Source organism: Polyangiaceae bacterium, from assembly GCA_015075635.1.
In the GTDB taxonomy this organism is placed as follows: Bacteria; Myxococcota_A; Polyangia; order Polyangiales; family Polyangiaceae; genus JADJKB01.
The window spans coordinates 626,522-857,207 of record JABTUA010000003.1; the positions used below are offsets into that span (position 1 = coordinate 626,522).

Here is a 230,686-nt window from a genome sequence, read left to right on the forward strand (position 1 = left end):
TTCCTGAAGGTGACGCGCACCACGCTCTTGCTCGGCGCGCTGGCCACGGCGGTGATCTGGGTGCTGACGCCGCTGTTCGTTGCGCATGTGATCGGCGACAAGTGGCAGAGCATCGTCCCGCTGGTGCGCGTCCTGGTCTGGGCGGGACTGGTGCGCTGCTTCGCGGCGCTGGCGGGCCCCGTGTTCCAGGGGCTCGGCCGCCCGGATCTGGATCTGAAGATGAACCTGCCGCGCTTGATCGTGACCGTCGCGCTGATCTGGCCGGCCTGCGCGCGCTTCGGCCTGGAAGGCGCGGCCTGGGTGGTGCTCGTCGCCATCTGCACCACGTTGCCCACCTGGTTCTGGGGGATCCGTGCGCTGACCGGCGTGGGTCCCCTCAGGGTCCTCCGGGAGGTGGCGCTCGCGGCCGCAGCGGGCGGCGCGTTCGGCGGGGCGCTCTGGCTCTCCGTTCGTTGACGGACGCGGGAATGTGTATCAAGAACTGCCCACCATGCGCGTCGTCGTGCTCTTTGCGTTCTTGACCTCCGCCTCCTTGCTCGGCTGCGAGGCCGCCGACGCGGCGCCCTCCGGCGGCTCGGCGGCTGCCCCGGCGCCGACCCTGGGCGGGCGCGTGGACGGCGCGCGGGCCAAGCAGCTCGTCGCGGAGGGCGCGACCTTGCTCGACGTGCGCAGCCCCGGGGAGTTCGCGGAGGGGCACGCGCCCGGCGCGAAGAACGTCCCGGTCGGCGAGGTCGGCGCGCGGCTCGCCGAGCTCGACAAGTCGAGGCCGGTGGTCACCTACTGCGCGGTCGGCGCGCGCTCGCGCCAGGCGGCGGCGGTGCTCCGGGAGAGCGGCTTCACCGTCTGGGACATGGGCTCGCTCGGCGCTTGGCCGAGGTGAGCGTCCGCTACCGGCACGCGTCGATCTGCGGGCCGCACTCCCGGACGTAGCAGGTCTTGCAGGTCTCGTTTCTGGCGAAGGGGCCGACGCAGTCCGACTCGCACCTCGTGAACGAGCACGAGTTGTGGACCACCAGCTTGCCCGCCTCGGCGGGTGACACCTCGTGGCTCTCCCGGCACACGCACTCCTGGTCGTTGACCCGACACTTGCTCTGGAGATCCGCGACGTCCCGGCAGCTGCGGCTGCCGGCGGGTCTCTTGCCGCAGTAGCCCTGGATGAAGCAGCTGCCGATGGCGGTGCAATCGGCGCCCTTGACGCACTCACGGGTGGGCGGCGAGGCCTCGCACCAGGCAGTGCACTTGTCCACGTCGTACACGGCGCCGCAGGCGTTGATGCGCTTGCACGCGGAAGCGCAGGCGCCCAGCTCGGCCGCGGCGCCAGAGGCGTCGCTCTGAAGCGCCCTCGAGAGCCAGAACGCCAGCCCTGCGGCGATCGGCACGACGACGAGCAGCGCCAGGCCTCCGGCGGCGAGGAGCGCGGCTTTGCCGGCAGCTGGAGGGGCCGGGGTGCCCGTCGCCGTCGCCGTCGAGGTGACCGTGACGGCGGGGCCGGCGGTCATGGTCGGCGGAACCGGGTGGTAGGGCGCGGAGTCCTGGCTGACGACGCCGGTGTGATAGCGCAGCACCAGCGGCGGAATGCTGGCGATCGCGGCGGCCATCTCGCCCGCCGAGGTGAAGCGGGCGTTCGGGTCCGCCGCCAGCGCGCAGGCCAGGCACGCGGCGAGCGCCGGCGGCACCTCCGCCAGTCGCTCCTCGAGCGGGCGCGGCGGCGACGACAGCGTGAGCAAGAGCATGTCCCCCGGCGACTCGGCGAAGTAGGGCAGCTGCCCCGTCACCATCTGGTAGAAGATCACGCCGACCGCCCAGAGATCCGTGCGGTGATCGACGCGCTTGGCGTTGCGGAGCTGCTCCGGCGACATGTAGTGGAGCGTGCCCATGCTCGTCCCGGTCGCCGTCTGGCTCTGGCTCTCGAGCTCACCCAGCGACTTGGCGATGCCGAAATCGAGCAGCTTCACCTGGCCGGACGGGGCGGTGAGGAAGACGTTCTCCGGCTTCAAATCGCGGTGGATGAACCCCGCGGCGTGGGCCGCACCGAGCGCGCCGAGGATCTCGAGGCAGATGCGCCGGATGTGCTCGAAGGGCATGGGCCCGCGCCGCATCGCTGCTGCGAGCGGCTCCCCCTCGAGCAGCTCCATGGCGAAATACGGCTCCCCGTTCTGGGCCGTGCCCGCGTCGAGCACCCGCACGATGCCCGGGTGTCCGATGGCCGCGGGTGCGCGGGCTTCGGCCAGGAACCGCGTCGCGAGATCCCGGCGGAGCGCGAGGTGGGTGTGCAACATCTTCAGCGCGACGCGCTCGCCGGTGAAGCGGTGGCGCGCGCGCATCACGACGCCCATTCCGCCCTCGCCGAGCAGATCCTCGACCTCGTAGCGGTCCCCGACGATGACACCCGGGCGGAGCCAGGTCATTGCCGGTCGAGACTACGCGAAAAACCGCGTGCGTGGCTCCGTCAGTTCACCGTCTGCGAGCCCGAGATGCTCAGGTCGCCGCTGCCCTTCTCGTTGCCGCCCGAGTCCAGGATCGTGATGGGCCCCTTCAGGTCGAGCGCGACGATCCAGGCGCCCTCTGGCGTGAGGTCGATGTTGCCCTTGAGCTTCGCCCGCAGCCGGATGCTGCCGAGCTTCTGCGTGAAGGTCAGCGAGGAGTCGAACGACGCGCGCTCGCCGGTGGCCGACTTCAGGATGAACTCGACGCCGTCGATGGTGATGTTGCCGTCGTCCTTGACCCCCAGCATCTTGATGACGGAGTCCGACGCGGGCACGAGCTTCTCGCCCAGCTTGATCGGGCGATCGGGCAGGAACTCCGAGTCGGCGTTCTTCTCGAACACTTGCCCGAACTCCTCCTTCAGCAGCTTCATCTGCGAGCTGGCGACCTTGGAGCCGTTCGAATCGAGGGCCGAGAGACTGCCGTCGTCCGCGCGGGTCACCACGTACTTCGACCCTGCCAAGGGGCTCACCGTCTTCTTCTCCGCGGCCGTTCCCTCTTGTTCGGTTGCGTAGAGCTCGGTCACGTCGACCTCGGCCTTCCAGATCCGGAACTGATCCGAGCCCTGGACAGCGACGCTCGCGGTGGCGGCCGCCTCGCTTCGATGCACCTTGCCGCTCAGCGTGAACTTCGCGGAGGAGCGGCGCGTGTACTTCATCTTCGCTCCCACCTTGGGGACGAGCTTGCGGAACGTGACGTCGCTCGACGTCGGGGCCACGGGAGCGACGGTCGGGAGGCCTCCTCCCTGTTGCTCCGTCGACTCGCTCTTGCCGGCGCCCTTGCAGGCGAGGAGAGCCGCGAGACAAACGACGAACGGTGCGGTCCGGTGCGCGATGAGCATGGCGCATGATACACACCACGGCGGGCATTCCCAGATCGGAAGGAACACCTGCGGCCTGGCCGCACCCGGCCGCAGGCGCGTTGGCGAGCCACCCATGGCGCGCAACCTCACCCCTTGATCACCCCCAGCGGTACCAGCTTCGCCACCTTCCGCGACACGCCCGCGCCGTCGATCACGTCGACCACGTCCTCGACGTCTTTGTAGGCCTCGCTCATCTCCTCGCCGAGCGTGCGATAACCGCGGGCCATCACCTCGATGCCCCGGGCCGAGAGCTCCTTCTCGATGCGGCGGCCGCGCGCCTTCTTCAGCGCGGCGGTGCGGGAGAGCAGGCGCCCCGCGCCGTGACAGCTCGAGCCGAAGGTGGCCGTCATGGCGCCGGCGTTGCCGGCCAGCACGAACGAGTAGCGCCCCATGTCCCCGGGGATCAGCACCGGCTGCCCGACCTCGCGGTAGGCCTCCGGCACCCGCGGGTCGCCGGGACCGAAGGCCCGCGTCGCGCCCTTGCGGTGTACGAGCACGCGTCGCGCGTCGCCTTCGACCAGGTGCTCCTCGAACTTCGCGATGTTGTGGCAGACGTCGTAGAGCAAGCGCGCGCCGAGCGAGTCCGGGGCGACGTGCAGCGCGTCCGCCACGGCCCGGAGCGCGAGGCCGGTCATCACCTGGCGGTTCGCCCAGGCGAAGTTCGCGGCGGCCTGCATCGCGCCGAGGTAGCGGCGGCCGACGTCCGAGTCGATGGGCGCGCAGGCGAGCTGGCGATCCGGCAGGGCGGCGTAGTCGGCGCCGTATTGGGCGTAGCTCCGGGACAGCTCGTGCAGGGTCTCGTCGCAGGTCTGGTGGCCGAGCCCGCGGGAGCCGGAGTGGATCATCAGCGTGATCTCGCCCTTGCGAAGCTCGAACGCCGCTGCCGCTTCGGCATCGTAGATCTCGTCCACCCGCTGCACCTCCAGGAAGTGGTTGCCGCTGCCCAGCGTGCCGACCTGATCGGCGCCGCGTGCCAGGGCGCGCGCGCTCACGGCGTCCGGAGCCGCGCCGCGCAAGCACCCGCCCTCCTCGGTGTGGGCGGCGTCGTCGCTGCCGGCGCGGTAGCCGTGGGAAATCGCCCAGCCCGCGCCCTTGGCCATCAGCTCGCGCAGCTCGTGCTCGGAGAGCGTCGGGATGGCGTGGCTCGAGCCGACGCCGGTGGGAATGGCGGCGAACAGCTTGGTCACGATGGCGTGGATGTGGGGGGTGACGTCGTCCGCGTGCAGGTGCGTAGTGATCACGCGACAGCCGCAGTTGATGTCGTAGCCCACGCCGCCGGGGCTGACCGCGCCGTGCTTCGCGTCCACCGCCGCCACACCGCCGATGGGGAAGCCGTAGCCCCAGTGGATGTCCGGCATGGCGAGGCTCCAGCCGACGATGCCCGGCAGGTGCGCGACGTTGACCACCTGCTCGAGCGCCTTGTCGGCGCGCACGTGCTCGAGCTGGCTCGGCGCCAGGTAGACCCGCCCCGGCACCTTCATGCGTCCCTCCCGGGGGATCTCCCAGAGGAACGGGCTCACCTGTCGCAGCTTGACGCTCATCGTCGTCCTCACACGTCGAACACCACCTCGGCGAGCCAGCCGCCGGCCTCCGCTTCGAAGCGCGCGGCGTGGAGCGTCACGGCCTTCAGCGCGAGGCCCTCGGCGTGGGCCTCCGGATCGTAGCGGCCGGCGCCGACGCGGACCCGCGCGCCGAGCTCTGGATCGAAGCACTCGACCTCGCAGCTCTCGGGCACGAGCCCCTCGGTGTCGAAGCGGTAGAGCAGCTCGCGCAGCACGTCGACCGCCATCGCCGCGTGGTCTCCCGCCTCGACGGTGATGGTCAGCTCGGAGCTCGCCGCCGCGGGCTCGCCGCCGGTCACCAGGTCGGCGTAGGCCAGGACCAGGCGCGCGAGCGCCTCTTCCTTGTTCTTGCCACGCACCGCCACCCCCGCGTCCGCGGTGTGGTCCAGCTCCTGGTAGGGGACCGGGCGGACAAAGCGCTCGGGCATGACGCGGCAGATCATACGCTTGGCAGGGCCGCGGTCCCCTGTTAACCGTCCGAGCCGCGTGGCGAAGAGCAACCTCACCGTACGCATCCTGACGGCCGTCGTGTTCGTGCCGTTCTTGCTGGCGCTGCTCTTCGTGGGCCCGGCCTGGGGATTCTACGCCCTGGTCGCGTTCGCCAGCGCGGTGGGAGCGAGCGAGCTCTTCGCGATGACGCACCCGGGAGACCGGGTCGCGCAGGGCATCGGGGTGGTGCTCACCCTGGCGGTGAGCGCCGCAGTCTATTTCTACACGAAGGACGCTCGAGTCTTGCTCGCGGTGTTCTTCGCGGTCCCCATCATCGGCGTGCTCCTGCCGCTCTGGCGCCTCGGTCAGATCGAGAGCGCGGGTCTGCGCGTGATGGCGAACGTCGCCGCGCCGTTCTACATCGGCGCGCTGTTCTGCACCATCGGCCTCTTGCGCCGCGATCTGGGCGACGAGGGCCCGCGCTGGGTGGTGATGACCCTGACCTTCGCCTGGCTCGCCGACACCGGCGGCTATTTTGCCGGACGGTTCTTCGGCAAGACCAAGCTCTACGAGAAGGTCAGCCCCAAGAAGACGCGGGAGGGCTTTTACGGCTCCCTGGGCGGGGCGTGTCTGGGGGCCACGGTCGCCAGCCTTTGGTACCTCCCGAGCATCCCGCTCCAACACTCCATACCGCTGGCGCTCTTCGCCGGGGCCCTGGGGCAGATGGGCGACCTCGTCGAGTCGCTGCTCAAGCGCTCCACCGGCATCAAGGACAGCGGCTGGATCGTTCCCGGCCACGGCGGCCTGCTCGATCGCGTGGACGCGCTCTTGATCGTCAGCCCCATCGTCTACCTCTACACGGTCTTCCGCGGCTGACGCAGCCTTTGCGCAGGGCCTGACGGTCGCCGTTGCTAACGCGCCGCGTTGTGGAAAAAAGGCTGACCGCGCCTCGCGGCCGTGCGCAAAATTCCGCGGCCTAGAGGAGCTTCTTCAAACATGAGCGCCACGCCATCTCAGCCTGCCATCAAAGACGCCGCACCTTCCTCCCGCCGTTTCGAGGACGAGACCTTGTCTTCGCCGTCGAACCTGCCACCCGGCCAGCAGCGCTACGAGTTCTTCCACGTCGTCCAGCGCTATCTGGACAAGGCCGCGAAGCTCATCAACCTACCGGATTACATCCACCAGATCCTGAGCCAGCCCAAGAACGAGATCATCTGCCACTTCCCGGTGAAGATGGACAACGGGCAAGTGCGGCTCTTCAAGGGCTACCGCATCCAGCACTCGAACATCCTCGGACCGTACAAGGGTGGCATGCGCTTTCACGAGAGCGCGAGCCTCGACGACTTCAAGGCGCTGGCCACCATCATGACCTGGAAGTGCTCGCTCATGGGCCTGCCCTTCGGCGGGGGCAAGGGCGGCATCAAGTTCAACCCGCGCACCGTGAGCCGCAACGAGCTGCAGCGCATCACTCGCCGCTTCTTCCACGCGCTCGGCAGCAACATCGGCCCGGACTACGACATCCCGGCGCCGGACATGGGGACCGGCGCGCAGACCATGGCCTGGGCCATGGACACGTACATGAACACGGTCGGCATGGTGCAGAAGCAAGCCGTGCTCGGCGTGGTCACCGGCAAGCCCATCCACAGCGGCGGCACCGTGGGCCGGGAGAAGGCCACGGGGCAGGGCGTCGTCTACACCATCGTGGATTGGGCGCGGCGCAACCAGTTCGAGCTCGAGGGCAAGAAGCTGATCGTGCAGGGCTTCGGTAACGTGGGCTCGCACACCGCCGTGATCCTGAGCCACCTGGGCGTCTCCCTGGCCGCCGTCGGCGACCACACCGGGTACCTGTACAACCCGGAGGGCTTCAACGCGCACCGGCTCCAGAAGTACGTCGAGGAGAAGGGTAGCATCGCCGGTTACCCGAACGGCAAGCAGATCACCCGCGAGGAGTTCTTCTCGCTCCAGGCCGACATCTTCGTGCCCGCGGCGCTGGAGAACCAGATCGGCGTCGCCGAGGCCGAGGCGCTCAACGTCCGGCTGATCGCCGAGGGCGCGAACGGACCCTGCAACCCGGACGGCGAAGCAGTGCTCCTGAAGCGCGGCATCGACATCTTGCCGGATGTGCTCGCGAACGCCGGCGGCGTGACCGTCAGCTACTACGAGTGGGTGCAGAACCGCCGCAGCGAGTCCTGGGATCTGGCGGAGGTCGATCGCCGGCTGAAGGAGGCGATGGAGCAGGCATACAGCCGCATGATCCACGCCGCGCGCCAGTACCAGACGGATTACCGCACGGCCTGCTACTGCGTCGCGCTCGAGCGCCTGCAGCGCGTGTACGAGGAGCGCGAGCTCTTCCCGTAGGCTTCGCCGCCCCCCTCGCGGGGATCGCAACCTGGTCGTCGAGGCCCTGTGGGGCGGGGAGCTGGTCTGACACCCGGAACAGGTCACACTCCCGGGGCGTTCGCCGAGGCCCCGAAGTGACTCGCGCCTTCCTGCTTCTATCCATCGTCCTCTCGGCCTGCGCGTCCGAGCCCCCGGCTCCCGCGGAGCGTCCACCGCCAAGAAAGGTGGCGAAAATGGCCGCGCCCCGCGGGGTCGTCCCGCCAGCGGCGCCCAGCGCCGCGGCGCCTCCTCCGGCGGCGCCGAGCTACGACCTGGCGGACGACCTCGAGGCCAAGCGCGCCATCGCCCGCGAGGAGCTCGGTCCGAAGACCGAGAGCGAGCTGGTCGAAGGCGTCTTCCTGGTCGCCGCGCCCACGGGCAAGAAGGCCCTGGCGGGTGCCATCGACGTCACCCGGCGCGCGCTCGCAGCCTACTTCAACGGTCGCTTCCAAAAACGTCCCGAGCGCGCCATCAGCGTGTACCTGTTCCCCGACGCGGCGCGCTACGACGCGTTCTGCAAGAAGCGCTGGGGCGCGAAGTGCGACTCGCCCTACGGCTTCTACCTGGCGAGCGAGCGCAAGATCGTCATGAACGTGGGCCCGGGCATCGGGACCCTGACCCACGAGCTGGTCCACCCGCTGGTCGAGGCCGACTTCCCCGGCGCGCCGGACTGGATCAACGAGGGTATCGCGTCGCTCTTCGAGCAGTTCCACCTGCCCAAGCCCGGCGAGATCCGCGGCAGCAAGAACTGGCGCCACCCGCGCCTGATGGCCGCGCTGGGCTCGCCGAGAGAGCGCGAGCACGCCAGCCTGCCAGCCCTGTTCGCGATGAGCGACGAAGAGTTCCGCGGAAAGCGCGAGGATCTGAACTACGCCACGGCGCGCTATCTGTGCCAGTGGCTCGACGAGCGCGGTTTGCTCTGGAGGTTCTACCAGCGCTGGCGCGACGGATTCGCCAGCGATCCGACCGGCGAGAAGGCGTTCGTCGAGGTCACCGGTGAGACGCCGGCGGCGGCGAACGCCAAGTGGGCGCGCTGGGTGCGCGGGCTGTGACTCGACCTTTGCCGTCTCGCAGTCGACTCCGAGCCAGAGCGGCGATCCGCGGGTGAAGCTGCTATGTTTCGTGCATGTTGCCCGCCCCGCCGCCCGACTTCCGCCTGGTCGGTGTCGAGCCGGGACCCAGCATCGGTCGCGCGCGGGGCATCAAGCTGGGCGTCGGGCTCTCCGTGTTCGTGGTCGGGGTGCTCGCCGCGTGGCGACTCGACTGGGTGACCGTCGCCTTCTCGCTGCTGATCTCCGCCTCGGCGGTGCTGATCGCGCACCGGTCCTTGGGGCCCGTGCTCGAGAGTGACAGGCTGAGCGAGGCCCGCATGTCCATCGTGCCTTGGGGCGTGCTGGTGCACGCCGAGCCCGAGCCACGCGTGCTGCGCTGGGCCGCGGTGCGCGAGCTCCACGTGGACTGCATTCACGAGATGGACAACGCCACACCCTCGACGCGCTGGAGCGTGGTGAAGATCCGCACCGAGCGCGAGACCCTGGGCGGGCGCGCGCCGGGTGACGTCGCGCTGGAGCGGCTGGAGGCGAACGTCGAGCGCTACGCCGAGGAGGCGGCGCGTCCGGTGGCGCTCGACCTCGATGGCGCGACCGGGGCCGAGGAGCTGTTCGAGCCGGTCTTCGAGCGGCTGCTGTCGGAAGCCCGCTGGCTGCTCAGCACCGGTGAGCTGGAGGAGCGCCTCGCGCTCGCCCCGAGGAGCTACCGTCACGCCGGCAGCGAGCCTTGCCCCGAGACGCGGGGCGCGCTGGCCGAGGTGCTCGAACGCGGCCTGGATAGCCCTGCGGATCCCCGCCCGCTCGCCGCGTTGCTCGCGGCGGAGCTCGGGGAGCGATCGCTGCTCGGTCTGGTCTTGCCCCTCACGGCGTCGCCGCACCCGGTGGTCGCGGCGGTGGCGCGCGCCGCGGCGCTCAGGCTCGGTGGCGACATCAAGCGCATCGGCGCCTTGGACGAGCTCAGCGACTTCGTTTCCGCCGCGGACCTCGGGCAGCTGCGGCTCTGGGCGGGCGGGCAGCGCGCGCCGCTCGCCGCTGCGAGTTGACACCGGTCAATTTGCTCGACGATGCTCGGGGCTCGCTCCCCCATGAGACTCCGTCGCGCGAGCCTGTTCGTTTCGACCGCGCTGACGCTGCCGCTCGTGAGCGAGCACGCGCTCGGCTACGAGGCGGAGGTCGCCGCCACGACGGACGCGCAGTTCTACACCCTGCGCTCTCCCTGGGGTGAGCCGGTGGTCCGGCGCCGCCGCTACACTCAGTCGCTGGCGCTCCACGTCTACGACCTCCAAGGCGACTTCGTTCCGTTCGGACCCCAGCTCACCTTCAAGGCACGCCTGCGCCTGGACGCCGACTTCGCCAAGGAGGACTACGAGCGCGATCCCAACCAGCCGGGCACGTTCGTGCCGGGGCTGGAGCAAGCGCCGGTGGACGTGATGTACGCCTACCTCGAGGGGCGGAATTACCTGGGCGGCTGGGTGGGCTTCCGCGCGGGGCGCCAGTACGTGACCGACTCGCTCGGCTGGTGGTCGTTCGACGGCGGGCTCGTGCGCCTGACCACGCCGGCCTACTTCCAGGTGGAGGTGTACGCCGGCTTCGAACAGCGCGGAGGGCTTCCGGTGATGCTCGGCACCGAGCGTTACTCGGGCGACGGCGTCTACCGCGGCAACCGCGACGAGCTCGATCTGAACCAGAACCCGTATTTCCTCCGCGAGTCCCAGCTCGCTCCCGCCTACGGCGTAGCCGTGGAGTCGAGCGGCGTTCATTGGGCGCACGGGCGACTCTCGTACCGCAAGGTGATCAACCGCGATCGCGTGGTGGTCTCACCGTTCGCCGACACGGGGCAGGGCTTTCGGCGCGTGGGCGGCGACCGCGTCTCCAGCGAGCGCGTCGGCTACTCGCTGCGTCTGAGCGACCCGGGGCTGGGCGCGGTCCGCGGCAGCATCGTCTACGACCTGTACAGTCAGGTGACGAGCGAGCGAGCGCTCGCCCTGGACTGGTACACCACGCCCGAATTCACGCTCGGCGCCGACTACGACTACTACTACCCGACCTTCGACGGCGACTCGATCTGGAACTGGTTCACCCACAGCGGGATGACCACGCTGCTCGGCCGCACGGAGTGGCGCCCGTCGCGCCGCTTCGACGTCGCGCTGAGCGGCGGCGCGAAGATGTTCGAGACCGAAGGTGACAGCGGCAGCTACGGGACCGTCGAGCAGACCGGCGCCGATCCGGATCGCAGCGAGACCGGGCGGCTCACCGACGCGCTCGCGAACGTCGCGGGGCGCTATCGCTGGTCGGACGGCAGCGTGGGGCTGCGCGGCATGACGGAGACGGGGCGCCGCGGCCACCGCCTGGGCGGCGACGTGACCGGGACCCAGGACTTCGAGCACGGCCTCTACGACACGCTCGCCATCGTCTCGCTCTACGACTGGGAAGACGACCTCAGGCCCTCGCGCTCCGCGACCAGCTTCTCCTACGTGCTCGGCGGTGGTGTCAGGCCCTTCGACGAGACGCGCTTCGGTGTGGAGTGGGAGCACAGTGTGAACCGCCTGGTCGGGCAGCGATATCGCGTGCTCGCCACCCTCGACCTCTCGGTGCTGAAATGAGAGCGCCGCTCTTGCTCCTCTTGGTGGTGTGCGCGCTGGCCCTCGGGCTCGGGCTCCGCGCGGATCGTGCCTGGGCGGACGCGAAGACCACGGCAACCGTGGCCGCGGCGAGCAAGGCCGGGCCGGTGGTGCACGGCCTGGCGCCCCTGCCGGGGGACGCGCCGGTCCCGCTCGCGGATCGCCCGCCCGGCGCCTACGCCGGCGATGGCGGTCCGAGCCCGGTGATCTTCCCGCCGCAGCAGCTGACCATCCGTTTCAACCACAAGAAGCACGTCAAGGAGCTCGGGCTCAGCTGCACCACCTGCCACGACAAGGCCAAGACGAGCAAGGAGAGCCGCGACTCGCTCCTGCCCAAGCCCACGCGCTGCGACGCCTGCCACGGCAGCGACCATCGAGACCTGTCCGCGGTGACGACCGACGACGACGCGTTGATCAGCCAGTGCGGCTTCTGCCACGTCGGCTACAAGGCGACGGACGGCAACCGCGTGGCGCGGATGGTGATGCCGCGCCCCAATCTGCGGATGAACCACGCCGTGCACGCCAGCCGCAACATCGCCTGCGCGCAGTGTCACGGCGCGGTCGAGAACATCGAGCTCGCCACCCGAGACCAGCTGCCGCGCATGAAGGGCTGCTTCGCGTGCCACCAGATGCCGGGTCCGGCGCGCGGGCAGGCCAAAGGCGACTGCGTAAACTGCCACCTGACCGAGCGGGGCGGGATGATGAAGACCAAGTTCGCCTCGGGGATCTTGAAGCCACCGCAGTGGTTGCACGACTCGGGTCACGGCGCCGACTGGATCGAGCGGCACAAGCAGGTGGCGGGCAACGACAGCCAGACGTGCGCGACCTGCCACTCGGAGCGCTTCTGCACCGACTGCCACGACGGCCGGGTGCGCCCGCGAAAGGTGCACCCGAACGACTGGATCAGCATGCACCCCACGGCGGCGCGCCAGAACAACCCGAGCTGCACGAGCTGCCACCGCCAGCAGACCTTCTGCGTCGGCTGCCACCAGCGGGCGGGGGTCACGATGAGCGGGCCCTTCGCGAACTTCGCAGGGCGCGGCCGCTTCCACCCGCCGGCCGCGGTCTGGTCCGATCCCCCGCGCTCCTCCCGGCACCACTCCTGGGAGGCGCAGCGCAACATCAACGCCTGCGTCAGCTGCCACACCGAGCGGGACTGCGCGACCTGCCACGCCACGAGCGCGATGGGCGGGCGCGGCTGGGGCCCGGGCAAGGCGGGCGTCGGCGACAGCGGCTTCGGCGGCCAGGGGGTCAACCCGCACCCCAGGAACTTCCGCGATCGCTGCGCGGGGGCGCTGCGCCGGAACGCGCGACCTTGTTTGGTCTGCCACGATCCGGCCGACCAGAAGCTCATGGAGTGCCGCTGATGTCCCGGATCCGCACGCCAGAGCCGCGAAATTTCGCAGACCGGCCCTCAATCCGCTTGCCGGACCTCGACCGTGGGGGGTATAGCGAGACTCCGCCGGCGCCCCGGGTGCTGGCCCCCCTTTCGCAGGAGGCCCCGAGTGAAGGAGCTCGTCCGCTATCTCTTGGAAAACATGTACTTGGACTTTCAGGGGGACATCTCCGTCGAGAAGGTCCGGGAGTTCCTGCGCGAGGACGACAGCCGCGAGTCGCGGGCCCTGCTCTCCAAGATCATCGAGGAGAAGGGCATCGACGACCTGCTCATCACCCTGGCCGACTGCCTGAAGGAGCACATCCGGACTGGCGTCAGCGAGTCCACGGTGCGCGAGCAGCTTCAGATGTACTCCGACAGCTGAGCCGAGCGGCCGCCCTGGCCCTCGCCGCCGCGGGTTGCGATCAGGGCAGCCCGGAGCAGGACCCGTCGGCGGGGCCGCCGCTGCACGTGGTCGCGACCCACCCGTCGCCCGGGGCGGGCACCGAGTGCGGCCTGAACAGCCCGGACGACTGCGGCGTGCCGCGGGACACCACCCTCGAGCTGCGCTTCGACCGCTACCTCTTGCCGGTGACGGCGGTGCGCCAGTCGATCACCGTCTACAGCGGCAACGAAGAGCTCAGCCTGTTCGCGCAGCCCGAGTACGACCTGGTGGAGCGCGTGCTGGTCTTCAAGCTGCCGACGCTCGAGCCGGGGGCGCGATACACGGTGGAGCTCCTGGTCCCGAAGACCGAGGTCGACCTCGGCTTCCGTGCCTTCGACCAAGCGCCGCTCGAAGAGGCGGACATCCCGCTGAGCTTCGACTTCCGCACGCAGAAGCTCGAGCCGCCGCCGCCGGATCCGAACGCCCCGCCGCCGTACATTCCGCCGTACAACACCACCTGCAAGCTCCTCGACGCGCTCTACTACGGCGACGACCCGAAGAAGTACGCGGGCTGCGCCACCGTCGGCTGCCACAGCGGCACGACCGCACGCATGGGTCTGCGGTTCGACACCGCTACCGGGCTCGTGCAGACCGCCTTGGGCCGCGTGGCGCACCAGACCGAGAGCGGAGCCAAGACCGGCGTACCGCTCGAGCACCCGCCGCGCCTGGGCGTGAACATGCCCATCATCGATCGCGGGCGCCCCGAGAACAGCTACCTGATGTACAAGCTCCTGCGAAATCCCCGCAATTTCTCGGGCGAACCTGGGGTTGGCTGCACGACCATCCACAAGGTCCCGCTGCCCGCCGGCGTGTGCCCGGAGCCGAGCGCTGCCGAGTCGGCGCGCCTCCACGACTACTTCGTGCGCGGTCTGCCCATGCCCTACAACGAGTCATCGGCGGATCTGCGCGGGATCCAGGCCTGGATCCGTGACACGACCATCGCGGCGGAGTGCGCGACCGAGTGACCCGGAGCTTGGTGTAGGCTTCGCGACCATGACGGACGCGGCGGCCCCGTTGGCAGCCCGGCCGACGGTGCTGACGCCCGCCGCCCGCGAGCGCCGCCGCATGCCGCGGCTCGCGCTCTGGGTGTGGCTCGGCGCCATCGCCGTGAGCATCCCCAACCCGAAGAGCAGCGGCACGATCGACGGCCTGTGCAAGCTCGCGGCGATCATCGCCGCCTGCGGGCTCGCGGCTTGGCTCGAGGAGCGCCTCTTCACGCGCTTCGTCGGCCGCTCGGCGGTCTGGCGCGTGAGCGTCGCGCTGCTCGCGCCGCTGCTCTTTCTCGGCTGCGCCCCACTGTTCGGGGTCCTGCTCGGCCTCCTGAGCTTCGTCGGTGACGACGGAACCACCGGCCTCTCGGCGACGCTCGCCTGCCTGTGGGCCGCGAGCGCCGCCACCGGCACGCTGGTCGTCGTGCTGATCGACGTGGTGGTCAGCGCGCTGGTGCAGAGCCTGCGCGGCAGGATCCAGCTGGCGGTGCTCTCGCTGGTCGGCGTCGCGGCGGCGGGGGCCGCGGGGCTGGCGTTGGTCGTGGGCAACACGGGCGAGGCCATCCGCTTCTTGAGCCAGCGCACCAACCTGGCGTTGGATCTGGGCGAGGAAGGCAAGTTCAGCGGTGAGAGCCTGGCCCAGGTGATGAACAAGCCGGAGGTGGTCCAGCTCGTCTCCATCCTGCTCGTGACGGCCTTCGCGCTGATGGCGTTCCCCGCGGTGCTCTCCGCCTGCGGCAAGCTCGCCGACGCGGTGATGGAGCGCCTGCACCCGCTGAGCCAGGCCTTCGGCTACCTGGGTCGCGGCGATCTGTCGGTGCGCGTGGAGGAGGGCGGCAGCCGGGACTTCCGCGCGCTCTCCCAGTCGTTCAACCAGATGGTCGGCGAGCTCGCGCTGTCGCGCAGCATGGAGCGCGCGTTCGGCCAATACGTTAGCGGCCAGGTGCTCGGCCGCATCCGGGAGCAATACGGCGAGGCGACTCTGCCGGCCGAGCTGCGCGAGGCCAGCGTGTTCTTCGCCGACGTGCGCGGCTTCACCAGCATGAGCGAGCGGCTCGAGCCGAGCCAGGTGCTGGGCGTCCTGAACCGCTACTTCGAGCGCGTCGTCGCCGTGATCGACGCCCACGAGGGCTACCTGGACAAGTTCATCGGCGACGCCGTCGTCGTCGTGTTCAACGGCCCCATCGACCAGCCGGACCACGCGGAGCGCGCCGCCCGCTGCGCCATCGCCGTGCAAGAAGAGGTCGCGCGCCTGAACGCCGAAGGCGCGTTCCCCGAGGTCGGCTCGCTCGCCGTCGGCGTCGGCGTCAGCACCGGACCCCTCGTGGCCGGCAACCTCGGCAGCAAGCAGCACATGGAGTACACGGTGATCGGCGACACCGTGAACCTGGCCGCGCGCCTCACGGGTCAGGCGCCGGCGGGTGAAGTCTGGGTCAACGCGCGGAACGCCGAGTTGCTCCCGCCCGAGCTGCCGAGGCAGGTGCTGGCGCCCTTCAGCGTGAAGGGCAAGACCCAGCCGGTCACGGCGTATCGCGTCTGGCCGCCCCCTGGAGCGAGCCTGCCGCCGCCGGCGGCGGAGTGAGGCTCACTGATCGGGCGGGATACCGTAAGGAGGTGCGATGTTGCCGGCGATGCCGCCGGTGTTCTGTCCGGCGCTCCCGCCGGAGCCGGCGCCGCCATCGGTACCGCCGGCGCCCGCGCTGCCGCCACCGCTACTCGATCCGCCGCTGCTCTGCCCACCGGCGCCACCGCTGCCGCCGCCGTCGTCATCGCTGCCGCAACCGACCCCGGTCACGCCCGCGGCCAACGCGGCGCCGAACGCCAGGATCGCGGCGCGGCTCAGGCGCCGCGACGGCAAGGCCGGGCTCGGCGTCGCGGAAAGGTCGAGCGCGGCGGAGCAGAACGGACACTCGGTTTCGGCGATGCGGACGTGGCGCGCGCACGCCGGGCAAGGAGCTAGCTGAGACACTGGGCGATGCTATCAGAGATCCGTCGTGACTCAATCGGCGCCGCCGAGTTGCTCGGTCAGCGCCTGATCCAGCTGCTCGAGCGTGTATGGTTTACGAAGCGCCGCGCAGAAGCCGTGCGAGCGGAACGAGCTGATGGCAGCGTCTTCCGAGTAGCCGCTCGAGACGATGGCCTTCACCGCCGGGTCCAGTGCCCGCATCCGCGCGACGGCCTCGACGCCGCCCATGCCGCCCCGCACCGTGAGATCGAGAATCACCACGTCGAAGGGTCGTCCCTCCGCGCGGGCGATGCGGTGGCGCTCCACCGCTTGGGCACCATCGGCGACTGCGTCCACCGAGAGACCGCGCCGCTCCAGCAGCGCCACCGTGACGTTGCGCACCATCGGATCGTCGTCCATCACCAAGACGCGTCCGGTGCGCGACGGCTGGAACGACTGCGTCGCCGCGGGAGCGTCGAGCTCGACCGTGCTCGCTGGCAGGAAGATCGTGAAGACGCTGCCTCGTCCGACCTCCGAGCGCACGCTGATGGCGCCGCCGTGGTTTCTCACCACCGAGTACGCAGTCGCCAGACCCAGCCCACTGCCCCGCTGCTTGGTCGTGAAGTACGGGTCGAAGATGCGCGGCAAGAGCGCGTCGGGAATGCCGATGCCCGTGTCGCTGACCTCGAGCGCCACGTAGCTCCCCGCCGGCAGGTCGGGTGAGCCTGCGGCCGGCAGCTGCGCCAGCCGCGCCGAAACGCGGATGGTGCCGCCCTCCGGCATGGATTGCGCGGCGTTGATGACGATGTTCTGCACCACCTGCTCGAGCTGTCCTTCGTCGGCCTCGACGGCGGGCAGCTCCGGCGGAAAATCGAAGCGACAGGCCACCGGGGAGCCGGCCAGGGCGAACTTCGAAGCGCGCTCCGCCATGGGCAGAACCGCGACGACCCTCTTCATCGGTCTACCCCCGCGGGAGAACGTGAGCAGTTGACTGGTGAGCCGCGTCGCCATCTTCAGCGCCTGCTCGGAGTCGTCGAGCGCGGCGCGGGCCTCGGCGAGATCGCGGGCGGTCCTGGCGCTGGCGATGAAGCCGAAAATGCCCTGCAGAAGGTTGTTGAAGTCGTGTGCGATGCCGCCAGCGAGGGCGCCCAGCGCCTCGAGTTTCTGCGCCTTGAGCCGCTCGGCTTCGGTGAGCCTGCGCTCGGTCAGGTCCGTGAACAAGGCCAGCACGCACGGGCGCCCGTCGAGCTCGATGCCCGCGCCGCGCAGGTAGACCTCGACCACCGAGCCGTCCTTGCGGAGCATGGGGAAGGTCGCTTCGGTCTTCGTGCCGGACGCCTGGCGCGCGAAGGCGGCGGCGACATCAGCCCTCGCCTCCGCAGGGTGCAGGTCGGGGACTCGCAGGGTCAGCAGCTCCTCCGGAGAGTAGCCCAGTAGCCGGCAGCTCTCTGGGTTTGCATAACGCACCTGCTGCGTCTCGACGTCTCCCACCAAGATGCCTTCCAGCGCGCGCTCGACGATGGTTCGGAAGCGCTCCTCGGACACTTTCAGGGCCTGCTCCGACCGTCGGCGCTCGGAGATGTCGACCGCGATGCAGAGGAAGAGCTGCTCCTCCGGTGGTCCACACGGAGTGAAGCGCACCTCCATCAGGAACGGTTCCCCGTTCTTCCTTCGGGACTGCCACTCGAACGTGTGGCTGCCATGCTTCAGCGCCTGCACGATGTTTTGCTGCACCAGCTCCAGCGACGGGGTGCCGCAGGGCTGGAGCTCGGGCGCGAAGTCCAGCGGGGTCTTGCCCAGCATTTCCTCGCGTCGCTCCACGCCGAACAGCTTCAGCGTCGCGGGGTTGCAGTCGATGCAGGCGGGGCCGCGCATGAGCAACACGGCGGGTCCCATGGTCTCGAACAGCGCGCGGTAGCGAGCCTCCGCGGCGTCTCGAGCGCTGCCTTCGATCGTGCTCATGCCGTCTCGGACCCGCCGCCTTCTAACCCCTGGCACCGGGACGCGCCAGCGCCCCAGCGCCGCGCAGGGAAGACTCCGGTCCGGGTGGCGTATCGCGTGTGTCGGACCCGCCGCCTGAGGCGCGCGCACCCCAGCGGGAAGTGGGGTTGAGGCATCCGCGCCACAGGCGAAACGTAGGAAATTCTCGGATCTTCGCGCACTCGGGGCTGGCATGTCGGTTGCTGTGGGCGCCGGCACGACCATGCAGACTCAGACCGTATCGAGCCCTTCCTTCCGCGCCCCCAAGAAGCCCGCCTTGGCCGCCGAGCTGAACCAAGAGGCCGCCTTCGTGGCGCGCCTGGTCGCCGACGACGCCGGCGCCTGGCGCGAGTTCAACGTCGTCTACGCGGCGTCCCTGCACCGCGCCATCGGGAGGATCCTCTCGCGCTTCAGCGCGGTGACGGGATCGGACGACGTGCGGGAGGTGTACGCCAAGCTCTGCCTCGCGCTCATCGCCCGCGACAAGCAGAAGCTCCGGAGCTTCGACCCGACGCGCGGCGCGCGGCTCGGGAGCTGGCTGACCCGTATGGCGATGCAGGCCACCTACGATCACCTGCGCCGCATCAAGCGCAGCCCCGTGGACGTGCGCGTCGAGCCCTTCGAGACGGTGTGCGAGCGCCCCGACCCGCACCAGGAGCTGTGGGAGCGCGAGCGCGCGAGCATCGTCGCCAGCGTGGTGAGCGCCCTCTCGGCTCGCGAGCGCGAGTTCTTCGCGCTCTACTTCGGCCAAGATCTGGCGCCGGAGGTCATCGCGGAGCGCATGGGCATCAGCGTCGCCACCGTCTACACCAAGAAGCACAAGCTGGAGCGGCGGCTCGCCGAGCTGGTGGAGCAGCGGGCGATCGCGGCGGCGTGAGTCAGAGCAAGGATTTCTGCTTGGCCACGGCCGCCTTCACCGCGGCGGCCACGACCTTCGCGAGCATCGCCTGCTCGGTCGCGTCCACGGTGTGGATGTACGGCATGTGGACGAAACCGGAGACACGGGGCTGGCCCGCCGACTCGGTCATGATGCGGTAGAAGAGGTTGTTGCAGACGAAGCGCCCGGGATCGTCGGAGTAGCCCACGCCGATGCCGGCCTGCTCGAGCGCCGCGTGGATTTCCTCCTTGGGCAAGCCGGTGCCGAGCTCCGCGGGGCCGCCGGCCTCGATGGGCTCGCCGCCGGGGATGTGGCCGCGGTTGTCCGGGAAGCCGCCGGCGAGCTCGGCGGAGTCCTTGCTGTTATAGGCGGTGGTCTCCAGATCCACCTCGGAGCGGCCCTGCCCGAAGCCGATCACGACGTCCGGCTTGCAGCGCTCGATGGCGCTCTTCACGATGCCCGGCGCGGTGTCGAACTCCACGGGCAAGGTCAGCTTCATCACGGAGATCCCCGGCACGCCGGCCGGGTCGAAGCCCGAGACGCCGCGCTCGGAGCTGTTGTCGTGGGTCGCCGTCGCGGGGAAGGGCTCGAAGCCCGTGAGCAGCACCCGCGTGGTGCCGGGCGTGAAGGTGCAGGGCGGCTCCTCGGCGTAGAGGCTGATGCGCGCCGCCGCCTTCTTCCAGTTGCCGTCGAGCAGCGCGAAGCCGAGGCGGCTCGGCAGCGGGCAGGCCTCGACCAGCGCGTCCGCCGCGAAGCGGAAGACGCTGCGGAACTCGGTGTCCTCGCGCGTCGCTGCTTGGACGGCGCCGGCCATCTCGACGCCGTTGCAGGACGCGGTCAGCTCGAAGCCCGACGGTGGGTCGAGCGCTTCGACCTCGATCTGCGAGCCGGGGCTGAAGACGCCGGAAGGGGTGACCAGCAGGTTCTGGGTCGAGCGGAACAGCTCGACGTAGTCCACCCGCGCGCTGACCGCGCCGCTCCAGCTGACCTCGAAGTCCACCGGACCGCTCTCGGCGTGGGAGAAGCGCAATGGGACGTTGGTGTAGGTCAGCTTGGTGGAAAACGCCGCCCAAGGGATGGTCTTCTCCTGCAGCGTGGTCCCGTCGGGGCGCTTGGCCCTGAGCGTGAGCACGGGCGTCGTGCAGTCGGCGCCGGCGCAGGTCTCGTAGGCCAGAGCGCGCACGTTGAGCGTGAAGCCCCCCAGGCCGATGGTCTTCGAACTGCCGCTGCACACCTTGCCCGCCGCGTGACTGCCCGCCAGAAAGCCTTGCCCCTCCGCCTCCAGCGCGCCGGTGGCGGGCTTGCACTCGTCCTCCGCCTGCCAGACCTGCGCGTCGAGCGGATGGCCGAGCCCGTCGTACTTGCCGTCCATGAAGTCGCGGAACAGCCCGTCCGGCAGCGAGTCGCGGGGCACCGCGGCCGCCGGAGGCTCGGAGTCCGAGCCCGGGTCGTCGCTGCTGCAGCCCGCCGCTCCGGACAGGAGCGCGGCGGCGAGGAAGAGCTTCGGGCTCCGGGCCAGCATCGGAAGACATTGTCGCGGAGCCGGTCCCATCGCACAATCCCGCGATGCAGGATGCTCCCGATCGGCCCACGCGCCGCTTGATCTTGAAGGGCGGCTTCGCAGGCCTCGCCGCGCTGATGCTCGAGCCCCTGACCGGGTGCAGCTCCGAGGACTCGGCCGGCGGTTCCGGCGGCGGCGGCGGCAGCGGCGGGGGCCCGCCCCTCGGCTCGAACATCGCCCAGATCGGCCCGCTCGGAGACCCCGACGCTCTCGGCTTGCGCCTGCCGGCGGGGTTCTCGGCGCGGGTCGTGGCCCAGAGCGCAGAGGAGCCGATCTCCGGCAGCGGCTACCAGTGGCACAGCGCGCCGGACGGTGGCGCCACCTTCGCCATGCCCGACGGAGGCTGGGTCTACGTCTCGAACTCGGAGCTGCCGTTCGCGGGTGGCGTGGGAGCGCTGCGCTTCGACAAGAACGGCAAGCTCGTGGACGCCTACGCGATTCTGAAGAACACCAACGTCAACTGCTCGGGCGGCAAGACACCCTGGGGCACATGGCTCTCGTGCGAGGAGGTGCCGAAAGGGCGCGTCTTCGAGTGCGACCCGACCGGCAAGACCGAAGGCAAGGAGCTCCCCGCGCTCGGCGTGTTCAAGCACGAGGCCGCGGCCTACGAGCCCGAAAACCACCACATCTACCTGACCGAGGACGAGAAGGACGGCTGCTTCTATCGCTTCGTGCCGGACAAGCTGGTGAGCGGTCGCGCGGATCTCTCGGCGGGCAAGCTCGAGGTGGCGACGGTCGCGACGGACGGCGGCGTCACCTGGAGCGCGCTGCCGGATCCCACCTACGCCGGCGCGACGCCCACGCGGCAGCAGGTCGCGGGCGCGACGCTGTTCGACGGGGGTGAGGGCATCGTCCACTTCGAGGGCGTGATCTACTTCTCGACCAAGGGCGACGACCGCGTCTGGGCGTACCACGTCGCCACGGCGAAGCTCGACGTGTTCTACGACGCGGCGAAGATCACCGATCCCATATTGAAGGGCGTGGACGCGCTCACCGTCACGTGCTGCGGCGACATTCTGGTGGCGGAGGACGGCGACGACATGCAGGTCGTCGCCATCCTGCCGGACGGGAGCACCAAGCCGCTCGTGCAGGTGATGGGACACGACGGCTCGGAGGTCACGGGCCTGGCCTTCGATCCGAGCGGGAAGCGCCTCTACTTCAGCTCGCAGCGCGGGCCGGCGGGCGGCGTCACCTACGAGGTGACCGGCCCGTTCCATGTGTGAGGCGGGCCTGGCCTTCCGGGCACGCGGCGAAGCAGGTCACTCGGCTGCGCGTTCGAGCTTGGCGCGCGCGCGTTGCTTCTCGATGGCCCAGAACACGGCCTCCGGCGTGGCGGGCGAGGCGAGCTCCACGACGCCCGGACGGCCGTCGCCGAACGACGCGACGGCCTGGCGCAGCGCCTCGCGCACGCTGAGCGCGAGCATGAACGGCGGCTCGCCGACGGCCTTGCTGCCGTAGACGACGCTGGGCTCGGCGGCCCGCTCCAGCAGCTTCACCTCGAACACGGGCGGGCACTCGCCCAGGCCGGGGAGCTTGTAGGTCGAGGCGTTGGGCGTGGCCAGGCGTCCGTCAGGCGTCCAGCGGAGCTCCTCCAGCGTGAGCCAGCCCAGCCCCTGCATGAAACCGCCCTCGACCTGCCCTCGATCCACCAGCGGTGAGAGCGACTCGCCGACGTCGTGCAGGATGTCCACCCGCGCGATGGAGTACATGCCGGTGAAGCCATCGATCTCGACCTCGGTGACGGCGGCGCCGTAGGCGAAGTAGTGGAACGGCTTGCCGGTGCCGGTCGCCTTGTCGAAGCTGATGTCCGGCGTCCGGTAGTAGCCGGTGGTGAAGAGCGGCACCCGCGCCAGGTAGGCCTGGTGGGTGACGTGGCCGAAGGAGAGCGCGCGCTCCGGCGCGTGCTTCGCGAACACCTTGCCTTCGTCGAACACGACCTCCGCGGCGCTCACTCCGAGCTCGGCGGCGGCGACCTCGGCCAAGCGCTCGCGCAAGGTCTCGCAGGCTGCTTTGATGGCCGCGCCGTTCAGATCCGAGCCGCTCGACGCGGCGGTGGCGGACGTGTTCGGAACCTTGTCGGTCTGGGTCGGCATCAGGCGCACGCTCTCGATGGGAACGCCCAGCGTGTGCGCGGCGACCTGAAGCATCTTGGTGTGCAGGCCCTGACCCATCTCCGTGCCACCGTGGTTCACCTGCACGCTGCCGTCGGCGTAGATCAGCACCAGCGCGCCGCCCTGGTTGAAGAAGGCCGTCGTGAACGAGATGCCGAACTTCACCGGGGTGATTGCCAGACCGCGCTTCAGGTGCGGCGACTTGGCGTTGTGCTCGGCGACCTGGCGCCAGCGCTCCGAGAAGCCGCTCGACTCCGAGAGCTCCCGCCAGATCCGGGGCATCCGCTCGGGATCCTTGACCAGCTGCGCGTAGGGGGTGCGGTCTCCTTCTTGGTAGAAGTTCCGCTGTCGCACCAGGTGCGGCGGAAGGCCCAGCGTGCGCGCGATGCGATCGAGGATCTCCTCGATCATGATCATGCCCTGCGGCCCACCGAAGCCGCGGAAGGCCGTCATGCTGGTCTTGTTGGTGCGCACGGCGCGCCCCACGAGCTCGACGTCGGGGATGCGGTAGGCGTTGTCCGAGTGGAACAGCGCCCGGTAGAGGATGGGCTCCGAGAGATCGAGGCTCCAGCCGCCGTCGGCGAAGAGCTGCATGCGGAGCGCGAGCAGCTTGCCGCTGTCGTCGAAGCCGACCTCGAAGCGCCCCAGGAAGGGGTGGCGCTTGCCGGTCATGCTGGTGTCCTGCGCGCGGTTCAGCCGCACCCGCACAGGGCGCCCGGTGAGCTTGGCGCCCAGCGCAGCGACGGCGGCCCAGGTGTTGGCCTGCACCTCCTTGCCGCCGAAGGCGCCGCCCATGCGTAGGCTCTGCACCGTGACGTCGTTCTTGTGGACGCCGAGCACGCGCGCGACGATCTCCTGCGTTTCCGACGGATGCTGCGTGGAGGAGTGGACGAACACCCGCGCCTGCTCGTCGAGGTGCGCGAGGGCGCACTGGGTCTCCAGGTAGAAGTGCTCCTGCCCGCCGACGAAGAGCTCGCCCTCGAGCCGGCGCGGGGCACGGGCGAGCGCGCTCTTCGCGTCGCCCTGGGCGAGCCGGAGCTCGCCGGTCAAGAAGTCCCCGGCGCGGATGCCGTCCTCGATGCTCAGGATCGCGGGCAAGGGCTCGTAGCTCGGCTGGAGCGCTGCCGCCCCGAGCCGCGCCGCTTCCTCGCTCTCCCCGAGCACCCAGGCCACGGCCTGGCCGTGGAACATCACCTCGCTCGGGAAGAGCGGCTCGTCCGGTCGCGCAGCCCCGACCTGGTTTTCCCCGAGCACGTCCGCTGCCGTGAGCACCCGCACCACGCCGGGGACGCCCAGCGCCGGAGCCGTCTCGAGCGCAGTCACCCGCGCGTGGGCGTGCGGCGCGGTCACCGGCCAGGCGTGCAGCGCCGCCGGGAAGCGCCCGAGCAGATCGTCGGTGTACAGGGCCGCGCCGGTCACGTGACCGTGCGCGCTCTCGTGCGGGAGGGGTTTCCCGAGGGAGGTCACGGCGTGCTCCTCTCTGTGTCGAACCAGAGCTTCTCCAGCAGGCGCACCACCATGGTGGCGCGGTAGTCGGCGCTGCCGCGGTGGTCGCCGATGGGCTGGAACGCCTTGGCGAGCAGCGGTTGCACCTTGCTCACCAGGCCGAGGTCCCAGGTCTGACCGAGCATCGCCGCCTCGGCGTCCCGGGCCCGCGCCGGGGTCGCGGCGACGCCGCCGTAAGCCAGGCGCGCCGCGCTGATCTTTCGCGCGGCGTCGAGCCGCAACGAGAACCCGGCGGCCACCGTGCTGATGTCGTCGACCACGCGCTTGCTCACCTTGTAGAAGCGCTGCACCTCCGGCAAGGGTAGGGGGATGAGCACGGCGGTCAGGATCTCGTCGGGCCTGGCCAGGGTCTTGCGGTAGCCCGTGAAGAAGTCCGCCAGCGCCAAGCGTCGCGTCCCGCCCAGGCCCGCGAGCTCGACCTCGGCGTCGAGCGCCAAGAGGGCCGGAGCGCCGTCCCCGATGGGCGAGGCCGTCATCAGGTTCCCACCCAAGGTCGCGCGGTTCCGGATCAGGCGCGACGAGAACAGCGGGAAGAGCTGCTCGAGCATCGGCACCCGGCCGGCCACGTGGTGCTCCACCTCGCTGAGCGACAGCGCTGCGCCGATGCGGAGGTGGTCGCCGGCCTCCGCGAACCTGCGGAGCTCCGCGACGTTCTCCAGCGACAGCCACTTCTGCCAGCGCTTGTGGCGCTGGTTGACCTCGACCACGACGTCGGTGCCGCCGGCCACCAGCGTCGCGTCCGGGTGCTTCTCCTTCAGGCGCAGCGCCGCCTGCAAGCTGTCCGGGCGCAGGAAGGCGCCTTGCTCGAGCGAGCTCAGGGTGGGCGGGGCGAGCGCGAGCCGGCGCTTGAAGGCGTCGGCGTCGTCCGGGCGCCCCAGGTTCTCCGCGACCTCGCGGATCGGGCGGTAGCCGGTGCAACGGCACAGGTTGCCGCCGATCGCCTCGGGATCGTAGCCCGCGCGATCCGGCCGGTAGTACTCGGCGAACAGGCTGATCACGAAGCCCGGCGTGCAGTAGCCGCACTGGGAGCCGCCGCGCTCGACCAGCGCCTCTTGCACCGGGTGAAGCGCGTCGCCAGCTGCGACGCCTTCGACGCTGACGATCTCCTGATCGGCGCAGGAGCCGAGCAAGAGCAGACAGCCGTTCACCGGCTCGTAGCGCAGCTTGCCCGCTGCGTCGCGCCGCACCAGCGCCACGGCGCAGGCGCCGCACTCGCCCTCCGCGCAGCCTTCCTTGGTACCGGTGAGCCCGCGCTGCCGGAGGAAGGCGAGCAGCGTGGTGTTCGGATCGAGCTCGGAGACCTCGACGGGCTCTCCGTTCAGCGTGAAGCGAATCGCCATGGCGCTGTCGCCGAGGCTAGCATGGAGACGTCATCCGCAGACCAGCACCGCGCCCCGGAGCTCGACGCTCTTGTCGGCGGCGGCGAGGTGAACGGCGAGCACTTTTCCAGAGCGCAAAACCAGCGCGCCCGGCGCGTCTTGGACGGCGGCGCCCTGGGCCAGCTCGAGCGGCACTCCCTGCGGGCGGAGCTTTTCGTCCAGCGTGCGGACCATCACCCGGCGCGCTCCTGCGGGACCCTCCAGCCATTGCAGCAGGAACCCGCCGCTCGGCAGCGCCACGATGACCGGCGCGATGGCCTCCGCGCCCCCGCTCTGAAGCGGCGCGAGCTCGCGCGACAGGTTCGGGACTTTGCCGCGCGGCGCGACGGCAACGCGGATGTGCCAGGGCTCGCCCGGACCTCGGGCGGCGAACGCGACCACCACGCTCTTGTCCCCGGCAGCCATGCTCGGCGCGCCGACCTCGCGGGCGCCCGCGTCGACGCGCACGAGGTCGCCGTCGGCAGTGCCGGAGGGCGTGAGCCAACCCGCCAGCACGTCACCGCTGCCTCGGCCGCTGCGGAAAGCGATTCCGTGACCGTCTCGTTCGGTGACGGCGAAGGCGGGCTCGCTGATGCCCTCGAATCGCGCGCCGGGCCAGATGACCGTGGGGCTGGTGGCCTCGTTGAGGCGCACGAAACCGAAGTAGCTCGTGCCCACCCGGAGCGGCGGGCTCGAGGGGAGCGTGCGTAGGTTCTGGATCCGGGGGTCGTCGCGGTCCACCGCGAAGGTGACCGGAGCGCGGTCCGTCAGCGGCGTCACGCGGAACACCGGACCGGTGAGCTCCTCGGAGTAACGCGGCTCGACCGAGAGATCGTCGAGGTTCACGATGATGCCGTCGGCGTGGTTCCTCCCGGAAGCGTAGCCGAGCGCGACGCGGCTCGGCCCCGGAGCGGACGCGGCCATGGGCACGACGTTCGGCATCGCGGGACCGGCGATGCGCCGCGGCACCGTGACCAGCCGGCAGGCTCCGAGCGGGGGCGGGGGCGGAGCTGGCGCCTGCGTCGTAGCCGGCGCGACCGGGGTCGTGGCCGGGAGCGCTGTGACGCGCGGGCTGGTGGTGAGCGGCCGCGCGGCGACCACGGGACCGCTGGGCGCCGGCGTTTCGTTCGGATCGTCGCGAAGCGTGGCAGCGACCATGATCACCAGCATGCCGACCACCAGCGCGGCGAAGACGCCGATGGCGGCGGAGAGCGCCTTCGAGTTGGTCAGGTGGAGGTAGGTCGCGGCGATCTCCAGCATCGACGGCACCCGATCGACGCGCGGCGGCGCGCTCGGGAGCGCGGGCGGCGGCTCCGAGTAGACCGGTGCGCGAGGCATCGACCGCTCGGCGACCAGAGGAGGAGGCGGCGGCGTGGACGCCGTGAGCGGCGGCGGCGTGTGCGAAGGAGACGGCTCGGGTTGCGGCGTGCGGTACTGCTCCTGTCGCGGGGCCTGGAGCGGGAACGGGCGCGTGGCGTCGCTCTTGGCCGGCACGGCCGGCTCTGGTGGCCGGGGGCGGGCCTTCTTCTTCTTGCGCTGCGGGGCGGGGGTCGGGGCCTCGCTGAACGACGCTGGTACCTCGGGTGACGACGGCATGCGCGGCGGCGGCGGCAGCGAAGCCGGCCTGGGCGGTGGCGCCGGCGGAGGGAGCGATGCGGGTCGCGGCGGCGCTGCCGGCGGCGTGAGCGACGGAGGTCGCGGCGCCGCGGCCGGTGGCGGCAGTGGAGGTGGAAGCGAGGGCGTTCGCGCGGGTCGTTGCGGTGGCGGGAGCGGAGGCGGAACCGACGGCAGTCGCGGAGCCGGCGGCGGCGGAGGTCCCGGCGCGGGCAGAGCGCGGACCGGCTTGGGCGGCGGTGTCACCCACGACCGAAGCGATGGACGAGCCGGCTTGGGCGGCGGCTCGACGCGGCTGGGCACCGCCACCGGGGGCGGCTGGTTCATCGGCACGGTGACTGGCTCCGGCACCGACAGGAAGTCCCGCGGCAGCGTGATGGTGCCGGTCATCTCGAAGCGAGGCAGCTTCTGCTCGAAGAGCCCCGGTGGCAGGCGCCGCTCCACCGTCTCGATGCGGTCATCGACGTCGTCGATGTCGTCGTCGGTGAGGATGTCGTCGACGAGGGTGCGCTCCTCCGTCGGCAGATCGTCGTCCGTCAGCTCCTCCGGGGGCGAGCTGTCGTAGAGGGGCCGATCGCTCATTCCTTGGCTTCCTGCACGAGTGCCGCGGCCTCCGGGGAGATGTCTCCGGACAACACCCGGGCGAGGCGCGGGTCGTCCACGGCTCGCATGTGAGCGGGGGCCTTGCCGTGCCTCAGCGCGACCAGCTCCGCCACGATGCTGACGGCGATTTCTTCCGGGGACACGGCGCCGATGTCGAGGCCCACCGGCGCGTAGACCCGCTCCAACGGGGGCAGCGGGCCGCGTTCGGCGATGCGCTGCAAGATCCGGAACACCTTGCGCCGGCTGCCGATGAGGCCGAGGTAGCGATGTGGCAGGCGCGCGAAGGTGTCCAGCGCTTCCTCGTCCAAGCGGTGGTCGTAGGTGACGACCAGGAGCCAGTCCTCCGCGCGAGGTGCGAGGCGCGCCGCAGCCTCGCTGGGCTCCGCCAGGACCAAGGTGCAGCCGGGGAAGCGCTCCTCGGTGGCGAGCTCCTCGCGGTCGTCCACCACGGTCACGTCGAAGCCGACCTGGCGTGCCAGCTGGGCGGTCGGCTTGGCGACGTGTCCCGCGCCGAAGACGATCAAGCGTTGTGTGGCCTCGACTGGTTCCACGAAGATCTCCATGCGACCGCCGCAGCACATGCCGAGATCGCGAGCGAGATCGTAGACCACCAGCTCGGGACGACCGTGCGCTCGACACTGCTCGAGCGCCTCGAGCACCGCGCGCTCGACGGCGCCACCTCCCACGGTGCCGGTGGTCGTGCCGTCGGGAGCGAGCAGCAGCCGGGCTCCCGGTTCTTGGGGCACCGATCCGGAGACCCGGACCACGGTCGCGAGCGCGCCGCGTTTTCCGCTCGTCAGGACGTTGAGCAGCTCTCGAGTGACGTCTCGCATCGGGTTCGGCGGCCGGCCCCGCGGCAGAGCGGGAGCGTGCTTTAGGGTACGATTTGCGGCAAAGGCCCGTCACGCGCCGCTGCGTTCGGGGCCAGGAGCGCTCGTCGCGACCACCCCTGGACCGTGCCTAGAGTTGGCGGTACCCTCCGAGCCTAGGCGATTTTAAGGGATTAGCGTGCCGGGTCGGGTGTCATCGAAGTTGGCGATCGCGGGCTTCCCCTACGTGCTGGAGGGCCCGCTGGGACAGGGGGCCACCAGTCAGGTGTGGGCGGCCCGCGACTCCGCTGGCCGGGCGGTCGCCGTCAAGGTCGGCGTCAGCGCAGCAGCCACCGAGCTCTGGTCGGAGGCCGAGCGGCTCAGCTTCGCGTCCTCGCGGGCGCTCACCGGAGTCCTGGACGCAGGCCGGGTACCGGCAGGGATCCCCGAGCTCGCGGCGCGGGTCGGGCACCCTTGGATCGCGCTCGAGCGCGCCCGGGGTGGCGCCCTGGAACCCAAGGCGCTGCGACCGAACGAGCGTCACGCGCTGGCGCTCGCGGTGGCGCGGGACATCGGCGAAGCGCTCTCGGACCTGCACCAGTCGGGGTTCGCGCACGGTGACGTGAAGCCTGCGAACATCGTCGTCGAAGAGACGCGTGGTCGCGCGTCGGCGCGCCTGATCGATCTGGGTCTCGCCGCTGCCACCGACGAGGTCGTCCCTCGAGGAGCCACGCTGCGCTACCTGGCGCCCGAGGTCCTGGAGCAGCAGCGCGCGGGTGACGCGCGAGCCAGGGATCTGTTCGCGCTCGGCGTGGTGTTGGCGGAGATCGCGAGCGTGAAGCTCGCGGCGTCCAAAGACCCGGCGCGGGAGCTGTCCTCGGTGAAGCTGGCGCCCGCGCTGGCCTCGCTGATCGGCCCGCTCGTCGAGCGTTCGCCGGGCGCGCGGCCCAGCGCGCATTGGGCGCGGCAACGAGCGCTCGCGGCGCTCGGCGAGGAGGAGCCCAGCTCGGTCCGCGAGGAACGCGGGCGCCGCGCCGTGGAACGCGCGTACCTGGCGGTACGCCGGCGCGAGATCGCGCAGCTCGGGTCGCGTCGCGACGTGCGCTTCGAGCTCGAAGGGCCTCCGGCAGAGTGGATGGCGCGGGCGGTGGAGCTCGCCCGAAAGCTCGCCAAGGGCCGGGGCGCGCTCGCCGAGGGCGCGCCGGCGGTCGTCGGCGAGCTGGACGCCTTCGGTCGCGCGCGCTGGCTGGTGCTGCTCATCGGCGCCGGGGCCTCGCGCTGGCCCGACCCCGCTCGGGCCGGTGACGCCGGGTTGGCCGAGCGCCTGCTCGAGCTCTGCGCCGGTTCGGAGCCCGAGGCCTTCACCCTGGGCGGCATCGAGACCGGAGTGAGCGCGAGCGGCGAGCTGCCCACCGACGCGGTGGGCCTCGCGCTGGCGCTCGGCGCCGGAGTCACCGATCCACGCCTGCTCGACGCAGCCGAGCGCACGCTCACTCGGGAGCCGAACGCCGCGCTGGGCGTGGCGCTCGGGCATGCGCTGTCGCTCCGGGGCGAGCTCGGCCGAGCGCTCAGCGTGCTGGGCGGCATCGAAACGCCCGAGGCGAGGGTCGAGGAGGCCGAGGTGCTGCGCAGGTCCGGTGACCCGGAGGCTGCCCGAGCTCGCGTCGAGCGCGAGCAGGGACTGCGCGCGCGGGCCATCCTGGCGCGCATCGCCTTCGATCGCGGTGAGCCCGAGCAGAGCCGTGCTCTGCTGTCCGAGGCCGGCGAGAGCGCCGCCGTGCTGGAGGTGTCGGCGCTCGCTGCACTCGCGGGCGGGCAGCGCGCCGAGGCATCGAGGCTCGTCGAGCGCGGGCTCGGGATCGCGGCGGGCGCCGAGGAGCGAGCGCGCCTGGAGGCGGTGCGAGGTGGGATCTTCCACTCCGCTGGGGAGGCGGAGCGCGCGCTCTCGAGCTTCCGCAGCGCGGTGGATCACGCGGTGCGCTCGGGAGCGGTCCTGGAGGAGGCCACGTATTCGACCGGGTTGGCCGCCGCGGCGACGGACCTCGGCCGACTCGCCGAGGCGCTCGAGGCGGCACGGCGAGCGGTGCTCCTGTTCGAGCACCTGGGCCGCCCGCGGGACGCGGCGCGCGCCGCGCTGGCGCGCACCGCGGCCTACGCTTTGGCCGGCGCGGTCGCCGAGGCGGTGGACGCCGCAGAGGACGCGCTCGGGCGCGCCCGGGCCGCCGACGATCGGCGCTGCAGCGCGTACGTTCACCTGGCGCTGGCGGATGTCCTGCCAGCCTCCGAGCTGGACGGCGCCGAGCACGCGGATCGCGCGGCGGCATTGCTCGGCGACGGCGCGCGAGACGACCGGCTGCGAGTCGAGGCGCGCCGCCTGGCCCGGGGTCGCAGCGTGGAAGTGGCGCTGCTCGACGCCCTCGGCCGTGAGCCGGAGGCCGCGCTCGACGCGCGCATCGAGTGGTGGGGCGCGCGCGCCTGGCACGAAGCTCGAAGCGAGCACCCGGCGCGCGCCGACGCGATCTTGGCGGAGCTCTCGGCGCTCTCCCACTCCCGCGCGCCGACCGGCGTGCGCGGGCCGGCGTTCGCCGCGGCGGCACGCCTGGCCGAGCGGCTGGGCGACGGTGAGCGTGCCCGGCGCTTCGGCGCCGTGGCGCGGGCTGCCGCTGCCGAGTTGCTCGAGCACGCGCCTCGGGAGCTCGGGCAAGCGGTCCGCGCGTTGCCCTGGGTCGGCGCGCTGGCGTTGCCTTCCGAGCAGTCCGTCTCGTCCGAGCAGGTTGCGGACGTCGAGTCGCTCGTCTACGCGCTCGGGCGTCGCGACCGACTGCGCCCGCTCCTCGATCAGGTGCTGGACGCGCTGATCACCTGGACCGGCGTCGAGCGAGGGCTCCTGCTCCTGCGCGCGCCGGTCGGGAGGCTCGTGCCGCGCGCTGCGCGCAACCTCGCCAAGAGCGATCTCACAGGGGACCAGCTGGCGCTGTCGAGCACGCTGGCCGAGCGAGCGCTGGCGCTCTCGGAGCCGGTGGTCGCGGTGGACGCCACGGGGGAGCTGCCGGAGCTGTGCGCCTCCGTGCACGCGCTGAAGCTGCGCAGCGTGCTGGCCGTGCCGCTGATCGCGCGCGGCGAGGCGCTGGGCGTGGTCTACCTCGACGATCGCATGCGCCGCGGCGCGTTCGGACCGGCCGAGCTCGCGTGGGTGCGGCTGCTCGGTGCGCTCGCGGCGGTGGCCATCGCCGACGCTCGCGACCAGGTCCTCTTGCGGCGCGCGGCCCGGCGCGCTCGGCGCGCGGAGGATCGCCTGGCGGGCGAGCTCGCGCGGCGCGAGGCGGCGCTCGACGTTGCCGAGCACGAGCTGGCCAAGAGCCGCGCCCGCGACACGCGCTTCAGCTACGAGCAGATCGTCGGTGAGAGTGACGTCTTGAGGTCGCTGCTCCGGACCCTCGATCGCGTGAGCATCGCGGACGTCCCGGTGCTGATCGTGGGCGAGAGCGGCAGCGGCAAGGAGCTGGTGGCGCGGGCCATCCACCAGCACAGCCCCCGCGCCGCCGCGCGCTTCGTCAGCGAGAACTGCGGCGCCATCCCCGAGCCGCTGCTCGAGTCCACGCTCTTCGGCCACGTGCGCGGCGCGTTCACTGGCGCGGCGCGGGCGCGGGCCGGGCTGTTCGAGATCGCCGACGGGGGCACGCTCTTTCTGGATGAGATCGCGGAAATGAGCTTGGGCATGCAGACCAAGCTCCTGCGTGTCTTGGAGGACGGCGAGGTCCACGCCCTGGGCTCGGAGCGCTCGCGGCGAGTGGACGTGCGGGTCATCGGCGCGACGCACCGCGATCTCGACGAGCGGGTGAGCGCGGGGCTCTTCCGTCAGGATCTCCTGTATCGGCTCAACGTGATTCGTCTGGTGGTGCCTCCGCTGCGCGAGCGACGCGGCGACATCCCGGTCCTGGTGCGGCACTTCCTGGCGAAGCACTCACCACAGAGACCGGTTCGGATGAGCCGGGAGGCCCTGGACCGGCTGGTCGCGTTCCCCTGGCCGGGCAACATCCGGCAGCTGGAGAACGAGATCCGCCGAGCGTTGGTGTTGTGCGACGAGGGCATCGAGCTCAGCCACCTCTCTCCGGAGGTCGCCTCCGGCAGCTCGGGGGTCGCTCGTCCCGAGAACGAGCTCGACCTTCGGGCACGCGTCGACGAGCTCGAGGCGACGCTGCTCGAGAAGGCGCTCGCCAAGACCGGCGGCAACCAGACCCGGGCAGCGGAGCTGCTCGGGCTGTCCCGCTTCGGGCTCCAGAAGATGATGAAGCGCCTCGGCGTCGGCCAGCCGCCAAGACCTGGACGCCGGCCGGTGGTGGCGCTAGTCAGGCAGCGATGACGCTCGGCGCTCCGGCCCGTCCGGTGCTCAAGTGGGCCGGCGGCAAGACCCAGCTCTTGCCGAAGATCCTGGCTCGCCTGCCGGAGCGCATCGACACGTACTTCGAGCCCTTCGTGGGCGGCGCGGCCGTGTTCTTCGCGCTGGCCGCGCGCGGGAGCTTTCGCCGCGCCGTGCTCGCCGACCGAAACCCGGACCTCGTCGCAGTCTATCGCGCGCTTCAGCAGGACGTGGAGGGCGTGATTCGCGCGCTCGGGCGCATGAGTCACTCGGAGTCGGAGTACTACCGGGTGCGCGCGCTCTCGCCGCGCGGGCTCGTGCAGCGCGCAGCCCGGATCATCTACCTCAACAAGACCGGGTACAACGGCCTGTACCGCGTGAACCGCTCGGGTCAGTTCAACGTGCCTTTCGGCAAGTACAAGAACCCGAACTTCTGCGACGCGGAGAACCTGCGCGCGGCGGCCGCTGCGCTCCAAGGCGTGGAGATCGCCGAGGCGGACTTCGAGGCGGTGTGCGCGCGGGCCCGGCCCGGCGACGCCGTCTACCTGGACCCGCCGTACGTCCCGCTGTCGAAGACGTCCTACTTCACCGCCTACGACCGCCACCCCTTCGGGCAGCTCGAGCACGAGCGCCTGGCGCGGGTCTTCGCCGAGCTCGAGGGGCGCGGCGTGGATGCCGTGCTCTCGAACTCGAACACGCCGGAGACCCGGGCGCTCTACCGCGGCTTCCGCGCGGAGAAGGTCAAGGTGGCCCGCAACATCAACTCGCGGGCGAGCGCGCGAGGCCCCATCGACGAGCTCTTGGTGGTCGCGGAGCCGGCGCCCCGCAGGGTCAAGCGGCCACGCTCTCGAGCTTCGTGAACAACGGGCCCAGCTCCGGGCGGGTGCGCAGCGGCGAGCAGAAGCGGGTGGCCAGCTCGAGCAGCTCGGTCTCCAGCGTGTCGGCGCGGTCTCCCAGCTCTCGGAGCTGGCGGTTGCAGTCCGAGAGCTCCTTCTCGATGGCCTCTTCCTTGGTGGCCATGGCGCTGCGCAGCGTCTGGATCTGGAACTCGAGATCGCTGACCTCGGCGCGCTTCGCCTCCGCCGTCTGAGTGGCGGCCTTGAGCTGGGTCTTCGCGGCGAGCCAGGTGTCCATGATCTCCGCGAGGCGGCGGTAGGCCTTCGCGAGCTGGGCGTAGGGCTCCATGAAACCGGAGCGACCTTCCCAGTAGACGGTGTCCTTGTGCGCGGCGAGGAAGTCCTCCGCGAAGCGCGAGACCTCGCCGGTCTGGGCGGCGATGATCGAATCGGCGGCCTTGGCCTCCTCACGCGCGCGGCTGGCGTCCACGCCGAGCGCGTGGACCGCGTGGCCCAGGCGCTGTCGCCCCTCGCGGCCCTTGGCTTCGACGGCCTCGAGCTGGAGCTGAACCTCGCTGGAGGCGGTGCCGACCTCGCTGAGCTCGCCCAGCTTGGTGCGCACTTGCGTCAAGATCTGCTCGAGCTCCGCAGGGCGGTTGGTCGGCGGATAGGCCCGCTTGAGCATCAGCTCGAAGACCTCCAGCCGGCGGTTCCAGCGATCGACCGCCGTCCGCTCGGAGGTCGAGGGAACGTGGGAGCTGACGGCCTCGTCCGCGGGCTCAATCGGCGCATGGATCCCCAGCGAATCGGAGATCGCCACCAGATCGTTGTGGACCTTGTGGGCGTCCACGGGGCGATCCGTGGGGTCCTTGGCCAACAGCTCGAGCACGAGCTCGTCGAGCTCGGCCGAGAGCGCCGGGTCGATCTGCCGCATCGACGGCGGCGCTTCCTTCATGTGCTTGAGGAACCAGCTCGCGACGTCGTTGGCCTCGAAGGGCAGCCGACCCGTGAACATCTCGAAGGCCATCACCCCGAGCGCATAGAGGTCCGCGGCCGGCCCCGCCTCCGTGGACGTGATGCGCTCCGGCGCCATGTACTGCGGCGTGCCGAAGACCTCGCCGGAGCCGGTGAGGCGCACGTCCTGCATCGAGCGCGCGATGCCGAAGTCCAGGAGCTTGACCACCTCCCCGCCGTCCGGCGTCCGGGCCAGGAAGATGTTCTCGGGCTTCAGATCCCGGTGGATCACCTCGAGGTCGTGGGCGCGGGCCAGCGCTCTGGAGATCTGGATCAAGATCGGGAGGGTCCGCTCCATCGGGACCTTGCCGCGCTCCACGACGTCGGCGAGGGTCTCGCCCTCGAGCAGCTCCATCACCAGGTACAGGCTGCCGTCGCCGGTCTCGCCCTGATCGAGGATCTCGATGATGTTCGGGTGCGCGATCTTCTGCGCTGCCTTGGCCTCGCGCCGGAACCGCTCCTGGATGACCGGGTTCCGGGCCAGCTCCTGGTTCATGATCTTGATGGCGACGTGCCGATCACTGAGCCGGTGCTTGGCTCGGTACACCGTCGCCATGCCGCCTTCGCCGATCACGTCCTCGACGACGTATCGGCCCGCGATCGTCGTCCCGATGCGCGGGTCCTGGATCTCGAGCAGCTGAACCCCGTCGACGAAACACGTGGTCTTGTCGGGCGGGTACTTCAGCTTGCACTGCGGGCAGGCTTTCATGACGGGCCGGGCAGACGGCTATCCTCTGCCAGGCCCGGGCCTCTTGGAAGAGGCCTCGGCGAAAGGCCGCCGGATCCGGCCCATCCGCGCATTTTTCCGTCCGGCGCGTCGCGTGCTAAGGGGTGTTCGGCGCGCGGGCCGAGGGCCCGGGCGTGACCCGATGACCAAAGACCGAGGTGGCCTCAGCGTGCGCATCCCCAAGGCGGGGGAGGACCAGCCGCACGTCGTGCGGGTCGCGGTGATTACGGTCGTCGGCTTCGTCATCGGCGTGGGCTGGCCCCGGCTGGCCGGGGTCAAGCTGGTCCCCAGCGCTCCGGTGGAGGCGGAGGCTGCCGCGAGCGCTGAGGACCCCAAGGGCGTAGCGCCCTCCACCGCGGCGGCGGTCCCGCCGGCGGCCAAGGGCGTCCCGGCCCCGACCGAGGCGCCGCCGAGCCCCGAGCCGACGGATCGCCTCAAGCTCTCCGAGGCCAAGGTCACGAGCTGTCGCGACGGCAAGGGCGCCAAGAAGGAGAGCTGCGATCCGATCGACGTGGACGGGTTGGCTCGCCCGAAGATCATGGCGCTCGTCGGCTGCCCGGCGGCGGCGAGCCTGCAGGGCAAGCTCTCCCTGGGCATCGAGCTCGACTTCGACAGCGGCAAGGTCACGGACGTGCTCAAGGGGAAGAGCACGAACCTGCCGGACGCGAGCGCGGACGCGCTGATCGCCTGCGCCAAGAAGGAGTTCTCCACGCTGTCGCTGTCCGACGTGAAGCACCAGCACGCCAAGTACACGGTGTTCTTCCTGGCCGAGCTCCTGCCGCCCGGCGAGAAGGCGGTCGATCCCGCAGACGCCGGCAAAGAGGTGACCAGCGCCAGCGGGCGGGCCACCGTGGCCTGGGAGGTCGCCATCGTCCGCGATCAACCCAAGGACGGCGAGATCGTCGCGCGTCTGATGCGGGGCACGCGCGTGGTCGTGAGCGGACGCGACGGCGACTGGTATCGCATCAAGTACGACGCGAAGGGCGCCGAGGGGTGGGTATTCCGCACCGCCATCGGCATGTAGCCCGGCGCGCGGGCCTCTTGGCGCTCTGGGTCATCGGGAGCGCCAGCGCCCAAGGGGTGCCTCCCGCAAAGGTCGAGCTCACCGTTGCAGCAGGCGCGCCGGACGCCGAGCAGAAGCGCGCGCTCTCCCACGGCCAAGGCGACGAGCGCGATGACGAGCCGAGCGATGCCGAGATGGAGGAAGCTCGCCGCACGGGCAAGAGCTCCGCGGGGGCCGGGCTCTCGGGCACCGTCGGGCGAGTGTTCACCGAGCACGCGCCGGATGGATGGTTCGGTCGGCTGGAGCTCGAAGGCGTGGTCGCGAGCCGCTTCGAGGGCGCCGGCGCCGTGGGGGGCGTCACCCTCGGCGGGGAGCTGTGGCTCGCGGGCGAGTCCGGAGGTGGGGGTCTGCCGGTGAGCTTCTGGCTCGGCTACCGCACGCCGGCGCTGATCGGCAGCCTGGGCCTCGGCGCGCTGATGTTCGAGGTCGACGAGGTGGACGGTGACCGTGGCTTTGGCATCTACGCGCCGTTCGCCACCGCGGCGCTGGGCGTCGAGCTCGGCGGGACCCGGCTCCTGGCCGACGCCCGCGCGCTGTATCGCTGGCAGTGGGGCGCGCCCGATCGCGCGCAGCTCCAGCTCGGTCTCAGAATGGTGCACTTCATCGAACGGCCTACGCGACCGGCGAAGCAGCGACGTCGCGGCATGCTACGCTGAGCCCCGTTGACCGACGAAGCCGACACCGACGCTGCGCCATCCGAAGACGTGGTCGTGCTCGGCTCCGAGTCGCCCGACGGCAAGAGCGTGGGCGTAGTGCGCCTGCGCGAGGGACAGGTCGAGATCGGCAAGGTCCAACCGTTGGAGGAGGGCAAGCCCATCGTCGGCGAGGTCGTGAAGCTCACGCCTCGTGCCGAGGCGCCGCGGATCTGCGACGTCGAGGTGCAGTACAAACCCACGCCGGTGGCCAAGGCGTCGCCGCAGCGAACGGACGCAGCGCCGCCCCGCACGCGCGGTGGCCCACCCCAGGTGGCCAGCGACGAATACCGCCGGAACTGGGAAGCCATCTGGGCGCCGGGCAAGAAGCCGAACTGAGGATGCAGCGCGAAGTCCCCCTGAAGTGCAGCTGCGGCGCCGTGCGAGGCGTCGCCCACTCCGTGTCTCTGCGCCGGGGAACGCGGGTGGTCTGCATGTGCATCGACTGCCAGACCTACGCGCACTTCCTCGGTCGCGCCGCCGACATCCTGGACGCGCACGGTGGGACTGACGTCTTCCAGCTCGCCCCCGGCCAGCTCGAGCTCGGGCAGGGCGCCGACCAGCTGCGTTGCGTGCGCCTGAGCCCGAAGGGCGCGATGCGCTGGTACACCGAGTGCTGCAAGACGCCGGTCGGCAACACCGCACCCTCCCCCAGCGTCCCGTTCGTCGGAGTGCCGCACTTGTTCATGGACCACGGGGGCTCGCCGGGAGGGAGAGAACGAGACCTCGGCCCCGTGCGCTTCTGGGTGCAAGGACAAGACGGCCACGGGCAGCTGCCGCCGCGTACTCACCCCCGGTTCCCGCCCCGCTTGCTGCTCAGGACGGCCTACCTGCTCTTGCGGGCGAAGCTCACCGGGCTCTCGCGGCCGACTCCGTTCTGGGACGCGAAAGGCAAGCCGACCGTGGAGCCCCTCGTCCTCTCGAGGGAGGAGCGCGCGCGTCTCCGGGAGCTGTGCAAGCGTTGACTCCGAGCAGCGTGGCCGCTAGTCCCGCGTCCATGAAGCTCTCCCCGCTGCTGCTGCTCCTGCTCGCCGCCTGCGGCGCGTCAAGCGAACCGCCGAAGACGCCTGAGCCCCCGAGCGCCCGAGCGCCGCGCCGCCCGTCGCCGCGCCCGAGCCCTCGGCCGAGAAGGAGGAGGTGCCGCCCGCGCCGAGCGCCGCTCCGGAGGAGACGGCTCCCGCCACCAGCCTCACCAAGGCCCAGCTGCAGGAGGCCGGCAAGATCGTCGGGGATGGCTACCCCGGGCCCTTCGAGAAGACCTACCCGAAGGTGGTCGCGAAGATCGGCGAGCCGAAAAGGAAGAGCGACAACATGTACGAGTGGTACGCCTCGGACGGCGGGAAGTGCTTCCTGTTCTTCATGACCCGTGACAACCAGAAGGGGCACGCCGCGTCCGGCATCTCCGAGACCGACGCGAGCCTGTGCAAGTAGAGGCCTGGACCAGCGCGCCGCCCAGGTATATACTTTCCGTATCATGCCCACGGCCAAGGTCTTCAAGCATGGGAACAGCCAAGCAGTGCGCCTTCCCAAGGACTTCCGTGTGGAAGGTGACGAGGTCGAAGTCTCACGAGTTGGCCGGGTGATCATCCTCCGCCCGAAGCGGATCAGCTACGAGGACGCGCTGGCCGCTGTGGCACGATTCAAGGGAAGACTCGAACGCAGCCAGGACCGCGACCAGGAGCGGCGCCAGCAGTGATCTGGCTGCTCGATACGAACATCTTGATCTATTTCGCCAACAGGCAGCCAGGGTTCGAGCGAATCGCCCGGCGCCTGTCCGGGCGATCACCCGGCGAAGCTCGCATGTCGTCCATCACGCTCTCGGAGCTCGAGTACGGCGTCGAGAACAGTCGGGCGCGCGACCAAAACCGCGCGGCTCTCGATGACCTCACCGCGCTCGTTCAGGTGGACAGCTACCCCCAGCAAGCTGCGAGACACTACGCGGAGATCAAGGCCGCTCTCAGGTCGAAGGGTCGGCCCACGAAGCCGTACGACCTGCTCATCGGCGCGCACGCTCGAGCGCTGGACGCAACACTCGTCACCAATGACATGGACGATTTCCGGCACATGCCCGGCGTGCGGCTGGTGAATTGGCTGCAGCAGCGTGCCGCGCGCTGATGCGAGCCGGCTTCTACGCCGCACCCGCGCAGCCACATGGCGTTTCACCGACGCGAGCGGTCAGAATGCGTCGATCAGCACACGCGCCTTGGTCTTCGCGATGACGTAGGTCGCGTCCACGCCTTCGGCGCGGGCGTAGTGGATGCTCTGCCCGCGCCAGGCGTCGCCGGCGCCGATGCGGAAGCTCTTCGGTCCGTCGTCCGTGCGTTCGACGCGCACCACGACCTCCGGCGCTTCGAGCCCTCGCCCGGGCTTCTGCGGGCCGAGCTCCAGGGCCGCTTCGGCCCGGAGCGCGATCAAGGTCTCGGAGATCTCCGCCACACGCGCCGGGGCGAGCTCGATGCCCGAGGCGCGCACGAAGCCATCGGCGCGCCTCTCGAGCACGAGCTTCTTGCCGTTGCGCTCCAGCTCGACCTTCGTCGCCACGTCCGGCGTGACGACGAAGACCGAACGATCGAGGAACCAGGTGTCGAGCGCTTCGCGCGCGCGGCGCGGCATCACGAACACGCCCGGTTCGGAGTCGAGCCTCGCGTAAGCGCCGCCGCTGGTGGACGCGCCGATCGTCAGCACGCGCTCCCGGAGGCCCGCGTCACCGGCGGCGTAGGCGAGCTTCACCGTCAGCTCGGGCGTGGCCAGGCCGAAGCTCGGATCGTCGCGCTCGCTCACCCAGCGGTCCGCGGTGAGCCCCCCCAGCTCGTCCACGGCGTTGGTGGTCAGCGCGACGTCGGCGCGCTTGCCCTTCGGCAGGTCCATCAGGATTTGTCCCGAAGCCTCCCGGTGGATCTTCTGCTCGATGCCGCGGCCCCGGACCTCGAGGGAGCGGAAGTCGGCGCTGGGGAAGTCCAGCAGCTTCAGGCTGCGCACCAGCGTCGAGTCGGCCTCGAGGGCCCGGGCTGCGTCCGCGTCCACTCGCAGCACGGCGCCGTCCGCCAGGCGACGCACGGGCAGCTTGCCGTCCTTGTCCGGCTTGCCGAGCTCCACGACCTCTTCGATCACCTTGTCGTCGCTCTCCGCGGAGGAACGCAGGGTCACCTTGCCCTGCGCCGGCTCGAGCCCGAGCTCGGCGAGCTTCGCGTCCGGGAGGAGCTCACCCTGGGCGCGCACGATGGAGTCGATGCGGCGATTGCCCGTCTCGAGCTCGACGTCACCCTGCACCGGGGAGCGCAGGACGAAGCCGCTCTCCTTTCGCTCCAGATCGAGCTTCCTGTCGCCGCGCACCACGCGCAACGACTCGACCTCGTCTTTGCGCAGGGCGAACAGGCCCCTGTCCACCAGCGCCGAGACCTCCGTGTCCAGGCCCGGGAGCACGGAGCTCGGCACGCACGCCGCCAGCGCATCGGGCTCGCGGCGCAGCGCGACCACGTCGTTGTCGCTCTTGGGGCACCTGCCGCCGACCTCGATCACGGCCTTGGGGCGCCCCGCCTCCTTGGGCGTGAGCGTGAGCTTCACGTTCTTGCCGCCCGCGAGCGCGGCTTCGGCGTCATTCACCTCAAGGAAGTGGTCCGCCTTCGTGCGGGCGAACTGGATCAAGACCTGGTCGAATACGTCGCGGTTGACGCGCACGTCGCCCTCCATGCCGTCGAAGCGCCAGCGATCGCGGCCGGCGCTCTTCAACGAGCGCCGGACGCCGTCGCTCCCCACGAGCTCGACGTGCGAGAGCTGGTTCGAGGTGTAGGGCAGCATCTGCCGTCCGCGCAACGTGCCGGCGTCCACGTCCAGCTCCTTGACCAGCTCTCGGCTCACGATGAACACGCCGCTCTCCGGGCCACCCTCAGCGCGGAGCTCCAGGTAGCGCGAGCCCGGGGGCGACGCGGCCTCCTTGCCCATGCCGAGCCGGAAGCGGACCTTGCCCATCTCGACCTCCAGCTGGAGGCTCGGGGCGTCCAGGCCGAACTCGCCGCGGTTCACCTCCTCCGGCTTGATGCGCCGCACGAAGCGCGCGAACTCGAGGGAGCCCAAGAGCTTGTCCACCGCGTAGGCGTCGGCCTCCTCCCGGAAGGGCTCCTCGATGTTCCAGGTGGTGTCGCCGGCGTCGCCGCTCACGACGCGTGCGACGACCAGGCGCTTGCCGTCCCGCGTGAAGGTGAGCCGCGTGATGTCGTCCTCGCGGAACGCGGAGAGCAGGTTGAACGAGCGCGCGTCCTTCTCCCCGGTGGTCACCGTGCCCTGGGTCCACAGCACCACCCCGAGCAGCACCAGCGCCGCCACCACCAGGCCCAGGTTCACCAGCTGCCGCTTCAGGCCCTTCTGCATCAGCCCTCGTCCTCGGGCTCGTCACGCTTGCCCTCGGCCGCGCGCTCGCCGCCCGCCCGCGAGCGCTTCTCCTTGCCGCGCCGCCGGAGCATCACGAAGACGCCGAGCGCCGCCGCCGAGAGCGGCATGTAGACGAGCACGTAGCGCAGGACCTCACCCAGGGACTCCTCGGTCAGCGCCAGCCCGACGTCGTGGCCCTGCTTCTCGGGCACGCTGACCAGGGCGGGGCGCGCGGAGAGCCACGACAGCGCGCTCTCGACGAACAGGCGGTTGCCCATCAGGGTGGGCTCGCGCCAGTTGCGGCCCCAGGCCAGGTTGGCGCTGCCGGCGAACACCGCGCGCGGACCGTGGGCAGCGCTCGACCCGGCGGGCTTGGGCAGCTCCACCGCGTACGCCACGGTGAACGGACCGCCGGCGTCGCTCGGCGCCTTCTCCACCGGCTTGCCCTGCTCGACGAACGGGCGCACGTCCTTCAGCGCGAAGGCCTCGGCGCTGGTGACGAGCAGCGGCAGCGCCGCCGAGCCGTCCGCTGCCCGGAGGCTCTGCGCGGCGCTGAGCAGCACCTTGAAGCGCGCCTTGTCTCCCTTCAGGAGACCGCCGGTGATGCCGTGGGCCTTGGGGAGCGAGAAGAAGGTCTCGCCCAGCCCTTGAGGCAGCCGCGCCTCCTCGCTCCGCTCGACGATGAAGTCGTTGCCGAGCTCGACGCCGGCGACGCGGCCCAGCGGCTCGAGGCCCGTGCTCTGGATGCGGTTGTCCTCGTCTAGCACCGGGTTCGCCAGCACCAGCACGTTGCCGCCGTCGCGCAGGTAACCGGCGAGATCGTTCGCCACCTTCTCCGGGATGCGCACCTCCGGTCCCACGACCGCCACGACCTGGCAGTCCGCGAGCTTCTCGCCTGGCTTCGGCGACGAGAGGTCGAGCAGCACGCTCTCGTAGTTGTTCTTCTGGAGGCGGAAGCGCAGCTCCGCCAGGCCCTGCGGGCCGCCGTCGTCGATGGAGATCTCCTGGTGCCCAGCGGTGAAGCAGATCTTCGTGCTCTGCTTCTCCAGCACGTTGCGGATGCCCTCGGTCAGCGCCTGCTCGAGCTTGGGCTTGCTGCGCCCGTCCTCCTCGTCGTACGCGACCATGTCGTCCGTGGTCACGAACCAGTGGCGCTCGCCGCGAGCGATCACCAGGCTGGCGTCGGTGACCACGCGGCCGTCCTCGGTCTTGCCGGCGACGATGCCGTACTTCTGCTGGAGCGCCAGGAACTCGGCGGGGCTCCGATCCGGATCGACGTAGCGGGTCTGGAGCTTCGTCGTCTCCGCGCCGTAGGCCGTGAGCATGTGGCGCACGCTGACGGCGAGCGGGTCGCTGGCGCTCAAAAAGACGATCACCTCGATGGGCTCGCCCAGGCCACGCAGGGTCTCGACGGTCGCCGGCGAGAGCGTGTAGAGGCCGCTCTGGGTGAAGTCCCAGCGCTTGTAGAAGCGCGCGACGAGCACGTTGCACAGGACGGCGATCACCGCGGCGGCCACGACACCGGCGGCGGCCAGCACCTTGAAGGCCGGCGTCACCGCCGTCGGAGGCGCGGGCTTCTGGGTGGGCTTCTTGGCCATCAGCCCCACCTCCAGGAGTCCACCACGCGCACGGTGACGAAGAGCGGCAGCGCGACCAGCGTGCCGTCGAAGACCAGGCGGCGGAGATCGACGATGCCCTTGGACATCTCGTCCATCTGCGAGAGCACCGAGACGTGCGTCGAGACGTCGCGCAGGAGCCCGGCGTCGAACACGTATTCGCCGATGCCCAGGATGAACAGGCCGAAGATCACCAGCATGGTGAGCACGAAGGCGGTGAGCTGGCTCCGGGTCATCGCGCTCATCAGCGTGCCCACCGCCAGGTAGCCGGCACCGACGCCGAACACCCCGAGGTAGCTCGACCCGACCACGCGCCAGTCCACCTGGCCGGTGTTGCGCAGGATCAGGATGAAGAGCAGGGTCGGCAGCCACATCGCCACGTAGGTGGCGAGCGTCGCCAGGTACTTGCCCAAGACCACGCCGGCCGGCGTGACCGGCGCCGTGAGCAACGCCTCGATGGTGCCGCTGCGGCGCTCCTCGGCGAACACGCGCATGGTCAGCGCCGGACACACCAACAGCAAGGAGACCAGGAGGAAAATCGACTGCCCGAAGTAGGCCTGCACCGGACCGCTGTCGATCGACGCGCTGGTCATGCTCGAGACGTGCACGACGATGGAGTAGAAGCTCAGCCCCTGGATCAGCAGGAACACGACCAGGAGCACCCAGGCCAGCGGCGTGACCCAGAGCGAGAGCATCTCGCGGCGGAAGATCGGCAGCGTGCCGCTCATTCCTCGGTCTCCTGCTCGGCCGCGGCGTCGGCCTCGTCCCGGGTCAGCTCCGCGAACACGTCCTCGAGGGTCGCCCGGGAGGGCCCAGCTTCGCGCACCCCGAGCCCGGCAGCGCACAGCGCCCCCACCGCGGCCTCGAGCACGGCACCGACGTTGCTCTCGCCCTTGGCCAGCGTGAGGGTCACCCGCGACAGCTCCGCGTCGTCGCCCTTCCGCGCCTTGACCCGGCGCACCCCCGGGAGCGCTTCCAGCAGCGACACCGCCCGGGCGCGATCGCCGCGCACCGTGACCACGGCGCCGTCGGCGCGCCGGCGCGCGCGCAGCTCGTCGATGCTGCCCTCGGCGACCAAGCGGCCGCGCGCGATCACGATGGCGCGATCGCAGGTGCTCTCCACCTCGCTCAGGATGTGGGTCGAGAGCAGGATGGTGTGGCTCTCGCCCAGCTCGCGGATCAAGCGCCGCACCTCGCGGATCTGGTTGGGATCGAGCCCGGCGGTGGGCTCGTCCAGGATCAGGAGCGGCGGGTTCGCGACCAGCGCGTCGGCCAGGCCCACCCGTTGCCGGTAGCCCTTCGACAGGTGGCCGATGACGGTGTCCGCCATCTCGGTGACCACCGCCAGGCTCATGGCGCGCTCCACCGCGCGCTTGCGCTCGGCCCGCGCCACCTTCTTCACCGCGGCCCTGAAGGCCAGGTACTCGCGCACGCGCATCTCCGGGTACAAGGGCGCGGACTCCGGCATGTAACCGATGGCGCGGCGGGCCTCCTGGCTGTCCTCGACGATGTCGTGCCCGGCGACGCGCACGCGGCCGCTGGTCGCACCCAGGAAGCCGACCAGGATGCGCATGGTCGTGCTCTTGCCGGCGCCGTTCGGGCCCAGGAAGCCCACGATCTCTCCCTTGCCCACCGAGAACGACACGTCGCGGACGGCCACGACGGTGCCGTAGTCCTTCGTCAGGCGCTCGACCTCGATCATCGACGGGGCGGAGATAGCATGGTTTCTCGGGGCAGGGAGAGCCTAACCCCCCAGAACCCGGGCAATCGCGCGGCGCACCCAGGACAGCGGGTTGCACACGTCGGAGACCGCGGGCGTCCCCGTCAGCTGCTCGTAGCAGAGGCGAGGCGCCGGCCACGCCAGCACGGCGACGATCAGCAGGATGATCAACACGCTCACCAGCACGCCGAGCGCGGGCGACTGCGTCTTGGGCTCACTCACTGTCGTCCGGCCGGCACTCTAGCCTCCGCAGCAAAACGCCGCTACCCGCCCGAGGGCGCGCGTGCCACCTTTCGCGCGTGAACGAGGCCGGTTCGAAGAGCCACCCGCGCGCGGCCTTCGCCCACCGGGACTTCCGCCTGTACATGGCGGCCCGCTTCATGACCGTGGTCGGCGGCCAGATGCAGTCGGTGGCGGTGGGCTGGCAGATCTACACCTTCACGAACGACCCGCTGCACCTCGGCTGGGTCGGGCTCGCGCAGTTCCTGCCCATGATGTTGTTTGCGCTGCCGAGCGGGCACGTCGCGGACCGTTTCGCGCGCCGGAACGTGCTCCTCGGCTGCTTTCTGGCTGCAGGCCTCGCGTCGGCGGCGCTCTCACTGACCTCCGTTGGAGCTCCCAACCTGCTGGTGCTGTACTCGCTCCTGGTCGTGCTCGGGACGACGCGCGCGTTCTACGGCCCGGCGGCCAGCGCGTTCTTGCCGTCGCTCGTGCCCAAGCAAGACTTCCCGAACGCCGTGGCGTGGAGCGCGACGAACTGGCAGGTCGCGACCATCGGGGGGCCCGCGCTGGGCGGCATCGTGTACGGCGCCTTCGGGCCGTCGGTGGTGTACGCGGCGACCGCGTTGTGCTCGTTCGGAGCGTTGCTCTTGGTGGCGGGCATCGGCGCCCGCTCGGCTCCGTCGGCGGAGCAGGCGCCGAGCCTCTCGACGCTCTTGGCCGGGCTCGCCTACGTGTGGCGCCAGAAGATCCTGCTCGGCGCCATCACGCTCGATCTGTTCGCGGTGCTCCTGGGCGGGGCGGTGGCGCTGCTCCCGGCGCTGGCCAAGGACGTGCTGCACGTGGGCCCCGGGGGGCTCGGCCTCTTGCGCGGAGCGCCGGCCGTCGGCGCGGCCTTGATGGCCGTTTCCCTGGCGTATCGTCCGCTCAGGCGGCGGGCAGGGGCGACCATGCTCGTTTCGGTCGTCGTCTTCGGTCTGGCCACCGTGGTGCTCGGGCTCTCCAAGAGCTTCGCGCTCTCGCTCGCCGCGCTGGTCGTGCTGGGCGCGTCCGACATGGTCAGCGTGTTCGTGCGCCAGAACCTAGTGCAGCTCGGCACCCCGGACGCGATGCGCGGGCGCGTGAGCGCGGTGAACCTGGTGTTCATCGGGGCGTCGAACGAGCTCGGCGAGGCCGAGTCCGGCGTCACGGCCGCCTGGCTCGGGATCGTCCCTGCGGTGGTCGCCGGGGGCATCGGCACCGTCCTGGTGGTGGGGCTGTGCGCGCTCGCGTTCCCGGCGCTGAGGAAGGTCGATAGGTTGCAGGACCTGCGTGCAGCCTGACCCGGGTTCTGCGTAGCATCCGCTGCCGATGCCTCTCCGTCTCCTGACCCTGCTGCTCGCGTTCGTCGCGGTCCTCCTCACGGGCTGCCGGCGCGACGACGAGCGGCTCGGGGCTCCGGGCGCGCCGCTCGTCGTCCTGCTCTCGGAGTCGCATGGCGCCGACGCGGCCCGCGTACGCGAGCTCGAACAGCTGCTCGCCAAGGCCTCGGGGCTCCGCATCGAGCTCCGCGTCGCGCCCAGCAGCGAGGACGCGGTGCGCATGGCGGGCAGCCCCAACGTGGACGCGGCGTTGCTCAGCGTCTTCGAGTACCTGTTCTGCCGGCAGCTGCACGGCGTCAGCGCTGGCCTCCGAGTGGTGCGGGTGGGCGGCGCCAAGGCGCACCACGGGGAAATCGTCGCCAAGAGCTCGGGCCCCGTGAAGTCCCTGTCCGACCTCCAGGGCAAGAAGGTGGCCTTCGTCGATCGCTACTCGAGCACCGGCTACCTGTTGCCCTCGAAGCTGCTCGCCGACGCGAAGGTGAGCGTCACGCCGCTCTTCACTGGATCGCACGCGGCGGCCTTGGCCGCGCTGAAAGAGGGGCGCGCCGACGCCGCCGCGACCTACGAGGACAGCGTGAAAGGGGACCCGGAGCTGACGGTGCTGGGCAAGACGCCGGAGCTCCCCAACGAGCCGCTGTTCTTCCGCGCTGGGCTGCCGGCGGACAAGCGCCAGAAGCTGATGGACGCCTTCCTGAGCGTCGCGGCGACGAGCGAGGGCAAGCAGGCGCTCGCTGGCATCGCCCACGTCGAGGGCTTCGAGCCGGCGACGGACACCGAGTACAAGGGCGCCGCTGTCCTGATCAGCAGCATCGGCAAATCCGTGAAGGACGTGGTGCCGCAGGGCTGGATCTTGACCCACGAGGCAGAGAGCCGGCCGGGGGATCTGGCGCCGTGAGCTCAGCCCCCGAACTCGCGGATGTTCGCCTCGAGCGTGTCACGAATGTGCTGGATGCTGTCGCGGCGGAGCGCGCGCTTGCTGGCGGAGTAGGCCAGGTTGGACAGCCCGGACAGGCGGCGCGCCTCGGTGAGAGCCCGCGGTACGACCTCTTCCGGTTGGGCGACCTCGTCCAGGTAGCCGGCGGCGAGCGCGGCTTCAGGCGCGTACTGGCGCGCTAGGAGCGTTGCCTCCGTCAGCTTGCGCGGATCGAGGCGATCGCGGGCCATCTCGATGGCCAAGATCGGCAGCGGCATGCCGATGGCGACCTCGTTCAGCCCGAGCTTGAAGTCGCCGGCGGCGCCGATGCGCACGTCGCCGGTCAGGACGACCAGCGCGCCACCCGCGAGCGCGTGGCCGGTGCAGGCGACGACCAGGGGCTGCGGGTGCGAATAGGCACGCATCAGCACCTCCGCGCCGCGCGTCACCAGGGCGCGGGCGCTGTCCGGGCCCGCCATCATGTGCCGGAGATCGAAGCCGGCGCAGAAGCGCCCGGGCCGGCCGGCGAGCACCACCGCCTTCGCTTCCTTCTCCGCGCGCTCGAGGGCGGCGTCGAGCGCGTCGAGCATCTCGGGGCTGAGCGCGTTGGCCTTGCCGTCGTCCATACGGAGCAGGGCGACGTCGTCGGAAAGCTCGAAACTGACCAGGGAGGAGCTCATGCGTTTCGCCATTGGCTAGCAGAGCTCGGGGGCGCTTGGAACCCGCGGCGCGGTGGACTAGGCTTCGAGCCGGGGCCATGACGGACAGCCAGCAGCCTTCACGCGAGCTCCGCCTGCGAGTGGTGGTGATGGGGGGCGCCAGCGACGTGTTCGTGGGCGCGCTGGGCCTGACCGACGGCGAGATGCCGCTCGGCGTGGTGCACGGCTTCGACGCGAGCGTGCTCTTCGAGACCTTCCCGGTGGATCCTTGGAGCGGTGACGGCAGCGCGGGGGTCGCGCTGGAGCGAGCGGCGCACGCGCTCGACGCGCTGGTCCTGACCGACGCGCTGACGGCGGGCACGCACTACTCGAGCTCCGCCGTGGAGCGGCTGTGTCGCGCGCTCCAGCCGACCCGCGTCGTGGTGCCCACGGTCATCTACGGCGGCCCGGCGCTTGCCATGGAGTGGCAGACGCTGAGCGGCGTCGCCCCGGTGATGGTCTGCGAGCCGACGCCGGAGAACGCGCTGCCCGCCGCGCGCGCCATCGCCAAGGCCGCGTTGCGCGCGCTCAAGCGCAGCGAGCCGCCGCCCTCGGTGCGCTGAGGCGTCACGTTCGGTTGGTGCGTCGCGTGTCCATCTCCGTGGGCCCGGTCGGATCCGGAGGGCCCTTGAGGTGGCTGACCAGGCCGGTGTCGAGGGGCGAGTCGTCCTCCAGGCCGAACAGCTCGCTCTCGACGACCTCGCGGAAGACGCGCAGCTTGGGCTCGTCGTAGAGCACGAAGCGCACCTCTTCCAGCCGTGAGCCGCCCAGCGACAGGTGCCAGCGCAGCGCCGCAGCCTGGGCCTGCGCGGCGGCCTCCAGGGTGACGCGCGCCGCGCCGGTGCCCAGCGCTAGGATGGCGAGGCGCCGGAGGCCGAGGCGCTCGGCCAGGAGCAACGCTCGCTGCATCGCCCGGCCCACGCAGGACGCCTCCTCCCACGCGCTGACCGCGTGCAGCACCCGGCGGCAAGTGAGCTGCCCCGGGGAGGTGGCGATGCACGCACCGAGCGGCTGCTGGCCGTTCCGCATCGCCTCCTCTTCGATTTCGTCGCCTCCTACGCGCCGGAGGCTCTCCGCGACGCCGGTGCGCATGGTGAGCTGCCAGTTCGCAGAGCTGATGATGCCGTCCACCTCGGCGCGGGCGATGTCCGCCGCCTCCGTCACCACTTGAAGCTGCCCGAGCGCGAGGCTCTGTTCGTTCAGCCGGGCCGCGCGAGTCGGCCGCTGCGTGGCTTGCCCCAGCGCGGCGAGCGCGCGCCGCGGCTCGCCCAGATCGGCGAAGCGATGTCGGCGATCCTTGGCGATCATGCGCGCGACCACGTGCTGGAAATAGGCCTCCTCGGCGCTGCGAGGTGGAGGGAATCGGGCCTCTTCCGGGCTCTCGAGCAGCTCGGGCAGCGTCGCGAAGGGCGGGCTGCCGTAGCGCAGATCGTAGATGGTGGCGCCGAGCCCGTAGACGTCTGCGCGGCGATCGAGGGGCTCCTGCCGCAGCGCCTCGGGCGACATGAAGCGCAAGGTCCCGGCGCTCGAGGCCAGGTTCTTCTCGCAGATCTGCGTGGGCATCGCGATGCCGAAGTCGCCGAGCTTGACGCTGCCGTCAGCCGAGCCGAACAGGTTCGACGGCTTCAGATCCCGGTGGAGCACGCCTTGCTGGTGCGCGGCGTGCAGGCCGTGGGCGATCTTGGCGGCGGCGTCGCACACGAACCAGAGCGGGAGCCCCAGGCCCAGGCAGTCCCGCCGGGCGTGGTCGAGCTCATTCAGGTCGATGCCGTCCACGTACTCCTGCACCACGTACGGGATGTCGTCGTGGCTGCCGACGTCGAGGGCGCGCACCACGTTCGGGCTGGTGATGCGAGCCATCAGGCGGGCCTCGGTCACCACCCGCTGCATGCGCTCCTGGAGCGAGCCGCCGAGCTCCGGCTTCAGGGTCTTGATGATGACGGGCGTGGCCAGGACGACGTGCCGGCCGAGCCAGACGTCGCCCATGCCGCCGCCGCCCAGGCGTCCCCAGACCTCGTAGTCGTGGATGCGTGCGCCGGGTCCCAGCATCGTCCCGAGGATACTCCCGCTGGGGCTCAAGGGGGCGCGGGCCGTGTCCGGCGGTAGAGCCACCAGGTGTTCTGGTGCGCCACCAGCTGGATGCTGGGGTCGGCGGCGAAGATCCCGGCCGGATCGGCGTAGCGCCGCACCAGGAACCAGTCGAACCATGTCCCGTGGCGGCGCACGTCGAACCAAGTCGGCCGCCACTCCCAGTGCTCCGGCACCGGCGGCGGGACGTGGGGGCTGCCTTCCCGGTAGGCCACCGGGTTCTGGTTCCAGCCGATGAAGTGGAACGACAGCGCGCCGCCCTTCTCGGCCTGCACCCAGGCGGGCAGGTGGATGAAGGGCGTGATGGTGCGCGTCGAGCCCTCGTGGTTGAAGATCAGGTAGGCCAGACGCGGCGCCTTGGGGATCTGCGCGACGACCGCCTGGAAGTCGGCCGTGCTCTTGTCGAACGCGTGGTACTGCACCGCCACGTGGTAGCCCATGCGCCCCGCGAACAGCGCGAGTGAGAGGGAGAGCGCGAAGCGAGGCAGGCCCGCGCGCGGCATGTCCGGCACCACGGCGAACAGGATGAAGAGCGCGGGCGTGATCTCTCGGGGGTAGACGTACCACCAGAGCCCGATGCGCATCGGCAGCATCAAAAACGCGAACAGGAAGCCCGCGGCGAAGAGCAAAGGCAGCAGCGTCACCGAGGCGCCCCACCACCATTCGCGGAAGCTCCGGTGCTTCGTCCTGCCCTGGACCACGAACCAGAACGCGCAGCTGATACCGAGCACCAAGGCCAGGTCGAGGAAGCGGTTGAAGTGAAGCTTCTCCTCGACGCCGGCCGCGCCCCCGAAGCCGTCCACCAGGTACGCGCCAATCTCGCGCACCCGGTCGGGGGACCACGCCAGGTGCTTGCCCAGGTCCATCTTGCCGCCTTGCTTGGGCATGAAGTGCCAGGCGGCGAACAGCGCGACGCTCGGCAGCGTGGGCCAGAGGGCGGGCCACAGCCGGCGCGTCGCGGGCCAGACCAAGACGACCGCGCCCCATACCGCCAGGATGGCGAACGGGTAGCGGAAGTGGTGGGTGAAGAACACGGCGATCAAGCTCAGCGCGAGGCCGAGCTGTCGCCAGCGCGTCGGCCGATCCGCGACCAGGAGCGCGTAGCCGACGCTCATCGCGAACAGGCCGATGGCGCCGACGAAGTTCAGAAAGCCCCAGTGGGTGAGGTGCATCCAGACGGCGCCGAGGCCGAGCAGGCCCCAGAGCGGGCTCTTCTTCATGCCGTGGAACAGGAGCGCGAGCCCCGCCGGCAGGAGGGCGAGCATCACCACGGCGGCGCCCTTCACGGCGACGTGCATCGGCAGCACCAGCGCCAGGAGCGCGCCGATCGCGTACATGGACATGTACGGGACCTCGAACGGGTGCAGCGTGAACTGCTCGCGGAAGCCGAAGGAGGAGTCCCAGTAGTGCCGGAAGATGGAGATGTCGCTGGCATGGAACGGCAGATCCGTCATCGGCGGATAGCGCACCACCGCGAAGGGGTAGGCGATCACGTACACGCAAGCAGCGACGGCCACGAGCCCCGCGGCCCAGTCGAAGGGCCGCGCGCGGACGCTCCCCCAGAGCTTTCGCCCGAGCTTCGCGGAGCGGCGCTTGGTCTCGGCCATCCTTGGGGGCGCCGACACTAGTCTCGACTCGGGCAGTCTTGCCATGATCAGATCACGACCATCGGGAGCAGCGAAAACCCACGGAAACTGTCGGCGGAGCCGGTGGATGCCGCTCCCGCTGCGGGCTCTTCACGGCGGAAAGCGGCCCGTCGAGAGTAGCGCGGCCGTGCGCGTCGAGGCGGGGAGCCTTGCGTGGAGCGTGCCCGCTGCGCGATCCTGCGCCGACATGACCCCCCCACAGCGACGCTCCCCGGCCAGCTGGGCGCTGCTCCTCGGCCTCGTCGCTTGCGACCGGAAGGCGGCCCCCAGCGATCCGGTCGCACCGTCGCCGAGCGCGTCGGTCACGACGGCCGCGCCGAGCGCTCCAGCCGCGGTGCCCTCGCCGGAGAGCATGGCTTCAGCGGCCCCGGCGCCCCCGCCGGAAGACACGGCCTCCGCGGCGCCAGCGCCCTCTGCCGCGAAGAGCACCAACTGCTACCCCGCCGCGAAGTCACGGGACTACGGGAGCGTCTCGGCGGCCGAGCCGCCGTTCGCCGACTGCGCCAAGCACCTCAAGGTCCACTGCGGCGGCAAGGACGGAGAACGCGGCCACCTGACCGGCCTAGCGCTGGACGTGAAGGCGACGACGGCGGCCCGCAAGCGACAGCCGGACGCGTGCTGTTACAACTCGTGCGATTGAGGGTACCCGCAATGTCCAACCCACACTCCCTCGCTGGTGCGACCGTGGTCGTCACCGGAGGCTGCGGCTTCATCGGCTCGCACCTGGTGCGCGCCCTCGGTGCCCGCGGCGCGGCGCGCATCGTGGTGATCGACAGCCTGCGCTACGGCAAGCCGGAGAACCTGCCGGCGGAGGTGCCGGTCGAGATCGTGAAGCACGATCTGGGCTTCGGTGACACCGCCGAGCTCGACCGGGCTCTCGCCGGCGCCGACTACCTCTTCCACCTGGCGGCCGAGAAGCACAACCAGTCGAAGGACGACCCCACGCGCGTGCTTCGCTCGAACGTGGAGGGGACCGCAGCGCTGTTCCAAGCGGCCGGTCGAGCCGAGCTGAAGAAGGTCCTGTTCACGTCGTCGCTCTACGCCTACGGCCGCCTGGCTGGGCCGCCCATGGTGGAGACGGAGCTCCCGCTCCCGTCCACCGTGTACGGCATCAGCAAGCTCACCGGCGAGCACCTGCTGGCGTTCTTCGCGAAGCAATACGGCATGGACTTCGCTACGCTCCGCTACTTCTTCGTGTACGGCCCGAGGCAGTTCGCGGGCACCGGCTACAAAAGCGTGATCGTGAAGAGCTTCGAGCGCCTGCGCGAGGGTGCGTCTCCGGTCGTCTTCGGCGACGGACGACAGTCCCTCGACTACGTGTACGTGGACGACGCGGTGGAGGCGACGTGCCGCGCCCTCGAGTCGCCGCTGTCCGGAGAGCTCTTCAACGTCGGCTCGGGCGTCGCGACCAGCGTGCGCGAGCTGATCGAGCTGATGGTGCGCGTGTCCGGGCGACAGGTCGCCGTCGAGACCGGTCCGGCGGACTGGACCGCGGGCACGAGCCGCGCCGGAAACGTCGAGAAAATCGCCAAGCTCCTCGGCTGGCGCGCCACGACCAGCCTGGAGCAGGGCCTCGGGGCCACGCTCGCGTGGCTCGGGCAGAGCTAGCCGCCTTCTTGGCACCCGGCGCCGAGCTCCGCTAGACGAGGGCCGTGAGACTCTGGCCCCTGGGACTCGCGCTCTTCGCATTCGCGGCCTGCAACGGCGCCTCGCAAGCGCATCCGCCCGCGGCCAAGGCCGAGCGCGCCGAGCCGGCGGCGAAGAGGCCCGTCCAGGTGAAGGTCGCCAAGCCGAAGGCCAAGCCCGCTCCGTCTGCAAGCGCCCCGCCGCCGCCCGTCGAGGTCGCGAAGCCCGCCGAGCCGCCGCCGCCCGACATGCTGCCGGTCCCGGCGGGCACGTTCAGCATGGGCTCCGACGATCAGGGCGAGCAGGACGAGCGCCCCGCTCACCAGGTGACGCTGAAGGCCTTCCTGCTCGACAAGTACGAGGTCACCAACGGCCAGTACCTCGAGTGCGTGAGCGCGAAGATCTGCAAGCCATGGAAGGCAGACGCCGCCAAGGCGATGAAGTACGGCTCCGAGAAGGAGTTTCGCGGAGCGAAGAAGCCGGTGGTCGGCGTCTCTTGGGAAGACGCGAAGACCTACTGCGAGTGGCGCGGCAAGCGCTTGCCCACCGAGGCCGAGTGGGAGCGTGCCGCGCGCGGCGACGACGGGCGCACGTATCCCTGGGGCAACGCCTTCCCCGATCCCAAGAAGCACGGCTGCTTCCAGGGTTGCCAGGGCGGCGCCACCGCCGAGGTCGGCTCGTACCCGGACGACGCCGGCCCCTACGGCCACCACGATCTGGCGGGCAACGTCTGGGAGTGGATCGCCGACTCCTACGATCCCTACGCGTACAAGCGTCCGACGGCGGACCGCGGCGTGCCCGGCACCTGCGAGCAGATCCTGGAAGCGCAGGACGAGCTCAGGAAGAAGAAGCTCGAGGGCTACACCGGCACGAACCCCATCCCAACGGAGTGCGAGCGCGTGCTCCGGGGCGGCGCTTTCAACTACCACGCCAAGGGGCTGCGCTCGTCGAACCGCGTCCACCACCCGGGGAGCTGGCGGCTGCTGGTGGCGGGCTTTCGCTGCGCGAAAGACGCTTCCTGAGTCGGGATATACTGCCCGCTGGCAGTGAAGGTCGACGACGTCCTGGCGGATCGCTTCGAGGTCGAACGCTTTGCCGGTGCCGGGGGCATGGGACAAGTGTTTCGGGCCAAGGACCGCCTCACGGGTCGGCCCGTCGCCGTCAAGGTCCTGGTCGAGGACGGCGCGGACCATCGCTTCTCACGCGAGGCGAAGCTGCTCGCGGAGCTCGACCACCCGGGCATCGTGCGCCACGTCGCCCACGGCACGACGGCGGAAGGCCAGGCCTTCATCGCGATGGAGTGGCTGGAGGGCGAGACGCTCGGCGCGCGGCTCAAGCGCTCCCGGCTCGGCGACGCCGAGGCCATCGAGGTGGTGTCGCGCATGGCCGAAGCGCTGTCCGCCGCGCATGCGCGCGGCATCGTGCACCGCGACGTCAAGCCGGGGAACGTCATCCTGGTGGACGGCCGGGTCGATCGGGTCAAGCTCCTGGACTTCGGCATCGCGCACCTGTCCGACGCCTCGGCGGTGATGACGCGCACCGGCGCGGTGCTGGGGACGGTCGGGTACATGGCGCCGGAGCAGGCGCGCGGCGTGAGCGGCATCGACGCGCGCGCCGACGTGTTCGCGCTGGGCGCGGTGCTGTTCCACTGCCTCACGGGCCGCCCGCCGTTCGCTGGCGGCGGTGCAGTGGCCATCCTCGCCAAGCTCGTGCTGGAGGAAGCACCTCGGCTCTCCAAGCTGCGACCCGAGCTGCCGCGCGAGCTCGACGCCCTGGTCGCGAGCCTGCTCGCCAAGGAACCCGCGGGGCGCCCGCGCGACGCGAGCGCGGTGCTGCCTTTGCTGGCGAAGATCCAGCTCGGACCCGACGCGCCGACGTCGCTGCCGCCGACCGGCGAAGAGGCGCTCACCGGCGCCGAGCAGCGCCTGGTGGCCGTGCTCATCGCCAGCGCGGTCGGCGACGAGAGCGCCTCCGAGTGGGGCTCGACGGCCTTCGAGTCGGTCGGGGCGGTGAGCAGCGAGGCCTCCGAGCACCCGACCCGCAGCGACGGCCGCGCGTCCGGGCAGGTCGTGCGCGAAGCCCGCAAGGTGATCGCGCGCTTCGGCGGCAGGCTCGAGCCCCTGCGCAGCGGCTCGCTGGCGGTCTTGCTCACCGGCGCCGGGGGCTCGGCGACGGATCTGGGGACGCGAGCCGCGCGCTGCGCGCTGGACCTCCGGTTGCTACTGCCGAACGCGCCGATGGCGCTGGCGACCGGGCGCGGCGTCGTGGCCGGCGCGTTTCCGGTGGGAGACGCCATCGATCGAGCAGCGGAGCTCTTGCCGACGGCGCCGAAGGCGTACGAAGGCATCGCTCTGGACGCGGTGACGCGCGGCTTGCTCGACGCGCGCTTCGAGGTCGCCGGCGACTCGGGTCGCGCGGTGCTGCTCGGCGAGCGCGCGCTCGACGCCTCCCGCCGGCTCCTGGGCCGGCCCACCACCACAGTCGGTCGCGAGCGCGATCTGAAGTTCCTGGAGAGCCTGCTGGACGAGTGCCTCTCCGAGCCGGTGGCGCGCGCGGCGCTGGTGCAGGGGCCCGCGGGGATCGGCAAGTCCCGCGTGCGCTACGACTTCGCGCGCCGCGTCGCCGAGCGGGACGAGGCGATCACGACCTGGATGGCCCGCGGCGATCCGATGAGCGCGGGCTCGCCCTTCGGCCTCGTAGCCCAGGCGCTGCGTCGCACCTGGGGCGTGCAGGACGGCGAGCCCGCAGCCGAGAGTCGAGCCCGACTGACGGGCTGGATCGCCGAGCGCTTCGGGGAGCCTGACCGCGCACGGCTCGGAACTTTTCTCGGGGAGCTCGCTCGCGTCCCCTCCGGCAGCGAAGACGACGAGCAGCTCGCCGCTGCGCGCCGCGACCCCGTGCTCCTGGGTGACCAGCTCAAGCGGGCGTTCGAGGACGCCGTCCTGGCCGAGTGCCGGCGCGCGCCGCTGCTGCTCATCCTCGAAGACCTGCACTGGGGCGATCTGCCGAGCGTGAACCTGGTGGACTCGGCGCTGCGGGTGGCGAAGGAGCAGCCGTTCATGGTGCTCGCGCTCGGGCGCCCGGAGGTGCGCGACGCCTTCCCGTCGCTCTTCGAGCAGCGCGACCTGGTCGAGGTGCGCCTCGGCGCGCTGACACGCAAGGCGTCCGAGAGGCTGGTGACGGAGGTACTCGGCGATCGGGCCGAGCCCGAGCTCGTGGCGCGCGTCGTCGAGCGCGCGGACGGCAACGCCTTCTACCTGGAAGAGCTGATCCGTGCCGTCGCCGAGGGCGAGTCCGAGAAGCTGCCCGAGACGGTGCTGGCGATGGTGCAGTCCCGCCTCGAGGCGCTGCCGGAGGCGGCGCGGCGCGTGCTCCGGGCAGCCAGCGTGTTCGGCGGCGTGTTCTGGGACGGCGGAGTCGCCGCGCTGATCGGCGGCGAGCAGGACCCGACCGAGGTGGGCGACTGGCTGACCATGCTCGCGGAGCGAGAGCTGGTCACGGCCCGTGCCCAGAGCCGTTTCCCCGGCGTGCGCGAGCACGTGTTCCGCCACGCGCTGGTGCGAGAGGCGGCGTACTCCATGCTGACCCGGGAGGACGCCGAGCGCGGCCACCGCATCGCCGGCAACTGGCTCGAGGAGAACGGCGAGCCGGACGCGCTGGTGCTCGCCCAGCACTTCGATCGCGGCAACGAGCGCGAGCGCGCGCTGACCTGGTCGCGCACCGCCGCGGAGGAGGCGTTCGCCGGCAACGACCTCGGCGCGGCCGCCAAGGCCGCGGCGCGTGCGCTGGAGATCGCCCGTGCGCTGCCCGTCGAGCCGCGGATCTTGGGCGAGCTCGTGCTGCTCGAAGGAGAGATCATCTACTGGCTCGGCAGGCACGCCGAGGCGCACACCCGGGGCGAGGAGGCCTTCGGGTTGCTCGTCCCGGGGAGCGACAGCTGGTACTCCGCGGCGTCGCTGCTCACGGTCTCGAGCCATCGCTCCGGCAACGTCGAGGCCGAGCGGGCGCTGGCCCGGCGCTTGTGTGACGAGGGCTGGTGCGACTGCCCGGGCGTAGCGGCCTTGATGTCCACCTGTCGCGTCGCGACGGCGATCCTCCAGATCGGCGACTACGAGCTGGCCGACCTGCTCTTTTCCCACATCGACGCCTGGGCGCCGACCCTGCCGAACGCGCCGGGCGCGCTCGCCCGCTGGCAGGCTAGCCGCGCGGCCCGCGCGCTGTTCAAGGGCTTCACCTGGGAATACCGCGAGCTCTCGGAGCAGGCGGCGGCGGCCTGCGAGGAAGCCGGCGATCTCCGGACGACGACCATCCACCGCCACAACGCCGGCCACGCCTGTCTCGAGCTCGGTCAGTTCGAGCAGGCGGAGGCCCGACTGCGCGACACCGTGCGGCTCGGCCAGCGCCTGGGTATCAAGAACGTGACCGCCTCGGCCAAGAACAACCTGGGCGCCGCGCTCACCGCGCTCGGGCGCTTCGACGAAGCGAGAGCGCTCCTCTCCGAGGCGATCTCGGAGCTGATGACGCAGGGTGATCGCCGCATGGAGGGTGGCGCGCACAACCACCTGGCGGAGCTCCTGATCCTCCAAGGGGACGCCGAGGGCGCCGTGGCGGAGGCCGAGCGCGCCGTAGCGATGCTCGCGCACGTTCCGCCGACCCGCATTCACGCCATGGCGGTGCTGGCCGTCGCGCTCCGCGCCGCGGGTCGCCTCGAGGACAGCCTGGAGATGGCGCGGAGCGCCAACGCCGCGCTGAACGAGGTTGGCAGCATCGCAGACGGCGAGGCGCTGGTGCGGCTCGCGCTGGCCGACGCGCTGATCGCGACCGGAGACGAGGACGCCGCGCGGGACGTCGCCCGGCGCGCGGTCGCGAGACTCCGGGAGCGCGCCGCCGCGATCGGTGACCCCGCGGTGCGAGCGAGCTTTCTCGAAAGCGTGACGGCTCACCGCCGCCTCGCTGAGCTAGTTGGCTGAGCCGGCGGCGCTGTCGGTCAGAAGCTCTGCCCCGCGTTCGGCTGTCCTGGCGTGGCAGCGACCGGACCGGTCCAGGTGAAGTCCGAGTACTTCTTGCCAGTGCCGGTGAGCTGGAGCGACTGGCCATCGGGCGTCGTGCTGAGCTCGCTCTTGCCGATGTCCACCGAGGCCGTGCCGCTGGCGGGGCCGTCGGTCGGAGTGAATTTGCCCTCGTAGGACAAGAACTGCACGACCTTGCCGGCCTTGTCGACGAGCGCGACGCCATCGGGCTCCGGGGCGCCGTCGGCACCTCCGTTCTGGATGTTGGTGGCGGCGGTCCACACCGTGCCGAATCCGTTCTTCTGGTTTGGGATGGTGCCCGACAGCGTCTTCGACATGTACTGCTTCAGCTGGCCGGGCGCGCCGTTGTAGAAGACGAGCGTCCAACCGGTGAGATCGGCGCCGGCGCTGCCCGCCACCTCCACGCCTTCGCCGGCGTCGGTGCTGGCGTCGTCGTAGTGCAGCTCGTTGATCCAGACCACTGCGGTCGGCGGCGGCGTGGAGCCGCAAGTGCCGCAGCCGAGGCTCGAAATCTTCGACGCGCAGCTCGCGCTCCAGGTGCCGTAGCAGGCGGAGTCCGTGTCTCCGACGCACTCCACGACCGCGTCGCTGTTGCACTTGGTGCCCGCGCAGCAGTCTGCGGGTGTCGGGCAGGTGCCGCACTTGAGGAGCAAGGTCTCGCCGGCGCAGGTCGCATCCCACTCGACCTGGCAGCAGTACGGATCCTGCGCGCACACGCAGGCCTGCACCGTGGTGTTCGTGCAGCCGGCCGCGAAGGGGGTACCGGTGCAGCAGTCGCTCTTCGGTGCAGCGCCGCCGCTGCCGCCGCTGCTCGCGCCGCCGCTGGAAGTGGAGCCCCCGCTGCTCGCGCCGCCGCTGCTCGCGCCGCCGCTGGAAGTGGAGCCCCCGCTGCTCGCGCCACCGCTGGAGGTGGAGCCGCCGCCCGCAGTCGAGCCCCCGCTGGCCCCATTCCCCAAGCCACCGCTGCCGGGCGCGCCGCCGTCGCTGCTGCCACCCGCTGCGCCCGCTAGACCGGCGCTGCCGCCGCTCGACGTCGAGCCGGCCGCGCCGCTCTCGCCGCCGGAGAAGCCGCCGCTCCCGGAGGAGCTGCCGCCGCTGCCGCTGCCGCCGATGCTCGTGAAGGCGCCGGCGCCGGCGCCGCCGCCGACGTCCTGCGCCTGTGCACATGCGCCGAGCGTGACGAACCCCAAGCAGACGAACCCGTGGATCGCGTGCCGCATGCGATCGAACTTACCGAAGCGCGCGCTCTTTACAAGCACGCGTCGAGTCGTTTCACAGTGTCGCGGAGTTGAGTCGCGTTGGACGCACGTGGGTCCAACGCGGGACCGCTGGGCGCACCATGATCACGCTCGCGGCTGCTCCTCGTCTTCGTCTTCTTCTTCGAGCGCGGCGCCGTGGCACTTCTTGAACTTCTGGCCGCTGCCGCACGGGCACAGATCGTTGCGCCCGATCTTCGGCGCCGCGATCTGAGGCTGCGGGCGCGGCGGCGGCACGGACTGCGGCCGCCCGCCTTCGGCGAGCGCGTCGGCGATCGGCTCGGGTGAAGCGTTGACGTGACGCGCCACCGCTTGCTCGAGCAGGCCTTGGTGCTCGGCGGCGGCCTCGGCCTCGATGGCCTCGATGTCCTCGCGCTTCTGGATCTGCGCCTCGAAGAAGCGCTGGAGCACCGCGCCGCTGACCTTCGCCATCATGTTCAAGAAGAGGTTGTAGCCCTCCTTCTTGTACTCGTTCTTCGGGTCCTTCTGCCCGTACCCGCGCAGGCCGATGCCGTCGCGCAGGTGCTCCATGTTCGTCAGGTGATCGACCCAAGCCTGGTCGATGGCCTCGAGGTAGATGTAGCGGAACACGCGCATCGCGTTGTCCACGCCGAGCTCCTTCTCGCGAGCCAGGTACTGCTCCTCCGCGCGCCCGTACAGGTCGCGCACCAGGAGATCCGGATCGCCGAAGTTTTCCAGCTCGCGGCCGATCTTGAGCTTGAAGTGCTCGTTCATGCCGTCCCGGATGCCGGCCCAGTCCCAGTCCTCCGGCGGCTTGTTCTCCGGGCAGCTCTCCTCGACGATGGCGGCGATCACCCGATCGATGAGGTCCAGGGTGCGCTCGCGTTGCTCCGAGAGCCCCTGTGCCACCAGCTCGACCAGCTCTTCGTACATCTCCGCCGGCGTCCACTTCTTGGAGCGGTCCTCGACGTCGATGCGCACGCCCCAGAGCTGGTAGACCTCGCGCTGCAGCGCCTCGAGCTCGACCAGCTTTTCGGCGGCCTCGAAGTCCTTGCGCTTGGGCGCGCGCGGGCCCTTGTCGCCGGCGTCCTCGTCGTCGTCGCCACCCGCGTCTGCCGAGAGCGTGAGCGGCGGATCGACGAAGTAGGTGAGCAGCTTGCCGACCAAGGGGCGCACCTGCTTCTTGACCGCCTTGTCCATCGCGATGGCGCGGGTCTTGCCCGTGGGCTTGCCGACCTCGTCCAGCTCCTCCGGCTCGTAGCGGCCCAGGAGCAGCTGCTGGCGGAGCGTGTACACGGTCTTGCGCTGCGCGTTCATCACGTCGTCGTACTCGAGCAGGTTCTTGCGGATGTCGAAATTGCGCTCCTCGACCTTCTTCTGCGCGTTCTCGATGCTGCGCGTGACCCAGGGGTGCTCGATGGGCTCGTCGTCCGGCAGACCCATGCGGTCCATCAGGTTCTTGACGCGGTCACCCGCGAAGATGCGCATCAGGTCGTCCTCGAGGGACAGGTAGAAGCGGCTCGAACCGGGGTCACCCTGTCGGCCCGCGCGCCCGCGCAGCTGGTTGTCGATGCGGCGGGACTCGTGGCGCTCCGTGCCGACGATGTGCAGGCCCCCGAGCTCGACGACCTCGTCGTGCTCTTCCCTGCACAGCTTGTCGTATTTCTGGGTGAGCTTCTCGTACTCCTCGGGGTCGAGGTCGATGTCTTTACCGTTCTGCTTGAGCTCCCACTTCGCGAGCATCTCGGGATTGCCGCCGAGCAGAATGTCGGTGCCGCGACCGGCCATGTTGGTGCTGACCGTGATGGCACCCTTGCGGCCGGCCTGCGCCACGACGAACGCCTCGTTCTCGTGGTGCTTGGCGTTCAACACGTGGTGCGCCACGCCCTTCTTGGTGAGGATCTTGCTGATGGCCGCGCTCTTCTCGACGCTGGTGGTGCCCACCAGGATGGGTCGCCCGGCCTCGTTCTCCGCCAGGATTTCCTTGATGACCGCCGTGAACTTCTCGCGCTCCGTCTTGTAGACGATGTCGTGCTCGTCGAGCCGGATCATGTCCTTGTTGGTCGGGATCGCGACGCAGTCGAGCTTGTAGGTGGTGTGGAACTCGCTGGCCTCGGTCTCGGCGGTGCCGGTCATGCCGCCGAGCTTCTTGTACATGCGGAAGAGGTTCTGGAAGGTGATGGTCGCGATGGTGCGACTCTCCTCCTGGATGCGGACGTTCTCCTTGGCCTCGACGGCCTGGTGCAGACCGTCGCTCCAGCGGCGCCCGGCAAGGACGCGCCCGGTGAACTCGTCGATGATCAGCACCTTGCCGTCCGGGCTCACCATGTAGTGCTGGTCGCGTTTGTAGAGCGCGTGGGCCTTGAGCAGCTGATACAGGATGTGCAACGTCTGCATGTTGGCCGGGTCGTAGAGGTTGCCGATCCCGACCAGCTTCTGCACGAACTCGACGCCGTCGTCCGTCAGCGTGGCGCTGAAGGCCTTCTCGTCCACGTTGTAGTGCTCGTCTTTGTGCAGCTTCGCCACGACCTCGTTCAGCGAGCGGTATTTCTCGCTGGCCGCGTCGGCAGGGCCGCTGATGATGAGCGGCGTGCGCGCCTCGTCGATCAAGATCGAGTCGACCTCGTCCACGATGGCGAAGTTCAGCGCGCGCTGGGCGTAGTCCAGGGCCGAGAACTTCAGGTTGTCGCGCAGGTAGTCGAAGCCGAACTCGTTGTTCTGCCCGTAGGTGATGTCGCACTTGTAGGCGCGCTTCTTGTCGGTGTCGTTCTGCTGCGGGATGACCACGCCGATGGAGAGTCCCAGGAAGTTGTACAGGCGCCCCATCCACTCGGCGTCGCGCTTGGCCAAGTAGTCGTTCACCGTGATCAGGTGCACGCCCTTGCCCTCCAGGGCGTTCAAGTAGATGGGCAGCGTGGCGACCAGGGTCTTGCCCTCGCCCGTGCGCATCTCCGCGATCTTGCCCTGGTGCAGCACCATCCCACCCATCAGCTGCACGTCGTAGTGGCGCATCTTCAGCGCGCGCTTGCCGCCCTCGCGGCAGACGGCGAAGGCGTCGATCAGGATGTCGTCGAGCGTGGCGCCGTTGTCGAGCTGCTCCTTGAACTCTGCGGTCTTGGCCCGGAGCTCGTCGTCCGACAGCTTGGAGACGGATTTCTCCAGGTCGGAGATGGCCGCCACGATGGGCCTCATGCGCTTCACCGCGCGTTCGTTGGAGGTGCCGAACAGCTTCTTCGCTACCCAGGTGAGCATTCAGACTCTCTTTGGCGAGTCGAGCCGGCACCACTCTGGCAACCGGAGACCGCGAAAAGTCGGTGGAAACTAATGCCTCGTGGGGGAGCACGCTAGGAGGAATGGGAATTCCCGCGTCCGGACAGCCACGGCCGGCATGGAAGGCACGTATTCCGAGGACTTAGCCGGAGCGCGGGGCAGGAGCTCCTGGCCGCGTCATGGATTCGGCACCACCGAGCGGGCTCAGGCTGAGTACTATTGCGGGCTCCCCGAGGATGCAGTCCGACGACGAGCTTCTTACGCGCTGCGAGCGCCGGGTGGGCGCGGTCATCGACGGCACCTGGCAGCTGCGCCGGCTACTCGGGCTCGGCGGCATGGCGGCGGTCTACGCCGCGGTGGACGGGACGGGGCGCAAGGCCGCGATCAAGCTGATCCACTCCCACCTGGCCAAGAACCCGGCGGTGCGTGCGCGGTTCCAACGCGAGGCGTACATCGCCAACAAGGTCGATCACCCCGGAGTGGTCGCCATCCAGGGCGACGGCACCAGCCACGACGGCGAGCCCTACATCGTCATGGAGCTGCTCCGCGGGCAGTCGGTGGACCTGTTGCTCGACTCGCACCGCGGTCGCCTGACCATCCGGGACGCGCTGCACATCGCCGAGGGCGTGCTGGCGGTGCTGGTGAAGGCCCATCCGCTCGGCATCGTCCACCGAGATCTGAAGCCCGAGAACGTGTTCTTGACGTCCAAGGGCGAGGTCAAGGTCCTCGACTTCGGCATCGCGCGCATGCTGGATCAGGAGAAGGATCGCGGCCAGACCCGCACCGGCGTGATCATGGGGACGCCGTCGTTCATGGCGCCGGAGCAGGCGTTGGGGCGGTGGTCGGAGGTGGACGCGCGCACGGACCTGTGGGCGGTCGGTGCGCTGATCTTCCTGCTCGTCAGCGGACGCCTGGTCCACGGTTCGGGGACCGGCAGCGACATGCTGATCCGGGCCGCCACCCGCCCGGCTCCGTCGCTGGCCCGCGTGGCCAAGGCTCCGCTCTCCTTGGTGCGGCTGGTCGATCGTGCGCTGGCGTTCGACCCTCGCCGCCGCTTCCCAGACGCGGCGACCATGCTGGCGGAGCTGCGCGCGGTGCAGCAGGAGGTCGGCCACGGCGGCGTGGTCGAGCGCACCGACACGGGCTCGAAGCCGCCGCCGTCGCCCTACGAGGAGCCGACCATGGTCGGCACGCAGCCGGGGGCCTCGAGCCCCGAGGCGGCCCTCGCATCGGACGTGGAGGTCGAGCTCGGCGAAGAGATCGAGATCGACTCCGCCGAGATCCTGGAGCTCGAGCCCGTACCGCTGCCGCGCGCCGCCAACGGCCCGCCTTCGGCGCCGGAGATCGACTACCCGTCTCCCACCAGCAAGCCGATGTCGCGGCGCGTGAACGCCGAGTCGATCGTGGACGAACGCTTCGCCGAGTCGGTGGCGAAGGCCTATCGGCGCGCGCTGCCAAGAGGGACGACCGAGGACGTCACCGAGCCCATCCGCACGGGGCTCCGCCGCCTGGCGACCCGCGCTCCGGACGCGGCGCTGCGCCTCTTGCTCGCGCTCTGCAGCGCGATCGACGATCCCAAGCAGTCGGACAACGAGCAAGTGCGCGGCGCCTTCGCCAGCGCCATCGTCTCCACGCGCGCGCTGGGCGCGCTGATCGCCAGCTCCGCCAACCCCGGCGTCGACCGCGCGGTCGGCGCGGCGGCCATCGGCAAGCTCCTCGATTTCCTGGGCGACGCCCACGCCGGCGTGGTGCTCGAGAACCTGACCGCCGTTCCAGACGGCGAGCTGAAGGACCTCTTGCGCCGCTATCTGGCCCGCAGCAGCGCCGGCTACGAAGACCAGATCGGCGCGTTGTTCGCCCACGCGCCGGTGGAGCTCGGCGTGGAGCTGGTGCGCGTCCTGCGCAAGATGAACACCGACGGCGCGCGGGCTGCCCTCGGGCTGGCGCTCGACAGCGAGCACCTGGAGGTGCGCAAGGCGGCGGCGGCGACCCTGGGCGTGCGCACCCACTGAATTCGTCGTCCCACACGCACGATTGGTGCGAACATCGGCGCATGCGGGATCGAATCAAGCGTGCGCTCGAAGGCTTCTACGCGTTCGTGGACGAGCCTTTGTACTTGGGATCGCGGCCGCTGCTCTTGCTCTTGCTGGTGCCGCTCGTCTTGGGGCTGATGCAGCCGCTCTGGCACATCGAGATGACGGCCCCGCAGTACCCGAAGGGCTTGTCGCTGCAGATCTTCGCCCACACCTTGGTCGGCGGGCACGACGGCGCCGACATCAAGGAGATCAACATCCTGAACCACTACATCGGCATGCAGAAGCTGGACCGAGCCCTGTTCACCGAGCTCGACTGGTTGCCGTTCGGCTTCGGTGCGCTGGCGCTGCTCCTGGTGCGGGTCGCGGCGCTCGGCAACGTGCGTGCGCTCATCGACCTGTCCGTGCTCGTGACCTACTTCGGCGGATTCTCGGTCTTCCGCTTCGTGCACAAGATGCATGCGTACGGCCACGACCTGTCGCCGGACGCCCCGTTCAAGGTGGAGCCGTTCATGCCCGCGCTCTGGGGCGAGAAACAGGTCGGAAACTTCATGACGCACGCTTACCCGGGGACCGGGACGTATCTCCTGGCGGTGTTCGCGACGGGGGTGGTGGCCGTCACGCTCTACCACCTGATCGTGGGCCGAGCGCGCGCGCAGCGCGAGAGCGCTGCTCGGTCGAGCACCCCCGTGGAGGACTGAATGCGGGTGACGAAGTGGACCCTGCTCCTGGCGGTGCTCTCGGGCTGTCGCGGCTGCGCGGCGGAGCCCGCTCGAGAGAGCGCCGACGCCGCCGACGCAGCGGCGGCAGAGTGCGAGCCGCGCACCACCGAGAAGCTGGGGATCCCGTTCTCGAAGCTCTGCCCCCAGGACCTTCCGCTGGGCGGAGCGCGGTTCGAGCCGTTCTGGATCGCGGCACAGCCCCTCGGGTGCTCGGCGGGTGAGCACGAGACGCTGCGCTGCCCCAGGGTCACACCGCTCCACCACCCGGCCCCCGGCGAGGCGCGCGCGCCAGGTCCCGTCCCGTCGAGCCTGGCAGCGGTGCTCGACGCCAACACGGCGCAGGGCTGGTGCTACATGCGATTCGCGGGCCGCCTGCCCACCCGCGAGGAGCGCGCCCGCGCCGAGGTGACCCTGGGACTGGCCGCGGTGATCGTGGCGAGGTCTGCGGGTGAGCCGCTCCACTTCGAGCTCTCACGCCAGGCAGAGTGGGTGACCGAGACGCCCTGCGAGACACCGAACGTGGCCAACTGCTCCGTCGGCATGTTCCCGAGCGGCGCTCCACGCCCCATCCCCTGGGATGCGATGGTCGCGTGCAGCGGGACGCCGTTCACGGGCGACGCCGGCCGGCCGCTGCTGAGCATCGGGGAGAGCTGTCCCGCGGCGGGCTTCGACTGGGACGCGAGCGGAGGCCTGCTCCCGTGCGCGGTGAGGGGGCCCGTGGAGCGCGGTCCGGTGCTCGGCTTCGCGCTCTCCTGCAAGCCGCCCGCTCCGCCGGAGCGGCACCCGGAGGACGACCCGGCGGCGACCGCCGCGGTGCGCTGCGTGATGCCGGGAACGCTGCGCTAGCGGGTGCGAACGCGGCGCAGTGGGCCGACCTCGGCCGCGAGCTTCGCTTCGCGGGCGACCACCAAACCGCGACGCTTGAGCAGGCGGTAGAGCGTCACCGTGTTGACCCCGGCCCGCGCCGCCGCCTCGCGCACGTTGCCTCCGCACTGGTTCAAGAGGTCGAGCAAGTAGCGCCGCTCGAGCGGCGCCAGCCACTCGTCCCGGAGCTCGAGCAGCGTCTTCTCGCGCTCGCCACCGCGTCTGCTCCGAGCGACCTGCTGCCGGAGCGGGCCCGGCAGATCTTCCGCCGTGATCTCGTCTCCGGCTGCCATCGCCGCGGCGTGCTCCATGCAGTTCCTGAGCTCGCGCAGGTTGCCCGGGAAGTCGTGGGCTTCGAGCGCGGCCAGCGCGTTGGCGGACAGGCGCAGGTCGGGGCGCCCGAGATCCTGCGCAGCCCGGCGGAGGAACGTCTCCGCGATCACCTCCAGGTTGTTCTTGTAAGAGCGCAGCGGAGGCAGCTCCAGCGTGACGACGCCGACGCGGTAGTAGAGGTCCTCGCGGAAGGTTCCGTCTCGGACCATCCCCGGCAGGTGCTTGTGGGTCGCGCAGATCAGGCGCACGTCGATGTGCTTGGGGGCGGCGTTGCTGCCGACCGGCAGGATCTCCCGCGCCTCCAGCACGCGCAGCATCTTCGCCTGGAGCGCCGGAGCCAGGTCACCCACCTCGTCCAGGAACAGCGTGCCCCCGTTGGCCTTCTCCAGCTCGCCGACCTTGTTGAAGGTCGCGCCGGTGAACGCTCCCTTCACGTGCCCGAAGAGCATGCTCTCGAGCAGCTGCTCGGGTATGGCCGCGCAGTTCACCGAGACGAACGGCGCCTCGCTCCGCTTGCTGTTGAAGTGGATGGAGTGCGCCACCAGCTCCTTGCCGGTGCCGCTCTCGCCCTGGATCAGCACCGGGATGTCCGTCCCGGCGACCTGCTCGAGCTGATGCTCCAGCCAGAGCCACTCGGGAGACAGCCCCTTGAGCAAGAAGGGGCGGCGCTTGGCCTTGGCGCCGGCTCGGTACATGTGCGCGCGGCGCAGGAACTTCGCCGCGCTCTTAGCCACCGTGCCGAGCTCGCCCTCCGTCGTCTCGGGGAAGGCGTGCGCCTGTGCGCTCGACACGCTGAGCACGCCGATGGACCGGCGCTGGTACAGAATGGGCACCGCGACGATGGAGCGCACGTCGACCAGGTACTTGGCGTAGTGAGGATCGCGTGACGTGTCGTCCGAGCGGTAGGGCCGGTGATGACGAAACACCCAGAGCGCGATTCCGTCGGGGCGGCCATCGGCCCGGTGCCGGAGCAACAAGCCAGGCACGGTCATCACCACGCCGTCGACGACGTGGAAGTCGAGGCGCAGGGCCTTCTCGGAGTCGTCCCAGACGAACAGCGCGCCGTAGCGGGCGCCGGTGCGTTCCATCGCGGCTTCGAGCACCACGCCCTCGATCTGCTCCTCCGCGGCGGCGTGGAAGCGCTCCTCGAGTGAGTTGCCTAAAGACATATATGAATCGCAATTAGAGCAGTATCAGTTGCACTAAAGCAACATGCCCCTCAGGCTTTCTGCGATTTCTTGGCCATTTCCGTCCGAGGAAGCTTTGGCACGGAGTCTGCGTATGGGGCGGCGTCGTTAGGAGACACCCGATGATCCGCACCCGCTCCCTCAGCCTGTTTTCCCTGCCCTTCGTGCTTTCCCTGGCGGCATGTGCCGCCGAGACGCGCGCTCCCGAGAGCGAGTCGGCGGAGCAGCAGGCCATGTCCGCCGGCGGCCTGGTGGTGAACGAGTGCTCGACCGGGAGCGGCGGCTTCATCGAGCTCTACAACGCGGGCACGGCGACCCTCGATCTGACGAACGATCCGACGAGCTGCTGGTTCGTCGACGACGTCGAGGGCGGCGGCGCCCCGAAGAAGATCACCGACAGCCTGGTGAGCCACGCGGCGTCGTCCACGACCTGCGCGGCGGCGGGACGCGCGGCGACCTGCGCGCTGGTCGCGCCCGGTGAGGTGGTCTGGGTCCCGTACTCCTACGTCAACTCGACCACCGCCGACGCCTGCCGGCTGATCAGCTCCGCGAAGTCCGGTACGACCTGCTCCACGAGCTATGTCGCCGAAGACTCGGGCCCCACGGCGTCGAGCTCGGCCGGGCAGTGCTTCGGTCGGACCGCGGACGGCGGCAACTGGTCGTCCGCCGCGATCACCTGCAGCAAGGGTGCTTCGAACGGCCCCGCGTGCACCGCGGGCGCGGCTTGCGACGACGGGGACGCTTGCACCACCGGCGAGACGCTGTCGGCGAGCTGCGTGTGCACCGGCGGGAGCGCGCTGTCCTGCGACGACGACAACCCCTGCACCGCGGACAGCTGCGACGCAGCCGCCGGCTGCGGCCACGCGCCCGTCGCGGACGGCACCAGCTGCGGCACGGCCATGAGCTGCTCCGCCGGTAGCTGCGTGCCCGATGCGCCTCCGCCCAGCGGCGACGCCCAGATCGTCCAGCAAGGCGCGGCCGACAAGATCCTGCTCCGGGGCACCGTGGTCACCGAGGCCGGCTTCTTCACCGGCGAGGTGCTGGTCGAGGGCGACACCATCACCTGCGTGGACGTGAGCTGCGACGGTGCCGTGCAGCAGATGAGCCCCGGGCCGACGATCGTGGCCACGAACGGCATCATCATGCCGGGCCTGATCGACACCCACAACCACATCCTGTTCGACATCTTCGACGAGTCGGATTGGTCGCCGCCCAAGGTCTACACCAACCACGACCAGTGGCCGAACGACGCCCGCTACAAGGCGATGGTGGACGCCAAGCAGTGGCTGAACGCCGAGTACGGCTCACCGGTCAACGTCAACTGCGAGCTCAACAAGTACGGGGAGCTCAAGGGCCTGATCGCCGGCACCACCAGCATCGCCGGCGCGGCGAACCCCGCCAACAAGGCCTGCTACGGCTCGCTGGCGCGCACCATCGATCAGAGCTCGAACGACCTGGGCTACGACAAGGTCCAGGCCTCGACGCTGTTCCCGAACACCTCGAGCGCCGACGCCATTTGCAAGAACATCGCCACCGACAAGACGGACGCCTTCTTGATCCACATCGGCGAGGGCGTGGACCAGACGGCTCTGAACGAGTTCAACAAGCTCTGGACGGCGCCGACCACCGACGGCTGCCTGCACGCCCCCGAGACCTCCATCGTGCACGGCACGGCCTTCGGCGAGACCGAGTTCGACAAGATGGCCCAGCACGGCATGGGCCTGGTCTGGTCGCCGCGCTCCAACGTGTTCCTGTACGGCTCGGGCACCGACCTCGAGAAGACCACCAACATCCCGCTGGCCCTCTCCAAGGGCATCAACGTGAGCCTGGCGCCCGACTGGTCCATCGGCGGCAGCCAGAACCTGCTCGACGAGCTGCGCTTCGCCAACCAGGTGGACGACGGGGCCTTCGGCGACATCCTGACGGCGAAGAAGCTGTTCGAGATGGTGACGATCAACCCGGCCAAGAACCTCGGCCTGTCCAACGTCATCGGCTCGATCGCCGTGGGCAAGAAGGCCGACCTGCTGGTGATCGGCGGCGACGCCGCCGCCCCCTACGACGCGCTGCTCCAGGCCGAGCCCAGCACGGTCCGCCTGGTGATGGTCGGCGGGCGCACGCTGTACGGCGACTCGGCGCTGGGCGCCCTGGCGCCGGTCGGCCCTGCCTGCGAGGCCCTGCCGGTGTGCGGCGCGAACAAGTTCGTGTGCGTCGCCGAGAACGGCGGCACCGCCAGCAACAAGCTCGGCCAGAGCCTCGCCGACATCGTCAGCGTCCTCTCCACGGAGCTCCAGAGCTACGACGACCAGAACCTGACCTCGTGGGACTTCTCGCCCATCGCTCCGCTGGTCAAGTGCGCTCCTTCCGGCGCGTGAGCCCGCGAAGAGTTTGCGCGAATCCTTCGGCCCGGCGCGCGGCTCACACCGCGTGCCATGGAAATCACGCTCAGGTTCGCAGGAAACAAGCGGGTAGACGCGATCTTCGGTGATCGAGTGGTTCACACCGACCAGGGCCCCGAGCACGGCGGGGAAGGCAGCGCGCCCGAGCCGTTTCAGCTCTTCCTGGCGTCCCTCGCGACCTGCGCTGGAGTCTACGTGCTCGGCTTCTGCCAGGCGCGCGACCTCCCGACCGACGGCATCCAGCTGGTCCAGCGCCACGACTTCTCCGAAGAAGGACGCCTTCGGCGCGTGACCATGCAGATCAGCGTGCCCGCCGACTTCCCGAGCAAGTACGTCCCGGCTCTCGAGCGTGTCGCCGCGAAGTGCACGGTCAAGCGCGTGATCCAGGAGGCGCCGGAGTTCGTGATCGAGGCGAAGGCCAGAGGCAGCGAGACCGCGCTCGACAGAGCGGCGCTCTAGCCTGACTTCTTCTTGCGCTGCGCCAAGCGATTGGCCTGGCGATCGCGCGCGCCTTCCCAGCGGCGGCGGTCCTCGTCGGTTTCGAGCAGGAGCGGTGGGACAGCGCAGGGCTTCCCCGCGTCGTCGATGGCCACGTAGACCAGGTACGCCGAGTTGGTGTGCGTGACCTCGCCGGTGATGGGGTTCTCCGCGTGGACGTGCACGCCGACCTCGACGGAGCTCTTGCCCACGTAGTTCACGCTGGCCTTGCAGCAGAGCAGCTCGCCGACGTGGACGGGTGACACGAACGACATCTCGTCCATGGCGACGGTGACGCAGGGGCGCTGCGCGTGGCGCATGGCCGCGATGCCACCCGTCTCGTCCACCATCTTCATGATCAGCCCGCCGTGGACGTTGCCGTAGGCGTTGGCGTGCTCGGGGAGCATCAGCTGGCAGAGCTCGACCCGTGACGCGCTGACGGGCTTTTGGGGCTTCTCGCTCATGCCGCGCAGCCTAGCCGAAATCAGGGGAGTTTTCGCGACATCACCGCCAGCCCCCGCGCCCAGTTTGGCGTCGAGCCGCGGCATCGGCTAGAGCCGGGGCTTCGAGTGCGGCCCGGGCGATGGACCTCCTCTACTTCGTCATCCTGATCAGCTCGCTGATCTTCGTGCACGAGCTCGGGCACTTCGCTCTGGCCAAGGCCTTCGGCGTGAAGGTGCTCACCTTCAGCCTGGGCTTCGGGCCGAAGATCCTGAAGCTCAGGGGCCGCGAGACGGAGTATTGCATCAGCCTTCTCCCGCTCGGCGGCTACGTGAAGATGCTCGAGGCCTCGAAGAGCGACATCGTGCTCCCCGAGGACCGGCATCGAACCTTCGAGTCGCTGCCCGTCTACAAGCGCATCCTGGTCGTGCTGGCGGGGCCGGTGATGAACCTGGTGTTCCCGATCCTGCTCTACTTCTCCGTCTTCGTGACGGACGGACCGTTCCTGCCGCCGACGGTGGGCGTGGTGCTGCCGGGACACCCGGCGGCCGGCAAGCTCTTGCCGGGCGACCGCATCATGAGCGTGAACGGAGAGGACGTCGGCACCTTCGACGAGCTCAAGCGCATCATCGCCAAGAGCCCGGCACAGCCGCTGCGCTTCCGGGTGTTCCGCGACAACAAACACGTCGAGGTCGAGGTCACCGCGGAGGAGACCATCGAGCGGCGCGAGCTCGACCTCATCGAGCGGGTCGGGACCATCGGCATCCAGCCGAGCGCGCCGGCCGCGGTGATCGGCATCCCGAGCACCGAGTCGCCGGCCTATCGAGCGGGGCTCCGCACCTTCGACGTGGTGACCCACGTGGCGGGGCAACCGGTGCGTCGCTTCCGGGATCTCGACGCGGCCTTCGCCGAAAATCGCGGGGAAACGCTGCCGGTGACCTACCTCCGGCCCGTCACGCTCCCCGGCGCCCTCGGCGGCCTGGCCGAGATGGCCATCTACGAGGCCGGCGTGGTCGCGCTCACACCCGACCCAGCGGGCTCGGATCTGATGAGCCTGACGGGCATCGAGCTGGCAGACCTGTATGCGGCCATCGTCCCCGAAGACAACTACCTGGCGAAGGCGGGGCTCCGGCCCGGTGACAAGATCCTGAAGCTGGACGACGAGGTGCTGCCCGCCTGGTCCACCTTCCGGGAGCGGCTGGTGGCCGCGCCGGATCGCCCGCATCGCATCGACTACCTGTCGGCGAAGGACGGCCGCGAGAAGAGCGGCACCTTCCAGATGCGGCGGGAGGACATCGTGGACGAGCACGGGCAGGCCTTCGCGCGCTACGTGCTCCAAGTGAAGAACTGGCTGCCGCTCGCGCCGGAGGACTTCGTCGCGCACCCGTCCCCGTTCCGCTATGCGCTGTCGAAGGCCGTCGAAGAGACGATCGACGTGACGCGCTTCACTTTGGTCAGCATCGTGCGCCTGATCCAGGGACGCATGAGCCTGAAGACGCTGTCCGGCCCCATCACCATCTACGAGGTGGCGGGCGAGGAAGGCAGGAAGGGCCCCGACTTCTTCGTCTGGGTGATGGCGCTGATCAGCATCAACCTGGGGCTGTTGAACCTGCTGCCGATCCCCGTGCTCGACGGCGGGCACCTGATGTTCTTCACCATAGAAGGCGTGATGCGGCGACCCTTGCCGCTCAGAGTCCGGGAAATCGCCCACATCGTCGGCATGGCGATCCTGTTCGGGCTGATGCTCTTGGCATTCAAGAACGACGTGGAGAAGCGCTGGGACGTGATCGTGGGGCAGATCCGCGACCTGGCGGGATGAGCGCCCCGAGCGGGCGCGCCATCGCCGGCCGCGTGCTCCTGCGCGTGGACAAGGACCGGGCCTACGCGGCAGCCGCGCTGAACGCCGAGCTGGCCCGGCACCCGCAGCTCGACCCGCGGGAGCGCGGGCTGGCCACGGAGCTGACCTACGGCACACTGCGCACGCAGAAGGTGCTCTCGGAGCGGCTTGGGGCGCTCGTTCCGCGGGGCATCGACAAGACCGACCGCACGGTCCGCGCGCACCTCTTGGTGGCCGCCTATCAGATCTTGATGCTCGATCGGGTGCCGCCCTTCGCCGCCGTGGACGCCGCGGTGAACCTGGTCCGCGCCGATCGCGGTGACAAGCTCGCCGGCTTCGCCAACGCGGTGCTGCGCAAGCTCGCCGCCGGCGGACCCCACCTCGACAAGGCTGCGGCGATCCTCGCCAGCGCCCCGGCGTGGCTCCGCGAGCGGCTCGCGCGCGACGTGGGTGAGGACGAGATGCGAGCGCTGCTCGGCGCCGCCGGGGACGAGCCGGCGGTGTGCGTGCGGATCCGCCCCGGGCGCTCGCTGCCAGACTGGCTCGAGCAGGCGGAGCGCGGCCAGGTCTCGCCGCTCGCTCGGCTCACGCGCGGCGAGGGTGATCCGCGCCGCCGCGCCGGCGGCTCCACGGGCTTCGTCGTGCAAGAGGAGGGCGCACAAGTGGTGGCGCTCGCGCTGGGCGCACGGCCCGGCGAGCGCGTGCTCGACGCCTGCGCCGGGCGCGGGCAGAAGACCACGCTTTTCGCCGAGCAGCTCGCCGGCACCGGCGAGCTCTGGGCGAGCGACCTCCACCCAGCGAAGCTCGCCGAGCTCGCCGCCGAGCACCGCCGCCTCGGTCTGCCCGCGCCGAGCACGCGCGCCGCGGACCTGTCGGTGGGCGTGGGTGACCTGCCCTCGGACTTCGACCGCGTCCTGGTGGACGCGCCGTGCAGCGGCAGCGGCACGCTGCGCCGGCGGCCCGAGATCGCGCTGCGGCTCGGTCCCGACGACCCGGAGCGGCTCGGCCAGCTTCAGACCCGCATCCTGCGCCACGCGGCGTCGCTCGCGCGCCCCGGCGGCCGCGTCGTCTACGCCGTGTGCAGCGTGTTTCGCGAGGAGGCCGAGGAGGTGGTCGCGCGCGTCGCCGACCTGCTCGCACCGGTGCCGTTCGACGCACGCGAGCTGGTCGCGCTCGCCGGCAGCGAGGCGACCAGCCTGCGCCTGACGCCGCTCCGGCACGGCACCGACGGCTACTTCGTGGCGTCGCTAGCGCGACGGTGATCAGTCCGTCGTCGCGTCCGTCGTCGCGTCGGTCGCCGCGTCGGTCGTCGCGTCGCTGCCGGCATCGCTCTGTCCGGCGTCGCCGCACTTGCTCGACGAAGGATCGACGTCCACGCCGACCTTGTGCGCCTCGCACTCGTTGCAGTAGCTCTTGCCGTCGCAGCCGCACACGCCGGGGCAGGAGGTGTCGCAGGTGGTCGGTTTGGCGGTGCAGTAGCCGGTCTTGGTCACGCCGCAGACGTCCGAGAAGTCGCAGAACTCGTTCGACTTGCAGAGCACCATCGACTCCAGGCTGCACCAGTTCTTCTGGCCGCCGTCGGTGCAGGCCTTGGGATCGGGGGGCACGGTGGTGGTCTTCCAGACGCCGCCGATGCAGGTGACGATGTCGCAGCCGACGCAGGCGTCGGCACACGTGCCGCAGCTCTGCCCGGCCACGCTGCAGCTCTGCCCTGCAGCCGACAGGGGATCCGCCGGGCAGTTCCCGCTGCCGCCCCCGCCGGTGCCGGCTCCCCCCGAGCCTCCCGCGCCGCCGGCGCCGCCGGTGCTGCTGCTGCCTCCGCCGTCGTCCGAGCCGCACGCGGCGACCAGTAGAAACGCTACCCCCAAGACTCCCCAGAGCTTCATCGATCCCTCCAAACCCGAGTCCGCATACTACAGGACGCCCCGAGCTTCCACGGCTTGCGTCCGGCCCGCCCCGCGCGAATAGTGCCCGCCATGGCAGCGATCACCCTCTCCGGCGCGTTCACCGCCGTCGTGACCCCCTTCAACGACGACCTCTCCGAGATCGACTGGGCCGCCTTCGACGGCCTGATCCAGGCGCAGCTCGCGGGCGGCATCTCCGGCATCGTGCCCTGCGGCACCACCGGCGAGGCGCCGACGCTGAGCGACAGCGAGCAGCGCGAGCTGGTGAAGCGGACCGCGAGCCTGGCCAAGGGCAAGGTCCCCATCTTCGCCGGCACCGGCTCCAACAACACCAAGAAGAGCATCGACGCCTCCAAGGCCGCGCTCGAGGCCGGCGCCGACGGCGTGATGATCGTGATGCCGTACTACAACAAGCCGTCGCAAGAGGGCATGGTGCGCCACGTCCAGGCCATCGCCAAGGAGGTCGGTGGCGCGCCCATCATCCTCTACAACATCCCGGGTCGGACCGGCATCGAGCTCACCGTGGAGAGCACGCTCAAGCTGCTCGACTCGAGCCCGAACGTGGTCGGCATCAAGGACGCCACCGGCAACGTGATGTGGTGCCAGGAGCTGTTGCGCCGGGCGGCGAGTCGCGTGACGCTGCTCTCCGGCGACGACCCGCTGACCTTGCCCATGATGGTGGTGGGTGCGAAGGGCGTGATCAGCGTCACCTCGAACCTGTTGCCGCGGGAGGTCTCGGACGTGTGCGCCGACGCCCTGGCCGGCCGCTGGGAGGAAGCGAAGAAGAAGCACCTGGCGCTCTTGCCGGTTCACCGCGCCATGTTCGTCGAGCCGAATCCGCAGCCGGTGAAGGCCGCGCTGGCGCTCGAGGGCCGCATGAAGCCGGGCGTGCGCTTGCCGCTGGTCGAGGCCAGCGCCGGCTGTCGCGAGGCCGTGTCCCGCGCCCTCGAGGAGTACCGGAAGAAGTGAAGCTCGCTCTCTTCGGCGCCACCGGGCGCATGGGGCTCACGGTGGCGCGCCTGGCGCACGCCGCCGGCGATCAGCTCGTGGGCGCCGTCGCGGCGGCGGACGACCCGAACCTGGGTCGCGACATCGGTGAGCTCGCTGGGCTCGGCACGCTCGGCGTCGCGGTCGGCGCGGACGCGGCGTCGGGCCTGCTCGGCGCCGAGGTGGTCATCGATTTCTCCACGGCCCGAGCCGTCTCGGGCCTGCTTGGCGTCGCGGCGCGGCAGAAGGTGGCGGTGGTCAGCGGGACCACCAACATCGACGCCACGGCCAAGGCGCAGCTCGAGAAGGCCGCGGAGAGCGTTCCGGTGCTCTGGGCGCCGAACATGAGCCTGGGCGTGCAGGTCCTGGCGGAGCTGGTGACGCAGGCGGTGCGCCGCCTGGGCGCCGACTACGACGTCGAGATCGTGGAGATCCACCACAAGAAGAAGGTGGACTCGCCGAGCGGCACGGCCAAGCGCCTGGCGGAGGCCGCCAAGCAGGCGCGCGGGGGCCTGAACGAGATCCACGGCCGCGACGGCGACGTGGGCGCGCGCCCCGCCGACGAGATCGGCGTGTTCGGCGTGCGTGGCGGCGACGTGGTCGGCGATCACACTGTGTACCTGCTCGGGCCCGGCGAGCGCATCGAGCTGTCGCACCGGGCATCGAGCCGCGAGCTGTTCGCGCACGGCGCGCTGCGCGCGGCGCGTTTCCTCGCCGGAAAGCCCGCGAAGCTCTACACCGTGGCGGACGTGCTGGGGTGAACGCGGCGAGGGCGCTCCTCGTCTTCGTCGCCCTCGGGGGCTGCACACCGCCTGCGACCCGCAGCGAGCCCGTCCACGTCGCACCGCCCCCTCCGCGCACGCCGACAGCGCCGCCGGATCCGGCGCTCGCCAGCTTCCGCGACAACCTGGAGCACGCCAAGAGCGACGCCGAGCGCGCCGGCTGGGTGGTCCGCGAGGTCGTCGAGATCCCCGACCACCACGCCGCGCTCGTGATCTACGACCCCTCGCCCGCCAAGGCCCCCGCGTACAAGCTCGCACGCATCGACGCCGTCGGAGCCGGCGCCTATCAGGTGGTCTCCAGCGAGAGCGGCATCGTGGACGTGATGAAGACGCGCTCGGGCTCGCTGCTCTGGGATCTGCGCGGCGACGGCTCGCGGTCCGTGATCATCCACCTGACTCCCTGCGGGGCCAACTGCGGGGTCGCGAAGCCCTTGGTCCTCGAGCTGGACGGCAACGCATTCAAGGCCGCCGCCGTCGCGCCGGAGTGCCCGACCTGCCTGCGCGACGACGACAAAGACGGCGTGCCCGAGCTCGAGCTGCGCCTCGCGTCGCTCACCATCGCTCCCTGCTCGCGCGCCTCCTGCGGTCCGTCGAGCGCCCTCCTGGTCGAGGTGCGGGGGGTCGAGCGATGGAACGGCGCTCGCTACGCCAAGGATCTTGCCGTGCTCGCGCCGCTCTACGCCGAGCGCCGGAAGGCCGCGCAGAAGGACGCCGCTACCGTCAAGAGGACCGGCAACAGGTCCAGGATCTGCCCGCTCAATGCGCTCTCCGTCGCCGCGCGCCTCTACGTGTACAGTCGCCTCACCGGCGAGAGTCGCGGCGACGCCCTCGTCCGCGCCGACGAGGTGATGCGCGGCTGGGACACCAAGGCCTGCTCCACGGAGTACGACCTGCTCGCACCGCCCAAACGCTGGGAGGAGCTCAAGAAGGAGCTCGAGGCTCTCCCGCTTCCCACCCTGGAAGCGAAGTAAGGCGCACCGCGGAACCCGGCGCGCGGTGCGTCGAGGCGCGACGGAGCGCCCGCGGGGTGCGGCGCGGCGCGGCGCTCAGCCGCGCATGCGCTCGCGGAACCGAGCTCGGCCGACCGCGTTCCGGTCACGCGGGCAGGAACAGCCGACCTGTTCGGGGGCGGACGACCGCGTTCCGGTCACGCGGGCAGGAACAGCCGACCTGTCCGGGGGCGGACGACCGGGTTCCGGTCACGCCGACAGGAACAGCCGACCGCGTTCCGGCCACGCCGACACCCGCCGCCCACATCCGCTGCCGAGCTACTTCTTCTTCTCGTCGTCGTCGTCGTCGTCGTCGTCGTCGTCGTCGTCGTCGTCGTCGTCGTCGTCGTCGCCCGCCTTCTTGGGCTCGGCCTTCTTGGGCTCGGCCTTCTTGGGCTCGGCCTTCTTGGGCTCGGCCTTCTTGGGCTCGGCCTTCTTCGCTGGCGGCGGCGCGGGAGACTCGTCGTCGTCGTCGTCGTCATCGTCGTCGTCGTCGTCGTCGTCCGCCTTCTTGGGCGCGGGCTTTTTGGGCTCGGCCTTCTTGGGCTCGGCCTTCTTGGCCGCGCCCTTCTTCGCTGGCGGCGGCGCCGGGGACTCGTCCTCGTCCTCGTCCAGGTCTTCGTCCTCGTCCTCGTCCAGGTCTTCGTCCTCGTCCTCGTCCTCGTCTTCGTCGTCGTACTCGGGCGTGACCCAGCCGGCGGGGTAACGGGTCTTGAACGCCCACCAGATCCCGTAGAAGCCGAGCAACGCACCGGGGATGCTGAGCCACTGGCCCATGGTCAGAAACGGCGTGGGTTCGTGGGTCTGGTGCTCCTTGAAGTACTCGACCACGAAGCGCCCCGGGAAGTAGAGCGCGAAGAACATGGAGATCATCGCGCCGCGGGGGCGCTTCTCCTCGCCCAGCTTCTTGTCCCACACGTAGAGGGCGCCGAGCACGAACAGGCCGAGGGCCACCTCGTAGAGCTGGCTCGGGTGCCGGAGCGGCGGATCCGGCACGCGATCGAAGCGCGGCAAGCGCACACCCCAGGTTCCATCCGTGGGCTTGCCGACGATCTCGGAGTTGAACCAGTTGCCGACGCGTACCAGCGTGGCGCCGAGCGCCGCGGAGTACGAGAAGCGATCCGAGCCTTCCAGGAACGGAATGCCGCGACGCTTGCAGAACAGGTACATCGCGAAGATGAGCCCGAGCACCGCGCCGTGGCTGGCGAGCCCGCCCTCCCAGATCTTGAGCACCCAGAGCGGGTCTCGGAGGGCCTTGTCGAAGTCGTAGAACAGGACGTGCCCGAGCCGGGAGCCGACCAGCACGCCGAGCACGCCGTAGACGATGAAGTCGCCCGCGTCCTCCTCGTCGCCGTCGCCGCGCTTCACCTGCCACTTGAGCAGCCAGAAGCCGCCCAAGAACACCATGACGAAGAGCAAGCTGTACCAGCGCAGCGAAATGGGTCCGAGGCGCGCGAGGATCGGATCGACGTCCCAAGTGAAAGTCGGCACGGGGGCGCGTTTTACCCCGAATCGAGCGCTCGAGATAGGGCGAGATTTCGGCCCAGACTGGGCTCCGCGAGACGGCGAAGCCCGAGTCAGTACCTCACCTTGCGGCTGACCAGCGTCTCGTCCCCGGCCTGAGACGGCTCGGCCCAAGCCGGTCGCGCGACAGCTAGCGGCGCGGCGCTCGGCGGCAGGCCCGGGCTGTGGTCCGAGAGCAGCGCGCTGCCGCTGCCGCTCAGCTCGAGCAGGGCGCCCTCGGGACCCACGCCGAGCAAGGTCAGCGAGCGGAAGCGCGCGCCCGGGCGCAAGGGAGCCGGCAGCCCGTGAAAGCCGACGACGGGAAGTCCCGACTCGGGCTCGAAGCGCAGGGTCAGCGTGCTCGCGCCCCGCTCGGAGCGCACGCGCACGCGCTGGCCTTCGCGCTCCCACGCGGGCGCCGGTAGCTCGACGGTTGGCGCGGCCGCTTCCAGCGCCTCCGCCCGCCAGCCGATGAAGCTCGGCGCGGAGTCGATCACCTTGGGTGCGAAGCGACCTGCCTCGACGAGCGCCCGCGGTACCGGACCCGACGAGGCATCGACGAGGTAGCGAGCGCGACCCGTGTCCGCGTCCAGGTGCAGCGCGAGGCTCAGCCGTTGCGGGCTCTCGGCGGAGAACACCGGCACGTTGGCAGCGACGACCGCCGAGAGCAGCGCCACCGAAGCCGAGAACCCGAGCAGGAAGCGCCGCGGGCGTGCCCCGAGCTGGGTGAGCGCCGGAGCGAGCCCGCCCGCGGCGAGCCAGGCGCAGGCCGCAAACAGCGCGGGGGCGGTCAGGCCGAGGGCATCGTGCGCGAGCAGCAACACCGGGAGCCACAAGAGCAGCGCGACCACGGCGGGCAGCAGCACGACGAGCCCGAGCCGACGGGGATCGCCCCGCGTGACCAGTCCGCCGAGCGCCGCAGCGAGCCAGGGCACGAGGAAGAGGAAGCTCGCCTCGGGCAGCACGGCGAGCGCGCCCCATCCGGCGAAACCGACGCAAGTCCAACCGGCGAGCCATAGCTCCTGCCCGCCCGTCTCGACCAGCGTCAGCGCGAGCAGGCAGAGCGCGACGATGATCGCGGCCAGGCAGAGGAAGAACGGCTGGGGATGCGCCGGGAAGCCGGAGCCCAGCGCTCCTACCGCGGACAGGCTCGCGCCGAGCCCGTAGCCCAGGAGCGTGAGGACGCCGATGATGAGCGGCCAGAGCCCGAAGCTCTTCAGGAAGCGAGTCGCCCGCGCGCCTCGCCGGAAGGCGAGCCCGAGCGCGACCAACCAGAGCACCGTCGCGCCCGCGTGCAGCCAGACCGCGGACGACAGCGGGGCGCGCACCACGCCGAGGCCCAGGACGTCGAAGAAGAGCGCGGGCTGGGCGTCGGAAGACCGCGGGCCGAGCTCGGCAGCGAGCCCGAGCGCGGCGTCCCCGTGGTGCTGGAGCGTCCGGAGCGAGAGGTGATCCAGGTCGTCCTTCGGCGTGTGGTAGCGCCCGAAGCCGCCGATGTTGGCGAGGTTCACGCCAGGCACGCCGGCGCGTTTGAACACGCTGAGGTCGGTGTCGTTGGGCAGCCGCTCGTACACCGCCGGGAACAGCGAGCTCGTCACGGGGCGCCCGCTGGCTCGCGCGAACGCCCCCACCAGCCAGTCGTTCGGCCCGCTGGTCTCGAACAGCAGCGCGGCACCGGACGTGCCGCGGGCCTCGACGTTGACCAACGCCGCGATCTCCTGGCGCGGCAGCTCGTCCCGCACGAAGGCCTCGGCGCCCAACAGGCCGGCCTCCTCGCCGTCGCTGAAGAGCAACATCACCGGCAGGCGCGTCGGCCGGTGCCCGAGAGCGCGGGCGACCTCGAGTAGCGCGGCGATGCCGATGCCGTCGTCCGAGGCGCCGGGGCCCGCCGGCACCGAGTCGTAGTGCGCGGCGAGCAGAACGCGCGGGCCGGGCGGCGCCGGGCGCTCCGCCAGGATGTTCTCGACGAAACCGCAGGCGCCGTAGCGACTGCAAACCGGCGCGCGCTGCACCCGGACGCTCCAGCCGAGCTCCGCGAGGCGCGCCTCGATGCGTTCGAGTACCCGCCGTTGGGCGGCGCTGCCCATCGGGTGTGGGGTCCTCTCGGCCAAGACGCGCTCGAGCACGGCGAAGGCCCGCTCCGCGCTGAACTCTCCGGGCGGAGCGCTGGCGGGCTTCGCTGCCGGTGGCGAGAGTCGCCACTGAACGAGCACGAGGCAGGCGAGGAGCGCCGCGAGCGCTGCACCGGGGAGCCAGCGGAGCGGCGTCACACGCGCACACCGAGCGCCGAGAGCTCCTGGCAGACTGCCGCGGCCCAGCCGCGATTCGCCCGCGGGCTGGCCGGGCTCGGGTGCAGGATGGTCGCGACGCTGACGCCCGCGCCCGCGAGGGCACGAGCGGCTCGCTCTCTGGCGAACGCCCCGACGCCGATCACGAGCTCGGGCTCCAGCGCTCGGACCAGCTCCACCAGCGCCGCATCGCACGCCGCGTAGAGCGGAGCTCGCTCGCGCTCCGGGAGCTTGTCCGGCGTGCGGTTCTTCCCGCTCTCTTCCATGAAGGCCAACGGACAGTAGTTCGCCACGAAGTGCTCTCGGAAGAAGCGCTCCGGTGTGGCGAATTTGTCGCGGAAGAAGCCCCAGAGCCGCGCCCCGCTCACCTCCGAGCGCGGGCACGCGAACCCCTCGACCGGACGCTTCTCGTGCTCGCGCTTCGGCTTCTTCACGCTCGCCTCGATGCCGAGCCAGTCCTTGACCAGCGACACTTCGCCGAACGGCACGCCCGTCTGCGCCATGCCGAAGGGACCCGGGTTCATGCCCAGGAAGACCACGCGCTTCTTCCCGCTGCCGTAGCGCTCCAGGTACTGCTCGTGGGGCAGGCGCGCGTAGGCGAGAGGGTTGTAGACGTGGGTGACCGGAGCCGCGAAGGTGAGCCGGTCCACCCGGCGGCACAAGGTGCGACTGATCTCGAGCAGGCTCACGGCGGCGGAGTCTCTCACACTTCAGGGGCAGCCGAGCTGCGAGAGGCGAGTCGCCGCGAACTTCTCCCTGTCGGCGGACCCGTTGTCGCGGGCCATGTCGCGGGCCTGCGCGAAGAGCGAGCAAGCCCGCGGAGCGTCGCCGGAGCGCTCGGCGCAGGTCGCCAGGTTGAGCAGCGTGCCCAGCGCGGGGTCGAAGCGCATGCTCTCGGCGAACGCCTCGCAGGCTTCGGCGTACTTGCCCTGACCCATCAGCGCGCGGCCTTGCCGGAAGAGCTCTTCGGCGCGCGCGGCGTCGCTGGGGCTCGCTGGGGCAGGCTGCGCCTGGCGGCGCGGTGGCGCCTCGGGTGAAGGTGACGGGTCTGGGGACACCTCCGGCAAGACCACGGTGCTCGGCGCCGACCGGGCAGGATCGCTCGCACAAGCGAGGCCGAGCAGCGCTAGAACGAAGGCGCTGGCAAGTCTAGACTGAGTGCTCATGTCCGCGCGCCCCGGCGACGTCACCATCGTGACCGAGAGCCCGACGGTAGTCGAGTCGGGCCCGCGCTCGGCGCCGCGCCCGGACGAGCGGCTCTTCGCGGATGGAGACCGCATCGTCGGACGCTATCGAGTGGAGGCGCTGCTCGGCCAGGGCGGGTTCGGACAGGTCTACCGGGTGCAAGACGAGCTCGGGGACGGCCGCCCCCTGGCCCTGAAGCTGGCCCGCTTGCACGACGCCGGCTCCCGCGCCGTGGAGATCCTGAAGAGCGAGTTCGCGCTGCTCGCGAGCCTCAAGCACCCCAACCTGGCCGAGGTGCACGACTTCGGTCACGTCCGCCAGGACGTCGCCTACTTCACGCAGCAGCTCGCGCCCGGCGTGCCGCTCAACCAGACCGGGCTCCGCCCCGACGACCCGGAGGCCGTGCCGATCTGGGCGCAGCTGTGCCGCGCGCTCGAGTACCTCCACGGCCGCGGGATCCTGCACCGCGACGTCAAGCCGTCCAACATCCTGGTCGACCAGAGGGCCCGCCAGCTCACGCTGCTCGACTTCGGCATCTCCCGCGCCCTGGGCACGGGGGAAGAGCGGCTCTTGGTCGGCACCTTCGCCTACATGCCGCCGGAGGCCATCTCCGGTGGACCGCTCGACGCCCGCTCGGATCTGTACTCGCTCGGCATCACGCTCTACCGCCAGCTCGCTGGGCGCGTGCCGTTCGAGGGGACGCACTCACAGATCTTGAGCGCGCACATGGCGCGAGTACCCGAGCTGCCGTCGCCCGAGACGGTGAACCCGCAGGTGGCGGCGGTCGTGGAGCGCTTGCTCGCCAAGGAGCCCGGAGCCCGCTACGCCAGCGCGGCCGAGGTGGCGCGGGCCCTCGCCTCGGCCAACGGCAAGGAGCTCGAGGCGGAAGGTGCGGAGTCGCTGGCGAGCTACGTGCTCTCCGGGCGCTTCGTGGGTCACGCCGCGCTGCACGCGCGGCTGCTCGAGCTCGGCTTCGACCTGGAGCCGAGCGCGCACGTGCTCGTGCTCAGCGGCGAGGCGGGCAGCGGGAAATCGCGGCTCTTGCGCGAGGTGCGCCAGCGCGTGCAGCTCGCCTGGCGCACCTTCGTCGAGGTCGAAGTGCGTCGGACCTGGCTGTCCAAGGGCGTGCTCCCCGCCATCGCCCGGGCCGTGATCAACGACGACGTGGCCGCGCGGTTGGACGACGACGATCGACGCGAGCTGGCGCGAGCGCTCCCGGAGCTGCGCAAGCGCGGCGAGCGCATCACCGTCGCCGTCGATCCCGACCGCGCGCGCCAGGCCCGGATAGACGGCCTGGGACGCGCCATCGCGCTGCGCTTCGAGCGAGCGCCGGGTCTCTTGGTGGTCGAAGATCTGCACTGGGCCGACGCCGACGCGCTGGGCCTCATCGCGCAGCTGATCGGCGCGGCTCGACGCAGCAAGGCGCGCACGGCGTTCGTGCTCGCGACCCGGCCGGGCAAGGCCGCCGACGAGCTCTCGAGCCTGCTCGGCGCGGAGCTCCTGACCTGCGACGCCCTCGAGCCAGGGACCAGCGTGCGCCTGATCGAGTCGATGTTCGGGCAGAGCGACCTGCTCGCGGGAACCGAGCTCGGCAAGAGCCTGGCGCGGGCCTCGCACACGGCACAAGAGGTACAGGAGTCGCTGCGCCTCGCCCTCGACGCCGGAGCCATCGTGCGACACGAGGGGAAATGGCAGGTGGTCCGGCCAATCCCGGCGCTCCCGCTCGGAGAGGTCCTGGGGCAGCGGGTGAGCGGTCTGGACGAGGACTGTCGAGCGCTGGCGCTGGGCGTGGCCGTGTTGGGTGGCGAGGCCGTCGCGAGCGCGGCAGGCGCGGTGGCCGAGCTCGACGCGAGCCTGGCCGGCGCCGCCCTTCGGCGGCTGGTGCGCGCCGGCGTGCTCGAAGAGCGCTACGACCGTGAGGGGCGCGCCGCCTACGCCATGCACGACCGGTTCCGGGACGTGGTGCTGGCGGGCGCTCCGGAGCGCGAGCGTGCGCGCGCCTACCTGGCTGCGGGCCGGCACTTGCGCGGCACCGCCGAGGGTGACTTCCGCGTGTTGTTCGAGGCCGCCGACCACTTCGCCCGCGCGCGCGAGCTGAGATTGGCCATCCGTACGGCTGCCGAGGCCGCCAAGCTCGCCGAGAAGAGCGGGCGACCCGACCAGGCCGCGACGGCCGTGGCGCTCGAGATCGGCTGGCAGCGGAGCCTGGGGGAGGTCCCGGCCTCGACCTGGCTGAGGCGCTTCGACCTGTGCCTGCTCGCCGGCATCAAGGAGGGCGCGGACGAAGCCCTGAACGCGCTGCTCGCGCGCCTCGGCGCGCTCGACGCCGCCGAGCGAGTCGCGACGCTGGTCCGCAAGGCTCGGCTCGCGCTCGACCGCGGAGAGGCCGAGGCGGCCCGGCGCGAGGCCGAGCAGGTTCTTGAAGAGGCCACGGCCCTCGGCGACGCCCGCCTGCTGTCCGAGCTGACCTGGGTCCTGGCTCGCGCGGACGAGGTCTACGGTCATCTCGATCGAGCCATCCTGTCCTTCGAGTCCGCGGCGGGTTTCGCTGAGCAGGCGGCCGACGCGCGGCTGGAGGCGCGGGCCTGGCTCGGAGCGTCGCTCTCGGCCATCTTCCTGGGCAAGGCGGGCCAGGCCGGAGGCTACGCGGAGCGCGCGCTGCGCGCGGCGCGCGCGGCACAGGACCCGGTGGCGATGAGCGAGTCCCTGCGCTGCATCGGCAACTCCGCGCGGGAGACCGGCGACATCCCGCGCGCGCTTCGCGTCTACCGCCGCGCGGTGCGCGCTGCGCGCGACGGCGGCAGCCCGGAGAGCGAGGCCAAGGCCTTGAACAACCTGGGCACCGTCTGCCACTGGGCCGGCCTGATCCCCGAGGCGGTGAGCGCGCTCCAGCGCTCGCTCACGCTGAAGGAGCGCCTGGGGCTCAGCGCTTCGGTGCTCCTCACCCGCAACAATCTGGGGGGTATCTACCTCTCGCTCGGGCGCTTCGACGAAGCGCAGCGCGAGCTCTCGGCGGTGATGCAGGTGGCCGGTCAGAACGAGCCGATGGTGGTGGCGCTCGCCCACTCGAATTCGGCGGATCTGCACGCCCTCCGCGGTGAGCTCGACTCGGCCGTGGAGCTGTACCGCTCCGCCCACCGCATGAACCGCTCTCGGTCCAACGCCATGGCGGACTCCCACGCGATGCCTGGCCTGGTGCGCGCGCTGGCGATGCGCGGCGGCCCCGGCGATCTGGAAGAAGCGGGGCGTGTGGCGAACGAGCTCGAGGCGCTCCACGCGGCGAGCGATCTGGCCGAGACTCGCACGCGGTATTTCACCTCTTCTGCCATGCTCCTGGATCGCGTCGGCGATCCCGAAGCGGCGCTCGCCCAGGCGCGGCGCGCGCTCGACGTCGGCGAAGAGCGCCGCCAGCAATTCTCTGACCCGTTCGGCACCGTGCTGGAGGCGCAGTGGATGGAAGCCATCCTGCTCGCACGCCTGGGCCGCACCAGCGCCGCGAAGCGAGCCGCGCAGCGCGCGCGCCAGGAGCTGCTCAAGACCTCGAAGCACGCGGGGGACAAGGCCAGCGTCGCGATTTACCTGGAGGCCAACCCCTTGCACCGCGCCATCGTCGGCGGGCGGCTGGACACGCCGCTGGGGTACACGTGGTTTCCGAGCGAGGTCCCATGACGCGTGGGACTCTGCGAGTTGCAGTCTTCGTGCTCGGCGGCTTGCCCAGCAGTCTGGGGTGCGGTAGCGAGGACTGCAGCGGTGTCCTCATCATGGACACCGTCCATCTCGAGGTCGGAACCCCATTCGTCGCAGCGAGCAAGTGGGAGGTGACCGTTTGTCAGAACTCCAGCTGCGCGACCGCCGAGCTCACCGCCTCGAACCCGCACCACTTCGCCAACGGATTGACGCTCTCGTACGAGCAGGGAACCAGCGGCTGGCGGCTTGGCGTCACGAGGACCGCGGAGTCTCCGAAGGACGGTGACGTCTGGTCTCTCCGGATCGTCGATCAGGCCGGTGGCGTGATCTTCGAGGGTAGCCGCGCCGTGACCTACGAGACGCTGGGTGACGAATGCCAGTACTACAAGAGCGCGAGAGTGATCTTCTGACTCGACTTTCGCTGTCTTGGCACGAGCAGATCGCGATCCGCCACTGAGACCAAGACCCACAAGAATACCGGCGAGGCCGGCGCACTCCCCCGTCAAGTGGGAATTTTCGCCTGGCGCTCCCCGAGTGCGTCTCGACAACAACCTCGACCGAGGTAGGGCGCGGCAGCAAACACGGGGCGCGAATAGAGCGAAACCCGAGGCTGAAGCTGCGATCTCGGGGACCTCACTGTGACGGCGCCTGCCCCAACCCCTTCAGCACCTCGCAGCTCGACGCGTGCCCCCCGCTGCACGCCTTCTCCAGCAGCGGTCGCGCCAGCGTGTCCTTGCCGGCGGCGACGTAGTGCGCGCCCAGCACGCCGCAGGCGTCGGCCCGCCCGGCGTCGCAGGCGCGCGAGAGCAGCGACGTGCCGCGGGCGTCGTCGCGAGGGATGCCGCGCCCCATGAGCAGCAGCGCTCCCAGCCCCGAGCACGCCAGGGCGTCGCCGCCGTCGCACGAGCGCTCGTAGGCCTTGGCCGCGCCCGGCTCGTCCCGGGGCACGCCCTTGCCTCCTGCCAGGATGGTGCCGAGCAGCGTGCAGCTCTCGAGCAGGTTCTTGGCGCAGCTCTGGCGCAGGAGCTCGACCGCGCGGGGCACGTCGCGGGGCACGCCGCTGCCTTCGTACAGGAGCGTGGCGAGGTACGCGCAGGCTGGGGTCTGCCCGCCGGAGCAGCCCTGCTCGAGGAGCTTCGCGCCCTCCGCGGGGTCGGCCTTCGCCAGCATCACCCCGAGCCCCGTGCAGGCGATGGCCACCCCTCCGTCGCAGGCCTTGCGGAACACTCGCGCGGCCCGCTCCGGATCTCCGGCGATGCCTTCGTCCCCGCCGAGCAGCGTCCCGAGCAGGCCGCAGCCGACGGCGTCGCCTTGGTCGCAGGCCTTCTGGTACAGCGCCGCTGCTCGTCCGGGGTTCTTCGCCTCGCCCTCGCCGTGGCGCGCCATGTTGCCGAGCTCGGTGCAGCTCGCGCCGTTGCCGCGATCGCAGCCGCGCGTGAGCAGGGCGCGCGCCCGGGCGGGATCCCGACTGGTGCCGCGGCCATTGCAAAGCATCTCGCCGGCCACCGCGCAGTCCGCGTCGCGGCCGAGCTCGCAGGCGCGGGTGAAAGCGGCCAGCGCCGCGCTCCGGTTGCGCTCGATGCCGAGCCCCTCGAGCAGCGCGGCGCCGAGCAGCCGGCAGCCGTTGGCGTCCTTCGCTTCACAGCTCTCGGTCAGGCGCTCGTGCCCCTTCTTGGCGCTCTCCGGGCCAGCCTCCCCCCGCGAGTACAGGTAGAGGAGCGCGTAGCAGGCCGCGGGCTCCTCGACCCGGCAGGCGGCCTCGCACTCCTGCTCCGACCGACAGAGCCCCGCCTTGCCAGCGCCGGGGCCGGGGCTCGCGGGCCCGCACCCAATTGCCAGCAGGCAGAGCGCGGCGGCGAAGCTTCGGAACATGAGAAAAACTTAGAGCGGCCCGGGCAGGGACGACAAGTCAGCGCTCGGAAACTGAGCTATCGTTCGCGATCCATGGTCAAGGCTGGCGACGAGCTGGACGGCCGCTACCGGCTGATCTCGGAGATCGGCTCGGGCGCCTACGGCGTGGTTTACCGCAGCCGGGATCTCGAGACCCGGGCGGAGGTGGCCATCAAGGTCATGAAGCAGACCCCGGACCCGGAGCTCGCTCGCCGCTACGAGCGCGAGGCTCAGGCGCTGGCGCGCCTCAGGGGGACGGCCGCCATCTTCGTCCACGCCTTCGGGCGCACCCCCACCGGCGCTCCGTACATCGTGATGGAGCTTCTGACGGGTCAGGAGCTCGAGACCTTCTTGGCCGACGCCGAGGCCCGCGGCGGCCAGCTGAAACCGAGCAAGATGCTGGAGATCCTGCGGCCCGTCGCGGCGACGCTGACCGCCGCGCACCTTCAGGGCATCATCCACCGCGATCTCAAGCCCAGCAACGTGTTCATCGTGGACCCGCGCGCGGGAGGCGGAGTGCGCCTGCTCGACTTCGGCCTGGCCAAGATGCTCGGCATCGAGACCTTGACCGCGACCGGCATGGTCGCCGGAACCCCCAGCTACATCGCGCCGGAGGCCTGGCGCGGCAACAAGGACCTCGATCAGCGCATCGACGTCTACTCGCTCGGGGTGCTGGTCTTCCGCTGTCTCTCGGGCGACGTCCCGTTCCCGACCAAGAGCATGCTGGAGCTCTGTCGCTGGGCCACCACCGGCGAGCGGCCGAGCCTCAGGGCCCTCAGAAAGAGCTTGCCGCCGAGCATCGACGTCTGGGTCCAGAAGGCCCTGGCCGTCGATCCGGACGATCGCTTCCAGTCGATCCAGGCCATGTGGAGCTCGCTGGAGTCCATCCTCGCCGAGAGCACGTCGTCGCCGTATTAGAACGACCGGCGCGACGACGGCAAGGGGAACGTGAGCTGCGTGGAACGAGAGCCGCGCGCGTTCTACCGCTGCGTCAAGCCGGACGCCTCGTGACGGTCACTGACACTCGCCGCCGCCCAGGGCGGCCGCGCACGCGGCGGGTGTCTCGCTGGCGCGCGCGGCGTTGATGGCGCGGCAGCGCACGGTGTCGCCCGTCGTCGCCGTCTTGTTCCAGGTGTCGGCGTTCGCCCCCGGCAGCTTGCCGCACTCGGCCAGGCACTTGGTCGAGTCGCCGAAGGTCGCGTCGAACTCGGTCTTGCAGGTCTTCGACACCAGCTGGCAGTAGCCCTCGCAGTTGTCCTTGCCGCAGTGCCCGTCGCCTGCCGGGCCGGCATGCGGGCAGTGCTGGGCGGGGGCGGCGATGGAGTTGTACGAGTGGTACTTCCGGCAGCCGACGGTGTCCTCCACCTGATCGGCGTTCGTGCCCTTGTCGAGGACCGCGCACACCGCCAGGCACTGAGCCTTGCTCTCGTAGACCTGGTTTCCGCCGGTGCAGGCCACGCCGACCAGCTCGCAGAAGTCCTCGCAGTCGGGCGCGTCGCCGGCCGGATCCGCGCAAGCGCTGCTCTTGAAGGCGGCCGCGGCGCAGTGCCCGGTCGGATCCTTGGCGGCGAGGGAGGCGTAGGCGATGCGGCACTCCAGGCTGTCCCCGCTCTTCAGCGTCCCGAGGTCGAAGACCGCGTCCGATCGGAGCCCCGCGCACGCGGCGGCGCAGTCGCTGATGCCCGTGAGCTTGTCCGGACACGCCGCGGAGAGGAGCGTGCAGTACGCTTGGCAGGAGGAGCCGCAGATCTCGGCGCCGAAGGGCCCGGCGGCCTTGCAGTGCGACGCCGGCTCGCCGCTCGAGCCGGCGAGCACGGCCTGCTCGGTGCGGCACTCCAACGAGTTGTCCGCCTTGGTCTCGCCGCTGGGCAGCTTGGCGCAGGTGGCGATGCAGGTCGGGCGATCGGGGTAGGCGGCGATCTTCCCGGTGCAGCTCTGCATCACCTCGTCGCAGTAGACCTTGCACTCCGCGCTCGCCTGCTCGGGCTCTTCGAAGCGGCGCTCCTCGATGCCGGCGATGCTCTGGCAGCCGAGCGCCAGGGCGGAGGCAACGAGCAACCGGCGCATCAGAAGTTGCCTCCGAGCCAGAGCCCGCCGGCGTTCTTGCCGACGCGAGGCGCGACGTGGATCGCGCTCCTTCCGCCGGAGGGGGCCGTCAGGTAGAGCACCGTCCCGCCGACCAGTGCCGCCAAGCCGACGCCGAAGGTGATGTTCGAGAGCGTGGCGGCGTCGCGGGCCTCGTCGGTGAAGGTCACGCCGCGGCGGTCGTTGCAGACGGCGCCGTCGCACAGCTCCTTCGCGTCGGAGTTCTTCGAGATGGCGCGGAGCCCGAAGTACGTCCCGAAGCCGACGCCCACGAGGCCCACACCGCCGACCACGAGCCCGATGGTCCGCTGCGTCTCGCCGGCGGGCTCCTCGTCGGGGGCAGGCGAGGTGGGTGAGGGTGCCGGCGTCACCACCGGCTGAACCGGCGGCTGCTCCGTCGCCGGGGGCGGGACCGCCTCGGACTCCGCCTCGAGCGCGGGGATCTCCACGCTGACGGCGTCGCGCTCCGGACGGACCGTGACCTTCTTCGACCAGCTCCTGGCCCCGGGCGCGCTGGCTTCGATGGCCCACTCGCCGCCGTCCACCGGGACGGAGACGCTCCAGAGATCCTTGGGTACGGGGTTGCCAGCGCGGCGCAGCACGAAGCCTTCGCGCGCGGCGTTCTCTGGCGCGACGCGCAGCTCCAGGCGCGAGAGCCGGTCCTCGAGCGCCGCGGCGCGCTGCTCCCCGGAGGTCGCGCGGTCCGCCTGCCCGGCGGCGCGGGCCTGCGAGGCGCCCTCGCGGAAGGTGGCCCAGGCGCTGGCGAAGCGTCCCGCCTTCTCGTAGCAGTCCGCCAGGTAGAGCAGGGTGCCGATGCCGGGATCGAGCCGCTGGCTCTGCTCGAACTTCGCGCAGGCCGCGCCGTATTTGCCGTCGCTCACGAGCTTGCGCGCCTCGTCGAACAGCGCCTCGGCGGCGACTTTGTTGTCGGCGCTCTGCGCGCGCGCGACGCCGGCGAGCGCGAGCGCGGCGACGGCGAGCGAGCGACGCACCGAGCGGATCATGCCGCGCTCAGCGACGGCCGCCGAACGGGGCGGAAGTGGGCTGCGTGGTCGGCTTGCTCGGGCGCTCGGAGGGGACGACTGCATGGGTGGGAGCACGTCTTGGAGTAGGGGGCGAGGGAGCTGCCACCGCCGCGTCGGCCGCGCTGTCGGCGGGCGCCGGGGCGACGGGTGCCGGCTCGACGGCAGGCGAGGGGTCTCGAGTCGCTGCCGCTGCGGGCTCGGCGACGCGCGGCGGCTCGCCGGCGGGCGCTGCGCTGGGCGTCGCGGTGGCGGTGGTCCGACTGACGCCCCAGGCCACGAGCCCGAGCGCGACGACGGCGCCGGCGGCGAGCGCGGCGATCGGGCGCGAGCGCCGCTCCGGCGGGCTGCTGCTGGAAGCGCCGGTCTTGCCCCAGGAATCCAGGGTCTTCTCCGCGGCTGGCTTGGTCGAGCTGGCCTCGGTCGGCTGGTTCTCGATGGACGACTCGCTCGACACGGCCACCGAGACGTCGCTCGGCACAGGCGGGTTGGTGCGCTCGGTCGCCGTCGGCAGGGACGTCCCGAGCTGCGTGGCGAGCACGCGCCCCGCGCGATCGGCGTGGAGCTTGGAGCCCGGCGCGAAGGGCACCAGGGCGACGCAGAAGTCGGCGACGTTCTGCCACCGGACCCCCCGGTCCTTCGCCAGCGCCTTCGAGATCGCTTCCTGGAGCCCCGCGGGGACGTCATCGCGGAAGTCCGATAGGGGAGGGGGCGTGTCATTGAGCAGCGCGCTGCACAGCGAAGGAATGGACTCCGCCACGTACGGCGGGCGGTTCGCCAGGAGCTGATACAGGATCGCGCCCAGGGACCAGATGTCGGTGCGGGTGTCCACGCTCTTCGCGGAGTGCATCTGCTCCGGCGACATGTAGAGCGGCGAGCCGATCAAGGCGGAGGTCGCGGTCAGCGACAGGTCCGCTGCGGACCCACCCGAGACCGACTTCGAGATCCCGAAGTCCAGCACCTTGACCAGGCGCGTGCCGTCGGCGCGCCGCGCCAGGAACAAGTTCGCGGGCTTCAGGTCACGGTGCACGATGCCGGCGGCGTGGGCCTCGGCCACCGCCTCGCAGGCCTCGAGCAGGTAGCGCACCGCTTCCTCGATGGGGAGCTGGCCGCGCTCACGCAGCTCGTCGCCGAGGTCGTGCCCCTCGAGGTACTCCATCACCATGTAGGGCACGCCGTCTTCGTTGCTGCCCACGTCGAGGACGCGCGCCACGTGCTCGCTCTTGATCTTCACCGCCGCGCGGGCTTCGCGCCGGAAGCGCTCGGCGGCGTCGTTGCGCTTGGCGATCTCCGGCAGCAGGAACTTCACCGCCACGCGCTGATCCAGCTCGAGGTGGCGGGCAGCGACGACGACCCCCATACCGCCCTCGCCGAGCACGCGCTCGACCTCGAACTTGCCGGCGAGCACGTCGCCTGCGCGGACCGGGGCGTTGTCCATGAGCCAGAGTACTTTACGCGAAGGTGCGCGGCCAGGGAACAACCCGACCCGGTCAACCGCCGAGAGGTGTCCGAAATTGGGTCACTGGCAGCATTCGCCCGGTTCCGAAGGACTTTTCGCTGAGCTTGAGCACGATGCCCGCCTGCCAGCGCTTGTGCTCGGCCGCGCGGAGCTGGCTCGCCAGGTGAGTCGCCTCTTCCGGCAGCGTGCCGGGCGGCAGGGGCGATCCCGTGACCAGCGCCTCCAAGATGGGAGAGACGCGGGCGTAGTCGAAGGGGTCGACCTGGTCCGGACGGAGCTCTGCGCTGGGCGCCCGCTCGAAGACGAAGGCCGGGATCACGCCGCGGCCCCCGTCGTAGTGGCGGGCCAGCCGATACACGTCCGGCTTGGTCACGTCGCCGATCACCGCCAGCGTCCCCGCCATGTCGCCGTACAGCGTGCCGTAGCCCAGCGCGAGCTCGGTCTTGTTGCTGGTGTTCAGGAGCAGGCCGCCGCGGCGGTTCACGTGAGCCATCAGGATCATGGCGCGCAAGCGGGCCTGGAGGTTCTCGGCGACCAGCGAGTCGCGCTCTCCCATCACGGCGCCGAGGTCGTGCTCGAGCGCGCCGTGCAGCGACTCGATCGGGTGTGCCACGAGCTCGATGCCCAAGGCAGACGCGAGCTGCTCGGCGCATTGGGTGGAGCGGGGATCGCTGTAACGCGACGGCATCGCGATTGCCGTGACGCGCTCGGCGCCCAGGGCCTCCTTGGCGATGCAAGCGACGAGGCTCGAGTCGATGCCGCCGGAGAGCCCCAGGAACGCCCGTCCGAGGCCGTTCTTCCGCGCGAAACCTCGGACTCCGGAGACCAGCGCCTGGAACATCTCGTGCTCGACCGGTTGGGTCTCGACTTCCTCGGGCGGAGCGCCAGTGTCCACGACGGTGACGCTCTCCGCGAAGCGCGGCAGGCGCGTGAGCAGCTGGCCGTCGCGGGTGACGAAGCTCCCGCCGTCGAAGATCAGCTCGTCGTTGGCGCCGCAGGCGTTGACGTACACCACCGGTACCCGCCGCCGGCGCGTTTGCCCGAGCCTCTGCTCGAAGACCCCGACCCGATACGGGGACGCCGAGATGCACACGAGCAGCTCCGCGCCCGCTGCCTCCAGCTCGGCGCCGGGCGACAGCGGATAGCCCTCGTCCCACAGATCCTCGCAGACCAAGAGCCCGAGCTTCCGGCCGCCGACCTCGACGGGCTCGCAGGGGGGACCAGGCACGAACCAGCGTGGCTCGTGGAAGACGTCGAAGGCCGGCAGCAGGCGCTTGGCGACCCGGTGCCGGACCCGGCCCCCCTCGAGCAGCAACGCCGCGTCGTGGAGACCGGGATGCCCCGGGGTCGCCTCGCCCGAGGCCAGCACGGAGCCGAGCACCAGCGGGACGAGCGCGCGGGTCGCCTCGGCCACCTCGGCGACTGCCGCCGCCGCCGCGTCCACGAACGCCGGATCGCAGAGCAGATCTCGCGGCGGATAGCCGGTGACCGACAGCTCCGGGAACACGCACAGCTCGGCGCCGGCTTCGCCGGCGATCTGAGACGCGCGCACGATGCGACGGACGTTGCCTCCGAAGTCGCCGATGCGCGTGTCGATCTGGGCGATGCCGACGCGCATCACACCTCGGCCGCGATGGCGCCCAGCAGGTTCAGGGCCGCCAGCACCGAGTCGCGGCGCAGGCATACTTCGTCGCCCAGCATGAAGGTTCGGTAGCCGAGCCCGAGCAAGAACGCGACGTCGCTGACGTCGCTGGAGTCCGGCACGGTCCGGCGGGCCAGCGAGCCCAGGATGCGGGAGGCGACGATGGCGTCCGGGTCTGCTTCGGCGATCTGGCGCAGCGCGCCGAGCACCAAGTGCGGTCGCGGCACCTCCACGTAGAGGTCGCCGCGGGCCGCCATCAGCCGACCGTGGCGCTTGCCCTCCCTGGCGACGTAGTCGAGTCCTCGCTGCGACTCGATCTTGCAGACCAGCTCCGCGTCCGGCAGCAACGAGCGGACTTCCTCCGGATCCGAGGGCCGCTCCACGAACGACAGCATCACGCGCTGGAGGCCCACGCGCGCCATTGCGTCGAGGTAAGCGTGGTCGGCGGCGGTGAGCGTGCCCTCGATCTCGAGGGACGGGTCCACGATGTTGACGCTCTCGCCCGGGCCCACGTAGCGCCGGGGCGAGTCGGCCAAGATCAGCCGCTCGCCGTCCACCTCGAGCAGTCGTGCGTGCTCGCGACCGTCGTCGAAGTAGGCGTCGCAGGGGACGTTCACCTTCAGGCGATGGCTGACCCGCACTTCGGTGAACGGCGGCACGGCGCCGCCCACCACGCGCAGCTGCCGGCCCTTGAGATCGACCCAGAGCGGAGGGCCGAGGTCGGCGAGCCGAGCCAGTACGGGCTCGAGCGCCGGCGAAGTGTCGAGCGTTCCGTCGAAGCCGCGGATGGGCATCACGGTGTTCAAGCGGAGCCCGCCGACCAGCGGATGCCGCGCGACCTCGGCGGCGAAGTCGGCGTAGGGCGGGAGGGTGACGATGACGGAGAGCCCCGTCACAGGTCGAGCGTCGCCTTGCAGTACTCGCACACCCAGCGGCCGAACGCCGTGGGCGGCAGGCTGGCCATGCAGTTCGGGCAGTGCAGGACCTTGGGCTTCACCTCTTCGACGATGCGCTTCGCGAGCTCGTCCACCTTCTCCTTGGCGTGGCGGGCGGCCATGTTCTTCTTGAAGTCCTCGAAGCGGCCCCAGGAGCGCGCGACGATGCCCAGCGCGTAGTCGATGGCGCGCTGCTCGTCGTGCACGCGGGCCACCTGCTGGGGGCCCAGGGCCTCGAACCACTGCTGATCCACCTCGTCGCCGGCGCTGCCGGTGGGGCGTCGCAAGAACCAGGTGTTGTACTTCTTGGCCAAGGCTCGCCAGAGCTCGATGGCGTTCTGATCCTGGCTCGCGACGCCGCAGACCTTCTCGATCTCCTTGCCGTGAACGGTCTCGTGCATCGGCGCGTCGCCATACACGATCAAGAAGGGCGGCTCGGCGGCGTTGGGGATGGAGACACGGTTCAACATGTACCAGGCGAACAGGCCATAACCCTCCGGCCCGTCACCACCACCACCCTCGCCGTACAGGGCCTTGAGCTGCTGCTCCAGGTCGTAGCCCTTGGCGAAGCCCGTGACCTGGAGCGGGTAGCGGTCGTAGCGCGCGTCGCCGATGGCCGCGAAGCAGATCTCCAGATCCGGCCGGTACTGGTGCAGCGTCATGTAAAGGAGCGGCAGCCGGTCGAAGATCTCGAACGGCCACCGCGCCATCGAGCCGGTCACGTCCACTGCGACGACGATCGGCGTCTTGCTCTTGCACTCGATGGCGCGCTTGGGATCGACCAGCGCCTCGAGCGGATTCTTCTTGTCCTCGTAGGTGCGGGGCCCGGCGGCCCCGGCGCGGGCCGCCTCGCGTTCGCGATCGGCCTTGTGCGCCGGGTCGAAGTCGTACTTGTCCGAGCCGTACCAGTCCGAGGTGTCCCCGCTCCAGGAGTACATGGGGAGCGAGGATAGCCCTCACATCTTCTGAGTTCCACCCACCGGGACGCCCGCACCGCCAGCCGGGGCGGGGCCCCCGAGCTTCTGGTTCAGCTTCTTCAGCGCGGAGCAGGACCAGACGTTCTTGACCTTCTCTTTGTCGTCCTTGTACCAGCGGCCGTAGTTGTTGCAGCCGTCGCGCAGCTTGGTGAGGCCCAGGGCGGTGTCCTTCTTGTAGTCGGCCGACCCGCGATAGATGAAGTACCCCATGTTGTAGCAGGCCTGGTAGTTGCCGAAGTTACAGGCGCGCTGGAAGAACTCGGCGGTCTTCTTGCCGTCCTGCTTCACCCCGTCGCCCTTCTCGTACATCAGCGCCAGCTCGTAGCAGTCGTTGTTGGAGCGCAGGTAGCAGGCCTTCTCGTGCAGCGTGGCCGCCGTCGCCGGGTCCTTCTTCTCCACGCCGACGCCCTCCTTGTACATCTTGGCCAGGCTGCGGCAACTCATGGTGTTGCCTCGCTCGCAGCTGCCCTTGCGGATGCGCGCGGCCTCTGCCGGGTTCGGCGAGACTCCTTGCCCGGTGGCGTACATGTCGGCCATCGCGTCGCAGGCGGACTCGAGCCGGCCGTTGCAGGCCCGATTGTAGTACTTGAACGCCTCTGCGTCGTTGCGCGCCATGCCGCTGTACCCGCTGCGGTACATCCCGGCGAGGTCGGAGCACGACAGGTAGTGCATCTTGTCGCAGCCCTTGCGGTAGAACTGCACGGCCTTCATCGCGTCCTTCTGGGTGAACGTGCCGTAGCGGTACCACGAGGCCAGCTTGCCACAGACGGTTGCGTCCCCCTTCTCGCACGACTGCGCGAACAGCTCGAGGGCGCGCTCCTTCGGCGAGCTCTTGCAGACCTCCTCCTGGATCAGCTTGCCCAGGTTGTCACAGGCCTTCGAGCTGCCCTGCTCGCAGCCGACCTCGTACAGCCCACACGCCTTCTGCTTGTCCTCCTTCACGCCCTGACCCTGAGCGTAGAGCGCGCCGGTGTCGTTGCAGGAGTCCGCGTAGCCGCCGGAGCACGAGTGCTGGAAGTGGGAGAACGCCTTGGCGTGATCCGTCTTCACTCCCTTGCCCCAGTAGAAGTCCTGTCCGACCTCGTAGCAGGTCCGCGGGTGGCCGGTGCGGCAGCCTCGCTCGAAGTACTGATGAGCCCGGGCGTCGTCCCGGGCCACTCCCTCGCCGTTGCGGTAGAGCTGCCCGATCAAGCGGCAGCCTTCGCCTTCGAACAGGTTGCAGGCCTGCTCGAAGAACTCGAACGCCTTCACCGCGTCGCGCGCCCGGTAGACACCGGACTGGTAGATCTTCCCGAGCTCGACGCAGGCGTACCCGCTCCCTTCCTTGCAGCCCTTCTCGATCTTCACGACGGCGTTGTAGGTGTCCTTCTTGACGCCATAGCCGTAGAGCATCAGGTACCCGAGCCGCGCGCAGCCCTCGGCGCCACCCCACAGATTGCAGGCCTTCTCGTAGAGCTTGGCGGCCTGCTCGTCGTTCTCCTTCTGCTTCTCGCGCTCCATTCCCGCGCCGCGGAAATAGGTGTTGCCGAGCTCCGTGCAGCCGAGCGCGCTGTTCTTCTCGCAGGCGCTCTTGAAGTACTCCATGGCCTTGACACGGTCGAGCCCGGCACCGCGCCCGTCGGCCGAATACAGGATGCCGAGGTGCGCGCAGCCGTCCGGGTTGTCGGCCTTGCAGGCGCGCTGGTAGAGGTTGAACGCCTTCTTGTAGTCCCGGGGCGTGGCCACCCCCTGCTCGTGCATCACGCCGAGCTCGACGCAGCCCTGCGAGAAGCCGCCGTCGCAGGCGCGCTTGAACTGGGCGAAGGCCGTGTCCACGCTCGCCTCGGGCGCCGTGCCCGAGCGGTGCATGCGACCCAGGTGCGAGCAGCCCAGAGCGTCGCCGGCCTTGCACGCCTTCTGGAAGGTCTCGAACGCCTTGAAGCGGTCGGCGGAGACGCCGATGCCGCTCAGGAGGTGTGAGCCGTACTCCGCGCAGGCCGACTCGTCGCCCAGGCCGCACGCCTTCTTGAAGAAGGCGACGGCCTGCATCTGGTCCTTGCCGGCGTTCCGGTAGATGACCGCGAGCTGGGCGCAGCTCTTGGGGTTGTTCTTGTCGCACTGGCCGCGGCACTCGCCCTCGTTCTTGCCCGAGCAAGCAAAGGCCTTGACCGTGGACTGCTTCGCGCACTTCGCGCCGTCCCAGACGAAGCCCGCGCTGCACTCCGGGATCTCGTCGGTCTTCGCGGCCACGCCTTGGGCGTCTTTGGCGGCCTTCTTGGGGGCGCCGAGCGGTCGGAGCTCGAGGCGCAGGAGCGAGCCGCAGCCCTCCGGTGCCTTCTGGGCCTCGGTGCTGGCGGTCTCGCACTTCTCGATGGACCCGTCCTTGTTGGAGACCGAGCGGCTACTCGAGGTCTTGGCTTCGACGCCGGCGCCGAACAAGCCGGCCACCGTGCCCATCTTCGAGCGTTCGCCGGTCTTCACCGCAAAGGCGCCGATGGTCGCCCCGCGCACGAAGTGAGTGGCGCCGTCGCATTCACCCTTGAGCTCGGCGGTGTCCGCATGGGTACGCACCGCCGTGCGCTTGCCGACGATGACCAGACCGATGTCGAGGGTGGTGCCCTTCTGCATGTCGGCGCCCAGCTTCGCGCCGCCCATCGCGAAGATGCCCGGCAGGTTCGCCGCGACCTCGTCCAGAGAGTCGTAGCGAATCAGCTGCTCCTTCTTGTTCACGCCGACGTAGCCGTAGCTGCCCTCGATCGAGCAGTCCTTCAGCATCTTGATGGCGTTCTTCTGGTAGCGGACGACGGCGATGCGGTCGCGGGTCAGGACCTCCAGGTCCGTGCGGTGATCCGGCTCCCAGTCGACGATGAGCGGTTCGGCGTAGGTCGAGACGACGTCTGCTGACTGCCGTCCGGGGATACCGGTGCCGTTGCCGTTCGGGCCCGGCTTGATCCCGCCGCCACCGCAGCCATTCGCACCGACCATCGAGAGTGAGACAGCGGCTGTTGCCGCGAGAAGAACGAACCTCGACATTTGAGCTCCCTTGCCGAAAATAGCCCCTCAACATAAACCGGCCGCGGTCCGGGCAACAAGAGCGTCGGCTGACCGGCGTCACCCGCGATGTGTGTGCTTTGGTCACCCGGGCATGACGGCCAAGGTCTTCAAGCCGAACTCGCGCACGAACCGCTCTCGAAGCCCCCGCTCTTCCAGGTAGTCCGCGACTCGATCTGGGACGAGGCTGCGCCAGTCGCTCCCGCGGGCCATGGCGAGCCGGACCATGGTGCCGGACACGCGCACCTGCTCGCCCGGTTCGAGGAGGCTGACCGGGTGGACTACTCCGTAGTCCTCCGCCATGAGCCCCTTCACCCAGGCATTCGCGGTCACGAAGGCGTCGAGCGGACCCAGGAGCTCCCGCACCATCAGCCGCCAGCGCGGCGGATCGCCGAGGTCCGGGATGTCCACGATGGTCGCCCGGTCCGCGGAGCCCTCGAGCACCAGCTCGAGCATTTCCCGGGTCTCGGCGGCGCTGAACGGGTTGTGGACGTCGAGCTTGTTCGAGCTGCCGATCCCCAGGACGACCTGGTCGGCCGAGCGCAGGAGCGCCCGGATTACCGCGGCGTGCCCCAGGTGCACCGGCTTCCAACGGGCAACCATCGCGATTTTCGCCCAGCGGCGGCGTTCCACGGCCGAGAGCTTGGCACGACTGGCGGCCGCTCGGTTTCTCGGTTACGAGCTTCGGCGTCGCTCGGGGCGCGGCCCCCCACCTCGGTGGAGGGCAGCTGAGACGGACCCGCAAGACCTGATCTGGTTCGGACCAGCGGAGGAATGCGACGACCGGCGGCCCCGGCGTCCCTTCCACCACGAGCGACAGGAAGGACCGCTTCGAAATGCCCGCTTGGACCCTGCCGCTCCGTGGCGCCCAGAACCCCTCGACGCTTCGCGAGGGCACCACGCCTGGCTCCTTCGCCAACCCCGACGACGTCGGCGGACCGCTCGCGTTCTCGTCGCCCGACACGCCCGGCATGCCGGCGCCCAGCGACAAGACCGCGTGGGACTTCCTGCCGGAGGGCTGGAGCCGTGGAGCCGATGGGTTCGCCGTCGCGCCCGCGGGGTTCGTGCCGGTCACCCAGCTCGAGCACGCGCGGCTGGGAGTGGTCACGCCGGAGATGCGCCGAGTCGCCGAGCGGGAGAAGCACCTGAGCCCCGAGCAGGTGCGGAACGAGGTCGCCGCCGGCCGCATGATCATCCCTGCCAACCGCGTGCACCTGGGCTTCGGGCTCGACGCGATGTGCATCGGTCGGGCCAGCCGGACCAAGGTCAACGCGAACCTCGGCGCGTCGCCGGTGTCCAGCGGCACCGACGAGGAGGTCGAGAAGATGCGCTGGAGCGTGCGCTGGGGCGCCGACACGGTGATGGATCTCTCCACCGGCGGCGATCTGGACGCCTGCCGTGACGCCATCATCCGCGCCTCCCGCGTGCCCATCGGCACGGTGCCGATCTACTCGATGATCATCGGGCGCAAGATCGAAGAGCTGAGCGAGGACGTCATCCTCGAGACCCTGCGCCACCAGGCTCGGCAAGGCGTGGACTATTTCACCATCCACGCCGGCGTGCTGCGCGAGCACCTGCCGTTCGTGCAGAAGCGCGTGATCGGCATCGTCAGCCGCGGCGGCTCGCTCTTGGCGAAGTGGATGCTGGTCCACGGCAAGCAGAACCCCATGTACTCGCTGTTCGAGCGCATCTGCGACGTGATGCGCGAGTACGACGTGTCGTTCTCGCTGGGCGACGGCCTCAGGCCCGGCGGGCTCGCCGACGCCAGCGACGAGGCTCAGCTCCGCGAGCTCGAGACCCTGGGGGAGCTGACCGAGCGCGCCTGGCGGAAGGGCGTTCAGGTCATGATCGAGGGGCCGGGGCACGTGCCCTTCGATCAGATCGAGTACAACATGAAGCTAGAGCGGCGCCTCTGCCACGGCGCGCCGTTCTACGTGCTCGGCCCCATCGTCACCGACGTCTTCCCCGGCTACGACCACATCACCAGCTGCATCGGCGCGACCGCCGCGGCGTACCACGGGGCGTCGATGCTCTGCTACGTGACGCCGAAGGAGCACGTGGGCCTGCCCAAGAAGGACGACGTGAAGCAGGGCTGCATCGCCTACAAGATCGCCGCCCACTCCGCCGACGTCGCCCTCGGCATCCCGGGGACCCGCGACTGGGACGACGACCTGACCAAGGCGCGCGCGGCGCTGAACTGGGAGAAACACTTCGAGCTGGCTTTCGACGGCGACTATGCGCGGGCGCTGCACGACGAGGACCTGGACGTGGACACAGATTTTTGCGCGATGTGCGGCCACGACTGGTGCTCGGTGCGCATCTCGAAGGAGATCGTGGAGTTCGCCAGCGGCAAGGCCGAGGGCTTCGAGCGCGAGCGAGTGCTCAAGAGCCCGGCGCTGTCCCCCGAGCAGCGCGCCATGCTGGAGAAGCGCGGCGTGCTGCCGCCGGAGGAGCTCCACCGCCTGGCCAGCAAGACAAAGCAGGCGGTGGCAGCCGAGAGCGGCAAGGCGAGCTGCCACAGCGACTACGTGGACCCGGAAGCCGCTCAGCGCATTCAGCAGGAGAAACTGATCACGTTGCGCAAGAAGGCTCAGCCCGCCGCGCCCTGAAGGGAGCGCCGACCCCTTCGTTCCCCGCGTTTGCTGCTGCGCCCTGCCTCGTGCGGGGTTTCTGTCGAGACCCGCCCAGCGGCGCCAGGCGACGACTCCCACCTGATGGTGGGGGCGCTCCGGCCTCGCCGGCGTTCTCGTGGGTCCCGGTCTCAGTGGCAGCCCGCGATCTGCTCATGCCAAGACAGTGAGAGTCGAGTCAGTCCGCCGCCGCGTCGGCAGGGCAGCTCGCCGCGGTGGCTTCGCAGCCGTCCAGCACGTTCTTGTTGCAGTCGGCGAAGCCGGGCTGGCACTCGTTGGTGCACGTCCCCGCCTGGCAGACCGTGCCCGGGCAGGCGTTCGTGCAGCTCCCGCAGTGCGCCGGATCGGCGTTCTTGTCGGTGCAGACCTCGTCGCAGCAGATGAACCCGCTCGGGCAATTCGCGCACGGCGCGTCCGACTGCACGTCCGAGAGGCCGGAGTCCGTCCCGCCGTCGCCGGCCGGGACGCACTGGTTCTGCGCGTTGCACTCGTAGCCGTCGGCGCACTTGCCACTTGGACTGCAATCGCCGTGCGACAGCGAGCCGCCGAGCTCGTCCTCCGCGCAGCCCGTTGCCAGCGCGACCGCGAGCGCGACCGCCAAACGCCGCTCAGCCACAGCTCCCGTTCGGCATGCAACGCCTCCCCGGCGGGCACTCGGTAGAGCCGCAGACGCAGTAGCCGCCGTCCAGGTTGCAGCTGCCCGGGCTGCCATAGTTGCAGTCGGCAGAGTTGTCGCACTTGCAGACCCCAGCGGAGCAGACGAAGCCGTCCGGACACACCCGACCGCAGGCACCGCAGTTCTGCGGATCGGTGGAGAGCGCGCGGCAGCCCGACGTGCAACACGTGGCGCCGAGCTGACACTTGTCGCCGCCGTTGCAGCTGCAGTTGCCGCTCTTGCAGGTCTCGCCGACCTGGCACTTGGTGGCGTTGCACTCGCAGCTGCGGGGGCCGGAAGCGGCGAGTGGGCACTTGCCGCCGGTCCCGCACTCGGCGTCCGCCGTGCAGCCGCACAGGCCCGTCACGCACGCCTTCAAGTTCGAGGCGGTGCAAGCGTTGGAGCAGGTCCCGCAGTTGTCGGGGTCCGTGGAGGTCGGCTTCTCGCAGCCGTCGTCCGTGACGGGTGGAGGCGGCTGCGAGCAGTCGTCGAAGCCGGACGAGCAGTACGGCGTGCAGAGGCCGTTGGTGCAGTCCAGGGAGAGCACCTTGGCGGTGCTGCAAGTCCGACCGCACAGGCCGCAGTTCATCGGATCCAGGTTGACGTTGGCCTCGCAGCCGTCCGTCTTGCTGCCGTTGCAGTCCCCGTACCCGGAGCTACAGGTGAAGCCGCAGGCGCCTCCGATGCAGGTGGGGACGGAGTTCTCGAAGACCGGGCAGCCGATGTTGCACCCGCTGCAGTGCTGCGGGCTCGTCTGGGTGTTCACGCACTGGCCGCCGCAGTTCACCAGCGGGGGGGTGCAGCTCAGGACGCACTGTCCGGCCTGGCACACCTTGCCGCCGGTGCAGACGGTGCCGCAGGCGCCGCAGTTGGAGTTGTCGGTCTGAGTGTTGACGCATGCGCTGCCGCACTTGGTGAAGCCGGAGTTGCACGCAAAGCTGCAGCTGCTCGACGTGCAGATGGGATACCCGTTCGCCGGCGCCGGGGTGCAGGCGTTGCCGCAGCCACCACAGTTCGGCAGCTGGGTCGGGTTCACGCAAGAAGCGCCGCACTTGAGCAAGCCCGCGTTGCAGGTGAACCCGCAGGCGCCGGCCGAACAGGTCGCCGTGGCGCCGCTGGGCGCAGCGCAGGCGTTGCCGCAGGCGCCGCAGTTCAGCACGTCGGAGCCCGTTGCCACGCATTGCCCGCTGCAGTTGGTGGTGCCGGTCGGGCAGCTCAGCGTGCACACGCCGTTCGAGCAGACCTTCCCCGACCCGCAGGCGGTGCCACACGCCCCGCAGTTGTTGTTGTCGGTCTGCTTGTTCACGCAGGCGTTGCCGCACAGGGAGAGGCCCGAGCCGCAGCTCGCCAGGCAGGTGCCCAGAATGCACGCCATGCTGCCGCCGACCGGAGCAGCCGGACATGCCTTGCCGCAGGCGCTGCAGTTCTCCTTGTCGTTCGAGGTGTTCACGCAGGCACCGTTGCACTTCGCGTAGCCCGTGCTGCACGAGAGGTCGCAAGCGCCGGCAGTACAAGTGGGCATGCCGTTCGCCACACCGGGGCAAGCCGTGCCGCAGCCACCGCAGTTGCTGGGATCGGTCTTCACGTCCACGCACTGGGCGCCGCACTGCGTGGTGCCGGTCGGGCAGATCGACACGCAGGCTCCAGCGGCGCAGAGATCGCCGCCCTTGCAAGCGTTGCCGCAGGCGCCGCAGTTGGTGGGGTCCACCTTGACGTCCACGCACTTGTCTCCGCACTTGGAGAAGCCGGTGTCACAGACGAAGCCGCAGGCGCTGCCGGAGCAAGTCGCCGTGGCGTTGGTTGGCGCAGTGCAAGTCGTGCCGCAGGCGCCGCAGTTTTGTGGGTCGGCCTTGGTGTCGGTGCAGCTCGCGCCGCACTGGGCGAAGCCGGCGTCGCAGGTCACGCCGCACTTGCCGGCGGCGCAGCTCGGCTTGCCGTTCGGCGGGTCGGGACAGGCGTTGCCGCAGCCTCCGCAGTTTTCGACGTCGGTCTGCGGCTCCACGCAGGAAGCGCCGCACTGCGCGAGGCTGCCGCAGCTCGTCGAGCAAGCGCCTGCGTTGCAGACCTCGCCGGTGGCGCAGATCTTCCCGCAGCTGCCGCAGTTGCTCGGGTCGGTCTTGGTGTTCACGCAGCCGGACTCGCCGCACGCGGTGAACCCCGAGTCGCAACTCGCCGAGCACTTGCCGGCGTCGCAGGCGCGCGCGCCGTTGCTCACGGGCGGGCAGGCCTGGGCGCAGGCGCCGCAGTTCTCGGGGTCGCCGCTGGTGTTGACGCAGGTGACGTCACACAGTGTGGCGCTGGCGCCGCAGTCGAGCTTGCAAGCGCCGGCCTCGCAGCCCGCCTGTCCACCCACGGGCGCGCTGCACTCGGTCTTGCAGGCGCCGCAGTTCTTCGGATCTTGGGCGGCGTTCACTTCGCAGCCGTTGACCACGTTGTTGTCGCAGTCCAGAAACCCCAGCGCGCACTGGTTCGTGCACTTCCCGTTCGTGCAAGTGGTGCCCGGACACGCCGCTCCACACGAGCCGCAGTTGAGGTCGCTGGTCTTCAGGTCCACGCACGCGCCGTCGCAGCACGTCTCGTCGGAGGCGCACGCGGCGCAAGGGTCGGCGTCGGTGCCCGCGTCCGTGCCGCCCACGCCGCCGGTGCCCGGCTTCTCTTGCAGCTCGTCGATGGAGACGAAGCAGCTCGCCAGAGCGAGAGCCACGAGCACAGAGAGCACATGGCGCAGAGGTGCGCGCCGCCCGATCACAGCGTTTCAGCGTACCACGTCGAGGGAGCGCGGCTCAATCGCGACGCCTACCGGCAAACGTTGCCGGGGAAGCAGCGCGCACCTTCTGGGCAGTAGGTCGAGCCGCACTGACAGACGTTCGTGGGCCCCTGCTTGGCGCATGCGACGGTCGAGCCACCCATCTGGCAGTCCGCCACTTGCGCGCACATGCACTTGCCATTCTCGCAGGTGAAGCCCGGCGGACACAGGCGACCGCAGGCACCGCAGTTCAGCGGGTCCTGTGCGAGATCGCGACAGCCGACGGACGGGCAACACGTCGTCGCGAAGCTACCGGCCCCGCAGGGCGGGCCGCCGTTGCAGGAGCAGGCGTAGGAAACTTCGTTCCCTGCGTCCGCCGCCTGGGTGCCACCGGTCCCGGACGTGCCTCCACCGCCGGTTGTGCCCCCGACGCTGGTGCCACCACCGCCGACCGTGCCGCCTCCACCGGTGGTTCCCCCGCCGCCGGTGGTTCCTCCGCCGCCGGTGGTGCCACCCGTGCCGCCGGTTCCGCTCGTGCCGCCGGTTCCGCCTCCGCTGCCCACGGCTTTGCACACCTCACCGGGATTGCACAGGTTGCCACCGCACTGGCACACGCTGCCCACGCAGTCCTCTTCGGCGGTCTTCTCTGGAGCACACTGGTAGGCGCTCGCGCAACCGCACGCCTTGAGCGGCAGAGACTGCGGGTCGCAGACCAGGCCGGACGTGGAGTAGGCCTGCAGCGCGCAGTTCGCGCCACAGCCGCCGCAGGTGTTGTCCCCCAAGGCGGTCTCGCAGCCGTTGTCCGTGAAGCCCGTCGGTGGGAAGTTGCAGTTGCTGTAGCCGAGGTCGCAGGTCGAGTTGCAGCTGCCGTTCGAGCACGCGATCGACATCACGTGGTTGTCCTGGCAAGCACGCCCGCACGCGCCGCAGTGCAGCGGGTTGGTCTGGAAGTTTATCTCGCAGCCGTCCGTCAGGACGCCGTTGCAGTTCTGCCACGGGTACTGGCAGCTGATCCCGCAGGTGCCGCCGACGCATGTCGGCGTGCTGTTGGGCCGGTTCGGGCAGACGTTGCCGCAGGCGCCGCAGTTCTGCGGGCTCGTCTGGGTGTTCACGCACTGGCCGCTGCAGTTCACGAGCGGAGGGGTACAGCTCACCACGCACTGGCCGCTCTGACAGACCTTGCCGCTCCCACAGGCGTTGCCACAAGCGCCACAATTGGCGTTGTCCGTCTGCGTGTTCACGCACGCGTTGCCGCACTTGGTGAAGCCGGAGTTGCAGGCGAAGCTGCAAGCGCTGGAGGCGCAGACCGGGTAGCCGTTCGCAGGCGCAGGCGCGCAGTCGTTGCCGCAGCCCCCGCAGTTTGGAAGCTTGGTGGGGTCCACGCAGGCGTTGCCGCACTTGATCAGGGTGCCGGTGCAGTTGAAGCCGCACTGCCCGCCCGAGCAGAACGCCTGCCCGCCGGTCGGAGCCGTGCAGGCGTTGCCGCAGGCGCCGCAGTTGAACACGTCGGAGCCGGTGGAGACGCACTGCCCGCCGCAGTTCGTCGTGCCCCCGGGGCAATTCAGCGTGCACACGCCGTTGGAACAGACCTGGCCGGAGCCGCAAGCATTGCCGCAGGCGCCGCAGTTGGCGTTGTCGGTCTGCTTGTTCACACACGCGCTGCCGCATAGCGAGAGCCCGGTGCCGCAGCTCGGCGTGCACGTCCCGCTGGCGCACGCCATGCTGCCGCCGGTGGGCGCGGCGGGGCAGGCGTTGCCGCAGGCGCCGCAGTTGCTCTTGTCGGTGGCGGTGTTGACGCAGGCGCCGTTGCACTTGGTGTAGCCGTTGCTGCAGGTGAAATCGCAGGCGCCGTTCACGCAGGCGGGGGCGCCGTTCGACACGCCCGGGCACGCCGTGCCGCAGCCGCCGCAGTTGCTGGCGTCGGTCTTGGTGTCCACGCACTGGGTTCCGCACTGGGTCGTGCCGGTGGGGCAGTTCGACACGCACGCCCCGTTGGCGCAGAGCTGGCCGGTGCTGCAAGCCGTCCCGCAGCCGCCGCAGTTGGCGATGTCCGTCTTGGTGTCCACGCACTTGTCACCGCACTTGGCGAAGCCCGTGTCGCAGACGAAGCCACAGGCGCTGGCCGAGCAGGTCGCCGTCGCGTTGGCCGGCGCCGTGCAGCCGTTGCCACAGCTGCCGCAGTTCTGCGCGTCGGTCTTGGTGTCCGTGCACGCGGTGCCGCACTTGGCGAAGCCGGCGTCGCAGGTCACCCCGCAGGCGCCGGCGGCGCAGCTCGCCTTGCCGTTCTGCGGCGCGGGGCAGGCATTGCCGCAACTTCCGCAGTTGCCCACGTCGGTCTGAGGGTTCACGCAGGAAGCTCCGCACTGGGTCATGCTGCCGCAGCTCGTGGAGCAGGCGCCGGCGTTGCACACCTGCCCGGTGGCGCAGATCTTGTCGCAGCCGCCGCAGTGCGCCGGCTCCGTCTGCGTGTTGACGCAGCCGTCCTCGCCGCAGCCCGTGAACCCGGTGTCACAGGAGACGCCGCACGACCCTCCGGAACAAGTGCGCGCGCCGTTGTCGGCCGCGGGGCACGCTTTGGCGCAACCCCCGCAGTTCTCCGGGTCGCCGCTGGTGTCGGTGCAGGTGACGTCGCAGAGCGTCGCTCCAGTCGCGCACTCCAGCGTGCACGCCCCTTTGGTGCATCCCGCTTGTCCACCCACCGGCGCGCTGCACTCGGTCTTGCAGGCGCCGCAGTTCTTCGGGTCGCTGGCGGCGTTCACCTCGCAGCCGTTCACCACGTTGTTGTCGCAGTCCAAGAACCCCAGCGCGCAGGTGTTCGTGCAGGCGGAGCTCACGCAGGTCGTGCCGGGGCACGGGGAGTCGCACGCGCCGCAGTGCTGCGGGCTCGTCTTCAAGCTCACGCACTCGCCGCTGCAGCAGGTCTCGCCCGCGGCGCAGTTGGCGCACGGGTCGGCGTCGCCGGCGTCGTTTCCGCCGCCGCTGCCGCCGGAGCCGAGCTTCACGCACTTGCCGCTATTGCACTCGAACCCCGGCGCGCACTCGCCGTTGTCGTCGCAAGCACCTCCCGCCAGGTACTCGGACAGGTCGTCGGCGGCGCAGCCGGTCTGGGCCAGGGCGTTCCAGAGCACGAACGCCGACAGCGCCGCCAGGAAACGCACGGTCGAGGTTTTGGTCTTGCTCATGCCGTTCTCCTCACCCGCATCCCCCGTTCAGGACGCAGCGTTTCCCAGGGCCACAGAGCACGCCGGCGCAGCGGCACTTGCCCACCTCGCAGGTGCCGCCCGGCCCGCAGTCGGTGTTGCTGTCGCAGATGCAGAGGGAGTCCTGGCAGTCGAAGCCGATGGGGCAGGCCCGCCCGCAGCCGCCGCAGTGCGCGGGGTCGTGAGTCACCACCACGCAGCCAGCGCCGGGACAGCAGGCCGGGATCCCCTGGAAGATGTTGGTGTCGCAGGCGGGGCCACCGTTGCAGGAGCAGCTCTGCGTGATCGCCGTCGGGCTCGACCAGGCCAGGCCGCCGGTGACCCCCGACTTGCACACCTCGCCCGCCGCACAGAACAGGCCACCGCACTTGCACACGCCGCTCGAGTCGCAGCCGTTCACCAGCGCCGTCGGGCTGTCCGTGCAGGCGCTGTCCTGTTTGCAGCCGCAGGTGATGGGCGCCGGGCTGGCCGGGCTGCAGACCAGCGAGGTGCCACTGGTCGCTGCGCAGCCGGCCCCGCAACCCGCGCAGTTGGCGTTGCTCGTGTCGGCCTCGCAGCCGTTGTCCGGCATCGGCGACGGCAGGTTGCCCGCCGCCGGCATCGTGCAGTTCACCTTCCCGAGCTGGCACGTCGAGGTGCAGACGCCGTTGTTGCACTCGAGGGACATGACGCCGTTGTTCGAGCACTGTCGGTTGCAGCGACCGCAGTGGAGCACGTTGGTGTCCACCCGGGTCTCGCAGCCGGCGGCGTTGGGGTTGCAGTCGTCCCAGCCGCTCTCGCACTTGAACCCGCACACTCCGGCGGAGCAGCTCGGAATCGTGTGCGGAGGAGTGGGGCACTGGTTGTTGCAGGTCCCGCAGTGGTTCGGATCGTTCTGCGGGTTCACGCACTGGCCGCCGCAGCTGACCAGCGGGGCGGTGCAGGTCGTGACGCACTGGCCGGCCTGGCACACCTTGCCGCCCGAGCAGGCGTTGCCGCAGGCGCCGCAGTTGTTGTTGTCGATCTGGGTGTTGACGCAGGCCGTGCCGCACTTGGTGTAGCCGCCGTTGCAGCCGAACGTGCACGAGCTCGAAGCGCAGACCGGGTACCCGTTGGCCGGGGCCGGCACGCAGGTGACCCCGCAGCCCCCGCAGTTCGGGAGCTGGGTCGGATTCACGCAGGTGTTGCCGCACTTGATCAGGCCGGAGTTGCAGGTGAAGCCGCAGGTCCCTCCCGTGCAGGAAGCCTGCCCGCCCGTCGGGGCCGAGCAGACGTTGCCGCAGGCGCCGCAGTTCTGCGGGTCGGAGCCGGTGGCCACGCACTGACCGCTGCAATTGGTGGTCCCGGTCGGGCAGCTCACGGTGCAGGCGCCGTTCGAGCAGACCTTGCCGCTCCCGCAGGCGGTGCCGCAGGCGCCGCAGTTCATGTTGTCCGTCTGCGCGTTCACGCATGCGTTGCCGCACAGGGTGAGGCCGGCCGGGCAGGCCTTTACGCAGCTCCCGGTCACGCACGTGACGGAGCCGCCGCTCGGCGGCGTGCAGGCGCTGCCGCAGGCGCCGCAGTTCTGGGCATCGCTCGAGGTGTTGACGCAGGCGCCGTTGCACTTCGTGAAGTTGGTCGCGCAGGTCACGTCGCAGGCGCCGTTCGTACACGCCGGCTGACCGTTCGGGGTGCCGGGACACGCCGTGCCGCAGGCGCCGCAGTTGGCCGGGTCGCTCTTGGTGTCGGTGCAGGCCGCCCCGCACTGGGTCGTCCCGCTGGGGCAGCTCGCCACGCACTTACCCGTCGCGCAGAGCTCGCCGGCGGCGCAGACGTTTCCGCACGCCCCGCAGTTCGTGACGTCGGAGGCAGTGTCCACGCACTTGTTGCCGCACTGCGCGTAGCCGGTGTTGCAGACGAAGCCGCAGCTCTTCGCGGAGCAGATCGCCTGCGCGTTGGCCGGCGCCGTGCACCAGAGCCCGCAGCCTCCGCAGTTGTTCGGGTCGGTGCTGATGTCCACGCACAGGGCGCCGCAGGCCACGAATCCGGCGTCGCAGCTCCCGCCGCACTTGCCGGCGGCGCAGGTCGCCTTGCCGTTCTTCGGGGCGGGGCAGGCGTTGCCGCAGGCGCCGCAATGGTCCACGTCCGCCTGCGGGTCCACGCAAGATGCGCCGCACTGCGTGAGCGACCCGCAGCTCGTGTCGCACTTGCCCACGTTGCACACCTCGCCGGTCGGGCAGAGCGTGCCGCAGGTTCCGCAGTTCGCCGGGTCGGTCTTGGTGTTCACGCAGCCGTCGCTGCCGCAGCTCGTGAAACCTTGGTCGCAGCCGGCCCCGCACTGGCCCGAGGCGCAGGTCCTGAGCCCGTTGGCCACGGCGGGGCACTCGGTGGCGCAGTCCCCGCAGTTGTCGGGATCGCTGGCGACGTCCAGGCAGGAGACGTCGCAGAGCTTCGCCGGAGCGCTGCACTCGAGCGTGCAGACGCCGACCTTGCAGGCGCCGCTGCCGCCGACCGGCGCGCTGCACGCCGCCTTGCAAGCGCCGCAGTTCTTCGGATCCGCCGCCGCGTCCACCTCGCAGCCGTTGGTGACGTTCTGATCGCAGTCCAGGCTCCCGAGCTTGCAGACGTTGGTGCAGGCGCCGCCCTGGCAGGTGGTGCCCGGGCAGGGCTTGCCGCAACCGCCGCAGTGCTCGGAGCTGGTGTTGACGTCCACGCAGGCGCCGTCGCAGCACTTCTCGCCGGCGGCACAGCTCGCGCACGGATCGGCGTCTGCACCGGCGTCGGTCCCATCGGGGAGGCACAGGCCATCGACGCAGTGGTATCCCGTTGCGCACTCCCCGTTCGCGTCGCACTCGCCCTCGGCGAGATAGCTCGACAAGTCGTCGCTGGCGCAGCCGGCCGGCGCGAGCAGCGCCGTCATCGCGAGCGCGAAGACGGCGCCGAGGACGCGGTGCAATCGAGAGGTGATGCGCGCCCGCCCCATGCGAACTCCTAGAAGTGCCCGGAGTAGGCGGCGCTGCACCCGCCCGGAAGACAAACGAAGCCGACGGACGGCGGCTTCTCGCTCTTGCTGCTGCCTTTCGACAGGTCCACGGCCAGGAGCACGCCTCCGGCCACCACCGCCACCGCGCCAACCCCGGCGAAGATGCGGGCCGTCGTCTGCTGGCTCTCCATCTTGTCGAAGGCATCGTGGCGCGCCAGCTGGGTCCGCTCGTTCTTCACGTCCTCCTCGGAGCTCGAGCGCATCATCTCGAACACGGCGGCGCCGCCCAGGGCTACCGCGCCGACCCCGAACGCGGTCCAGGTCATCCAGCTCACTCCGCCGCTCCCCTTGTCGTCCTGGCCGGGACGTGTCGGAGTGGTCGGTCCCGCGGGCTCTTTGGGACCTGCGGCCTCGGCCGCCTTCGGTTGCATCTCCACCGATACGTCCATGGCGCGGTGCGCGGTCAGCTCGAACGACTGCTCAGCGTCCTGGTAGCCCTCGAAAGAGAGCTTCACCCGATGCGTGCCGGGGAGGATCTCGCCGGTCCAGGGCGCGACCCCGACCGGTTGGTCGTCGATGCGAACCGTCGCGCCTTCGATGTTGGAGAGGATGGTGACCTGCTGCCGGCCGCGCTCGGTCTGGAGCTTAGACTCCAGCTCGCCGACCCGCTTCTCCACGTTGGCGCGATCGCTGGCGTCGGTGCTCTGTCGCAGGTACTCGCGGTAGAAGCGCAGCGCGCCCGCCGTGTCCAGGAGCTTGTCGTAGGCGCGAGCGGCGTTGAAGCTCAGGGCCGGGCTCGGGTACTCGCGGTGCGCGTCGAGGAAGGCGTCCACGGCGTCCTTGAAGCGCTCGGCCTTGAAGGCCGCCACGCCGCGCTCGAAGTGCTTCTGCGCCCGGGCCTTGGCGTCCGCGTCGCGCTTCGGCTGGGAGGCGGCGGGCTTCGCCGCCGTTTGGGCGCCGGCGCTCGCCGAAGCCAGGGTCAGCGCGCCGGCGAGCGCGCACCACACGAATCGGTTACCCAAGAAAGCCCGCTCTAACATGGCAAAAGCTCAGAAAGTCTTCAGTTGGTCGAGAGGATCTTTTTCCGGCGGCTTCGGCTTCTCCGCCGGCTTCGCGGTGGTCTCAACCGGCTTGACCGCGGGCTTGGACACCGGCGGCTTGCCCACCGGCTTCTTGCCCGTCGGCGTGGCGACGGGCTCCGCGCTGGCCACCGGCTCGGCACTCGCGGCCGGCTCCGCGCTGGCGGTGACGGCCGGCTCGACCTTGGGCTCGGTCGGCTTCTGCGTCAGCTCGGGTGCCGCGGTCGGCTGCGCCACGGTCGGCTTCTCGGGGGAGGGCGCGGCGGACGGGTTGCCGATGCTCTTCAGTATGACGCCGACGCCGATGCCCAGGACGACGACGGCGGCCACGGCGACGGCGATCCAGGTGGAGCGACCGCGGGCGGGCGTCGCGCCGGAGACCGTCGCGGAGAGCTGCGTCGCGCCGTGTCCGGAGCTGGCAGCAGCCACCGGCGCCGCGTTGACGGTCGGCATCATCGATTGACCCGCGGGGACCGAGTCCGCGGGCCGCTCGATCCAGGAGCTGTGGAGATTCGAGCCCGTGATGTCGTCGGCCACGCTGTGGGCCAGCGCCCAGCGGGCCAGCGCGCCGCCCAGCTCTCGCATGCTGGCCCAGCGCTGATCCGGGTCTTTCTCCAGGCCCTTCGCGATCACGCTCCAGAGCTCGCCGTCCCCGATGCCGAGCTCGGTGATCGGCTTGGGCTTGCCCTCCAGGATGGCGACGACCAGCGCCGTGTAGGTGTTGCCGTTGAAGGGCAAAAGGCCCGTGAGGACCTCGTAGAGCACCACGCACAACGCCCAAATGTCGGTGCGGTGATCGACGTCCAGACCGCGCGCCTGCTCGGGCGACATGTAGGCCGGGCTTCCCATGGCGGCGCCCATCTGAGTGATGCGCTGGTTGTCCTCGCGTTCCAGCTTGGCGATGCCGAAGTCCACGACCTTGGGCTGGGTCTTGCCGTTCTCTTCCTGAGTCAGGAAGATGTTCTCCGGCTTGAGATCGCGGTGCACGATCTTCTTGGCGTGGGCCACCGCCAGGGCATCCGCGATGGGCAGCAGCGTACGGACGGCCCGGAGCGCGGGCATCGGGCCCTTGCGCTTGATGACGGCGCCCAGATCCTCCCCGTTCAGCAGCTCCATCACGATGTACGGGTCGCCCGCCGGGGTCTTGCCGAAGTCCGAGACTCGGACGATGGCCGGGTGCCCCAGGCGGGCGGCGGCCCGGGCCTCCTGGAGCAGGCGGTTGGCCAGCCCCGCGTGCTGGAGCTCCGCGCGGATGAACTTGATGGCGACGTGGATGTCGAGCGCCTCGTTGTGCGCGACCCAGACACTCGCCATGCCGCCTTCTCCCAGCCGGCGCAGCAGGCGGTACTTCTCCCCGATGACCTGGCCCTCGGTATAGGGGTCGAGCTTGCTCGACGACGGCGACACCTTCTGGGTCTCGACCGAGATGGTTTCGGCCGAATCGAGCAGGTCTACTGGAGTCTTGGGCTCCGTCATCCTCAGCCGTGCAAGGTAGCATGTAGGGTGGGAACCAGCGAGATTCGAGCCGGCTTCGAGGGCGCCCCATCGGGCATTTCCCTACATGCACGCGCGTGCCGTCAGTTTGGGCAACGAATCGGCCGCGGAGCTGGCAGCGAGAGGCGAGGCTGCTTCGGGTCGAGGAGCTTCGAGTCCTCACCGTCCAGGCTGCCGCCTCTCCTGCGAAGCTCTCCGGCGAGCGCGTCTCGCACGGTTTGCGTCGCAGTCTCTGCCCGCGGCGCGGGGCGCCCGGGTCCTGCGAAGAGCTCGTCCCCGCCCGTTGCCAGGTAGTCGCTGGTGACGATCGTGACCCGCTCGGCGTCGCCGATCGGCTTGCCGCTCTCGCGCTTCAAGCTCACCACCAGACGGCCACCGTAGCAGCGCGCCCCGACCCGCGCACCGGCGATCGAGATGATGCCGTGGCGCTCGCGCTCGAGGTGTAGAGCGATGACCCGGCCGAGCTCTGCTCCCGTCAGCTCCAGCCTGGTCACCAGGTTGTCGAAGGGCTGACTCTCGTAGAGCTGGCCGTAGGTCAGATCGCCCGCTGGCAGCGGCGCCCGGAGCCCGCCGCCGTTGACGATGGCGACGTCGCTGCCGGGCGCGGCGGCGAGCAGGAGGTCGGCGTACAGGTTGCCGAGGGGTGACTCCGCTGCGTAGTCCTGCCGCACCGCGCGCTTCACTTGCACGCCGAGTCTCTCTGCGCGCTGCGTGGCGGCCGCTTCTCGCCACCCGGCCACGCTGGCAGCGATCCGAGGGTCCTTCCGGGTGGCCACACCCTCGTACGTTCCGGGGACGCAGACCGGGGCTTCGCGGTCGGTGCAGACTTGCCGAGGCGGGAAGAGCTGTCCCGTCACGCTCCGCTTGGCGTCCCCCGGCACCCGGAGGTCGATGCGAGAGAACGCTCGGCCGTAGGCGTACGCCTCCGCGACCGCGATCCCGGAGAAGAAGTGCGCGACCCCGGCGTGGGAGTGCCCGCCGATGATCGCGTCCACGCTTCCCGTCGGGAGCTCCCGCGCCACGCGATTCAGCTCTTGGTCGGCCTCGCAGGCCGTCTCGCTCCGCGGGTCGTCGAAGCGCTGGCAAACGCCCCCAGCATGTGCGAGCACGACTACCGCGCGCGCGCCGCGGGCGCGCAGGTCGGCCGCCTCTCGAGTGATCGCCACCGCCAGCGGACCGACGTCGAGGCCGTTGAAGTACGCGGGCATGACGATGCGCGGAGTCTCGTCGGTGAGCACGCCGACGAGCCCGAGCTTCACGCCGGCGACCTCGAGCAGCACCGAGGCGTGCAGGTTCTGCCACTCCGGGATGCGTCCAGTCCGGGTGTCGATCAGGTTGGCCGCCAGCACGGGGAAGCGCGCCTCGGTCAGCCTGGCCCGGAGCGCGCCCTGCGGGTCCGCGCCCGCGCCCGGCTCCGCGGACCCGGTCGGGCCGAAGTCGAACTCGTGGTTGCCGAGCGCCGCGGCCGAGTATCCCAGGGCGTTGAACGCGGCGATGACCGCGGCGCCTTCGCCCAGGTTCGACTCCAGCGTTCCCTGGAACATGTCGCCGGCGTCCACCAAGAGCACGCCGCCGTCGGCCCTCCGTAGCTCGCGCAGGCGCGCCACGTACCCCGCGAACGCGTCCAGGTGCTCCACGTGGCCGTGGAGATCGTTGGTGCCGACCACGCTGATGACCTTGTCCGCGGTGGCGGGCGCGCGCTCCGGTGCGCGGGCCTCGGGCGCCTTCGGCGGCGGTCCCTCCGCGCACGCCCAGAGCACGCCCAGAGCCAGCAAGGTGGAGCAGAGTGAACGCATCAGTCCAGGGTCAGCTCGTGCCCAGGAGCCCGCGCAGCTGGGCCGGCGCGATGCGGTACTCTTCGTTGCAGTAGTCGCAGGTGATCTCGAGGGTCTGTCCGTGGGAGACGAGCTCCTCCACCTCGGAGCGGTCCAGCGTCGCGAGCACCGAGAGCAGGCGGAGCTCGTCGCACCAGCAGTCGAAGCCGATCGCGCTCTCCTCGAGGCGCGTGTACTCCATGCCGTAGAGGAGCTGCTCGAGCAGCCACTCCGGGCTGAACGCCGCGTCGCGGAGCTGAGCGTCGATGTTCTCGAAGTCGCGGAGCCGCTCCGTCATGACCATGAGCGGTCCGCGTCCGACCTCGGGCAAGAGCTGCACCAGGTAGCCCCCGGCGGCGTAGATGCCGGCGTCATCGAGGAGCGTGCCCACGGCGACCATGCTCACCACTTGCTCGGAGGTCTGCATGTAGGCCATCAGCGCGCGGGACACGTCGCCACCGGGTGGCATCTCCACCACACCTTGGTTGATGCGACCGCCGGGCAGCGTGCGCATGAGCTGAAGCAGCGCCCCGTCCCCAGTGTCCACCGCATCCTGTCCCTCCGGCAGCTGGATCAACCCGCGCGTCATCCCGGAGGGGTGCGAGTCGGCGACCAGGCTGCCGCGTCCGCCGACACCCTTGAGCACGCCTTGCACGCGCAGGTTGGGCGCCATGGTCTCGCGAAACAGCACCGAGCCCGTGATCAGATCGCCGAACGGCTGCGCGGTCGGGCCGCCGGCGTGTTGGGCCTCGAACACGCCGCGCACCGTCCTGGTGGTCTTTGCGACCACGACTCGGAACGCGCCGTCGTTGGTGATCGCGCGAAGCACGCTGTCGCCGCGTTCGGCCATCCTTGCCGAAGGAGTGTAGCGCCACCGGGAAAAATGGCGAGCTGGCTTCAGTTCAGCTTCTGCTTCGGGGGCTCTTCGCCGTCTGCCAGCGCGTCGATGGGCTCGGAGACTCGGTAGCTCTCGTTCAGCCAGTTACCGAGGTCGAGGAGCTTGCAGCGCATGGAGCAAAAGGGGCGCGGCTCGAAGTCAGCGGGCGCGTCGTCGATGAGCTTCTGGCAGGTCGGGCAGACGATCTTCATCTCAGTTGGCGGCGCCCGGGGTGCGGGCACCGATGGCGAAATCGGCCGAGTTGACGTTGGTGTCCGTCCCGTTGGGCTTGCGGGCCGCGGACTGGCTCTTGGGGATGTTCGCGACCGGTGTGGCGCCCTCCAGGAAGGGGTGCGTGGTCGCCGCGCCGCCGTAGGCCATGCTGTCCTTCTTGGTGGTGCCTTCGAACAGTCCGACGCCTCCACCCGCCGCGGCCAGCCCACCCGTGAGCGTGCCGTTCTTCGTGCCCGTGAACATGTCGCCGCCGAGCACGAAGTAGGCGCCCGCGGCGATTGAATCGGCCGCTCCCCCAACCCAGACGTTCGCGGGAGTGCTGCCCGAGGCGGACGAATACTTGAGCGTCCAGCCGCTCAGCGCGGCGGCGCAAGTCCCCTTGTTGTGGAGCTCGACGAGCTCGTCGCTGCCCGTCGTTCCGTCCGGCGACACCTCGTTGATCACGACGCTCGCGCAAGTTGCGCCGCCGGTGCCGCCGGTTCCACCCGTGGCGCCGCCGGTTCCACCCGTGGCGCCGCCGGTTCCACCCGTGGCGCCGCCGCTTCCACCCGTGGCGCCGCCGCTTCCACCCGTGGCGCCGCCGGCTCCCCCCGTGGCGCCGCCGGTTCCACCCGTGGCGCCGCCGGTTCCACCTGTGGCGCCGCCGGTTCCACCTGTGGCGCCGCCGGTTCCACCCGTGGCGCCGCCGGTGCCTCCCTGTGCGCCACCACTGCCACCGCTCGAGCCGCCGGTCCCCCCAGTGCCGCCGCTCCCTCCGCCTCCGCCGCTGGCGCCTCCGCCGCCCGCGGTCCCGCCCATGGCCCCGGTCGCGCCCGTGCCGCCGAAGCCGCCGAAGCCGCCGGCGCCCCCGCCGCCCTGCTGCCCGCCGTCCTTCAGCTTTTCGAATTCGTCCGCGGGGATGAAGTCGTGCTCGGGAAACGAGCACGCCGCCACCACGAGGCCGAGGCCAAACAGCAGTGAGAATCGGGAGCGGGGCACGCGATTCGGAGCTTAGCGCGGCACTGCCGGGTCCGTCACGGCTACTCGATCCCGGGGCGCTGAGGTAGCTTCCCGCCTCCCCATGGCCGAAACGCTGCTCCTGGAAATCGGGACCGAAGAGCTCCCCGCGTCGTTCGTCGCCGCCGGAGTCGAGGCCCTGCCCGCGCTGATTCGTACCAAGCTCGCGGAGCTCCGCCTCGCTCACGGGGAGGTGAAATCGGCCGGTACGCCGCGCCGGCTGGCGGTGTGGGTCGAGCAGGTGGCACTGGAGCAACCGGACCTCGACGAAGAGGTGCTGGGCCCTCCCGCGCGCGTCGCGTTCGACGCCGAGGGGAAGCCGACCAAGGCCGCGCAGGCGTTCGCGCAGAAGCTCGGCATCGAGGTCGGAGCCCTCGCGCGCAAGGACACCGAGAAGGGCGAGTACCTGGTCGGTCGCCGGCGCGAGAAGGGTGCGCCCGCACGCGAGCTCCTGCCGGCGGCGCTCGGTGAGGTGTGCGGGAAGATCCCGTTCAAGAAGTCGATGCGCTGGTCGGACGGCGAGGTCGCCTTCGGTCGCCCGGTGCGCTGGCTCTGTGCGCTGCTGGGCGCCGACGAGCTGGGGCTCTCGTTCGCCGGCGTGCGCTCGGGGCGCACTACCGCCGGGCATCGCTTCCTCGCGCCCGGCGTCCATGCCCTGACCGACGCCAAGTCCTACGTCGCCGAGCTCCGCCAGCGTCACGTGTTCGTGGAGCTGGACGAGCGCCGACGCACCATGGTCGAGCGCCTGCACGCCGCTGCGAAGGCGGCGGGCGGCTCGCTCATCGAGGACGAGTTCCTGGTGGAGGAGAACCTGTCGCTGGTCGAGGAGCCGCACATCGTCACCGGCAGCTTCGACCCGGAGTTCCTGAAGCTGCCGGAGCGCGTGATCCTCGACGTGGCGAAGGGTCACCAGCGCTACTTCGGTGTGCGCGACCCGAGCGGCAAGCTCCTGCCCAAGTACCTGGCAGTGGTCAACACGGCTGAGAAGCCCGACAATGTGCGGCGCGGCAACGACCGCGTGATGCGCGCGCGCCTGGCCGACGCGAAGTTCTTCTACGAGACGGATCTCGCGCACCCGCTCGCCGAGCGGCGCGCGAAGCTCGATGGCGTGGTGTTCCACAAGCGCCTGGGCAGCGTGGGCGACAAGGTGAAGCGCGTCGAGCGGCTGGTGCCGCTCCTGGGCGCAGAGCTCGGGCTACCGGCGGCCACGATCGAGATCGCCGTGGCCGGCGCCGGTCTGGCGAAGTGCGATCTGGTGACCCTGATGGTCGGCGAGCTGCCGGAGTTGCAGGGCGAGATGGGCATGGCCTACGCGCTGGCGCAGGGAGTGAAGCCCGAGGTCGCCCGCGTCATCGCCGAGCACTACCAGCCGCGCGGCGCCGACGATCCCACCGCGCCGAGCGACGCCGCCGCGCTGGTCGGGCTAGCCGATCGCCTGGACACCCTGGTGGGTTGCTTCGCCATCGGCCAGGTCCCGACGGGCGCCGCCGACCCGCTGGCGCTCCGGCGCGCTGCGCTGGGCGTGCTGCGCACCGTGCTCGACAAGAGCTGGGAGCTGTCGCTGTCGGCCTCCGTGGCCAGCGCGTACGCCGCTTACGCGGGGGTGAAGCTCGACGGCGACGTCGCCGAGACCAGCGACAAGCTGCTCGCGTTCTTCAAGCAGAGGCTGCGCGGCTTGCTGGAACAAGAGCTGCCGGCGGACGCGGTGGACGCCTGCCTCGCGGTCCATGCCGACCGCCCTCACGACGTCGCGCTGCGCGCCCGCGCCTTGGCCCAACTCGACGCCCAGGTGCGCGCCTCCGCTGGCGAGGTGTTCAAGCGTGCGGCGAACATCGCCAAGGACGCTCCCGACGGCGAGCCCGTCGCTCCCAGCGAGGTCGTGGCGGAGGTCCACGCCTCGGAAGCGGCGCTCTTCGCCGCATTCGCCGAGCTTCGCAAGAGCACCGGCGCCGCCCAGCAGAGCCGGGACTACCCTGGCGCGCTCGGCGCGATCGCCACCTTCGCGCCGGTCTTGGGGCGCTACTTCGACGACATCCTGGTGATGGCCGAGGAGCCTCGCGTGCGCGAGAACCGCCTCAAGCTGATGCGCCAGATCCACCGCACCTGCTCCGCCATCGCTCACTTCAACCTGCTCGCCGGCTGACGGCCAGAAGAGGGGACCATGCAATCCAACGTCATCACCGCCGTGTTCCTGCCGCTCGCGCTGGGCGTGATCATGCTCGGGCTCGGGCTGTCGCTCACCCTGGCGGACTTCCGTCGCGTGGTCGTCTACCCGCGCGCTGTCATCGTGGGGCTCGCGTGCCAGATGCTCATCCTGCCCGCGGTGTGCTTCGGCATCGCGCGGGGCTTCGGGCTGGCGCCGGAGCTGGCTGTCGGCTTGATGCTGCTCGCGGCCTCGCCGGGAGGCGCGACCGCGAACCTGTTCAGCCACCTGGCCAAGGGTGACGTGGCCCTGAACATCACGCTCACCGCGGTCAACAGCCTGCTCTCGCTGCTCACGCTGCCGTTCATCGTGAACCTCTCGCTGACGGCGTTCATGGGGGAAGGCAAGGCCATTCCGCTGCAGTTCGACAAGGTGCTGCAGGTCTTCGCCATCGTGCTCATTCCGGTCTCGATCGGCATGGTGATTCGCGCCAAGAAGCGCCCGCTGGCCGACGGGCTGGAGAAGCCGGTGCGCATCATGTCGGCGGTGTTCTTGCTCCTGGTGATCGCGTCGGCGGTGCTGAAGGAGCGCGCGAACCTCGGCGACTTCTTCCGCCAGGTCGGGCTCGCGGCCCTGGCCTTCAACCTGGCCAGCATGACCGTCGGCTACTTCGTGCCGCTCCTGATCAAGGTCGAGCGGCGCCAGGCCATCGCCATCGGCATGGAGATCGGCATCCACAACGGCACGCTGGCCATCGCCATCGCGTCGAGCCCGCTCTTGCTCAACAACTCGACCATGGCCATTCCGCCTGCCATCTACAGCCTGATCATGTTCTTCACGGCGGGCGCCTTCGGCTGGCTCGTGTCGCGGCGGGCCCAGGAGCCGGCGGTCGCGGCGGCGCCGGAGGAGTGAGCCCCCGGTTGATCGCGCGGCGCAGCTCGGTGAGCCTCGGGCCTTGGACGTCGCGAGCGAGACCAAGGCCGGCCTGGCCTGGACCGGCGCCGGCAAGACCGTCGTCCAGCTGATCGGATTCGGTGTCGCGCTGGCGCTCGCCCGGCTGCTCACGCCGGCGGACTTCGGGCTCGTCGGCATGGTGGTCGTCGTCAGCGGCTTCCTCGCCGTCTTCTCCGAGATCGGGTTGTCCGCCGCGCTGATCCAGCGCGAGCAGATCGAGGAGCGGCACCGCTCCAGCGTGTTCTGGGCGAACCTGGCGCTCGGCACCGCCCTCGGGCTCGCGCTGTTCGCGGCCGCGCCTGCGCTGGCCACGTTCTACCGGGAGAGCCGCGTGACCTGGATGACGCGGGCGCTCGCCCTGAACTTCGTGCTCGCCCCGCTCGGCATGGTGCAGAGCGCGGTGCTCACCCGAGCGATGCGCTTCGACAAGCTCGCTCTGGCCGAGATCGTCGCCAGCGTCGCGTCGAGCGCCGTGGGTCTCGCGCTGGCGCTCCAGGGGTTCGGGCCGTGGGCCCTGGTGGCGATGCCGCTGGCCTCGACGCTGGGCTCGACCGCAGCGCTGCTCATGCTCTCCGGCTGGCGCCCCCGGCTCGTGCTCCAGCGCTCCGCGCTGGCGGAGCTCTGGGGGTTCAGCTCGCACCTCTTCGGCTACAGCGTGCTCGAGTACTGGGCGCGACAGGTCGACGACCTGCTGATCGGCCGCGTGCTCGGCGCGCGCCCGCTCGGCCTCTACAGCCGCGCCTTCTCGACCATGATGATGCCGGTCACAGAAGTGGGCGCGGTGCTCTCGCGGGTGATGTTCCCGGCGTTCTCCAAGCTACAGCGCGATCCCGCGCGGATTCGTGAGCAATACCTGCGCGTCGTGGCGGTGATCGCGTTCGTGACGTTCCCGGTGCTGTTCGCGCTGTCCGTGCTGTCGGAGCCGTTCATCCGCGTTCTGTACGGCCCGGCGTGGGTCCCGGCGAAGACCGTGCTCTCCATCTACTGCATCGCCGGCGCGTCCCACGCGGTGGGCTCGACGGTCGGCTGGCTCTACATGGCCCTCGGCCGCACCGATCTCCTCTTGCGTTGGGGCCTGTTCGCCGGCTCGCTCACCATCGCGGGCATCGTGCTCGGGATCTGGCTCGGAAGCATCGAGTCGGTGGCCGCCTGCTACGCCGCCGTCTCGGTGCTCGTGCTGTCGGTGCCGCGATTCGCCTGGGTCGGGCGGCTGATCGGCATGAAGGTCTCGGACGTGTTCCGTGCGGTGCGCGGCGCGCTGGGCGCATCCCTCGCGGTCTCGCTCGCGCTCCTCGCGCTCGGACGCCTCACGGCGGGCCTCGCGCCCGCGCTCGACTTCGCCCTGCGCGGCACGCTCGCGCTCGTGATCTACCTGGTCTTGGCGCGCGCCTTCTCCGTCCGAGGCCTCGCCGAGCTGCGTGCAGCGGTTCGGGCGAAGTTCGACGGCGCGCCGGCGGGTAGTTAGCGCCGACGCCCCGTCAACGGTGTCCGGACAGCAACGCGTCGGGCGACACCAAGGAGTCGTGCTCGAAGGCGCAGCGGCCGGGCTCGCAGTGGTTCAGGCCGACCGACAGGTACTTCGAGTAGCCGTCCGCGAAGACCGTGACCACGGTCGGGAAGCGCTCCGCCAGCCGCTTGGCCGCGACGAAGTTCGCGCCGGAGGAGACGCCCACGCAGAAGCCGTGCGCCTCTCCCAGGTGTCGCGCGGCGGCCCGCGCCTCCTCCGTGGACACGCACTCGACCTCGTTGATGGATGGGTGTAGGCCGCCGTTGCCGTCGCTGGCGATGTTGGGGATGAAGCCGTCGCCGATGCCGCCGATGCCGTGGCTACCCGGGGGACCGCCGCTCATCACGGCGGACTCCGTGGGCTCGACGGCCACGAGGCGCAGGTGCGGGAAGCGCGCGCGCAGCCGGCGGCCGGCGCCGATCAAGGTGCCGCCGGTGCCCACGCCGGCCACGAACGCGTCCAGCTCGCCCAGGTGTCGCACCCGGAGCTGCTCGATGATCTCTTCCCCCGTGGTGCGCTCGTGACACTCGACGTTGAGCGGATTGGAGAACTGATCGGGATTGAACCAGCCGTGCTCGGCCGCCAGTTGGTCGCGAATGCGCGCTGCCTCCGCGAAGCTGCCCTGGGCGGAGCACAAGATCACGTCGGCCCCGAGGGAGCGGAGCGCCTGCTTGCGCTCTTCCGTCATGTTTTCCGGCATCACGATCGTGACCGGATGACCCAGCTTGCGCGCGAAGAACGCGATGGCGATGCCGGTGTTGCCGCTGGTCGCCTCCACGATGCGCTGCCCCGGCTGGAGCAAACCCTGACGCCGGCTCTCCTCCAGGACGTACTGGCCGATGCGGTCCTTGATGCTGCCGCAGGGGTTCGTGCACTCCAGCTTGGCGTAGACGCCCTCCACCTTGACCAGTGGCGTCTTGCCGACGGGGCGGTCCACGGCTTGGGTCATCGGTGAATCACGGTCTACCACGCACGGAACGCGTTGGCTTTCCGATGTCTTCGACGCTTCGCGTCGTGCAGGCGTTGCGCCGCGCAATCGACTTCGCGCCCGCGCACTCCTTGCACCCGCTCGCCCGCTCTGCGATGACGCCGCTCAGCATGAGCACGCAGAAGATCATCTACCGGTTCCAGGCTGGCAAAGCGGACGGCAACGGCAACATGAAGCCCCTGCTCGGAGGCAAGGGCGCGGGCCTCGCGGAGATGGCGAACCTCGGCATCCCGGTGCCGCCGGGCTTCACCATCACCACCGAGGTCTGCACGGCCTACAACGCGGCCGGTCAGCAGATGCCCGCGGGGCTCTCGGACGCCGTCGCCGAGAACATGACCTGGCTCGAGAAGGAGCTCGGCAAGAAGTTCGGCGACCCGGGCAACCCGCTCCTGGTCAGCGTGCGCAGCGGCGCGCGCGCCAGCATGCCGGGCATGATGGACACCATCCTGAACCTGGGCCTGAACGACGAGACGGCCAAGGGCCTCGCGGAGCGCACCAAGAACCCGCGCTTCGTCTACGACGCCTACCGGCGTTTCCTCGGCATGTACGGCAGCGTCGTGCTGAACGTGAAGCCGCACGCCTTCCACGAGGCGCTCAACAAGAGCCGCCGCCTGATGGCAAAGGAGCTCGGCATCGAGGTGCCCGAGGACGTCGAGGCCCTGGTCCGCGCCGTCCCCGACAGCCAGCTCAGCGCCGACCTCCTGAAGCAAGTGGTCGAGGACTACAAGCAGGTCATCCTGAAGGCGACGGGCAAGGGCTTCCCCGAGAAGCCCGTCGATCAGCTGATGGGCGCCATCGGCGCCGTGTTCGACAGCTGGATGAACGACCGCGCCATTCTTTATCGCAAGATGCACGGCATCCCCAGCGAGTGGGGCACCGCCGTGAACGTGCAGAGCATGGTGTTCGGCAACCTGGGTGAGACCAGCGCCACCGGCGTTGCCTTCACGCGCGACCCGAGCACCGGCGAGCGGCGCTTCTTCGGCGAGTGGCTGCCGAACGCGCAGGGCGAGGACGTGGTCGCGGGCATCCGCACGCCGCGGCCCATCATGAAGGGGCCGAGCACGGCGGGGCTCTCCCTCGAGGAGTCGCTGCCGGAGAGCTACAAACAGCTCCACGACATCCAGGCCAAGCTCGAAGGTCACTTCCGCGACATGCAGGACATCGAGTTCACCATCGAAGACGGCCGCTTGTTCATGCTCCAGACCCGGAACGGCAAGCGCGCCGCCCGGGCCGAGGTGAAGGTCGCGGTGGACATGTCGAAGGAGGGGCTGATCACCCAGGACGAAGCCGTGCTGCGCGTGGAGGCCGGCCGGCTCGAGCAGCTGCTCTTCCCGTCCATCGACCCGAAGGCCGGAGTGGCCGCCCTCGCCCACGGCCTGGCCGCGTCACCCGGCGCCGTCACCGGCCGCGTGGTGTTCAGCGCGGACGAGGCCGAGAAGCGCGCCGAGAAGGGCGAAGCCGTCATCCTGGTCCGCGTGGAGACCTCTCCGGAGGACCTGCACGGCATGAAGGCCGCGAAGGGCATCCTCACGGCGCGCGGCGGCGCAACCAGCCACGCCGCGGTGGTCGCCCGCGGCATGGGACGGAGCTGCGTCGTCGGCTGCCACAACATCAGCATCGACTACGAGACGCAGATGATGACGGTGCGGCCCGACGGGGGCGAGATCACCATCGTGCGTCTGGGTGACGTGATCACCATCGACGGCTCGAGCGGCTCCGTGTTCCTGGGCGACGTCCCGAAGGTGGAGCCCAAGCTCAGCGGCGAGCTCGAAGAGCTGATGCGCTGGGCCGACGCGGCCCGACGCATGCGCGTGCGCGCCAACGCCGACACGCCCGATCAGGCGAAGAAGGCCCGGGAGCTCGGCGCCGAAGGCATCGGCCTGTGCCGCACCGAGCACATGTTCTTCGAGGACACGCGCATCGCCGCGGTGCGCGAGATGATCCTGGCCGGCGACGTGACGGCGCGGAAGAAGGCCCTCGACAAGCTCCTGCCGTTCCAGATCGAGGACTTCGTCGGCATCTTCCGCGAGATGAAGGGGCTGCCCGTCACGATTCGCTACCTCGACCCGCCGCTGCACGAGTTCTTGCCGCAGCAGCACAGCCAGATCGAGGAGCTGGCCAAGACGATGGGCGTGTCTCCCTCGGATCTCGGTCGCAAGGTGAGCGAGCTCCACGAGTTCAACCCGATGCTTGGCCACCGCGGCGTGCGCTTGACCGTGACCTACCCGGAGATCTGCGCGATGCAGACCCGCGCCATCCTGACCGCCGCCTGCCAGGTCAAGAAGGAGGGCATCGAGGTCCTGCCCGAGATCATGATCCCGCTCTCGCTCAGCAAGAAGGAGCTCGAGCTGATGAAGGCCGTGGTGACCGAGGTCGCCGCAGACGTCTTCAAGGAGCAAGGGGTTCAGGTCAAGTACAAGTACGGCACCATGATCGAGCTGCCGCGCGCGGCGCTCCTGGCGGACAAGGTGGCGGAGGTCGCAGAGTTCTTCTCCTTCGGCACCAACGACCTGACCCAGACCACGCTCGGCCTCTCGCGCGACGACGCCGGGCGCTTCCTGCCGGAGTACGTCGATCAGGGCATCTTGCCCCACGAGCCGTTCGTCTCCCTGGACACCGAAGGCGTGGGCCAGCTGGTGCAGATGGCGGTCGAGCGCGGCAAGAAAGCGCGCCCGGACATCTCGCTCGGCATCTGCGGCGAGCACGGCGGCGATCCGGAGAGCATATTCTTCTTCGACGACGTGGGCCTCGCCTACGTCTCGTGCTCGCCGTTCCGGGTGCCGATCGCGCGCCTCGCGGCCGCGCAGGCCACGCTGCGAAAGCGCGTGAAGGGCGAGCAGGGCCGGACGGTCTGAGGACCGAACCACCCACTTGCGGGCACGTCGCCCCCGGGTGGTCGAGCGGGACGAAGAACTGCCCGTCTACCTCGCAGGCCGGCTGCACCGTGTGCGAGTTCTGAGGCCTGGCTAGTGCGGCTCGGCGGGTTGCGCTAAGCTCCCGCTCGTGCCCCCCAAGGACGACGGGTCGGGGAAGCTTCCGACGTTCTCGCGCAGTGCTCGCGGCATGCTGAGCAAGGCCGAGGACGTGGTGATCGAGAAGGCGAAGGACAACTGCGCCGAGGTCCCGGAGCTCGGCGGTCCCGACGGTGTGTTCCCGGCGCAGCACTGCTCGCACGGCAGCCACGGCTCGCACGGCAGCCACGGCTCGCACGGCAGCCACGGCTCGCACGGCAGCCACGGCTCGCACGGCAGCCACGGCTCGCACGGCAGCCACGGCTCCTGGTGACGCTCACGTCAGTGCTTCAGCCGCCGCCTCGAGCGTCGCGTCGATGTCCGCCTCGGTGTGCGCGACGCTGATGAACGCGGCCTCGAACTGTGAGGCAGGCCAGTACACGCCGCGCTCGAGCAGGCCGCGGTGCCAGCGCCCGAAGCGCTCGCGATCGCACTTGTCGGCGTCGCCCCAGGAGCGCACCGGACCCGGGTGGAAGAACAGCGTGAGCATCGAGCCGACGCGCTGCACGGTCGCCGTCACCCCCGCCTGCTTCACCGCGCTCGCGAGCCCGGCTTCGAGGCGCGCCCCGAGCGTCTCGAGCTTGTCGTAGGCCGCGGGCCCGAGCTCGGCCAGCGTGGCGAGCCCGGCGCTCACCGCCACCGGGTTCCCGCTCAGCGTGCCGGCCTGATACACCGGGCCAAGCGGCGCGATCTTCTGCATCACGTCGCGGCGCCCGCCGTACACGGCCAACGGCATGCCGCCGCCGACGACCTTCCCGAGGCAGGTCAGATCGGGGACGATACCGAAGCGCTCCTGCGCGCCGCCCCGCGCGAGGCGGCAGCCGGTCATCACCTCGTCGAAGATCAGGAGGGCGCCGGCCTCCGTGCACACCGCGCGCAGGGTCTGGAGGAAGCCCGGATCCGGCGGCACGCAGCCCATGTTGCCGACCACCGGCTCCACGATCACCGCAGCGATGCGCGAGCCGGCCTCGTTGAACAGCGCCTTGAGCGCGCCCACGTCGTTGAAGGGCAAGGTCGCCGTGTGCTCGACCACGCTGGCGGGCACGCCGCCGCTGTCCGGGTTGCCGAAGGTTGCCGCGCCGCTGCCGGCCTTGACCAGGAGCGCGTCCGAGTGCCCGTGGTAGCAGCCGTCGAACTTCACGATCGCGTCGCGACCGGTGAAGCCCCGCGCCACGCGCAGCGCGCTCATCGTAGCTTCGGTGCCGCTCGACACGCAGCGCAGCATCTCGATGCTCGGGTAGCGCTCGATCACCGCCTCCGCGAAGCGCACCTCGAGCTCCGTCGGTGCGCCGAACGAGAGCCCGCGCTCGGCGGCCTCTTTCACCGCCGCCACGACCTTCGGGTGGGCGTGGCCCAGGATGGCCGGGCCCCAGGAGCCGACGTAGTCCACGTATTCGCGGCCGTCGGCGTCGGTGAGCCGCGCGCCCTTGGCGCTGGCGATGAAGGGCGGATTGCCGCCCACGGCGCGGTACGCCCGGACGGGGCTGTTGACCCCGCCCGGCAAGAGGCGCTCGGCACGCTTCAGGAGCTCGGTGGATCGCGGTCCGGTCATGCCGGCTGACTACCGCGATTTGCTCCGAGCGTCACGCGGGTGCTCGGGCGCTCGGGTGCTCAGCGAACCACCTTGATGTTGAAGTCTGCGGTGCCCAGGGCGCCCCAGAGCCGGATCCACAGCGGCAGGTAGCTCTCCGTGCCCCGCGAATTCGCGATGCCGCCCAGGTCGATCACGCTCTTCCAGCCGAACCAACCCTGGAGGATCTCCTTGACCCGGCCCTTGGCCTCCAAGTCGTCGCCGCACATGAACACGTCGTGGTCGCCCTTCACCCGGCCCGCGTCCACCATCAGCTCGCAGTTGATGGTGTTGAGGGTCTTCACCACCTTCGCCTTCGGGTGAGCGCGCTGGATCTGCTCGCCCAGCGAGTCGGTGTTGCCGCTGAACAGCGTGGGCGGCATGCCCTTGGAGAAGTCCAGGGGGTTCGAGGTGTCGATCAGGATCTTGCCGTCCAGCGCCGAGCCCGTGGAGCCCAGCGCCTCCAGCGCCCCGGCGCCCAGCGTGCAGTTGAACACCAGCTCTCCGAAGGCCGCCGCGTCCGCGAAGGTCCCGGCGCTTGCCTTGGCCCCCGCCTCCTTGACCCACGCCACGGCCTTCTCGTTGTCGCGCGTGCGCGAGCCCAGCATCACCTCGTGGCCGAGCGCGACCAGCTTCGAGCCGATGGTGGCCCCGACCATTCCCGTACCGAGCACTCCGATCTTCATGCCTCACTTCCTTTCGAGGTCAGGAATAGGCCCCCGCGACCAGGTTCACAATCCCGGCGCTCGGCAACCTTTCGTTAACTCCTGTTCAACGCTAGGATCGGCCGGTGGCCGCCGCGTTTTCCGCGCTCATCCCCTTCCTGGAGGTCGCCGAGCAGCGGAGCTTCCGCAAGGCCGCCGAGCGCCTCGGCGTCAGCACCGCCGCGGTGAGCAAGGCCGTCAGCCGGCTCGAAGCGGAGCTGGGCGTGCCGCTGCTCTCGCGCAGCTCGCGGCACGTGGCCCTCACCGCCGACGGCGCGCTCTACTTCGAGCGCTGCCGCACGGCGGTCACGGAGCTCCGCGCTGCCGCCGAGCTGGTGGGCAAGAGCCGCGACGTGGCGGAGGGCCTGCTCCGCGTCACGCTCTCGCCGGTGCTCGGTCGCGTAGTCGTGCCGCGGCTCGGCGAGCTCTTGTCCCGCCACCCGCGCTTGCGCATCGACCTGTCGGTCACTGACCGCATGCTCTCCCTCGCGCGCGAGGAGGTGGACGTGGCCGTGCGCATCGGCGCTCTCGAAGACTCCACCCTGGTCTCGCGCTCGCTCGGCCGCCCGCTCTGGGCCACCGTCGCCTCTCCCGCCTACCTGGCGCGCCACGGCGTGCCCAAGAGCCAGCGGGATCTGCTCAAGCACAACGCCGTCAAGTTCACGCTGCCCCGCGGCGTGCCCCGCGAGTGGACCTTCAAGCGTTCGCGTAGCGGCCCGTCGCAGACCGTGAAGCTCCCGAGCACCCTGGCCCTCGACAACGGCGAGCTCCTGCTCGCCGCCGCCAATGCGGGCCTCGGCCTGGTGCAGGTCTTCGACTTCATGGTGGCCGACGATCTGCGCGAAGGCCGCCTGGTCGAGGTGCTCTCCGAGCTCGCCACCGAAGGCCCGCCCATCCGCGCGCTGTGCGCGCCCGGCAAGCAGAAGACCGAGAAGGTGCGGGTGTTCCTCTCGCTGGTGGCGGAGGCGTTCGGGAGGGGAGGGTGAGCCCGTCGGGTTTCCGCTCGGCCAGTTCGTCGAGCGACTGTACCCGGGGCGCGTGCTGGGGAAGCGAGCGTTCAAGCGAGTCGAGGGCCTGCGCCTCGAGGTCTTTCGGCGGGCGCCAGAGCGTTCATCGAACCTGCTCTTCGCTGCAGTGAGCCAACAGCTCCGCCCGCGAGCGAAGCCCGAGCCTGGCCAAACCTTCGCGCAGCGCACGGCTCACGCGCGCCGCCGACAGCCCGAGCTCGTAGGCGATGGCGCCGTTCGAGTGACCGGCGGCTGCCAGCGCGAGCACCTCGGCTTGGCTCTGGGTGAGCGCGCGGGAGTGAGCGACCCCGAGCTCGTTGCGTCGAGCCAAGAGGAAGCGCTTGCCGTCGCGTTCCACGGTCTCGACGATGGACCAGCGCCCCGATACCAGCGCACGCCACAACTCGACGGCGCGCTCCGGGGACTCGCGACGCAGCCGTCCGCGGGCGACGCTGATGCGATTCGTCGCCTCCACCAGCTCGTGGAGCGAGCGACGGTCCTGGGCGCAGGGCTCGGCGTGATCGATGCGTCCGGTTGGGGACAGGATTGCCTCGGGCTGCTGGCTGCGCTGGCTGCGCAGCCGGTAGCCCGTGGCCAGGTGCCGGGCGACGCGACCGAGGGTCGCGCGGGTCGTGCGGGGTACGACACGAAGGGTTGGCAAGGTGGCACAAAGTGCCACCCCGCGCCGGTCGAGGCTGTACCCTCGAAGCGCAAGCACGTCTGCGGTCCCGACCTCATAGAGCAACCTCCGCATGCGCGCGCCAGGGGTCGGGCGGATGCTGGGGAGCACCTCGCTCAGCAACACGACCTGCGGCGACGTGGCGTAGATTCGCCGGACTACTGCAGGCCCGTGAGCGCGATTCAGTGCGAACGTCTCCTCGACCCGAGCCTCGGCCATGCCTCGAGTCACCACAGTGCCCGCGCGGAACGCGCTCGGATCGGAGGCATCCACCACGTAGGCGATGATCGGCAGCCGAGAACCGAACACGGTGTCCATGTTCGAAACGATCCCCTCGAGCCACGACAGCTCGCAGGGTTCAGCGGCATACGCCGCTTCGATCACTGACACGAAGTCCCCTCCATCCACCATGGCCGCGATCTTCTCCTCAGCGGCGAGCACAACGCTCGGCGAGCCCCCGCAGGGAACGGACACCCGCCTTCCGATAGACGGCCTGCGTTTGGTTCGCCACGGTCCGCACGCTGGTGCCCCGCATTCGTGCGATCTCGACACCCCGCAACCCCGCCAGCATCAGGAGCGCGACCTCGCGCTCGGCACCGGTGAGATCGGACGGGAGTTGCCATTCGGGGAGCGGTAGCGCGAGCACCACGTGCTCGCGGTCACCCTCGATGCTCATCGCCTCGAGGCCCTTCGGTGTCGCCAGAGCCTTCACTCCGTCTGCTCCTCGCCGCAGTGAGCCAACAGCTCCGCGCGCGAGCGAAGCTCGAGCCTGGCCAGCCCTTCGCGCAGCGCACGGCTCACGCGCGCCGCCGACAGCCCGAGCTCGTAGGCGATGGCGCCGTTCGAGTGACCGGCGGCTGCCAGCGCGAGCACCTCGGCTTGGCTCTGGGTGAGCGCGCGGGCGTGAGCGACCCCCAGCTCGTTGCGTCGAGCCAAGAGGAAGCGCTTGCCGTCGCGTTCCACGGTCTCGACGATGGACCAGCGGCCCGACACGAGCGCGCGCCACAGCTCGACGGCGCGGTCCGGGGACTCGCGGCGCAGTCGCCCGCGGGCGACGCCGATGCGGTTCGTCGCCTCTACCAGCTCGCGGAGCGAGCGGCGGTCCCGGGCGCAGGGCTCGGCGTGCTCCACGCGTCCGGTCGGGGACAGGACGGCCTCGGGCTGCTGGCCGCGCTGGCTACGCAGCCGGTAGCCCGTCGCCAGGTGCCGGGCGACGCGGCCGAGGCTGGCGCGGGTCGTGCGGGGCAGCTCACGCGGGGCCAGCAGGAGGGGACAGAGCATCACTCCGCGCCGGTCGAGGCCGAAGCCTCGAATCCCGACCACGTCCGTGATCCCAAAGCCTTGGACCTCGCCTCGAATGGCGCTGCCCTCGGACGACTCGATGCCGGCCAGCACCTCGCTCAAGAGCGCCACCTGCGGTGACGAGGCGAAGAGCCTCCGGACCACGCTGGCCGGGTACGAGGGCGTACTCGAGAGCATCTGCGCCGGCTGTTCCTCGGGGACGCCTCGCACCGCGACAGCACCTGCACGAAAGGCGCTCGGGTCGGACGCATCCATGACGAAGGCCGAGACCGGTACGCCCATCGCAGCGACCGCGCTCGAGACGATCCCCTCGAGCCACGCCTGCTCGCAAGGCGCAGCGGCATACGCAGCTTCGATCACCGACACGAGGTCCGCCCCCTCCGTCATGCCGCGATCTTCTCCTCCCGCGGCCGGGCGTGCAACGGGGTCCCGAGCGTGGAGCGCATGATCCGAACCCGCACAGTTGCAGTAAAAATTTGACTATGCGGCTTCTCCCGCTGCCCCTCGAGGGGTCGCGAGCACCACACGCGCCGGGGCGTGAGGTAGGATTGCAGGCGGGGACCATGGGTGGTGAGGAACCGAGCGAGCTCGAGCGAGAGATCCGTCGTCGCTTCGACATCGGAGATCTGGCCGGCGCCACCACGGTGGCGCTGCGCGGCTACGGTCCCGAGTTGTTCGGTTTCCTGATGGCGTTCCACCGCGACGAGACGATGGCGTCCGAGGTCTTCTCCGAGGCCAGCGAGCGCATCTGGAAGGGCCTTCCGGGCTTCTCCTGGCAGTCCTCGTTCCGGACCTGGGCCTACGCGGTGACGCGGCGAGCAGCTCTCACCCATCAACGCGACGCGCGCCGGCGCGGGCGCAGGCAGCAGGCCCTGCCGGAGGGTTCGGCGCTGTCCGTCGTTGCCGACCAGGTCAGGAGCGCGACGCTCGAGCACCTGAAAACCGAGACGAAGACGCGCGCGGCGGCACTCCGCGAGTCGCTCCCGCGTGAGGACCAAGAGCTGCTCATCCTGCGCATCGACAAGGGCTTGGCGTGGAACGAGCTCGCTCAGGTGCTTCATGACGGGGACGATCCGCTCGACGCCGAGACGCTGAAACGCGAGGCCGCGCGCTTGCGCAAGCGCTTCCAGCTCGCGAAGGAGAAGTTGCTCGAGCTCGCGCGCCGCGAAGGACTCGTCAGCGGAAAGGAGGCGGAGCCGTGAGCAAGGTCTCCGTCGCCGAAGAGTCCGAGTCGGAGCCCGATCTCGGCTCGGGCGAGGTCAGCACCGACAGCGACGAGGCGTTCCTGCGCGCCGCGGTGCGCGTGGACGAGGTGGCTCCGCCCTCGGAGGAGCCCGATCGCGTTGGCCAGAAGCTGGGCCAGTTCGAGATCGAGGAGGAGCTCGGCCGCGGCGGCATGGGCATCGTCTACGCCGCCGGTGACGCCCGGCTCGGCCGGCGCGTGGCGCTGAAGGTCCTGCCAGTGAGCGTGGCGTCCGATCCCGAGCGACGCGGCCGGCTGCTCCGCGAGGCGCGCGCCGCGTCGGCCATCAGCCATCCGAACATAGCGGCCATCTTCGAGGCGGGCGAGGTGGACGGCAGCGTCTACATCGCGATGGAATACGTCGAAGGCCAGACCGTTCGGCAGCTGCTCGAGCGCGGCCCGCTCGCCCGGGCGGAGGCGGTGCACATCACCAGCGAGATCGCGCGGGCGCTCGTCAAGGCGCACGCGGCGGGCATCGTGCACCGCGACCTCAAGCCCGACAACGTGATGGTCGGCCCCGACGGCGCGGTGAAGATCCTGGACTTCGGCCTGGCGAAGCCGGTCGGATCCCGCGGGCCGGCCATCGAGTCCGTCACCGTGCTCTCCACGGTCGAGGGTCGCATCCTCGGCACCCCGAGCTACATGTCCCCCGAGCAAGCGAAGGGCAAGCAGATCGACGCGCGGAGCGACCTGTTCTCGCTCGGAGTCGTGCTCTACGAGATGCTCTCGGGGCGGCGCCCCTTCAGGGGCGAAGGCACCATGGAGATCCTCATCGCCGTGGATCGCGACGCACCGGCTCGGCTCGACGGCGTGCCGCGTCCCCTCGAGCGGGCCGTGCTCCGCTGTCTCGCGAAGGACCCCGCCGAGCGCTTCGCCAGCGCCCAGGAGCTGATCGTCGCGCTCGACGCTGCGAGCGCCAGCGAGCCTCGTCGCTGGCTGCCGGCTGCGCTCGGCGTGGGGGCCGTCCTGGCGATGGCGCTGCTCGCCTGGCAGCTCGGCCGCGCTGCCCCGGCCGCGGACGCCAGCGTGGCACCGAGCGCTGCCATCAGCCTCGAGCTCACGCGACCAAGGCCCCCCGCCACTCCGACCCCGAGCTCGCCCACGCCGAGCGCCATCCCCCCCGCCGTCTCTGCACCGCCGGTCCCCTCGGTCCGCACACCGGCTGGGAAGATCGTCCCAACCCGCGCGCCGCTCGCGGCCAAGAGCGTCAGCCCCTCTCCGAAGCGCGATCCGCTGAACGAGCAGAAGTGACGCCATCAGTCCGAGGTGCGCTCCCCGCAGGTCGGGTCCGCGTATACCTCGTAGGTTCCGCCGAAGGCGTCGCACGTCCCCCCACCGCTGACCGAGCCCAGAATCCAGGGCGGCCCCGCGCGCCACGTCCCGTCTTCCAGGGTGTCGCTCGGGCGATCGACGTGGATCAGGCAGTCACCGCAGCGGATCCAGGGGCAGTCCCCCGGCGCGCACTCGTGCATGTCCAGAGCCACGCTGCACGAGACCTCGTCGATGGCGTCGATGTAGCCGTCGGCACCCACGCTGACGCAGATGGACTCGCGCGCCGCGGGTTTGTCCTCGCACAGCTCCCACTGGTTGGCCGGGCACCCTTCGCTCGGAACGAGGGCTCCGCGCCCGAGCTGGTGGCGAGGAATGCTCGCGCGGCTCGGCGTCGGCGCAGGCGCCGCGTTCGGCTCGTGCGTGCTGTCCGGAGGCCCGCTCACGGTCCAGAGCTCGCGGTCGTCCCGCTCGTAGCTGCCGCCGCACGCGAAACACGCGGACGCTGCAGCGAGGACGGCAAGACTACGGACGAAGGTGACGTTGGTCATGGTGGCGCTCCTTGCGTTCACTGGGGAAGAAGCCGCCGGAACGAAGTGTGAAGGCGTGCCCGGAGCATTTCTCGCGTGCCGAGGCAAAACCTGACCAAGCCACCGAGGATTTCGCCTCGCGCTGCGGTCCGGCGGGGGGTATCTTCCTCTGGGAGCGGGACGCGGGGATGCGGCGGGCGGTTGCTAGTGCGGTGCTGGTGCTCGCAATGCTGTCTGCGCCGCGGGCAGGCGCTGCGCCTTCGACGGAGGATCGCGCGCTGGCGACCGAGCTGTTCAAGCAAGGGCGCGACCTGATGACCGCCGGCAAGGCAGAGGAGGCCTGCCCGAAGCTGGCGGAGAGCCATCGGCTCGACCCCGGCGGCGGCACGGTCCTGAACCTGGCCCTCTGCTACGAGGCCATCGGGAGGCTCGCGAGCGCGTACAGCGCGTTCAACGACGCGCTCGCCATGGCCCGCCGCGACGAGCGCGACGACCGCGTCACGATCGCGACCGAGCACCTGGCCTCGGTGGAGCCACGCCTCTCGCGGCTGATCATCGAGGTGCCTCCTGGCTCCGAGCTGCCCGAGCTCGAGGTGAGGCGCGATGGATCCGAGGTCGCCCGCGCCGCGTGGGGCTCCGCGATGCCGGTGGACGGCGGCTCGCACGAGATCTCGGTCCGCGCGCCGGGACGACGCCCGTGGTCCGCGACGGTCACCGTCCAGAACGAATCGGACAAGCAGACCGTCGTGGTGCCGCTGCTCGAGGCTGAGCCAGCTCCCGCAACGGCGCCGCCTCCGCCGCTCGCCCCGACCCCGACGCCGGCGCCTGTCGAACGCCCGGTTCCGCAGCAGGGCTCCAACGGAACCACCCAGCGGACGTGGGGGTTCATCGCCGGCGGCGTGGGCGTGCTCGGCCTCGGCGCGGGCACGTATTTCGGGCTCCAGGCGCTGTCGAAGCGCGACGAGAGCGAGGCGCTCTGCAGGCCCAGCTGTACGGTGCGCGGCTCGGAGCTCTCGAAGGAAGCGACCACGAGCGCGGATTGGTCCACCGCGAGCTTCGGGGTGGGGATCGCCGCGCTGGGGCTCGGCGCGTATCTGGTGTTGAGCGCGGGTGACGGCGGCGAGCGAGAGAGGGTCGGCGTCGTGGTCGGGCCAGGGGGCGCGACGGTGCGGGGGAGGTTCTGAGGCCCCTCACGGAGGCGCACACAACCCGAGCGTCCCGAGCGAGTCGTCGAAGGCGACGCAGCCTCCGGCGGCGCAGTCCGAGTCCTGGCAGCAGAACTTCTGGCACATTCCGCTAGTGGCGTCGCAGGTGGAACCAGCGATGCAGTACTCAAGCTTGCTGGGCTCGCAGGCTGCTCCGGCCACACCGATGTTGCCCTCCGCGTAGCACTTGAAACCACCGCCTGCGAAGTCGCAGGCCTCGGCGGCTCCGCAGCCCTGATTGGTGACCGGATTGCAGAGCGCGACGAAGCTCGGATCGAGCAAGCAACCCGCGGGCAACTTGATGGGCTTGCAGAGAGCGTCGAAGTCCGCGCAGCAGTCCCCAAAGGCGGCGCAGGCGGCGTCGCACCGGCACGCGGCGTCGAGGGGGCCAACCGGGAAGGCGTCGAGGCACTTGTCCGTACAGCTCCCGGGTCGCGCGGACGGCGTAGCATCCTCGGGCAGGCAGCCCCCGGGTGTCAGCGCGAGCTGGGTCTCTGCGCCCGCGCGCACGACGATCTCGCGCCGGGTCACGCAGTCGCCTTTGTCTCGGCTCCGGGCTTCGAGCACGTGTTTGCCTGGTATCACGTTGAGGAAGCCGCCTTGTGGGGGGAAGGACGTGGCCGTCGAGCTCTGCTCGCCGGCCGAACCGTAGTAGGCAACCACTTCCGGATCGTGAGGCTTCAGCGAAACCGTCACGCCGGGGAGCCAGAGGTTGGAGCAGTCGTTCAGGTGGAACCAGATGTGGCCCTTCTGCTTGTTGATGGCGGTCTGGTGGGCCATCAAAAAGGCGAAGTCTTCGGGCTTGTAGCTGTTGATAGTCCAGACGAAGGTCCGCGCGCTTCGTGGGTCGAACACGCGCCAGTTCACCCCAGGATAGAAGAGGACCGGTGCGCTGCCGTCGACCCAGATGTACCCCATGGCGCCGTGGTTCACCGAGAGCCGCACGTGGCCAGCCTCGTTCGTCGTGCCCTCGGTGAGGGGCGCGGAGCAGGTCTCGTCCGTGGGCTCGCAGAGCCGGACGACCGCGCCTGGGTCGGGCAGCATTGGCGGCGCCAGCGGGATCCAGCTCGCGATGACGTCGACCTCGAGCTCGTTGACTGGTCCGGGCCACTCCGGGTCGTGGGAGCAGCTCAGGTCCGGCGGGGCATACCCGCAGTCTCTGGCGCAACTCTCGAGGAGACACCCGGTGAACTGGACGGCGGGCAGCACGCCGTTCGGGTGGCGATGCTCGCACTCGAGGTGGCACGCGGAGTCGATGAAGGCGCAGCTCTGCCTGCAGTACAGGAGCGCCAGGCACTCCGTGCTCTCGCCGCATGCGGTGGCCTCGGTGCAGCACTGGGCGTTGCTGCAGGTCGCGCAGAACTCCTTCTCGAAGGGGTATCCGCCGCACTCCACCCCGCAGGTCTCCTTGCATGCACGCGCACGACAGCTCGCCAGCGCCGCGTGCTCGCCCCGAAACGAGCCCTCGTATTGTTGGTGGCACTTCGCGGTGCAGTCCTCGGTGGAGCAAGCCCCGAGGCAAGCGTCGATGGCGGCGCACTCCGGGTCCGCTTTGCAGACCGCGGCCGCGTCGCAGCACTCGGCCCTTAGGCACGCGTCGCACCCGAGCGCCGCGCTCAGCCCCTCGCAGGCCGCTCGTTCCTCCAGGCTCGCCAGCTGCCGGCAGCTCCAGAGCGGCAAGCTCGCCACGCCGGACAGGGCCACCGCGAGGATGCGGCGACGAGTCCGTCCGGCAGCGGCGCCGAGCACGGTCATGGGAGCTGCATCCAATCGCACATGGCGGCGTCCGCTATCCCGCAGCGCCCCAGCGAGCTACAAGTGGCGGGCGCCTGGCAGGGCCCGCCGAAGGGGTACCGCTTCGGCAGGGCTTGCGGCTGCTGGAGACACCCGTACCGGTCGGCGGTGGCGGGGACGCAGACACCCCTCCTCGTAGCCGTGGTCACCTCGCAGACGAGACCCCGGGTGCAGAGCGCCACTGGGCCATCGGTCAGTTCGCCGCACTCCTCGTCCTCGGAGGCGAAGGCGTAGCGCTCGCAGCGAGTCGTGGACGGGTTGCACGCGAGCTGCTCGGGCCAGAGCTCGCAGCCGTCCCGCGCGGCGTCGCAGAGCTCGCCCTCACCGGCGCGACTCTGGCACTGGAAGGTGCTCCCGCACGTGGCGTCCGGAAGGCACGGTGTGTCCGCTCCACACAGGGCCCCCAGGGAATTGTAGGCGACGCACTCGCCGCTGGCGCCGCACGCGCGGCCTCGCTCGCAGTCGGCGTCCTCGAAGCAGGGCTCGCCGAGCGCCGCGGCTTGCTTGCAGGTCCCGCAAGGAGCAGCCGACGGAACGCAGTCCCCCGTCTGGCACTGGTTGCCGCGAAAGCAGAGCGAACCGTCGGGGAGCAGACCCTTCGTGAGGCACTCCCCGGGAGCGCTACGCGTGACCTCCCAGCGTAGCCAGGTCTCGCAGCGCCCGTTCACGTCCTTCGCGGAGAGGTTGGCCTCGACCCTTTCTGCGCAGCCATGGAGACCCTCGGCGGTGAGCGTGCTGCCAGGGCCGAAGCGGGTGCGCTCGCAGAGGAGGGCCTGGCGCAGCACGCACTCCTCTTCGTCGTTGCCGTACTCGCTGGCGAACGTCGCGCTCAGACAGAGCGCCTTGGACTCGCACCAGGTCCGCGCGAGCTTGAGGCAGCCGGCGCGCACAGGGTCCGCCGGGGGCTCGGGTGGGGCATCTCCGCAAGCGGCGGCGAAGAGCCCCGTCCACCCGGCGCAGGCAGCCAGCGCCGCGAGCGCTCTCCAAGAGCCAGTCGCGCTCACCACGCCCACCGATCCGTCGCCGGGTCGTACACCAGCGTCGTTTCCAGCGAGTTGGGGTAAACCCATCCGCCTACCACGTAGATGCGCCCATCCCCTGCCGCTACGGCTCCCATGTACGCGCGAGGCTCTGGCATCGAGGCGGCTGACTGCCAGCCCTTCTCCTTCTCCGCCGGATCGTAGAGCTCGACCGCGGCGCTTTCCTGCCCCGAGGCGTCCCTTCCGCCGAAGCAGAAGACGCGGCCGTCGGGCGCGACCACGGCGGCCGCCGCGCAGCGCGGGAAGTTCAGTGCAGGCAAAGGCTCCCATGTCTTCGTGTCCGGATGGTACGCATCGACAGCGGTCATCCCGAGGGCGGCGCCGGTCTTACAGCCGCCCAGAAAGAGGATGCTCCCGTCCTCGGCGCCCACCGCGACCGCGCCAAAGCGCGGGATGACCTCCGGCGGTGGCGCGGGCTCGGCCGTCCACTTCAGTCCGTCGAAGACGTCGAGGGTCGGAACGATGGTGGGCTCGCCGACGAGCTCGCTGTAACCCCAAGCGGCGTAGATCTTCTCGTCGCGACCGACCGCGACGGCCGGCGCACCGCGCGGGCTCGTGAGCTTCGCCGAGTTAGTCCAGGTCTCCGCGCTGACATCGAGTCGCTCGACCGTGTCGAGGGGGACGTTCAGTCGCTGGCCGCCAATGGCGTGAACCGCGCCACGAAGGTTGACGGCGACCAACACGTCACGGCGCTTCTCGAGGAGCGCGGGCAGGGGAGTCCAGTGGTTGGTGCTTGGATCGTACGCCTCCGAAGCGCCTGTCGGGCTGGGCATGCCGCTGTCCCCGAGCGCCCAGATCCGCTCGTCCGGTCCGACCACGACTCCGTGTCCGGACCGGGGAATGGACATCGGCTGAGGGCTCGTGCACACGCCGCCGAAACACCCGATCCCTTCCCCGCAGGCGCGCCCGCACGCGCCGCAGTGGCTCCAGTCGATCCGCGTGTCGACGCAGGTTCCGGCGCAGCTGTCCAGGCCGGGCGCGCAGTCGTCGAGCGCGCTGTCTTCGCAGGCGAGCAGCGACGCGGCGACGAACGCCATGGCCATGCGCTTCACGAAGCCGTCCGAACCTCCCGAAGCGATCATAGGTGCGCACACGACCTCATGGGAAGACTCTGCGACCGTCACATCATTCGAAATGAGCTCGGCGCAGTTAAGAAATGACTATGCACTGTGCGATGGAGCGGCGCGCGCTTGGTGTCGGTCCACTGCCACCGCGACGTTCACAAAGTGAAGACTGGGCTTCTGCCCGGATGACGGTCGAGGCGACCCGCAAGAGCCCCCAACGTGAACGCCTACACACTCACTGCTCACGCAACCGCTGCTTTGCTCGTTTGTTTCGGGTGCGGTGGCACCCCCGATGCTCACGATCGCGCCGCTCCCGAAACGTCCGGGGTCACCGACATGGCCGTTCCGGCGCGCGACGACGTGCAGTCTTCCTCGTCGGCCTTCTTGGCGCCCCCGCCCTCGGAGGAACGCGGAGTCGTCGTCGCCCGGGGTCAGCTGGAGACCTCGTTCCTGCGGCCGGCGCGTGCCGACGTGTGCATCACGCTCGGCGAGGACGGCAGAGTGCTCGGGATGGACTAGTTCATCTGCGAGCCCCTGAACGACGACGCCAACGGGCCGGTCGCGTACTGCGAAGGCTGCGTGCTCGGGTAACGAATGCGGGCGGATGGCGCGTGGACGCTCGCTGCGCGTGGCGTCGGGCCCACCTGTGGTGCTTTTGCGGGCAGCTACCGGCTGAGTGACCTCACCCGCGACGAAGCCGCCGCGTGCCCTGCTCCGAGCGGCCGCCTCTGCGGTGACGAATTCTGTCCCGAGCAGGGTTACATCTGCGCGAGCAAGATCACGGGCGGTCCGCCGTGGTGCATGTCCCTCGCGGAGTAACGGCGGGCGCTAGGGCTCACCCTTTGCGCCCGAGCTTCGCCTCCAGCTCGCTCACCCGGCGCTCGAGCTCTTCTCTCTGGGCGCGCTCCTGCTCCTTGGCCGCGCGCTCCTGCTCCTTGGCCGCGCGTTCCTGCTCCTTGGCCGCGCGCTCCTGCTCCTTGGCCGCGCGCTCCTGCTCCTTGGCCGCGCGCTCGACCTCGAGCGGGGTCTGCCACCGCTGCGCGAAGCCGGGCTCGTCGGCGATCTCGACGCTCTCGCCGGCGACCCGGACCCAGGCGCCGAGCAGCGGGCTCTCGAAAGGCCCGCCGCCGCGGTACACGCAACGGAAGGGGCCTCCGCGCTCGGCGTGCCAGAGCTGCAAGGGAACGGGGCCTCCGTAGGCGCGCGGCCCCTGGAGCAGCGCGTCCACGACCCACAGCTCTCGGACGCCCGACACGGCGTACTTGTCCTGCACCACCGCGTAGTCCTTGTACGGGTGGCCGGGGCTCACGACCTCGATCGCGAGGCGCGGCACGCTGTGTCCAGGCTTCCACGTGCACAGGCTGGTCAGGCGCGCGTGGCCCGGCGGCGTGGGCTCGACCAGGCAGAGGTCGGGGTCCACGCCGATGCTCGGGCGCTCCTCGATCCAGCGGAACGCGAGGTTGCGCGCGACGATCGCGTCGCGACCGGTGCGCTCCAGCCAGGCCACGAACAACCCCTTCAGGTGCTCGACCAACAGCTCATGGGGGCGTGACTCGGGCACGAGGATCTCCGGGAGCTCCCATGCGTCCGGCACGGACCGCACCTCGTAGCGAAGCTCGATCCGCGCGCTCGTTCCGATACCGCCGACCATCATCGGTAGCTTACCTCGCATGGGGAGCGACTTCACGGGCCGCTCTCGGCCGGCGGATTGCAGACGGCATGCCACTACGTTTCCTCGGGCGATTCGCCTCGCCCGCGACTGGCCGCCGGTGGCGAGCGGTGGCGATCGCCACTTTCACTTCTTCCGAAACTGCCACGGCGCCATGTCCGCCTGGTAGTGCTCGACGTACTCGCCGAGCACGCGGTTCTTGCAGTCGTAACGCACGTACTTGGTGTCGTGCCACGGCTCGCCGTGAGGCATGAAGCCGTGGGCCACCTCGAACTCGGCGTACTTCAAGCTGCCGTCCGGTCGGAGCTCGATCTTCGCGCGTTTCTCGAAGGCGTGGCCGCCGATGCTGCGGGGCTCCTCGAGCGAGAAGGCGCGCAGACGGCCGTTCGGGTGGAGCGCGAACTCCCAGCGCACGAGCACGCCGTCGAGCCGCGCGGCCTCGGCGAGCCAGCCGCCCGCGAGCTTGCCGTCTGGGAACCAGTGCAGGCGCGTGCCTGCGGGGAGCTCCGCGCCGGCGACCGTCACCGGCGTGTCCACCACCGCGCCGGCGAGCGCGCCGCTCGCGTGGAAGCCGACGCTCTCGCCCTTGCGGCAGGCGACGCCGCTGAACGTCGCCGGGCGCGCGAGCTTGCAGTGCTCGAGGTTGCCGCTCGTCGAGAGCACGACCAGATCAGCCGCGCAAGGCACGGTGTCGCCCTTGGCGGTGGTCAAGTCGTGCGGGCGCGCCAGGTGGGTCTGGTAGGGGCGCCCGTCTTCGTAGAAGTGTGTGTAGGCGTCGCGGGCGACGTCGATGCCGAAGAGCGTGGCCGGTTGCGCAACCGTGCAGACCCGGAGGCGGCCCTGCTCGTCGCGCCACACCTCGTGCTTGGCCTTGCAGGTGACCTTGCCGATGCGCTCGTCGCGCGCGGGCGTGGTGGGGGTGAGCGGCACGTCCTGGTGCGGCAGCACGTTGATGAACGGTCGCGGCCCTTTCGGCCGGCGCCTGGCGGGGGGCGCCGGCTCGTCGGGGGGACAGTCCCCGCTCGGCGTGCCTTGGGCAGAGCGCGGCGCCGTCGGCGGGGGCTCACCGACCTCGACGCCGGGCTCCGTGGCGCCGTTCGGTCGTGGCGCGGCGCAGCCCAGGAGCGCGAGCCACGGTACGAGCAGGGAGCGACGCATGGGCGGACTAGCGTACGCCCCGCCACTCGGAGCTGCACGCTCCACGGATCTGCGCGTACCCTGGACCGCGCATGAGCGACCAGGGTGCGGCGCCGGAGCGGCCGGAGGCTCGACCTCGGCTGGATCTGACGACGGAACATCCGCCCGCGGAGGTCGTGGCACGGGTGCGAGCGGCCCTCGTTCGCAGCAGCTCGGTCGTGGGCAAGGCCTTCCCGGGTCGCATCGAGCTGACGGTGCCGCGCCGGGACACACACCTCTGGTCGCCGTGGCTCGCGCTCGACGTGACGCCGACCGAGAGCGGCTCGAGGCTCCACGGTCGGTTCGCGCCTCACCCCCACGTCTGGACCATGTACGTCGGCGCCTGCGCCATCGCGTGCATGGCGACGTTCGGCGCGCTGATCTTCGCGACCGCGCAGTGGATGATGAGTGAGCGGCCTTGGGGGCTCTGGGTGGCTCCGGGGACGGCTCTGATCGCGGCGCTGACCTTCGGCGCGGCGTTCGTCGGTCAAGGACTCAGCACGCAGCAGATGTTCCTGCTCAAGGACTTCCTCAGCCAGGCGCTCGAAGCGGAGGCCGAGCCTGAATGACGGCCGAGCTCGCGGTCACCGGCGCGCTAGGTGGGCTCGGCGCCAACGTGGTCGCCGAGGCCGCGCGGCGCGGCATCGCGGTGCGCGCGCTCACGCGCCGGGAGGCGGCGTTACCGGAGGGGGCGACGGCGATGCGTGGCGACGCGCTCGCGGTCGGAGATCTGGTCCGGCTCACCGATGGCGCCGCCGCGCTCGTGCACGCGGTGAACGTGAGCTTCAGCGCGGACTGGGAGCGCAGCGTGACCGGGCTTCTCGACACGGCCATCGAGGCGTGCCGCCGCACCGGAGCGCGCCTCGTCTACCCGGGCAACGTCTGGGTGTTCGGCCGCGGCCTTCCGGGCAAGCGCTACGACGAACGCGAGCCTCACGCACCCAGCTCGAGCAAGGGCCGAACGCGCGCGGCCAACGAGGCGACGCTGCGCGGCTCGGGCGTGTCCTACAGCGTGGTGCGCTTGCCGGAGTTCTATGGCCCGCACGTGACCACGCTGACGGGACCTCCGCTCCGCAACATCGCGCAGGGCAAGACCGCGCGCTGGTTCGGCGATCCGGAGCTCGAAATCGAGCTCGTGTACATGCCCGACGCCGCTCGCTTGCTAGTGGACGTCGCAACCGACGCGAGCGCCGCGAACGAGGTCTTTCACCTCCCCGGCGCCGGCGCGATAACGCCGCACGCCTTCTTCAGCGAAGCGATTCGCCAGTCAGGCGGGCGGGGGAAGCTCCAGGCACTCCCGACCTGGGTCGTGCGCGCGGCGGGTGTGCTGTCCCCGAGCGCCCGCGGTTTCGCCGACATCCTGCACCTGTGGGAAGACCCGATCCTGCTCGACGGGGGAAAGGCGAGAGCGCGCTTCGACCTCCGCCCGACCCCGTACTCCGAAGGCCTCGAACGCACCCTGGCCTGGCTCCGCGAGAACCCCGACGTGAAGATGCACTACTGACCTCAGGGGTCCGCGCCCTTCAGGTAGCGGTAGCCAGCCGGGATCAGCGTGGGATCGTCGGTGACCGGATTCGCGGGGTCGATCGGCGGCCACGCCAGCGCGCCGAACCAGGCGGGCTTCTCCGTCAGGAACAAGCTCGGCGGAAGCGCCGCCGGCGTGATCGTCCAATCCTGGGCGCTCTTCACCGACGACCAGTTGCCTTCGATGAGCGTGGTGCCGTAGCTGGTGTCGTCGCGATCGACGTAGAGATCCCGAGGCCCGCCGTCGCTGTTCGGGATCGCGTCCGGCGGGTGCGTGCCGGAGAAACCCTGGTTGCCGACGTCGGGGAAGCCCAGGCGGTAGAGCGTGGTCTCGTCCAGATCCGACGACACGCTCTTGTCCAAAAACTCGTGGGTCGCCGGCTTGCCGACCTCGCCCAGGACGTTGCCGACCAGCGAGTAGTACAGGTTGCGGCGGTCGATCTGCACGGCGATGCGATCCTTGGCGTTGGTCCAGGCGTTCTTGCCCGTGAGCAGGTTGCGGAAGAGCACCGTGTGCGAGCTGCTGCCGTGGTAGGCATCGGAGCCGAATTTCCCCACGACGTTCCCCTCCACCAGCGTGTACTGCTGGTGCGGGCTGTGGTTGGTGCCGATGTCGGCGGCCATGATGCCGTGGTTGGGCGAGGTCGGCGGATCCGTGTAGTAGGAGTCGACGCAGTAGTTGTACGCGACGACGTTTCCGAAGCCGCCCGAGTAGTTCGCGCCCGCGCCGCCGTCGCCGAGCACGATGGCCGGGAAGCCCGCGGCCACCGCCACGTTGTCCACGACCAGGCTCCAGCTCACGTCCGTGAGCAGATCCAGCGCCTCGGAGTTCGGCCCGCCGTTGCTCTGGTCGTGCAGGTAGTTCTTCCGGAGCTCCACGTGTCCCGACCAGGTGACGACGACCGTCTTTGCGGGCATGTCGCTGAACTCGCAGCCGGCCACCCACACGTTCCAGGCGTTCTCGATCTGGATGAACTGAGCGGGGTTGCTGCCGTTCCCCTTGAACTTGATGCGCTCGATGCCGGCGTTTTGGGTGACGCCCGGATAGAAGGCGAGCTCGGGCTTGCGGGTGAAATCCACGGGAACGGGCGGGCGTACCGTGACCGACGTCGCCGTCTTCGACTCGACGTAGTGCAGCGAGGCGCGGTGCCGCCCCACGAACCCGCTCTTGGTCCACACCAAATCTGGATCGTCCTCCTCGCTCACCGTCACCATGTTGCCGACTTCCATCTTGCTGGTGTCCGCCACGCTGATGCTGGTGGAGCCTCGCGTCGCGCCGCCGCTGATCGACATCCGGTAGTCGGCGTTCGCTTTCGGGGGCGGCCACGGCCCGAGCGAGCCGATGCGCACGGCAGAGCTCCCGGACGTCAGGAGCTCGGTCGCTGCCCCGGCCCCCCGCAAGGTGATCGCCGACTTGATGACCAGCGTGCCGTCAATCAGGTACTTGCCCGCCGGCACCGACACGACCTGTCCGTCCGGGCAGGCGTCGATGGCCGCCTGAATGGCGGCGACGGCGCTGGTGGCGCCGGTGGTGTCGGCGCCGTAGGGCGCCTTCGTCACGTCCGCGCAGATCGTCTCGCGCGCCGGGATGCCGCCTTCTACGCCCGCCATCTGCCACGTCCCCGGCAGGGGCAGGCGGTCGTCGGGGATGACGCCGCTGATGCTGCCGCCGCCCACTCCGCCCGCCCCGGCTGCGCCGCTGCCGCCGCTGCCGCCCGCGCCCCCAACGCCTCCGGACGCGCCAGTGCCGCCGCCGCCACCGTTCGCGCCGCTACCGCCGCCGCCGTCTTCTCCGCCGCACCCTGCCAGCGTCAGGGTCAAAGCTGCCACGAGCATCGTGCGTAACGACGACTTCGACGTCGACATCCGGGACCTCCGCGGGAAAGGATAGCAGGGCGACCCACGTCGGGAGCCGATCGATGCGCCAAAAGCTGGAACGCTTCGCCCTGATCCACGTCCTGTCCCGCTTGCCGGACAGAGCGCTCGTACGCATCGCCGGTGGCAAGCCGGTGGTCTTCGAGGGGCGGACGCTGAACCCGCTCTTTCAGGCGATGATGTACTTCAACCGAACGCCGAAAATGGAGCGCCTGCCGCCCGCGGCCGCGCGCCGCGTGCTCGCGCGGTTGGTTCAGGTCACCCAAGCCGACGAGCTGCCGATGGCGGCCGTGCACGAAGAGCGGGTGCCCGTGCAGGGCGGCAGCATCCGCGTGCGCTGCCTCACTCCGCCGGGGCTGGGCGCGCGCTCGCCCGGCATCGTCTGGCTCCACGGCGGCGGCCACGTGATCGGCGACATCGACGACTCCGACCGCACCGTGCGCTACGTCGCGACGCGCACCGGGTGTCGCCTGGTGAATGTCGAGTACCGCTGCGCCCCCGAGCACAAGTTCCCGACCCCCGCCGAGGACTGCATCGCCGCCTACCGCTGGGTGCTGGACAACGCCGAGCGGCTCGGCCTGGAGCCGAGTCGCCTCGCCGTGATGGGTGACTCCGCTGGCGGGAACCTGGCCGCCGTGGTGTCCCTGGCCGCGCGCGACCGTGGCTTCGCGCTGCCCGCGGTGCAGTGCCTCATCTATCCGGTGGTGGACCTGCGCCAGCTCTCGAAATCCCTCACGACCTTCGGCACTGGCTTCGGGCTGACGAAGCCGCTGATCGAGTGGTTCGCTCGGCACTACATCCGGACTGACGCCGATCGCAGCGATCCGCTGGCGTCCCCGCTCCTGGCCGAGAGCCACGCGGGGCTTCCGCCGGCCATCGTCACCGTCGCGGGGTTCGATCCGCTGCACGACGAAGGGGTCGAATACGCGGAGAAGCTGAAGGAGGCCGGCGTGCCGGTGACCCTCGTGCGCCACGACGACCTCACCCACGCCTGGGTCACGATGACGGCGACGCCGCCGGGTCGCGCGGCCATGGACGAGACCTGCGCGCTCGTGCGACGAGCGTTGTCGTCATGACCCCCAAGCACTCGGTGCTCCTCGTCGGCGGCACCGGCCGCACCGGAGGAAGCGTCCTCGCCCAGCTGCTCCAGCGCGGCGTCGCCGTGTGCGCCATCGTCCGATCCGCGGCGAGGCTGCCCGAGGGGGTGGCAGGCAACCCGCTGCTGACGGTCGTCGAGGCCGACCTGCTCTCGCTCGGGACCGCCGAGCTTCGGCGCCATCTCGAGGGCTGCGACACCGTGATCTCCTGCCTCGGTCACACCCTCACCCTCCGGGGCATCTTCGGGCCGCCGTTCGACGTCGTCGTCGGCGCAGTCTCCCGCCTGGCGCGCGCTGTCGAGGAGTCGCAGCCGCCCGCGCCGGTGCGCTTCATCGTCATGACCAGCGTCTCGGTCAATCGGTCCGACAAGGCAGACACCCGTCGTGGTGCGTTCGAGCGGTTGCTCCTCTGGGTGCTGCGTGGCCTCGTGCCGCCGGCCAGAGACAACCAGCGCGCCGCCGACTATTGCGTCCGAGAGATCGGGCCGAGCAGCCGGGCCGTCGAGTGGGTCGTCGTTCGGCCGGACACGCTCCTCGAGGGCGACGTCACCGAGTACCGCACGAGCGAGGAGCTCGTGAGCAGTCTCTTCAGGCCTGCCCAGACGAACATGGCGAACGTCGCGCACTTCATCTGCGAGCTCACGACCGACGACGAGACGTGGAAGCGCTGGCGCGGTGGGATGCCGGTGATCGTCAACGCGGTGGGGTAGGGTTGACAGCTCACTTGACCTCGGGCGGCGGAGGCGCGACCGAGGTCACCGTGGTGAACGACCCGGTGTGCGCGCCAGCGTCGACGCGTTGGCCCGGCAGGAACGCCGCGGGGTAGGTCGTCAGCGTCCCGTCGTTGCTCACCGAGACCGCGCTCACGTAGAGGTGCGCGATGGGGCGCCCGTTGGTCGGCTGCGAGCCGGCATGCCGGGCTTCCCAGAGATCGGCGGGTCCACGGCGGCTGTTGAAGAGCAGGAAGTAGTACGTGCCTTCGGGCGTGACGATGGCGCTGTCGCCGAAGCGAGGCCACGAGTTGGTGAGCCCGAGGCCGTGGAACACCGGGGCGCTCTGGTCGGCGCTGCCCGGCGCCGCGTTGGCGCTGATGGCCACGGCCGGCTTGCTGCCGTCGGCGGGCATCACCCAGATGCTGGCCGTCTCCTCGTCGTAGCCGCCGCGACCAGGAGCGCTCTTCATGAACGCGAGCAGCTTGCCGTCGCGAGACCAGTGCGGGAACGTTTCGTTCTCGGGAGTCGAGCTGGCCGACGGCACCGGCTCGGGCGTGCCGAACACGGCCTTCTGACCCTTCTCGAGCGTGACGGAGATCTGCCAGAGGTCCGCGTTCCCGCCGGCGTTCCAGCCGGTCGGCGCGTGGTAGCCGTCGATCATGCTGTCGCTGGCGACGTACGCGATGCGCTGACCGTCCGGCGACAGCGCGGGCGTCGCGACCAGCATTTCTTCGATGTCCTTGGGGGAGTTGCCGGTCGCCGGCGGCCCGATGCCGAGCGTGGCCTCGGGCGCGTCGACCTGAAGCACTGCCAGCCTACCGGCGGTCGCGCTGCCCGGGCCGGTCACCGCCGCCACGAAGCGGCCGCTCTGGTCGCTCCACTTGTCGCGAGCCGTGGTGGGGACCATCAGGCTCTGGGAGCCGAGCAATGACAGCGCGCTCGGCGTCACGACCGGGGAGGGCGCTCCGGCGGGCGCCCCGGCCTTGGGCCGCACGACCTCGAGCTTCCAGCTCCCGATCGAGGTTTGCAGGATGAAGTCCTGACCGTCTGGGCTGGTGGCGTGACAGCCGAAGCACTCGCCTTGATTGCGCTTCACCAGGGTCTGAGGCTTCGCGCCCACGGCCAGTCGCTGAAGGGAGAACTCGGCGTCCGACGCCTCGTCCGTGATCTGCCAGTAGGTGACGTCCGGCGCCTGCGTGTTTCGGAGCAAGCGCAGCGTCCCGCTGGTGGCGCCGTTCGGAGCGCTCGCCCCGGCGGAAGCGTAGACGATGTTCCAATGAACCTCGAGCGTCGTCCCAGCCGGTCCGGCGCACTTTGCCGCATCCCAGAGCGCGGTAGGTGCGTGGATGGTCCACCACGAGCCACTCACCGCGCTGTCAGCATGGGCCTGCTCCGCCGGCTCGGGCTTCCGCGTGATCCGCGCGGTCTGGTTGCCGACGGTGAGCTCGAGCCGCGCGAGGGCGGGCAGCTCGTCGGTGTGGACCAGGAATGTGGGCGTCGGCCAACCCTCGGGCAGGAGCGCGCCGGAGGGTGGGTCGAACACGAACGGGGCGGCCGCGCCGTGAGGGTGGTCGAAGATCGCGGAGTCGCTCGAGGACAGGCCGCTCTCCAGGAAGCCGGCCGCGAAGGTCGCAGTGCAGGTCGCCGCTCCGCCGCCGACTCCGCCCGCACCGCCGAGACCGCCGATGCTGCCGACCCCGCCGGTTCCGCCAGCGCCGGCTGCGCCGCCGCTCGGGCCTTCGCCCACGCTCAGCGTGTCGGCGCTTTCGGCGCAGGCCGCCAGGCCCGCTGCACCCATCGCGATCACCAGCGAAACCCACGAGCTTGTCATCGAGTTCATGTTGCCTCCGTCTCACGACTGCTCAGAGCAGGCGGCGTGCCAGGCGGAAGGCACGAAGATCTGCGCGGGAGGCTGTGCGCGCTCGCGGCCTCGAGGCCGCTGCTTGCGAAGTCGAAGCCGCTCAGCGCAGGCCGAGCTTGCTCAGCAGGCGACCGAAGTAGGTGCGGTCGAGGCCCGCCAGACGAGCGGCCAGGGTCTGGTTGCCGCCAGTGTGCGCGAGCATGGCCTCCACGTACTTGCGAGAGAAGCGATCGACGAGCTCGTCCTTCTGCTCGGCGTACGGCCGGTGCACGTCCACGGCTTCCTCCAGCGCGAGATCCACCAGCGCACCGCGCGGGCGCGTGGCCTCGGGCAGGACGCCCAGCGCCGCGTAGGCCTGGACCGCGTTGCGGAGCTCACGGGCGTTGCCTGGCCAGGGGCGAGCCTTCAGCTGCTCGAGGATCGCCGGCGGCAGCTCCTCGGCTCCCAGCTGGGCGGCGAATCCCTGCGCGAGCAGGGCGATGTCCTCGGGCCGCGCGCGCAGCGGCGGCACCGTGATGCGGACCACGGCAAGCCGGTAGAAGAGATCCTCGCGGAAACGCCCGGTTCGCACCTCTTCGCCCAGGTCTCGGTTGGTGGCGGCGAGCACGCGCACCCGTACGGTCTCGACACGATCGGCGCCGACCGGGCGCACCTCGCCGGTCTCCAGGGCACGCAGCAACATCGGCTGGACCTCGACGGGCAGCTCGCCGATCTCGTCCAAGAACAGCGTGCCGCCGTCCGCCGACTGGAAGGCGCCGCGGCGGCTCTCGGTGGCTCCGGTGAACGCGCCCTTCTTGTGGCCGAACAGCTCGCTGGCGACCAGGTCGCGGGGGATGGCGCCGCAGTTCAGCACCACCAGCGGGCCATGGTCGACTCGGGAGCCGGCATGAACCGCCCGCGCGATCACCTCCTTGCCCACCCCCGACTCGCCCTCGATGAGCACGGTCGTGAGCGAACCTTCGAGCCGGGTCAGGACTGCGAAGAGTCGGCGCATGCTGGCCGAGATGCCGTGGACGCCGCGGTACTCGCTGCCTTCGTAGTCTCCTCCGGCCAAGAGCGCGTCGGTGTCCGGCAAGAGCGCCACCGTCGCGCTCCCCAGCTTGATCTGCGCGCCCAGGCTCAGCGTGGCCCGCTCGATGCGCTGGCCCAGGTAGAACACGCCATTGCGACTGCCGAGGTCGCGGATCGCGACTCCCTCCGGGACCAGCTCCAGCTCCGCGTGGGCGCGGGAGACCGTCGGCGCGTTGATCAGCACGTCGGAGCCCGCGCCCGAGCCGATGCGGCAGTGACCCGCCGACAGCACGTAGCGCGCCGGCTTGGCCGGAGCGTCCAGCACCTGCACCACGACACCCACCGGCGCGCGCGGTCGCGGCGGACCGTCCGCGTGCAGCGTGACGGTGGACGTCTCTTGCGACACCGGCTCGACTATACCTGCGGCGAAGCGGGGCTGCATCGGCTATCCTCCCGAGCGTGCGTTGGGAGTGGATCGTCCTCTTGTGGATTCCGGGTTGCTCCCTGGACTGGTCGCGCTCGGAGCCGGGCGACGCGGGCAGCAGCGGAGCAGCGGGCGGCAGCGGTGGTAGCGTGGGTGGGGCGGGAGCGGGCGGCAGCGCCGCCAGCACCACCGGCGGGTCGGGCGGCGCTCCCGGGGGTGGCAGCGGTGGCGTTCCCGGTGGTGGCAGCGGTGGCGCTCCCGGTGGTGGCAGCGGCGGGGCGGGTGGCGTCGCCTGCGACACCGCGGCGTGCGTGGGGCTCGAGTGCGGTGCGGCTCATCCGTGCGGCGACATCACCCAGACGTGCTGCATGGAGCCGAAGAACTGCGCTGAGCCCGCCAGCGCGAGGGTCGTCAAGAAGTACTGCGTGCCGTCGGGCTGCTGGGACGGGACCTGGCTGCACTGCGGCGACGCGGTTTGTGGCGACCAGTGCGCGTCGTACGGCCTGACCTGCTGCAAGCCCGACGCCGTCTGCAAGCCGAGCTGCACGTGAGCCGGCGCGGCGACCACTCGGTGTGATCGCCGCGCCGCAGTCCCTCACTTCGCCTCGCCGGTCGAAGGCGCCGGCACGTAGCTGCAGGCTCCCATCAGGCCGTCGATGTCGGCGCCCTGCACGCAGTCGATGCTCAGGCCCTTCGGGCTCGGGCACGCCGGCACGGGGAGCGGGCACTTCTGGGCGTACGCCTTGTAGAGGTCCAGGTAGGCGATGGTGGCCTTGGAAGAGCCCGAAGCGACCGGCACCGGGCAGCCCATGGTCGTGGGGACCACCGTGCCGTCGCAGACGATCGCGCCCGCGGAGGCGATGTTGCAGCTCCGCGCCTCGGCCAGGAGCGTGGCGAGCTCCTGCGCCGTCTCCCCGCACCAGTCCGGGACGACGCACCAGCCGAACGCCTCCTTGCACGCCTCGGCGCTCTTGAAGAGCGAGCCGCAGTCCGGACCGAAGCACTGGCAGCCGTGAAGCTCGGTGCAGGTCGAGCCGTTCCAGGTGTACCCGAGCAGGGTCTTGCAGCTCTCGTCCGACTTCACGGCCTGAGCGTCGCAGGGGTTCGACACGGGAGGCGGCGGCTTGCAGTTGGTGTCCGCGGGGTCACAGGGCGGAACCGTGGGGTCCTCGCCGGCGCAGTTGGTGTCCGCGGGATCGCACTTCGCTGCCGGGTCGACCTTGTACGCCTGGCGCAGGCTCGACCCGCCATCGTCGGCGGAGCAGGCGGTCAGGGACACGAACGCGATACACACGGCGCTGAACGAGACGAGGCGGGTCATGGTGGTTCTCCTTTTCGGGTGGCGAACCGGACATGAGCAACGTCGGTGCCAACGCAAAACGCCGTTGTTTTCCTGCGTCGTCGTGCTGCCGAGCGGCCTTGGCGCCGACGGCAGCGGCCTCGAAGCCGCTACCTCACTTGCTGTAGGGGTTGTCCGGAGGCGACCAACCCGCGACCGGCGGCTTCGATGGCGTCGAGGGAGCGGGCTTCGGTTTCTCGTTCACCGGCGCAGGGGGCGCGGGCGGTCGTGGCCCGGGCGGCGGCGGTGCGCTGACGACGAGTGAGGGCGCGCTGCTCGCCGCGGGTGCGGGCGCGCTGCTCGCCGCGGGTGCGGGCGCACTGCTGGCGACTGCTTCGGGCGCGGTCTCGGCGACCGTTGCGGGCGCGCTGCTCGCCGCGGGTGCGGGCGCGCTGGCGCTCGGCGCGGCTGGCTCGCTGGCGGCCGTCGCTGCCGCCGGCTCGGGCGTGCTCGAGCTCGAGCCCAGCACCGCCAGCGCCGTAGCCAGCCCCGCGGCGCCGAGGCCACCCAGGACCCAAGGGAGACGAGAGCGCGCCGGGGCAGCGGCCGGGGAGTGCGCGAAGCTCGGCTGGGTCGCCTCTGCGGGCGAGCCGACGGGCAACGTGTCGGGGACCGCGGAGACCTGGCCCAGCGGCGTCGGTGGCGGCTCGACCTCGTCGAGCTCCGCGCGCAAGAGAGTCGTCGTCTCCTTGCTGAGCGTCGCGGTCTCCGCAGTCTGGGGCTCGGGCATGCTCGCGGTGACCTCGTCGTGCGCTTCGACGCGCTCGCCCTTGGTGCACGACCGGATGAGTGCCTGGCGCTCGGCGAGCTCCGGCCCCAGGCAGTCCTTGAGGAACGCGGCGACGTCCGCGTGCGAGCACGAGAGCCCCGCGCGGCGCGCGGCCTGCTCCAGATCCGCCGCGAATTCTCCAGCCGAAGGATAGCGGCGGGTTCGATCTCGCTCCAGCGAACGCGCGGTGGGGGCGTCGAACCAGACCCCGAGGCTGGGCCGAAGCTCCGACACCAGGGGCACCGCCTGGGTGCGGATCAGCGAGAGCGTCTCCACGTCCGTCTTGCCGCGGAAGAGCTTCTTCCCCGCGAGCTGCTCCCAGAGCACCACGCCCATCCCGAACACGTCGCTGCGCGCGTCGAGGATCTGGTCGGCGACGTATTCGGGCGCCATGTAGCTGAGCTTGCCCTTGAGGACCCCCGTCGCCGTCGCGTTGACGTTGTGATGCAGCACCTTCGCGATGCCGAAGTCTGCGATGCGCGCCACGCCATCGGTGCCGATCAAGATGTTGTGGGGCGATACGTCGCGATGGACGACGCCGAGGGGCTTGCCGTTCTCGTCGGTCAGCTCGTGGGCCGCGTGCAGGCCAGCGCAAGCGTCCAGGATCACGCGAACGGCGATGGCCGCGGGAACGGGCTGCCCGTTCTTGCGCGCCTCTTGCGTCAGGTGCGAGAGCGACGAGCCGTCCACGTAGTCCATGGCCAGGAGCAGCTCTCCGTCCCGCTCCTCGACGTCGAGCACGCTCACCACGTTGGTGTGGTGGATGCGGCTCGCGAGCAACGCCTCGGCGACCAGCATGGCCCTGAAGCCGGGTTGCTGGATCAGGTGCGGGTGCGCGCGCTTGATCGCCACCAGGCGCCAGAACCCAGCGGCGCCGCGCACGCGACCGACGTACACCGTCGCCATTCCGCCGGAGGCGATCTTGGCCAGGAGCTCGTAGCGTGACTCGACCACTAGAAGCCCACACCCACGCTGGCGGTGGCGCCGCTCGGAATTGGCGTGACGGCGACGTTCGCGCCTTCGGAGCGCCAGCGTACGGCGAACAGACCCACGCCGGCGGTGACCAACGCCGCGATGCCGGTGGCGGCGAAGAGCACGTTGGTCCGCGTCTGGGCCGACTTGCCGTCCCTCTCGAGCTCGGCGTCGGTGCGCCCGCCGGACACGAAGTCGTCGTGCTTGGCGCGAGTGTCCAGCCCCGACCAGGTGCTCGCCGCCCCGAGCGCGACGCTCGCCCCGACGCCGACCCAGAACCACGTGGGCGAGAGCCCGCGCGACGCTTCGGCTGGCGGGGCCGGCGCGGCCGGCGGGGCCCCTGCCGGCTCGACGGGCGCAGCCGCGGGCGCCTCGGGCGGCGTGGTCGACGGTGCTGCGGGTGGCGAAGCAGGCTCGGCGCAGGTCGCGTCGACCTCGAGCTTCGCTCCGGCCGTCACCGTGACCGTGCGAGTCTCTCGTCCCGAAGGGCAATCCCACGAGACGTGATGCTCGCCCAGCGAGACCACGCCGGCCTCGGGCCAAGGGGCCGAGTCGAGCTCGGCGGCGCAGCTGCTCGTGCCGGAGCACTTCACCCTCACGCTGCCTACGCTGGCGCCGAACTTCGAGCGGGCCTTCGCGGCGAGGGTGGAGACTTCGCCGCTGGTCCCTGCGCGCTCCGCGCGGGCGGCGAGCAGCATGGAGAGCACGGGCAGCCCGGCGTCGGCCGCCGCGCGCAGCGCGGAGCCCAGGGCCAGGTCGCTGGCCTCGAGCTCGTCCGCGCGCGCGAACCAGAACGCTGCCGCCTCTTTGTCGCCGGCCTTCCAGGCAGAAGTAGCTCGCTGATACGCTTCCCTGGGGCTCGAGATGCTCGCCAGGTCCGCCGGCGGCGCCGCCATCGCAGCGGGCGCGCCGAAGAGGCATGCCGTCAGAGCGAGGAGTCGGAGTCGCTGCACTGCCCGGCTAGGGTATCTTGCGGGCAAAGGCGCTGCAAACTCGGCAGCGATCGCTGTGCTCACCTGTACGGCCTGCTCTCGAACGCCGCGTCGGAGTACGAAATCGCGGCCCGCAACGCCTCGGCGATTGCACGCGCGTCCGAGACCAGGCCGTCGCGAGAGAGCTCGTGCGCGCCGTGGGAGGCACGAGCCTGGAAGCCCAGTGAGCGGAGGGTGCCGGGGAGGGGAGTCGGCCGCGGGGCACCTTGGGCGTCGAACAGGATGCGGGTCTCGAGCCGTGTGCCCTCGATCACGATGCGCGCCTCCACTCGCGACCCACGTTCCGCGTGGGACAGCCTGAGCGCGCTCTCGTCGAAGCGCGCGCCGAGCGCCAGCGCCGCTTCGCGCCACGCGGCGATCAGCGTGCGGAGCCAGGCGCCCGAGCGCGCCGCCGAGAGCGCAGAGAGCTGCCGGCCCAGGCGTTCGAGGGCCGCTTCGATCCGAGCCGTTTCGCACTCCGAGTCGGGCGACGAGAGCTCGAAGCAAGCGTCCGAGAGGCGCGCGCACCAGCTGTCCGGGACGGTCGCGAGCGCGGTGTAGACGACGCGAAAGGTCATCCGCGCCAGGTGCTCGTTGGGCGTCGAGGGCGCGATGTGGCGACCGAACGCGATCATCGCCGCCGCCTCACGCGCGACCTCGAGCTCGGAGAAGCCGAGCCAGAGCGGTGGATCGATGCCGACTCGCAGCGACGTGCCCGCCCCAGAACGCGCGACATCCATGTGCCGACATCCTGGCGTGATCGTCGCCAGGGTGCCACGCGTCGGCCGTGCGCCTGCCCGCCACCCCAATCTAGACCACCGGCAACCGCACCGGCTTTGCGCCTTCCTTCTCGCGGAGCTGGCGCCAGTAACAGTGCTGGTTGTCCTTCGACAGCTTGTTCTGCGAGAAGCTGGTCCAGGTGCATCCTCCGCGACACACCTCGGCGTAGTCGCAGGTCCGGCAGAAGCCGCCGAGCTGCTCCAGCGAGAACTCGCGGTTGTAGGCGAAGCCGCCCTCGCGAAGCCAGATGTCCCTGAGCGACGTGCTCCTGACGTTCCCCTCCACGAACACGTCTTCCCCGTTCGCCGCCGAGGGCAGCGAGAGGCAACCCTTGATGTTGCCGTTGCTCTCGATGCCGATGATCGAGCAGCCCGCAGGGCAGCCGGTCCAGAACGGGATGGAGTCCTTCGGGTCGCGCAGGCGCTCCTCGGGCTCGCCGTAGTATCCGACGTCGTGCCCGGGGTAGACGCGCGGCTGCTTGCCGTCGCGGCACATCGCGGCGATGCGCGGCACCAGATCGAGCATGTCTTCCGGCAAGAGCGCCAGCTCGCGGTGGTCGCCCAGATTCCCGGTCGGCGTGCCGAGCTGGATCTGCCAGCGCTCGACGCCGTGCTCGGCGAGCAGCTCGCGGAGCGCCTCGAGCTCACCCTTGTTCTTGTCGTAGACGGTGGTCACCGCGCTGACGACGAGCCCGTGCTTCTTCGCGACGGCGAACGCCCCGAGCACCTTGCCGAACAGGCCCTTCGAGTGACGCAGGTAGTCATGGCTCGCTTCGAAGCCGTCCAGGCTGAAGGCGACGCTCTCGAGACCCACGACCTTCGCGGTGTGCGCGGTCTGGTCGGTCCACTCGAGCCCGTTCGAGATCATGCCCACCTTGATGCCGTGCTCCACCAGGCGCTGGGCGAGCAAGGGCCAGTCTCGGCGCAGGAGCGGCTCGCCACCACCCAGCGTCACGAAGCGGCAGCCGAGCTCGGCGAGCTCGTCGGCGAGCTTCAGCAGCTCGGCGAGCGACAGCTCGTCGGGTCGCGGCTTGCCGGCGCGCGAGCCGCAGTGCAGGCAGCTCAGGTTGCAGCGGAGCGAGAGCTCCCAAACCGCGACCCTGGGAACGAATCCGTACTTCCTGAGCAGCTTGATCATGCTCGCCTCCGGAACACGACAGACCCGAGCGAACGATACGCCTCGACCCTGGTGTGTCCAGGCGGCGCAGTCCGCGTCGTGCGCAAACGCTGCGCACTTGCGCGCGCGACCGGCGCGGCACGCGGCAGCGCGGGTGGTACGCTGAGCATCTCGACGAAATCGAGGTCGTCATGGCGGACAACCCGCACGCGAGACTCGTTCGACAATATCTGGAAGACGCCTGCGCGAGGCTCGACCAGAAGAAGAGGCCGCGCCCTTGGCCGACGTTCGTGCGAGCGGCGCTGGCGGCGCCGTTTGCCGTCGGCGTGGGTCTCGCCTTCGTGAGCTGCGGAGGAAACAGCGAGAGCGATCCGCTCCAGGAAGTCTGCGACGACAACAAGGACAACGACGCGGACGGCAAGATCGACTGCGCCGACTCGGACTGCGCCAGCGCCACGAACTGCATCGGAACCAAGTACGGCATTCCGATGGAGACCATCTGCAACGACAACAAGGACAACGACAGCGACGGCAAGATCGACTGCGCCGACTCGGACTGCTCGACGTCGCCGAACTGCGGGGGAGCTCTGTACGGGATCCCCGGCCTCGAGACGAACTGCGAAGACGACCAGGACAACGACTTCGACGGGCTGATCGATTGCGCCGACCCGGACTGTGCCATGGCGCCGAACTGCGGCGGCACGGACTACGGCATTCCGATGGAGACGAACTGCGCCGACACGCTCGACAACGACGGCGACACCCTCGTGGACTGCCTCGACCCCGACTGCGCGACGGCGCCCAATTGCGCCGGTGGCAAATACGGGATCCCGACCGAGACCGCCTGCGACGACAAGGTCGACAACGACGGCGACAACCTCGTGGACTGCCTCGATCCCGACTGCAACGGCAGCCCGAACTGCGGCGGCGCGTTGTACGGCATGCCCTTCGAGGCGGCCTGCAGCGACGGCAAGGACAACGACTTCGACGGGCTGACGGACTGCAAGGATCCGGACTGTTCCCAGGATCCGTACTGCAAGTAGCTCGGCTGGACCTGCCTTCAGTAGCGCGAGCCGGCCGTCTCTCGAAGGGGACTGCCACGGGCTGTTCCGTCCTGACTACGACGGTCGTCCGCACGGCGTCGAGGGCGATCGCTCGAAGGCTGCGGCTGTGAGCCGCATGGGTTGATTTCTTAAACCCATTGTTTAAAACTCCGACCCATGCCACTGCGGGCGCGGCGAGCGGAGGTCGAGCTTCGGCGGCTCGCAAGAAGCTCGCCAGCGGTCCTGGTCCACGGTCCCCGACAGTGCGGCAAGACCACGTTGGTCCGGAGCGTCCTACCGGACTGGCACCACGTCGACCTGGAGCGACCGCGGGACATCGCGCTCTTGCGAGCCGATCTGGAAGGCTGGCTGGACAATCACTCGGAGCGGGTCTGCATCGACGAGGCCCAACGCCTGCCGGAGCTGTTCCCTGCCCTGCGGCACGCCATCGACGCCCGGGGCCGCAAGGCTCGTTTCGTGTTGCTCGGCTCGGCCAGTCCGAGCTTGATGCGCACCGCCGCCGAGTCCTTGGCAGGCCGGCTAGCGCTGCTGGAGCTGACGCCGTTCTTGGCTGCGGAGCTAGCGGGAAACCGCGCGGGGCGCGGCCGCTGGTTCTGGGGCGGCTTCCCTCCCGTGTGGGCACGCCGCTCGAGCCGCGAGCGCGTCGAGTGGCTCGACGACTACCTGACGGCGGTGCTCGAGCGAGATCTCCCGGCGCTCGGCATCGGGCTGCCGCCCGCGCGGCTCCGGAAGCTGGTGGAGATGCTCGTGCACGTTCACGGCAACCTGCTGAACGTGTCGGATCTGGCCCGCTCGCTCGGCGTCTCCGTGCCCACCGTGAGCCGCGATCTCGACGTGCTCGAGGGGCTGTTCGTCACGCGGCGCCTGCAGCCCTTCCACGCCAACATCCAGAAGCGCTTGACCAAGTCCCCCAAGATCTACCTGCGCGACACCGGGCTGCTGCACGTCTTGGGGGGGCTCCGAACGCCCCCGGAGCTCGAGACCTGGAGCCGACGCGGCGCTTCGTTCGAGGGGCTGGTGATCGAGGAGATCGCGGCCCTCGCCCGGGAGCGCTGCGTTCGGCCCGGCCTGTTCTTCTGGCGGACCGAGGCGGGCGGCGAGGTGGACCTCCTGATCACGGACGGACGACGCGTCGTCCCGATCGAGATCAAGCTGGGCTCGGCCATCGATCACCACGCGCTGCGAGGGCTCCGCCAGTGCTTGGCCGACCTGGGAGTTGCGCGCGGGTACGTGGTAATGGGTAGCGGTGAGCGCACCCGGCTCGGTCGAGACATCGAGCTCGTCCCCTGGCAGGACGTCGTCGAAAGACGCTTCGACTTCGGGCTCGGGGGGCGCGCTCGATGAGGCGCGGCGCGCCGCTGCTCCTCGCGCTCGTCTGGAGGCCGAGCTGGTGCTGCGGGCCCTCCCGGCGGCGCTCGAGCGGGTCCGCGAGGCTCTCTGACCGCCGCACCGAGGCGCACCGCGCGCTGACCTCCGTCACTCCTGCACGCGCCGCGAGCGATCTCGCCCTGCCCCAACTCCTGGAGGGGGAGATGTCAAGAATGGTTCTTCGCGTGGCCAGGGCCCACGACGCAGTTCGCGCGTCGGGCGGTTGGCTAGCAGTCACGGAGTAGCGCTCGGGGCTGGCGCCTTTCCAGGTACGCGAGTCTGGCGGCGCTGATCGAGACGGCGTGTCGCGGTGCGGAGACGATGAGCTGCTGATGGCGTGCTGAGAGTAGATGTCCGTGCCTGTCCGATTAGGGCGGCACGATCCTCCTGGAAGGGCCTCTTGGGTCCATGGCTTCAGTAGATGCTCCGAGGACGCACAACCTCGCATGGGGACCTCCGCTGCGCGTACAGGGGGCCAGTTGGGGCATGGGTGCTTGTCCTCGAAGTTTTTGGGAGCCGCCGGCGAGCATTCGCTCCATCTGCACCGAGAGCGCGAGTGGCGAGCAGCTACTTCGCGTCTGTCGTGCAGTGCTTGGCCGGGTCGTACTCCTCCTTTTTCTTCCAGATCGCCAGGGTGGCCGAAGCGATGCGACGTGCAATCGTCAGGCGGGCGAGCGGTGGCTTGGAGTTCTGCAGCAGCCGGTCGTAGTCGCGGCGCAGCGGGTGATCGGTCTGGGCGATGACGCTGAGCGCCGCGCCTTTGAATATGGCCTTCAGCAGGGGATTGCGGTTGCGGTTGAGGCCGCGGGTGTGGGCGACCTGACGGCGCACCCAGCGCTGGCTCCGCTCGTCGCGCTCGTAGTCCGACGAGCTGCGCGTGACGATGCCGAGGCCGCAGTACCCGAAGAAGTCGCGCTTCGTGGAAAAGCGGAACGGCGTGACGACGATCGCGACGATGTACGCTGCGCGCACCGGGCCGATACCTGGCAGCGTCGTCAGCCGGCGCACCTCCGCATGCTCCCGTGCTTGCTCGAGCAGCCATATCTCCGCCTGTTCGCGGACTTCGCACAGACCGTCGAGCTCGGTCGACAGCAGCTGAGCCATGCGCGCTCGGGCCGGCGGCAGCTTCGGCAGCCACTGATCTCGGGTATCCGGGTCGTAGATCTCGTTGCCCATGCCGTGGATGCCCCGAGAGCGATACAGCGCATTGAGCCTGAGCTTCGTGCGGACCACGTCGGCAGTAGTGACCCGATGAGCTCGCACCGCCTCGCGCAGCTGCGTGAAGCGGCCGCGCGCCTTGAAAACGACGTTCTCGAGGTCGCCCTTGCGGAGCTTCGAGGCGAGATTCCAGGCATCGATGGAGTCGTTCTTCGCTCCGGCATGCTTGTCGGGCTGGACCACCACGAGCTCCGCCACGTGCGGCTCCAGGACCTCGCAGAGCCATTCGCTGAGGGTGCCCTCCTCCATGCACAGGCGACGCTGTCCGGGAATGGTGCGAACGAAGTCGATCAGCACTTTCGCGTTCGTCTCGAGCGTTTGCTCGCGTAACTGACGGCCTGCCGAGCCCATCACCGCGAACGTGCAAGTTTGCGAATGCGCGTCGAGTCCTATATAGCGATCCATCGGTGTCCTCCTTGGTGGCTGTTTCGGTTTGCACTTGAGGCAGTACCACCACCGGAGGACGCCGGTCGCAGAGCACGCGTTCCAGGCGATGGGCGCTCAGCCACACAGTCAGCGCGAGCACTCTGAGAACAGCTGAACCGAGCGTTCCAACCGCCACCCCCGTCTTATGCCTCGCCGGTGCTCCTCGCGCTTCGCGCTCGTGCGCGCCGGCGGTCTTCCCCAAATTCGGGCTTCGCCCGAATGGGGAAGACGGAACGTCCCGAGCTCGCCGCGTCTTCGCTCGCCGACACGCGCGGTGTTCCTGGTCTGGCATGTCGTTGCGCTAAAGGTTCAAGTCCCTGATGACCACAAGGCCCGGTCTGGGGCTCAGTGCTTGCCGCCGCCGGCCGGCGCCCCCCTCCACTCGAGCACCGTCACGCGCAGCGCCGGATTTCGGGTGACGATCACGCCTTGCCCGGAGACGAAGAACGCCGCCACGGGCGCGTCGTACTCGAGCGCGGTGGTGCCGTCGGCCGACCACCGCCAGACGCCGCGGCGGAAGATCACGACCGGGTCCTCGCGCTGGGCATCCAACCGTGCGGCGAGCTCGCCAGTCGGCAAGAGGACGCGGCCCGAGGTCGGATCGACGGCTGGGATCCCCTTGGGTCGACGGACGATGGGCAGGCCGCGCTCGAGGCGCGAGCCGTAGCTCTCGATGACGTCCTCGCGGAGAACCAGCACGCCTCCGGGGCGAGGCGCGAGCAGCCCGTCTCCGTAGTGTGGCCCCGGGTGCCCGCCGGGACCGCTCCGGGTGCTCGCGGCTCCGGGTAGCTTCGTCGACGCCACGACCTGCCTCGAGTCGCGACTGAACCCGCGGAGCACGTAGCTCTGCTCGCCTCGCGAGAGTGACCAGACGGTGTCGTCCTGAAGCAGGACCTGCGCGCTCGGGACCCACTCGTCCACGAGGGGCTCGCGGATCCGGTGCGAGCCCACCACGGTGCCGGTCGGTAGCTCGAGCACCTGGATCTCACCCCCCTTGCGGTCCGGAAGCTGGGTGGCGACGGCAGCGAATCCGCCGTCCGCGGTCGCCGCCGTCCCCGAGCCTTCGACCCGGAGGGTGCGCTGCACGACCAACTCCGTGTCGAGGAAGTAGACGGGCTCGCCGGAGTCGCGATCGGAGTCGGGTTCGTTGACCACGACGACCGCACCGCGGTCACTCGCGACGGCGCGCACGAAGCTGCCCGACGTGGGCACCTGGACGTCACGCACCACCTTCAACGTCGCCAGGTCGATCTCGTACAGTCGCGCTTGCCCGCTTGCCGCCCTCCCGGCGATCAGCACGCTCCCCCGAGGCCGCGTGGCCGATGGTGAGCGAAACGGTGCAGCGCTCCAGGTGTGCGTCACGTCCTCGAAGACTCTGCTGTTCAGTGTCGGGCGCTCGCTCCCCGGCGCGAGCACCGGTGCCGTCGGGTCCGTGGCCGACGGGACGACCGAACGCGGCGCAGCGCTGGACTGCAGCGCAGACGGACACGCTCCATCGGCGTTCGTGATGCCGGGACCCGACGGACGGCAGGCCAGCGTGGTCGCTGCGGCGAGCGCGAGCCAGGTGAAGTGCCCTGCGCTGCGCATCACTGCTCCCTCCGCGGGCGAAAGACGCCGTCGACGTCGTGATCGTAAGGGCGTGAGGACGTTCGAAACTGCCCGAAGCGATCCCAGTACCCCCATTCGCCGCTCTTCTCGTTGTGCAGCCACGCCGTGCGTTGCGACCCACCAAGCGTGGGGTCTCCACCTCCGCCCCAGGACGAATCGACGGTGAGCACCCTCACCGCGGGCTGGGCCCCACCCGAGCTGCCTCTCGTGACGAACCGATCGGGTACCTGCTTTCCGAGCACCGTCATCTCGCCAGTGGGCGGCAGGCGTCTGAGCTCGTTCGATCGGACGATGACGTTGTGGTCTCTTCCCTCCGCGTCCGGCTTCAAGCGAACGATGTCTCCGGTTCGCGCAACGGAGAGGTCCGTCGAAACGCGCCGCAACCGACTCTCGTTCTGGAACAGGACGTTCCCGGCGTCCTTCTCGAAGTATCGGTCCATGCGCGCTGCCTGGCTTCCGTTTCCGCGCGAGTGCAGGAATGCTCGGAGCGTGTAGCCTCGGCAATCGAGTCCGATACCGTACGCCCCCATCACCAAGCGGACGGCCTGCTCTGGTGGCAGGTCGGGGCGTTGTCTCAGGAGCTCCCGGGCGGCACCCGCGTCGAGTAGCGCCTGCGTGATGATGCGGATGTCCTCGGGGGTGCCTCGCGTCGAGGTAGCTGCCAGCGCATGCGGAGCAAGCTTGGCGAAGCGCTCGGGTCCCACGGCCTTCTTGATGGCGGCCAGGTATGCGCCCTTCTGCTGGTCCGAGACGCCGTGGAGTGATCGAAACGCGGGGGACACCCGGACGCTCTTGCCGTCGACCTGGTACTCAGCGAGCATCCGCCGCCTGAGCTCGTCGAGGCGGGTGCCCACCGACTCCGGGTTGCGCCGCTCGGCCAGCTGGACGACCGCGGGGCTCTCCGTCCTGGGAGTGGGCGTCCGCTTGGCCACGGTGTTCCGGGTCGCGCTCTCGGCGACCCAATCGCGAATCGCTGCAGAAGTCCCGGCGGTGACTCGTCGCAGGCTCTCGGACATGCGACCCCTTTCGGGCGCGACCTCACGGCAGTTGCGGGGAACTTTTGCTGGGATGTTCCGGTGAAGAACGCGGAACTGCGCCGTGCGCTCCGCGAGGGGAGCGAGCAAGAGCGTGCTTTTTGGATTGCCCGGACCATGACGGAGGCGCAGTACGCGGACGTCTGGCAGTACCTCTCGCTTCGCGACGCCGTCCTTCCGTGAACTGGTCCGCGAGCTCAAGCCCACCCATCCCATCCCGGCGGCCACGGGGTGCGGCTTCTCGCCGGAACCTACGTTCCACTACCGTGTGCAGTCCCGCTGCCCCCTGCACGCGGTCTTTCACTCCTGCACGCGACGCGAGCGATCGTTGAGCAAGGCTCGCCACGCCTCGATGCGGTTCTTCGCGTGCTCGGGCCACTTCTTCCTGGAGAGCCGCCCGAGCAGGTGCGGCGTGTGATCGCCGGCGCGGCTGCGCTCGCCGAAGACCTCGGCCGCGGCCTCCAGTGACTCGTAGGCTTTGTCCGGGTCGCCCGACTCGATGTAGTACCAGGCCTGCGTGAGCAGGTAGTGCTGGCGGGGCTCGGCCTCTTGCACGCTGATGCCGGCGGCCTCCATCAGCTTGGCGTGCGCGGTCTCGAGATCGCGACGGGCGAGCGAGATCTGGCAGGAGAGCAGCTTCGACTCGATGATGCCCCAGGGGTCGCGCATCTGGTTGTAGACGTTCGAGGAGATCTCCGCGTGGATCTCGGCCATGTCGAGGTCGTCGGTGTCGATGCCGATCATGGCGAGCAGGCGCTCGCAGGCGGCGTGGCCGCGGGGGGTGCGCAGCGCCTCGAAGGAGGAGAGGGCCTCCAGCGCGCCGAGCTCGGCGCTGTAGAAGTTCATCAGCCGGTGCTCGACGTGGGAGAGCGAGGCGTTGGCCTGGGCGATGCCCAGGCGGTAGCCGGCCTTCTCGAACTCCGCGCGGGCCTCGAGCGTGAGCCGGCGCGCGCGCTCCGTGACGCCCTCGGAGTGATCGATCCAGGAGAGCAGGAGCAGGCACTGCCCGCGGCCCAGGGGCTGGCCGAGCTCGGCGAAGTGCTGCTCGCCGGCGCGGATGACCTGGCGTCCGCGGTCGTAGTTGCCGAGCAGGTACTCGATCTCGCCGATCACCGCCTCGCACTGCGCCATGCCCAGCACGTTGCCGAGCTCGGTGAAGATCTCGTGGGCGCGGGAGGCGAGATCCGCGCCCTCCACGCTGTCGCCCTTCTCGCTGGCCAGGTGCCCGAGCAGGCGCAGGATGTGGGCCTGGTTCTCCTTGTCGCCCAGCTCCTCGAAGGCGTGACGGGCGATCTCGGCGTGGGTGGAGGCCTCCTCCGGCTTGCCCAGGTGGCGCAGGGCCTCTGCCGACCAGCGGTGCTTGAGCGCGAGGTTCCTGCCCTCGAGGTGCCCCTTGAGCAGCTCCAGATCGCCGAGGGTCGAGAGCGGCTCGCGGGCGGTGTTCCAGGCGTTCGCGAGCCAGTCGAAGATGAGCTTCGCGGCGAGCTCCGGCTCGTTCGCGTAGAGCATGTTGGCCGCGCGCTGGCGCACGATGCGCCGCTGGTTGGAGAGCGGGTGCTCGCCCAGCGCATCCGAGGCGGCCACGAAGATGTCGCGGGCGTCCTGCCGCTCCATCAGCTGCGCCAGGAGGTGCTCCTGCAACAGCGCGTGGGGCCAGTTGTAGCGACCGGCGCCGCGCGGCAGGATGATTTCCGCGTTCTGGAGGCTGACGATGGCGTCGTCCGCGGGGAGCCCGAGCTTCAGCAGGAGCGAGTGCAGCACGTTGCGCCGAATGTCGCCGCCCAGGGTCGCCACGGCGTAGGCGGCGAGGCGGTGGCCTTCGGGCATCGCCTGCACCCGGCTGTCCCACAGCTCCGCCGTGGTCTGCGGGCGTACGGTCAGCACCTCTTCCGGGACGCGATAGACGCCGTCCTGGATCTGCATGTTGCCGGCCAGGGCCCAGGCGTGGAGCTGCTGAAGCGCGAACAGCGGGTTGCCGCGGCTGCGTCGCGCTGCCTCTTGCACGGAGGCGTCGTCCAGCGGCAACGAGGCGCGCAGGAGCGCGGCGGTGGTGTCCGGCTCCAGCGGCTGCACGTCGATGACGATGCCGTTCATTGCCTCGCGGAGCTGGCGCAGCTGCTCGGCCTGCGGGGTGCCGAGCTGCACGTCCTCGGAGCGCACGGTGGCGACCATGACGATGCGCTGGTCGGGCTCCTCCTGGTGGACGCGGAGCAGGCCCTCGAAGGTCGTCTGGCCGGAGTTGTGCAGGTCGTCCAAGAAGAACAGCAGCGGGCGGCCACGGGCGATGCGGCGGAGCGTGTAACGGATGACGAGCCGGCGCGTCTCGAAGCTGTCGAGCGTGAAGCGGATGCCGCTGGGTCCCACCGGTTGATCGGGCCCGAGGGGGCGGATCCACTCCGCCGCGCCGGCGACCCAGGCGCGGCCGTTCTTGTCGTCGGCGCTCACGCGCCAGCGCAAGAGCAGGGACTTTTCGATGGTGTTGCGATCCGTGCGCTCGAAGTTGAAGTACTGCGTGACGCCGCCGAGCATGCCGTCGAGGGGGCTGCGGATGCGCCGGTAGCGGGCGCGCACCGGGATCATCGTGCCTTCCTCTTGCACGACCTCGCACAGCCACTCGGCGATGCGGCTCTTCCCGACGCCGGCCGGGCCGACCAGGATGATCAAGCGATGCGGCTCGCCGATGCCCTCGATGACCTCGTCGCAGACCTCGCGCAGCACGTGCCGAACGTCGTCGCGGCCGACCAGCGGGCTTGGCCGGATGCTCAAGAGGCCCGGCGCGCGTTGCGGTGCGGCGGGCGCCAGGCCCTCGGTCTTGCCGCGCGGCGGTCCGGTCTGGCGCGTGGTCGGAGCCGGCGGGCTCGCTGCTTTGTGCGGCAGCGGCGGGAAGGTGAACACCTCCGGATCCACGTCCGGGTCGGGGCGCCAGGCGCTCCAGGCGGCGCGCGCCTCGGACGCGAACTCCCAGCGGTCCCAGGGCCGCTTGGCGAGCAAGCGCTTCACGAAGGCGGTGACCTGCTCGGGGGCTGGAATGGCCAGGCGCAGCTCCGGCACCTTCTCGAAGGCGTGCAGGCGCAAGAGCTCCTTCGGATCTCCGCTGAACACGCTGCGGCCCGAGAGCAGCTTGAACAAGATGCAGCCGAGGGCGTAGAGGTCCGTCGCGCCGCAGACGTGGTGCATCTCGTGCTGGATCTGCTCGGGCGCCATGTAGCCCGGCGTGCCCGCGCCGGCGTGAGGCGCGAACTCCATGGGCTTGGCGCCGTCGAGGCGCTCGTCGTGCGGGTCCTGCCGGAGCCAGGCCAGGCCGAAGTCCAGGATGTGGATCTTCGGCGGGTGTCCCGGCACCTCTTCGACCAGGACGTTCGAGGGCTTCAGATCGCCGTGGATGATGCCGCGGGCGTGGGCGTGGGCCAGGGCGCCCAGGATCTGATCGAGCACGTGCCAGATCAGCTCGAAGCGGTTGGCCGTCTGGGACAGATCGTGGAGCGAGACCCCCGTCACCAGATCCATGGTCAAGAACGGCGTGCCGTCCTTGAGCTGGCCGAAATCCTGCGCGCGCACGATGCACGGGTGGTCCAAGGCGGCGAGCGCGCGCGCCTCCTTGTAGAACCACATGATGTACTCGGCGGCGAGCTTGCTCTCCGGCGGGATGACTCGCTTGAGGGCGACCTCTTGGCCCGTGGCGATGTCCTTGCAACGGTACACGATGCCCATGCCGCCCTCGCCGAGGACGCCGATGACCTCGTAGCGATCGGCGAGCACGTGCCCGGGCAGCACCGGGCTCGGAGTGCCGAGCGGCGTGATCTCGTGCATCGACACGCTGAGGATGGAGCCCTCCTTCAACGAAGCTGCGCTCGGGATGCTGGGCGGGGCGCTGTCGTGATCGCTCTCGGGCTCCGGCTCGGCCGGAGGTGGGCTCCCCGAGAGATGCGAAGCGGCGTTCGGCACACCGTTGCTGGCCGGTGGACGTGACGTCTCGGAGGGGTCGGAGCCTTTGGGAATGGACGCGCCAGCCGCTGATGCGGGCTTGCCTCGCGCGTCGCCGCCGTTGGACATCGCTTTTGCTCTCTACTCCGACTCGACCCGGACCCGCAGACGCTCTCGAGCTCCCCCGGGAACCCGCGAGCGCGCGAGTGTATTCACCGAAATCCCCGCGTCGAGGGCCCGGGGCAAGGCTCCAAGCCTAGCTGATTTCCCGTGTGCTTGCAGCAGCTTACGCGCCCGGTAGAAAGCCGGGCAAAGGCGGCAGGCGGCTTTCCGCGCAGCGGGATCGGGCTTATGGCCTCCGCCACCATGACCGCGGCCCGCACCCACCATCAACCGCCCCTCGCCGAGACCGACCCCGAGATCGCGCAGCTCATCGCCGCGGAGGAGGTCCGCGAGACCGACAAGCTGCGGCTGATCCCCAGCGAGAACTACGTCTCTCGCGCGGTGCTCGAGGCGACCGGCTCGGTGCTGACCAACAAGTACTCCGAGGGCTACGCCGGCAAGCGCTACTACGAGGGTCAGCAGATCGTCGACCAGGTCGAGGAGCTGGCCATCGCGCGGGTGAAGCAGCTCTTCGGGGCCGAGCACGTGAACGTGCAACCCTACAGCGGCAGCCCCGCGAACCTGGCCGTGTACCTGGCGTTCTGCCAGCCCCACGACACCATCATGGGGCTCGGTCTGCCGGCGGGCGGGCACCTGACCCACGGCCACACCGTCAGCATCACGGGCAAGTACTTCAAGAGCGTGCCCTACGGGGTGCGGCAGAGCGACCACCGCATCGATCTCGATCAGGTGCGCGCCTTGGCCCGGGAGCACAAGCCGAAGATCATCTGGTGCGGGACCACCGCGTATCCGCGCACCCTGCCGTTCGCGGAGTTCCGCGAGATCGCCGACGAGGTCGGGGCCAAGCTCTGCGCGGACATCGCGCACATCGCGGGCCTGGTCGCCGGCGGAGCGCATCCTTCGCCCATGGGCATCGCGGACGTGGTGACGACCACCACGCACAAGACGCTGCGAGGCCCTCGCGGCGGCATGATCCTGTGCAAGGCGGAACACGCGAAGGACATCGACCGCGCGGTGTTCCCGGGCTTGCAGGGCGGCCCGCACAACCACACCACCGCGGGCATCGCCGTGGCCGCGAAAGAGGCGATGGCGCCGGCGTTCAAGGCCTACGCGGGTCGCGTGGTCGAAAACGCCAAGGTGCTGGCCGAAGCGCTCGCGAGCCGCGGCTTCCGCCTGGTCACCGGCGGGACCGACAACCACCTGGTGCTGGTGGACCTCACGCCCAAGAACATCACCGGCAAGGTCGCGGCAAAGGCGCTCGATCGCGCGGGGATCGTCGGCAACTACAACTCGATCCCCTTCGACCCGCGAAAACCCTTCGACCCGTCGGGCTTCCGCATCGGGACTCCCGCCGTCACCTCGCGGGGTATGGGCAAGGACGAGATGCTGAAGCTGGCCGCCTGGATGGACCAGGTGGTCGCCGCGCCGGACGACGAGAAGCTGCTCGAGCGCGTCGCAGCCGAGGTCAAGGAGCTCTGCAAGGGCTTCCCGCCGCCGGGCATCGCGGTGTGAGCATGACGAGTCGCGCGGGGGTCGTCGCGCTGGGGCTCGCGCTCGCCGGTTGCGCCGGCGAAGACGACGCCGAGCCCGGGTTCTCGTTCGTCGCGGCGACCTTCAACACCGGAACGAGCGAGGGGATGGGGCACGACGCGCCGCCGGACGACGGCTACGGCTCGGCGCAGGCGAAGCTCTCCGACACCCACTACGGCGACGGCCTCGCGTGGCAAGCGGTGGTGGACGACACGCGGGCCTGGTTCGGCGAGACCACCATCGACGTGGTCGGCTTCCAGGAGATCTTCCACTCCGACGAGTGCGCCACCATTCCGGCGGAGGCGAAGTCGGGCTTCGTGTGCGAGAGCTGGAAGGCCGGCGATCCCACGGTGGCGCAGCTGATCCTGGGTCCTGATTGGCAGATCGCTTGTCACCAGGGTCACGCCGACAAGTGCCTGGCGGTCAAGAAGAGCTTCGGCAGCATCCAGGGTTGCAGCGCGGATCTGTGCCTGGACGGCCTCCCGGGCGGCGAGATCAGCGGCTGCGGCAAGGGCTCGCGGATCGGACGCGCGGTCATCGAGCTCGCGAAGGGCGGCACGCTCACCGTGGTGAACGTGCACGGCTCGTCGGGCATCGCCCAGGACGACCAGGACTGCCGCGTGAAGCAGTTCGAGCAAGTGTTCGTCGACCTGGGCGACGGCGCGCCCGCGGCGAACGGCGCGCGCAACGTGATCCTCGGCGACTTCAACACCGACCCGGGGCGCATGGCCGACTTCGACGAGAGCGCGGCCCTGGCGAACCAGCACGCCGGGCAGGGGAAGGCCTTCCACTTCGTGACGGAGGTCGGTGCAGAGGCGACACCCACCTACTCGCTATTCAACATCGACCACGTCCTGAGCGACGCCTTCGGCGGGAGCTGCTGGGTCGCGGGACTCAGCGACGGGCACGCGCCGGTGAGCGGAATCGTCTACTTCGACCACAAGCCGCACGTCTGCAAGCTGGCCGAGCGCTGAAGGTGCGCTTCCCACCTGCGCGCATCCGCGCACACATCCTGCTTCTCATCTGCTCGCGCCGAGGCAGGCGACCGCTCGGCTCTGCGTAAGACGGGACGCCCATTCGAGGCGATTCCCAGGTAGGCTGAAGCTGGCACCGATGCGTCCGGGATCCGCGCCCACGCGTCCTCAGAAGGTTGGGGACTACCTGCTCGAGCGTCTGCTCGGAGTCGGTGGCATGGCGGAAGTGTTCGTGGCGCACCGTCACGGAGCGCACGGCTTCCAGAAGCGCGTGGCGATCAAGCGCATCTTGCCCCAGCTCGCGCACGACCCGCGGCTGGTCGCGATGTTCTGCGACGAGGCGAGGATCCAGGCCGCGCTCAGTCATCCCTGCCTGGTCGAGATCTTCGACTTCGGCGAGCACGACGGCCAGCCCTTCATCGCGCTGGAGTACGTCGATGGACTGTCTGGTGCCGAGCTCATCGCGCGGGTCGCGGCGCGCCGGCGGACGGTGGATCTGGCGCCTGCCTTGTACATCGTGCGCGAGGTGCTCCAGGCACTCTCCTACGTGCACGAAGCGCGGGACGAAGACGGTCGTGCCCTCGGCATCGTGCACCGCGACGTCGCGCCCTCGAACATCCTGATCGGTCGCATGGGGCAGGTGAAGCTCGGCGACTTCGGCATCGTCCGCTCGACCAGCATCGACGCGCGCACCGTTCCGGGCGAGCTGAAGGGCAAGATCGGCTACGTCTCGCCCGAGCAGGCGCTGGGCATGCCCCTCGACGGCCGGAGCGATCTGTTCTCGCTCACCATCGTGCTGGCCGAGCTCTTGATGTGCCGGCCGCTCTTCGTCGGCGAGAACGAGCTCGACGTGCTCGAGAGCCTGCACGGCGGCAACCTCCAGCGGCTGCGCAGCGAAGGCGCGCACATCCCGGCGGAGATCCGCGAAATCTTGTGGAAGGGCCTCTCGCGCTGGCCGGAGCAGCGCTACCAGACCGCCCGGGAGCTCTGCGACGCGGTCGAGGCGGCGGCGCGGAAGCTCGGCCTCACGCTGGGCGCGCACGTGCTGTCGGAGTGGCTCGAGGATCTCGGCCTGGTCGCCCTGTCCAGCAGCGTGCGGCAGAAGCCGTCGTCGTTGCCGGGCCGAGCCCGGGTGCCGAGCGAGGAGGCGTTCCTGGAGTCGGTCACGCTGACGCCGGGCGAGAGCGAGCCACCCCCGGCGTCGATCCTGGACGCGATCCGCGAGCTCTGCCCTCAGAACGACCACGGCGTGCCGGCCGAGCTGGCGCACGCGGTGAGCGCCTCGCCGGTGGTGAGCGCCGCGCCGGCGGTGAGCTACCGCATCCAGCGCCCGGGCGGGGCGGTGATGGGTCCGTTCCGCTTGGCCGGGGTGCTCGAGATGCTGGCGACGGGACGGCTGTCCATCGACGGTGGCGTGTCGCGCAACGGCGGCGCGTTCTTGCCCGTGCCTTCCATGATCGAGCTCGGGCGCATGCTGGCGCGTCCGGCCTATCGCTTCCACGAGCCCATCGCGCTCTACACCAAGGAGCGCTGGGCGGTGCGCCTCGAGCACACGCCGGAGCTGGTGTTCGACGTCGCGCGCCGCGGGCGCACCGGCATGCTGTGTGCGCGCCGCGGTAGCGAACAGGTGCGCCTCTGGTTCGTGGACGGCGCCCCGGTGTTCTCCTCGTCCACCGATCCGCGCGAGCTGCTCGGCGAGCGCCTGGTCGAAGCGGACGGGCTGCCCCGGAGCCACGTCGAGGACGCGGTCGAGGCCGCCTGGCGCAGCGGCGAGCCCCTCGGCAAGCTGCTGATCGAGCGCGGCTTCTGCAGCGCGCAGCGCGTCGAGGCCGCCCTGCGTGAACAGACCTGGCGGCGGCTGGTCTCCCTGTTCCGCTTCCGCGTGGGCGAGCTGTCGTTCGTCGGGGGCGCGCGGCACGGCGAAGGGGCGCTCTCGTTCCCCTCGCCGATGGCATTCGTCACCAGCGCGCTGCTCTCGGCCTACGCCGCGGACGAGATCGCGTCCGTGCTCGAGACCGTCGAGCGCATGGGCAGCTTGGGACCCGCCCCGGGCGCGAGCGCCGCGCAGCACACCCTGGGTCTGCCGCCGGCGGAGTCGGCGGCGCTCGACGTGGCGCGCTTCGGCGGATCGCTGCGCGCTCTGATGCAAGAAGGCGTGAAGAGCGGCGCGTTCGACGCGCGCGCCGCCCGGCGTGCGGTGCTGGTCGGTTTGGCGTCCGGCGTGCTGCTCTGGCAGCCCTGACTCAGCGCTGAAACTCGTACACCGAGCCCAGGCCGAGCAGGCTCGTGAGCTCGTCCAGCGCGGTCAGCCCCTCGGCGTGGAGGCTCGGATCCGCCAGGTCCGAGAGCGCGAGGCGATCCCGATAGTGCTTCTCGACCCACTCGAAGAGCCCCCGCTCGAGCGCTTCGTCCAGGAACACCCGCGGCCGGATCGCTCCGCGTTCCTCTTCGGTCAGCGGCACGCCCAGGCGCAGGCAGGCCGGGCCGCCGCCGTTCTTCATGGAAGCGTTCACGTCCACGAAGACCACGCGATCGACGGGGGTGGGCTCGGCGACCAGCCGGTCCAGGAAGCGCCGCGCGGGCGCCGAGCTCTCGGCTTCTTTGGGGGCGACCAGCGCCAGCCTGCCGCCCGCGAGCGCGCACAGCTCGCTGTTGAACAAATACGTCGAGACGGCGTCGGCGAGGGGGACGTCGGACTCCCGCGCCAGGGCGACGACCAGCTCCGCGCCGAGCCTCTCGCGCAAGGTGTCGATCACCGCTTCGGGGTCCACGAAGGCCCGCTCGTGCAGCATCAAGAAACCGTTCAGTCCGACCGCCAGCACGTCGGTGTGGAAGGCGCCGGCGTCGATCCCGCGCGGATCTTGCTGTGGGAACAGGGTCTGCGCGTCCGACAGACAGTGGAGCCGGGCCAGCGCCTGGCTCGCCTCGAGCGTCTGGCGCGCCGGGTGCCGGCGGGGGAGCGGCGCCTCGCGGAGCGCGCTCCGTCCCCAGGCGAACAGGTGCGCCGCGCCTCGAGAGGTCTCGAGCCGGAGGTGGTTCGCGGCGCCCTCGTCGGCGAACAGGTCGCCAGACGGGAGCGGCTCGTGCACCACGAAGCTTCGCTCGTCCGCGAAGATGCTCCGGAGCACCCGCAGCGTGGTCGGCGCCTCGAGGCTCCGGTGGAACAGGCTCGAGAGGTTCGCCACCGTGAGGTGTACGCGGCCGTCGGCGCAATCCGCGGAAGGTGCCACCGTCGCCGCATTGGCCGTCCACATGGCCGAGGCACTGCTGACCAGACGCAGGAGTCGGGCGTCGTCCGTGTTGGCCGCTCGCGCGATCACCTCCGCGTCCGTGCCGGAGAAGCCCAGTCGGCGCAGCGCACGGACATCCGGGCGCGGCTGCGGGGGCAGCACGGCTTGCGGTACGCCCAGGTCGCGGACCAGGCGCATCTTCGCCAGACCCTCCAGAGCCGCGGCCTTCGGGTTGCCGACCCGTCCCGCGTGCTCGGTCGCAGCGAGGTTTCCCGGCGAGAGCCCGGCGTAGCTGTGGGTCGGTCCCGGTAGCCCGTCGAAGCAGCACACGCCGAGCGCGCTCATCAACACCCGCTCGGCGCGATCACGAACGCCGGGTCACCGAGATCGTCGGTCACGTTGCCGGCGCTGCCGAACTCCTTGTTCGACCAGGGATCGAAGCCCATCAGGCTCTGCTCGGTCCAGCCGTTGGTCGAGTTGATGAAGCCGTTCTGCGTCAGATCGTTGGTCAGCGGTTTGCCCGGCTCCCCTGCGTTGGCGAACGGCGGCGCCGCCGGCGTGGGGTTCAGCGTGCAACCGCCGAAGTCGCAGATGAAGTTGAGATCGCAGGTGCCTTCGTCCACGTAACCGCCGTGCTTGTTGACGCTGGCGAACACCACCGGGAAAGCCTGCCCGTTCTTCGTAGCCGTCTTGCACGGGCTGCACCCTGGCAGCGAGCCGCAGGTGGTGCTCTTCTCGCACAGCGTGCCCTGGTGCGAGATGGCACGCAGCGCCAGGATCCCCGCCGGCGGCGGCGTCTTCGGATCGATGACGGCGCCGAACACCTCGTCGTCGCCGACGTGGCCGTTCGCGCCGCAGTCCTTCTCGAACAGCACCACGTACCAGAGCGCCAGCTTGGTCGCGTCCGCCGGGTGCGGGGTCGCGCGGAAGAGCACGCCGTGCCGCGGGCACTTGTCGTCCGGCGCGATGGAGTAATACGGGTAGTAGGCCTGCGCGAGCGCCAGTTCCGTGGCGTCGTCGAGCCCGTCTCCGTCCAGATCCGAGAAGGCGGCGTCGCTGCCAGCGTCGGTCGGGATGGTCCCGCCGCTGCCCGCGCTGCCGCCGCTCGAGGCTCCGCCGGTCGCGCCCGCGCTGCCGCCGCTCGAAGCTCCGCCGGTCGCGCCCGCGCTGCCGGCCGCACCGCCGCTCCCCGATGCGGGGCTCTCCTCGCTCTCGCCGCAAGCGACGGCCAAGCAGAGCAGGAGGAGCGGAGCGCGGGTCATGGTGAAGCAGGATACCGCGAGGACAGGGCGGCGGCACTCGTTTCGCTAGAGGCGATGACGCGGCAGCCGGCCTATAGTCTCCGGGCTTGTCCACCGTTCGGCTCTACTTCGAAGATCCCCTGCGCTTCGACTTCGAGGCCGTCGTCGTCGCGCACGCCGAGCACTCGGGCCGCCCGTCGCTCCTGCTCGACCAGAGCGCGTTCTACCCCGAGGGCGGCGGTCAGCTGCCGGACTCGGGCGAGCTCGCTGGGCTCGCGGTGATCGACGTGCAGGTGGACGACTCGGGCCAGGTTCACCACGTGCTCGCGGGAGAGCTGCCGCCGCTGGGCGCCCGGGTCGCGGGGCAGGTGCTACGGCCGCGACGGCGCCTGCACATGGCGGAGCACAGCGCGCAGCACATCCTCTCTCGCGCGCTGGTCGAGGTCGCCGGTGCGGAGACCGTGTCCGCTCGGCTCGGCGAGAGCGCGTGCACCATCGACGTCGATCGCGCCGATCTGGACGAGCGCCGCCTCGCGGAGGCCGAGAGCCTGGCCACCTCCATCGTCGAAGCCGACGTGCCGATCCGGGCGTTCTTCCCCGAGCCCGAGGAGCTTCGCGCGCTGCCGCTCCGGCGCGCGCCGAAGGTGGACGAGTCGATCCGCGTGGTGGCGATCGGAGACTTCGACGTCACTCCGTGCGGGGGCACTCACTGCACGCACGCCGCGCAGATTGGCGTCGTGCGCGTCGTCGGCTCGGAGCGCTACAAGGGAGGGACGCGCGTGACGTTCAGCGCCGGGGCGCGCGCCCGCGAGCTGCTCGCCGGGGAGTCCGCGGCGCTGCGCGGGTTGGGCCGGAGCTTCAGCTGCGGTCCCGCCGAGGTCGGCACGGCAGTGGAGCGGCTGCGGCGCGAGCTGGAGGCCGCTCGCGGAGAGCTCGGCAGGACCCGCGCCGAGCTGGCGGAGAAGAGCGCCCGGGAGCTGGTCGAGGGTGCGCTCGGCCGCGGCGAGAGCTGCGTCGTCGGCTCGCTCCCCGGCGCCAGCGTCGAGCTCCTGCGCACGGTCGGCGCTCGCGTCACCGAGCGGCCGGAGGCCGTGGCCATCCTGGCAGGAGGCGGCGAGGACGGAGTGCCCGTTTTCGTCGCGCGCGGCGCCGCGAGCTCCTTCGATTGCGGGGCCTTCGTCAAGGAGCTGGCGCGGCGCACCGGCGGGCGTGGCGGCGGGCGCCCGGAGCGGGCCGAAGGGCGGCTGCCGGCCGGCGCTGATTTCGAAGCCACGGCCCGCGCGATCGTCGCCGCTTGAGCTCAGGCCACGCGAGCGAGCGCGCGCTCCAGCTCTTCCCAGCTGGTGATCCGGTCGAGCCGCGGGTGGGTCAGGCCCAGGCTCTTGGCGCGCTTTCCTCCGACCCACACTCGGGCTTCGCTCGGAAGCTCGCGCAGGATCCAGCCGATGTCTTCCTGCACGCCTTCGACCTCGGCGCTGGCGGAGACGCTGACGCCCACGATGCGCGCGCCGGCCGCCTTGGCCGCCGCGACGATCTGATCCGGCGGCGAGTCCACGCCCAGCACCCGCGGCGTGGCGCCCGAGAGGGCCAAGTAGAGCGCCGCCATCTCCATGCCGAGCGCGTGCTGCTCACCCGGCAGCGTGGCGAGCAACACGACCGGGTCGCGCACCACGCCTTCGTAGGCCGCCAGCATCAGGCGGAGCTGAGTCGAGAGCACCGAGCTCAACATGTGCTCGTGCCGGATCTCGAGCTTGTGGGTCGCCCAGGCTTCGCCCACGCGCTCCACCAACGGCGCGCACACCTCGACGACGAAGCGCTTGGGTCCCAAGGTCGCCATGCTCTGCCGGAGCTCGACCAGAAGACCCGGTAGGTCGTCCTGCTCGAGCCGCGCCATCAGCGACTCGACCGACGAAGGCGCCGAAGAGGCGCTGAGCCCCGTGCTCGCCGCCGACGCGAGCAGGTCCGAGAGCTCGTCGCGGGTCCGCGTCACGACCTCTCCGGCGCGGTAGCCGGCCTTCAGCGTGCGAGCCACCAGCATCAAGCGCTCGACGTGCTCCTGCGAGTACACGCGCACGCCCGCCGGGTTGCGTTCGGGTTTCGGGAACCCGTAGCGGCGCTCCCACATTCGGAGCGTGTCCGACGACAGTCCGGTCAGGCGAGACGCGACGCGAATCGAGTAGCCCGACCGGGCGCCATTGCCTGCGACCCGCATGACCATGGATTTTCGCTTAGTTCCCGCGCCCCCCCCGTCAAGCCGGGTTTGACCGCGGAAGAGGCCTCGGGGATGCTTTGCGGAGCATGCGGGCGTGGCGGCTCTCGGCAGCGCTGGTTTTCGGGCTTTCGCTGGCGAGCGCCTGCGGCGGCAGCGATTCCGCGGACGAGGGCCATTCCGGTGCCGGCGGAAGCCCGAGCGGCGGCGGGGCCGGGGCGGTGGGCGGCAGCGGAGGCAAGCCCTCCGGTGGCGGGGGCTTCTCCGCGACCGGTGGCCAGCTCGAGGCTGGGACGGACGCCGACTCGGGCGCGAAGCTCGGGCCGCCGTATCCCATCGTGCTCTGCCACGGGTTCTTCGGCTTCGAGAAGTTCGCGGGCCTCGATGCCATCACCTATTTCTACCAGGTGAAGCAGGAGCTGGGCGCGAAGGGCGAGCCGCTGGTGTTCACGCCCGCCGTGGATCCGTTCAACGACTCGACCTACCGCGGCGCGCAGCTCTTGGCGGAGATCGAGAGCATCCTCTCGCAGACCGGTCACGCCAAGGTCAACCTGATCGGGCACTCACAGGGCGGGCTCGACGCGCGCGTGGTCGCGCACGACAGGCCCGATCTGATCGCGAGCGTGACCACCATCGCCACGCCACACCAGGGCACGCCGATGGCCGACGTCTTGCTCGGTCTGGTGTCGGACCCGGGCGCGCAGGAGCTGGTGGACTGGCTCGTGAAGCAGCTGGGCTACGCGCTCTGGGACGCCGCGGGCAAGAAGACCTCCATCTGGAAGCCCCTCGAGCTGTTCTCGAAACCGGGTATCACCGCGTTCAATCAGCAGTACACCGACCGCGCGGCGGTGCGTTATTGGTCGCTCACCGGTCGCAGCGACTTCAAGCTGGCCGAGATGGACTGCAAGCCGGACGAGAAGGTGCCCTTCGTCGAGAAGTGGAACTTCGAGACCGACCCCATCGATCCGCTGTTCCTGATCAGCGAGGCCTACCTGGACGGCGGCCTCGGGCAGCCCGACGCCAACGACGGGCTGGTGCGGGTGAAGGACGCGCGCTGGGGCACGTTCCTGGGCTGCGTTCCCGCCGACCACCTGGACGAGGTCGGCCAGCTCTTCGGCGACTCGGCCGGTATCGGCAACCAGTTCGCCCACAAAGAGCTGTACGTCGAGCTGGCGAAGTACCTGCGCGCGCAGGGGCTGTGATCAGGCCAGCACCACGTCGAAGGTGACGCTGTACTCCTTGGCGCCGCTCGGCCCGATGCTCTCGACCAGCGGCATGATCAGCGAGTCTTTCACGAAGGCGTCCGACGCGATCCACGGGTCGCCCTGGAAGTAGAGCTGGGTGGTCAGCGACGTCCCCTCCGGGTGGCTCACCTTGTAGTGGATGTGGCGTGGCCGGTAGGTGCTGCCGTTCAGGTAGAGCCCGGGCAAGATGGTGGTGAGCTCGTAGCGCCCCTGCGCGTCGGTCTTCATCCGACCGCGGAGCACGTAGCCCGTGTTGTCGTAGGCGCCGGCGTCGTCCGCCTGCCAGATGTCGACCTCGGCGTCGGCCAGCGGGGTGACGCAGTCGCAGCCGTAGACCGTGCCGCTGACCCGGAGCAGGGTGCCGGGCTTGCCGTCGGTGATGTCGGCGCGGAAGGGCGCGTCGGCTTTGTAATAGGGGCCCAGGATGTTGTCGTCCGTGATCTTGCAGCCGGGCGTGGGCGTGAGCTTGCACGAAGCCACGTTGCCGCCGGTGCCCCCGCTCGCGGCGCCCCCGCTCGCGGCGCCTCCGCTCGAAGTGCCTCCGCTCGACGCGCCCCCACTCGACGCGCCGCCGCTGCCGCCGCCCGCTGCGCCGCCGCTGCCGTTCTTCGCCTCGCTCTGACTGCTCCCCCCGCAGCCGATGGCGACCACGCTCCCGGCGAGCGCGCCGAGGGCGCCGCGACGACTGACCGTTCTCTCGCTCTGCATGTCCGGAGCATGACGCGCGGCGGGTCCCGCGGCCATTAGAATGATGAGAACCCGTCGTTCTACAATCTCGAACGAAGCTTGCGGGGCGACCGGGCCGCCTTCGGCGCGGGAGCGCGAGGCGCTGCGCCGAGCGCGGCCTCGACGCGCTCGATGACCTCGGCGGTGAAGCTCGCCTGCGCGTCTTCGGCGCGGCAGGCCGCGTACACGGCCGTCTCGGGCACCGGCGCCGGAGGCAGGCGCCTGAGCCGGCCAGCCGCGAGCTCGGCGTGGGCCACCACGTCCGGCAGCACACACACGAATCGACCCGAGAGCGCGACGCGGAGGTTCGTCGAGAGCATCGTGATCTGGAAGCCCACCTTGCGCGGCACCTCGACGGGCCAGCCGTCCATGGGTGTGCCGCGGTCACCGATGGCGGCGACGCTGAAGTCGTGCTCGACCACGGCCGGCAGGTTCACGCCCTTGGCGCCGAACAGCGGGTGCCCTTTGCCGCAGTAGAGCGAGTTCGTCAGCGAGCCGATGCGCCGGCACTCGATGCCGGGCATCGCGGTCGCGTCGTAGTAGAAGGCAACCTCGATCTGTCCGCTCACCAGCTGCCGGTTGGCGTCCTTGGACGAGAGAGTCGTCATGCACGGCACCACGGCCGGCCTCTCCTTCTGCAGCGAGAGCAGCGCGGGCAGCACGAAGTAGTCGGTGAGCACGCCGAGGGAGGCCACGCGGTAGTCACCCGTGAAGTCGTGGGAGAGCACGCCGTGCATCGCGTGCTCCAGCGAAGTCACGCTGCGGCGGATGGCCTCGAGCAGGCGCTGGCCGGCCCGGTTCAGCGTGATGCGTCGGGAGCCGCGCACGAAGAGCTCCTCACCGAGCGTCTCCTCGACCAGCTTCACGCTGCGAGAGAGCGCTGAGGGGCTCACGTGCAGGCGCCCCGCGGCGGTCGGCAGGTGCTCGGTCTCTGCGACGGCGCGGAACGCCGGGATCCACGGCCAGATCAGCTGGAGCTTCTTGGCGGGGTCGGCGCTCACAGCGTCTTCGCGTTCTTGGCGGTCTCCACCGCTTTCTCCAGCGCGCGCGGGCTGAACCCCACCAGGATCTGCCCCATCACGTCGATCACCGGGATGGAGGCGCCGGCCATCTTCACGCGCTCGAGCTTCTTCTGCATCTCGGCCTGCGCGGCCTCGTCGGCGTCCACGTCTTTCTCGATCACCGTCACGCCGCGCTGCTTCAGGTAGGCGGCCGCGTCGTGACACGGCTTGCACCAGTCGGCGCCGTAGACGATGGCGACCACCTTGTTGGCGGCGACCTTCGGCGTGGGCGCGGGCCCCGGCCCCGCCGAGCCCGACGCGACGGCGGAGGCGGGCGCCGAGGCGCTCGGCGGCGGCGCCAGCGCTTCGAGGCGGGCCTTGCGCCGGCTCGCGCCCTTCTCGTCCCACTCACTGCGCGAGATCACCTTCACCGGGTAGGTGCCGTCCGGGCCCTTCTTCGAGAGGTCGGCCACGTAAACCAGCTTGCCGGTGCCTTCTTCACGCGTGGTGTCGACCACGCGCACCTCGGCGCGCCCCGGCTCGGGCACGTCGGGGACCTTCTGCACCACGTGGAAGTCGCCCTTGTCGTCGATCCAGGTCAAGAGCAGGCTCGGAGTGTCGTCCTTGACCTCCAGCGGAGGCAGCTCGCTCTTGGTCGGCTTCGCGCCGGTCGTGTCCTCGCCGCTCGGAGCGTCGGGCTTCCCCTTGCACGCGCCCGCCAGGACCAGCGGCAGCGCGCACAGGCAGAAGAGGAGAAGGGCCCGCCAACGACGCATCATCTTCAAACGCACTCCGGATCCGACCGCTCATTTCTAGCACGTGATCCGGAGGGGCCGACAAATGCCGAGATTTCCCGCGTCATCCCTCGGTCGTGCTGCTGCGGAGCTCGTCGGCGAGCTTCACCCACTCGGCCACGAGCTGCTCGACCTTGCCGGCGAGGCCGCGCTCTTGCTTCGCCCACTCGTGCAGCTTCTCCCAGTCGCCCTCGGGGGGCGACCTGAGCTTGGCCCGAAGCTCCTCCAGGTCCTTCTCGCCGCGTGAGACCAGGTCCTCGAGCTCGCCGACTCGGCGCCGCTTCTTCTCCAGCTCCCGCGCCGCGGCCTGGCGTTCCCGATGGCGCGCGGCGCCGCTCGCCTCCGCGGCCGCGCGCGCCTTGCGCTCGTTCGCGGCGCGTACGGCGTCGCCTTCGCGCTCGACGCGGGCCCGGCGCTCGAGCATCGCGGTCCAGTCGCGAAATCCGCCCTCGTACACGTCCAGCTCGCCGTCGTGGAACGCCAGCGTGCGCGTGGTCACCGTCTGGAGGAAGCGCCGGTCGTGGGACACCAGGAGCACCGTGCCTTCGAAGCCCACCAAGGCCTCCTCCAGGATCTCCGCGGCCGGGATGTCCAGGTGGTTGGTCGGCTCGTCGAGGAACAGCAGGTTCTTCGGCTCGAGCAGCATCTTCGCCAGCGCCAGGCGCGTGCGCTCGCCGCCCGACAGGCTCGCGACCTGGCGAAAAGGGTCGTCCCCGTAGAAGCGGAAGCGCGCCAGGTACTGGCGCGCGCCGTCCGCGTTCAGATCGCCGCGCACGCTGCGCACCTCTTCGATGCAGCTCTTCTGTGCATCGAGGCTGCCCAAGTGCTGGTCGAAGTAGCCCTCGAACAGGTTGGTGCCGCGCCGCACGGCACCCGTGTCTTCGGGCAGCCCCAATCCGGCAATCAGCTTCAGCAGCGTGCTCTTGCCGGAGCCGTTCGGTCCGACGATACCGACGCGATCCCCGCGGCGCACGAGCAGATCGACGCCGTCGAACAGCCGGCGCCCCCCGCGGGACGCGCCGAGCCCTTTGCACTCGAGCACGATGTCGCCGCTGCGTGGCGCGTCGGCGAAGCGAAAGCGCACGCGCTCGGCGCGCGCCCAGACGTCTTCGGGTCGCTCGACCTTGTCGAGCTTCTCCAGCATCTTGCGCCGGGACTGGGCTTGCTTGGTCTTCTGCCCCGCGATGTTCTTGCGGATGAAGTCCTCGGTCTTGGCGACGAAGGCCGCCTGCTCCTCCGCCAGCGCGCGCTCTCGCTCGAGATCGACGGCGCGTTCGTCGTGGTACTCGGTGTAGTGCAGCGGGTAGACGCGGAACGTGGTGCGCCCGAGCTCCATCGTGATGGGGCAGACGTTGTCGAGGAACGCGCGGTCGTGGGACACCACGAGCGCGGCGCTCTTCTGGGCGGTGAGCCAGCCCTCCAGCCACTGGATGGTGTCCAGGTCCAGGTGATTGGTCGGCTCGTCGAGAAGCAGCAGCTCGGGCTCCGTCGCCAGCACCGCGCCCAGGTTCAAGCGCCCACGCTCGCCGCCGGACAAGCTGCCGACGTCGCGCTCGAGATCCGCCGCCGAGAAGCCGAGCCGGGTCGCGATGGTCGCGACCCGCTGTTCGAGCGTGTCGGCGCCCGCCGCGTGGTAGCGGTCCATGGCCTTGGCGAGGGCGTCCAGGGCCGCCTCCGTACCGCTCGCGGCCGCGTGCTGGGCGTCGTGGAGCGCGTGGCGCAGCTGGACCAAGTCCGAGAAGCCGCCCATCAGCGCGTCCATCAGGCTGCCGGAGCGGAGCGTCTCGTGGCTCTGACGGTAGAAGCCCAGGCTGGCGCCCTTCTCCAAGAGCACGCTGCCGCGGTCGGCGTGGAGCTCCCCGCAGATGAGGCGGAGCAGCGTGGTCTTGCCGGCGCCGTTCGGAGCCACCAGCGCCGCACGCTCGCCGGCGTTCAGCCGAAAGGTGACGCCGGAGAACAGCGGATCGACGTAGCCGAAGCCGAGATCTGCGACTTCGAGGATCGACACGGCGGGCCGCTAGCGCTGCACCGGCTCCTGGACCTCGCCCAGGACTTCCTCGTCCGGCCCCACGATCCTGACCAGCTCCCCGCGGTGCTTCCGCGACAGGTCACGGGCCTTCTTGAGCTGACCCTTCTTGAAGACTGCGTTGACGGCGTCGCGGTCCGCCGCCTTCCACTTCGCGGTCGCTGCTGCGCTCAAGCGGACGATCTGCATGGTGCTCCGGGGCGCGAGCCTAGTCGGTTCCGCTGGCATGTCCAGCTCACCCCAGCCGCCCGTCGATGATCTCCGCGGCCCTCAGCGCCAGCGCCATGATGGTGAGCTGCGGGTTCACGCCCAGGCTCGAAGGGATGGCGCTGCCGTCGGTGACGTACACACCGGGGGTGTCGAAGGACTCGTGGCTCGGGTCGATGGCGCCGCGCTCCGGGCTCGTGCCCATGCGACAGGTGCCCAGCGGGTGGAACGCCGTCACCTCGAAGTCTCCCGGGCGCAGGCGCATCTTCTTCAGCCGAGCGAGGCCAGCCTCGGAGGCGAGCTCGTCGCAGCCGTGAACCAAGGGCAATACACGCCGGGCGCCGGCGCGCAAGAACACTTCGCTCAGGATCTCGATGCCGCGCTGCATGCGGGCGGTGTCCTTCCGCGAGAGGTTGTAGAAGATGAGCGGGCTGCCTCTCGGACCCTGGCGCACCTCGCCCCGGCTCTCGTCCTGGATCATGAAGCCGAAGGTCGCGAGGTTCATGAAGCGGTCCATCAGGTGCATGAAGCGCCGCCCGACCCAGGGCACGCCGAGGGCCGTGATGTCGATGGGGGTCGAGCCGCCCTCGAACATCAGGCCCTCTTCGGCCCACTGGTCGATGGAGTAGCTCTGGGGGATGCCGCGCGACATGTCGATGGTCTCGGTGAACTCGGCCATCACCTTCGCCGCCGGGTGGATCGAGAGGTTCTTGCCGAGCCACGGCGAGCGCACGCACACGCCGCTCCGGCGCAACAGGAGCGGCGTGGAGAACGCTCCAGCCGCCACCACCACCGCCTGGGCGCGCACCGAGAGCCGCCGGCCGGACGCGAGACGTCCGCTGACGCCGCGTGCGCGACCGCGCGTCACGTCGACGCGCTCCACCCGAGCGCCGGTCACGAGCTGGGCGCCGCGCTTCAGCGCCTCGGGGACGTAGCTCACGTCGGTGGAGCGCTTGGCGCCGGTCGGACAACCGAAGCAGCACACGCCTTGCCCGTCGCAGTCGGGCGCGTTGCGCCGGAGCGGGCCGTGCGCGAGCCCCATGAGCTGGGCGCCCCGCGCGATGACTCGCGCCGGTCCTCCCAGGTGTTCCGCCGGCGCCTCCGCCACCCCGAGCATCTGCTCCACGCGCTCGTAGTAGGGACCGAGCGTGGCTGCGGAGATCTCGCCCAGGCCGTGCTGCTCCGCCCAGAGCCGGAAGGTGTGTGCTGGCGTGCGATAGCACGTGCCCGAGTTGATGACGGTGCTGCCGCCCACGGCGCGGCCCGCCCAGACCGGCGCGGCAACGTTGCCGAGCGCGATGGTGGTGCCGCGACCGAGGTACATCTTCTGGAACGCCGGCTGCGCCCGGGCGGCGAAGCTGTCGCGCCGGTGGTAGTCCCCGTCCTCCAGCATCAGCACCGCGCGCCCGCGCCGGGCGAGCTCGTAGGCGGCCGCCGCGCCGCCCGCGCCGGTCCCGACGACCACGACGTCGCACTCGAGCTCGAGGTCCTCGTCGATCTCGCGGCCGTTCGTCACCTGCTCCATGAAGCGCTCGCGCTCGGGCTTGGGAGGCTCGACCGAGTAGCGACAGCCGACCTCGGCGAACACGCGCGGGTCGTCGAAGTGCGCGGCCTTGAGCGGCGTCACCACCGCGCGCAGGAGCCAGCGCAACCCGCGCGGCCCGGCCTGGCTCCAGGCCTCGAGCGCCGCCATGCGCTCCTCGCCGGAGAGCCGAGAGAACGGCCGACCCCGTCGTCCGAGCGTCGAAGCCTCCACCGCCCACAGGCTCGCGCGTACGCCGCGGAAGAAGGTCTCACCCTGGCGCGAGGCGAAGCGCTCGAGCCGTGCCACGCTCTCCAGATCCCCACCGGGGATGCGGCCGCTGAAGGGCAGCACGGCCTGGGCGAGCGCGAGCGCGATGCGGCGTTCGGCGTCCGAGAACTGGGGCTCGTCGGTTGGGGACACGTGCTGGTGAGCGGCAGGATAGCTCAACAGCCGAGCGGCTCGCTCCAGCGTTCGGGCGTCCTCGACCATGGCGCCGCCAGCGTCTAGTCTCGCTCGATGGTGGCTCTCCTCGCGCGCGCTTCGTTCGGGCTCCTGGCGATCTGCCTGACGGCGGGCTGCGGCGGAGACGATTCGGGTGGGTCGGGTCAGCCGCTGCCGGACGCGGGCCTGGAGGACTCGTCCGCCTCCGACGCGGGTGACGCCGGCGAGGACTCGACGCCTCCGGACGGCGACCTGCCCGACGACGGCTCGACGCCGCTCGACGCGCCGCCCGACGCAAGCAGCCCCTGCACAAAGTCTCCGGCGGAGTGCGCGCTCGACGACGAGCAGGCCGCGTCGGACCAGATGGACTCCGTGGCGGGCGACGAGGTCGCGCTCCGCCAGTTCTTGACGGCGGTGCCGAAGGGAGGAGACCTGCACAACCACCTGTCCGGTGCGGTCTATGCCGAGACGTACCTCGACTGGGCCAAGACGGAGGGCGGGTACTGCATCAACAAGAGCACCCTCGCGCTCTCGACCTCGTGCAGCAACACCTCGACCACCTCGCCCGTTCCGACGCCTGCCGACGCCTTGTTCCTGCCCGTGGTCCGCGCCTGGTCGATGCTGGACTTCGTCCCGGGCGCCGAGACGGGCCACGACCACTTCTTCGCGACCTTCGGCAAGTTCGGCGCCATCTCCGGACCCGCGCACCACGCCAAGGGTCTGGCGGACGTGATGAAGCGCGCCGACAGCGAGAACGTGCTGTACATCGAGCCGATGCTGTTCTCGAACTCGAACGCCAGCAGCTGGGGGTCGAGCGTCTGGACCGGCGGCACGCTGACCACCGCGGATCTGCCGGCTTTCCACGCGGCGCTCCTGGCTTCGAGCGGCTACGGCGCCGCCGTGCAGGCCATCCTCACCGACATCCAGAGCTCGGAGTCTGGCGCGCTGAACCTGCTCGGCTGCAAGGGCGCGAACCCCCAGAGCGCTTGCCGCGTGGGCGCGCGCTACATGGTCTACATCTCGCGCAGCGGCGGCGGTCCCAGCGTCTTCGCGCAGATGGTCGCGGCGTTCGAGGCGGCGAAGACGGAGCCGCGCTTGGTCGCGTTGAACCTGGTCGGCCCCGAGGACGGCTCCACCGCCCTCAGCTCCTACGACCGCTCGATGGCCATGCTGGGTTACCTGCACGACGCGTACGCCGGAAAGAGCCCGCTGCACGTCACCCTGCACGCCGGCGAGCTCACCGAGAAGTACCTGCCCTCCGGCTACGCCATCTCCCAGATCGATCACATCCGCAAGGCCGTGCAGGTGGCGCGCGCGGAGCGGATTGGACACGGACTGGACGTGCTCGGGGAATCGAACCCCACTGCGCTGCTCGCCGAGCTGAAGCAACTTGGCGTGATGATCGAGATCGGGCTCAGCAGCAACGTGCAGATCCTCGAGGTCAGCGGCCCGGCCCACCCGCTGGCGACCTACCTGAAGAGCGGCGTGCCCGTCGCCCTCGCGACCGACGACCAGGGCGTGTCGCGCTCCAGCATGGCGGGGGAGTACCTGCGCGCCGTCCAGGACCAGAAGCTCGACTACAAGACGCTGAAGTCGATGGCGCGCACGAGCCTGGAGAAGTCGTTCCTCCCCGGCGCGAGCTTATGGACGTCGATGGACACGCTCCAGGCGGTGCCTGCCTGCGCGCCCACGCCGACCAGCTACTTCGGCGACGACCCCGCGCCGGCCACCTGTCAGACCCACCTCGGCGGAAGCGCCAAGGCGACCGCGCAGTGGGAGCTCGAGCGGCGCTTTCGCGAGTTCGAGTCCAAGCAGTAGGGGCTCTGTTTCGCCTCTACGTACCAGGTCCCAGCCGCCAGGCGAGCACGCGTGTCTGCACCGCCTCGCGGAACATGCAGGTGACCTGACCGTCCTCCGACGCCACGAAGACCACGCTGCCAGGATGCTCGGCGGCGTAGGTCGCCCCGGCGCGGTGACGCACCCCTCGACTGCCCAGATCGACGGGCTGAGCCGTCACGCCTTCACTGTCGAGCGCCTCGTCGACCGTGGCGGTGTGACCCACGGGCAAGATCACTCCGAACGCGACCAGCGCCAGCGCGCGATTGAGCAGGGTCGCGCCGTCGATCCCAGTCAGCGCCCCCAGCTCTTCGACGACGCGCTCCGCCTCCGTGAGGAAGGCGTTGCGAAGCAGCTCGCCAAAGGCGCGGGCGTCACTGCTCTGCGGAGGCTCGGACGACCTGCGCGAGCCAACCTCGGGCCAGAACGGGCGCGACGGCGGGGCGGAGTCCCGCCTCCGCTCGATGTGCCGCGCCAGCCGCAGCAATGCGGCCAACGACGAGTCGCCCACCATCCTGTAGGTGGCCGACTCGGCCGCTGACGGCTGCTCTTCCGGAGCGATGATCAGGATGCCTCCCCGACCGTGTGCTGCCATCTCACGTACGAGCGAGCGAATGGCGTCGAGATAGTCCGCGACGCCCGGCTCTTCCAGTCCGGCAGCCCGAGCATTCTCCTCCAGGGCGAGCCTGACTGGACCGGCGGAGAACAAGACGTCCTCGCCGCCGGTGAGGATCGCGCCGCGCTCGTAGCCGAGCAAGAGGTCGCGGCCGTTGCGTATGGACAGGCAGCCGGGCCGGGCCGCGACGATCTTCAGGAATGGATCCCGATCCACGTTGAGGCCTTCGCGGGCAAGGCCGGTGATGGCGAGGTGCGCCTCGTCGAGCACGTGGACCGCGGAGTAGATCCGGCGATCGAGCCCGGCGACCGCAAGCTTCGCGAACTCCGGGATGCTGAAGGGCCGAGGTGCGTCGAAACGATGGACCTTCCACTGGTAGAGAGACGCGGCTCCCGACTCGGCACCCTCGGGCAGCACGACGTCGCCCTCGCTCCGACCGAGCAAGACTACGCCCACCGGGTTGCGCTCGCCCTCGTGGGTCTCGAGACCGGCGAAGAAGACGGTCGTGAGCAGGTGGACGAGCAAGTCGTCGTCCACCTCCCCCAAACAGCAGCTCCTGGATACCGCCCGATGCCGCAACACTGGCACCAGCGCTGGCGGGAACACGTGTGCACCGAGCTCGCCAGTCGTGGGCATGGGACTAACCCGAGTGGGGCGAGCTCGGCTCGTCCGATGATCCGAGGAGCGTCGCGGCCACGGACTCGAGGTCGCTCAGATCGAAGGGCTTGCGCAGCAGGACGGCCCTGCGCCCGAGCGCTCGGACCTGCGCCGGGATGCGCTCATCTCGGAGCGCGGTCATCACGATGACCGCGGCGCCTACGCCGGCGGTGCGCGCCGTGGCCATCGCCTGAAGACCGCTCATCCACGGCATCGCGATGTCCGTGACGACGAGCGCGAAGGGACCCTCGTCGGCCAGCTTCTCGATGAGCTCGGCGCCGCTCCCGGCGCTCACCACGTCCGCCCCCAAGTCGGCGAGCGCCTCGGCCACGGCGTCGAGCAGCTCGGGGTCGTCGTCTGCCACCAGGATCCGCGCGTAAGCACGGCCCGTGCCGGGCGCGAGCTCGTGTGCCCGTCCCGGAAATATCGACTGCGCCCCATGCAGGGTGTTCGCGGCGTGAGGGCGACCGCGCACTCCCTGCGCGGGTCGAGAGGTCGTCGAGTCTCGGATCCCCCATGCAGAAGTCCCGGATCGGGCCTGCGGGGTGATGCCTGGCACACGATCACGCGGCGCGCAGGAGTTGCGCGAAGGTGCCGCTGGCGAGCGGCATGCCTCTTGTACCCATCGCCGGCATGAAGCTCCGGCTCCGGGCCAAGCAGCTCTGGCGCGGGTTTGCGCCGGCTGTTGGGCTGCTGGCGGTCGTGCTCGGCGGCGGCGTGCTCGTCGGCTGGTGGGGCGACCTCGCCGCGCTGCGCGCCCCCGTTCCGGGCGCTCCAGCGATGAAGCCCAACACGGCGCTGATGTTCGTGCTGTGCGGGCTCGCGCTCTTCTCGCGTGGTCGCGCGGAGCCCAGCGTGCGCCACGAGCGAGCGGGCATCGCCCCTGCTCTGATCGCGCTCGCGATTGCGGCTGCGACACTGTTCGAGCACGCGGCGGGCGTCGAGCTGGGTATCGACGGCCTGGTCGCGGGCGCTTCGTCCGGAGCGCCCTCGCCCAGCACCGCTTCGGCCTTTCTGCTCCTGAGCGTCGCGCTGCTCCTGCCTAGAGCCCCGGACCGCCGTCGCGCCATGCTGGTCGAGGCACTCGCGCTAATTGCGGCGACGAACGCCATGCTCGCGCTGCTCGGCTTCTCGCTGGGGGTGGTGTTCTTCGACGCGGAGGTTCGCTTGCCCGTCGCCATCGGTATGGCGCCGCACAGCGCTGCCGGGCTCCTGCTGCTCGCGGCGGGTGTGCTCGTCGCCCGGCGCGACGCGGTGCTGACGAGCCTCCTGACCAGCAGGGGCTCCGGCGGCGAAGTGGCTCGGCGCCTGCTGCTCGTCGCGCTCGTGACCATTCCGGTCACGACGGTCGCGGCCTTTGCGCTGGAGCGGCGCGGCTGGTGGCCGACACCGGGCGCGGCGGTCGTGGCCGCGACGACGAGCGCCATGGTGCTGGTCCTGGCCCTTCGGATCACCGGCCGCCGCCTCGACGCCGTGGAGTCCCAGCGCACGCGCCTGGCCGCAGATCTCCAGCGCGCCATGGCGGAGAGCGCGCGGCTCGCGGCGCTGGTCACGTCCGCCGACGACGCCATCATCGCCGAGAGCCCCGAGGGCGTCGTGCTCGACTGGAACCAAGGCGCCGAGCGCCTGTACGGCTGGAGCGCGGCCGAGATGCTGGGCCGTTCGATCGACGCGATCATCCCCGAGGAAGACCGTGCGGTGCGGCGCGACCTCCGCGAGCGCGCCGCCGCGGGCGTCGTCATGCGCGGCCTCGAGTGCGTGATCGTCAACAAGAACGGCGGGCGCATCCCGGTCTCGCTGACGCTGTCCCCGATCGGCGACGAGGCCGGCAGCGTGAGCTCCATTTCGCGCGATCTGACCGAGGTGAAGGCGGCGCAGGCCGTACTGGCCAAATCCGGCGAGCTCTTCGCCGAGGTCGCCCGCGCCAACTTGCTGGTGACCGAAGCCACTGCCGCGATGCCCGAGACCGGTCTGCCGCGCGTGCTTGAGGTGATCGCCGAGCAGGCCCGCAAGCTCACGGGAGCCGAGCTCGCGGGGGTCGGCCTGGGCGCGCGGGCTCCCTTCCAGCACTGGGTCCGGGTCGGAGCGGCTGCGGAGCAAGGCAGTGACGAGCATCCGCTGCTCGCCGCCTCTGCCGAGCTGGGCGAGATCGTACGCGTGGCGAACGTGCGCGAGGATCCGCGCTTTCGCGACGGAGTCCCGGAGCACTCGCAGATCGAGAGCCTGATGGGCATCCCGGTCAGATACCGCGGGGAAATCACCGGACACCTGTGCTTGGCCAACAAGCACGGTGGTGGGGGCTTCAGCGCTCAGGACCAGAGCGCCGTGGAGCTGATCGCGGCCCACGTCGGCGCCGCCATCGAGGCTTCGCGGCTCTACGAGCGCGAGGCGATCCAGCGCGCCCGTCTGGAGTCGATCGTCGCGCAGCTGCCGGTGGGCGTAGTCGTCATCGATGCACAGGCCCAACTGGTGCTGCAGAACCAGGCATCACTCGAGCTGGCGAAGAGCATTCGACCCATGGTGCACGACGTGCGCTTGCCGTCCGGCGAGGCGCTGCCAGCCGAAGACCATCCGGTGATCCGCGCGCTACGGACCGGCGAGCGCATCGCGTCTCAGGAGCTCAAGCTCGAGCTCGGCTCGGGGGAGCAGGTGCCCATCCTCGCCAGCGCCGCCCCAGTGCGCAGCGGTGACGAGATCGTCGGAGCCGTCACCGCCTTCCGCGACATTCGGGCCATCAAGGAGCTCGAGCGCATGCGGGAAGAGTGGGCCTCGGTCATCGCCCACGACATGCGGCAGCCGGTGAACAGCATCTGGCTCAACAGCGATCTCCTGAAGGGGGCGCCTCTGTCCCAGCGCGAGCAGAACCAAGTGGCCCGCATCCGTCGCGCCGCGGAGCGGCTCAATCGCATGGTCGAAGACCTCCTCGACATCTCTCAGGTCGAGTCGCGTCATCTCGCGCTCTGCCGGGAGCCGCTCCGGCTCGGCTCGGCGCTCGCCGAGGCGCTGGCGGGCGTGCCGGACATCGGCGCACGCTGTCAGCTGGAGCTCGACGACGCCGAGCTGCTGGTGCTGGCCGACTCGGTGCGGTTCCAACAAATCCTCGAGAACCTGCTGTCCAACGCCGAGAAGTACGGGGAGCCCGGCACACCGGTGGTCGTGCGCAGCCGGCGCGAGCAGAGTCAGGTCGTGATCAGCGTCGAGAATCGCGGGCCGGGCATCTTGCCCGACGAGCTCCGCACGCTGTTCGAGCGCTTCTCACGCGCCCGCTCGGCGCACGCCGGCCCGGCGCGGGGCCTGGGACTTGGCCTCTACATCTGTCGCGGCCTCGTCGAGGCCCACGGCGGCCGCATCTGGGTGGAGAGCGTGCCCGGCGGCACCACCACGTTCCACTTCACGCTGCCCATCGCGCTGGAGGCCGAGCTGGCCCAGACCATGGCGCACGCTCGGGCCAGCTGACGGGCGCGGTCTCCGTCAGGCCTTGGGTCCGAAGGCCGTGACCACGAAGCCGCCGCCCTTCTCGTCGACGTGCATCTCCAAGAGGCCGCGGCGCTGCGCGTCCTCGAGCAGATCGTTGAACGTCCGGTAGCCGTGGAAGCGCTCCGAGAAGCTGGGTCGCTTGCGCTTGAGCACCTGCTTGACCATCGAGCCGTGCACCGAGCCATCCCGATCGGAAAACAGCGCCTCCACGGTCTCGAGCACGAGCTCGAGCGCCTCGGTCTGGCGCTGATCGACGCTCTTCTCGCTCTTGTCCGGGTCGCCTGCCGCGGCCGGCGTCGAGACGCGCGCCGGAGGTGGCGGTGGGGGCTTGGGCTGGGGGCGCTTCTCCTTCTCGCGCCGCTGCTCGCGCTTCGCGCGCACCAGGTCGTCGTAGTAGATGAACTCGTCGCAGTTCTCGATCAAGAGGTCGCTCGAGCTGTTCTTCACGCCGAGCCCGATCACTCGCTTGTTGTTCTCGCGCAGCTTCGAGACCAACGGCGAGAAGTCGCTGTCCCCCGACACGATCACGAACACGTCGACGTGCGACTTCGTGTAGCACAGGTCGAGTGCGTCCACGACGAGCCGGATGTCGGCGGAGTTCTTCCCCGAGTACGAGACGTGGGGGATCTCGATGAGCTCGAACGAGGCCTCGTGCAGCATGCGCTTGGAAGACTTGTAGCGGTCCCAGTCCGCGTAGGCGCGCTTGACCACGACCTTGCCTTTGTCCAGCAGGCGCTCGAGCACGAAGTTGACGTCGAAGTCCTCGTACTTTGCGTCGCGGACTCCGATCGCTACGTTCTCGAAGTCGCAGAAGATCGCCATGTTGAGGGTGTCGTCGAGTCGTTCGGTCACGGGCGCACCATAGCCCGACTTGCGGCGCTCGGCGCCAGGCAGTGCTTCCGTCTGCGCCGCATGGGCTTCCCGCCGGACGCGATCTGAGCGAAGCTCGGGCCATGTTCCACGGCATGGGAAGGGCAGCCGTGCTCGCAGCCGTGCTCGCCGGCTGCAGCAGCAGCTCGACCAACGAGCCGTCCGGGACGTGCGAGTCCGGCGCGACGCGGAGCTGCATCGGGCCGGCGCAGTGCAAGGGCGGACAGTCCTGCGGTGCCAACGGGAAGTGGGAGGCGTGCGCGTGCGGCGCCGGCGGGGGCGGCGGTGCAGCCGGCAGCGGCGCGACCAGTGGCGGCGGCGGCACCAGCGGCGGCGGGGGCAGTGGCGGCAGCGGCGGCAGCGGCGGAACGAGCGGCGGCAGCGGCGGCGGTGGCGGCGGCACCGCGGGGCCGGCAGCCGGCTACCTGTTCTGGGGCAAGGACGCGGGGGACTTCGCCATCGTTCCGGTGGATGCTGCCGGCCTCACCGGCAGCGCTGTGACCGGCGCCGTGGCGGGCTGCGCGCCGCGCGCGCTGGTCGGCGACGGCTCGACTAGCGCGCTCTACTTGTTCTGCACCACCAACAACGGGGCAAACGTCTACTTCGTCGAGCCGGCTACCCTCCAGGTCGAGACCACCACAGTGACCCCTCTGGCCAAGACCGGGCTGGTGGCCGTGGCCTTCGACTGGGTCGACCCCGGCAGCTACCACGTGCTCTGGCAGCCGGCCGTCGGATCGGATGGCACGGTCCGCGAAGAGCTCAAGCAAGGGAGCGGCTCGAGCGATTCCAGCATGTCGCCGCCCACCGGGATGCGCGGGACCTTCATCGACGCCAAGAAGGAGTTCGTGCTCTGGTCGAGCGCTGGAGCGTGCGTGCGCACGAGCTACGGCTCGTTCAACACGAACACCACGCTGGCGGCCTTTGGTGGGCTGTTGTGCCGTTCGCTCGTGCTCGACGGGAGCGTCTGGCGCATGGCCTGGGGCTCGGAGGCGAACGACAGCGCGAAGATCTGTACCTTCGCCGCCGAGCCGGCGGACGCGACGGTCCCAAGCGGAACCGGCTGGACCGCCGACACCTGCAAAGACTTCTCGTACACCGGCAGCGGCTGGCGCTTCCGCGGCTACTTGCCCAAGCCGTGAGGTCGCGGCCCGCGCGGCCGCGAGCTACGAGGCTTCGCGCTGCTGGTAAGTGCCGTGCTTGACCAGGAACTGGCCGTCGTGGAACGCGCTGGGGCTGACCTCGCGGATGCCGTCGGCGCTCATCTCCAGGATGCGGCTGGCGACGCGGTCGACCATGTTGCGGTCGTGCGTCACGAAGACGCACGTGCCCTGATACACGCTGAGCGCCTCGGTGAGCGCGCGGATCGACTCCAGATCCAGGTGATTGGTCGGCTCGTCCAGCAGTAGGACGTTCGGCTCGGCGAGCATCAGCTTGGCCAGGAGCAGCCGCACGGTCTCTCCACCCGAGAGCACCTTGGTGGGCTTCATCGGCTCTTCCTTCTTGAACAAGAGCTTGCCGAACAGCGCGCGGAGGTTCTCCTCGTCGGCCTTGCTGTTGAAGCTCCACAGCCACGAGTGCGCCGTCTGGTCGGAGCGCGGCAGGATCTCGGAGTGCTCCTGCGGCATGTACTCGACGCGAGCCTCGTAGCCCCAGCTGACCGTGCCGGCGTCGGGCTCGAGATCGCCAGTGAGCATGCGCAGCATGCTGGTCTTGCCGATGCCGTTGGGACCCACCAGCGCGATCTTGTCGCCCCGCATCACGCTCAGGTTGAAGCCCTTGCAGATGCTGATGCGGTCGAACGCCTTGCACAGATTCTGCACGCTCAGCACGCTGCGCCCGCTGGCTCGCGCCTGCTCGAAGCGGATGAAGGGTCGCTGGATGTTGGACCGCTTCAGATCGACCATCGCCCGCTTCTCGCGCTCCGCGTGCTTCTCGCGAGATTTGACCTGGGTCGCGCGCGTGCCCGCGCCGAAGCGCCGCACGAACTCCTGGAGCTGGTCGATCTTCTCTTGCCGAGCCGCGTTGGCGAGCTCGACCCCGGTGCGGGCCTCGGCCTTCGCCCGGACCATGTCGTCGTAGTCGCCCGGGTAGACGATGATGCTCTCGTAGTCCACGTCGGCGATCTTGGTGCAGACGGCGTTGACGAAATGCCGGTCGTGGCTGATGACCACGAGCGCGCCGTCGTATTCGGTGAGGAAGCTCTCGAGCCAGCGGATGCTGGCGATGTCGAGGCTGTTGGTGGGCTCGTCGAGCAGCAGGCTGTCGGGCTTGCCGAACAGCGCCTTGGCAAGGAGCACGCGCACGCGGTCGCCGCCCTGGAGCACCTCGAGCTTCTGCTCGTGGAGCTCTGCGGGGATGCCGAGGCCCACGAGCAGCGTGGTGGCCTCGCCTTCGGCGGTGTACCCGTCGTGCTCGGCGATGGTCATCTCGAGCTCGCCGAGCAGCATGCCCTCGTCGTCGTCGAGGTCGTTGCCCTTGGCCAGGAGCTCTTCTTTCTTCGAGAGCGCTGCCCAGAGGGCCTGGTGACCGGAGAGGACCACGTCGAGGATGCGCTGATCGGCGTAGGTCGAGTGGTCCTGCTCGAGGACCCCGAGGCGGCCTCGGATCGAGACGCTCCCGTTGACCGGCTCGAGCTCCTTCGAGAGGATCTTCATGAAAGTCGACTTGCCAGCGCCGTTCGGCCCAGTGAGTCCGTAGCGCTCTCCGTCGTTGAACGTGACGTTCACGCGGTCGAAGAGCACCCGCTCTCCGAAGCTCATCGATATTTCGTGTGCGGTGATCATGCTCGTGCGCCTCAGGTTTCCGCTCGTCGCGGCGGGCCCTTGGGGCCGACGGTCGAAGCTTGCGTCCCGGACCAGCGGCGCTCGAGGTCGAGCGCTGGGAGGAGCCGGGCAACGCGAGGGGCGCGGAACCTAGCAGAAGTTCGGCCGCCGCGCCCCAAATTCTTGCCGGCCTCGGACAATGGGGCACCGGGGAGGCAGCCTGCGCCGCGCGCCGACGGGGCGGTGTACGGGTCAGCGCTCGCGTATCCTCGCTCGAGTGGAGAACGAGGGCCCGACCGTCGTCGAGACTCCCGCTGCAGGAGCCAAGGGCGGGGCGGGCCACGATGACCCTTCGGTGTCGCCGACGGGCGGCGTTCGTGAGCCCTCCACCACTCAGCTGCCGAGTCCGGAGACGGTCCTGCTCACCGCCGAAATCGAGCAGACGCGCCGGATGGCGATCACGGGCACGCTGTTCAACATCGTCGGTCTAGCCAGCTGGCCGCTCGTTGGAGGCGATCGCACTGCCAAGACCATTGCGACCGTCGGGCTCGCGGGCGCGGCGGTCAACAACGCGTGGCTCTGGTACGTGGCGTCCGACGTGCGCCGTTATGCCCAACGCACGCTGATCGTCTATTTCGCACTGTCGGCGATCCTGAACACCGGCATCATCTACTACCTCGGCGTGTTCGGGCCGATTCTGGTCATGTTCGTGCTGAACTTGTACGCCGCGTGCCTCGGCTACGATCGGCGGGTCGCGCTGGTGACTTTGGCCGGCAGCGTCGTGCCCTATGTCCTGCTAGCCGGCTCCGTCGCAATCGGATGGCTTCCCGACCCCGGCTTGATCACGGCGACGCCGCACATCGGGACCGTGGGGCGGAGCATCGTCGTATTCTGCTTCGCCGCATTTCTCGGCCTCGTCTACGCACAGGCGCGACGCACGCGGGAGCTGATGGTCGAGTCTCTGGTGCAGCGAGACGAGGCCGTCCGCAGAGCCTCGCACCGAGAGGCGCTCTTCCTCGAAGCGCGGCAGGATCTCGAGCGCGCGCTGCATGGGGGCGGTCTCGGTCGATTCACCGACCAGACGCTCGGCTCGTACAAGCTCGGCGCCGTGCTCGGGCGCGGCGGCATGGGTGAGGTGTACGCGGCCACCCACGTCGCCGATGGGCGGCCCGCGGCCGTCAAGATGCTGCTGCCGGAGGTGATCGCGCGACCGAACTACGCACGGAGGTTTCTGCGCGAAGCCAGGATCGCTTCCTCGCTCGACTCGCCGCATGTGGTGCGCGTGTTCGAGGTCGGTGACGAGTCGGCGCCGTTGCCGTACCTGGCCATGGAGCGACTCGACGGCGAGGCCCTCGCCCAGATCCTGCGACGGGAGGAGCGGCTGGCGCCCAGGCTGGTGATCGACATGGTGCGACAGGTGGGACGAGGCCTGAGCGCGGCAACCCTCGCGGGGATCGTCCACCGCGACCTCAAGCCGCAGAATCTGTTCTTGTCGCGGGGTGAGGTCACGGTCTGGAAGATCCTCGACTTCGGCGTGTCCAAGCTGACGGACGGTGGCGGAACACTCACGCAAGGCGAGGTCGTCGGCACGCCGCAGTACATGGCGCCCGAGCAAGCGCAGTCCGCCGATGTCGGCCCGCGTGCCGATCTCTACGGGTTGGGCGCGATCGCGTACCGCGCGCTCACGGGACACCCACCCTTCCCGGCGCGCGACATCGCGGACGTCATGCTCGCCGTCATCACGGAGATGCCCACTCGTCCGAGTCTGCTCGCGCCGCTCCCCCCTGACGTGGACTTGGTGTTGGCCATCGCAATGGCGAAGGCGCCGGGCGATCGCTTCGAGTCCGGGGAAGAGCTCGCGGTCGCGCTCGAGGCGGCGCTGGCAGGCCGGCTGGACAGCGCGTTGCGCGGACGTGGGGTGAAGCTCCTCGAAGAGCTGCCGTGGAGCGAACCTGGGGCCGTCTCGCGTCGCCGTCGAAGGCCGCGCCGTGCCTGACCTGGCCCGAGCGGCCACTCGACTGAAAGGTAGCTCGGGTCCGCGGCGTTCCACCCCCGTGGGAAAGCGCTCGGTCGTCGCCGTCTCCCTGGCCCTCACTCTGGGCTGGGCGACGCGCCCGGTGCTCGCCGCGGAGACGCCCCGCGTGGCAGCCGAGGCGACCATCGCCACTGGGCCGAGCGCGCCTCCGGTTAGGGGCGAGCTCTGGTCCCGGATCTCGGTCAAAGTCGACGGAGGCGTCGCGATCGTGCCCGGGCAGTCCTTGGGAGGTTATGCACGCCTGGGCGCTGACCTCGCGCTCAGCGCGGACCCCGCGCGCGCCCGATGGGTCTGGGGGATCTGGGACGCGTACGAGGGTTGGTTCGGCGACGACGCCGGCGGCTTCGCGATTCCGTTCGTGTTCTTCGCCGGGTATCGAGCGCCGCCTTTCGTGGCGACCCTGGGTGGTGGCTTGAACCTGCTCACGATCGACCACCTCGCGGACGACACCGGCGCTGGCATCCTCTCGCCGCGCGGGGAGGTTCGCCTCGGCCTCGACTTCGGCCGGGCGTTCGTGCTCGCCACCTCGGAGGTTCAACGCCGGTGGATGTGGGGCCGCGACGACATCACGCTCGTCCAAGCCGGCATCGCGGTCGGGTACGGCACGCCGTTCGAGCAGCGTGCCGAGCCGGCGCGCTGAGTGGCGGCGTTCGACCTACTGCTGCGAGTCGTGGACGCGGTGTTCGGCATCGACTTGCAGGACGTCGAGCGAGCGAAGGTAATCGTCGCAGAGCGGGCCGGGCTGTCCGCGCGCGACGCGATTCACGTCGCCGTGATTGGGACCCTGCGGGTTCGAGTCCCGCACGGCAAAGGTTGGCCACCACCCGGAAGCGAGTCTTGCGTGGCCCTACGACCGCGAGAGCGGGAAGGAAGGCTGCGAAGCGTAGACAGCGAGGGCGTGGGCCGCGTGATCGAGCTTCGAGAGAGTGAACGTTGTCGAAGCTGGCGTGGTGCAAGACATCGCCGGCAACATCGATGCGCCGCGAGGCGGCGAGACCGCGAACGATGGTGAGGACTGAGGCACCGGCACGAAGGCGAGAGCCGCCGGCAACAGCAACTCCCCGCACCACAGTTCGTCCTCAGGGCTAGGCGCGGAGATTCGACCGGAGTCCAAGAGCGCGGCATGCGTCCGAGGGTCCCCCAGGAACCCAAGAGACCCCATCGTCTCCGGGGCGCTGCGCGTCAGCGCCACCGGTACCGTCGAGCCAAGGGACAACCGAAGCGAAGCGGGACGGCCGGTGGGGAGTCGGAGTCGCACATAGTACCGAAGAAGCGGGGACAGTCGCCCGAACGACCCCGCGGAGGGAAGGAGCGGCCGGGTCACGGAACCGTTTGGAGGAAAGAATGACCGGGACACCGAATCCGGAATCAGTCTCAACGAAAATCGAACGGATAGCGAAACGCGCGAGGGAGATGCGCGGCGTGGGACTGAACACGCTCGCGCATTTCATCGACATCGATTGGCTACGCGAAGCGCATCGGCGCACTCGCAAGGATGGCGCCTCGGGCGTCGATGGACGGACTGCGGAAGAATATGCGGCGAATTTGGAGGGTAACCTCCGCTCGCTGCTCGACCGCGCGAAGTCCGGCGACGCCTATCGCGCGCCCCCCGTGCGGCGTGTGCACATCCCGAAACCGGGTGGGTCGAAGACTCGCCCGATCGGCATCCCCACCTTCGAGGACAAGGTCCTTCAACGGGCGGTGATGATGGTGCTCGAAGCTGTGTACGAGCAGGACTTCTTGGACTGCTCGTTCGGGTTTCGGCCGGGGCGCGGCGCACACGACGCACTGTACATGCTGCGTGAGAGCCTGATGTCGATGGCTGGGGGCTGGGTGCTCGAAGCGGACATCGAGAGCTTTTTCGATTCCGTGGACCGCACCAAGCTCCGAGAAATCCTCGAGCGGAGGGTGCGCGATGGGGTGCTTTTGCGACTCATCGGCAAGTGGCTGAATGCTGGTGTGATGGAGGACGGGCATGTCTACCGCCCGGACTCCGGCACGCCGCAAGGTGGAGTGATCTCGCCACTCCTGGCGAACGTCTACCTGCACGAGGTGCTCGACGAATGGTTCGAGTGTCAGGTCAAGCCACGGCTGAAAGGCCGTGCGGTTTTGATCCGATACGCGGATGACTTCGTCATCGTCTTCGAGCGGGAAGAGGACGCTCGTCGCGTTCTGGACGTACTGCCAAAGCGATTTGGCAAGTACAACCTACGCCTCCACCCAGAGAAGACCCGGCTGGTTCCGTTCCGCAGGCCGCCTCGGCGTCGAGTCCCTCGTGGACCCGACCATCGGCGGCCGGGGACCTTCAACCTGCTCGGCTTCACGCACTTCTGGTGTCGGTCACGGAAGGGCTTCTGGGTTGTACTGAGGAAAACCGAGACATCCCGCCTCAGCCGGGCGCTCAAGGGCATCTCGCTCTGGTTGCGCCAGAACCGGCACGAGCCGATTCGCAGACAGCATCGAGCGCTGGTGAAGAAGGTCAGCGGCCACTACGCGTACTACGGTGTCACCGGGAACTACTTGGCGCTGGACTCGTTCCGGTACTGGGTCCGGGTGCTGTGGTGCAAGTGGTTGTCGCGTCGTTCCAACACCAGCGGCGGAATGCAGGCGATGAACGTGCTGTTGGAAGCGTACCCGCTTCCTCGGCCGGTCATCTCGCATGCGATCTGATCAAGCGCAGTGAACCCGTGGCCTGACGAGCCGGATGCAGGAAATCTGCACGTCCGGATCCGTGGGAGCCCTGGAGGAGCAATCCTCCAGGGCCACCCGGCGCCGTGATCGGGCAAAGCCCGGCCGCGGTGCCGGACAGGGGGTCCCATGTCTCGGAAGCCCACTCACTCGCGCGTCATCGAAGCTCGGGCGCGCGCCATGCGCTTCGCGCAAACGCCTACGGAAGAGACGCTGTGGCAGGCGCTCCGCGGCGGGAAGCTTGGCGTGGTCGTCCGCCGCCAGTACGTCATCGGCCAGTACATCGCGGACTTCGCCGTGCCCTCGGCGCGGCTCGCGATTGAAGTCGATGGCGCGTATCACGCCGCACGGCGGGCCGCCGACGCGCGGCGGGACCGCGAGCTCGGGCGCCGCGGGTGGCGCGTGCTGCACCTGCCGGCGGAGCTGGTGGCCAACGATCTGGCGCAAGCAGTCGCGCTCGTGCGCGCGGCGCTCGCTTCCGCGTGAACAAAAGCAAAGAGGCAGCACCCTCGCGGGCGCTGCCTCTTCGTTACGCTAGTGCGCTTCAGCTCCAGCTGCGCGGTTGACCGTTGCCGCTCGCATGCGCGGGAGGCGAAATGTCCTTGGCGCGGTCGCCGAGGATGGTCGCCTTGCGGTTGATCCAGCGCTCGCGGTCGTAGTTGTCGAGGTTCTTGTTGAGCACGACCTGGAAGCAGGCGGCGTTGCCCTGGCGGGCGATGATCGACGACCAGGCGAGGAAGAAGTGCCAGATGCGGTACCAGCGCTCGCCGTAGGCCTTGAGGACCGCGTCCTTGTTGCTGATCCAGTTGTCGTGCCAGCGGCGGATGGTCCAGCCGTAGTGGGTGGAGACGTTCTCCACGCTGTGGGTCTCCCAGCCGGCCTTCTCCATCGCCTTCAGCATCGGCGCGGGCGGTAGGCTCGCGTCGGCTCCCGGGAAGATGTACTTGCCCATGAACATGATCCAGATCATGTCCTCGGCGCGCATGCCGCGGCGCAGGCCCGTCCACTGGAGCAGGAACAGGCCCTCGTCGGTGAGCAGGTCGCGGACCTGCTCGTAGAAGCTGACCAGGTTCTTCACGCCGACGTGCTCGACCATCTCGAGCGAGACGATCTTGTCGAACTTCTGGTTCGGGATGTCGCGGTAGTCCTTGCACAGGATGCGCGCGGTCTTCTCCAGGCCCCAGTCGGCGATGCGCTTGTTGCCGAACTCGGTCTGGTTCTTCGAGATCGTCACGCCGGTGGAGTCGACGCCGTAGTACTTGGCGGCGTGGCGGGCGAGGGTGCCCCAGCCACAGCCGATGTCGAGCAGGCGCTCGCCGGCGTCGAGCTGGAGCTTGCGGCACACCAGGTTCATCTTGTTGTCCTGCGCTTGCTCCAGCGACTCGCCGCGGTTCTCGAAGAACGCGCAGGTGTAGACCATGCGCTCGCCGAGGAACCAACCGAAGAAGTCGTTGCCGCGGTCGTAGTGCTCGCGGACGATGCGCTCGTCCTGGCTCTTGGAGTGGATCAGGGCCTCGGGCACGAAGTGGGTGAAGGCCCACTTGAAGTGATCCTGCGTCAGCGTGTTGGTGACGTACTGGTGGCGGTTCTCGAGGAACTCGTAGATGTCGCCCGGAATGTCGATGTCCCCGTCGAAGTAGGCCTCGTACAGGTGCGCCATCGGCATCCGCTTGTTGGCGTACTTCTGGGCGAGCTTCTTGTCGTTGAAGACGATGTGGTCGGTGAGCTTGGGCATTGGGAGCAGGGCCTTTCGAGAGGGTCGCGGACCATACTCATGTACGGCGCGGGCGCATCTCTTCATTTGATGTGCCGCAAAAACCTCGCAATTATCGGGGTAGTTCCGGTCCTGGGTGTCCGCGCTGGGAACAGACTGCCGGCCGGCCGGGCGGGTTCAAGGCCCGCGCCGGGCGGCGTATGCTCTCGCGTCGCGCCGGGCGGAACCGGCGGGAGGCACCCCCACATGCGACCTTGGGCAAACACCACCATCACCTGCACTGCAACGCTCGCGCTCGCGCTCCTGGCCTGCAAGAAGGAGAGCGCGCCGTCACCTGCGGCCACCGAGACCAAGCCGGTCGCAACGGCGGCGGCCACGGCCCCAGGCCCGGAGGCGACCGGCGCTGCCTCGACCGGTGCCGCGAAGGGGCCGAGCTTCAAGGTCTCGGAGGTCCCCGACATCCCGAGCGAGAAGTCGAACCCGCCGCAAGGCACCGAGTGGGATCAGGGCGTGGCGGTGAACACGCAGGGCGCCAATTCCCGCGCCAAACGTTGCAGCATGCACGTGCTCCGCGAGTGGCTGCGCATCTACTGCTCCGGCAAGATCACGGGCTACGAGAAGAAGGAAGACTTCGGCGAGCTCCAGCACGACTACTTCGAGCAGATCGTGCAGGGGAAGTATGCCTCCTTCGTGATCCGGCTGAAGAAGGGCAAGAACCAGAAGATCCGCATCTGCCGGGAGGGGGACAGGGCGTCCCTCTTCGTGAGCTGGCCGCCGTCCACGGACAAACCGAAGAACATCGCGCTCGGCCAAGGACCGGAGTGCGACGGCTCCGACTGGGGCGCGGGCTACGGCAAGGCCGGCGGCCAGGCGATGAAGGCGGGGCCCGCGGCGGGCGCCGACGGCCCCGACCTCGCAGCGCTCAAGGCCGCCGACGACGCAGCAGCCAAGGAGTGCAAGGGCGGCAACACCGACGCCTGCTGGTTCTACTGCGGCGCCGCGAGCTGCAACTGACCCGGGACGGTCATTCCGCGGGCGGAACCGTGTCCCGGGGCCGCAAGAGCCAGGCGGCGACGGCGCGGATCGACTCCACCAGACCGATGGTGATGTACATGCCGAGCAGCCAGATCAGCACGAAGTGCGGCCTGAGGATGTGACTGACCGCCAGGCTCGAGCCCATCACGAACAGCACGAACAGGATCGACGCGGTGTTCAGCCGCAGATCCTTGAACGAGCGGAAGCGCACGTTCGAGACCATGAGCAGCGCGACGACCACCGTGACGCCGAAGAATGCCAGCGTGTTCTGCTCCGAGCCAAGCGTGCCTCCCACGGCCGAGTCGGCGACGGCGAGGGAGATGAGCACACCCGAGGCCGGCGGGGAGGGCAGACCCACGATGTACTTGCCGGGTTTGACCGGTGCGCCGCTCGGGGCGGACGACAGAACGTTGAAGCGCGCCAGACGCGCAGCGGCGCAGGCCACGTAGAGGAACGCGACCAAGAGGCCCGGGATCGGGTGGCGGTGCAGCACCCACTGGTAGACGAGCAGCGCGGGGGCGACGCCGAAGGAGACCAGATCCGCCAGCGAGTCGAGCTGTAGGCCGAACGCGCTCTGCGTCTTGGTCAGGCGCGCGACGCGGCCGTCGAGCAGATCGAACAGCATCGCGAACATCAGGAGCACCGCGGCGCGGTGGAAGTCCTCGACCTCGGCTCCCGGCTTGGCGCAGATCCGGATGGCGTTGAAGCCGCAGAACACGGCCGCCATCGTGATCATGTTCGGCAAGACGAAGAGCGTCTTACGTAAGTCGAGCCGCCGGCGGCGCTCCCCTCCCTTTCGGGCCCTCAGCTTCACGCCTCCGAAGCTAGCTGCGACGGCGCGCCTCGTCCAGAATGGGGCGAGCGGCGTTCACCCCAACATCCGTGCCAAGGTCCCCCGCAGGTTGGAGCCCCGGAGTTTTTGGCCCGAGGCCACGGCGAATTCTAGACTTTCCCCGATGCGGAGCCTTCTGTCCCAAGTCCGGCGTCGCGCCCTGGGCGCCGCGCTCCTCCCGTGCGCACTCTTTGCCGTCGCCTGCGGCGGCGGTAACAAGGAGACGCTCGAGAAGCGCGTGGCGAACCTGCAAGAGGAGCTGACGCGCGTGCAGAACACGAACGACCGATTGGCGGAGCGGGTCCAAGCGCTCGAGATCGTCGGGATGCGCGCGCCGAAGGCGGCGCCCGAGGCGGCCCCCGAGGCGGCCCCCGCCGCCGAGCCCGGGTCGGAACGCGTCGCCCGGCCGACGCTGAAGGTGGTGAAGCTCGCGCCCGGCGCTACGGCGCCCGCCGGCGAGCCCGAGGCCGAAACGCCGGCCGCGGAGGACGAGAAGGGTCCCCGGCCGGTGATCAAGGACCACGGCGTTCGCGCTCCGGCCTGGGCCAAGCCGCCCGCGCCCCGTGCGACCGGGGCGCCCATGGGCCAGAATGCGGGAGCTCGCCGCCCCGCTCCACAGGGGACTTGAACATGCGCAAGGGACCGAGGGCTTTTTGGTGTGCCGCGACGCTGCTCGGCGTCGCGCTGGTGAGCCCGCGCGCGCCCGCGCAGGAAACGGGAGGCGGCGGCGAAGGGAGTGGGCAGGTCCAGGTCGCCCCTGCGCAGACCACGACGACGACCTACACCACACCGCCGCCGGGGTTCCCACAACCGGGTGCGGGTGACCCGAACGAGCACCTGCCGTCGAGCTCGCGCCCGACGATGGACCCGACCAAGGGCGACGGCTTCGATCTCGGCCGCGGCTCCGCGGGCGCCGGCTCGGTCCGCGGCGCGAAGGGCTCGAGCGCGGTGCTCGGTCAGGGCGGCGCCATGCGCGTGCCGTCGTTCCACACCGTGCGTCGCGGCGACACTCTTTGGGATCTGTCGGGCTACTACTACGGCAACTCCTGGAACTGGCCGAAGGTCTGGAGCTACAACCCGCAGGTCTCCAACCCGCACTGGATCTACCCCGGCGATCAAGTGCGCATGAAGCAGGGCGGAGACATTCGCGACGCTGGGACGCTCGGGGAAGGCGGAGGGATGGTCGATCGCCGCGCGGCCGTGCCGCGCGACACCGTGTTCCTGCGCAGCGCCGGCTACATCGACGACCCCAAGCGCCAGGTGAAGGGCGAGCTGCTCGGATCGCGCGAGGACCAGATGCTGCTCTCCGAAGGCAACCACGTCTACCTCCAGATCAAGAAGGGCGTGGACGTCGTTCCCGGGCAGAAGCTCACCATCTTCACCACGGTGCGGAAGCCGGCGGCGGTGAAGGGGGCCCGCCGGCCGCCGGGTCAGATCATCGCCATCAAGGGCACGGTGCGGGTCGATCAGTGGGACTCGAAGAAGCGAATCGCCCGCGGCGAGATCGTCGAGTCCACCGACGCCATCGAGCGCGGCGCGCTGGTCGGCGAAGTGGGCCGGCGCATCGACGTGGTTCCGCCCAAGCCTTCCCGCGTGAATCGCTGGGCGCGGGTCCTGACCAGCATCTACCCCCACGAGTTCATGGGGCAGAACCAGGTGGTGTTCATCGACCGCGGCACGGAGGACGGGCTGTCCGCCGGCAACCGACTGTTCGTGGTGGCCAAGGGCGATGCTTGGCGCGCCTCGCTCAAGACGGCGGCGCGTAGCGCGAGGGATCGCATGCGCACCGACGTGGCAGAGTGGGCGGCCGTCGAGACGACGCCGCTCAAGGGCAGCGAGAAGGACTTCCCCGAAGAGATCGTCGGTGAGCTGCGCGTGCTGCGCGCCAACAAGTACAGCTCCGTCTGCCTGGTCACGGTCTCGCACCGCGAGATCGAGCCCGGTGATCGAGCTGTGGCCCGCAAGGGCTTCTAGCCCTCTGCGAACACGAAAGGCACCGCTACCACCAGCGCGGCGCTCGCGGGGCCGAAGCTCCAGGCCCGCACCTCGCCGGCGACACAGCTCGCGAGCCCCGGGTAGTCTGGCGGGCTCGCGCCCGCCTTGACCGCGGTGACGCCGCCGTTCGCCTCGATGGTGAAGGTCACGCTGAGCCTCACGGTGCTCGCCGCGCCCTCCTTGCGCTTGGCGAGCGCGGGCTCCCAGCAGCGCTCCTTCACCTCGTGCCGGTGGCGCGCGACCACCGCCTGGATCTCGGCGGGGCTCCGCGCGCTCGCTTCCGGCTCGGGCTCGGCGCTCGAGAGCGAGGCCGCGGCCGCGGGTGTGGGAGCGGGGGGGGCCGCGCGCGCGATGGGAGGTTTGGGCGGCGGTGTGGGCTCCGGCGCGGGCGTGCTCGGGTTGGGCGCTGGTGCTGCGGCCGCCGGGACGGACGCGGGCTCGCCGTGGATTGAAGTCGGCTCCGGCTGCTTCGCCAGCTGCCAGGCGCCGACGGCGACGGCGACGCCCGCCGCCAGCGCCAAGGCGGCGACGGCGAGGCCACGGCGCGAGCCGCTGTCGCGTCGGGGAGGGAGCTCGCCCGATGGTGCCCGTCGCACCTGCTCGCGCACCCGCGGCAGCAGTCGCTCCAGGTACACCAGGTCCGGGTCTGGTGCGCCAGAGCGGTCCCAGAGGTAGTCACCCGCCACGCTCGCCTCCCTCCCCCAGGCGCTTCCTGAGGAGCTTCAGCCCTCGGCCCAGCTTCACCCGCACGTAGCCTTCGGTCAGGCCCAGGCGCTCGGCAATCTCCGGTCCCGTCATGCCCTCCACGAAGCGCAGCACCAGGAGCTCCGCGTGGCCCTCGGGCAGGGCCTGGATCTCGCGCAAGATGCCCAGCGCCCGCTCGTCCAGTGAAACCACCCCGAGCGCGCGTTCGTCGGGCTCGCGGATCGGCGCCGTCCGGCGCGCGACGTCGATCGCGCGATTGCGAGCGATGGCCGCCAGCCAGGTCGGGAACGCCAGCGGGACGCGCAGCGAGCCGAGCCGCGTGAGCACCGTCACGAACACGTCGTGGAGGACGTCCCGGGCCTGCTCAGGCGAGACCCGGGCCAGGGCGATGCCCCGTACCGTCGGCTCGAACTGGTCGTACAGCTGGGCGAACGCCGCGCGGTCTCCCTGCTGGGCGGCCTCGACCAGCGGGACGAACGCCGGCGCTGCCTCGGCGGCAGGCGCCTCCTGGCCGGGTTCTGCTCGGGCCACCACGATCCTCACGAGGGATTGGACGTGGCAGGGGCCAGGAACGTTATCGAAGGCCCCCATCCCCTGGATTTTCCTGCCTCGGAGCGCTCGGGTGTTGCCGGTCGGCGGCGCCGCGCGTAGAGCCCACCCCGGCGGAGAGCCGCTCTGTCGTCCCGCCCCTTCGCAGCGTGTAGGATCCAGGCTCGGGTATGAGAAACCGCGTGTTCTTCCCGCAACGAGCCCTCGACCAGCTGATGGCCGCCGATCGCGTCGATCTCGTGGGGAGCGAGCTGGTGGTCAAGGCAGAGGGCCGGAAGTACCGCGTGGTGGAGGCCGTCCGGGTCCTGAAAGAGGTGACGGGCGGGCTGGACGAGCACGAGCTCGTCGGCAAAGTGAAGTCCATGAGCTTCATGACCGAGCTCGGGGCCGAGATCCTGGACACCTCGATGGTGCTCGGGGACCTCGCCTACGAGGTCGTCCCGGGCTTCGCCGGGACACCGATCGGGACGTTCGCCGAGCATCGCGCCGTCAGCGTCCCCCCGGGCGACGGCCCCATCCCCAGCAGCGACGAGGAGATGCTCTCCGAGTACCTCGCGCGCTTCACCGAGTGACGATGGAAGGCATCGCGACCGCAGCGTTCTATCTCGGCGCCGCCGCTTATGCGGCTGCGGCGATCCTGTTCTTTCTCGATCTGGCGCGGCGTCAGGGGTCTGCACCCGCGGCGGCCTCGGCCCCGGTGGCGCTCGGGGTCGGCGCTCTGCTGCACGCCGTCCACGTGGTCAGCGCCAGCCTCTTCTCGCGCATCTGTCCGGTGGAGTCGCTGCACTTCTCGCTCAGCTTGTCCGCGCTGATCCTCGCCGGCGTCTACCTGGGACTGCGCTCGCGTTTCCGGCTGCAGGCCGTCGGCGCCGTGGTGGCTCCGCTCGCGCTCACCTTCCTGATCGGCGCGCAGTTCGTCGGCGCCGAGCAGAGCTCCATCGCTGGCGTGTCGAGGCAGCTGCTCATCCTGCACATCACCGCGAACCTGGCCGGAGTCGGCCTGTTCATGCTGGCCGGGGCCGCGGGCGCCTTCTATCTGGTGCAGGAGCGCAGCCTGAAGGAGAAGCGCCCCACCTGGATCACCGCCAAGCTGCCCCCGCTCGACGCCTTGGACCGCACGGAGCACCGCCTGCTCCTGACCGGGTTTCCCCTGCTGACCTTCGGCGTGGTCACCGGCGGCTTCTTCGTGAGTCGCATCGGCGCCGCCGGTGGCGCCGAGATCCTGCGCGCAGCGCTGGGCTACGCCACCTGGATCCTCTTGGCAGCCGTGTTGGTGATGCGCGCGGCGGCGGGCTGGCGCGGGCGCCGCTCGGCGTACGGCACGCTGGCGGGCGTGATGTGCGTCACCGCCGTCATCGTGCTCTACGCCATCAAGAGCAGCGGGGGCCCGGGATGATCGTCGTCGTCGGCCTCTCGCATCGCACCGCCCCCATTGCCGTGCGCGAGAAGATCGCGCTGCCCAAGGCGGAGCTCCCCCGCGTGCTGACGCAGCTCGTCGAGCGCAAGAGCGTGGGCGAGGCGATGCTGATTTCGACCTGCAACCGCGTCGAGCTCGTCAGCGCGGGACGTCGCGGCCCGGCGTCCGACCTGGCGGAGGTCGGCCAGGACGCCGTCGAGGGACTGTCGGCGCTCGCTCCCGGCGTGCGCCCCCACCTCTACGTCCACGAAGGCATGGACGCGGTGCGCCACCTGTTCCGCGTGGCCGCCTCCCTCGACTCGCTGGTGCTCGGCGAGCCTCAGATCTTGGGACAAGTGAAGGACGCGTTCGAGACCGCGCGCGTCGCCGGTACCATCGGCGGCTGCCTGCACCGCACCGTGCCGCGGGCCATCCGCGCCGCCAAGCGCGTGCGAACCGAGACCCAGCTCGGTGCCGGGCAGGTCTCCGTTCCCAGCGTCTCCGTCGATCTGGCCCGGCAGATCTTCGGCGAGCTGCGGGGCCGCACGGTCGTCCTCTTGGGCTCCGGCGAGATGGCGGAGACGGTGGCCAAGCTGCTCAAGAACGCCGGCACGCGGCTCCTGGTGGTCGGTCGCAACGAGGCGCGCGTGGGCGTCTTGGCCGCCGCCGTGGGCGGTGAGCCGCGGGGGTGGACCGAGCTCGCCGCTGCCCTGACCGAGGCCGACGTCGTCATCACCAGCACCAGCGCCCCAGGTTTCGTGGTGGACTACGACCTGATCTCGGGCATCCGCAAGAAGCGCCGCGGCCGCAACCTGTTCTTCATCGACCTGGCCGTGCCGCGCGACGTCGATCCGCGGGTCGAGAGCCTGAACGAGGTCTTCCTCTACAACATCGACGATTTCGAGCGCGTGGTCGGCGAGACGCGGCAGAGCCGCGCGCGCGAGGCGGAGCACGCCGAGCGCATCGTGGTCGAGGAGATGGCGGGCTGGGAGCGCTGGGCCGAGACCACGCAGATCACGCCGGTGGTGGTAGCGCTCCGGGCGCGGCTCGGCCGTTACCTCCACGCCGAGCTGGACAAGAGCCTGAAGAACCGCCTCAAGCACCTGGGTGCCGAGGAGCGCGCTGCCCTCGAGACCATGCTGGACGCCGCGCTGAACAAGATGCTGCACGCGCCGACCGCGCACCTCCGGCACGTGGTGACCGACAAGGACTACGAGAGCTACCGCGTGGAACAGCTGATGAGCGCGCTGACCGAGCTGTTCGAGCTGGACGCGGAGCCCCAGGCCGTGTCATCGACGCCGTCGCGGCCACCGGCGGCGACCGAGGCGGAGAACGCCGAGCAGTCGGAGCGCCGCGCCACCGGAACCAACGGAAAATGACCCAGAAGCTCGTCGTCGCCACGCGCAAGAGCCAGCTCGCGCTCGCGCAGGCCCGCGCCTTCATGCGCGCCCTCGAAGCCCGACACCCGGGCCTCGTGATCGAAGAGAAGCACGTGGTGACCACGGGCGACCGCATCCAGGACCGCGCGCTCTCCGAGATCGGCGGCAAGGGGCTGTTCATCAAGGAGATCGAAGAGGCCCTGCTCGACGGGAGCGCCGACATCGCCATCCACTCCCTCAAGGACGTGCCGGCGGAGCTCGCGCCCTCGCTGGCCATCGGCTGCGTGCCCATGCGCGAGGACCCTCGCGACGTGATCGTGACGCGCACCGGCCAGAAGCTCGCGGAGCTGCCCGCTGGGGCGAAGCTCGGCACCTCGTCGTTGCGCCGCAAGGTCCAGTTCGCGGCGGCGCGACCCGATCTCGAGATCGTCCCGCTGCGCGGCAACGTGGACACGCGGCTGCGCAAGTGCAGCGAGGGCGTCGTGGACGCCATCGTGCTGGCGTGCGCGGGGCTCAACCGCTTGGGCCTCGGAGAGCGCGCGACCGAGCACATCGAGCCCGAGCTGTCCTTGCCCGCGGTGGGGCAGGGGGCCCTGGCCATCGAGATGCGCGCCGGCGACGACGCGACTCGGGCGCTGCTCGCGCCCCTCGCGCACGCCGAGACCAGCATCGCGGTCGCCGCCGAGCGAGGCGTGATGCGAGCGGTGGAGGGCAGCTGCCAGCTGCCGATCGCCGCGTTCGCGGTCCGCGCGGGGCAGGAGCTCTGGCTCCGCGCGCTGCTCGCCGAGCCCGATGGCTCGAAGCTGCGCCGGAACGAGGGTCGCGTCGCCTATCCGAAGGACGAGGCCGAGGCGGAGCGCTTCGGCTTCGAGCTCGGAAAGGCGCTCCGGGCGAGCTGATGCTGCGGCGCCGGGTAGCGCAGGCGCTCGAGCGCGGCGCGCTCGGCGGACCGGTCGCGCGCACGCTCGGGTCGCTCTGGGCGCGGGCCGCCGATTCAGCGCGGCCCGTTCGCCTGCCCCCAGGGGTCCGCGTCGTCGGCGTGGGCGGAGCCACCCTCGGGGGGTCCGGCAAGACCCCGCTCGTGTTGGCCCTGGCTCGCGAGCTCGCGCGAACGCGTCGCGTCGCGGTGGTGGCCAGCGCGTATTCCGCCCGCGTCCGCGCGCCGCGAGTCGTGCGGCCGAGCGACGACGTCGGGCTGGTCGGCGACGAGGCGCTCTGGCTCGCGCGCGCGCTGCCGAACGTGCCAGTGGTCGTCGGCAAGGATCGCACCGAGGCGCTCGCGCTCGCGGCGCGGGACGTCGAGCTGGTGATCGTGGACGGGCTCTTGCAGGCTCGCCCCGAGCGGCTCGCGTGCTCGCTGCTCGTGCTCGACGAGCGCCAGCCGTGGGGCAGCGGGCGCTGCCCGCCGGCAGGGGATTTGCGCGCAGCGCCCGGCGAGCTCTTGGCTCGGGCCGACGCGGTGGTGATGCCGCGCGGGTCGCTCCTGGGTGCGAGGACCGACCAGGGCGAGCTGCTCTCGGTGGCGGCGCTCCGTGGGCGGCGCTTGGGACTCGCGCTGGCCATTGCCCGACCCGAACGGGTCCTTCGCGATCTGCGCGCGCAGGGCGTGGAGCCCGAGCTGGTGGCGACGCAGGCCGACCACGGACGCTTCCCAGCGCCCCACGCCAGCGACGTCGAGGCCTGGCTCACCACCCCGAAGTGCGCGACCAAGCTCGGGTCACGGCACGGTGGCGCGCCGGTCTGGGTCCTGGAGCGGCCGCTGATCGTGCCGCCTGCGCTGCTCGGGCTCGTGCTCGGCTCCGGCGAGGCGAGCCAGGAGAGGGCGAGCCTCGCCTCGCCCGGGGTTTCGTGCGAAACTCTCTCGCCTTCCCCGGGCAGGTAGACAGGAGACTCCGCGATGATTCGAGGTCGCTTCGCCGCCGTGTTGTTTTTGGGCACGATCGCCTTCGCGGGCTCCGCGCTGGCGGCGCCGCAGTACGCGCGCCTCTCGTACACCGCGGATCCGCAGAACAGCGTGGCGGTGGCCTGGAACACCACCGCGAACACCAGCGGCGAGGTCCAGTACGGCACCGCCTCGGGCAGCTACACCAAGACGGTGACGGCCAAGACGACCCAGGCCAACGCGGGTCTCGGTTACATCCACGAGGCGGAGCTCACCGGCCTCACGCCCAACACCAAGTACTATTACATCGCGGGCGCCACGGCGGACGGCTTCACGGGCGAGGCGAGCTTCACGACCGGGCCCGTTCCCGACCCGAGCTGCGGCAGCGTCAAGTTCTCGTTCCTCGCCGACAACCGCCCCGACCCGATCTTCGGCGGCGGCGAGAACTGGCCGCAGATCATGGGCCAGGCCGCGAATCACAAGCCGGCTTTCATGCTCAACGGCGGGGACCTGGTGATCGACGGCGACAAGATCGATCAATGGCTCAAGCTCCTGGGCTGGACCTCTCCGGTCGCCAAGAGCATCCCGTTCATGCCCGCGATGGGCAACCACGACACCGGGCCCGGCGCGGGAGACGGCGCGAACTACAACCAGATCTTCGCGCTGCCGCGCTCCACCGGCCCGAACGGCAGCAACACCGAGGACTACTACTACTTCACCTACGCCAACGCGATCTTCGTCTCGCTGAACACGGAGAACCACAAGACCGGCAGCATCCCGTTCGCCGATCAGGCGGCGTGGCTCGATGGCGTGCTGACCGCCAACCCCAAGAAGTGGAAGTTCGTGTACTTCCACAAGCCCGTCTACACCACGGGCACGGCCGTCTCTCACCCGCCCAACGAAGAGAAGCAGAACGCGGCCTTCGTGCCGGTGTTCGACAAGCACCACGTGGACGTCGTCTTCCAGAGCCACAACCACTGGTACGAGCGCTTCGAGCCGAGCGCCTGCGCGACCAAGGGCAACCCGGGCTCGTCGAACCCGTGCTCCGTGGGTGCCACGAACTTCGCGCAAGGCACGGTCTACATCGTGAGCGGCGGCGCGGGCGCGTTCACCGTCCCGGCGTTCCTGTGCGGCAACACGGCGGGGCGGGCCAAGTGCCTCGACCCGCACCACTACGTGCTGGTCGACATCAAGAACGAGACGATGAAGGTCGAGACCTGGGGGGCGTTCCCGCAGGCGAACCAGGTCATCGACACGATCACCGTGACCAAGGTCCCCGATCCGCTGTGCGGCACGCCGCCGGATGCGGGGGTGGACTCCGGGAGCGGCGGCGCTGCCGGCGGCGGCGGCTCCGCCGGGGCGAGCGGCAGCGCTGGCTCGGCCGGCAGCGCGCCGGACGCCTCCGTCGGCGGGGCGTCGAGCGGCGGCGGCGCGGGCGTGTCGAGCGGCGGGGCGTCGAGCGGCGGGGCGTCGAGCGGCGGGGCGTCGAGCGGCGGGGCGTCGAGCGGCGGCGCGAAGTCCGGCGACTCCGGTGACGACGGCGGCTGCGGCTGTCGCACCGCCGGCTCGGCGTCGGGGCCCGCGGCGCTCCTCTTGCTCTCGGGCCTCGGGCTAGCGCTGGCTCGACGGCGCCGGCGCGACTGAGTCGTCGGTCCGGACGACGAGGCGCTCGAGCAGCGCGTAGTCGGTCTGCTTCACCTCGCGCTCCCTGAGCTCCTTGGCCAGGCGTTCCATCTCCTCGGCGGCGCGGGTCCGCCGGATCACCACCCGGTACCCGGAGAGATCGCCACTGCACGCCGGGGCTCCGGCATCCGCCGGCTCCCCGCCCGAGCTCTTGCAGTACGCCTCGAGGTCGGCCCGGCTGAGCTTCGCGTCGAAGCTGCGCTCGAGCTCGGCCTTCAGGGCCTGAGCCAGCGCAGCGCGGATCTTTGCCGCCACCTCTGCCTTGCCGAGCGCTCCCTTCTGCTTGCCCTCTTCGGCGAACAGCAGATCGAGCACCAGGCGCTTCTCGAGAAGCCCTCGGCGGACCTCGCCGGCGGTCTTGCCGTAGGTCTCACGCTCGAACTCGTGCAGGCGGCCGAGCAGGAAGCGAAGCTCACTGGCCCGCGCTTCGCTCTCGCCGACCCGAACCACCACCGGATCCGGACCGGCGTCAGTGGCCTGCGAGTCCGCCCCGAGGCTCAGCACGAGCGCGGCGACGGGGAGGAGGCTCCGGGAGCGCATGGCGCTCAGGGTATCAGAGCGAGCGCCGCCGGCGACCGAGCGCGAGAGCCAGCGCGAACGCCAGCGCGGCCGAGCCTCCGGCGCGACGCCCCGGCGTGGAGCACCCGCAGCCGCTCTCCTCCTCCGTCTCGGCGCCGGCGCTCCCGCCGCCGCCGCCGCCATCGATGGGCGCGATCCCCGAGTCCCCCCATTGTCCACCGCTACCGCCGCCGCCGCCGGCCCCCGCGTCGCTTCCGCCGGCCCCCGCGTCGCTGCCCGCATCGCTCGCACCCAGGCACGGGTTCGTGTCGCCCAGATCGAAGGCCTTCGCGATGAACACCGCCGCTTGAGCGCGGAGGATCTCGCTGTCGGGACAGAACTCGGTGGGCGAACAACCCGCGGTCACGCAGTTGGTCTTCAGCGCTTCCACGTGGCCGTAGGCGATGTGCGACGCCGGCACGTCGGTGAAGCTGGGCGTGGCTGGGGCGAGGAGCGCGAACCCAGCGCCTTTGGCGACGAAGACCGCCGCATGAGCGCGGGTGGCCGGTGCTTCGGGACAGAACATGCCGGCGCTGCAGCCGAGCGAGATCCCGGAGTCCGCGGCGGTCTCGATCTCCTTGAAGAACGGGTGCGTCGTCGGGACGTCCGAGAAGGTCGGCTGCGCCGGGGTCACCAGCGGGAGCTTGGCCGCGCGCACCACCAGCGTGACCAGCGCCGCCCGCGAGAGCTCACAAGTCGGACAGAACAGCAGGGGGTTCGCCTGACAGCCTTGGGTGACGCCCGCCGAGTACAGCGCTTCGGCCTCGACGGCGCCCGCGCTCCCCGGCGGCAGGTCCTTGAAGGTCGCGTTCTCGGCGCCGCTCACCGTTGCCGGGGTGCAAGGATCCAGGATCCCATCCGTCGGCGTCGCACCGGCGGACGCGGCGGCGGTCGACAGCCCGAGCGCCAGGGCCAGCGAGGGGAGCGGCTTGGGCATCGGTTCCCAGAGTATCAGGAGCCGAGCGGGCTGCACCCCCGCGCGCGCCCGGGTTTTCCGCAGCCGATCGGGGGTCCATTCAGGGCCCATCCCCGTGGTAGGCTGCGCGCCATGTTTCTCCGGCGCTCACTCTTCCCGCTCCTCTGCTCGGTGGCCGTCGCCGCGCCGCTCGCTGTCGGCGCGCTCGGCTGTGACAACAAGCCCCCGCCCAAGGTCGCCGCCGTCAAGGCCGGCGACATGCCCGAGGGTGGCGATTGGACCGGCGTCTACTACGACCAGACCAACGGCTACCTGCACGCAGTGAAAGAAGGCGACACGGTCAGCGCCAAGTGGCGCACTACTGCTGGCGACGCCTGGGGCGAGCTCAGCGGCAAGGTGACCGGCGATCTGCTCAAGTTCGAGTGGAAGGAACACCGCATCGGCATGGTGGGACCCACCGCCACGCGCAGCGGACGAGGCTACTTCAAGTACACCGTTCCGAAGGCCGACGAGGCGCACGTCATCAAGGGCGAGTGGGGGCTCGGCACGGACGAGACCGGTATGAAATGGGAGGGCGTGAAGCAGCTCAACCGCAAGCCCGATCCCAACTCCGTGATGCCGGACGAGATCGAAGGTCGCGGCCAGGGAGGGGGCTGGGACGACACTCCAGGCGGCAAGCCCGAGGGTGGCGGCAGCTCGGGCGGGGGCGAAGAGAAGAAAGACGACATGCCCCCCGCGGTCGAGTGAGCATGAGCAAGGAAGCAGCTTCGGGCCTCCAGTTCGAAGAACCTCCGATTTTCGAGCGCGGCGCGCCGGGGCGCAGCGGCGCCAGCCTGCCGGAGCTCGACGTGCCGGCCGTGGACGTCGCGCGGGTTCTGGGCGGGCTCGCGCGCAAGAATCCCGCCGGGTTGCCGGAGGTGAGCGAGCCCGAGGCCTTCCGCCATTTCGTGCGCCTCTCGCAGTGGAACTTCTCGATCGACACCCAGTTCTACCCGCTGGGCTCGTGCACGATGAAGTTCAACCCGAAGGTGAACGAGTGGGCGGCGAGGCTGGAAGGTTTCGCGCAGCTCCACCCGCACACCCCGGAGCACCTCGCCCAGGGGGCGCTCGAGCTCATGGTTCGGCTCCAGGACTTGCTCGCGGAAATCGCCGGGATGGACGGCGTGAACCTTCAGCCTGCTGCGGGTGCCCAAGGCGAGCTGACGGGCCTGATGATGATCCGCGCGTTCCACACCGCCGAGGGACGCGCGCCCAAGAAGGTCTTCATCCCCGACAGCGCGCACGGCACGAACCCCGCGAGCTCCACCCTGAACGGTTACGAGAGCGTGGCCTTCCCCGCCGGCAGCGCGGGGGTGGTCGAACCGGAGACGCTGGCGCGGGCGCTCGAGGCGGCGGGCGGCGACGTCGCCGGGCTGATGCTCACCAACCCGAACACGCTCGGCTTGTACGAGAGCGCGATGCCGAAGCTCACCGCTCTGGTTCACGACAAGGGCGGGCTCGTCTACGGCGACGGAGCGAACATGAACGCCGTGCTCGGCCGCGCACGCCCGGGGGACATCGGCGTGGACGTGATGCAGTACAACCTGCACAAGACCTTCACCACGCCGCACGGTGGCGGCGGACCGGGCTCGGGCCCGGTGGCGTTCAAGCAGAAGCTCGCGCCTTTCCAGCCGTCGCCGGTGGTGCTGCGTCGAGGGGAGAGCTACGGCGTCGAGTGGGACCGCCCCCAGAGCATCGGTCGAGTGCGCTCCTTCTTCGGCAACTTCGGCATGATGGTCCGCGCCTACGCCTATATTCGAGAGCTCGGCGCGTCGGGGCTCGCCGGTGTCAGCGACATGGCGGTGCTGAACGCCAACTACGTCGCGGCGCGCCTCGCCAGCGTGTTGCCGATTGCGTTCCCGACGCCGCCGCTCCACGAGGCGGTGTTCACCGACAGGGAGCTGGAAGCCGAGACCGGCGTGAAGACCCTCGATCTGGCCAAGCGCCTCATCGACTACGGGTTTCACCCGCCCACCGTCTACTTTCCCCTGGTCGTGCGCGGCGCGCTGATGGTCGAGCCCACGGAGACCGAGACCAAGCAGACCCTGGACTCGTTCGCCGACGCGGTCGCGGCCATCGTGCGCGAGGCGAAGGAGACGCCCGAGCTGGTGAAGAGCGCGCCGCACGACACCCGGCATCGACGCCTGGACGAGGCCCGCGCCGCGCGCCAGCCGCGCTTGCGCTGGACCAAGCAGGACTAGGCGCCGTGACCGCGCCGTGGAGCTCGCTGGCGCTGGCTCTGGCCTGTTCGGCCGTCGCCTGCGCCAAGGCCCAGACCGCGCGCCCCTGTCCAGAGGCGCGCGACACGCGCTGCATGACGCGGGTCAGCTGCTCCTACGACGAGGCGCGGGACTGCGAGGTCTGCCACTGCTCGCCGCCGACGCCGGAGCCCGTGCAGTCGTCCAAGTAGGGGAGAGGCTCAGCCCCGGCGCACGGCCTCGATCGCGTCGAGTAGGGCTTCGAGCGTGAACGGCTTGGGCAAGAACACGACCCGGGGTCGTTCTCGGAGCTCGGCGGCGACGTCGTCTGCCGAGTAGCCGCTCGCCAGGACCACGGGCAGGCCAGGCGCGATCTGCTCGAGCTCTCGGAGCACCTCGACGCCCGACAGGTCCCCCATGGTCAGGTCGAGGATCACCACCTCGATCCGCGCTCGCTCTGCCCGGAGCGTTGCCAGGCCGGATCTGCCGTCCTCGGCGGTGAGCACCCGGAAGCCGGACTGCTCGAGCAGGCGTCGACTCACGTTGCGGATGGCGGGCTCGTCGTCCACGACCAGCACCGTTGCGCCGTCCCCTTGGGCCGAGGGCGTGGGGGTGGCGCGGTCCCGTGGCTCGGCGCGGGCGGCGGTGCGAGGGAAGTGGACTCGGAACGTGGTGCCTCGCCCCGGCGAGCTCTCGAGCTCGATGGCGCCCCGATGCCCCCGCACGATGCCCAACGTCGCGGCCAGGCCGAGCCCGCGTCCGGTCGCCTTGGTGGTGAAGAACGGGTCGAAGACGCGCCGCTTGGTCTGCTCGTCCATGCCGCGCCCGGTGTCCGTCACCTCCAGGAAGACGTACTCGCCGGCAGGCAGGTCGTCGTCGACGTAGGTTCGGGCCAGCTCCGCGCGGCCGAGCTGTCGCACGCCAGTGCGCACGTGCACCGCGCCCACTCGGTCCAAGGCGTCGGAGGCGTTCAAGATCAGGTTCATCACGACCTGGTGAATCTGCGCCGGGTCGGCCTCGATGGGCGGCACGTCCGCGAGCTCCAGGCCCAGGGTGGCGCGCTTCGAGACCACCGTGGACAAGAGCTCCGCCATCTCCCGCACAGCTGCCGAGAGGCTGAGCGGCTTCCGATCCACGCTGCCGCGGCCCGCGTAGGTGAGCATCTGCCGGGTCAGCTCGGCAGCGCGCTGAGCGGCGGTCTCCACGGCGTTCAGGCACTCGAGGGCGTCGCCGCCCGCGTCGAGCTCGAGCCGAGCCAGGCGGGCGTTGCCCAGGATGGCCGCCAGCAAGTTGTTGAAGTCGTGCGCCACCCCGCCGGCCATCAAGCCCAGGCTCTCCAGCTTCTGCGCGTGTCGCATCTGCTCTTCGAGCGAGCGCACGCGCTCTTCGGCGCGCCTGCGCTCGCTGACGTCGAGGAAGGTGACCACCGCGCTCGAGACCTGGCCGCTCTGGAGGTCTTTGACCGGCACGGCGCGGAAGACAGCCCACGAGACCTCTCCGTCCGGGCGCTTCACGCCGATGGTGTGCGGCGGCGGCTGCTCTCCGGTGACCAACGCCTGGGTCACGGGGTAGTGCTCCGCCGGACAGTGAGTGCCGTCCTCGTGGATGGTCTCCGGATCGAAGTCCCGGGTATAGCGCTGCGCCAGCTCGTCCTGAGAGAGCCCGAGCACGCGCAGCGCCTCGGCGTTGGCGTGGGTGATCGCGCCGTCCGCTCGGACGTTGACGACGCCGCCGGGGATCGCCTCCAAGATGCGGCGGTTCAGCTCGAGCGCGGCCTGGAGCGCCAGCTCCTTCTCGTGCAGGTCGGTCACGTCCACCGATAGGCCACGCAACACCGGGCCGTCGAGCATCGCGGAGAGCAGGAGTTGCCGGATCACCCCGTCTTTGGCGCGCAAGGTCACGCCGAATGCGCTCACCGAGCCGGTCTCTGCGAGCTCGGTCAGGAGACGCTGGCGTTGCCCCGGGTCGACGTAGAAATCGAGGATGTTCTCGCCAATCAGCGCGTCCGGTTGGTCGAACCCCGCGGCGCGGGCCAGGGCGGCGTTGGCGAAGCGGATCGTGCCGTCGAGCTGCACCTCGAACACGCCGACGGGCCCCTGCTCGAGGATGCCCGCATAGCGCCGCGCGACCGCGACCAGCTCGTCGTCCCCATCCCGGCTCAAGGCATCCTCCGACCTCAAGCTACACGGACTTCGGCGGAGAGGGCGGGATTCGAACCCGCGGTACCCTTACGGGTACACATGATTTCCAATCATGCACCTTCGGCCTCTCGGTCACCTCTCCAGGTGGGGACCCCCGAGCGCTTGCGCTCAGGAGTCCGAGCCGTCGAGCTCGACCGGGTTCACCCGTTTGGTTGACCGATCGAGACGACGACCCAGGCTCGCAGCGGAGAGAGTGGGATTCGAACCCACGGTACCCGTCAGGGTACGCCTGATTTCGAATCAGGTACCTTCGGCCGCTCGGTCATCTCTCCGCGGCGGACTCTGGCAGCCGATTTCCCGTCTGTCAACGTCGTCCGGGTGGGGCCGGTGGCCCGGGCTTTCGCCGAGGAAAACGCCAGTTTCGCGCCGCCCGCTTCGCCCGCGCGGCGCGCCGTTCTATGCCTCGAACGTGGTGCGTCCCCGCCGGACCTACAAGAAGAGCGAGGCCAGCCGACAGCAGGTGCTCGACGCCGCGATCCGCGCGCTCGCGGAGCACGGCTACGCCCGGACCAGCGTGAGCGACATCGCCGAGGCGGCCGGCATGAGCAAGGGCGCGGTCCACTACCACTTCGAGAGCAAGGACGACCTGATCGCGCAGGTGCTGGTGCGCTGCGCGGAGGTGATGCGTGAGCGAGTGAGGGCGGCGTGGGACGCGCCCGGCGAGCCCGCGGAGAAGATCCGGCGGGCGCTCCGAGAGATGCGCGCCGCGCGCACTGGGGGCAGCGCCGAGCTGCGCGTGCTCGCGGATCTGATGGCGCAGGGCATCTACGAGCCCAAACTCAGGAAGGCCCTCTCCGCCATGTTCGAAGCCAACCGGGAAGAGGTGCACAGACACCTCGAGCAGAGCTTCCGAGAGCTCTCCCTCGTTCCGCGGGTGCCCCTGCACGTGATGCCGCGACTGGTGATTGGCATCCTCGACGGGCTGGCGCTCCACGACTTCTTCGACCCGATGAGCCCCGACGACGAGGACGTCCTGCAAGCGGCCCTCGAAACCATCGCCCTGTCGCTGATCCAGGTGTGACGGCCTCCCGGGCGCAGCTGCGCCCGCGGCTTTTCCTCGCCAGCCGCCGGCGAGCCGAGATTTTCCCGTGGATTTTGCCCCATTGACACGGCGCGCCATCGTGCTTAAAAACAATCCAACCGGCCAGTTTTTATTGGAGGCCCCATGTTCGACGCCATCTTCTCCAGCTTTGGCCCCCTCGGTTCGGCGCTCGCGCTGCTCGCCATCGTCGCGCCCGTGTTCGCCATTGCCGCGGTCGAGACGCTGCGCCTGGCGCGCCCCACCTGGCCCGGCTCGCTGCTGGAGCGAGCTGGGGGCCTCGGTCGGCTCCGTCCGTGGATTGCCGGCTCGAGCGAGCGAGGCGATAGTCCCAGGTCTGATGCGTGGCGCGGTCCCTCGGGTGTTTCTGTTCGCGTTCGGTCTGTCTGGGGCCGCTTGGGCGCAGGTGCCGCCGCCCAACGTCGCTCCCGGTAGCCCGCTGCCGCCAGCCGAAGCGCCGCCCGCGGAGGAGAAGAAACCCGAGGCGGATGCTGCTCCGCCCCCCGGCGCGCCCGCACCCGGCGCTCCGGCGCCCGCACCCGGCGCTCCCCCACCCGCTGAGCCTGCGCCCGAGGCTGCGCCGCCTCCCGCTGAAGCTCCGCCGCCTGCGCCGCCTCCACCCTTGGCGCCCGCGCCGGTGATCATTCCGCCCGTGATGCCCGCGTACCCACCTGGGACGATGGACGCGGCTCCGCCGAAGAAGTCCGCACCGCCGCCGCCGGAGACGACGCTCGGCTTCGAGCTCGCCGGCGGCGTGGTCGGACGTCTGGGCGGCAGCAGCGACTTCGACCTGAACCGCGAGGAGTCCGGAGGCTTCGTGTTCGGACCCAGCGTGTGGCTCGCGCCGAGCCGGCTCTGGTCCGTGGGCCTCGGCTACGAGCGCACCGGCCTGGGAGTGGACCGCTCTGCACCGGGCGAGAACAGCGTGGACGTGAAGCGTGACCTCGACGCGCTCTGGCTCCGAGGGCGCGCCTATCCGTGGCGCACGGACTCCGTCGGGCTGTTCGTCGGGCTCGGGCTCGGGGCCTCGTGGCAGCACGTCGAGGGGACCGGCACCCGGGACAGCGGCGGGTTCGTGCGCCCGCCCGAGCCGTTCTCTTGCAGCGGCAGCGACGGGCCCGGATTCGCCCTCGGCGGCGGTCTCGGGCTCGACGTGGAGATGTCGCCGAGCTTCGCCTTCATCACCGGCCTGAACGCCGCAGCGCACCGCCAGACCGGCGACGTCGTCGAGAGCTGCGCGCCTGGCTCGGGGTCCATCACCTCGCTCGGCGCGCAGATCGGCTTTACGTACCGACTCGACCTGGACGAGAGCGACCGCGGGCGGGCCAAGCGCGGGTCGCGGTCGCTCGCCAAGAGGTGAGCTAGGCCCGGTAGTTCGGCGCTTCTTCCGTGATGATCACGTCGTGGACGTGGCTCTCCTTGAGCCCGGCGCCGGTGATGCGGATGAACTTGGCGTTCTTCCTGAGCTCGGCCACGGTACGCGAGCCGGTGTAGCCCATGCCGGAGCGCAGCCCGCCGACCAGCTGATCGATGACGGAGCGTAGCGAGCCTCGGTGCGGCACGCGGCCCTCGATGCCCTCGGGGACCAGCTTCTCGTCCGCTGTGCCGGCCTGGCCGTAGCGATCCTTGCTGCCGCGCTTCATGGCGCCGAGCGAGCCCATGCCGCGGTACACCTTGTAGCTGCGGCCTTGGTACAGGACCATCTCGCCGGGTGACTCGTCGGTGCCCGCGAACAGCGAGCCGATCATCACCGACGAGGCACCGGCGGCGATGGCCTTGGTCACGTCGCCCGAGAACTTCACCCCACCGTCGGCGATGACGGGGACGTCGTGCCGATCGGCGACACGCACGCAGTCCGCGATGGCCGTCACCTGGGGCACGCCGATGCCGGCGATGATCCGGGTGGTGCAGATGCTACCGGGGCCGATCCCCACCTTCACCGCGTCCACGCCGGCCTCGATTAGCGCTTCCGTGGCCTCCGCCGTGGCGATGTTCCCCGCTACGAGCTGCACGTTCGGGTGTCGCTTCTTGAAGGCGCGCGCGGCGTCGATCACGCCCTTCGTGTGCCCGTGCGCGGTGTCGACGACGACCAGATCTGCGCCCGCCTCGACCAACAGGTCGGCGCGCTCCACGGCCTCGGGTCCGGGGCCGATGGCCGCCCCGACGCGCAGGCGCCCGCGCTCGTCCTTCACGGCGCTCGGGTTGCGCTCGGCCTGGAGCAGGTCCTTGATGGTGATGAGCCCCACCAGCTTCTTGCCCTCGACCACCAGGAGCTTCTCGATGCGGTGCTTGTGCAAGAGCTGGCGGGCAGCGTCGTTGCTCACGCCCGCCTTCACCGTGACGAGCTCGGTGGTCATCAGCGCGCTGACCGGCTGATCGAGGTTCTTCTCGAAGCGGATGTCGCGGGCGGTCAGGATGCCGACCGGCGTGTCGCCCTCCACCACCGGCACGCCGGAGATGTCGTTGTCGTGCATGACGGCCAGCGCTTCGCGCAGCGACTGAGACGGGTGCACGGTGACCGGATCGGTGATGATGCCGCTCTCGGCGCGCTTGACTCGGTCCACCTCCGCGGCCTGGTCACGCGGCGGCAGGTTCTTGTGGATGATGCCGATGCCCCCTTCGCGCGCGATGGTCACCGCGGCGCGGGCCTCGGTCACCGAATCCATCGCCGCGCTGACCAGCGGGATGTTCAGCTCGATGCCGCGCGTCACGCGCGTCTTCACGTCCACCTGGGCCGGCAGCACGTCGCTGTACGCCGGCACGAGCATGACGTCGTCGAACGTCAGGCACTCTCGGAGCTCACCGTCAAGCATGCGGCAGCATACCCTCCGGGGCGGCGCCTCGGAAGGGCGGCGCCGGGCCCGGCGGGCCGGGAAGCTCAGGGTTCTTGCGCGGCCGCCTGGGCCCTGTACATTTCAGCTGCCTCCCGGGAGCCACACATGAAGCGCACCGCCTGCGTGTTGGGGATCGTCTGGTTCAGCGTGGGCTGCGGTAGCGGAGAACGCTACGACGTGCCCGAGACCCGCACCGCCGTGGGGCGCGTCATCGACGGTCAGGTCGACGAGACCGACAAGGCCGCGATCGGTCTGGCCATCAACATCTTCAACGCCTACTTCATGGGGCACTGCAGCGGCACGTTGATCGCTCCAAACCTGGTCTTGACCGCTCGACATTGCGTGGCGCTCACCTCGGGCGGCGGGCCGCAAGGCAGCGTGATCTGCGGGCAGACGAACTTCTCCAACACCGGCACCGGATCCATCTTCCGCATCACGACCGAGACGGTGCGCCCCGAGCAGGACGGGCCGGAGTTCTACAAGGGGACTGGCACGGTCGTCGTGCCCAAGGAGTCGACCGACATCTGCGGCAACGACGTCGCGCTGATCATGCTCGAGGGTGCGGGCATCCCGGCTAGCGTCACCAAGCCCATCATTCCCCGCATCGACTCGCGCCCCGAGCCCGGCGAGAAGTACGCGGCCGTCGGCTACGGGCTCACCGATCCCAGCGACCAGAGCTCGAGCGGCACGCGCATGCGGCGCGACGGCCTCGAGGTGAATTGCGTCGGCACCGACTGCGCGGGCTACAGCCTGGCCACCGAGTGGATCGGCGGGGAGGGCACCTGTCCCGGTGACTCCGGCGGGCCGGCGCTCGACGACAAGGGCCGCGTGATGGGCGTGCTGTCGCGCGGGCCGCAACCCTGCGGCAACGCGACCTACGGCGACGTCAGTCAGTGGAAGGACATGATCATCGCGGCGGCCTTGGATGCCGCCGCGCAGGGGGGCTACGAGCCGCCGTTCTGGGCCACCACCGGATCGAGCTGGCCGCCTCCGGCGGAGCCGGATGGAGGCGCGGAGGTCGATGCCGGAACCAACCCTGCCGGGCAGGCGTGCAGCGCCACGGCGCCGTGCACGGGCGGTTACCTGTGTTACTCGGCCAGCGGCGGCGACAGCGGTTTGTGCGTGGCGCCCTGCGACCCCGCCGCGCCGGCCTGCGGCGCCGGGTCGAGCTGCGACGCGAACCTGAAGGCCTGCGTTCCCCAGTCGAATCCGGCGACGAACGCCGACTCCGGGGACAGCGGCGGCTGCGCCGCGAGCGGACCCGCGAAGCCCGTGCCTTGGGTGTTCGGCGCGCTCGCCCTGGGCTGGCTCGCTGCCCGCCGCCGGCGCCGGGGCTAGGCTAGACTCCTCTGCCTTGAGCGCTCGAGGACACGCGGACCACGACGACCATGGCCACGGTCACGGCCATGGCCACGAGCACTGGTCCACGCCGTCGCGCGCGCTCGGCCTCGCCCTGGGTCTGACCGCCAGCTTCATGCTGGTCGAGCTCGTCGGCGGGCTGGTGAGCGGCAGCCTCGCGCTGCTCGCCGACGCCGGTCACATGCTGGCCGACGCCGGCGCGCTGGCGCTGGCCCTGGCCGCGCAGCGCTGGGCGGCGCGCCCTCGGACGGAGCGCTCCACCTTCGGCCTGCGTCGCGCCGAGGTGCTCGCCGCGTTCGTCAACGGCATCGCGCTCGCGGTCACGGCGCTCTGGGTCGTCAAGGAGGCCGTCGAACGCTGGTTCGCCCCGTCCGAGATCCGCGCCGACGTGATGCTGGCGATCGCCGGGGCCGGCCTGGTGGTGAACCTGATCGTGGCGGGCATCCTGATGCGCGCACAGCGCGAGAGCCTCAACGTGCGGGCGGCTTTCGCGCACGTTGCCACCGACGCTCTGGGCTCGGTGGCCGCGCTGATCGCCGGCGCGGCGGTGCTCCTCTTCGGGATGAAGCGCGCGGACCCGGCGCTGTCGGTGCTGATCGCGGCGCTAGTGGCTTACAGCGGATGGCGCGTGCTACGGGAGACGACGACCATCCTGCTCGAGGCCACGCCCACGCACCTGGACGTCCCGGCGATCGAGGCAGCCATCCGAGCTTGCCCCGGGGTGGGCGAGCTCCACGACCTGCACGTCTGGCGCATCTCGGACCGCTTCGACGCGCTGACCGTGCACGTCACGCTCGAGCGTGGCTCGCATGGCGTCGAGGTGTGTCGGGCGGTGGCGGACAAGCTCCGCGCGGAGTTCGGGCTCGAGCACGTCACGATTCAGCCCGAAGCGCCGCCGCCGGAAGCGGTGGTCAGCGTGCGCGCGAGCCGCCACGGCGCGCCCATCACCAAGGGTGGCTGAGCCGGCGAAGCGCTCGGGAAATTCCGGCGTTTCCCCCTCCCCACCCGGCCCCGGCCCCATGGTACCGTAGCGGTCCGATGCTGAAGACGGATGAGGATCTCGAGGGGCTTCTGACCAGGCTCGAACGGCACTACGAGCGGCTCGAAAACGGGACCTTCCTGGTGGCCGTGGGCTCCAACCTGGCGCCCGTCGCGCTGCGCGTCGCGACGCCCGTGCTCGTGGCGCAAGTCGCAATCGGCGAGTCACCGAGCGGCGACCCAGCGCTGGAGGCGCAGGTGTTCCGCAAGCTCTTGCAGCTAAACGCCACCGACCTCTTGCACGCGGCCTACGCGCTGGAAGACGGGCGCATCGTGCTGATCGCGGCGCTGGAGCTCGAAAACCTCGACCACAACGAGCTCGAAGCCGTGCTCGCGGACATGGGCATGGCGCAGTCGAAACACGTCGGCATGTTGCGCGAACTGATGAAGAAGTAGGCCTCGCTGGAGCAACGACCATGGGAATTTTCGCGCGCCTCGCCAGACTCATCAAATCCAATTTGAACGACCTGATCAGCCGCTCCGAGGACCCGGAGAAGATGCTGAATCAGATCGTCATCGACATGAACGCGCAGCTGATCGAGGCCAAGAAGCAGGTCGCCGCCTCGATCGCCGACGAGAAGAAGCTGGCCAAACAAGCCGAGCAAGAAGCAGCGACGGCAGCCGAGTGGGAGCGCCGCGCGATGATGGCCGTGCGCGCTGGGGACGACAACCTGGCGAAAGAAGGGCTGGCCCGCAAGAAGGAGCACGAGCAACTCGCCGAGCAGTACAAGCTCCAGTGGCAGAAACAGAAGCAGTCCGTCGACTCGCTCAAGCTCGCGCTCAGGGCGCTGAACACCAAGATCGAGGAGGCGAAGCGCAAGAAGAACCTGCTGATCGCCAGGAAGAAGCGCGCGGAGGCCCAGAAGCAGATTCAAGAGACGATGAGCGGGCTCAAGAACGCCAGTGCCTTCGAGGCGTTCGACCAGATGGAGCAGCGCATCAACCAGATCGAGGCCGAGGCCGAGGCGGGCGCCGAGATCGCGGAGGAGTACAGCGGCGATGTCCTGGCGACGAAGTTCGCTCAGCTGGAGCAGACCGCGGGCGCGGACTCCGACCTCGAGTCCCTCAAGCGCAAGATGGGCATCCTGCCGCCGGAGGCGCCGCCCCCGGCGCGCGAGGCCGTGCGGGTCGAGCACAAGGCCGAGGAGGAGGCCTTGCCCGAGCTCGACGCAGCGGAACAGGAGGAGCTGGCCCGCGCGCTCGCCGACCTGGAAGCGCAGGAACAGGCGGAGCTGCGGATGAAGCGATGAAGGCGTCGATCCTCGCGCTCGGTCTGCTCTCCGTCTTGGCTACCACAGCGCAGGCGCTGGCCGCCGGTCGGACCCTCGAAGCCATCCCGATGGCCGGCACCAAGCTCCGTATCGACGGCGATCTGCGCGAGTGGCCCGGCAAGATGGCGGACCTCGCGCAGTCGGTTCAGGGCTCCGCCGACGCTGCTTCTGGCCACGTGGGCTACGACGACTCGAACCTGTACGTCGCGCTTCGCACCTCCGACAAGACACTGGTGCGCACCTCCGGCTACGGCGCAGGCGAAGATCACGCGTCGCTGGTGATCGCGTTCCCGACCGGCAAGGGCGGGTACACCACGGAGGAGCTGCTGCTGTTCCACGGTGATCCGGGCAAGGTCGCCGGCTCGGTGCGCACCAAGTCCGGCGCCGTGAGCGGCGCCACGCTGGTCGAGGCGCCCAGCAAGACCGGTTTCGTCATCGAGGCGAAGATCCCTTGGAGCGCATTCTCGCGTGGGAGCACGGTGCGCGTGGGCCTGCGCGGCGCCTTGCGCTACACGGACTCGGACAGTCCGGGCTCCGTGAAGGGTGTGATCGCCACCGGCACCGGCAGCGGTGGCTCGCTGCCGCCGCTCTTGCTCGAGGGCGAGCAGGGCCTGGAGCTGAACCTGGTGCGCGGCAAGGGTCTTCCGGCCACGCCGGCCCGACAGGCGTTCGGAGACCTGACGGGCGACAAGATGCTGGAGCGAGTCGCCGTGTACGGCGGCTTCCTGACCATCGTCGGGCCGCACTACAAGGGCGGGAACCAGTTCTACTTCGGCGAGCTCGGCGTGTCCGACGCCAGCATGGTGACGCGGCTCGAGGTGCGCGACCTCGACGGCGACAAGAAGGACGAGATCCTGATTCAGAAGCGCATCGGCGCTTCCGACAAGTACCGCGAGGTCGTGCAGATCCTGAAGATCGGCAGCGACGACGCGCCCTGGGCGGCGTTCTCCCACGAGATCGCCATCGTCACGGAGAAGGGGAAGATCGAGAACGAGGTCAGCCTCTCGACCAAGGGCAAGCTGCCGACCATCGAAGTCGCTCAGGGCAAGGCCGACGGCTTCGAGCCCGACACCTACGCCGAGCCGACCTCCGGTGACATGCCCGGCGCCTTGTTGCCCTGGGAGAGCGTGAAGAGCCGGACCTTCCAGTGGGACGGCAAGCAGTTCAGCAAGATCGACGAGGGCACGCAGACGCCCAAGGCTGGTGGGAAGAAGCCCGGGAAGAAGGCCGCGCCTGCCGGCCCGCCGCAGCCTCCCGCGCCGCGCCCGCCCACCGCAGACGAGATGCTCGACCGGCTGTACGCGCTGTACCGCAAGGATCGCAAGGTCGGCGCCAAGGCGCCGCGTTTCGACTTCGTCACCGACGTGGCCGCAGGCTCGGAGACCGAGCGCGTGCTGGTGCACGACAAGGACATCGTGGTGTTCGGCAAGGGCTATCGCGGCGGCACCACGTACTCGTTCATCACGATCGGAGTGGCGGATCCCAAGGACATCCTGGACGTCACGGCGCGGGATCTGACCGGCGACGGCAAGGCGGAGATCATCGTGCGCGCGCTGCTCCACGCCAAGGCCAGCAAGGAGCTCGGTGGAGACGTCGTCGATCGCTACGCGCTGTTCGTGTACCAGCCGACCGAGAGCGGCGTGCGCCGCATCTTCGCGGCCGAGACGGGGCGAGCGCTGAAGGAAAACCGCGTCGTCGGCTCCATCGCGTTCATCCCGGACAAGGCGGGCGTGCGCATCGAGCTGCGACCCGGGCGGGCCATCGGCTGGAGCGAGAAGACCTATCCGTTCCCGCCGGACACCACGGCCGCGGGCGGGCTCGAGCCCTTGCTCCTGCCGTGGGGCGACTCGAGCGGGCGCAAGTACAAGTTCGACGGGAACGGCTTCGCGCTGAGGTGAGCGAGCCCACACTCGGGCTTCGCCGTCTTGCCATGAGCAGATCGCGATCCGCCGCCGAGACCAAGACCCACGAGAGAACCGGCGAACGCGCTTCCCGAGAGCCACAGGGCTCATGATTGGTCACATCTCTGGCGGTGCCGCCTCGGATCGGGAGAGAACCGCCAAGACGCCAGAAAGTACGCCAAGTTCGCCAGGAAGAAACTCATTCTAGAGATTCGAAGGTTCAGAAATCTCTGACTTGGCGAACTTGGCGCCCTTGGCGTCTCGGCGGTTTTCTGAGGGTCCAGGCGCCGCGGGCGAAACACGGCGCGCCAAAGGCGAGAGCCAGGTCAGAAGTCGATGAAGGCGCCGAAGGTGAGCCCGAGCTCGCGCTGTTCGAAGTCCCGCTCCTGCGTGCAAGGGCTGGGATCCGTGCTCGAGCACGGATCCCGCTCGAGCTCGGCCGTGCCGCTCACGCTGGCCTCGAACATCCCGCCCAGCAGGAGGCCAAAGTGGTCGAGCGGCTTGAAGGCGAGGAGCACCTCGCCGCCGGGCAAGATCGCCGTGTAGCTCTGCGTGGTGCCGCCGAAATCGAGCGACGTTCGGGCGTAAGCGATGCCGCCGCGAAGCCAGATGGACGTGGAGCCGGACACCGGCAAGGCTGCGCCAACGCGGGCCCCGACCATGAGGAAAGTCCCGAAGTAGTCGTTGTCCGAGTAGCTGAGCAGGCCGCCGATGGAGATCGGCGGGGCCACGAAGTAGTGCAGGCCCAAGCGTGCGTGGCTGCCGAACGGACCCAGGAACGGCGTGAACAGGCCGAACTGCTGGTTGGTCACGGCGTCGGAGCCCTCGAACTCCAGGCGCTGGTTCGAGTAGCCCCCCAGGTGCTCGAGCGAGAGCACGAAGGAGCCCTTGCTGCCCAGGGCGTTGCCCTCTTGGGCCAGGGCGCTACCCGCCGCGACCCAAGTGGCCACGCCGAGCAGAGTGGCCGTGCCCAAACGCGCGAGCGAGCTCAATAGAACTCTCCCATGATGCCGGCGGTGAGGCCGTAGGTGCGGTAGTAGGGGTCGCCGTCGCCGCTGCCGGCGAGGTGGAAGTCGGCGTGGGGGCCCACCAGGATGCCCACGTGCGGCGCCGGGAAGAGCACGACGTAGCCCTCGCCGCCCACGCTGAAGGCCTGCTGCGAGTCGTCCTCCGAGAACGCGAACAGGGCGCCGGGTCCCACACGCACCCAGTAGCCAAAGCGCCCTTCCTTCTCCGTCCCGCCGTAGCCGATGCGAGGCCGAAGCTGCAGCACGGTCGCCGAGACCTCCTCGTCGCTGCCGCCGAGGTCGTATTCGAAGCGAGTCGCTCCGAGCAAGGCGCCGAAGCTCAGCCCCGAGGAGCTCACGCTGAACAGGCCGAGGCCGGCCCAATACAGCGGGTGGAAGCCGGTCGCCTCGTAGCTGCCCCCGTCGTCGTCGAACTTCTGGTTCTGGAAGCCGAAGATCCGCTCCACGCTGAGGATGAGCTCGTCGCGCTGACCGAAGCGGCTGTCTTGGGCTGCCGCCGGGCTTGCCGAGAGGCCGAGCGCCAAGGCGACGGCGCTACCCGCCAGCGCGGCGATCCCCTTCTGCGACCCCATTCCCGGAATGGAACACGGCTCGCGGGTCCTCGTCAAATTCGGCGCGCGCCCCGCTCC

At 70.2% G+C, this 230,686-nt stretch carries 186 protein-coding genes, 2 tRNA genes, 2 pseudogenes and 1 riboswitch (1 of these 191 only partly in view); of the genes and pseudogenes, 92 read left to right on the plus strand and 98 right to left on the minus strand.

Going from position 1 to position 230,686, the window contains the following annotated elements:
* A protein-coding gene (locus HS104_33510) for a lipopolysaccharide biosynthesis protein (GenBank protein MBE7484872.1) crosses the window boundary here: on the plus strand, nt 1-456 show its end. The gene continues 858 nt to the left of window position 1, outside the view; the window shows 456 of its 1,314 coding nt (coding positions 859-1,314); its start codon lies beyond the left edge, outside the window; its stop codon occupies nt 454-456.
* A gap of 34 nt (nt 457-490) precedes the next feature.
* Nucleotides 491-880 (plus strand): rhodanese-like domain-containing protein, encoded by a 390-nt coding sequence (locus tag HS104_33515; protein ID MBE7484873.1) that lies wholly within the window; start codon nt 491-493, stop codon nt 878-880.
* 7 nt (nt 881-887) lie between these two features.
* Here the strand turns inward: HS104_33515 and HS104_33520 are convergent, their stop codons facing one another.
* The 4 genes from HS104_33520 to HS104_33535 all read right to left on the minus strand — a co-directional run bounded on the left by HS104_33520 (nt 888) and on the right by HS104_33535 (nt 5,336).
* The gene (locus tag HS104_33520; GenBank protein ID MBE7484874.1) at nt 888-2,408 is read right to left on the minus strand and encodes a serine/threonine protein kinase; all 1,521 of its coding nucleotides are present in this window, start codon (nt 2,406-2,408) and stop codon (nt 888-890) included.
* Between the two features lie 41 nt (nt 2,409-2,449).
* Nucleotides 2,450-3,325 (minus strand): hypothetical protein, encoded by an 876-nt coding sequence (locus HS104_33525; GenBank protein ID MBE7484875.1) that lies wholly within the window; start codon nt 3,323-3,325, stop codon nt 2,450-2,452.
* A gap of 107 nt (nt 3,326-3,432) precedes the next feature.
* Entirely contained in the window at nt 3,433-4,887 is a 1,455-nt protein-coding gene (locus HS104_33530; protein ID MBE7484876.1) for an RtcB family protein, read from the minus strand.
* Nucleotides 4,888-4,895: 8 nt separating this feature from the next.
* Entirely contained in the window at nt 4,896-5,336 is a 441-nt protein-coding gene (locus HS104_33535; GenBank protein MBE7484877.1) for an archease, read from the minus strand.
* Here HS104_33535 and HS104_33540 point away from each other — a divergent pair.
* The 9 genes from HS104_33540 to HS104_33580 all read left to right on the plus strand — a co-directional run bounded on the left by HS104_33540 (nt 5,335) and on the right by HS104_33580 (nt 15,777).
* On the plus strand, nt 5,335-6,213 hold the full coding sequence (locus HS104_33540) for a phosphatidate cytidylyltransferase (protein MBE7484878.1): 879 nt from the start codon (nt 5,335-5,337) through the stop codon (nt 6,211-6,213). The genes HS104_33535 and HS104_33540 overlap by 2 nt on opposite strands.
* A gap of 120 nt (nt 6,214-6,333) precedes the next feature.
* Nucleotides 6,334-7,695, plus strand: a complete 1,362-nt coding sequence (locus tag HS104_33545) for a Glu/Leu/Phe/Val dehydrogenase (protein MBE7484879.1) — start codon at nt 6,334-6,336, stop codon at nt 7,693-7,695.
* A 215-nt stretch (nt 7,696-7,910) separates the two neighbouring features.
* Nucleotides 7,911-8,768 (plus strand): hypothetical protein, encoded by an 858-nt coding sequence (locus tag HS104_33550; GenBank protein ID MBE7484880.1) that lies wholly within the window; start codon nt 7,911-7,913, stop codon nt 8,766-8,768.
* Between the two features lie 74 nt (nt 8,769-8,842).
* Nucleotides 8,843-9,808: a hypothetical protein gene (locus tag HS104_33555; GenBank protein MBE7484881.1), complete on the plus strand. Its 966-nt coding sequence runs from the start codon at nt 8,843-8,845 to the stop codon at nt 9,806-9,808.
* 42 nt (nt 9,809-9,850) lie between these two features.
* Nucleotides 9,851-11,368, plus strand: a complete 1,518-nt coding sequence (locus HS104_33560) for a hypothetical protein (protein MBE7484882.1) — start codon at nt 9,851-9,853, stop codon at nt 11,366-11,368.
* Nucleotides 11,365-12,753 (plus strand): cytochrome c family protein, encoded by a 1,389-nt coding sequence (locus HS104_33565; GenBank protein MBE7484883.1) that lies wholly within the window; start codon nt 11,365-11,367, stop codon nt 12,751-12,753. Before HS104_33560 ends, HS104_33565 begins: the two co-directional genes overlap by 4 nt.
* 138 nt (nt 12,754-12,891) lie before the next feature.
* On the plus strand, nt 12,892-13,146 hold the full coding sequence (locus HS104_33570; GenBank protein MBE7484884.1) for a hypothetical protein: 255 nt from the start codon (nt 12,892-12,894) through the stop codon (nt 13,144-13,146).
* Nucleotides 13,147-13,232: 86 nt separating this feature from the next.
* Nucleotides 13,233-14,171 (plus strand): hypothetical protein, encoded by a 939-nt coding sequence (locus HS104_33575; protein ID MBE7484885.1) that lies wholly within the window; start codon nt 13,233-13,235, stop codon nt 14,169-14,171.
* 28 nt (nt 14,172-14,199) lie between these two features.
* Entirely contained in the window at nt 14,200-15,777 is a 1,578-nt protein-coding gene (locus tag HS104_33580) for a HAMP domain-containing protein (GenBank protein ID MBE7484886.1), read from the plus strand.
* A gap of 3 nt (nt 15,778-15,780) precedes the next feature.
* Here HS104_33580 and HS104_33585 read toward each other — a convergent pair whose 3' ends face one another.
* Nucleotides 15,781-16,164, minus strand: coding sequence for a hypothetical protein (locus tag HS104_33585; protein MBE7484887.1), 384 nt, complete (start codon nt 16,162-16,164; stop codon nt 15,781-15,783).
* A 30-nt stretch (nt 16,165-16,194) separates the two neighbouring features.
* A complete protein-coding gene (locus tag HS104_33590) occupies nt 16,195-18,231 on the minus strand; it encodes a PAS domain S-box protein (protein ID MBE7484888.1) in 2,037 nt (678 codons plus the stop codon).
* Between the two features lie 82 nt (nt 18,232-18,313).
* On the opposite strand from HS104_33590, the gene HS104_33595 reads away from it, so the two are divergent.
* A complete protein-coding gene (locus tag HS104_33595) occupies nt 18,314-18,997 on the plus strand; it encodes a sigma-70 family RNA polymerase sigma factor (protein ID MBE7484889.1) in 684 nt (227 codons plus the stop codon).
* A 1-nt stretch (nt 18,998) separates the two neighbouring features.
* Here HS104_33595 and HS104_33600 read toward each other — a convergent pair whose 3' ends face one another.
* Entirely contained in the window at nt 18,999-20,519 is a 1,521-nt protein-coding gene (locus HS104_33600) for a pyroglutamyl-peptidase I (GenBank protein MBE7484890.1), read from the minus strand.
* A 44-nt stretch (nt 20,520-20,563) separates the two neighbouring features.
* On the opposite strand from HS104_33600, the gene HS104_33605 reads away from it, so the two are divergent.
* On the plus strand, nt 20,564-21,781 hold the full coding sequence (locus tag HS104_33605) for a DUF839 domain-containing protein (protein ID MBE7484891.1): 1,218 nt from the start codon (nt 20,564-20,566) through the stop codon (nt 21,779-21,781).
* A gap of 36 nt (nt 21,782-21,817) precedes the next feature.
* Here the strand turns inward: HS104_33605 and xdhB are convergent, their stop codons facing one another.
* The 4 genes from xdhB to HS104_33625 are packed head-to-tail and all read right to left on the minus strand — an operon-like array spanning nt 21,818 to nt 28,583.
* A complete protein-coding gene (gene xdhB / locus HS104_33610) occupies nt 21,818-24,136 on the minus strand; it encodes a xanthine dehydrogenase molybdopterin binding subunit (protein ID MBE7484892.1) in 2,319 nt (772 codons plus the stop codon).
* Nucleotides 24,133-25,515, minus strand: a complete 1,383-nt coding sequence (locus HS104_33615) for an FAD binding domain-containing protein (protein ID MBE7484893.1) — start codon at nt 25,513-25,515, stop codon at nt 24,133-24,135. The genes xdhB and HS104_33615 overlap by 4 nt, the downstream gene beginning before the upstream one ends.
* Before the next feature lie 30 nt (nt 25,516-25,545).
* Nucleotides 25,546-27,729 carry a hypothetical protein gene (locus HS104_33620; protein MBE7484894.1) on the minus strand — a complete coding sequence of 728 codons (2,184 nt, stop codon included), beginning with the start codon at nt 27,727-27,729 and terminating at the stop codon, nt 25,546-25,548.
* Nucleotides 27,726-28,583, minus strand: a complete 858-nt coding sequence (locus HS104_33625) for an XdhC family protein (protein ID MBE7484895.1) — start codon at nt 28,581-28,583, stop codon at nt 27,726-27,728. Before HS104_33625 ends, HS104_33620 begins: the two co-directional genes overlap by 4 nt.
* Before the next feature lie 223 nt (nt 28,584-28,806).
* Here HS104_33625 and HS104_33630 point away from each other — a divergent pair, with 223 nt between their 5' ends.
* Nucleotides 28,807-32,922, plus strand: a complete 4,116-nt coding sequence (locus HS104_33630) for a sigma 54-interacting transcriptional regulator (protein MBE7484896.1) — start codon at nt 28,807-28,809, stop codon at nt 32,920-32,922.
* Nucleotides 32,919-33,779 (plus strand): DNA adenine methylase, encoded by an 861-nt coding sequence (locus tag HS104_33635; protein MBE7484897.1) that lies wholly within the window; start codon nt 32,919-32,921, stop codon nt 33,777-33,779. Before HS104_33630 ends, HS104_33635 begins: the two co-directional genes overlap by 4 nt.
* On the opposite strand, the gene HS104_33640 is transcribed toward HS104_33635, so the two are convergent.
* Complete coding sequence (locus HS104_33640) at nt 33,751-35,478, minus strand: protein kinase (GenBank protein MBE7484898.1); 1,728 nt, start codon at nt 35,476-35,478, stop codon at nt 33,751-33,753. The two genes, HS104_33635 and HS104_33640, sit on opposite strands and share 29 nt — an antisense overlap.
* Before the next feature lie 160 nt (nt 35,479-35,638).
* On the opposite strand from HS104_33640, the gene HS104_33645 reads away from it, so the two are divergent.
* From HS104_33645 to HS104_33675, 7 genes are all read left to right on the plus strand, one after another.
* The gene (locus HS104_33645) at nt 35,639-36,520 is read left to right on the plus strand and encodes an SH3 domain-containing protein (protein ID MBE7484899.1); all 882 of its coding nucleotides are present in this window, start codon (nt 35,639-35,641) and stop codon (nt 36,518-36,520) included.
* A gap of 17 nt (nt 36,521-36,537) precedes the next feature.
* A complete protein-coding gene (locus HS104_33650; protein ID MBE7484900.1) occupies nt 36,538-37,215 on the plus strand; it encodes a hypothetical protein in 678 nt (225 codons plus the stop codon).
* Nucleotides 37,216-37,221: 6 nt separating this feature from the next.
* Nucleotides 37,222-37,590 carry a hypothetical protein gene (locus HS104_33655; GenBank protein MBE7484901.1) on the plus strand — a complete coding sequence of 123 codons (369 nt, stop codon included), beginning with the start codon at nt 37,222-37,224 and terminating at the stop codon, nt 37,588-37,590.
* A gap of 2 nt (nt 37,591-37,592) precedes the next feature.
* Nucleotides 37,593-38,216, plus strand: a complete 624-nt coding sequence (locus tag HS104_33660; protein MBE7484902.1) for a hypothetical protein — start codon at nt 37,593-37,595, stop codon at nt 38,214-38,216.
* Nucleotides 38,217-38,388: 172 nt separating this feature from the next.
* On the plus strand, nt 38,389-38,682 hold the full coding sequence (locus HS104_33665) for a hypothetical protein (protein MBE7484903.1): 294 nt from the start codon (nt 38,389-38,391) through the stop codon (nt 38,680-38,682).
* 43 nt (nt 38,683-38,725) lie between these two features.
* Nucleotides 38,726-38,947 (plus strand): AbrB/MazE/SpoVT family DNA-binding domain-containing protein, encoded by a 222-nt coding sequence (locus tag HS104_33670; protein MBE7484904.1) that lies wholly within the window; start codon nt 38,726-38,728, stop codon nt 38,945-38,947.
* Entirely contained in the window at nt 38,944-39,366 is a 423-nt protein-coding gene (locus tag HS104_33675) for a type II toxin-antitoxin system VapC family toxin (GenBank protein ID MBE7484905.1), read from the plus strand. Before HS104_33670 ends, HS104_33675 begins: the two co-directional genes overlap by 4 nt.
* 60 nt (nt 39,367-39,426) lie before the next feature.
* On the opposite strand, the gene HS104_33680 is transcribed toward HS104_33675, so the two are convergent.
* From HS104_33680 to HS104_33700, 5 genes are read right to left on the minus strand one after another with little or no spacing between them, the layout of a single operon-like run.
* Complete coding sequence (locus tag HS104_33680; GenBank protein ID MBE7484906.1) at nt 39,427-41,619, minus strand: DUF4340 domain-containing protein; 2,193 nt, start codon at nt 41,617-41,619, stop codon at nt 39,427-39,429.
* Nucleotides 41,619-43,217 (minus strand): GldG family protein, encoded by a 1,599-nt coding sequence (locus HS104_33685; GenBank protein ID MBE7484907.1) that lies wholly within the window; start codon nt 43,215-43,217, stop codon nt 41,619-41,621. The genes HS104_33680 and HS104_33685 overlap by 1 nt, the downstream gene beginning before the upstream one ends.
* A complete protein-coding gene (locus HS104_33690; GenBank protein MBE7484908.1) occupies nt 43,217-43,963 on the minus strand; it encodes an ABC transporter permease in 747 nt (248 codons plus the stop codon). Before HS104_33690 ends, HS104_33685 begins: the two co-directional genes overlap by 1 nt.
* Nucleotides 43,960-44,937, minus strand: a complete 978-nt coding sequence (locus HS104_33695; GenBank protein MBE7484909.1) for an ATP-binding cassette domain-containing protein — start codon at nt 44,935-44,937, stop codon at nt 43,960-43,962. The genes HS104_33690 and HS104_33695 overlap by 4 nt, the downstream gene beginning before the upstream one ends.
* A 42-nt stretch (nt 44,938-44,979) precedes the next feature.
* The gene (locus tag HS104_33700) at nt 44,980-45,177 is read right to left on the minus strand and encodes a hypothetical protein (protein MBE7484910.1); all 198 of its coding nucleotides are present in this window, start codon (nt 45,175-45,177) and stop codon (nt 44,980-44,982) included.
* On the opposite strand from HS104_33700, the gene HS104_33705 reads away from it, so the two are divergent.
* On the plus strand, nt 45,177-46,496 hold the full coding sequence (locus tag HS104_33705; protein MBE7484911.1) for an MFS transporter: 1,320 nt from the start codon (nt 45,177-45,179) through the stop codon (nt 46,494-46,496). The two genes, HS104_33700 and HS104_33705, sit on opposite strands and share 1 nt — an antisense overlap.
* Nucleotides 46,497-46,524: 28 nt before the next feature.
* Nucleotides 46,525-47,430, plus strand: coding sequence for a phosphate/phosphite/phosphonate ABC transporter substrate-binding protein (locus tag HS104_33710; GenBank protein ID MBE7484912.1), 906 nt, complete (start codon nt 46,525-46,527; stop codon nt 47,428-47,430).
* 2 nt (nt 47,431-47,432) lie between these two features.
* Here HS104_33710 and HS104_33715 read toward each other — a convergent pair whose 3' ends face one another.
* Nucleotides 47,433-48,128: a crotonase/enoyl-CoA hydratase family protein gene (locus HS104_33715; protein ID MBE7484913.1), complete on the minus strand. Its 696-nt coding sequence runs from the start codon at nt 48,126-48,128 to the stop codon at nt 47,433-47,435.
* Between the two features lie 77 nt (nt 48,129-48,205).
* Between HS104_33715 and HS104_33720 the strand changes: the two genes are divergently transcribed.
* Entirely contained in the window at nt 48,206-48,709 is a 504-nt protein-coding gene (locus HS104_33720) for a hypothetical protein (protein MBE7484914.1), read from the plus strand.
* A 4-nt stretch (nt 48,710-48,713) separates the two neighbouring features.
* Here the strand turns inward: HS104_33720 and HS104_33725 are convergent, their stop codons facing one another.
* Nucleotides 48,714-50,195, minus strand: a complete 1,482-nt coding sequence (locus HS104_33725) for a serine/threonine-protein kinase (GenBank protein ID MBE7484915.1) — start codon at nt 50,193-50,195, stop codon at nt 48,714-48,716.
* A 26-nt stretch (nt 50,196-50,221) separates the two neighbouring features.
* The gene (locus tag HS104_33730; GenBank protein MBE7484916.1) at nt 50,222-51,841 is read right to left on the minus strand and encodes a hypothetical protein; all 1,620 of its coding nucleotides are present in this window, start codon (nt 51,839-51,841) and stop codon (nt 50,222-50,224) included.
* Nucleotides 51,842-52,067: 226 nt separating this feature from the next.
* On the opposite strand from HS104_33730, the gene HS104_33735 reads away from it, so the two are divergent.
* The 4 genes from HS104_33735 to HS104_33750 are packed head-to-tail and all read left to right on the plus strand — an operon-like array spanning nt 52,068 to nt 58,476.
* A complete protein-coding gene (locus tag HS104_33735; protein ID MBE7484917.1) occupies nt 52,068-52,520 on the plus strand; it encodes a hypothetical protein in 453 nt (150 codons plus the stop codon).
* Nucleotides 52,521-52,531: 11 nt separating this feature from the next.
* The gene (locus HS104_33740) at nt 52,532-53,488 is read left to right on the plus strand and encodes an NAD-dependent epimerase/dehydratase family protein (protein MBE7484918.1); all 957 of its coding nucleotides are present in this window, start codon (nt 52,532-52,534) and stop codon (nt 53,486-53,488) included.
* A gap of 44 nt (nt 53,489-53,532) precedes the next feature.
* Complete coding sequence (locus tag HS104_33745) at nt 53,533-54,528, plus strand: SUMF1/EgtB/PvdO family nonheme iron enzyme (GenBank protein MBE7484919.1); 996 nt, start codon at nt 53,533-53,535, stop codon at nt 54,526-54,528.
* 24 nt (nt 54,529-54,552) lie between these two features.
* Nucleotides 54,553-58,476 carry a protein kinase gene (locus tag HS104_33750; protein ID MBE7484920.1) on the plus strand — a complete coding sequence of 1,308 codons (3,924 nt, stop codon included), beginning with the start codon at nt 54,553-54,555 and terminating at the stop codon, nt 58,474-58,476.
* A gap of 17 nt (nt 58,477-58,493) precedes the next feature.
* Here the strand turns inward: HS104_33750 and HS104_33755 are convergent, their stop codons facing one another.
* Together HS104_33755 and secA are read right to left on the minus strand one after the other, a co-directional pair.
* Nucleotides 58,494-59,756 (minus strand): lamin tail domain-containing protein, encoded by a 1,263-nt coding sequence (locus HS104_33755; GenBank protein MBE7484921.1) that lies wholly within the window; start codon nt 59,754-59,756, stop codon nt 58,494-58,496.
* Nucleotides 59,757-59,879: 123 nt separating this feature from the next.
* Nucleotides 59,880-63,005, minus strand: coding sequence for a preprotein translocase subunit SecA (gene secA / locus HS104_33760; protein ID MBE7484922.1), 3,126 nt, complete (start codon nt 63,003-63,005; stop codon nt 59,880-59,882).
* A gap of 254 nt (nt 63,006-63,259) precedes the next feature.
* On the opposite strand from secA, the gene HS104_33765 reads away from it, so the two are divergent.
* From HS104_33765 to HS104_33775, 3 genes are read left to right on the plus strand one after another with little or no spacing between them, the layout of a single operon-like run.
* Complete coding sequence (locus HS104_33765) at nt 63,260-65,035, plus strand: serine/threonine protein kinase (protein MBE7484923.1); 1,776 nt, start codon at nt 63,260-63,262, stop codon at nt 65,033-65,035.
* Between the two features lie 41 nt (nt 65,036-65,076).
* Entirely contained in the window at nt 65,077-65,757 is a 681-nt protein-coding gene (locus HS104_33770) for a hypothetical protein (GenBank protein ID MBE7484924.1), read from the plus strand.
* Between the two features lie 6 nt (nt 65,758-65,763).
* A complete protein-coding gene (locus HS104_33775; GenBank protein MBE7484925.1) occupies nt 65,764-66,624 on the plus strand; it encodes a hypothetical protein in 861 nt (286 codons plus the stop codon).
* Here the strand turns inward: HS104_33775 and HS104_33780 are convergent.
* Nucleotides 66,621-68,144, minus strand: a complete 1,524-nt coding sequence (locus HS104_33780) for a sigma-54-dependent Fis family transcriptional regulator (protein MBE7484926.1) — start codon at nt 68,142-68,144, stop codon at nt 66,621-66,623. The genes HS104_33775 and HS104_33780 overlap by 4 nt on opposite strands.
* Nucleotides 68,145-68,284: 140 nt before the next feature.
* Here HS104_33780 and HS104_33785 point away from each other — a divergent pair, with 140 nt between their 5' ends.
* Complete coding sequence (locus HS104_33785; GenBank protein MBE7484927.1) at nt 68,285-70,534, plus strand: amidohydrolase family protein; 2,250 nt, start codon at nt 68,285-68,287, stop codon at nt 70,532-70,534.
* 57 nt (nt 70,535-70,591) lie between these two features.
* On the plus strand, nt 70,592-71,017 hold the full coding sequence (locus HS104_33790; protein ID MBE7484928.1) for an OsmC family protein: 426 nt from the start codon (nt 70,592-70,594) through the stop codon (nt 71,015-71,017).
* On the opposite strand, the gene HS104_33795 is transcribed toward HS104_33790, so the two are convergent.
* A complete protein-coding gene (locus HS104_33795; GenBank protein ID MBE7484929.1) occupies nt 71,014-71,499 on the minus strand; it encodes an acyl-CoA thioesterase in 486 nt (161 codons plus the stop codon). The two genes, HS104_33790 and HS104_33795, sit on opposite strands and share 4 nt — an antisense overlap.
* Before the next feature lie 119 nt (nt 71,500-71,618).
* On the opposite strand from HS104_33795, the gene rseP reads away from it, so the two are divergent.
* Nucleotides 71,619-73,295, plus strand: coding sequence for an RIP metalloprotease RseP (rseP, locus tag HS104_33800; protein ID MBE7484930.1), 1,677 nt, complete (start codon nt 71,619-71,621; stop codon nt 73,293-73,295).
* Nucleotides 73,292-74,575 carry a Sun protein gene (locus tag HS104_33805; protein MBE7484931.1) on the plus strand — a complete coding sequence of 428 codons (1,284 nt, stop codon included), beginning with the start codon at nt 73,292-73,294 and terminating at the stop codon, nt 74,573-74,575. The genes rseP and HS104_33805 overlap by 4 nt, the downstream gene beginning before the upstream one ends.
* Here HS104_33805 and HS104_33810 read toward each other — a convergent pair whose 3' ends face one another.
* The gene (locus tag HS104_33810; protein MBE7484932.1) at nt 74,576-75,199 is read right to left on the minus strand and encodes a hypothetical protein; all 624 of its coding nucleotides are present in this window, start codon (nt 75,197-75,199) and stop codon (nt 74,576-74,578) included.
* 90 nt (nt 75,200-75,289) lie between these two features.
* Between HS104_33810 and HS104_33815 the strand changes: the two genes are divergently transcribed.
* The 3 genes from HS104_33815 to HS104_33825 are packed head-to-tail and all read left to right on the plus strand — an operon-like array spanning nt 75,290 to nt 77,957.
* Nucleotides 75,290-76,186, plus strand: coding sequence for a 4-hydroxy-tetrahydrodipicolinate synthase (locus HS104_33815; protein MBE7484933.1), 897 nt, complete (start codon nt 75,290-75,292; stop codon nt 76,184-76,186).
* Between the two features lie 29 nt (nt 76,187-76,215).
* Nucleotides 76,216-76,965 (plus strand): 4-hydroxy-tetrahydrodipicolinate reductase, encoded by a 750-nt coding sequence (locus HS104_33820; protein ID MBE7484934.1) that lies wholly within the window; start codon nt 76,216-76,218, stop codon nt 76,963-76,965.
* A complete protein-coding gene (locus tag HS104_33825) occupies nt 76,962-77,957 on the plus strand; it encodes a hypothetical protein (protein ID MBE7484935.1) in 996 nt (331 codons plus the stop codon). The genes HS104_33820 and HS104_33825 overlap by 4 nt, the downstream gene beginning before the upstream one ends.
* A gap of 297 nt (nt 77,958-78,254) precedes the next feature.
* On the opposite strand, the gene lgt is transcribed toward HS104_33825, so the two are convergent.
* The 4 genes from lgt to HS104_33845 all read right to left on the minus strand — a co-directional run bounded on the left by lgt (nt 78,255) and on the right by HS104_33845 (nt 82,932).
* Nucleotides 78,255-79,466 (minus strand): prolipoprotein diacylglyceryl transferase, encoded by a 1,212-nt coding sequence (gene lgt / locus HS104_33830; GenBank protein ID MBE7484936.1) that lies wholly within the window; start codon nt 79,464-79,466, stop codon nt 78,255-78,257.
* Nucleotides 79,467-79,552: 86 nt separating this feature from the next.
* Nucleotides 79,553-81,748, minus strand: coding sequence for a M20/M25/M40 family metallo-hydrolase (locus HS104_33835; GenBank protein ID MBE7484937.1), 2,196 nt, complete (start codon nt 81,746-81,748; stop codon nt 79,553-79,555).
* Nucleotides 81,745-82,455, minus strand: a complete 711-nt coding sequence (locus HS104_33840) for a single-stranded DNA-binding protein (protein ID MBE7484938.1) — start codon at nt 82,453-82,455, stop codon at nt 81,745-81,747. The genes HS104_33835 and HS104_33840 overlap by 4 nt, the downstream gene beginning before the upstream one ends.
* 21 nt (nt 82,456-82,476) lie before the next feature.
* Nucleotides 82,477-82,932 (minus strand): tetratricopeptide repeat protein, encoded by a 456-nt coding sequence (locus HS104_33845; protein ID MBE7484939.1) that lies wholly within the window; start codon nt 82,930-82,932, stop codon nt 82,477-82,479.
* Here HS104_33845 and HS104_33850 point away from each other — a divergent pair.
* Both HS104_33850 and HS104_33855 read left to right on the plus strand, forming a co-directional pair.
* The gene (locus HS104_33850; protein ID MBE7484940.1) at nt 82,931-86,620 is read left to right on the plus strand and encodes a protein kinase; all 3,690 of its coding nucleotides are present in this window, start codon (nt 82,931-82,933) and stop codon (nt 86,618-86,620) included. The two genes, HS104_33845 and HS104_33850, sit on opposite strands and share 2 nt — an antisense overlap.
* On the plus strand, nt 86,617-87,048 hold the full coding sequence (locus HS104_33855) for a hypothetical protein (protein MBE7484941.1): 432 nt from the start codon (nt 86,617-86,619) through the stop codon (nt 87,046-87,048). The genes HS104_33850 and HS104_33855 overlap by 4 nt, the downstream gene beginning before the upstream one ends.
* 223 nt (nt 87,049-87,271) lie before the next feature.
* On the opposite strand, the gene HS104_33860 is transcribed toward HS104_33855, so the two are convergent.
* A complete protein-coding gene (locus HS104_33860; GenBank protein MBE7484942.1) occupies nt 87,272-88,510 on the minus strand; it encodes a sel1 repeat family protein in 1,239 nt (412 codons plus the stop codon).
* Between the two features lie 72 nt (nt 88,511-88,582).
* Here HS104_33860 and HS104_33865 point away from each other — a divergent pair, with 72 nt between their 5' ends.
* Nucleotides 88,583-89,446: a serine/threonine protein kinase gene (locus tag HS104_33865; GenBank protein ID MBE7484943.1), complete on the plus strand. Its 864-nt coding sequence runs from the start codon at nt 88,583-88,585 to the stop codon at nt 89,444-89,446.
* A 96-nt stretch (nt 89,447-89,542) separates the two neighbouring features.
* Here the strand turns inward: HS104_33865 and HS104_33870 are convergent, their stop codons facing one another.
* From HS104_33870 to HS104_33905, 8 genes are all read right to left on the minus strand, one after another.
* Nucleotides 89,543-90,595, minus strand: a complete 1,053-nt coding sequence (locus HS104_33870; protein MBE7484944.1) for a hypothetical protein — start codon at nt 90,593-90,595, stop codon at nt 89,543-89,545.
* A complete protein-coding gene (locus tag HS104_33875) occupies nt 90,595-91,605 on the minus strand; it encodes a hypothetical protein (GenBank protein MBE7484945.1) in 1,011 nt (336 codons plus the stop codon). Before HS104_33875 ends, HS104_33870 begins: the two co-directional genes overlap by 1 nt.
* A gap of 19 nt (nt 91,606-91,624) precedes the next feature.
* Nucleotides 91,625-93,073, minus strand: a complete 1,449-nt coding sequence (locus HS104_33880; protein ID MBE7484946.1) for a serine/threonine protein kinase — start codon at nt 93,071-93,073, stop codon at nt 91,625-91,627.
* A gap of 52 nt (nt 93,074-93,125) precedes the next feature.
* A complete protein-coding gene (gene nadE / locus HS104_33885) occupies nt 93,126-94,712 on the minus strand; it encodes an NAD(+) synthase (protein ID MBE7484947.1) in 1,587 nt (528 codons plus the stop codon).
* Nucleotides 94,712-95,632 carry a hypothetical protein gene (locus HS104_33890; GenBank protein ID MBE7484948.1) on the minus strand — a complete coding sequence of 307 codons (921 nt, stop codon included), beginning with the start codon at nt 95,630-95,632 and terminating at the stop codon, nt 94,712-94,714. Before HS104_33890 ends, nadE begins: the two co-directional genes overlap by 1 nt.
* Nucleotides 95,629-96,609, minus strand: a complete 981-nt coding sequence (locus tag HS104_33895; protein ID MBE7484949.1) for a hypothetical protein — start codon at nt 96,607-96,609, stop codon at nt 95,629-95,631. Before HS104_33895 ends, HS104_33890 begins: the two co-directional genes overlap by 4 nt.
* An 18-nt stretch (nt 96,610-96,627) precedes the next feature.
* Complete coding sequence (locus HS104_33900) at nt 96,628-99,612, minus strand: sel1 repeat family protein (protein MBE7484950.1); 2,985 nt, start codon at nt 99,610-99,612, stop codon at nt 96,628-96,630.
* 150 nt (nt 99,613-99,762) lie between these two features.
* On the minus strand, nt 99,763-100,281 hold the full coding sequence (locus tag HS104_33905; protein MBE7484951.1) for a hypothetical protein: 519 nt from the start codon (nt 100,279-100,281) through the stop codon (nt 99,763-99,765).
* An 82-nt stretch (nt 100,282-100,363) separates the two neighbouring features.
* A riboswitch (TPP riboswitch) is annotated at nt 100,364-100,470 on the plus strand.
* A gap of 44 nt (nt 100,471-100,514) precedes the next feature.
* Here HS104_33905 and thiC point away from each other — a divergent pair.
* Nucleotides 100,515-102,287, plus strand: a complete 1,773-nt coding sequence (gene thiC / locus HS104_33910; protein ID MBE7484952.1) for a phosphomethylpyrimidine synthase ThiC — start codon at nt 100,515-100,517, stop codon at nt 102,285-102,287.
* Between the two features lie 199 nt (nt 102,288-102,486).
* On the opposite strand, the gene HS104_33915 is transcribed toward thiC, so the two are convergent.
* The 10 genes from HS104_33915 to HS104_33960 all read right to left on the minus strand — a co-directional run bounded on the left by HS104_33915 (nt 102,487) and on the right by HS104_33960 (nt 118,326).
* Nucleotides 102,487-102,924 carry a hypothetical protein gene (locus HS104_33915; protein MBE7484953.1) on the minus strand — a complete coding sequence of 146 codons (438 nt, stop codon included), beginning with the start codon at nt 102,922-102,924 and terminating at the stop codon, nt 102,487-102,489.
* Nucleotides 102,917-105,667 carry a hypothetical protein gene (locus HS104_33920; GenBank protein MBE7484954.1) on the minus strand — a complete coding sequence of 917 codons (2,751 nt, stop codon included), beginning with the start codon at nt 105,665-105,667 and terminating at the stop codon, nt 102,917-102,919. Before HS104_33920 ends, HS104_33915 begins: the two co-directional genes overlap by 8 nt.
* Nucleotides 105,668-105,759: 92 nt before the next feature.
* Entirely contained in the window at nt 105,760-108,891 is a 3,132-nt protein-coding gene (locus HS104_33925) for a hypothetical protein (GenBank protein ID MBE7484955.1), read from the minus strand.
* Nucleotides 108,892-108,901: 10 nt separating this feature from the next.
* A complete protein-coding gene (locus HS104_33930; GenBank protein ID MBE7484956.1) occupies nt 108,902-111,850 on the minus strand; it encodes a hypothetical protein in 2,949 nt (982 codons plus the stop codon).
* Nucleotides 111,851-111,858: 8 nt separating this feature from the next.
* Nucleotides 111,859-112,872, minus strand: coding sequence for a PEGA domain-containing protein (locus HS104_33935; protein MBE7484957.1), 1,014 nt, complete (start codon nt 112,870-112,872; stop codon nt 111,859-111,861).
* 27 nt (nt 112,873-112,899) lie between these two features.
* Complete coding sequence (locus HS104_33940) at nt 112,900-114,405, minus strand: protein kinase (protein MBE7484958.1); 1,506 nt, start codon at nt 114,403-114,405, stop codon at nt 112,900-112,902.
* Nucleotides 114,406-114,506: 101 nt separating this feature from the next.
* Complete coding sequence (locus tag HS104_33945; GenBank protein ID MBE7484959.1) at nt 114,507-116,219, minus strand: bifunctional metallophosphatase/5'-nucleotidase; 1,713 nt, start codon at nt 116,217-116,219, stop codon at nt 114,507-114,509.
* A gap of 10 nt (nt 116,220-116,229) precedes the next feature.
* Nucleotides 116,230-117,087: an Hsp33 family molecular chaperone HslO gene (locus tag HS104_33950; GenBank protein ID MBE7484960.1), complete on the minus strand. Its 858-nt coding sequence runs from the start codon at nt 117,085-117,087 to the stop codon at nt 116,230-116,232.
* Nucleotides 117,088-117,134: 47 nt separating this feature from the next.
* Entirely contained in the window at nt 117,135-117,326 is a 192-nt protein-coding gene (yacG, locus tag HS104_33955) for a DNA gyrase inhibitor YacG (protein ID MBE7484961.1), read from the minus strand.
* A gap of 1 nt (nt 117,327) precedes the next feature.
* Nucleotides 117,328-118,326: a lamin tail domain-containing protein gene (locus HS104_33960; protein MBE7484962.1), complete on the minus strand. Its 999-nt coding sequence runs from the start codon at nt 118,324-118,326 to the stop codon at nt 117,328-117,330.
* Between the two features lie 82 nt (nt 118,327-118,408).
* On the opposite strand from HS104_33960, the gene HS104_33965 reads away from it, so the two are divergent.
* From HS104_33965 to HS104_33975, 3 genes are read left to right on the plus strand one after another with little or no spacing between them, the layout of a single operon-like run.
* The gene (locus HS104_33965) at nt 118,409-120,487 is read left to right on the plus strand and encodes a glycine--tRNA ligase subunit beta (GenBank protein MBE7484963.1); all 2,079 of its coding nucleotides are present in this window, start codon (nt 118,409-118,411) and stop codon (nt 120,485-120,487) included.
* An 18-nt stretch (nt 120,488-120,505) separates the two neighbouring features.
* Nucleotides 120,506-121,399 carry a bile acid:sodium symporter family protein gene (locus tag HS104_33970; protein MBE7484964.1) on the plus strand — a complete coding sequence of 298 codons (894 nt, stop codon included), beginning with the start codon at nt 120,506-120,508 and terminating at the stop codon, nt 121,397-121,399.
* A 43-nt stretch (nt 121,400-121,442) separates the two neighbouring features.
* Nucleotides 121,443-122,906 (plus strand): MOP flippase family protein, encoded by a 1,464-nt coding sequence (locus tag HS104_33975; GenBank protein MBE7484965.1) that lies wholly within the window; start codon nt 121,443-121,445, stop codon nt 122,904-122,906.
* 13 nt (nt 122,907-122,919) lie between these two features.
* Here the strand turns inward: HS104_33975 and HS104_33980 are convergent, their stop codons facing one another.
* Nucleotides 122,920-123,897, minus strand: a complete 978-nt coding sequence (locus tag HS104_33980; GenBank protein ID MBE7484966.1) for a PLP-dependent cysteine synthase family protein — start codon at nt 123,895-123,897, stop codon at nt 122,920-122,922.
* A 149-nt stretch (nt 123,898-124,046) separates the two neighbouring features.
* Between HS104_33980 and HS104_33985 the strand changes: the two genes are divergently transcribed.
* Complete coding sequence (locus tag HS104_33985; protein ID MBE7484967.1) at nt 124,047-126,791, plus strand: pyruvate, phosphate dikinase; 2,745 nt, start codon at nt 124,047-124,049, stop codon at nt 126,789-126,791.
* A 148-nt stretch (nt 126,792-126,939) separates the two neighbouring features.
* Nucleotides 126,940-127,221 (plus strand): hypothetical protein, encoded by a 282-nt coding sequence (locus HS104_33990; protein MBE7484968.1) that lies wholly within the window; start codon nt 126,940-126,942, stop codon nt 127,219-127,221.
* Between the two features lie 3 nt (nt 127,222-127,224).
* Here HS104_33990 and hemL read toward each other — a convergent pair whose 3' ends face one another.
* Both hemL and HS104_34000 read right to left on the minus strand, forming a co-directional pair.
* Nucleotides 127,225-128,499 carry a glutamate-1-semialdehyde 2,1-aminomutase gene (gene hemL / locus HS104_33995; protein ID MBE7484969.1) on the minus strand — a complete coding sequence of 425 codons (1,275 nt, stop codon included), beginning with the start codon at nt 128,497-128,499 and terminating at the stop codon, nt 127,225-127,227.
* 59 nt (nt 128,500-128,558) lie between these two features.
* Nucleotides 128,559-129,203: an NAD(P)-binding domain-containing protein gene (locus tag HS104_34000; GenBank protein MBE7484970.1), complete on the minus strand. Its 645-nt coding sequence runs from the start codon at nt 129,201-129,203 to the stop codon at nt 128,559-128,561.
* Nucleotides 129,204-129,307: 104 nt separating this feature from the next.
* Here HS104_34000 and HS104_34005 point away from each other — a divergent pair, with 104 nt between their 5' ends.
* Nucleotides 129,308-130,207 carry a LysR family transcriptional regulator gene (locus tag HS104_34005; protein ID MBE7484971.1) on the plus strand — a complete coding sequence of 300 codons (900 nt, stop codon included), beginning with the start codon at nt 129,308-129,310 and terminating at the stop codon, nt 130,205-130,207.
* Nucleotides 130,208-130,331: 124 nt separating this feature from the next.
* Here the strand turns inward: HS104_34005 and HS104_34010 are convergent, their stop codons facing one another.
* From HS104_34010 to HS104_34020, 3 genes are read right to left on the minus strand one after another with little or no spacing between them, the layout of a single operon-like run.
* Nucleotides 130,332-131,318, minus strand: a complete 987-nt coding sequence (locus HS104_34010) for a helix-turn-helix transcriptional regulator (GenBank protein MBE7484972.1) — start codon at nt 131,316-131,318, stop codon at nt 130,332-130,334.
* A gap of 16 nt (nt 131,319-131,334) precedes the next feature.
* Nucleotides 131,335-131,619 (minus strand): hypothetical protein, encoded by a 285-nt coding sequence (locus HS104_34015; GenBank protein ID MBE7484973.1) that lies wholly within the window; start codon nt 131,617-131,619, stop codon nt 131,335-131,337.
* Nucleotides 131,616-132,596, minus strand: a complete 981-nt coding sequence (locus tag HS104_34020; GenBank protein MBE7484974.1) for a helix-turn-helix transcriptional regulator — start codon at nt 132,594-132,596, stop codon at nt 131,616-131,618. The genes HS104_34015 and HS104_34020 overlap by 4 nt, the downstream gene beginning before the upstream one ends.
* Before the next feature lie 176 nt (nt 132,597-132,772).
* Between HS104_34020 and HS104_34025 the strand changes: the two genes are divergently transcribed.
* Both HS104_34025 and HS104_34030 read left to right on the plus strand, forming a co-directional pair.
* On the plus strand, nt 132,773-133,411 hold the full coding sequence (locus tag HS104_34025) for a sigma-70 family RNA polymerase sigma factor (protein MBE7484975.1): 639 nt from the start codon (nt 132,773-132,775) through the stop codon (nt 133,409-133,411).
* The gene (locus HS104_34030) at nt 133,408-134,703 is read left to right on the plus strand and encodes a serine/threonine protein kinase (GenBank protein MBE7484976.1); all 1,296 of its coding nucleotides are present in this window, start codon (nt 133,408-133,410) and stop codon (nt 134,701-134,703) included. Before HS104_34025 ends, HS104_34030 begins: the two co-directional genes overlap by 4 nt.
* Nucleotides 134,704-134,708: 5 nt before the next feature.
* On the opposite strand, the gene HS104_34035 is transcribed toward HS104_34030, so the two are convergent.
* The gene (locus tag HS104_34035; protein MBE7484977.1) at nt 134,709-135,272 is read right to left on the minus strand and encodes a hypothetical protein; all 564 of its coding nucleotides are present in this window, start codon (nt 135,270-135,272) and stop codon (nt 134,709-134,711) included.
* A gap of 197 nt (nt 135,273-135,469) precedes the next feature.
* On the opposite strand from HS104_34035, the gene HS104_34040 reads away from it, so the two are divergent.
* A complete protein-coding gene (locus tag HS104_34040) occupies nt 135,470-136,435 on the plus strand; it encodes a hypothetical protein (protein ID MBE7484978.1) in 966 nt (321 codons plus the stop codon).
* Nucleotides 136,436-136,441: 6 nt separating this feature from the next.
* On the opposite strand, the gene HS104_34045 is transcribed toward HS104_34040, so the two are convergent.
* From HS104_34045 to HS104_34055, 3 genes are read right to left on the minus strand one after another with little or no spacing between them, the layout of a single operon-like run.
* Entirely contained in the window at nt 136,442-138,211 is a 1,770-nt protein-coding gene (locus HS104_34045; GenBank protein MBE7484979.1) for a hypothetical protein, read from the minus strand.
* The gene (locus HS104_34050; protein MBE7484980.1) at nt 138,208-139,254 is read right to left on the minus strand and encodes a hypothetical protein; all 1,047 of its coding nucleotides are present in this window, start codon (nt 139,252-139,254) and stop codon (nt 138,208-138,210) included. The genes HS104_34045 and HS104_34050 overlap by 4 nt, the downstream gene beginning before the upstream one ends.
* Nucleotides 139,251-140,342 (minus strand): hypothetical protein, encoded by a 1,092-nt coding sequence (locus HS104_34055; GenBank protein MBE7484981.1) that lies wholly within the window; start codon nt 140,340-140,342, stop codon nt 139,251-139,253. Before HS104_34055 ends, HS104_34050 begins: the two co-directional genes overlap by 4 nt.
* Nucleotides 140,343-140,690: 348 nt before the next feature.
* On the opposite strand from HS104_34055, the gene HS104_34060 reads away from it, so the two are divergent.
* Nucleotides 140,691-140,873, plus strand: coding sequence for a hypothetical protein (locus HS104_34060; GenBank protein ID MBE7484982.1), 183 nt, complete (start codon nt 140,691-140,693; stop codon nt 140,871-140,873).
* A gap of 316 nt (nt 140,874-141,189) precedes the next feature.
* On the opposite strand, the pseudogene HS104_34065 reads toward HS104_34060, so the two are convergent.
* From HS104_34065 to HS104_34075, 3 genes and pseudogenes are all read right to left on the minus strand, one after another.
* Nucleotides 141,190-141,409 (minus strand): annotated as a pseudogene (locus HS104_34065) (hypothetical protein).
* A 167-nt stretch (nt 141,410-141,576) separates the two neighbouring features.
* Nucleotides 141,577-142,026 (minus strand): annotated as a pseudogene (locus HS104_34070) (Uma2 family endonuclease).
* Between the two features lie 123 nt (nt 142,027-142,149).
* On the minus strand, nt 142,150-143,181 hold the full coding sequence (locus tag HS104_34075) for a hypothetical protein (protein ID MBE7484983.1): 1,032 nt from the start codon (nt 143,179-143,181) through the stop codon (nt 142,150-142,152).
* A gap of 71 nt (nt 143,182-143,252) precedes the next feature.
* Between HS104_34075 and HS104_34080 the strand changes: the two genes are divergently transcribed.
* Entirely contained in the window at nt 143,253-143,768 is a 516-nt protein-coding gene (locus HS104_34080) for a hypothetical protein (GenBank protein MBE7484984.1), read from the plus strand.
* On the plus strand, nt 143,765-144,703 hold the full coding sequence (locus tag HS104_34085) for a sugar nucleotide-binding protein (protein ID MBE7484985.1): 939 nt from the start codon (nt 143,765-143,767) through the stop codon (nt 144,701-144,703). Before HS104_34080 ends, HS104_34085 begins: the two co-directional genes overlap by 4 nt.
* Nucleotides 144,704-144,705: 2 nt before the next feature.
* Here the strand turns inward: HS104_34085 and HS104_34090 are convergent, their stop codons facing one another.
* A complete protein-coding gene (locus tag HS104_34090) occupies nt 144,706-146,559 on the minus strand; it encodes a right-handed parallel beta-helix repeat-containing protein (protein MBE7484986.1) in 1,854 nt (617 codons plus the stop codon).
* 83 nt (nt 146,560-146,642) lie between these two features.
* Here HS104_34090 and HS104_34095 point away from each other — a divergent pair, with 83 nt between their 5' ends.
* Both HS104_34095 and HS104_34100 read left to right on the plus strand, forming a co-directional pair.
* Nucleotides 146,643-147,674, plus strand: coding sequence for an alpha/beta hydrolase (locus HS104_34095; protein ID MBE7484987.1), 1,032 nt, complete (start codon nt 146,643-146,645; stop codon nt 147,672-147,674).
* Nucleotides 147,671-148,405 carry an SDR family oxidoreductase gene (locus HS104_34100; protein ID MBE7484988.1) on the plus strand — a complete coding sequence of 245 codons (735 nt, stop codon included), beginning with the start codon at nt 147,671-147,673 and terminating at the stop codon, nt 148,403-148,405. The genes HS104_34095 and HS104_34100 overlap by 4 nt, the downstream gene beginning before the upstream one ends.
* 10 nt (nt 148,406-148,415) lie before the next feature.
* Here the strand turns inward: HS104_34100 and HS104_34105 are convergent, their stop codons facing one another.
* On the minus strand, nt 148,416-150,248 hold the full coding sequence (locus HS104_34105) for a PD40 domain-containing protein (GenBank protein ID MBE7484989.1): 1,833 nt from the start codon (nt 150,246-150,248) through the stop codon (nt 148,416-148,418).
* 121 nt (nt 150,249-150,369) lie between these two features.
* Nucleotides 150,370-151,722 carry a sigma 54-dependent Fis family transcriptional regulator gene (locus HS104_34110; GenBank protein MBE7484990.1) on the minus strand — a complete coding sequence of 451 codons (1,353 nt, stop codon included), beginning with the start codon at nt 151,720-151,722 and terminating at the stop codon, nt 150,370-150,372.
* Nucleotides 151,723-151,739: 17 nt separating this feature from the next.
* Here HS104_34110 and HS104_34115 point away from each other — a divergent pair, with 17 nt between their 5' ends.
* Entirely contained in the window at nt 151,740-152,255 is a 516-nt protein-coding gene (locus HS104_34115) for a hypothetical protein (protein MBE7484991.1), read from the plus strand.
* A gap of 44 nt (nt 152,256-152,299) precedes the next feature.
* Here HS104_34115 and HS104_34120 read toward each other — a convergent pair whose 3' ends face one another.
* The 5 genes from HS104_34120 to HS104_34140 all read right to left on the minus strand — a co-directional run bounded on the left by HS104_34120 (nt 152,300) and on the right by HS104_34140 (nt 157,672).
* A complete protein-coding gene (locus HS104_34120; GenBank protein MBE7484992.1) occupies nt 152,300-153,025 on the minus strand; it encodes a hypothetical protein in 726 nt (241 codons plus the stop codon).
* Nucleotides 153,026-153,158: 133 nt separating this feature from the next.
* Nucleotides 153,159-154,766 carry a serine/threonine protein kinase gene (locus HS104_34125; GenBank protein ID MBE7484993.1) on the minus strand — a complete coding sequence of 536 codons (1,608 nt, stop codon included), beginning with the start codon at nt 154,764-154,766 and terminating at the stop codon, nt 153,159-153,161.
* Nucleotides 154,766-155,737: a hypothetical protein gene (locus HS104_34130; GenBank protein ID MBE7484994.1), complete on the minus strand. Its 972-nt coding sequence runs from the start codon at nt 155,735-155,737 to the stop codon at nt 154,766-154,768. Before HS104_34130 ends, HS104_34125 begins: the two co-directional genes overlap by 1 nt.
* A 59-nt stretch (nt 155,738-155,796) precedes the next feature.
* Entirely contained in the window at nt 155,797-156,495 is a 699-nt protein-coding gene (locus HS104_34135) for a hypothetical protein (protein ID MBE7484995.1), read from the minus strand.
* A 70-nt stretch (nt 156,496-156,565) separates the two neighbouring features.
* Entirely contained in the window at nt 156,566-157,672 is a 1,107-nt protein-coding gene (locus tag HS104_34140; GenBank protein MBE7484996.1) for a radical SAM protein, read from the minus strand.
* Between the two features lie 170 nt (nt 157,673-157,842).
* Between HS104_34140 and HS104_34145 the strand changes: the two genes are divergently transcribed.
* Nucleotides 157,843-158,694, plus strand: a complete 852-nt coding sequence (locus tag HS104_34145) for a hypothetical protein (protein ID MBE7484997.1) — start codon at nt 157,843-157,845, stop codon at nt 158,692-158,694.
* A gap of 177 nt (nt 158,695-158,871) precedes the next feature.
* On the plus strand, nt 158,872-160,059 hold the full coding sequence (locus tag HS104_34150) for an ATP-binding protein (protein ID MBE7484998.1): 1,188 nt from the start codon (nt 158,872-158,874) through the stop codon (nt 160,057-160,059).
* A 591-nt stretch (nt 160,060-160,650) separates the two neighbouring features.
* Here HS104_34150 and HS104_34155 read toward each other — a convergent pair.
* The 3 genes from HS104_34155 to HS104_34165 form a co-directional block, all read right to left on the minus strand.
* Complete coding sequence (locus HS104_34155) at nt 160,651-161,706, minus strand: transposase (protein MBE7484999.1); 1,056 nt, start codon at nt 161,704-161,706, stop codon at nt 160,651-160,653.
* Between the two features lie 366 nt (nt 161,707-162,072).
* The gene (locus HS104_34160; protein ID MBE7485000.1) at nt 162,073-163,314 is read right to left on the minus strand and encodes a hypothetical protein; all 1,242 of its coding nucleotides are present in this window, start codon (nt 163,312-163,314) and stop codon (nt 162,073-162,075) included.
* Nucleotides 163,314-164,351, minus strand: coding sequence for a hypothetical protein (locus HS104_34165; protein ID MBE7485001.1), 1,038 nt, complete (start codon nt 164,349-164,351; stop codon nt 163,314-163,316). The genes HS104_34160 and HS104_34165 overlap by 1 nt, the downstream gene beginning before the upstream one ends.
* A 60-nt stretch (nt 164,352-164,411) precedes the next feature.
* Between HS104_34165 and HS104_34170 the strand changes: the two genes are divergently transcribed.
* Complete coding sequence (locus tag HS104_34170; GenBank protein ID MBE7485002.1) at nt 164,412-164,552, plus strand: hypothetical protein; 141 nt, start codon at nt 164,412-164,414, stop codon at nt 164,550-164,552.
* A 117-nt stretch (nt 164,553-164,669) separates the two neighbouring features.
* Here the strand turns inward: HS104_34170 and HS104_34175 are convergent, their stop codons facing one another.
* The gene (locus tag HS104_34175; protein MBE7485003.1) at nt 164,670-168,422 is read right to left on the minus strand and encodes a protein kinase; all 3,753 of its coding nucleotides are present in this window, start codon (nt 168,420-168,422) and stop codon (nt 164,670-164,672) included.
* 237 nt (nt 168,423-168,659) lie between these two features.
* Between HS104_34175 and HS104_34180 the strand changes: the two genes are divergently transcribed.
* The 3 genes from HS104_34180 to HS104_34190 all read left to right on the plus strand — a co-directional run bounded on the left by HS104_34180 (nt 168,660) and on the right by HS104_34190 (nt 173,162).
* Nucleotides 168,660-169,928: a serine hydroxymethyltransferase gene (locus tag HS104_34180; protein MBE7485004.1), complete on the plus strand. Its 1,269-nt coding sequence runs from the start codon at nt 168,660-168,662 to the stop codon at nt 169,926-169,928.
* A gap of 2 nt (nt 169,929-169,930) precedes the next feature.
* Complete coding sequence (locus HS104_34185; GenBank protein ID MBE7485005.1) at nt 169,931-170,920, plus strand: hypothetical protein; 990 nt, start codon at nt 169,931-169,933, stop codon at nt 170,918-170,920.
* Nucleotides 170,921-171,059: 139 nt separating this feature from the next.
* A complete protein-coding gene (locus HS104_34190; GenBank protein MBE7485006.1) occupies nt 171,060-173,162 on the plus strand; it encodes a protein kinase in 2,103 nt (700 codons plus the stop codon).
* 1 nt (nt 173,163) lies between these two features.
* Here HS104_34190 and astB read toward each other — a convergent pair whose 3' ends face one another.
* Complete coding sequence (astB, locus tag HS104_34195; protein ID MBE7485007.1) at nt 173,164-174,495, minus strand: N-succinylarginine dihydrolase; 1,332 nt, start codon at nt 174,493-174,495, stop codon at nt 173,164-173,166.
* On the minus strand, nt 174,495-175,412 hold the full coding sequence (locus HS104_34200; protein ID MBE7485008.1) for a hypothetical protein: 918 nt from the start codon (nt 175,410-175,412) through the stop codon (nt 174,495-174,497). Before HS104_34200 ends, astB begins: the two co-directional genes overlap by 1 nt.
* Nucleotides 175,413-175,498: 86 nt before the next feature.
* On the opposite strand from HS104_34200, the gene HS104_34205 reads away from it, so the two are divergent.
* Nucleotides 175,499-176,689 carry an alanyl-tRNA editing protein gene (locus HS104_34205; GenBank protein ID MBE7485009.1) on the plus strand — a complete coding sequence of 397 codons (1,191 nt, stop codon included), beginning with the start codon at nt 175,499-175,501 and terminating at the stop codon, nt 176,687-176,689.
* 2 nt (nt 176,690-176,691) lie between these two features.
* Here HS104_34205 and HS104_34210 read toward each other — a convergent pair whose 3' ends face one another.
* Nucleotides 176,692-177,603 (minus strand): MerR family transcriptional regulator, encoded by a 912-nt coding sequence (locus HS104_34210; protein ID MBE7485010.1) that lies wholly within the window; start codon nt 177,601-177,603, stop codon nt 176,692-176,694.
* A gap of 86 nt (nt 177,604-177,689) precedes the next feature.
* On the opposite strand from HS104_34210, the gene HS104_34215 reads away from it, so the two are divergent.
* Nucleotides 177,690-178,802: a triacylglycerol lipase gene (locus HS104_34215; protein MBE7485011.1), complete on the plus strand. Its 1,113-nt coding sequence runs from the start codon at nt 177,690-177,692 to the stop codon at nt 178,800-178,802.
* Here HS104_34215 and HS104_34220 read toward each other — a convergent pair whose 3' ends face one another.
* The 6 genes from HS104_34220 to HS104_34245 form a co-directional block, all read right to left on the minus strand.
* Nucleotides 178,803-179,552: a dioxygenase gene (locus tag HS104_34220; GenBank protein ID MBE7485012.1), complete on the minus strand. Its 750-nt coding sequence runs from the start codon at nt 179,550-179,552 to the stop codon at nt 178,803-178,805. It lies immediately after the preceding gene.
* Nucleotides 179,553-179,611: 59 nt separating this feature from the next.
* Nucleotides 179,612-180,571, minus strand: a complete 960-nt coding sequence (locus HS104_34225) for a LysR family transcriptional regulator (protein ID MBE7485013.1) — start codon at nt 180,569-180,571, stop codon at nt 179,612-179,614.
* Complete coding sequence (locus HS104_34230) at nt 180,568-181,347, minus strand: NrdH-redoxin (GenBank protein ID MBE7485014.1); 780 nt, start codon at nt 181,345-181,347, stop codon at nt 180,568-180,570. Before HS104_34230 ends, HS104_34225 begins: the two co-directional genes overlap by 4 nt.
* An 82-nt stretch (nt 181,348-181,429) precedes the next feature.
* Entirely contained in the window at nt 181,430-183,373 is a 1,944-nt protein-coding gene (locus tag HS104_34235; GenBank protein ID MBE7485015.1) for an ABC-F family ATP-binding cassette domain-containing protein, read from the minus strand.
* Nucleotides 183,374-183,382: 9 nt separating this feature from the next.
* The gene (locus tag HS104_34240; GenBank protein MBE7485016.1) at nt 183,383-183,580 is read right to left on the minus strand and encodes a hypothetical protein; all 198 of its coding nucleotides are present in this window, start codon (nt 183,578-183,580) and stop codon (nt 183,383-183,385) included.
* A gap of 46 nt (nt 183,581-183,626) precedes the next feature.
* On the minus strand, nt 183,627-185,612 hold the full coding sequence (locus tag HS104_34245; GenBank protein ID MBE7485017.1) for a GMC family oxidoreductase: 1,986 nt from the start codon (nt 185,610-185,612) through the stop codon (nt 183,627-183,629).
* 27 nt (nt 185,613-185,639) lie between these two features.
* On the opposite strand from HS104_34245, the gene HS104_34250 reads away from it, so the two are divergent.
* Entirely contained in the window at nt 185,640-187,382 is a 1,743-nt protein-coding gene (locus HS104_34250; GenBank protein ID MBE7485018.1) for an adenosine deaminase, read from the plus strand.
* Nucleotides 187,383-187,398: 16 nt separating this feature from the next.
* On the opposite strand, the gene HS104_34255 is transcribed toward HS104_34250, so the two are convergent.
* Nucleotides 187,399-188,652 (minus strand): DNA integrity scanning protein DisA nucleotide-binding domain protein, encoded by a 1,254-nt coding sequence (locus HS104_34255; protein MBE7485019.1) that lies wholly within the window; start codon nt 188,650-188,652, stop codon nt 187,399-187,401.
* A 4-nt stretch (nt 188,653-188,656) separates the two neighbouring features.
* Nucleotides 188,657-189,037, minus strand: coding sequence for a response regulator (locus HS104_34260; GenBank protein MBE7485020.1), 381 nt, complete (start codon nt 189,035-189,037; stop codon nt 188,657-188,659).
* A 269-nt stretch (nt 189,038-189,306) separates the two neighbouring features.
* Between HS104_34260 and HS104_34265 the strand changes: the two genes are divergently transcribed.
* Nucleotides 189,307-192,129 carry a PAS domain S-box protein gene (locus HS104_34265; protein MBE7485021.1) on the plus strand — a complete coding sequence of 941 codons (2,823 nt, stop codon included), beginning with the start codon at nt 189,307-189,309 and terminating at the stop codon, nt 192,127-192,129.
* A 15-nt stretch (nt 192,130-192,144) separates the two neighbouring features.
* On the opposite strand, the gene HS104_34270 is transcribed toward HS104_34265, so the two are convergent.
* Complete coding sequence (locus HS104_34270) at nt 192,145-192,972, minus strand: NYN domain-containing protein (GenBank protein MBE7485022.1); 828 nt, start codon at nt 192,970-192,972, stop codon at nt 192,145-192,147.
* A gap of 143 nt (nt 192,973-193,115) precedes the next feature.
* Between HS104_34270 and HS104_34275 the strand changes: the two genes are divergently transcribed.
* The gene (locus HS104_34275) at nt 193,116-194,159 is read left to right on the plus strand and encodes a hypothetical protein (protein MBE7485023.1); all 1,044 of its coding nucleotides are present in this window, start codon (nt 193,116-193,118) and stop codon (nt 194,157-194,159) included.
* 24 nt (nt 194,160-194,183) lie between these two features.
* On the opposite strand, the gene HS104_34280 is transcribed toward HS104_34275, so the two are convergent.
* A complete protein-coding gene (locus tag HS104_34280) occupies nt 194,184-195,803 on the minus strand; it encodes an ABC-F family ATP-binding cassette domain-containing protein (protein MBE7485024.1) in 1,620 nt (539 codons plus the stop codon).
* A 256-nt stretch (nt 195,804-196,059) separates the two neighbouring features.
* On the opposite strand from HS104_34280, the gene HS104_34285 reads away from it, so the two are divergent.
* The 4 genes from HS104_34285 (at nt 196,060) to HS104_34300 (ending at nt 200,991) form a co-directional block, all read left to right on the plus strand.
* A complete protein-coding gene (locus HS104_34285; GenBank protein ID MBE7485025.1) occupies nt 196,060-197,778 on the plus strand; it encodes a serine/threonine protein kinase in 1,719 nt (572 codons plus the stop codon).
* Between the two features lie 58 nt (nt 197,779-197,836).
* Nucleotides 197,837-198,457 (plus strand): hypothetical protein, encoded by a 621-nt coding sequence (locus HS104_34290; protein ID MBE7485026.1) that lies wholly within the window; start codon nt 197,837-197,839, stop codon nt 198,455-198,457.
* A 704-nt stretch (nt 198,458-199,161) separates the two neighbouring features.
* Nucleotides 199,162-200,487: a group II intron reverse transcriptase/maturase gene (ltrA, locus tag HS104_34295; protein ID MBE7485027.1), complete on the plus strand. Its 1,326-nt coding sequence runs from the start codon at nt 199,162-199,164 to the stop codon at nt 200,485-200,487.
* Between the two features lie 198 nt (nt 200,488-200,685).
* A complete protein-coding gene (locus HS104_34300; protein MBE7485028.1) occupies nt 200,686-200,991 on the plus strand; it encodes a DUF559 domain-containing protein in 306 nt (101 codons plus the stop codon).
* Nucleotides 200,992-201,049: 58 nt separating this feature from the next.
* Here the strand turns inward: HS104_34300 and HS104_34305 are convergent, their stop codons facing one another.
* Nucleotides 201,050-202,165 carry a class I SAM-dependent methyltransferase gene (locus tag HS104_34305; protein MBE7485029.1) on the minus strand — a complete coding sequence of 372 codons (1,116 nt, stop codon included), beginning with the start codon at nt 202,163-202,165 and terminating at the stop codon, nt 201,050-201,052.
* 300 nt (nt 202,166-202,465) lie between these two features.
* Between HS104_34305 and HS104_34310 the strand changes: the two genes are divergently transcribed.
* Entirely contained in the window at nt 202,466-203,233 is a 768-nt protein-coding gene (locus HS104_34310) for a hypothetical protein (GenBank protein ID MBE7485030.1), read from the plus strand.
* Nucleotides 203,234-203,243: 10 nt separating this feature from the next.
* On the opposite strand, the gene pssA is transcribed toward HS104_34310, so the two are convergent.
* Complete coding sequence (pssA, locus tag HS104_34315) at nt 203,244-203,990, minus strand: CDP-diacylglycerol--serine O-phosphatidyltransferase (protein MBE7485031.1); 747 nt, start codon at nt 203,988-203,990, stop codon at nt 203,244-203,246.
* Nucleotides 203,991-204,210: 220 nt separating this feature from the next.
* Between pssA and HS104_34320 the strand changes: the two genes are divergently transcribed.
* Nucleotides 204,211-204,714 carry a hypothetical protein gene (locus HS104_34320; protein MBE7485032.1) on the plus strand — a complete coding sequence of 168 codons (504 nt, stop codon included), beginning with the start codon at nt 204,211-204,213 and terminating at the stop codon, nt 204,712-204,714.
* A 2-nt stretch (nt 204,715-204,716) separates the two neighbouring features.
* Complete coding sequence (locus HS104_34325; protein ID MBE7485033.1) at nt 204,717-206,060, plus strand: LysM peptidoglycan-binding domain-containing protein; 1,344 nt, start codon at nt 204,717-204,719, stop codon at nt 206,058-206,060.
* On the opposite strand, the gene HS104_34330 is transcribed toward HS104_34325, so the two are convergent.
* Together HS104_34330 and HS104_34335 are read right to left on the minus strand one after the other, a co-directional pair.
* Complete coding sequence (locus HS104_34330; protein MBE7485034.1) at nt 206,057-206,767, minus strand: AgmX/PglI C-terminal domain-containing protein; 711 nt, start codon at nt 206,765-206,767, stop codon at nt 206,057-206,059. The two genes, HS104_34325 and HS104_34330, sit on opposite strands and share 4 nt — an antisense overlap.
* Nucleotides 206,757-207,317 carry a sigma-70 family RNA polymerase sigma factor gene (locus HS104_34335; protein ID MBE7485035.1) on the minus strand — a complete coding sequence of 187 codons (561 nt, stop codon included), beginning with the start codon at nt 207,315-207,317 and terminating at the stop codon, nt 206,757-206,759. The genes HS104_34330 and HS104_34335 overlap by 11 nt, the downstream gene beginning before the upstream one ends.
* 188 nt (nt 207,318-207,505) lie before the next feature.
* On the opposite strand from HS104_34335, the gene HS104_34340 reads away from it, so the two are divergent.
* The 6 genes from HS104_34340 to HS104_34365 are packed head-to-tail and all read left to right on the plus strand — an operon-like array spanning nt 207,506 to nt 213,636.
* Nucleotides 207,506-207,907 (plus strand): hypothetical protein, encoded by a 402-nt coding sequence (locus HS104_34340; GenBank protein MBE7485036.1) that lies wholly within the window; start codon nt 207,506-207,508, stop codon nt 207,905-207,907.
* Between the two features lie 2 nt (nt 207,908-207,909).
* Complete coding sequence (gene ccsA / locus HS104_34345; GenBank protein ID MBE7485037.1) at nt 207,910-208,731, plus strand: cytochrome c biogenesis protein CcsA; 822 nt, start codon at nt 207,910-207,912, stop codon at nt 208,729-208,731.
* Entirely contained in the window at nt 208,728-210,110 is a 1,383-nt protein-coding gene (locus tag HS104_34350; protein ID MBE7485038.1) for a glutamyl-tRNA reductase, read from the plus strand. Before ccsA ends, HS104_34350 begins: the two co-directional genes overlap by 4 nt.
* On the plus strand, nt 210,107-211,009 hold the full coding sequence (gene hemC, locus HS104_34355; GenBank protein ID MBE7485039.1) for a hydroxymethylbilane synthase: 903 nt from the start codon (nt 210,107-210,109) through the stop codon (nt 211,007-211,009). The genes HS104_34350 and hemC overlap by 4 nt, the downstream gene beginning before the upstream one ends.
* Nucleotides 211,009-211,992 carry a tetraacyldisaccharide 4'-kinase gene (lpxK, locus tag HS104_34360; GenBank protein ID MBE7485040.1) on the plus strand — a complete coding sequence of 328 codons (984 nt, stop codon included), beginning with the start codon at nt 211,009-211,011 and terminating at the stop codon, nt 211,990-211,992. Before hemC ends, lpxK begins: the two co-directional genes overlap by 1 nt.
* A gap of 15 nt (nt 211,993-212,007) precedes the next feature.
* On the plus strand, nt 212,008-213,636 hold the full coding sequence (locus tag HS104_34365; protein MBE7485041.1) for a metallophosphoesterase family protein: 1,629 nt from the start codon (nt 212,008-212,010) through the stop codon (nt 213,634-213,636).
* Here the strand turns inward: HS104_34365 and HS104_34370 are convergent.
* Entirely contained in the window at nt 213,604-214,215 is a 612-nt protein-coding gene (locus HS104_34370) for a hypothetical protein (GenBank protein ID MBE7485042.1), read from the minus strand. The genes HS104_34365 and HS104_34370 overlap by 33 nt on opposite strands.
* A gap of 13 nt (nt 214,216-214,228) precedes the next feature.
* Nucleotides 214,229-215,170, minus strand: coding sequence for an S-layer homology domain-containing protein (locus tag HS104_34375; GenBank protein MBE7485043.1), 942 nt, complete (start codon nt 215,168-215,170; stop codon nt 214,229-214,231).
* Between the two features lie 111 nt (nt 215,171-215,281).
* Here HS104_34375 and HS104_34380 point away from each other — a divergent pair, with 111 nt between their 5' ends.
* Genes HS104_34380 through HS104_34390 form a run of 3 tightly spaced genes read left to right on the plus strand, consistent with a single transcriptional unit; the run spans nt 215,282 to nt 217,598 of the window.
* Nucleotides 215,282-215,896 carry a hypothetical protein gene (locus HS104_34380; GenBank protein ID MBE7485044.1) on the plus strand — a complete coding sequence of 205 codons (615 nt, stop codon included), beginning with the start codon at nt 215,282-215,284 and terminating at the stop codon, nt 215,894-215,896.
* A gap of 2 nt (nt 215,897-215,898) precedes the next feature.
* Nucleotides 215,899-217,389 (plus strand): aminomethyl-transferring glycine dehydrogenase subunit GcvPB, encoded by a 1,491-nt coding sequence (gene gcvPB, locus HS104_34385; GenBank protein MBE7485045.1) that lies wholly within the window; start codon nt 215,899-215,901, stop codon nt 217,387-217,389.
* Between the two features lie 5 nt (nt 217,390-217,394).
* The gene (locus tag HS104_34390; GenBank protein MBE7485046.1) at nt 217,395-217,598 is read left to right on the plus strand and encodes a hypothetical protein; all 204 of its coding nucleotides are present in this window, start codon (nt 217,395-217,397) and stop codon (nt 217,596-217,598) included.
* A gap of 9 nt (nt 217,599-217,607) precedes the next feature.
* Here HS104_34390 and HS104_34395 read toward each other — a convergent pair whose 3' ends face one another.
* The 3 genes from HS104_34395 to HS104_34405 all read right to left on the minus strand — a co-directional run bounded on the left by HS104_34395 (nt 217,608) and on the right by HS104_34405 (nt 219,859).
* Entirely contained in the window at nt 217,608-219,548 is a 1,941-nt protein-coding gene (locus HS104_34395) for a PAS domain-containing protein (GenBank protein MBE7485047.1), read from the minus strand.
* A gap of 34 nt (nt 219,549-219,582) precedes the next feature.
* Nucleotides 219,583-219,669, minus strand: a tRNA-Ser gene (locus HS104_34400).
* 103 nt (nt 219,670-219,772) lie between these two features.
* Nucleotides 219,773-219,859 (minus strand) — tRNA-Ser (locus HS104_34405).
* 137 nt (nt 219,860-219,996) lie between these two features.
* Here HS104_34405 and HS104_34410 point away from each other — a divergent pair.
* Both HS104_34410 and HS104_34415 read left to right on the plus strand, forming a co-directional pair.
* A complete protein-coding gene (locus HS104_34410) occupies nt 219,997-220,608 on the plus strand; it encodes a TetR/AcrR family transcriptional regulator (protein ID MBE7485048.1) in 612 nt (203 codons plus the stop codon).
* Between the two features lie 358 nt (nt 220,609-220,966).
* Entirely contained in the window at nt 220,967-221,986 is a 1,020-nt protein-coding gene (locus HS104_34415) for a hypothetical protein (GenBank protein MBE7485049.1), read from the plus strand.
* 1 nt (nt 221,987) lies between these two features.
* Here the strand turns inward: HS104_34415 and guaB are convergent, their stop codons facing one another.
* Nucleotides 221,988-223,439, minus strand: coding sequence for an IMP dehydrogenase (guaB, locus tag HS104_34420; protein MBE7485050.1), 1,452 nt, complete (start codon nt 223,437-223,439; stop codon nt 221,988-221,990).
* A gap of 126 nt (nt 223,440-223,565) precedes the next feature.
* On the opposite strand from guaB, the gene HS104_34425 reads away from it, so the two are divergent.
* The 5 genes from HS104_34425 (at nt 223,566) to HS104_34445 (ending at nt 229,026) form a co-directional block, all read left to right on the plus strand.
* Nucleotides 223,566-224,798 carry a S1 family peptidase gene (locus tag HS104_34425; GenBank protein MBE7485051.1) on the plus strand — a complete coding sequence of 411 codons (1,233 nt, stop codon included), beginning with the start codon at nt 223,566-223,568 and terminating at the stop codon, nt 224,796-224,798.
* 16 nt (nt 224,799-224,814) lie between these two features.
* Nucleotides 224,815-225,780, plus strand: coding sequence for a cation transporter (locus HS104_34430; GenBank protein MBE7485052.1), 966 nt, complete (start codon nt 224,815-224,817; stop codon nt 225,778-225,780).
* A gap of 77 nt (nt 225,781-225,857) precedes the next feature.
* Nucleotides 225,858-226,253 (plus strand): CesT family type III secretion system chaperone, encoded by a 396-nt coding sequence (locus HS104_34435; protein MBE7485053.1) that lies wholly within the window; start codon nt 225,858-225,860, stop codon nt 226,251-226,253.
* A gap of 20 nt (nt 226,254-226,273) precedes the next feature.
* Complete coding sequence (locus HS104_34440) at nt 226,274-227,107, plus strand: PspA/IM30 family protein (GenBank protein ID MBE7485054.1); 834 nt, start codon at nt 226,274-226,276, stop codon at nt 227,105-227,107.
* The gene (locus tag HS104_34445; GenBank protein MBE7485055.1) at nt 227,104-229,026 is read left to right on the plus strand and encodes a hypothetical protein; all 1,923 of its coding nucleotides are present in this window, start codon (nt 227,104-227,106) and stop codon (nt 229,024-229,026) included. The genes HS104_34440 and HS104_34445 overlap by 4 nt, the downstream gene beginning before the upstream one ends.
* A 329-nt stretch (nt 229,027-229,355) precedes the next feature.
* On the opposite strand, the gene HS104_34450 is transcribed toward HS104_34445, so the two are convergent.
* Together HS104_34450 and HS104_34455 are read right to left on the minus strand one after the other, a co-directional pair.
* On the minus strand, nt 229,356-230,021 hold the full coding sequence (locus tag HS104_34450) for an outer membrane beta-barrel protein (GenBank protein MBE7485056.1): 666 nt from the start codon (nt 230,019-230,021) through the stop codon (nt 229,356-229,358).
* Nucleotides 230,018-230,629 (minus strand): hypothetical protein, encoded by a 612-nt coding sequence (locus HS104_34455; protein ID MBE7485057.1) that lies wholly within the window; start codon nt 230,627-230,629, stop codon nt 230,018-230,020. Before HS104_34455 ends, HS104_34450 begins: the two co-directional genes overlap by 4 nt.
* Between the last annotated feature and the right edge of the window lie 57 nt (nt 230,630-230,686).

Bases quoted from the DNA above. Each gene is read 5' to 3' on its own strand.
- HS104_33950 (MBE7484960.1), bottom strand. From the start codon at position 117,087: ATGGCCGAACGCGGCGACAGCGTGCTTCGCGCGATCACCAACGACGGC.
- HS104_34180 (MBE7485004.1), top strand. From the start codon at position 168,660: ATGACCGCGGCCCGCACCCACCATCAACCGCCCCTCGCCGAGACCGAC.
- HS104_33660 (MBE7484902.1), top strand. From the start codon at position 37,593: ATGCAGCGCGAAGTCCCCCTGAAGTGCAGCTGCGGCGCCGTGCGAGGC.
- HS104_33580 (MBE7484886.1), top strand. From the start codon at position 14,200: ATGACGGACGCGGCGGCCCCGTTGGCAGCCCGGCCGACGGTGCTGACG.
- HS104_34365 (MBE7485041.1), top strand. From the start codon at position 212,008: ATGATTCGAGGTCGCTTCGCCGCCGTGTTGTTTTTGGGCACGATCGCC.
- HS104_34440 (MBE7485054.1), top strand. From the start codon at position 226,274: ATGGGAATTTTCGCGCGCCTCGCCAGACTCATCAAATCCAATTTGAAC.
- HS104_34415 (MBE7485049.1), top strand. From the start codon at position 220,967: ATGCGTGGCGCGGTCCCTCGGGTGTTTCTGTTCGCGTTCGGTCTGTCT.
- HS104_34220 (MBE7485012.1), bottom strand. From the start codon at position 179,552: ATGCAGAGCGAGAGAACGGTCAGTCGTCGCGGCGCCCTCGGCGCGCTC.
- HS104_34150 (MBE7484998.1), top strand. From the start codon at position 158,872: ATGCCACTGCGGGCGCGGCGAGCGGAGGTCGAGCTTCGGCGGCTCGCA.
- HS104_33735 (MBE7484917.1), top strand. From the start codon at position 52,068: ATGACCCCCCCACAGCGACGCTCCCCGGCCAGCTGGGCGCTGCTCCTC.
- HS104_34160 (MBE7485000.1), bottom strand. From the start codon at position 163,314: ATGCGCAGCGCAGGGCACTTCACCTGGCTCGCGCTCGCCGCAGCGACC.
- HS104_33740 (MBE7484918.1), top strand. From the start codon at position 52,532: ATGTCCAACCCACACTCCCTCGCTGGTGCGACCGTGGTCGTCACCGGA.
- HS104_34240 (MBE7485016.1), bottom strand. From the start codon at position 183,580: ATGCAGATCGTCCGCTTGAGCGCAGCAGCGACCGCGAAGTGGAAGGCG.
- astB (MBE7485007.1), bottom strand. From the start codon at position 174,495: ATGAGCGCGCTCGGCGTGTGCTGCTTCGACGGGCTACCGGGACCGACC.
- HS104_34105 (MBE7484989.1), bottom strand. From the start codon at position 150,248: ATGAACTCGATGACAAGCTCGTGGGTTTCGCTGGTGATCGCGATGGGT.
- HS104_34135 (MBE7484995.1), bottom strand. From the start codon at position 156,495: ATGGATGTCGCGCGTTCTGGGGCGGGCACGTCGCTGCGAGTCGGCATC.
- HS104_33980 (MBE7484966.1), bottom strand. From the start codon at position 123,897: ATGACCCAAGCCGTGGACCGCCCCGTCGGCAAGACGCCACTGGTCAAG.
- HS104_33855 (MBE7484941.1), top strand. From the start codon at position 86,617: ATGACGCGTGGGACTCTGCGAGTTGCAGTCTTCGTGCTCGGCGGCTTG.
- HS104_34280 (MBE7485024.1), bottom strand. From the start codon at position 195,803: ATGATCACCGCACACGAAATATCGATGAGCTTCGGAGAGCGGGTGCTC.
- yacG (MBE7484961.1), bottom strand. From the start codon at position 117,326: ATGAAGATCGTCTGCCCGACCTGCCAGAAGCTCATCGACGACGCGCCC.
- hemC (MBE7485039.1), top strand. From the start codon at position 210,107: ATGACCCAGAAGCTCGTCGTCGCCACGCGCAAGAGCCAGCTCGCGCTC.
- HS104_34025 (MBE7484975.1), top strand. From the start codon at position 132,773: ATGGGTGGTGAGGAACCGAGCGAGCTCGAGCGAGAGATCCGTCGTCGC.
- HS104_33620 (MBE7484894.1), bottom strand. From the start codon at position 27,729: ATGAGCGATCGGCCCCTCTACGACAGCTCGCCCCCGGAGGAGCTGACG.
- pssA (MBE7485031.1), bottom strand. From the start codon at position 203,990: ATGATCACGATGGCGGCCGTGTTCTGCGGCTTCAACGCCATCCGGATC.
- HS104_33860 (MBE7484942.1), bottom strand. From the start codon at position 88,510: ATGTTCCGAAGCTTCGCCGCCGCGCTCTGCCTGCTGGCAATTGGGTGC.
- HS104_33600 (MBE7484890.1), bottom strand. From the start codon at position 20,519: ATGCTGGCCCGGAGCCCGAAGCTCTTCCTCGCCGCCGCGCTCCTGTCC.
- HS104_34340 (MBE7485036.1), top strand. From the start codon at position 207,506: ATGAGAAACCGCGTGTTCTTCCCGCAACGAGCCCTCGACCAGCTGATG.
- HS104_33785 (MBE7484927.1), top strand. From the start codon at position 68,285: ATGATCCGCACCCGCTCCCTCAGCCTGTTTTCCCTGCCCTTCGTGCTT.
- HS104_33550 (MBE7484880.1), top strand. From the start codon at position 7,911: ATGGCCGCGCCCCGCGGGGTCGTCCCGCCAGCGGCGCCCAGCGCCGCG.
- HS104_33770 (MBE7484924.1), top strand. From the start codon at position 65,077: ATGCGGGATCGAATCAAGCGTGCGCTCGAAGGCTTCTACGCGTTCGTG.
- HS104_34245 (MBE7485017.1), bottom strand. From the start codon at position 185,612: ATGGTCGAGGACGCCCGAACGCTGGAGCGAGCCGCTCGGCTGTTGAGC.
- nadE (MBE7484947.1), bottom strand. From the start codon at position 94,712: ATGCGCGTCGGCATCGCCCAGATCGACACGCGCATCGGCGACTTCGGA.
- HS104_33880 (MBE7484946.1), bottom strand. From the start codon at position 93,073: ATGGACAACGCCCCGGTCCGCGCAGGCGACGTGCTCGCCGGCAAGTTC.
- HS104_34210 (MBE7485010.1), bottom strand. From the start codon at position 177,603: ATGCGGGTCGCAGGCAATGGCGCCCGGTCGGGCTACTCGATTCGCGTC.
- HS104_34175 (MBE7485003.1), bottom strand. From the start codon at position 168,422: ATGTCCAACGGCGGCGACGCGCGAGGCAAGCCCGCATCAGCGGCTGGC.
- HS104_33535 (MBE7484877.1), bottom strand. From the start codon at position 5,336: ATGCCCGAGCGCTTTGTCCGCCCGGTCCCCTACCAGGAGCTGGACCAC.
- HS104_34350 (MBE7485038.1), top strand. From the start codon at position 208,728: ATGATCGTCGTCGTCGGCCTCTCGCATCGCACCGCCCCCATTGCCGTG.
- HS104_34165 (MBE7485001.1), bottom strand. From the start codon at position 164,351: ATGTCCGAGAGCCTGCGACGAGTCACCGCCGGGACTTCTGCAGCGATT.
- HS104_34110 (MBE7484990.1), bottom strand. From the start codon at position 151,722: ATGCAGCCCCGCTTCGCCGCAGGTATAGTCGAGCCGGTGTCGCAAGAG.
- HS104_34140 (MBE7484996.1), bottom strand. From the start codon at position 157,672: ATGATCAAGCTGCTCAGGAAGTACGGATTCGTTCCCAGGGTCGCGGTT.
- HS104_34310 (MBE7485030.1), top strand. From the start codon at position 202,466: ATGCGACCTTGGGCAAACACCACCATCACCTGCACTGCAACGCTCGCG.
- HS104_33930 (MBE7484956.1), bottom strand. From the start codon at position 111,850: ATGGGGCGGGCGCGCATCACCTCTCGATTGCACCGCGTCCTCGGCGCC.
- HS104_34045 (MBE7484979.1), bottom strand. From the start codon at position 138,211: ATGACCGTGCTCGGCGCCGCTGCCGGACGGACTCGTCGCCGCATCCTC.
- HS104_34380 (MBE7485044.1), top strand. From the start codon at position 215,282: ATGTTTCTCCGGCGCTCACTCTTCCCGCTCCTCTGCTCGGTGGCCGTC.
- HS104_33545 (MBE7484879.1), top strand. From the start codon at position 6,334: ATGAGCGCCACGCCATCTCAGCCTGCCATCAAAGACGCCGCACCTTCC.
- HS104_34000 (MBE7484970.1), bottom strand. From the start codon at position 129,203: ATGAAGATCGGAGTGCTCGGTACGGGAATGGTCGGGGCCACCATCGGC.
- HS104_33520 (MBE7484874.1), bottom strand. From the start codon at position 2,408: ATGACCTGGCTCCGCCCGGGTGTCATCGTCGGGGACCGCTACGAGGTC.
- thiC (MBE7484952.1), top strand. From the start codon at position 100,515: ATGCCCGCTTGGACCCTGCCGCTCCGTGGCGCCCAGAACCCCTCGACG.
- ltrA (MBE7485027.1), top strand. From the start codon at position 199,162: ATGACCGGGACACCGAATCCGGAATCAGTCTCAACGAAAATCGAACGG.
- rseP (MBE7484930.1), top strand. From the start codon at position 71,619: ATGGACCTCCTCTACTTCGTCATCCTGATCAGCTCGCTGATCTTCGTG.
- HS104_33720 (MBE7484914.1), top strand. From the start codon at position 48,206: ATGACGGACAGCCAGCAGCCTTCACGCGAGCTCCGCCTGCGAGTGGTG.
- HS104_33625 (MBE7484895.1), bottom strand. From the start codon at position 28,583: ATGCGAGACGTCACTCGAGAGCTGCTCAACGTCCTGACGAGCGGAAAA.
- HS104_33850 (MBE7484940.1), top strand. From the start codon at position 82,931: ATGTCCGCGCGCCCCGGCGACGTCACCATCGTGACCGAGAGCCCGACG.
- HS104_34270 (MBE7485022.1), bottom strand. From the start codon at position 192,972: ATGGCGATCTTCTGCGACTTCGAGAACGTAGCGATCGGAGTCCGCGAC.
- HS104_33560 (MBE7484882.1), top strand. From the start codon at position 9,851: ATGAGACTCCGTCGCGCGAGCCTGTTCGTTTCGACCGCGCTGACGCTG.
- HS104_34455 (MBE7485057.1), bottom strand. From the start codon at position 230,629: ATGGGGTCGCAGAAGGGGATCGCCGCGCTGGCGGGTAGCGCCGTCGCC.
- HS104_33780 (MBE7484926.1), bottom strand. From the start codon at position 68,144: ATGTCTTTAGGCAACTCACTCGAGGAGCGCTTCCACGCCGCCGCGGAG.
- HS104_34080 (MBE7484984.1), top strand. From the start codon at position 143,253: ATGAGCGACCAGGGTGCGGCGCCGGAGCGGCCGGAGGCTCGACCTCGG.
- HS104_34085 (MBE7484985.1), top strand. From the start codon at position 143,765: ATGACGGCCGAGCTCGCGGTCACCGGCGCGCTAGGTGGGCTCGGCGCC.
- HS104_33565 (MBE7484883.1), top strand. From the start codon at position 11,365: ATGAGAGCGCCGCTCTTGCTCCTCTTGGTGGTGTGCGCGCTGGCCCTC.
- HS104_33820 (MBE7484934.1), top strand. From the start codon at position 76,216: ATGGGGCTCACGGTGGCGCGCCTGGCGCACGCCGCCGGCGATCAGCTC.
- HS104_33790 (MBE7484928.1), top strand. From the start codon at position 70,592: ATGGAAATCACGCTCAGGTTCGCAGGAAACAAGCGGGTAGACGCGATC.
- HS104_34445 (MBE7485055.1), top strand. From the start codon at position 227,104: ATGAAGGCGTCGATCCTCGCGCTCGGTCTGCTCTCCGTCTTGGCTACC.
- HS104_33925 (MBE7484955.1), bottom strand. From the start codon at position 108,891: ATGAGCAAGACCAAAACCTCGACCGTGCGTTTCCTGGCGGCGCTGTCG.
- HS104_33985 (MBE7484967.1), top strand. From the start codon at position 124,047: ATGAGCACGCAGAAGATCATCTACCGGTTCCAGGCTGGCAAAGCGGAC.
- HS104_33540 (MBE7484878.1), top strand. From the start codon at position 5,335: ATGACGCGGCAGATCATACGCTTGGCAGGGCCGCGGTCCCCTGTTAAC.
- HS104_33905 (MBE7484951.1), bottom strand. From the start codon at position 100,281: ATGGTTGCCCGTTGGAAGCCGGTGCACCTGGGGCACGCCGCGGTAATC.
- HS104_33525 (MBE7484875.1), bottom strand. From the start codon at position 3,325: ATGCTCATCGCGCACCGGACCGCACCGTTCGTCGTTTGTCTCGCGGCT.
- HS104_34305 (MBE7485029.1), bottom strand. From the start codon at position 202,165: ATGGCGCACCTGTACGAGGCCTACTTCGACGGGGACATCGACATTCCG.
- guaB (MBE7485050.1), bottom strand. From the start codon at position 223,439: ATGCTTGACGGTGAGCTCCGAGAGTGCCTGACGTTCGACGACGTCATG.
- HS104_33530 (MBE7484876.1), bottom strand. From the start codon at position 4,887: ATGAGCGTCAAGCTGCGACAGGTGAGCCCGTTCCTCTGGGAGATCCCC.
- HS104_34035 (MBE7484977.1), bottom strand. From the start codon at position 135,272: ATGACCAACGTCACCTTCGTCCGTAGTCTTGCCGTCCTCGCTGCAGCG.
- HS104_33710 (MBE7484912.1), top strand. From the start codon at position 46,525: ATGCCTCTCCGTCTCCTGACCCTGCTGCTCGCGTTCGTCGCGGTCCTC.
- HS104_33730 (MBE7484916.1), bottom strand. From the start codon at position 51,841: ATGGCCGAGACCAAGCGCCGCTCCGCGAAGCTCGGGCGAAAGCTCTGG.
- HS104_34155 (MBE7484999.1), bottom strand. From the start codon at position 161,706: ATGGATCGCTATATAGGACTCGACGCGCATTCGCAAACTTGCACGTTC.
- hemL (MBE7484969.1), bottom strand. From the start codon at position 128,499: ATGACCGGACCGCGATCCACCGAGCTCCTGAAGCGTGCCGAGCGCCTC.
- HS104_33680 (MBE7484906.1), bottom strand. From the start codon at position 41,619: ATGCAGAAGGGCCTGAAGCGGCAGCTGGTGAACCTGGGCCTGGTGGTG.
- HS104_33755 (MBE7484921.1), bottom strand. From the start codon at position 59,756: ATGCGGCACGCGATCCACGGGTTCGTCTGCTTGGGGTTCGTCACGCTC.
- HS104_34090 (MBE7484986.1), bottom strand. From the start codon at position 146,559: ATGCTCGTGGCAGCTTTGACCCTGACGCTGGCAGGGTGCGGCGGAGAA.
- HS104_33805 (MBE7484931.1), top strand. From the start codon at position 73,292: ATGAGCGCCCCGAGCGGGCGCGCCATCGCCGGCCGCGTGCTCCTGCGC.
- HS104_34300 (MBE7485028.1), top strand. From the start codon at position 200,686: ATGCGCTTCGCGCAAACGCCTACGGAAGAGACGCTGTGGCAGGCGCTC.
- HS104_34435 (MBE7485053.1), top strand. From the start codon at position 225,858: ATGCTGAAGACGGATGAGGATCTCGAGGGGCTTCTGACCAGGCTCGAA.
- HS104_34075 (MBE7484983.1), bottom strand. From the start codon at position 143,181: ATGCGTCGCTCCCTGCTCGTACCGTGGCTCGCGCTCCTGGGCTGCGCC.
- HS104_34185 (MBE7485005.1), top strand. From the start codon at position 169,931: ATGACGAGTCGCGCGGGGGTCGTCGCGCTGGGGCTCGCGCTCGCCGGT.
- HS104_33815 (MBE7484933.1), top strand. From the start codon at position 75,290: ATGGCAGCGATCACCCTCTCCGGCGCGTTCACCGCCGTCGTGACCCCC.
- HS104_33685 (MBE7484907.1), bottom strand. From the start codon at position 43,217: ATGGCCAAGAAGCCCACCCAGAAGCCCGCGCCTCCGACGGCGGTGACG.
- HS104_33615 (MBE7484893.1), bottom strand. From the start codon at position 25,515: ATGGCGATTCGCTTCACGCTGAACGGAGAGCCCGTCGAGGTCTCCGAG.
- secA (MBE7484922.1), bottom strand. From the start codon at position 63,005: ATGCTCACCTGGGTAGCGAAGAAGCTGTTCGGCACCTCCAACGAACGC.
- HS104_33635 (MBE7484897.1), top strand. From the start codon at position 32,919: ATGACGCTCGGCGCTCCGGCCCGTCCGGTGCTCAAGTGGGCCGGCGGC.
- HS104_34275 (MBE7485023.1), top strand. From the start codon at position 193,116: ATGGGAAGGGCAGCCGTGCTCGCAGCCGTGCTCGCCGGCTGCAGCAGC.
- HS104_33795 (MBE7484929.1), bottom strand. From the start codon at position 71,499: ATGAGCGAGAAGCCCCAAAAGCCCGTCAGCGCGTCACGGGTCGAGCTC.
- HS104_34060 (MBE7484982.1), top strand. From the start codon at position 140,691: ATGGCCGTTCCGGCGCGCGACGACGTGCAGTCTTCCTCGTCGGCCTTC.
- HS104_34255 (MBE7485019.1), bottom strand. From the start codon at position 188,652: ATGCCCACGACTGGCGAGCTCGGTGCACACGTGTTCCCGCCAGCGCTG.
- HS104_33940 (MBE7484958.1), bottom strand. From the start codon at position 114,405: ATGACGGAGCCCAAGACTCCAGTAGACCTGCTCGATTCGGCCGAAACC.
- HS104_33605 (MBE7484891.1), top strand. From the start codon at position 20,564: ATGCAGGATGCTCCCGATCGGCCCACGCGCCGCTTGATCTTGAAGGGC.
- HS104_33845 (MBE7484939.1), bottom strand. From the start codon at position 82,932: ATGAGCACTCAGTCTAGACTTGCCAGCGCCTTCGTTCTAGCGCTGCTC.
- HS104_34120 (MBE7484992.1), bottom strand. From the start codon at position 153,025: ATGACCCGCCTCGTCTCGTTCAGCGCCGTGTGTATCGCGTTCGTGTCC.
- HS104_34200 (MBE7485008.1), bottom strand. From the start codon at position 175,412: ATGACCCGCGCTCCGCTCCTCCTGCTCTGCTTGGCCGTCGCTTGCGGC.
- HS104_33945 (MBE7484959.1), bottom strand. From the start codon at position 116,219: ATGCGTTCACTCTGCTCCACCTTGCTGGCTCTGGGCGTGCTCTGGGCG.
- HS104_34010 (MBE7484972.1), bottom strand. From the start codon at position 131,318: ATGGTGGATGGAGGGGACTTCGTGTCAGTGATCGAAGCGGCGTATGCC.
- HS104_34265 (MBE7485021.1), top strand. From the start codon at position 189,307: ATGAAGCTCCGGCTCCGGGCCAAGCAGCTCTGGCGCGGGTTTGCGCCG.
- HS104_33695 (MBE7484909.1), bottom strand. From the start codon at position 44,937: ATGATCGAGGTCGAGCGCCTGACGAAGGACTACGGCACCGTCGTGGCC.
- HS104_33870 (MBE7484944.1), bottom strand. From the start codon at position 90,595: ATGCGCCGGTTGCTCGTTGCCTCCGCCCTGGCGCTCGGCTGCCAGAGC.
- HS104_33970 (MBE7484964.1), top strand. From the start codon at position 120,506: ATGCAATCCAACGTCATCACCGCCGTGTTCCTGCCGCTCGCGCTGGGC.
- gcvPB (MBE7485045.1), top strand. From the start codon at position 215,899: ATGAGCAAGGAAGCAGCTTCGGGCCTCCAGTTCGAAGAACCTCCGATT.
- HS104_33640 (MBE7484898.1), bottom strand. From the start codon at position 35,478: ATGAAAGCCTGCCCGCAGTGCAAGCTGAAGTACCCGCCCGACAAGACC.
- HS104_34230 (MBE7485014.1), bottom strand. From the start codon at position 181,347: ATGCGTCGTTGGCGGGCCCTTCTCCTCTTCTGCCTGTGCGCGCTGCCG.
- HS104_33515 (MBE7484873.1), top strand. From the start codon at position 491: ATGCGCGTCGTCGTGCTCTTTGCGTTCTTGACCTCCGCCTCCTTGCTC.
- HS104_33670 (MBE7484904.1), top strand. From the start codon at position 38,726: ATGCCCACGGCCAAGGTCTTCAAGCATGGGAACAGCCAAGCAGTGCGC.
- HS104_33900 (MBE7484950.1), bottom strand. From the start codon at position 99,612: ATGGTCGGTGCGAATGGCTGCGGTGGCGGCGGGATCAAGCCGGGCCCG.
- HS104_34095 (MBE7484987.1), top strand. From the start codon at position 146,643: ATGCGCCAAAAGCTGGAACGCTTCGCCCTGATCCACGTCCTGTCCCGC.
- HS104_34250 (MBE7485018.1), top strand. From the start codon at position 185,640: ATGGTGGCTCTCCTCGCGCGCGCTTCGTTCGGGCTCCTGGCGATCTGC.
- HS104_33895 (MBE7484949.1), bottom strand. From the start codon at position 96,609: ATGTACTCCTGGAGCGGGGACACCTCGGACTGGTACGGCTCGGACAAG.
- HS104_34325 (MBE7485033.1), top strand. From the start codon at position 204,717: ATGCGCAAGGGACCGAGGGCTTTTTGGTGTGCCGCGACGCTGCTCGGC.
- HS104_33715 (MBE7484913.1), bottom strand. From the start codon at position 48,128: ATGAGCTCCTCCCTGGTCAGTTTCGAGCTTTCCGACGACGTCGCCCTG.
- HS104_33810 (MBE7484932.1), bottom strand. From the start codon at position 75,199: ATGAAGCTCTGGGGAGTCTTGGGGGTAGCGTTTCTACTGGTCGCCGCG.
- HS104_33725 (MBE7484915.1), bottom strand. From the start codon at position 50,195: ATGCTGGGACCCGGCGCACGCATCCACGACTACGAGGTCTGGGGACGC.
- HS104_34425 (MBE7485051.1), top strand. From the start codon at position 223,566: ATGAAGCGCACCGCCTGCGTGTTGGGGATCGTCTGGTTCAGCGTGGGC.
- HS104_34375 (MBE7485043.1), bottom strand. From the start codon at position 215,170: ATGCCCAAGCCGCTCCCCTCGCTGGCCCTGGCGCTCGGGCTGTCGACC.
- HS104_34215 (MBE7485011.1), top strand. From the start codon at position 177,690: ATGCGGGCGTGGCGGCTCTCGGCAGCGCTGGTTTTCGGGCTTTCGCTG.
- HS104_33765 (MBE7484923.1), top strand. From the start codon at position 63,260: ATGCAGTCCGACGACGAGCTTCTTACGCGCTGCGAGCGCCGGGTGGGC.
- HS104_33865 (MBE7484943.1), top strand. From the start codon at position 88,583: ATGGTCAAGGCTGGCGACGAGCTGGACGGCCGCTACCGGCTGATCTCG.
- HS104_33555 (MBE7484881.1), top strand. From the start codon at position 8,843: ATGTTGCCCGCCCCGCCGCCCGACTTCCGCCTGGTCGGTGTCGAGCCG.
- HS104_33595 (MBE7484889.1), top strand. From the start codon at position 18,314: ATGTCGGTTGCTGTGGGCGCCGGCACGACCATGCAGACTCAGACCGTA.
- ccsA (MBE7485037.1), top strand. From the start codon at position 207,910: ATGGAAGGCATCGCGACCGCAGCGTTCTATCTCGGCGCCGCCGCTTAT.
- lpxK (MBE7485040.1), top strand. From the start codon at position 211,009: ATGCTGCGGCGCCGGGTAGCGCAGGCGCTCGAGCGCGGCGCGCTCGGC.
- HS104_33690 (MBE7484908.1), bottom strand. From the start codon at position 43,963: ATGAGCGGCACGCTGCCGATCTTCCGCCGCGAGATGCTCTCGCTCTGG.
- HS104_33645 (MBE7484899.1), top strand. From the start codon at position 35,639: ATGACCAAAGACCGAGGTGGCCTCAGCGTGCGCATCCCCAAGGCGGGG.
- HS104_34370 (MBE7485042.1), bottom strand. From the start codon at position 214,215: ATGCGCTCCCGGAGCCTCCTCCCCGTCGCCGCGCTCGTGCTGAGCCTC.
- HS104_34145 (MBE7484997.1), top strand. From the start codon at position 157,843: ATGGCGGACAACCCGCACGCGAGACTCGTTCGACAATATCTGGAAGAC.
- HS104_34100 (MBE7484988.1), top strand. From the start codon at position 147,671: ATGACCCCCAAGCACTCGGTGCTCCTCGTCGGCGGCACCGGCCGCACC.
- HS104_33965 (MBE7484963.1), top strand. From the start codon at position 118,409: ATGGCCGAAACGCTGCTCCTGGAAATCGGGACCGAAGAGCTCCCCGCG.
- HS104_34020 (MBE7484974.1), bottom strand. From the start codon at position 132,596: ATGACGGAGGGGGCGGACCTCGTGTCGGTGATCGAAGCTGCGTATGCC.
- HS104_34190 (MBE7485006.1), top strand. From the start codon at position 171,060: ATGCGTCCGGGATCCGCGCCCACGCGTCCTCAGAAGGTTGGGGACTAC.
- HS104_34320 (MBE7485032.1), top strand. From the start codon at position 204,211: ATGCGGAGCCTTCTGTCCCAAGTCCGGCGTCGCGCCCTGGGCGCCGCG.